This window comes from Serinicoccus sp. CNJ-927 (assembly GCF_001942435.1).
In the GTDB taxonomy this organism is placed as follows: domain Bacteria; phylum Actinomycetota; class Actinomycetes; order Actinomycetales; family Dermatophilaceae; genus Ornithinicoccus; species Ornithinicoccus marinus.
The window spans coordinates 1-223,802 of sequence record NZ_MKKF01000048.1 but is presented as its reverse complement, the minus strand read 5'-3'; the positions used below and the strand labels follow the sequence as shown (position 1 = coordinate 223,802).

Annotated in this window: 186 protein-coding genes and 11 pseudogenes; 111 read left to right on the top strand and 86 right to left on the bottom strand. The window is 72.3% G+C overall.

Annotated elements, in window-relative coordinates:
• The first annotated feature begins 190 nt into the window (after window positions 1-190).
• A complete protein-coding gene (locus BJF86_RS13230; protein ID WP_075819586.1) occupies window positions 191-637 on the top strand; it encodes a very short patch repair endonuclease in 447 nt (148 codons plus the stop codon).
• Between the two features lie 30 nt (window positions 638-667).
• Here the strand turns inward: BJF86_RS13230 and BJF86_RS13225 are convergent, their stop codons facing one another.
• On the bottom strand, window positions 668-1,825 hold the full coding sequence (locus tag BJF86_RS13225) for an ROK family transcriptional regulator (RefSeq protein ID WP_075819584.1): 1,158 nt from the start codon (window positions 1,823-1,825) through the stop codon (window positions 668-670).
• Window positions 1,826-1,920: 95 nt separating this feature from the next.
• Between BJF86_RS13225 and BJF86_RS13220 the strand changes: the two genes are divergently transcribed.
• Window positions 1,921-3,369, top strand: coding sequence for a sugar ABC transporter ATP-binding protein (locus tag BJF86_RS13220; protein WP_237768218.1), 1,449 nt, complete (start codon window positions 1,921-1,923; stop codon window positions 3,367-3,369).
• Window positions 3,370-3,485: 116 nt separating this feature from the next.
• Here the strand turns inward: BJF86_RS13220 and BJF86_RS13215 are convergent, their stop codons facing one another.
• Window positions 3,486-4,796 (bottom strand): ISL3 family transposase, encoded by a 1,311-nt coding sequence (locus BJF86_RS13215; RefSeq protein WP_075819582.1) that lies wholly within the window; start codon window positions 4,794-4,796, stop codon window positions 3,486-3,488.
• Between the two features lie 191 nt (window positions 4,797-4,987).
• Here BJF86_RS13215 and BJF86_RS13210 point away from each other — a divergent pair, with 191 nt between their 5' ends.
• Entirely contained in the window at window positions 4,988-5,482 is a 495-nt protein-coding gene (locus BJF86_RS13210; protein WP_075819580.1) for a hypothetical protein, read from the top strand.
• Window positions 5,483-6,234: 752 nt separating this feature from the next.
• On the opposite strand, the gene BJF86_RS13200 is transcribed toward BJF86_RS13210, so the two are convergent.
• Window positions 6,235-6,474 carry a type II toxin-antitoxin system Phd/YefM family antitoxin gene (locus tag BJF86_RS13200; protein WP_075819578.1) on the bottom strand — a complete coding sequence of 80 codons (240 nt, stop codon included), beginning with the start codon at window positions 6,472-6,474 and terminating at the stop codon, window positions 6,235-6,237.
• A 416-nt stretch (window positions 6,475-6,890) separates the two neighbouring features.
• On the opposite strand from BJF86_RS13200, the gene BJF86_RS17620 reads away from it, so the two are divergent.
• Both BJF86_RS17620 and BJF86_RS13190 read left to right on the top strand, forming a co-directional pair.
• The gene (locus tag BJF86_RS17620) at window positions 6,891-7,403 is read left to right on the top strand and encodes a hypothetical protein (protein ID WP_143553841.1); all 513 of its coding nucleotides are present in this window, start codon (window positions 6,891-6,893) and stop codon (window positions 7,401-7,403) included.
• A complete protein-coding gene (locus BJF86_RS13190; RefSeq protein WP_075819574.1) occupies window positions 7,400-7,933 on the top strand; it encodes a hypothetical protein in 534 nt (177 codons plus the stop codon). The genes BJF86_RS17620 and BJF86_RS13190 overlap by 4 nt, the downstream gene beginning before the upstream one ends.
• Window positions 7,934-7,963: 30 nt before the next feature.
• Here the strand turns inward: BJF86_RS13190 and BJF86_RS13185 are convergent, their stop codons facing one another.
• Window positions 7,964-8,224 carry a hypothetical protein gene (locus BJF86_RS13185; protein ID WP_075811337.1) on the bottom strand — a complete coding sequence of 87 codons (261 nt, stop codon included), beginning with the start codon at window positions 8,222-8,224 and terminating at the stop codon, window positions 7,964-7,966.
• 45 nt (window positions 8,225-8,269) lie between these two features.
• Here BJF86_RS13185 and BJF86_RS13180 point away from each other — a divergent pair, with 45 nt between their 5' ends.
• Window positions 8,270-9,046, top strand: a complete 777-nt coding sequence (locus BJF86_RS13180) for an alcohol dehydrogenase catalytic domain-containing protein (RefSeq protein WP_143553840.1) — start codon at window positions 8,270-8,272, stop codon at window positions 9,044-9,046.
• Window positions 9,047-9,192: 146 nt separating this feature from the next.
• On the opposite strand, the gene BJF86_RS13175 is transcribed toward BJF86_RS13180, so the two are convergent.
• Together BJF86_RS13175 and BJF86_RS18000 are read right to left on the bottom strand one after the other, a co-directional pair.
• Window positions 9,193-10,692, bottom strand: coding sequence for a DUF5129 domain-containing protein (locus tag BJF86_RS13175; RefSeq protein WP_075819568.1), 1,500 nt, complete (start codon window positions 10,690-10,692; stop codon window positions 9,193-9,195).
• Window positions 10,693-10,892: 200 nt separating this feature from the next.
• A complete protein-coding gene (locus BJF86_RS18000) occupies window positions 10,893-11,063 on the bottom strand; it encodes a hypothetical protein (RefSeq protein WP_158068419.1) in 171 nt (56 codons plus the stop codon).
• Window positions 11,064-11,328: 265 nt separating this feature from the next.
• Between BJF86_RS18000 and BJF86_RS17995 the strand changes: the two genes are divergently transcribed.
• The 3 genes from BJF86_RS17995 (at window position 11,329) to BJF86_RS13165 (ending at window position 12,999) form a co-directional block, all read left to right on the top strand.
• Window positions 11,329-11,478, top strand: a complete 150-nt coding sequence (locus tag BJF86_RS17995; protein WP_158068418.1) for a hypothetical protein — start codon at window positions 11,329-11,331, stop codon at window positions 11,476-11,478.
• 66 nt (window positions 11,479-11,544) lie between these two features.
• The gene (locus BJF86_RS13170) at window positions 11,545-12,018 is read left to right on the top strand and encodes a cupin domain-containing protein (RefSeq protein ID WP_075819566.1); all 474 of its coding nucleotides are present in this window, start codon (window positions 11,545-11,547) and stop codon (window positions 12,016-12,018) included.
• 78 nt (window positions 12,019-12,096) lie between these two features.
• Window positions 12,097-12,999 (top strand): SDR family oxidoreductase, encoded by a 903-nt coding sequence (locus BJF86_RS13165; protein ID WP_075811329.1) that lies wholly within the window; start codon window positions 12,097-12,099, stop codon window positions 12,997-12,999.
• Window positions 13,000-13,077: 78 nt separating this feature from the next.
• Here the strand turns inward: BJF86_RS13165 and BJF86_RS13160 are convergent, their stop codons facing one another.
• Window positions 13,078-13,869, bottom strand: a complete 792-nt coding sequence (locus tag BJF86_RS13160) for a hypothetical protein (protein WP_075819564.1) — start codon at window positions 13,867-13,869, stop codon at window positions 13,078-13,080.
• A 90-nt stretch (window positions 13,870-13,959) separates the two neighbouring features.
• Between BJF86_RS13160 and BJF86_RS13155 the strand changes: the two genes are divergently transcribed.
• Entirely contained in the window at window positions 13,960-14,967 is a 1,008-nt protein-coding gene (locus BJF86_RS13155; RefSeq protein WP_414819948.1) for a serine/threonine-protein kinase, read from the top strand.
• Window positions 14,968-15,027: 60 nt separating this feature from the next.
• Here the strand turns inward: BJF86_RS13155 and BJF86_RS13150 are convergent, their stop codons facing one another.
• The gene (locus tag BJF86_RS13150) at window positions 15,028-16,935 is read right to left on the bottom strand and encodes a vWA domain-containing protein (RefSeq protein WP_158068417.1); all 1,908 of its coding nucleotides are present in this window, start codon (window positions 16,933-16,935) and stop codon (window positions 15,028-15,030) included.
• A 177-nt stretch (window positions 16,936-17,112) separates the two neighbouring features.
• On the opposite strand from BJF86_RS13150, the gene BJF86_RS13145 reads away from it, so the two are divergent.
• Complete coding sequence (locus BJF86_RS13145; RefSeq protein WP_075819558.1) at window positions 17,113-17,655, top strand: helix-turn-helix domain-containing protein; 543 nt, start codon at window positions 17,113-17,115, stop codon at window positions 17,653-17,655.
• Here BJF86_RS13145 and BJF86_RS13140 read toward each other — a convergent pair.
• The 14 genes and pseudogenes from BJF86_RS13140 to BJF86_RS13080 form a co-directional block, all read right to left on the bottom strand.
• On the bottom strand, window positions 17,583-18,473 hold the full coding sequence (locus BJF86_RS13140; RefSeq protein WP_075819556.1) for a hypothetical protein: 891 nt from the start codon (window positions 18,471-18,473) through the stop codon (window positions 17,583-17,585). The genes BJF86_RS13145 and BJF86_RS13140 overlap by 73 nt on opposite strands.
• A gap of 61 nt (window positions 18,474-18,534) precedes the next feature.
• Complete coding sequence (locus BJF86_RS13135; RefSeq protein ID WP_083653082.1) at window positions 18,535-19,587, bottom strand: FHA domain-containing protein; 1,053 nt, start codon at window positions 19,585-19,587, stop codon at window positions 18,535-18,537.
• Complete coding sequence (locus BJF86_RS13130; RefSeq protein WP_028131256.1) at window positions 19,587-20,879, bottom strand: VWA domain-containing protein; 1,293 nt, start codon at window positions 20,877-20,879, stop codon at window positions 19,587-19,589. The genes BJF86_RS13135 and BJF86_RS13130 overlap by 1 nt, the downstream gene beginning before the upstream one ends.
• Window positions 20,872-22,146: a protein phosphatase 2C domain-containing protein gene (locus BJF86_RS13125; RefSeq protein WP_075819554.1), complete on the bottom strand. Its 1,275-nt coding sequence runs from the start codon at window positions 22,144-22,146 to the stop codon at window positions 20,872-20,874. The genes BJF86_RS13130 and BJF86_RS13125 overlap by 8 nt, the downstream gene beginning before the upstream one ends.
• Window positions 22,143-23,381: a tetratricopeptide repeat protein gene (locus BJF86_RS19045; RefSeq protein ID WP_237768217.1), complete on the bottom strand. Its 1,239-nt coding sequence runs from the start codon at window positions 23,379-23,381 to the stop codon at window positions 22,143-22,145. The genes BJF86_RS13125 and BJF86_RS19045 overlap by 4 nt, the downstream gene beginning before the upstream one ends.
• Window positions 23,382-23,440: 59 nt before the next feature.
• Window positions 23,441-24,220 (bottom strand): annotated as a pseudogene (locus BJF86_RS19040) (serine/threonine protein kinase); the annotation flags it as partial.
• A gap of 191 nt (window positions 24,221-24,411) precedes the next feature.
• Complete coding sequence (locus BJF86_RS13115) at window positions 24,412-25,233, bottom strand: hypothetical protein (RefSeq protein WP_237768216.1); 822 nt, start codon at window positions 25,231-25,233, stop codon at window positions 24,412-24,414.
• 304 nt (window positions 25,234-25,537) lie between these two features.
• Window positions 25,538-26,608: a hypothetical protein gene (locus BJF86_RS13110; RefSeq protein WP_075819552.1), complete on the bottom strand. Its 1,071-nt coding sequence runs from the start codon at window positions 26,606-26,608 to the stop codon at window positions 25,538-25,540.
• Complete coding sequence (locus tag BJF86_RS13105) at window positions 26,605-27,021, bottom strand: hypothetical protein (protein ID WP_075819550.1); 417 nt, start codon at window positions 27,019-27,021, stop codon at window positions 26,605-26,607. The genes BJF86_RS13110 and BJF86_RS13105 overlap by 4 nt, the downstream gene beginning before the upstream one ends.
• The gene (locus tag BJF86_RS13100; protein ID WP_075819548.1) at window positions 27,018-27,437 is read right to left on the bottom strand and encodes a hypothetical protein; all 420 of its coding nucleotides are present in this window, start codon (window positions 27,435-27,437) and stop codon (window positions 27,018-27,020) included. Before BJF86_RS13100 ends, BJF86_RS13105 begins: the two co-directional genes overlap by 4 nt.
• 1,200 nt (window positions 27,438-28,637) lie before the next feature.
• Window positions 28,638-30,335, bottom strand: a complete 1,698-nt coding sequence (locus BJF86_RS13095) for an AAA family ATPase (protein ID WP_075819618.1) — start codon at window positions 30,333-30,335, stop codon at window positions 28,638-28,640.
• 5 nt (window positions 30,336-30,340) lie between these two features.
• On the bottom strand, window positions 30,341-30,928 hold the full coding sequence (locus tag BJF86_RS13090) for a hypothetical protein (protein ID WP_143553839.1): 588 nt from the start codon (window positions 30,926-30,928) through the stop codon (window positions 30,341-30,343).
• Between the two features lies 1 nt (window position 30,929).
• Window positions 30,930-32,168 carry a toxic anion resistance protein gene (locus BJF86_RS13085; protein WP_075819547.1) on the bottom strand — a complete coding sequence of 413 codons (1,239 nt, stop codon included), beginning with the start codon at window positions 32,166-32,168 and terminating at the stop codon, window positions 30,930-30,932.
• Window positions 32,169-32,453: 285 nt separating this feature from the next.
• Window positions 32,454-33,083, bottom strand: a complete 630-nt coding sequence (locus BJF86_RS13080; protein WP_075819546.1) for a hypothetical protein — start codon at window positions 33,081-33,083, stop codon at window positions 32,454-32,456.
• Window positions 33,084-33,173: 90 nt separating this feature from the next.
• On the opposite strand from BJF86_RS13080, the gene BJF86_RS13075 reads away from it, so the two are divergent.
• The 5 genes from BJF86_RS13075 (at window position 33,174) to coaE (ending at window position 40,840) form a co-directional block, all read left to right on the top strand.
• Window positions 33,174-34,439, top strand: a complete 1,266-nt coding sequence (locus BJF86_RS13075; RefSeq protein ID WP_237767679.1) for a DUF445 domain-containing protein — start codon at window positions 33,174-33,176, stop codon at window positions 34,437-34,439.
• A 166-nt stretch (window positions 34,440-34,605) separates the two neighbouring features.
• Window positions 34,606-35,040, top strand: coding sequence for a hypothetical protein (locus BJF86_RS13070; RefSeq protein ID WP_143553838.1), 435 nt, complete (start codon window positions 34,606-34,608; stop codon window positions 35,038-35,040).
• A 74-nt stretch (window positions 35,041-35,114) separates the two neighbouring features.
• Window positions 35,115-39,251 carry an ATP-dependent RNA helicase HrpA gene (gene hrpA / locus BJF86_RS13065; protein ID WP_075819614.1) on the top strand — a complete coding sequence of 1,379 codons (4,137 nt, stop codon included), beginning with the start codon at window positions 35,115-35,117 and terminating at the stop codon, window positions 39,249-39,251.
• Between the two features lie 99 nt (window positions 39,252-39,350).
• Complete coding sequence (locus tag BJF86_RS13060; RefSeq protein WP_075819612.1) at window positions 39,351-40,025, top strand: VOC family protein; 675 nt, start codon at window positions 39,351-39,353, stop codon at window positions 40,023-40,025.
• On the top strand, window positions 40,022-40,840 hold the full coding sequence (gene coaE, locus BJF86_RS13055; RefSeq protein ID WP_083653080.1) for a dephospho-CoA kinase: 819 nt from the start codon (window positions 40,022-40,024) through the stop codon (window positions 40,838-40,840). The genes BJF86_RS13060 and coaE overlap by 4 nt, the downstream gene beginning before the upstream one ends.
• Window positions 40,841-40,858: 18 nt before the next feature.
• On the opposite strand, the gene BJF86_RS13050 is transcribed toward coaE, so the two are convergent.
• Window positions 40,859-43,039: a S9 family peptidase gene (locus BJF86_RS13050; RefSeq protein ID WP_075819540.1), complete on the bottom strand. Its 2,181-nt coding sequence runs from the start codon at window positions 43,037-43,039 to the stop codon at window positions 40,859-40,861.
• Between the two features lie 98 nt (window positions 43,040-43,137).
• On the opposite strand from BJF86_RS13050, the gene BJF86_RS13045 reads away from it, so the two are divergent.
• Window positions 43,138-44,109 (top strand): PAC2 family protein, encoded by a 972-nt coding sequence (locus BJF86_RS13045; RefSeq protein WP_075819539.1) that lies wholly within the window; start codon window positions 43,138-43,140, stop codon window positions 44,107-44,109.
• On the opposite strand, the gene BJF86_RS13040 is transcribed toward BJF86_RS13045, so the two are convergent.
• Entirely contained in the window at window positions 44,085-44,729 is a 645-nt protein-coding gene (locus BJF86_RS13040; protein WP_075819537.1) for a hypothetical protein, read from the bottom strand. The genes BJF86_RS13045 and BJF86_RS13040 overlap by 25 nt on opposite strands.
• A 71-nt stretch (window positions 44,730-44,800) precedes the next feature.
• On the opposite strand from BJF86_RS13040, the gene BJF86_RS13035 reads away from it, so the two are divergent.
• From BJF86_RS13035 to BJF86_RS13020, 4 genes and pseudogenes are all read left to right on the top strand, one after another.
• Window positions 44,801-45,520 carry an EcsC family protein gene (locus BJF86_RS13035; protein WP_083653078.1) on the top strand — a complete coding sequence of 240 codons (720 nt, stop codon included), beginning with the start codon at window positions 44,801-44,803 and terminating at the stop codon, window positions 45,518-45,520.
• A gap of 60 nt (window positions 45,521-45,580) precedes the next feature.
• Window positions 45,581-46,750, top strand: a pseudogene (locus BJF86_RS19860) (DUF4192 domain-containing protein); the annotation flags it as partial.
• A 170-nt stretch (window positions 46,751-46,920) separates the two neighbouring features.
• Entirely contained in the window at window positions 46,921-47,328 is a 408-nt protein-coding gene (locus BJF86_RS13025) for a universal stress protein (protein WP_022924849.1), read from the top strand.
• Window positions 47,329-47,538: 210 nt separating this feature from the next.
• Window positions 47,539-49,227: an RNA polymerase sigma factor gene (locus tag BJF86_RS13020; protein WP_075819534.1), complete on the top strand. Its 1,689-nt coding sequence runs from the start codon at window positions 47,539-47,541 to the stop codon at window positions 49,225-49,227.
• A gap of 51 nt (window positions 49,228-49,278) precedes the next feature.
• On the opposite strand, the gene zwf is transcribed toward BJF86_RS13020, so the two are convergent.
• The 4 genes from zwf to BJF86_RS13000 form a co-directional block, all read right to left on the bottom strand.
• Entirely contained in the window at window positions 49,279-50,715 is a 1,437-nt protein-coding gene (zwf, locus tag BJF86_RS13015) for a glucose-6-phosphate dehydrogenase (RefSeq protein ID WP_075819532.1), read from the bottom strand.
• Between the two features lie 63 nt (window positions 50,716-50,778).
• Window positions 50,779-53,103: a transglutaminaseTgpA domain-containing protein gene (locus BJF86_RS13010; RefSeq protein ID WP_075819531.1), complete on the bottom strand. Its 2,325-nt coding sequence runs from the start codon at window positions 53,101-53,103 to the stop codon at window positions 50,779-50,781.
• The gene (locus tag BJF86_RS13005; protein ID WP_075819528.1) at window positions 53,100-54,356 is read right to left on the bottom strand and encodes a DUF58 domain-containing protein; all 1,257 of its coding nucleotides are present in this window, start codon (window positions 54,354-54,356) and stop codon (window positions 53,100-53,102) included. Before BJF86_RS13005 ends, BJF86_RS13010 begins: the two co-directional genes overlap by 4 nt.
• 18 nt (window positions 54,357-54,374) lie before the next feature.
• The gene (locus BJF86_RS13000; protein WP_075815424.1) at window positions 54,375-55,352 is read right to left on the bottom strand and encodes an AAA family ATPase; all 978 of its coding nucleotides are present in this window, start codon (window positions 55,350-55,352) and stop codon (window positions 54,375-54,377) included.
• 370 nt (window positions 55,353-55,722) lie between these two features.
• Between BJF86_RS13000 and mraZ the strand changes: the two genes are divergently transcribed.
• From mraZ to BJF86_RS12900, 20 genes and pseudogenes are all read left to right on the top strand, one after another.
• A complete protein-coding gene (gene mraZ, locus BJF86_RS12995) occupies window positions 55,723-56,154 on the top strand; it encodes a division/cell wall cluster transcriptional repressor MraZ (RefSeq protein ID WP_028130992.1) in 432 nt (143 codons plus the stop codon).
• Window positions 56,155-56,334: 180 nt separating this feature from the next.
• Window positions 56,335-57,345: a 16S rRNA (cytosine(1402)-N(4))-methyltransferase RsmH gene (gene rsmH, locus BJF86_RS12990; protein ID WP_075819526.1), complete on the top strand. Its 1,011-nt coding sequence runs from the start codon at window positions 56,335-56,337 to the stop codon at window positions 57,343-57,345.
• Window positions 57,342-57,788 (top strand): hypothetical protein, encoded by a 447-nt coding sequence (locus BJF86_RS12985; RefSeq protein WP_075815428.1) that lies wholly within the window; start codon window positions 57,342-57,344, stop codon window positions 57,786-57,788. Before rsmH ends, BJF86_RS12985 begins: the two co-directional genes overlap by 4 nt.
• Before the next feature lie 15 nt (window positions 57,789-57,803).
• Entirely contained in the window at window positions 57,804-59,708 is a 1,905-nt protein-coding gene (locus tag BJF86_RS12980) for a peptidoglycan D,D-transpeptidase FtsI family protein (RefSeq protein WP_075819524.1), read from the top strand.
• Window positions 59,705-61,180 (top strand): UDP-N-acetylmuramoyl-tripeptide--D-alanyl-D-alanine ligase, encoded by a 1,476-nt coding sequence (locus BJF86_RS12975; protein ID WP_075815432.1) that lies wholly within the window; start codon window positions 59,705-59,707, stop codon window positions 61,178-61,180. The genes BJF86_RS12980 and BJF86_RS12975 overlap by 4 nt, the downstream gene beginning before the upstream one ends.
• Window positions 61,180-62,294: pseudogene (mraY, locus tag BJF86_RS12970) on the top strand (phospho-N-acetylmuramoyl-pentapeptide-transferase). The gene BJF86_RS12975 and the pseudogene mraY overlap by 1 nt, the downstream one beginning before the upstream one ends.
• The gene (gene murD, locus BJF86_RS12965) at window positions 62,291-63,853 is read left to right on the top strand and encodes a UDP-N-acetylmuramoyl-L-alanine--D-glutamate ligase (protein ID WP_075819522.1); all 1,563 of its coding nucleotides are present in this window, start codon (window positions 62,291-62,293) and stop codon (window positions 63,851-63,853) included. The pseudogene mraY and the gene murD overlap by 4 nt, the downstream one beginning before the upstream one ends.
• Window positions 63,850-65,187 carry a putative peptidoglycan glycosyltransferase FtsW gene (locus BJF86_RS12960; protein ID WP_075819520.1) on the top strand — a complete coding sequence of 446 codons (1,338 nt, stop codon included), beginning with the start codon at window positions 63,850-63,852 and terminating at the stop codon, window positions 65,185-65,187. Before murD ends, BJF86_RS12960 begins: the two co-directional genes overlap by 4 nt.
• Window positions 65,188-65,261: 74 nt before the next feature.
• Complete coding sequence (gene murG, locus BJF86_RS12955; RefSeq protein ID WP_075819518.1) at window positions 65,262-66,344, top strand: undecaprenyldiphospho-muramoylpentapeptide beta-N-acetylglucosaminyltransferase; 1,083 nt, start codon at window positions 65,262-65,264, stop codon at window positions 66,342-66,344.
• Window positions 66,341-67,828 carry a UDP-N-acetylmuramate--L-alanine ligase gene (gene murC, locus BJF86_RS12950; protein WP_075819516.1) on the top strand — a complete coding sequence of 496 codons (1,488 nt, stop codon included), beginning with the start codon at window positions 66,341-66,343 and terminating at the stop codon, window positions 67,826-67,828. The genes murG and murC overlap by 4 nt, the downstream gene beginning before the upstream one ends.
• Window positions 67,825-68,622 carry a cell division protein FtsQ/DivIB gene (locus BJF86_RS12945; RefSeq protein ID WP_237768213.1) on the top strand — a complete coding sequence of 266 codons (798 nt, stop codon included), beginning with the start codon at window positions 67,825-67,827 and terminating at the stop codon, window positions 68,620-68,622. Before murC ends, BJF86_RS12945 begins: the two co-directional genes overlap by 4 nt.
• Window positions 68,623-68,751: 129 nt before the next feature.
• Window positions 68,752-70,062 carry a cell division protein FtsZ gene (gene ftsZ / locus BJF86_RS12940; RefSeq protein WP_075819512.1) on the top strand — a complete coding sequence of 437 codons (1,311 nt, stop codon included), beginning with the start codon at window positions 68,752-68,754 and terminating at the stop codon, window positions 70,060-70,062.
• A 14-nt stretch (window positions 70,063-70,076) separates the two neighbouring features.
• Window positions 70,077-70,844, top strand: a complete 768-nt coding sequence (locus tag BJF86_RS12935; protein ID WP_075819510.1) for a polyphenol oxidase family protein — start codon at window positions 70,077-70,079, stop codon at window positions 70,842-70,844.
• A gap of 1 nt (window position 70,845) precedes the next feature.
• Window positions 70,846-71,586 (top strand): YggS family pyridoxal phosphate-dependent enzyme, encoded by a 741-nt coding sequence (locus BJF86_RS12930; RefSeq protein ID WP_075815448.1) that lies wholly within the window; start codon window positions 70,846-70,848, stop codon window positions 71,584-71,586.
• Window positions 71,587-71,646: 60 nt separating this feature from the next.
• On the top strand, window positions 71,647-72,165 hold the full coding sequence (locus BJF86_RS12925; protein ID WP_075819508.1) for a cell division protein SepF: 519 nt from the start codon (window positions 71,647-71,649) through the stop codon (window positions 72,163-72,165).
• A 74-nt stretch (window positions 72,166-72,239) separates the two neighbouring features.
• Window positions 72,240-72,524 (top strand): YggT family protein, encoded by a 285-nt coding sequence (locus BJF86_RS12920; RefSeq protein WP_022924827.1) that lies wholly within the window; start codon window positions 72,240-72,242, stop codon window positions 72,522-72,524.
• Window positions 72,525-72,696: 172 nt separating this feature from the next.
• Window positions 72,697-73,695, top strand: coding sequence for a DivIVA domain-containing protein (locus BJF86_RS12915; protein WP_075819506.1), 999 nt, complete (start codon window positions 72,697-72,699; stop codon window positions 73,693-73,695).
• Between the two features lie 173 nt (window positions 73,696-73,868).
• Entirely contained in the window at window positions 73,869-74,330 is a 462-nt protein-coding gene (locus BJF86_RS12910) for a TraR/DksA family transcriptional regulator (protein WP_075819504.1), read from the top strand.
• Between the two features lie 26 nt (window positions 74,331-74,356).
• A complete protein-coding gene (lspA, locus tag BJF86_RS12905) occupies window positions 74,357-74,881 on the top strand; it encodes a signal peptidase II (RefSeq protein WP_083653074.1) in 525 nt (174 codons plus the stop codon).
• The gene (locus BJF86_RS12900; RefSeq protein ID WP_075819500.1) at window positions 74,878-75,807 is read left to right on the top strand and encodes an RluA family pseudouridine synthase; all 930 of its coding nucleotides are present in this window, start codon (window positions 74,878-74,880) and stop codon (window positions 75,805-75,807) included. Before lspA ends, BJF86_RS12900 begins: the two co-directional genes overlap by 4 nt.
• 96 nt (window positions 75,808-75,903) lie before the next feature.
• Here BJF86_RS12900 and BJF86_RS12895 read toward each other — a convergent pair whose 3' ends face one another.
• On the bottom strand, window positions 75,904-78,939 hold the full coding sequence (locus tag BJF86_RS12895; protein WP_083653072.1) for a M14 family zinc carboxypeptidase: 3,036 nt from the start codon (window positions 78,937-78,939) through the stop codon (window positions 75,904-75,906).
• Window positions 78,940-79,241: 302 nt separating this feature from the next.
• Between BJF86_RS12895 and dnaE the strand changes: the two genes are divergently transcribed.
• The gene (gene dnaE / locus BJF86_RS12890; RefSeq protein WP_075819497.1) at window positions 79,242-82,823 is read left to right on the top strand and encodes a DNA polymerase III subunit alpha; all 3,582 of its coding nucleotides are present in this window, start codon (window positions 79,242-79,244) and stop codon (window positions 82,821-82,823) included.
• Here dnaE and BJF86_RS12885 read toward each other — a convergent pair.
• Window positions 82,820-85,066 carry a hypothetical protein gene (locus BJF86_RS12885; protein WP_075819495.1) on the bottom strand — a complete coding sequence of 749 codons (2,247 nt, stop codon included), beginning with the start codon at window positions 85,064-85,066 and terminating at the stop codon, window positions 82,820-82,822. The two genes, dnaE and BJF86_RS12885, sit on opposite strands and share 4 nt — an antisense overlap.
• Window positions 85,067-85,139: 73 nt before the next feature.
• Between BJF86_RS12885 and BJF86_RS12880 the strand changes: the two genes are divergently transcribed.
• From BJF86_RS12880 to BJF86_RS12860, 5 genes are all read left to right on the top strand, one after another.
• On the top strand, window positions 85,140-87,281 hold the full coding sequence (locus tag BJF86_RS12880) for a S9 family peptidase (protein WP_075819610.1): 2,142 nt from the start codon (window positions 85,140-85,142) through the stop codon (window positions 87,279-87,281).
• Window positions 87,282-87,551: 270 nt separating this feature from the next.
• Window positions 87,552-89,111 (top strand): aldehyde dehydrogenase family protein, encoded by a 1,560-nt coding sequence (locus BJF86_RS12875; RefSeq protein WP_075819494.1) that lies wholly within the window; start codon window positions 87,552-87,554, stop codon window positions 89,109-89,111.
• 123 nt (window positions 89,112-89,234) lie between these two features.
• Window positions 89,235-90,605, top strand: coding sequence for an aminotransferase class III-fold pyridoxal phosphate-dependent enzyme (locus tag BJF86_RS12870; RefSeq protein ID WP_083653066.1), 1,371 nt, complete (start codon window positions 89,235-89,237; stop codon window positions 90,603-90,605).
• Window positions 90,606-90,613: 8 nt separating this feature from the next.
• Window positions 90,614-91,948 (top strand): aspartate aminotransferase family protein, encoded by a 1,335-nt coding sequence (locus BJF86_RS12865; protein WP_075819492.1) that lies wholly within the window; start codon window positions 90,614-90,616, stop codon window positions 91,946-91,948.
• A gap of 10 nt (window positions 91,949-91,958) precedes the next feature.
• Window positions 91,959-92,366, top strand: coding sequence for an HIT family protein (locus BJF86_RS12860; RefSeq protein WP_075819490.1), 408 nt, complete (start codon window positions 91,959-91,961; stop codon window positions 92,364-92,366).
• 10 nt (window positions 92,367-92,376) lie between these two features.
• Here the strand turns inward: BJF86_RS12860 and BJF86_RS12855 are convergent, their stop codons facing one another.
• The gene (locus tag BJF86_RS12855) at window positions 92,377-93,096 is read right to left on the bottom strand and encodes a potassium channel family protein (RefSeq protein WP_075819489.1); all 720 of its coding nucleotides are present in this window, start codon (window positions 93,094-93,096) and stop codon (window positions 92,377-92,379) included.
• 120 nt (window positions 93,097-93,216) lie between these two features.
• Here BJF86_RS12855 and BJF86_RS12850 point away from each other — a divergent pair, with 120 nt between their 5' ends.
• Window positions 93,217-96,726, top strand: a complete 3,510-nt coding sequence (locus tag BJF86_RS12850) for a TM0106 family RecB-like putative nuclease (protein ID WP_075819487.1) — start codon at window positions 93,217-93,219, stop codon at window positions 96,724-96,726.
• Window positions 96,727-96,780: 54 nt separating this feature from the next.
• Entirely contained in the window at window positions 96,781-96,963 is a 183-nt protein-coding gene (locus BJF86_RS12845) for a hypothetical protein (protein ID WP_143553837.1), read from the top strand.
• An 848-nt stretch (window positions 96,964-97,811) separates the two neighbouring features.
• On the opposite strand, the gene BJF86_RS12835 is transcribed toward BJF86_RS12845, so the two are convergent.
• Window positions 97,812-99,440, bottom strand: a complete 1,629-nt coding sequence (locus tag BJF86_RS12835) for an ATP-binding cassette domain-containing protein (protein ID WP_414819947.1) — start codon at window positions 99,438-99,440, stop codon at window positions 97,812-97,814.
• Window positions 99,441-99,479: 39 nt separating this feature from the next.
• On the opposite strand from BJF86_RS12835, the gene BJF86_RS12830 reads away from it, so the two are divergent.
• Together BJF86_RS12830 and BJF86_RS17990 are read left to right on the top strand one after the other, a co-directional pair.
• Window positions 99,480-99,926 carry a low temperature requirement protein A gene (locus BJF86_RS12830; protein WP_075819481.1) on the top strand — a complete coding sequence of 149 codons (447 nt, stop codon included), beginning with the start codon at window positions 99,480-99,482 and terminating at the stop codon, window positions 99,924-99,926.
• On the top strand, window positions 99,911-100,048 hold the full coding sequence (locus BJF86_RS17990) for a hypothetical protein (protein WP_158068416.1): 138 nt from the start codon (window positions 99,911-99,913) through the stop codon (window positions 100,046-100,048). The genes BJF86_RS12830 and BJF86_RS17990 overlap by 16 nt, the downstream gene beginning before the upstream one ends.
• A gap of 52 nt (window positions 100,049-100,100) precedes the next feature.
• On the opposite strand, the gene BJF86_RS12825 is transcribed toward BJF86_RS17990, so the two are convergent.
• Window positions 100,101-100,361, bottom strand: a complete 261-nt coding sequence (locus BJF86_RS12825; RefSeq protein ID WP_075819479.1) for a PucR family transcriptional regulator — start codon at window positions 100,359-100,361, stop codon at window positions 100,101-100,103.
• A gap of 5 nt (window positions 100,362-100,366) precedes the next feature.
• On the opposite strand from BJF86_RS12825, the gene BJF86_RS12820 reads away from it, so the two are divergent.
• On the top strand, window positions 100,367-100,558 hold the full coding sequence (locus BJF86_RS12820; RefSeq protein WP_075819477.1) for a hypothetical protein: 192 nt from the start codon (window positions 100,367-100,369) through the stop codon (window positions 100,556-100,558).
• 169 nt (window positions 100,559-100,727) lie between these two features.
• Here the strand turns inward: BJF86_RS12820 and BJF86_RS12815 are convergent, their stop codons facing one another.
• From BJF86_RS12815 to BJF86_RS12805, 3 genes are all read right to left on the bottom strand, one after another.
• Entirely contained in the window at window positions 100,728-102,179 is a 1,452-nt protein-coding gene (locus BJF86_RS12815) for an aldehyde dehydrogenase family protein (protein WP_075819476.1), read from the bottom strand.
• 89 nt (window positions 102,180-102,268) lie between these two features.
• Window positions 102,269-103,138, bottom strand: a complete 870-nt coding sequence (locus BJF86_RS12810) for an alpha/beta fold hydrolase (protein WP_075819474.1) — start codon at window positions 103,136-103,138, stop codon at window positions 102,269-102,271.
• 15 nt (window positions 103,139-103,153) lie between these two features.
• Window positions 103,154-103,561 carry a hypothetical protein gene (locus BJF86_RS12805; RefSeq protein WP_075819472.1) on the bottom strand — a complete coding sequence of 136 codons (408 nt, stop codon included), beginning with the start codon at window positions 103,559-103,561 and terminating at the stop codon, window positions 103,154-103,156.
• Window positions 103,562-103,733: 172 nt separating this feature from the next.
• On the opposite strand from BJF86_RS12805, the gene BJF86_RS12800 reads away from it, so the two are divergent.
• On the top strand, window positions 103,734-104,693 hold the full coding sequence (locus BJF86_RS12800; protein ID WP_075819470.1) for a LysR family transcriptional regulator: 960 nt from the start codon (window positions 103,734-103,736) through the stop codon (window positions 104,691-104,693).
• 203 nt (window positions 104,694-104,896) lie between these two features.
• Here BJF86_RS12800 and BJF86_RS12795 read toward each other — a convergent pair.
• The 7 genes and pseudogenes from BJF86_RS12795 to lipB all read right to left on the bottom strand — a co-directional run.
• Window positions 104,897-105,910 (bottom strand): annotated as a pseudogene (locus BJF86_RS12795) (hypothetical protein); the annotation flags it as partial.
• A 95-nt stretch (window positions 105,911-106,005) separates the two neighbouring features.
• Window positions 106,006-107,430 (bottom strand): type I glutamate--ammonia ligase, encoded by a 1,425-nt coding sequence (glnA, locus tag BJF86_RS12790; protein WP_022924803.1) that lies wholly within the window; start codon window positions 107,428-107,430, stop codon window positions 106,006-106,008.
• A 376-nt stretch (window positions 107,431-107,806) separates the two neighbouring features.
• A complete protein-coding gene (locus tag BJF86_RS12785; protein ID WP_075819467.1) occupies window positions 107,807-108,589 on the bottom strand; it encodes a DUF4191 domain-containing protein in 783 nt (260 codons plus the stop codon).
• Window positions 108,590-108,594: 5 nt separating this feature from the next.
• Window positions 108,595-109,641, bottom strand: a complete 1,047-nt coding sequence (lipA, locus tag BJF86_RS12780) for a lipoyl synthase (RefSeq protein ID WP_075819465.1) — start codon at window positions 109,639-109,641, stop codon at window positions 108,595-108,597.
• Between the two features lie 117 nt (window positions 109,642-109,758).
• Window positions 109,759-110,742: an ABC transporter permease subunit gene (locus tag BJF86_RS12775; protein WP_075819464.1), complete on the bottom strand. Its 984-nt coding sequence runs from the start codon at window positions 110,740-110,742 to the stop codon at window positions 109,759-109,761.
• Window positions 110,742-111,773: an ABC transporter ATP-binding protein gene (locus tag BJF86_RS12770; RefSeq protein WP_075819462.1), complete on the bottom strand. Its 1,032-nt coding sequence runs from the start codon at window positions 111,771-111,773 to the stop codon at window positions 110,742-110,744. Before BJF86_RS12770 ends, BJF86_RS12775 begins: the two co-directional genes overlap by 1 nt.
• 159 nt (window positions 111,774-111,932) lie before the next feature.
• On the bottom strand, window positions 111,933-112,598 hold the full coding sequence (lipB, locus tag BJF86_RS12765) for a lipoyl(octanoyl) transferase LipB (protein ID WP_075819460.1): 666 nt from the start codon (window positions 112,596-112,598) through the stop codon (window positions 111,933-111,935).
• A gap of 86 nt (window positions 112,599-112,684) precedes the next feature.
• Between lipB and BJF86_RS12760 the strand changes: the two genes are divergently transcribed.
• On the top strand, window positions 112,685-114,343 hold the full coding sequence (locus BJF86_RS12760; protein ID WP_075819458.1) for a serine/threonine-protein kinase: 1,659 nt from the start codon (window positions 112,685-112,687) through the stop codon (window positions 114,341-114,343).
• A gap of 2 nt (window positions 114,344-114,345) precedes the next feature.
• Here the strand turns inward: BJF86_RS12760 and BJF86_RS12755 are convergent, their stop codons facing one another.
• Both BJF86_RS12755 and sucB read right to left on the bottom strand, forming a co-directional pair.
• Window positions 114,346-115,335, bottom strand: coding sequence for a TIGR01777 family oxidoreductase (locus tag BJF86_RS12755; RefSeq protein WP_075819456.1), 990 nt, complete (start codon window positions 115,333-115,335; stop codon window positions 114,346-114,348).
• Between the two features lie 10 nt (window positions 115,336-115,345).
• Window positions 115,346-117,346 (bottom strand): 2-oxoglutarate dehydrogenase, E2 component, dihydrolipoamide succinyltransferase, encoded by a 2,001-nt coding sequence (sucB, locus tag BJF86_RS12750; RefSeq protein WP_075819455.1) that lies wholly within the window; start codon window positions 117,344-117,346, stop codon window positions 115,346-115,348.
• Between the two features lie 190 nt (window positions 117,347-117,536).
• On the opposite strand from sucB, the gene BJF86_RS17985 reads away from it, so the two are divergent.
• On the top strand, window positions 117,537-117,713 hold the full coding sequence (locus BJF86_RS17985; protein ID WP_022924794.1) for a DUF5302 domain-containing protein: 177 nt from the start codon (window positions 117,537-117,539) through the stop codon (window positions 117,711-117,713).
• A gap of 72 nt (window positions 117,714-117,785) precedes the next feature.
• Here the strand turns inward: BJF86_RS17985 and BJF86_RS12745 are convergent, their stop codons facing one another.
• The gene (locus tag BJF86_RS12745) at window positions 117,786-119,312 is read right to left on the bottom strand and encodes a leucyl aminopeptidase (protein ID WP_075819453.1); all 1,527 of its coding nucleotides are present in this window, start codon (window positions 119,310-119,312) and stop codon (window positions 117,786-117,788) included.
• A 131-nt stretch (window positions 119,313-119,443) separates the two neighbouring features.
• Here BJF86_RS12745 and gcvT point away from each other — a divergent pair.
• Window positions 119,444-120,555 (top strand): annotated as a pseudogene (gcvT, locus tag BJF86_RS12740) (glycine cleavage system aminomethyltransferase GcvT).
• A gap of 104 nt (window positions 120,556-120,659) precedes the next feature.
• On the opposite strand, the gene BJF86_RS12735 reads toward gcvT, so the two are convergent.
• The 4 genes from BJF86_RS12735 to BJF86_RS12720 form a co-directional block, all read right to left on the bottom strand.
• Complete coding sequence (locus BJF86_RS12735; RefSeq protein WP_075819451.1) at window positions 120,660-121,370, bottom strand: HAD family hydrolase; 711 nt, start codon at window positions 121,368-121,370, stop codon at window positions 120,660-120,662.
• A 187-nt stretch (window positions 121,371-121,557) separates the two neighbouring features.
• The gene (locus BJF86_RS12730) at window positions 121,558-122,115 is read right to left on the bottom strand and encodes a bifunctional adenosylcobinamide kinase/adenosylcobinamide-phosphate guanylyltransferase (protein WP_075819449.1); all 558 of its coding nucleotides are present in this window, start codon (window positions 122,113-122,115) and stop codon (window positions 121,558-121,560) included.
• An 81-nt stretch (window positions 122,116-122,196) separates the two neighbouring features.
• Window positions 122,197-122,715 (bottom strand): DUF937 domain-containing protein, encoded by a 519-nt coding sequence (locus BJF86_RS12725; RefSeq protein WP_075819447.1) that lies wholly within the window; start codon window positions 122,713-122,715, stop codon window positions 122,197-122,199.
• Between the two features lie 66 nt (window positions 122,716-122,781).
• Entirely contained in the window at window positions 122,782-123,390 is a 609-nt protein-coding gene (locus BJF86_RS12720; RefSeq protein WP_075819445.1) for a DUF3043 domain-containing protein, read from the bottom strand.
• A 78-nt stretch (window positions 123,391-123,468) separates the two neighbouring features.
• On the opposite strand from BJF86_RS12720, the gene BJF86_RS12715 reads away from it, so the two are divergent.
• The 9 genes and pseudogenes from BJF86_RS12715 (at window position 123,469) to BJF86_RS12675 (ending at window position 132,567) form a co-directional block, all read left to right on the top strand.
• Window positions 123,469-124,860: a dipeptidase gene (locus BJF86_RS12715; protein ID WP_075819443.1), complete on the top strand. Its 1,392-nt coding sequence runs from the start codon at window positions 123,469-123,471 to the stop codon at window positions 124,858-124,860.
• On the top strand, window positions 124,850-125,824 hold the full coding sequence (locus BJF86_RS12710) for a glutathione S-transferase C-terminal domain-containing protein (RefSeq protein ID WP_143553834.1): 975 nt from the start codon (window positions 124,850-124,852) through the stop codon (window positions 125,822-125,824). The genes BJF86_RS12715 and BJF86_RS12710 overlap by 11 nt, the downstream gene beginning before the upstream one ends.
• A gap of 105 nt (window positions 125,825-125,929) precedes the next feature.
• Window positions 125,930-126,988 (top strand): tryptophan--tRNA ligase, encoded by a 1,059-nt coding sequence (gene trpS / locus BJF86_RS12705; RefSeq protein ID WP_075815502.1) that lies wholly within the window; start codon window positions 125,930-125,932, stop codon window positions 126,986-126,988.
• A gap of 14 nt (window positions 126,989-127,002) precedes the next feature.
• Window positions 127,003-128,109, top strand: a complete 1,107-nt coding sequence (locus BJF86_RS12700; RefSeq protein WP_083653062.1) for a glycerate kinase — start codon at window positions 127,003-127,005, stop codon at window positions 128,107-128,109.
• An 85-nt stretch (window positions 128,110-128,194) separates the two neighbouring features.
• A complete protein-coding gene (gene erpA, locus BJF86_RS12695; protein ID WP_022924783.1) occupies window positions 128,195-128,545 on the top strand; it encodes an iron-sulfur cluster insertion protein ErpA in 351 nt (116 codons plus the stop codon).
• A gap of 318 nt (window positions 128,546-128,863) precedes the next feature.
• Window positions 128,864-129,436: a leucyl/phenylalanyl-tRNA--protein transferase gene (gene aat, locus BJF86_RS12690; protein WP_075819441.1), complete on the top strand. Its 573-nt coding sequence runs from the start codon at window positions 128,864-128,866 to the stop codon at window positions 129,434-129,436.
• A 140-nt stretch (window positions 129,437-129,576) separates the two neighbouring features.
• Window positions 129,577-130,379 (top strand): annotated as a pseudogene (gene coxB / locus BJF86_RS12685) (cytochrome c oxidase subunit II).
• A complete protein-coding gene (gene ctaD, locus BJF86_RS12680) occupies window positions 130,379-132,166 on the top strand; it encodes a cytochrome c oxidase subunit I (protein WP_075819439.1) in 1,788 nt (595 codons plus the stop codon). Before coxB ends, ctaD begins: the two are co-directional and overlap by 1 nt.
• Window positions 132,166-132,567 carry a cytochrome c oxidase subunit 4 gene (locus BJF86_RS12675; RefSeq protein WP_075815506.1) on the top strand — a complete coding sequence of 134 codons (402 nt, stop codon included), beginning with the start codon at window positions 132,166-132,168 and terminating at the stop codon, window positions 132,565-132,567. Before ctaD ends, BJF86_RS12675 begins: the two co-directional genes overlap by 1 nt.
• Window positions 132,568-132,585: 18 nt before the next feature.
• Here the strand turns inward: BJF86_RS12675 and BJF86_RS12670 are convergent, their stop codons facing one another.
• The 3 genes from BJF86_RS12670 to BJF86_RS12660 are packed head-to-tail and all read right to left on the bottom strand — an operon-like array spanning window position 132,586 to window position 135,077.
• Window positions 132,586-133,557, bottom strand: coding sequence for a quinone oxidoreductase family protein (locus BJF86_RS12670; RefSeq protein WP_075815508.1), 972 nt, complete (start codon window positions 133,555-133,557; stop codon window positions 132,586-132,588).
• A 24-nt stretch (window positions 133,558-133,581) separates the two neighbouring features.
• A complete protein-coding gene (trpD, locus tag BJF86_RS12665) occupies window positions 133,582-134,664 on the bottom strand; it encodes an anthranilate phosphoribosyltransferase (protein ID WP_075815510.1) in 1,083 nt (360 codons plus the stop codon).
• The gene (locus tag BJF86_RS12660) at window positions 134,661-135,077 is read right to left on the bottom strand and encodes a response regulator transcription factor (RefSeq protein ID WP_075815512.1); all 417 of its coding nucleotides are present in this window, start codon (window positions 135,075-135,077) and stop codon (window positions 134,661-134,663) included. The genes trpD and BJF86_RS12660 overlap by 4 nt, the downstream gene beginning before the upstream one ends.
• Window positions 135,078-135,256: 179 nt before the next feature.
• Here BJF86_RS12660 and BJF86_RS12655 point away from each other — a divergent pair, with 179 nt between their 5' ends.
• The 6 genes and pseudogenes from BJF86_RS12655 (at window position 135,257) to BJF86_RS12630 (ending at window position 140,328) form a co-directional block, all read left to right on the top strand.
• Window positions 135,257-135,853, top strand: a complete 597-nt coding sequence (locus BJF86_RS12655; RefSeq protein ID WP_075815514.1) for a heme-copper oxidase subunit III — start codon at window positions 135,257-135,259, stop codon at window positions 135,851-135,853.
• A 53-nt stretch (window positions 135,854-135,906) separates the two neighbouring features.
• Entirely contained in the window at window positions 135,907-136,710 is an 804-nt protein-coding gene (locus BJF86_RS12650; protein WP_075815516.1) for a c-type cytochrome, read from the top strand.
• A gap of 3 nt (window positions 136,711-136,713) precedes the next feature.
• Complete coding sequence (locus BJF86_RS12645; RefSeq protein WP_022924773.1) at window positions 136,714-137,832, top strand: ubiquinol-cytochrome c reductase iron-sulfur subunit; 1,119 nt, start codon at window positions 136,714-136,716, stop codon at window positions 137,830-137,832.
• Window positions 137,829-139,634, top strand: a complete 1,806-nt coding sequence (locus tag BJF86_RS12640; RefSeq protein WP_075819437.1) for a cytochrome b — start codon at window positions 137,829-137,831, stop codon at window positions 139,632-139,634. Before BJF86_RS12645 ends, BJF86_RS12640 begins: the two co-directional genes overlap by 4 nt.
• Window positions 139,635-139,689: 55 nt before the next feature.
• A pseudogene (locus tag BJF86_RS12635) lies at window positions 139,690-140,024 on the top strand (metallopeptidase family protein).
• 22 nt (window positions 140,025-140,046) lie between these two features.
• Window positions 140,047-140,328: an Lrp/AsnC family transcriptional regulator gene (locus BJF86_RS12630; protein WP_022924770.1), complete on the top strand. Its 282-nt coding sequence runs from the start codon at window positions 140,047-140,049 to the stop codon at window positions 140,326-140,328.
• A 21-nt stretch (window positions 140,329-140,349) separates the two neighbouring features.
• Here the strand turns inward: BJF86_RS12630 and BJF86_RS12625 are convergent, their stop codons facing one another.
• Window positions 140,350-142,155: a DEDD exonuclease domain-containing protein gene (locus BJF86_RS12625; RefSeq protein WP_075819435.1), complete on the bottom strand. Its 1,806-nt coding sequence runs from the start codon at window positions 142,153-142,155 to the stop codon at window positions 140,350-140,352.
• Window positions 142,156-142,360: 205 nt separating this feature from the next.
• Here BJF86_RS12625 and BJF86_RS12620 point away from each other — a divergent pair, with 205 nt between their 5' ends.
• Window positions 142,361-142,639 (top strand): hypothetical protein, encoded by a 279-nt coding sequence (locus BJF86_RS12620; RefSeq protein WP_075815526.1) that lies wholly within the window; start codon window positions 142,361-142,363, stop codon window positions 142,637-142,639.
• Window positions 142,640-142,642: 3 nt separating this feature from the next.
• Here the strand turns inward: BJF86_RS12620 and BJF86_RS12615 are convergent, their stop codons facing one another.
• A complete protein-coding gene (locus BJF86_RS12615; RefSeq protein ID WP_075819431.1) occupies window positions 142,643-144,442 on the bottom strand; it encodes an AMP-dependent synthetase/ligase in 1,800 nt (599 codons plus the stop codon).
• A gap of 79 nt (window positions 144,443-144,521) precedes the next feature.
• On the opposite strand from BJF86_RS12615, the gene BJF86_RS12610 reads away from it, so the two are divergent.
• Genes BJF86_RS12610 through BJF86_RS12600 form a run of 3 tightly spaced genes read left to right on the top strand, consistent with a single transcriptional unit; the run spans window position 144,522 to window position 147,243 of the window.
• Window positions 144,522-145,478 (top strand): ROK family glucokinase, encoded by a 957-nt coding sequence (locus BJF86_RS12610; protein WP_075819429.1) that lies wholly within the window; start codon window positions 144,522-144,524, stop codon window positions 145,476-145,478.
• On the top strand, window positions 145,475-146,497 hold the full coding sequence (locus BJF86_RS12605; protein WP_075819427.1) for an ROK family protein: 1,023 nt from the start codon (window positions 145,475-145,477) through the stop codon (window positions 146,495-146,497). The genes BJF86_RS12610 and BJF86_RS12605 overlap by 4 nt, the downstream gene beginning before the upstream one ends.
• A gap of 59 nt (window positions 146,498-146,556) precedes the next feature.
• Window positions 146,557-147,243 carry an endonuclease/exonuclease/phosphatase family protein gene (locus tag BJF86_RS12600; RefSeq protein ID WP_075815532.1) on the top strand — a complete coding sequence of 229 codons (687 nt, stop codon included), beginning with the start codon at window positions 146,557-146,559 and terminating at the stop codon, window positions 147,241-147,243.
• Here the strand turns inward: BJF86_RS12600 and BJF86_RS12595 are convergent, their stop codons facing one another.
• Window positions 147,244-147,699 (bottom strand): hypothetical protein, encoded by a 456-nt coding sequence (locus BJF86_RS12595; protein WP_075819425.1) that lies wholly within the window; start codon window positions 147,697-147,699, stop codon window positions 147,244-147,246.
• A 115-nt stretch (window positions 147,700-147,814) separates the two neighbouring features.
• Between BJF86_RS12595 and BJF86_RS12590 the strand changes: the two genes are divergently transcribed.
• The 4 genes from BJF86_RS12590 to BJF86_RS12575 all read left to right on the top strand — a co-directional run bounded on the left by BJF86_RS12590 (window position 147,815) and on the right by BJF86_RS12575 (window position 151,795).
• Entirely contained in the window at window positions 147,815-148,708 is an 894-nt protein-coding gene (locus BJF86_RS12590; RefSeq protein ID WP_075819423.1) for a lysophospholipid acyltransferase family protein, read from the top strand.
• A 42-nt stretch (window positions 148,709-148,750) separates the two neighbouring features.
• Window positions 148,751-150,118, top strand: a complete 1,368-nt coding sequence (locus tag BJF86_RS12585) for a class II 3-deoxy-7-phosphoheptulonate synthase (protein WP_083653058.1) — start codon at window positions 148,751-148,753, stop codon at window positions 150,116-150,118.
• 1 nt (window position 150,119) lies between these two features.
• On the top strand, window positions 150,120-151,193 hold the full coding sequence (locus BJF86_RS12580; RefSeq protein WP_321166193.1) for a GntG family PLP-dependent aldolase: 1,074 nt from the start codon (window positions 150,120-150,122) through the stop codon (window positions 151,191-151,193).
• A gap of 95 nt (window positions 151,194-151,288) precedes the next feature.
• Window positions 151,289-151,795 carry a molybdopterin-dependent oxidoreductase gene (locus BJF86_RS12575; RefSeq protein WP_237740013.1) on the top strand — a complete coding sequence of 169 codons (507 nt, stop codon included), beginning with the start codon at window positions 151,289-151,291 and terminating at the stop codon, window positions 151,793-151,795.
• A 50-nt stretch (window positions 151,796-151,845) separates the two neighbouring features.
• Here the strand turns inward: BJF86_RS12575 and pknB are convergent, their stop codons facing one another.
• Entirely contained in the window at window positions 151,846-153,822 is a 1,977-nt protein-coding gene (gene pknB, locus BJF86_RS12570; RefSeq protein WP_075819421.1) for a Stk1 family PASTA domain-containing Ser/Thr kinase, read from the bottom strand.
• A 73-nt stretch (window positions 153,823-153,895) separates the two neighbouring features.
• Window positions 153,896-154,963 (bottom strand): LysM peptidoglycan-binding domain-containing protein, encoded by a 1,068-nt coding sequence (locus BJF86_RS12565; protein ID WP_075819419.1) that lies wholly within the window; start codon window positions 154,961-154,963, stop codon window positions 153,896-153,898.
• 159 nt (window positions 154,964-155,122) lie between these two features.
• Here BJF86_RS12565 and BJF86_RS12560 point away from each other — a divergent pair, with 159 nt between their 5' ends.
• The gene (locus BJF86_RS12560; RefSeq protein WP_237768212.1) at window positions 155,123-155,479 is read left to right on the top strand and encodes an Rv2175c family DNA-binding protein; all 357 of its coding nucleotides are present in this window, start codon (window positions 155,123-155,125) and stop codon (window positions 155,477-155,479) included.
• A 19-nt stretch (window positions 155,480-155,498) separates the two neighbouring features.
• Here BJF86_RS12560 and BJF86_RS19030 read toward each other — a convergent pair whose 3' ends face one another.
• Entirely contained in the window at window positions 155,499-155,768 is a 270-nt protein-coding gene (locus BJF86_RS19030; RefSeq protein ID WP_237768211.1) for a hypothetical protein, read from the bottom strand.
• Window positions 155,769-155,860: 92 nt separating this feature from the next.
• Window positions 155,861-156,478: pseudogene (locus BJF86_RS19025) on the bottom strand (polyprenyl synthetase family protein); the annotation flags it as partial.
• Between the two features lie 420 nt (window positions 156,479-156,898).
• Here BJF86_RS19025 and BJF86_RS12550 point away from each other — a divergent pair.
• The 9 genes from BJF86_RS12550 to BJF86_RS12510 all read left to right on the top strand — a co-directional run bounded on the left by BJF86_RS12550 (window position 156,899) and on the right by BJF86_RS12510 (window position 166,896).
• Window positions 156,899-157,276: a DUF6504 family protein gene (locus tag BJF86_RS12550; protein WP_075819415.1), complete on the top strand. Its 378-nt coding sequence runs from the start codon at window positions 156,899-156,901 to the stop codon at window positions 157,274-157,276.
• A 125-nt stretch (window positions 157,277-157,401) separates the two neighbouring features.
• Window positions 157,402-157,833 (top strand): SAV_6107 family HEPN domain-containing protein, encoded by a 432-nt coding sequence (locus tag BJF86_RS12545; RefSeq protein WP_075819413.1) that lies wholly within the window; start codon window positions 157,402-157,404, stop codon window positions 157,831-157,833.
• 5 nt (window positions 157,834-157,838) lie between these two features.
• Window positions 157,839-161,888 carry a DNA polymerase III subunit alpha gene (locus BJF86_RS12540; protein WP_075819601.1) on the top strand — a complete coding sequence of 1,350 codons (4,050 nt, stop codon included), beginning with the start codon at window positions 157,839-157,841 and terminating at the stop codon, window positions 161,886-161,888.
• A 14-nt stretch (window positions 161,889-161,902) separates the two neighbouring features.
• Window positions 161,903-163,048 (top strand): DNA polymerase IV, encoded by a 1,146-nt coding sequence (dinB, locus tag BJF86_RS12535; protein WP_075819599.1) that lies wholly within the window; start codon window positions 161,903-161,905, stop codon window positions 163,046-163,048.
• 277 nt (window positions 163,049-163,325) lie between these two features.
• Complete coding sequence (locus BJF86_RS18410) at window positions 163,326-163,787, top strand: DUF3040 domain-containing protein (RefSeq protein WP_022924750.1); 462 nt, start codon at window positions 163,326-163,328, stop codon at window positions 163,785-163,787.
• Complete coding sequence (gene sigK / locus BJF86_RS18405; RefSeq protein WP_143553832.1) at window positions 163,757-164,401, top strand: ECF RNA polymerase sigma factor SigK; 645 nt, start codon at window positions 163,757-163,759, stop codon at window positions 164,399-164,401. The genes BJF86_RS18410 and sigK overlap by 31 nt, the downstream gene beginning before the upstream one ends.
• A complete protein-coding gene (locus tag BJF86_RS12520) occupies window positions 164,398-165,186 on the top strand; it encodes an anti-sigma factor (RefSeq protein ID WP_075819411.1) in 789 nt (262 codons plus the stop codon). The genes sigK and BJF86_RS12520 overlap by 4 nt, the downstream gene beginning before the upstream one ends.
• 164 nt (window positions 165,187-165,350) lie before the next feature.
• Window positions 165,351-166,115 carry a CHRD domain-containing protein gene (locus tag BJF86_RS12515; RefSeq protein ID WP_022924747.1) on the top strand — a complete coding sequence of 255 codons (765 nt, stop codon included), beginning with the start codon at window positions 165,351-165,353 and terminating at the stop codon, window positions 166,113-166,115.
• A 1-nt stretch (window position 166,116) separates the two neighbouring features.
• Window positions 166,117-166,896: a class F sortase gene (locus BJF86_RS12510; RefSeq protein ID WP_075819409.1), complete on the top strand. Its 780-nt coding sequence runs from the start codon at window positions 166,117-166,119 to the stop codon at window positions 166,894-166,896.
• Between the two features lie 94 nt (window positions 166,897-166,990).
• Here the strand turns inward: BJF86_RS12510 and BJF86_RS12505 are convergent, their stop codons facing one another.
• A complete protein-coding gene (locus BJF86_RS12505) occupies window positions 166,991-167,479 on the bottom strand; it encodes a DUF456 domain-containing protein (protein WP_075815560.1) in 489 nt (162 codons plus the stop codon).
• 103 nt (window positions 167,480-167,582) lie between these two features.
• Entirely contained in the window at window positions 167,583-167,798 is a 216-nt protein-coding gene (locus BJF86_RS12500) for a hypothetical protein (protein WP_075815562.1), read from the bottom strand.
• A 185-nt stretch (window positions 167,799-167,983) separates the two neighbouring features.
• Between BJF86_RS12500 and BJF86_RS12495 the strand changes: the two genes are divergently transcribed.
• Window positions 167,984-170,095, top strand: a complete 2,112-nt coding sequence (locus BJF86_RS12495; protein WP_187344392.1) for a DNA gyrase/topoisomerase IV subunit B — start codon at window positions 167,984-167,986, stop codon at window positions 170,093-170,095.
• A gap of 592 nt (window positions 170,096-170,687) precedes the next feature.
• On the opposite strand, the gene BJF86_RS12490 is transcribed toward BJF86_RS12495, so the two are convergent.
• A complete protein-coding gene (locus BJF86_RS12490) occupies window positions 170,688-172,061 on the bottom strand; it encodes an AAA family ATPase (protein WP_075819407.1) in 1,374 nt (457 codons plus the stop codon).
• Window positions 172,062-172,285: 224 nt separating this feature from the next.
• Between BJF86_RS12490 and BJF86_RS12485 the strand changes: the two genes are divergently transcribed.
• Together BJF86_RS12485 and BJF86_RS12480 are read left to right on the top strand one after the other, a co-directional pair.
• Entirely contained in the window at window positions 172,286-174,340 is a 2,055-nt protein-coding gene (locus BJF86_RS12485) for a DEAD/DEAH box helicase (protein WP_237768210.1), read from the top strand.
• A gap of 24 nt (window positions 174,341-174,364) precedes the next feature.
• Window positions 174,365-175,924, top strand: a complete 1,560-nt coding sequence (locus BJF86_RS12480; RefSeq protein WP_075819405.1) for a phytoene desaturase family protein — start codon at window positions 174,365-174,367, stop codon at window positions 175,922-175,924.
• Between the two features lie 10 nt (window positions 175,925-175,934).
• Here the strand turns inward: BJF86_RS12480 and BJF86_RS12475 are convergent, their stop codons facing one another.
• From BJF86_RS12475 to BJF86_RS12465, 3 genes are read right to left on the bottom strand one after another with little or no spacing between them, the layout of a single operon-like run.
• Window positions 175,935-176,084 (bottom strand): methionine/alanine import family NSS transporter small subunit, encoded by a 150-nt coding sequence (locus BJF86_RS12475; RefSeq protein ID WP_075819403.1) that lies wholly within the window; start codon window positions 176,082-176,084, stop codon window positions 175,935-175,937.
• Window positions 176,081-177,628, bottom strand: a complete 1,548-nt coding sequence (locus tag BJF86_RS12470) for a sodium-dependent transporter (protein WP_075819401.1) — start codon at window positions 177,626-177,628, stop codon at window positions 176,081-176,083. Before BJF86_RS12470 ends, BJF86_RS12475 begins: the two co-directional genes overlap by 4 nt.
• Complete coding sequence (locus BJF86_RS12465; RefSeq protein ID WP_075819399.1) at window positions 177,625-178,101, bottom strand: type II 3-dehydroquinate dehydratase; 477 nt, start codon at window positions 178,099-178,101, stop codon at window positions 177,625-177,627. The genes BJF86_RS12470 and BJF86_RS12465 overlap by 4 nt, the downstream gene beginning before the upstream one ends.
• Here BJF86_RS12465 and BJF86_RS12460 point away from each other — a divergent pair.
• Both BJF86_RS12460 and BJF86_RS19600 read left to right on the top strand, forming a co-directional pair.
• Window positions 178,088-179,368, top strand: a pseudogene (locus tag BJF86_RS12460) (glycoside hydrolase family 1 protein); the annotation flags it as partial. The gene BJF86_RS12465 and the pseudogene BJF86_RS12460 sit on opposite strands and share 14 nt — an antisense overlap.
• The gene (locus BJF86_RS19600) at window positions 179,311-179,688 is read left to right on the top strand and encodes a family 1 glycosylhydrolase (protein ID WP_321166196.1); all 378 of its coding nucleotides are present in this window, start codon (window positions 179,311-179,313) and stop codon (window positions 179,686-179,688) included. The pseudogene BJF86_RS12460 and the gene BJF86_RS19600, both read left to right, overlap by 58 nt.
• Here BJF86_RS19600 and BJF86_RS12455 read toward each other — a convergent pair.
• The 7 genes from BJF86_RS12455 to BJF86_RS12430 all read right to left on the bottom strand — a co-directional run bounded on the left by BJF86_RS12455 (window position 179,685) and on the right by BJF86_RS12430 (window position 186,222).
• Complete coding sequence (locus BJF86_RS12455; RefSeq protein ID WP_075819397.1) at window positions 179,685-180,494, bottom strand: helical backbone metal receptor; 810 nt, start codon at window positions 180,492-180,494, stop codon at window positions 179,685-179,687. The two genes, BJF86_RS19600 and BJF86_RS12455, sit on opposite strands and share 4 nt — an antisense overlap.
• A complete protein-coding gene (locus BJF86_RS12450; RefSeq protein WP_237768209.1) occupies window positions 180,491-181,885 on the bottom strand; it encodes a UTP--glucose-1-phosphate uridylyltransferase in 1,395 nt (464 codons plus the stop codon). Before BJF86_RS12450 ends, BJF86_RS12455 begins: the two co-directional genes overlap by 4 nt.
• A 10-nt stretch (window positions 181,886-181,895) precedes the next feature.
• Window positions 181,896-182,780 carry a DUF1295 domain-containing protein gene (locus tag BJF86_RS12445; protein ID WP_083653052.1) on the bottom strand — a complete coding sequence of 295 codons (885 nt, stop codon included), beginning with the start codon at window positions 182,778-182,780 and terminating at the stop codon, window positions 181,896-181,898.
• A 95-nt stretch (window positions 182,781-182,875) separates the two neighbouring features.
• Window positions 182,876-183,814, bottom strand: a complete 939-nt coding sequence (locus tag BJF86_RS12440; protein ID WP_022924734.1) for a carbohydrate ABC transporter permease — start codon at window positions 183,812-183,814, stop codon at window positions 182,876-182,878.
• A complete protein-coding gene (locus BJF86_RS12435) occupies window positions 183,811-184,791 on the bottom strand; it encodes a carbohydrate ABC transporter permease (protein WP_066636584.1) in 981 nt (326 codons plus the stop codon). Before BJF86_RS12435 ends, BJF86_RS12440 begins: the two co-directional genes overlap by 4 nt.
• Window positions 184,792-184,879: 88 nt before the next feature.
• Window positions 184,880-185,197, bottom strand: a complete 318-nt coding sequence (locus BJF86_RS19595) for a hypothetical protein (RefSeq protein WP_321166190.1) — start codon at window positions 185,195-185,197, stop codon at window positions 184,880-184,882.
• Window positions 185,197-186,222 (bottom strand): ABC transporter substrate-binding protein, encoded by a 1,026-nt coding sequence (locus BJF86_RS12430; RefSeq protein ID WP_321166189.1) that lies wholly within the window; start codon window positions 186,220-186,222, stop codon window positions 185,197-185,199. Before BJF86_RS12430 ends, BJF86_RS19595 begins: the two co-directional genes overlap by 1 nt.
• A gap of 342 nt (window positions 186,223-186,564) precedes the next feature.
• On the opposite strand from BJF86_RS12430, the pseudogene icmF reads away from it, so the two are divergent.
• Window positions 186,565-189,782: pseudogene (gene icmF / locus BJF86_RS12425) on the top strand (fused isobutyryl-CoA mutase/GTPase IcmF).
• Window positions 189,783-189,800: 18 nt separating this feature from the next.
• Here icmF and BJF86_RS12420 read toward each other — a convergent pair.
• Window positions 189,801-190,031 carry a BCCT family transporter gene (locus BJF86_RS12420; RefSeq protein WP_075819393.1) on the bottom strand — a complete coding sequence of 77 codons (231 nt, stop codon included), beginning with the start codon at window positions 190,029-190,031 and terminating at the stop codon, window positions 189,801-189,803.
• Window positions 190,032-190,113: 82 nt separating this feature from the next.
• On the opposite strand from BJF86_RS12420, the gene BJF86_RS12415 reads away from it, so the two are divergent.
• From BJF86_RS12415 to betT, 3 genes are read left to right on the top strand one after another with little or no spacing between them, the layout of a single operon-like run.
• Window positions 190,114-191,652: an aldehyde dehydrogenase family protein gene (locus BJF86_RS12415; RefSeq protein WP_075819391.1), complete on the top strand. Its 1,539-nt coding sequence runs from the start codon at window positions 190,114-190,116 to the stop codon at window positions 191,650-191,652.
• Complete coding sequence (gene betA, locus BJF86_RS12410) at window positions 191,649-193,409, top strand: choline dehydrogenase (RefSeq protein ID WP_075819389.1); 1,761 nt, start codon at window positions 191,649-191,651, stop codon at window positions 193,407-193,409. The genes BJF86_RS12415 and betA overlap by 4 nt, the downstream gene beginning before the upstream one ends.
• Entirely contained in the window at window positions 193,406-195,442 is a 2,037-nt protein-coding gene (gene betT / locus BJF86_RS12405; RefSeq protein WP_075819387.1) for a choline BCCT transporter BetT, read from the top strand. The genes betA and betT overlap by 4 nt, the downstream gene beginning before the upstream one ends.
• A 59-nt stretch (window positions 195,443-195,501) precedes the next feature.
• Here betT and BJF86_RS12400 read toward each other — a convergent pair whose 3' ends face one another.
• Window positions 195,502-197,043, bottom strand: a complete 1,542-nt coding sequence (locus BJF86_RS12400; RefSeq protein WP_075819385.1) for a DEAD/DEAH box helicase — start codon at window positions 197,041-197,043, stop codon at window positions 195,502-195,504.
• A gap of 153 nt (window positions 197,044-197,196) precedes the next feature.
• Between BJF86_RS12400 and BJF86_RS12395 the strand changes: the two genes are divergently transcribed.
• From BJF86_RS12395 to BJF86_RS12380, 4 genes are all read left to right on the top strand, one after another.
• The gene (locus BJF86_RS12395; RefSeq protein WP_075819383.1) at window positions 197,197-198,042 is read left to right on the top strand and encodes an alpha/beta fold hydrolase; all 846 of its coding nucleotides are present in this window, start codon (window positions 197,197-197,199) and stop codon (window positions 198,040-198,042) included.
• Between the two features lie 92 nt (window positions 198,043-198,134).
• Window positions 198,135-201,521 carry a DEAD/DEAH box helicase gene (locus tag BJF86_RS12390; protein ID WP_075819381.1) on the top strand — a complete coding sequence of 1,129 codons (3,387 nt, stop codon included), beginning with the start codon at window positions 198,135-198,137 and terminating at the stop codon, window positions 201,519-201,521.
• A 12-nt stretch (window positions 201,522-201,533) separates the two neighbouring features.
• The gene (locus tag BJF86_RS12385; protein WP_075819379.1) at window positions 201,534-202,178 is read left to right on the top strand and encodes a maleylpyruvate isomerase family mycothiol-dependent enzyme; all 645 of its coding nucleotides are present in this window, start codon (window positions 201,534-201,536) and stop codon (window positions 202,176-202,178) included.
• The gene (locus tag BJF86_RS12380; RefSeq protein WP_237768207.1) at window positions 202,165-202,833 is read left to right on the top strand and encodes a VOC family protein; all 669 of its coding nucleotides are present in this window, start codon (window positions 202,165-202,167) and stop codon (window positions 202,831-202,833) included. The genes BJF86_RS12385 and BJF86_RS12380 overlap by 14 nt, the downstream gene beginning before the upstream one ends.
• Window positions 202,834-202,841: 8 nt before the next feature.
• Here BJF86_RS12380 and BJF86_RS12375 read toward each other — a convergent pair whose 3' ends face one another.
• The 4 genes from BJF86_RS12375 to BJF86_RS12365 form a co-directional block, all read right to left on the bottom strand.
• Window positions 202,842-203,675, bottom strand: a complete 834-nt coding sequence (locus tag BJF86_RS12375; RefSeq protein WP_075819377.1) for a carbohydrate ABC transporter permease — start codon at window positions 203,673-203,675, stop codon at window positions 202,842-202,844.
• A gap of 72 nt (window positions 203,676-203,747) precedes the next feature.
• Complete coding sequence (locus BJF86_RS12370) at window positions 203,748-204,440, bottom strand: carbohydrate ABC transporter permease (RefSeq protein WP_237768206.1); 693 nt, start codon at window positions 204,438-204,440, stop codon at window positions 203,748-203,750.
• A complete protein-coding gene (locus tag BJF86_RS19015; RefSeq protein ID WP_237768205.1) occupies window positions 204,437-204,583 on the bottom strand; it encodes a hypothetical protein in 147 nt (48 codons plus the stop codon). The genes BJF86_RS12370 and BJF86_RS19015 overlap by 4 nt, the downstream gene beginning before the upstream one ends.
• A complete protein-coding gene (locus BJF86_RS12365; RefSeq protein ID WP_083653050.1) occupies window positions 204,583-205,890 on the bottom strand; it encodes an ABC transporter substrate-binding protein in 1,308 nt (435 codons plus the stop codon). The genes BJF86_RS19015 and BJF86_RS12365 overlap by 1 nt, the downstream gene beginning before the upstream one ends.
• A 181-nt stretch (window positions 205,891-206,071) precedes the next feature.
• On the opposite strand from BJF86_RS12365, the gene BJF86_RS12360 reads away from it, so the two are divergent.
• From BJF86_RS12360 to BJF86_RS12350, 3 genes are read left to right on the top strand one after another with little or no spacing between them, the layout of a single operon-like run.
• Window positions 206,072-206,926, top strand: a complete 855-nt coding sequence (locus BJF86_RS12360) for a L,D-transpeptidase family protein (protein ID WP_237768204.1) — start codon at window positions 206,072-206,074, stop codon at window positions 206,924-206,926.
• Window positions 206,927-206,936: 10 nt separating this feature from the next.
• Window positions 206,937-207,650 carry a TIGR02206 family membrane protein gene (locus tag BJF86_RS12355; RefSeq protein WP_075819375.1) on the top strand — a complete coding sequence of 238 codons (714 nt, stop codon included), beginning with the start codon at window positions 206,937-206,939 and terminating at the stop codon, window positions 207,648-207,650.
• Window positions 207,647-209,926, top strand: coding sequence for an acyltransferase family protein (locus BJF86_RS12350; protein WP_083653048.1), 2,280 nt, complete (start codon window positions 207,647-207,649; stop codon window positions 209,924-209,926). The genes BJF86_RS12355 and BJF86_RS12350 overlap by 4 nt, the downstream gene beginning before the upstream one ends.
• On the opposite strand, the gene BJF86_RS12345 is transcribed toward BJF86_RS12350, so the two are convergent.
• Window positions 209,917-211,095 (bottom strand): acyl-CoA dehydrogenase family protein, encoded by a 1,179-nt coding sequence (locus BJF86_RS12345; RefSeq protein ID WP_075813635.1) that lies wholly within the window; start codon window positions 211,093-211,095, stop codon window positions 209,917-209,919. The two genes, BJF86_RS12350 and BJF86_RS12345, sit on opposite strands and share 10 nt — an antisense overlap.
• 51 nt (window positions 211,096-211,146) lie before the next feature.
• On the opposite strand from BJF86_RS12345, the gene BJF86_RS12340 reads away from it, so the two are divergent.
• The gene (locus tag BJF86_RS12340) at window positions 211,147-213,525 is read left to right on the top strand and encodes a xanthine dehydrogenase family protein molybdopterin-binding subunit (RefSeq protein WP_075819373.1); all 2,379 of its coding nucleotides are present in this window, start codon (window positions 211,147-211,149) and stop codon (window positions 213,523-213,525) included.
• Window positions 213,526-213,529: 4 nt separating this feature from the next.
• Here BJF86_RS12340 and BJF86_RS12335 read toward each other — a convergent pair whose 3' ends face one another.
• From BJF86_RS12335 to BJF86_RS12325, 3 genes are all read right to left on the bottom strand, one after another.
• Entirely contained in the window at window positions 213,530-214,249 is a 720-nt protein-coding gene (locus tag BJF86_RS12335) for a hypothetical protein (RefSeq protein ID WP_022924714.1), read from the bottom strand.
• The gene (locus BJF86_RS12330; RefSeq protein WP_237768203.1) at window positions 214,246-214,872 is read right to left on the bottom strand and encodes a hypothetical protein; all 627 of its coding nucleotides are present in this window, start codon (window positions 214,870-214,872) and stop codon (window positions 214,246-214,248) included. The genes BJF86_RS12335 and BJF86_RS12330 overlap by 4 nt, the downstream gene beginning before the upstream one ends.
• Window positions 214,873-215,044: 172 nt before the next feature.
• The gene (locus tag BJF86_RS12325; RefSeq protein WP_075819369.1) at window positions 215,045-215,989 is read right to left on the bottom strand and encodes an aldo/keto reductase; all 945 of its coding nucleotides are present in this window, start codon (window positions 215,987-215,989) and stop codon (window positions 215,045-215,047) included.
• A gap of 126 nt (window positions 215,990-216,115) precedes the next feature.
• On the opposite strand from BJF86_RS12325, the gene BJF86_RS12320 reads away from it, so the two are divergent.
• The 3 genes from BJF86_RS12320 to BJF86_RS12310 are packed head-to-tail and all read left to right on the top strand — an operon-like array spanning window position 216,116 to window position 219,032.
• The gene (locus BJF86_RS12320; protein ID WP_075819367.1) at window positions 216,116-216,991 is read left to right on the top strand and encodes an oxygenase MpaB family protein; all 876 of its coding nucleotides are present in this window, start codon (window positions 216,116-216,118) and stop codon (window positions 216,989-216,991) included.
• Window positions 216,988-217,548 (top strand): 2'-5' RNA ligase family protein, encoded by a 561-nt coding sequence (locus tag BJF86_RS12315; RefSeq protein ID WP_075819365.1) that lies wholly within the window; start codon window positions 216,988-216,990, stop codon window positions 217,546-217,548. The genes BJF86_RS12320 and BJF86_RS12315 overlap by 4 nt, the downstream gene beginning before the upstream one ends.
• Window positions 217,545-219,032 carry a cryptochrome/photolyase family protein gene (locus tag BJF86_RS12310; protein ID WP_075819363.1) on the top strand — a complete coding sequence of 496 codons (1,488 nt, stop codon included), beginning with the start codon at window positions 217,545-217,547 and terminating at the stop codon, window positions 219,030-219,032. The genes BJF86_RS12315 and BJF86_RS12310 overlap by 4 nt, the downstream gene beginning before the upstream one ends.
• A 70-nt stretch (window positions 219,033-219,102) precedes the next feature.
• On the opposite strand, the pseudogene BJF86_RS12305 reads toward BJF86_RS12310, so the two are convergent.
• Together BJF86_RS12305 and BJF86_RS12300 are read right to left on the bottom strand one after the other, a co-directional pair.
• A pseudogene (locus tag BJF86_RS12305) lies at window positions 219,103-219,306 on the bottom strand (PPOX class F420-dependent oxidoreductase); the annotation flags it as partial.
• A gap of 60 nt (window positions 219,307-219,366) precedes the next feature.
• The gene (locus BJF86_RS12300; protein ID WP_075819361.1) at window positions 219,367-220,311 is read right to left on the bottom strand and encodes an HNH endonuclease signature motif containing protein; all 945 of its coding nucleotides are present in this window, start codon (window positions 220,309-220,311) and stop codon (window positions 219,367-219,369) included.
• Between the two features lie 278 nt (window positions 220,312-220,589).
• Here BJF86_RS12300 and BJF86_RS12295 point away from each other — a divergent pair, with 278 nt between their 5' ends.
• Both BJF86_RS12295 and BJF86_RS17605 read left to right on the top strand, forming a co-directional pair.
• A complete protein-coding gene (locus BJF86_RS12295) occupies window positions 220,590-221,210 on the top strand; it encodes a hypothetical protein (protein ID WP_075819359.1) in 621 nt (206 codons plus the stop codon).
• 906 nt (window positions 221,211-222,116) lie between these two features.
• Complete coding sequence (locus BJF86_RS17605; RefSeq protein WP_143553829.1) at window positions 222,117-222,833, top strand: hypothetical protein; 717 nt, start codon at window positions 222,117-222,119, stop codon at window positions 222,831-222,833.
• A 632-nt stretch (window positions 222,834-223,465) separates the two neighbouring features.
• Here the strand turns inward: BJF86_RS17605 and BJF86_RS19395 are convergent.
• The gene (locus BJF86_RS19395; protein WP_075819357.1) at window positions 223,466-223,726 is read right to left on the bottom strand and encodes an integrase core domain-containing protein; all 261 of its coding nucleotides are present in this window, start codon (window positions 223,724-223,726) and stop codon (window positions 223,466-223,468) included.
• Between the last annotated feature and the right edge of the window lie 76 nt (window positions 223,727-223,802).

The following is a 223,802-nucleotide window of genomic DNA, read 5'->3' as shown; positions in this document are numbered from 1 at the left end:
CCGACACCGAACCCGAGATCGGAGCTGATCACCTACCCGCCCTCACCACCTGAACCCAAACGAGGGATCACAGCGCTACACCACTCCACTGGGCTTGACCCCCACGGGGTCAGGTCACTCTTGTTGGCCATTCGTCCAGCCTCGCACGTGCAGCGCTACTCGTCGCGCCGGCAGGCCGTAAGTTGGGTGCATGGGTCAATCGAAGCTGCCACGACATCCTGGTGCATCTTCGGCTGCAGTGTCGGCTCGCATGTCGGCAGCCCCGCGCCGAGACACGGCACCGGAGATCGCGCTACGGCGTGCACTGCACCGAGCTGGGCGTCGCTTTCGCGTCGTCTACCCGGTGCCGGGCAATCAGCGCCGGACTGTTGATATCGCCTTTACTCGTGCCCGCCTCGCAGTCTTTGTCGATGGATGCTTCTGGCATGGGTGTCCTGCGCACGGCACCAGCCCGAAGGCGAACACGGAATGGTGGAACGCGAAGCTCGCGACCAATGTGGCTCGAGACCGAGACACCGACCTGCTCCTCGAGCGGTCTGGATGGCGAGTCTTACGTTGCTGGGAGCATGTGCCCGTGGAGGAAGCGATTCGAGCCATTGAAGCGGCTCTGGCCGAACCTTCGGAGCGCCGAGGCTGAGCAGTTTCCGGTCCTAGAGTGGAAAGCAGCCTAAGCGACCGTCGCGCTGGCGGCCTCGATCGCCTCGGGGGAGAGCACGTGCTCAGCCGCCATCGTTGCGGCTCCGAGCACGCCCGCCTGGGCCCCAGCCTTGGACGCCACGATGCGCAGGTGCTCGGTGGCCAACGGCAGGGACCGCTGATAGACGACCTCCCGGATCCCCGCCATGAGGTGCTCGCCGGCGTCCGCCAGCCTCCCGCCGATCACCACGGCCGAGGGGTTCATGAGGTTGACGATCGTCGCGAGCACCTCGCCGATATCGCGGCCGGCCCGGCGCACCTCCTGCACCGCGGCAGCATTGCCGGCGCGCACCAGCTCGACCACACCCGCGGTCGAGTCGACGGCCACGCCACCGTCGGCCAGAGCAGCGGCGAGCGCCGGCCCCGCCGCGATGGCCTCGAGGCACCCCTCGTTGCCGCACCGGCACATCACGCCCTCGCCGCTGCTCACCCGCACGTGCCCCAGGTCGCCGGCCGTGCCCTGCGCCCCGCGCTGCAGCCGTGACCCCGAGATGATGCCGCCGCCGATGCCGGTGGCCACCTTGACGAAGATGAGGTCGTCCACGTCCGGCAGGTAGGCGCCGCGCTCGCCCAGCGCCATGATGTTGACGTCGTTGTCGACGAGGACTGGCACGGCATACGTCCGCTGCAGGTGGGCGGGCACGTCGTACCGGTCCCACCCCGGCATGATCGGCGGGTTGATCGGCCGCCCGGTCGAGTGCTCGACCGGCCCGGGCAGCCCGAGCCCGATCGCCGCCAGATCAGCGACAGGCCGCCGCGCCTCGGCCAGCAGCTCGCCGACCACGGCGGTCACCCACCCCAGCACCACCTCCGGCCCGTCGGCCACGTCCAGCTCCGCCCGGCGCTCGCCGAGCACCGTGCCGCCCAGGTCGGTCAGCGCCGCCACGGCGTGCGTCGCGCCCACGTCGACCCCCGCGACGACCCGCGCCGCAGGGTTGAGCGCGATGAGCGAGGGCGGCCGCCCGCCGGTCGAGCGCGCGCCCCCGACCGGCGCCACAAGCCCCATCCGCAGCAGCGTGTCGACGCGCGCCGCGACGGTCGACCGGGCCATCCCGGTCTCCTCCGCGAGCTGGGCCCGGGTCCGGGGCCGGCCGTCCCGCAAGAGCTCGAAGACGTCGCTGGTCCGCACGACTGGAAGTAGACCACGCCCCCTTCTGCATGAGCAAGAGACAACTTTTGCCGAACTCTCGACAAAAGCGTCCAAGTCGTGCCATAGTCGCTCCCGTGACGTCCAACGACGCCGTCGCACCGACGGACAGCACCCCGCCGCGCCAACCCGTGCTGCGCGCCAGCGGGCTCACCAAGCGCTTCTTCGGCAACGCCGTCCTCGAGGGTGTGACCCTCGAGCTGCACCCCGGCCAGGTCCACGGCCTCGTGGGGGAGAACGGCGCCGGCAAGTCCACCCTCATGAAGGTCCTCGCCGGCGTGCACCAGCCCGACGAGGGCACCGTCGAGATCGACGGCCAGGCCCAGCACCTCACCCACCCGGTCCAGGCGCAGCAGGCGGGCCTGTCCACCGTCTTCCAGGAGTTCAACCTCCTGCCCGACCGCACCGTGGCGGAGAACATCTACCTCGGGCGCGAGCCGCGCAGAGGCCCGTTGGTCGACACCGCGGCCATGACCCGGCATACCGCCGAGCTGCTCGACGGGCTCGGCGTCACCGGCCTCGACCCCGCCCGCACCGTCCGCTCCCTCTCGGTCGCCGAGCAGCAGATCGTCGAGATCGCCAAGGCGGTGAGCTACGACGCGCGCATCATCTCCATGGACGAGCCGACCGCCGCCCTCGCCGACCACGAGGTCGAGCTGCTCTACGCCATCATCCGCCGCCTCCTCGAGCGCGACGTCGCGATCCTCTACGTCTCGCACCGGCTCAAGGAGATCTTCGACCTCTGCGACACCATCACCGTGCTCAAGGACGGCCAGCAGGTCACCACCCAGCCGGCCGGCGAGCTCGACGAGTCCGCCCTGGTCCGCCTCATGGTCGGCCGCGAGATGTCCGGCTACTTCCCCGCGCGGTCGGAGGGCACCGAGGTCGGCGAGCCGGTGCTCACCCTCTCCGGCTCCGGCAACGGGTTTGTCGACGGCATCGACCTCGAGCTGCGTGCCGGGGAGATCGTCGGTCTGGCCGGGCTCCAGGTCTCGGGCCGCACCGAGCTCGTCGAGTCGATCTTCGGTGTCACTCCGCTCACCCGCGGCACGCTCCAGATCGAGGGTGCCAGCACCACCGTCACGAGACCGCGCCAGGCGATCCGCCGCGGCCTCGCGCTCATCACCGAGGACCGCAAGGCCAAGGGCCTCGCGCTCGGCCAGTCGATCCTCGACAACGCCCTCGGCGTCGTCCGCTCCGTCTTCCCCTCCCGCACCTCCCAGGCCCGCGCCGGTATGCCCGGCGTCTTCTCCTCGCTCGAGGTGTCCGCCCGCGCGATGGACCAGGAGGTGCAGTTCCTCTCCGGCGGCAACCGGCAGAAGGTCGTCCTCGGCTACGCCGTCCTGGACAGTTATGTGCCGGGCGAGCAGATCGTCCCGCGCAAGTTGACCCAACTGAACGATGTGGACCCGTCAACGACGCGGTCCTACATTCGCGAACTGGCACAGAAGTACCCCGAGGAGGCCATGATCCGGAACACACCCGGCAATGTGCTAGCGGCCAGGCGGGTCACCGCTACGTGGTGATCTTGTTCTCCAGGTGCCGCCACAGCGAGGAGGGAGCATCCCGGCGGACCTGATCGAGTATGCCAAGGTCCGAGAAATTCGGATAGTCGACATCAACGGCTTCGATTACAGGCTCTTCACAATGCAGGGTGTAGTTGGGGTCTGAATCCGCCGGTCTCGAGGAGAGCTCGGGCGATGTAGTGGGTGAGGTTGCGGAAGCCGAGGGCCAGGCCGCGTAGGTGCTCGAGTCGTCCGTTGACGGCTTCGGTGGGCCCGTTGCTGGTGCGGGGCCGGTCGAAGTAGGCCAGGACGTCGCAGACTCGGCGGGCCAGGGTGCGGCCGAGCCTGCGCAGCTCGACCAGGGGCCGGGGCACGCCCTCGGTGAGGGCGTCGATGACCGAGCTCATCTCGGTGCGGCCGCTGGCGCGGTCGGGGTGACGGTAGGCGGAGATCATCCGCTGGTAGATCCCCCAGGTGACCTCGACCTGCAGGTGCCGGTCGCCGGTGAAGAGCTTGTCGAGGCGGTCCTGCTGCTTCTCGGTGAGCAGGTCGGCGCCGGTGTGCAGGGTCCGCCGCGCGGCGTAGAGCGGGTCGCCCTTGCGGCCGCGGTGACCGTGCAGCTCCTGCTGGACCCGGCGGCGGCACCCGTCGAGCGCGTCGCCGGCCAACCGGATGACGTGAAACGGATCCATGACCGCGACAGCGTCGGGCAGCTCCTCGGTGGTGGCGGTCTTGAACCCGGCGAACCCATCCATGGCCACGACCTCGATCCCGTCGCGCCAGGCCTGATCCCGGTCGGCGAGCCAGTCCTTGAACGCCTTCTTGGAGCGGCCCTCGACCACGTCCAGCAGCCGGGACGGGCCGGTGCCCTCACGCACCGGGGTGAGGTCGATGATCACGGTGACGTACTTGTCACCCTTCATGGTGTGTCGCCACACGTGCTCATCCACACCGACGACGCGGACACCGTCCAGGCGCTGCGGGTCGTCGATGAGCAGCCGCTGTCCCTCGGCCAGGACGGCATCGTTCGCGGTGTTCCAGGACACCGCGAGCCCTTCGGCGACACGGGACATCGACAGGTGCTGGACCACGATCCCCACCAGGCCCCACCGCAGCCCGGCGCGTGAGATCTTCGCCCGCGGCACGGCCGCGGCGGTGGTGTCCTGGCGCCACACGTGCGAGCACTCTGCGCACCGGTAGCGGCGCACGGTAAGCAGCAGCGTGGTGGGCCGCCACCCCAACGGCTCGTGCGCCAGCTCCCTAGTCACGGTGTCCCGCGGCACTCCCTGGCACCCGCACCGCCGACACCAGTCGTCCGGTTCCACGACCCGACAGGCGAGCACCGCCCGGTCAGGTTCGAGCAGCTGGCCGGTGACCTCCAAGCCGAGGTCGTCCAGGCCGGTGAACGTGGTCAGGTCAAGGCGCGTGAAAGTAGTAGCGTCGGGCACGTCGAGGTCTTCCAGATGGGTGGCGTAGGAACCTCCATCATCGGAAGACCTCGACACTCACCCCGGCACCGACGCGCCAGCACCCACTACACCCTCATCTGTGAAGAGCCCGATTACACTGTTGAGTGCACCATGGTGGAGGGAATGGGTCGTTCATGTATTTTCGTTTTGGGCGTCGATGGAACGTTCGCATGATGCAGCCAGTTGAGGAGATCACTGAGCAGACAGCAAGGGAGCGGTTCGATCACGAGCACGTCTCCGTGACGCGTCTACAGGATGAGAGCAGCGTGCCCGACTATACCGTTGTTACGGCTCCCGCGGGAAGGCATGTTCGGGTCTACCTCTACAACGTTGATGGCTCGACGACAGAGCAGTTCGATTGGGCCGAAGTTGACGGTGAGACGCGACTTTTTCTCACGGGCTACGGGACCTGGATTTATCCAGAGGGTCGGGTTGGGCCCCAAGGATTTTCCGAAAGTGTGGGCAACAAAGGATGGGTTTTCCGGCAGGACGGTACTGCGGATTGCCGGGAAGCGATCAAGGGGCTGCCAGAGGTGAAAATCACGCGGTACAGCGATCTCGACATGTCGGGTCACTGGCGCGAGCGCCCGGTCTGGGGCGATTGGAACCGGTTCGGCAAGCACCCTGAGCCGGACATCCCGTCGGGACCGGCCGAGCCGGCCTGAAGTCGATCGACTCGTCTACCACGCCGAGATCATCAACCTCCGAGGCAACTTCTACCGGCTCAAGGCTCGAACCTCGGCTGAGTCCCACCGCCACCACCGAGGACTCACGACCATGACTAACCAAGCAGAGTCACATCTTTCGGCCGCCGTAGACAGCGACAGCGATCGCGTGAGGCAGGAGGCAGGGTGGCGCGTTTTCCGTGTCTGGAGCACGTCGGGTCGATGGAAACCGCGGATACCGTCGAGAAAGCGATGGAGCATCAGCGCGGGCGTGACGAGGATGAGGTCGTCCACGTCGGGCAGGTAGGCGCCCCGTCCACCGAGGGCCATGATGTCGACGCCGTTGTCGACGATGACGAGGTCCGGCTCATTGGTGAGCGTCGATCACCCAGGGCAGACCCAGTCCGAGGAGCGTGCCATCTGACGTGAGCAGGCTCAGCTGCTCCACGTGTGCCTGCGCCAGGAGCATCCGATCGAACGGGTCGTGGCGGGCCAGCTCGGCAAACTCGGTCAGGGCACCGGCATGCCGGGATGTCAGGGGATCTCGCTGAGACCGCTGGCGGTGAGTGCTGTCGGCAGATCACCGGGGAGCGAGAGCTTGCCGAGCATCGTCTTGATGATGATCTCGAGGACAGAGACCGCCGAGAACCTCACGACGCCTGCCCCGGTGATGCTCTTCCGTGCTTCCGGTCCCAGACGTGAGTCACCCGTCAGGGTCCAGAGCAACGCGTTGGTGTCGAGAAGGAGGCCGCTCACTCGTCCGCACCGGCGAACAGGGCGTTGATCTGCGGATCAGCCGCGTCCAGCGCATCAGTGTCGACGTCAGCGCCGGCCCAGCCTGGGACGCCGATGACGACCGGCGGAGAGGAGTGGACGACCAGGTCGACGACGGGCCGACCGGAGCGCGCGATGGTCACCTTTTCGCCGGCGAGCGTGGCCTCGATGAGGCGGGACAGCTGCGACTTCGCCTCATGCACGTTGACCTGGATCATGTAGTCAACGATATCTCCGCTTGGCTAAGTCTGGCTAGGTTGACGACGGTGTTCACGGTGCGCTCTGGTGACATGCCTCGCCAAGCCACCTACGCGCCCTCCGGCCAGAGCCCAGAGGACATCGTTTCTCGAAATCTGACGCAACCAAACGACATCGATCTCAGCACAGCGAAGAGCTACGGGCGGGAACTTGCGACAAAGTACCCTCCCAATGCAAGAATCTCGTGAACGCCACGTAACGTCGAGGAAGGTCTAGCTGGTCAGAGGTTGGACGGTCAGCTCGTACTCCAGGTACCGCCCCAGCGTGGCGGCGTGATACCAACCGAACTTGTGACCTACGCGAAGACTCGCGATATTCGCATTGTTGACATGAATGGGTTCGATTGCAAGACATAAGTTTGAGACATGGGAGAGGTATGACCTTCAGGTATGGAAGCAAGTGGAACAACCGGCTCCAGTGCCCCATCGACGAGATTGGCGAGGCCGCTGCTCGCGAGCGGGGCTTCGCGGGCTGGACATCTGTGACACGAATGTCCGACACGGGCAGGAACCCAAAATATACGATACTCGTTGGTCCCGATGCCAGCCATGTTCGGGTTCACCGCTACGACGCCGCTGGATCGGTCATCGAATCCTACGACTGGGGCGAGGTTCCAGGGCGACCAGAATTGTTTCTTGACAATCACAAGGTCTGGGTTTACGGAGACGATGTCTCGGAACCGCAGAGCTTCAAGGACTCGGTGGCGCACAAGGCCTGGGTTTTCTTTCAGGACGGCACAGCGAACTGCCGCGACACCATCAAGGGCATGCCCGAGGTGAAGATCACGCGGTATCGCGATCTGGATATGTCGGGCCGCTGGCGTGAGCGACCCGCATGGGGCGACTGGGACCGTTTCGGCGAACAGCCCAAGCCCGTGCTGACGACGTGAGCTACCGCTACGGCCGCGATTGGAACATACGGCTGCTGCAGCCCATCGCGGAGATTGATAAGCAGGAGGCAGAGCGTTGTTTCGAGACGTCGCCTCAGCTCTCCGTCAGCCGCCTTCGCGCTGACCGTGCGGTCCCGGACTACACGCTGGTCATGGGTGCTGGCGGTAACCATGTACGCGTCCGTGTCTACGACGACAACGGTTCTATCGTGGAGTCCTTCGACTGGGGCCAGGTCAGCGAGAGTGACAAGCTGTTCTTGATGAACTACAAGGTGTGGGTCTACGCGGAGGATTCCTCGGGGCCTCGGACCTTCTCCCAGAGTGCCGCCCACAAGGCATGGGTGTTCCGGCAGGACGGCACAGCGACTTGCCGCGAGACGATCAAAGGCATGCCGGAGGTGAAGATCACCCATTATCGCGACCTCGACACGTCGGGTCATTGGCGGGAGCGGCCCGTATGGGGGGACTGGGACCGCTTCGGCGAGCACCCTGAGCCTGACCCGCCGACAGGACTGCCGGGTCCGGGCTGAGGCCTGCCCACGCGGTCCCGCTGCGCGCGGTCACTCCTGGCTGACCACGCCCGTGAAGGCGCTCACCCATGGCCCGGTCCCGCCCGTCCACTCTCGCCGCGCGCGCTGCAGCAGGAGCATGGCCTCGTCCCACCCGATCAACGGTTTGATCAGGGTGTAGGCGCGCTCGGTCGTGACAGGGGAGCGGACCCAGCCCGGCGGCCACGGGTCGACCTCGATCTGCACCGGGCGGCGCCGACCGAGGAAACCGATTCGTGGCAGGTGCCTCACCCGCAGGTGGATCATCGTCACGCGGCCACGCTAGCGCCGCACCTCCAGTCGCCGGTCACGCAGGGAATGCCCTGGCCCGACGACGTGCGCATCGACATCCGCTGGGCCGGCATCTGCCACAGCGACATCTACATGAAGCGTGGCGAGTGGGGCGAGGCGCTCTACCCGTTGACCCCTTGCCACGAGATCCTCGGCACCGTCCTCGAGGTCGGCTCCAACGTGAGCGACCACCAGGTCGGCGATGTCGTCGGTGTCGGCTGCCTGGTCGACTCGTGCGGCGAGTGCGCCGCCTGCCAGGACGGCGAGGAGCAGTACTGCGCCAAGGGTGCCGTCCAGACCTCCGGTGCGGAGGACTACCACGGCGAGATCACCAAGGGTGGCTACAGCGGTGAGGTCGTCGTCCGTGACGACTTCGTCGTGAGGATCCCAGGGACGTATGCCGAGTCCGACCACGCGGGTGTGACGCCGCTGCTGTGCGCCGGCATCACGACATACCACCCGCTCAAGGAGGCCGGTGTCGGGCCGGGCATCGGCTCCGGCATCCCGCTCGATGACTACCTCGGGCTGCTCGACCGTGGCGGCGTGCTCGCCAACGTCGGTGCGCCCGAGGACTCCCTCCAGGTCAGCGCCTTCCCGCTCATCGGCAACCGGCGAGCCATCCGCGGCAGCATGATCGGCGGCCTGCCGCAGACCCAGGAGATGCTCGACTTCTGCGGCGAGCACGGCATCACCGCCACGGTCGAGGTCATCGACGCCGGTCAGGTCGACGACTACTACGACAAGGTCGTCGACGGCCAGGTGCGCTACCGCGCCGTCATCGACACCGAGACGCTCGCGGGCTGAGCCCGGCGGAGTCTGCCTGACCATCCCTGCCTGCCACGGACCGACGTCGGGGTAGCCAGACCTCCATCGGCGTACTTCCCGATGAGGCTTGTGCTGTCCCGACGTCGGTCCCGCGCAGGCGGCGAGGGATCGAGTGAGCAGCCGCCTCAGAAGCTCGAGGAGCTCCCGGCCCCGCTGAAGCTCCCGCCGGAGTAGCCGGAGGTGCCGCCGCCCCCGGAGCTCGCCGCGATCTGCTGCGTGCCCTCGGACACCCCGCTGCTCATCGCCGCGACCGGGAAGTAGGCCCACGCCGGGTAGGCGGTCCCGATGATCGATGGACTGGGGCGGGCCTCGTCGCGCTGCCGGGCCAGCGTGGTGCGCAGCGTCTCGCGCTGGGTCTCGTCCTTGCCCACCGCCTGCACCACGCTCTCGGAGAGCTCGTCGAGATGCTCGCTGAGTCCGTCGCGGGTGTCCCGCAGGGCGTCCAGCGCGTCGTCCGGCGACACCTCACCGCGCTCGAGACCGTGCTGGACCTCGTCCAACCGGGTCAGTGCAGCTGTCGCGAAACCCCTCAGCGTCTCTCCCTCGGGGAGGTCGCGCGCCTCCTCCGGCAGCTCCTCCTCCAGCAGCGGCGTGACCCGCTTCAGGTCTTCCCGGACGGGGTCGACCTGCCGCGCCCAGGCCTCTCGCCAGTCGGCGTCATGGGTGAGGAAGATCGCCGTGTCGGCGATGGCATCGTCGAGGTGGTCGAGCTCGACCGCCTTCTCCTGGTATGCCGTCAGCTCGGCCGCGACCGGCTTGCGGTTGAAGGTCGACGGCGCCAGCTGGGCGGCCCGTTGCTCCAACTCGGTCAGCTCGCGGACGCCACGCCGGTAGTCGTCGAAGCGACGCAGCACCTCGAAGCCGTATCGCGAGTCACCGGGGATCCTTTTGGCGTGACGCTCGGTGTCGGCGGCGTCGCGCTTGACGTCCGCGACGCGCCGGTCGGCGTCCTCCTTCATCCGTCGGCTCCCGGCGGATCGCGCGACGCCGACGCCGACCCAGGTCGCGCCGGCGATGAGGGCGACGACAGAGCCCAAGATGCCCAGGACCACGCCGCCGGCGCTGCGCATGAACGGCGCGTTGATCCGGTCCGCTCCCTCCTCCAGGCCGGCCACCGCGCCGTCGGTCCACCGCGCTGATCGGAAGTCGTCCTTCGTGGCCTCCTGGATGTCCAGCTGCTCCTCGTCGCCGATGGCGCGGTCGTCGCCGAAGTAGGTGCCCACCAAGCGGGCCTCGGGGTCGACCGCCAGCACGAACAGCCCGTCGGCCCAACGCTGCCCGTCCTCGCTCAGCCACTCCGGGCGGCTCTCGCGTGCGTGGTCGAGCACCGCGCGGTTGAGCGACTGGTCATCGGCGTCGCTGCCACCGCGATAGGTGAAGACGGCAAGCTCGGTGGGGTCGTGGAACTCCAGCTCCTCGACCGCCGCGTCCAGCCGGTCGACCTCCATGATCTGTGCCGTGTCGTCCACGGTCAGGCCGGTGGCTGCGTGGTCTGGTGCCTGGGCGAGGAACAGCCCCAGGCTGGTCCCGGCGACTGCGAGCACGCCGACCGTGGCCAGACCGGCCCGACCGGCGTTCGGCAACCCTCGGTGCCGGGCGGGCTCGGTGGGATGCGTGATCGTCATGGCCTCACTCTGCCTGGTGGGGCCGCACGGCACATCGGCCGCCCGGGGGAGATGACTCCGCCTCAGGGGCGATCTGCCCGGGGTGAGGCATCGATGTCGACAACCGACCACGGCATAGCAGGACCTGCATCGGCGAACTTCCCGATGAAGGTCCTGCTGTCCCGACGTTTGGTCTCCGGGAGGGGTCGAGGGGGAGGGGCTCAGCGGCCGGGGCGCCAGCCGAAGGCGAGCGCGAGGGGGATGCCGGTGGCGGCATAGAGCCAGTTGTCCAGCGCCAGTGCGAGGGCCACGCCGCAGGTGAGCCCGAGGACGAGCAGCTGCGAGCCGCGGGTGTCGGTAGAGGTGCTCGTGGTCGTCTTCGTGGTGTTCATGGCTCCACCCTGTGCGACCACGGCCGCGTCCGTCGTCGCACCGCGGGCTGAACCTGCGTCATACCCGGGGATGAGCTGCCTCTCGCGACGGCAGGCGGTGGACCGCGGGGTGTCCGACCTGCTCAGAACCGCGAGGAGCTGCCCGCGCCGCTGAAGCTGCCGCCACTGCTGCTGCTGTAGCCCGACGTGGACCCGCCGCCGGAGCCTGCTCGGCTCTGCTGGAGCGCGCTCGCGCCCGCGGTCAGGCCGCTGCGGGGGTGAGCCGGTGCCCGCCGAGCTCAGCCGCGCCGAGCTCGTGGTGGGGCATGCCCGGGGCGGGGCCCTGTCGGTCGTGCTCGTCGTCGACGTGGACGAGTTCGCGACCTGCCGCGCGAGCACGCTGCGCTACGAGGCGACCGCCACGCGGTCGGGGTGACCTGCGCGGTGTCGGTGGCGGGTCGTAGGTTGGTGACCGGCATACCCCCCGACGACAGGAACCCGCATGGTCACCGACAACGGCCCCCAGCCCAACGCCTTCGACATCGAGACCGAGACGCGCGCCAACGACACCTATCGCACGGTCGCCTGGACCGGGAAGTACCTCCAGGTCACCCTGATGTCGATCCCGCCGGGGGAGTCCATCGGGCTGGAGGCGCACCCGGAGACCGACCAGTTCCTGCGCCTCGACTCCGGTCAGGGACGCTGCGTCATGGGTCCCGCGGAGGACGACCTCAGCTTCACCCAGGACGTCAGCGACGGGTGGGCGATCCAGGTGCCCGCCGGCACCTGGCACGACGTCATCAACACCGGCGAGGAGCCGATGCGGCTCTACGCCGTGTATGCCCCGACCCACCACGCCCAGGGCATCGTCCAGGACACGGCCGAGCAGGCCGAGGCCGACGAGGACTCCGGGAAGGACTCCCCGCCGGAGTGGAGCGTGCAGCCGGGGGAGGGCGAGGACGACCTCAAGGGGTGAGCGAGGCCGGTCCGCGCCCGCGCGCCGGTCGTGCCGCCCCGTCGTGCGGACCGCCGGCCAGGGGGGCAGGATCTCCCTATGCCCAGCACCAGCGATCAGCTGACCTTCGACGACCCGACCACCCGTCATCCCCGGATCTCGCCGCCCGAGCAGGACCAGCCCATGCCTGGGCTGGACGCCGAGCTCGATCCGCCGGCTGACCGGGGCGAGACGTCCTACCGTGGCACCGGCAGGTTGACCGGCCGTCGTGCCCTCGTCACCGGTGGTGACTCCGGCATCGGCGGCGCCGTCGCCATCGCCTACGCCCGTGAGGGCGCCGATGTGGCGATCAACTACCTGCCGGACGAGCAGGAGGACGCCGACCGCATCCGCGAGCTCGTCGAGGCGGAGGGTCGGGTCTGCGAGCAGCTGCCCGGTGACGTCACCAACCGCGAGACGGCCGAGCGCATCGTCGACCAGGCCGCCGACAAGCTCGGTGGACTCGACGTGCTCGTCGTCAACGCGGGCAAGCAGGTCAGCACCCCGTCGATCGAGGAGATCAGCGACGAGCAGTTCGACCTCACGGTCAAGACCAACATCTACGCGATGTTCTGGATGTGTCGGGCGGCGGTGGGGCACCTGGGGCCGGGGTCGACGATCATCCTGTCCAGCTCGATCCAGGCCTACAGCCCCAGCGAGCACCTGCTCGACTACGCCATGACAAAGGGTGCGATGAACACCTTCGGCAAGGGCCTGGCCAAGCAGCTGGCGCCGAAGGGGGTCCGCGTCAACATCGTCGCTCCCGGCCCCATCTGGACGCCGCTGCAGGTAGTGCAGGGTCAGCCCAAGGACGCCATCCCGGAGTTCGGCCTGGGGCAACCTCTCGGCCGTGCCGGCCAGCCGGTCGAGCTCGCCCCCGCCTACGTCTTCCTGGCGTCACCCGAGAGCAGCTACGTGGTCGGCGAGACGCTCAACGTCAACGGCGGCGCCGACAGTCCGTGACACGCGGTGTGAGCCGGACGGGCCGCAGCTCCGCGATGGCGTCGCAGGATCGCGAGGACCGGCGGTGGTGACCGACGCTCAGTCGCGCCGGTAAGGGTCGCGCGCGTCGCCACCCTCGTCCGGTGCGGCGCCCGGGGCCGGGGGAGGCGGGGGAGCGCCCTGCCCCTGGGACTGCCCGTAGCCCTGAGACTGGCCGTAGCCCTGGGTGGGCGGCTGCCCCGCACCGCTGCCCGGCTGTTGGCCGTACCCCTGGTGCCCGTAGCCCTGTTGCGGGTAGGGCTGCTGCCCGGGGCCGTAGCCGTAGCCGCCCTGCGGGTTCTGCGCGGACCGCTTGTCCCGGCCGCGGCCGACGAGCCACAAGATGAGCCCGACGACAGTGAGCAGCAGCAGCGGGATGAGCGCCACCGCAGCCAGGGCGCCGAACGCGATGGCGACCAAGGTGCTGGCCGCGAGGTTCGGGGACAGGGCGGTCTGTCCGCCCTCGCAGGTGAAGGTGTGCTCACCGGTGCTGGTGGCCGTGTAGGTCCCCACGGTCGTCGCCTGCACCTGCGGCTCCTGCCCGGTGCTCAGGTCGTCGGCCGCCTGCAGCGTCTCCTCGCTGCCGTCCGGCAGGGTGACGGTGCACGCGACGTCACCACCGGTGCCCTCGCTGAAGACGTAGCGCAGGTCCCCCTCCTCCATGGACACCGTGGCCTGACCGCCCTCCATCGTGAGGTCGTCCTCCATGGAGCCGAAGGCGCGGACGCCGGCCACGGCTCCCCAGGCGACGATCGCGCCGGCGATGATCGACAGGACCAGGCCGATGATGAACATCCACTTGCCGGCTGTGGTCAGGCCGCTGTGCCGGGCGGGCGGGGTCGCATACGTCATGCCAGCACCATAGCGAGATCGGCCGCGCTGGGACTCTAGGCTGGTCGACGTGGGAGAGGTGCTCGGTGGTCGCTACGAGCTCGTCGACCCCTGGGCGAAGGGGGCGCGGGCGTCGTGTGGCGCGCCTGGGACCAGCGTGAGGAGCGCTACGTCGCGGCCAAGGTGCTCCGGCAGAGCGACGCCCCGACGCTGCTCCGGTTCGTCCGCGAGCAGGCGGTCCGGGTCGAGCACCCGCACGTCCTGACCCCGCTCGGCTGGGCCGGGGACGACGACCGCGTGCTCATCGCCATGCCGCTGGTCCGCGGCGGGTCGGTCGCCACCCTCGTGGGCGACCACGGCCCGCTCCCCACGGTCTGGGTCGCCACGCTGCTCGACCAGCTCCTGGACGCGCTCGCGCGGATCCACGGCGAGGGTCTGGTGCACCGCGACGTCAAGCCGGCCAACCTGCTCCTGGACGCGACCGGCTCGGGCCTCCCGCGGCTCCGGCTCGCCGACTTCGGCATCGTCACCGGTGTCGACGACCCCCGCCTCACCCACGTGCACCACGCGGTCGGGACGATCGGGTATGCCGCGCCCGAGACGTTGCGGGTCGGCTGGGACCCCGACCCCCGGGCCGATCTCTACGCCGCGGGTCTGAGCGCCGCGGAGATGCTGCTGGCGCAGCGGCCGGGCGCCGACGCGGCGGGCTCGCTCGCTGACCTGCTGGTGCGCCAGGGTGTCGACAGCGGCCTCGTCACGGTTGTGCTGGACCTCGCCGCGGCCGAGCCGGGGGAGCGGTATGCCGACGCCGCCGCCGCGCGGGAGGCGCTGCGCGCGACCGGCTTGGTCGCCTCGCCACAGACCTGGGACGCCGGTGAGGTCGAGGTCTTCGACCAGGTCCCCGAGCTGCCCGCCGGATGGGGCGCGGCCGGGCCGGAGGAGGGGCAGACCGGGCCGACCTCGCGTTCTGGACCTACGGATCTGGGGCCCGTTGCCCAGGAAGCGACGTCCAGTACAGAAGGTGGCGGCGCGGGGGCGGGCTCACGGCTCGGGATGGCGCTGCTCGGGCTCGGGCTGCTGCTGGTCCTGGCCGCGGGCCTGCTCGCGCTGCTGGGCTGAACCGGCGCCCCGGACCACACCGGCGGTGGGCCCGGGGCCCGGTGCCCTCCCTGGGCCGCGTCAGGTGCTGAAGCGCCGGCCGCGCACGAGCAGGTAGCCGCCCACGAGGGCCACCACCAGCCCGAGACCGGCCAGCACCCAGATGAGGGTCAGCAGCCTGGCGTCGCCATCCTCCGCCGGGGCCGCGGCGCTCGCGTCCTCGGTCGGATCGGCCTCGGCACTGCTCTCGTCGTCGCTCTGGTCGGTGCCCGCCTCCGACGAGGACCGTGCCTCCTGCGTGGCGGCCGCGGGCTGCTCCCCGGCCTCCAGGTAGGTGGGCTCACCGTCGACCTCGCCCAGGACCTCCGTGACCAGCGAGAAGGGCACCGGGACCGAGCTCTGGTCGTCGGAGACCAGGGACACCACGACGAAGTGCTCGCCGGCCCGGTCGGCGCCGTCGGCCGGGCTCGCGTTCTCCCGGTTGCGCCACTGGACGACGTAGGACGTCTCTGCGACCCGGCCGCCCTCTCGCGCCGAGAGGTTCGTCCGCCCGCTGAGGTCCGGCACGTCGGCGGTGTGGGCCACGGCGTCGCCCCGGTCCGGCCCCACGATGCCGACGTCGAGGACCTTGCCCGCGGTGCCGATGATCTGGGCCACCCCCTCCTCGGGCACCGGCACGTCGACGAGCGCTTGCAGGTGCTGGCCCCAGCCCACCGGCACCGCGAAGACCAGGACCTCCCCGGGGACGATGTCGGAGGTGTAGGTCGCGCCCGGCTCGAGAGTGGGGGGGTCGTTGAACGAGGTGCCCCCGACGACCGAGGCGGTGGGCTCGCCCGGCGCCAGGTCCTGCCACTCCGGCCGGGCGTCGGCGTCAGGGAGCGCTGCCGGGTCCTGGGGCGCGGGCTCCTCGTGGACGACGATCTCGATGGTCTGGCCGGCCAGCCGGGCGCCGGACTGCTGCTCCACTCGGAGCACCAGCTCGTCCACGTCGCCGCACTCGCGATAGCTGGCCGGCACCCCGTTGACGCTGCCGCTGCCGAAGGTGTCGCCGCTGCCCGCGGTCCAGACGGCGAAGGCAGAGAGGTCGCAGCTCCTCCCGTCCGGGGTCTCCAGGACCAGGTTGAGCGCCGACATGCCGGTGTCGTCATCGGGACGCAGCGTCCCGCTGACGTGCAGGGTGCTCTGCGAGAGGGTGCGGCGCACCCGGTAGCTCAGCGGCTCCTCCCCGACCTCGTCGACGTAGCGACCGACGTCCAGCACCGGGGCCTGCGCGGGATCGACCGTCCCGGTGACCGGCTCGCCGCTGAGCTGGAACGGGCGGAAGGCCCGGGTCGAGATGCGAGTGAGCGCCGTCGTCAGGGTGTCGGTGTCGTCGGCGTCGTAGTAGGTGCCGCCCGCGACGTCGGCGACGCACTCCAGCTGGTCCCTCGTCTCCTGGTCCACGCCCAGGCCCACGGTGTGCACGACGAGGTCGAAGCCGTCGGCGGTGAGCTCCTCGGCGACCTCGCACGGGTCGGGGTCGCACGTGGCGATTCCGTCCGAGACGAGCAGGATCGTCCGGTTGCCCTCCTCGCCGAGGTCGTCCGCGGCCTGCTGCAGCGCATACGCGATCGGGGTCTCGCCCAGGGGCTGGTATGCCTCCACGGCGTCGCGCATCGCGTCGGTGTTGCCGCTGCCGATGGGGACCACGAGCTCGCTGTCGGCGCACTTGTCCTCGCGCGGCTCGTCCAGCGGGACGCTGCCGCCGAAGAGTCGGACGCCGACCTGCTGGTCGGGGTTGAGCCCGTCGACGAGGGTGCCCACTGCGGCCTTGGCCGCGTCGATCTTGGGCTCGCCCTCGGCGTCCGGGTCCTCCATCGAGCCCGAGGAGTCCAGCAGCAGGAGCAGCTGGGCGTCGTTGGGGGAGTCGGTGGTCGACGCGGTGGCGACGCCGGGTGCGAGCAGCACCGCCGTCGCGGCGGCGGTCAGGCTGTGGCGGATCCTGGTCACGGTGGTCCCCTCGGAAGATGCGAACGTGTGCATTAGCGAAAGTAAACGTTCACAGTTGCAAAGTCAACCGGCACGCCGGCCACGGGCGCAGCGGCGCCGTCCCAGCCTAAGGTGGTCAGGCGCAGGGACCGGCACGAGGCCAGGGCCCAAGGTCACAGCGGCGGACAGGAGGACGAGGTGAGCGAGGTCGAGCGCACGGTGGCTGCTCAGGTGGAGCTCTACGGCGAGCCGCTCGCCGACGTCTTCGCGCGGCTGACGGGTGGGCTCGGTCTGTCGCAGGCTCAGCTGGCCCGGACGCTGGGGATGTCCGCCCCGATGCTCAGCCAGCTCGGGTCGGGCAAGCGGGCCAAGATCGGCAACCCTGCGGTGCAACGGCGGCTGGCCGAGGTGCTCGAGCTGCTCGAGGAGGTGCGCACGGGGGAGGTGCCGGCCGACGGCATACCGGAGCGGCTGGAGCAGGTGCGCGAGTCGACCGGCTCCTGGTCGACGACCATGACGACGGGCACGACGCGTCACGACCTATCCGGACCTGCGGACGACGCCGCGGTCCGTGCGGTGCTGCGCGCCGCGGCGACCCCCGAGGACCTCGAGGCCGCGGCGCACCTGCTCGACCGCGACCATCCGGCGCTGGCGGCGGTGCTGCGGACCTACGGCCTGGAGGACCCCGACTCGTCGGCCCCGCCGACAGCCCCCTCGTCGTCGTCGACGAGGACGAGCTGACCAGAGGCGACCAGCTCGGCGATCTCCTCCTCGGACAGCGCCGCGAACTCCTCGTCGGTGAGGTCGACGTAGTCCTCTCCGGGGGCACCGGCGTCGTCCATGACCTCCCCGCTCGGCACCGCTGCGTCGCCGTCGGCGGGCCGATCCTCGCCGGCCTCGTCCTCCCACCACTCGTCCGCGCCCTCCTCGGGCGGGGCGTCCTCGACGACCTCCTCGGCGCCGTCCTCGGGCGGACGGACCAGGAGCAGCAGCACCCCGCCGATGAGCAGCATCGAGAGCCCGACGAAGGTGCCCAGGCTGCCCAGCGCGAGGCCGCCCAGCCGCAGCAGCGCGCTGGCCGGGCTCACCTCGGGGGCCACGACGACACCGCGTCCCTCGCAGTCGATGAGGTGCTCGCCCGCCTGCTCGGCCCGGAAGTGGCCGACGACCTGGAAGCGCGCCAGCGCGGTGTCGATGCCGACCCGCGAGCCCTCCTCGGCGAGCGTGGTGAAGGGCAGCTCGCCGCCGGGCCCGGTGATGGTGCAGGTGATCTGCTCGACCGGGGTGGGCACGATCTCGCCGGGGGCGATGAGGCCACCGGTGACGTAGAGCGTGCGCTCGGTGCCCTCGACCAGCGAGACCGTCGCGGTGCCGTCGAGCAGCTCTGCGGAGTTGGACTGCAGATGGTCCAGCAGCGAGCGCGTGGCCCAGCCGCCGATCAGCGTGACGACCAGCGACACGACGGCCAGCAGCCCGCCGAAGCGGACCAGGTGACGACCGGAGCGGCGCAACCGTGCCCGGCTCGAGCGGGTCACCGGGGCGGCGTCGTCTGCGGGCATGGGTGAACTCTAGGCCGCGGGCCGGACCTGACGTGGGGTACGGCACGCCGTCACGGCCGGTTCATCCTGTCCCCTCCCGCTCGGACTCGGTCGCCTGGCGGAGCACGAGGCGGGTCCAGGCCCCGACGTAGATCCGGTCGTCGCGGTCGATCTCCACCCGCTGCCCGGGCGTCAGCGGCGTCGTCGGCAACGGCTCGCCGACCGTGCCGACGTAGGTCCCGTTGCTGCTGCCGAGGTCCTCGATCCACCACCGGCGCCCGTCGCTGGTCAGCTGGGCGTGCCGGCGGGAGACCGCGCTGTCGGCGCCGGCGTCGACCTCCGGCCGCGACCCGAGGCTGCCCGACGGCCGCCCGATGAGCACCACCGACCGCTGCACGGCGACCACGTCCGGGACACCCGCGCTCGGGCACGCCTCCGCGGTCTGCTGCACGGCATACCAGTCCGGGTCGACCCACACCTCGACCACCCACGTGTCGGCGAGGTCGCGCGAGGGTGGGGTATGCCGGGGGCGGGCGTGCGCGGCCACCTCGACGCTGACCTCGGGCTCCGGCTCGTGCTCGGGGTCCGGCGCGGCGCCGGCCACGTCGTCACCGGGCGTCGGCTCTGGTTGCTCGGGCTCGGGGTCCGGCTCGGCGTCGTCCTCGTCTTCACCGGGCGCCGGCTCTGGTTGCTCGGGCTCGTCGACCTCGTCCGCACCGGGCGTCGGCTCTGGTTGCTCGGGCGCCTCGTCCTCGTCCCGTGCACCGAGCGACGTCCCTGCCGCTTCAGCCTCGTCCGGAGCCTGCTCCTCCGGGGAGGGCTCCTCGCCCAACGGAGCGGCGCCGGTGGTGAAGTCGTAGCCGCAGGACTCGCAGAAGAGGGCGTCGGCGACGTTCAGGGCCCCGCAGTGCGGGCAGGTCTGGCTGGGCGCCGCCTCCGGCGGTCCCAGGTCGAGCGCCGAGCCGGGCTCACCGGGAGAGGCGGCCTCCGCCTCACCGGACCCCTCGGTCGCACCCGGCACGACCGGGCCCACGGCCGGCTGCGCCGCCCGCAGCGGCACCGCGCTGATCGGTGAGCCGCAGGTGTCGCAGTAGTCGGTGGCCTCGCTCTCGTGACCCTCGGGGCAGAGCACCATCAGCCGGGCCGCACCCGGGTGGTCTTGGTCGACGCGGTGTCCAGCTCCATCTCGTCGAGCCGGTCCACGTCGCGCCGCAGCCGCACCCGCCCGGTGGCGGCGTCGTCGATGTCGACCACCCGGGACAGCCGGGAGGTCGCGCCGTCGTCGCCGGTCGCCTGCGCGAGCTGGACCGCCCGGCCCAGTCGTGAGGTGGCGGTCACGTCGTCGCCCATCGCCTTGGCCCGCAGACCCTCCTGGATGGCCGAGGCCAGCTCGGTCTGCCCGGTGTAGTGCGCCACCTCGGGGCTGATCTGCGCGGTGAGGACGTCGTCGGCGGACCAGGCGGCCTTGACCAGTCCCTGGGTCTGCACCTCCTCGCCCACGACGAGCTGCACCCGCGAAGCCAGCTGCTCCTGTCCGATGCCCTTGGGAGCCAGCCGGACGGCGACGTGGTAGTCCCGTGTCTCGTCGCCCCAGGCGCCGGTGTCGTAGCCGCCGGTGAGCGGGTTCACCTCGACCCGTCGCCCGGAGAGGTCCTCCAGCGTGGGGCTGACCTGCTTGACGAAGAGCACCTCGGCGCCCTGCGGGGCCCAGACCCGCAGCTGGGCCTCGCTGACCCCCTTGCTCATCGACGTGCTCATGAGCGCGGCGAAGTCCTCGCTCAGCCCGTCCCAGGTCCGGATGAGGTCGACACCCCCCAGCAGTGCCTCGGCGATCCGTCGCACCTCGGCGACCTGCCACGCCGCGCCCAACCCGCGGCAGTCCGCCTGGAAGCGGCCACGCACCTGCTCCAGCGCCCAGGTGAGCTCCTGCGGGGTCTCGTGCTGGTTGGCGCCGTCGGTGAGCAGGATCGCGTGCCGCTTGGACAGCGAGGGCACCGTGCCGAAGAGCTGCCCGGCGGCGAGCAGCCACCGGCCCATCGCCGTCCCGCCGCCCGGCACCAGCCGCTGCAGCGAGCGCTTCGCCTCGAGCCGGGTCTGGGCCGACATGCGCGCCATCGCGGCGGTGTTGCCGGTCGGGTAGCACAGCGCGGCCTCGTGGTTGCCGGCCACGATGGCGAACCACACGCCGTCGACGATCTGGTCCAGGGCCGCCGACGCGGCATACGCGGCCGCCTGCACCCCCTGCACGTCCATCGACCCGGAGACGTCGACGATGATGACCTCGCCCGCCTCCCCGCCGGAGCCGCCCGTCGTCGTCGGCACCACCGCCCCCGCGTCGGTGCAGGTCACCGACACGATCGCGTGGACGTCGGTCCCGCCGTCGGGCAGGAACTCGTTCTGGTGCACGGTCGAGGAGAACTCAGCCATGTGCACCATCCTGCCTCGTGCCCGCGCAGCGGGCGAGGGCGACCGTGATGTTGTCGGCGCCACCCTGCTCGTTGGCCCACGCGACCAGCGCCTCGGCGAGCACCAGCGGCTCCGCCCCGGCCTCGCCGGCGCGGGAGCTCACCACCGCGGCGAGGTCGGCGGGCTCGGAGGCGTAGTTCCACAGACCGTCGCTGCACACCAGGACCCAGCCGGGGGAGCTCACGTCCTGCTCGGTCACCGCCGGCTCCACGTCCGGGGCGTCCGGGCCGAGCCACCGGGTGATGGTATGCCCGAGCGGGCCCGCCTCGGCCTCGGCGCGGCTGATGCCGGCCCGGATCTGCTCCTCGGCCATGGAGTCGTCGGTGCTCAGCCGGCGCGGCTCGCCCTCGTCCGGCAACCAGTAGGCCCGGCTGTCGCCGATCGAACCGACGGAGGCACGACCTCCCTCGATCACGGCCGCGACGTAGGTGCAGGACGGGGCGGTCGACTCCGTCGCGAACTGCGTGGCGACCTCCTCGACGGCGGCGGCCGCGGCGCGAGCCGCCTCGCCGTGCCGCTCGTGCGGGGTGGTCCCCCTGGTCAGCACCGCGAGGGCCGCCTCGGCAGCCGCCTCGCTCGCCTCGGCGGAGCGTGGCGCGCTCGACACGCCGTCGCAGACGACGAGCACCGCGCGGCCGGGGAGGGCGTCGTCGGCCCAGAGCGCCATCGCGTCCTCGTTGTCGCGGTGGCGTCGTCCCTTGTCGCAGACCGCGGCGACGGCGGCGGACGGGCTGGCGCTGGTGTGGTGCCGGGGGTCGGGGCGGCGCTCGCCGCACTGGGTGCACCACCCGTCCTCGTCGTAGGGGCTACCGCACGAGGCGCACGTCCCGTGATCCACCGTGGGGGTCGGCTCGGCCGCGCGCGCCGGGGCGAGGTCACCACCGAGCACGAGCATCGGCTCGGGGAGCGGGGGAGGCCCCTCGCTGAACGGCTCCGGCTCCTGCTCGGCCTCGTCCTCGGTGGGGGCGTCCGCCGGCTCGCGCTCCGGCTCACCCTCCCGCTCCTCGGTCGGGGCGTCCGCCCGGTCCAGCCCCGGGTCCGCCTCGCTCCGCCCGGCCCGCCCTGCGTCGGGGCGCTCCCCGTCGGCGTGCGCCGCACCACCGGTGCGCGCGCCCGGGGCCGGGATCGGAGCCGTCGGGTCGTCCGGCAAGGCGCCGGGGTCGGGCTCGCCTGGGGCGCGCTCGTCGTGCCCCGCGGAGTCCACCGGTTCGGGGGTCTGCTGCGTCATGTCCAGCTCCAGGGACGGACCGCGTTGGCACGGTCGATGAGCCCGGCCCGCTCCTGCGGGTCGGGGGTGTAGTCGGCGAGCACGCGGTACTCCTTCTCCAGCGCCCGCTGCAGGGCGTCGCGGGTCAGCGTGACCTCGCCGACCTGCCAGTCGGGCTTCGGGCCGTGCTGGGTGACCTGCTCCAGCGCCTGCTCGAAGAGCACGGCGTTGAACTGTGCCCGCTGCCGCGGGTCCAGCGTCAGCCGGCGCACCGAGTGCATCGACTCGCGCAGGTCCGCCAGGCTGCCGCGGCGCCGGAGCAGCTCGGCCCGCAGCCACCGGGCCCGCGGGTGGGCCCGGCTGCTCGCCGGGACCGAGTCCAGGGCGGTGATCGCCCCCTCCGCGTCGTCCCGCTGCAGCCGCACGCGGTGCAGCCCGAAGGCCGCCGGCGCGACGTATGCGGCGTCCGTGCGCCAGGCACGCAGGTAGTCCTGCTCGGCCGCCGAGCCGTAGCCGGCGAGCTCGGTGGCCAGCGCCAACGCCATACGGGGCGCGATCTCGCCGGGCAGGGCGTCGCGCACCGCGGCGAAGTGCCCGGCGGCCTCCTGGGCCCGGGCGGCGGTGACGGTCTCCTCGCCGTCGGCCTGCGACAGCGACCACAGGCCCCGGGTCCACGAGCCGCGCCAGTCCCACGGGTCCTCGTCCAGCAGCCCGCGGACGGCGTCGTCCACCCAGCGTTCCTGCCCCACCCGTATGCCCGCTCGCGCCCGCGCGAGGAAGACCTCGGCGCTCTCCTCGGGTGCCGACAACAGCGTCTCGTAGGTGGCGGCCGGGTCGTTGCCGGTGTGGCTGGCGATCCAGTCGAGCATGGGGTCCTGCTCGTCCCGCTTGAGCTCGGGCAGCTCCCACCACGACAGCGTCTCTCCGGTCGTGACCGGCGGCTCGAAGGCCGGGCTGTGCGACGACAGCGTGGCCGGGCGCTCGGGCCCGCTCGCGGCCACGACCTGCCGCAGCACCCCGACGAGCTGGCTGCGCAGCTCCTCCACGGAGGTGAAACGGTCGTTGGGGTCCGGGGCGCAGCAGCGGGCGACGATGCGGTAGAAGGCGTCGTGCTCGGTGAACGCCGGGACCCGGGACAGCGGCGGGAGGGTGTGCACGTAGTCGCTCTGATAGCCGCGGAACTCGAAGGTGAGCACGCACAGCGTGCGGCCGATCGTGTAGATGTCCGAGGCGACCGACGGCCCCACCTCGGCCACCTCGGGCGCTGGTAGCCCACGGTGCCGTAGATCGGTGACTCCAGGTCGTCCTGCCGACGCACCCCGCCGAGGTCGATGAGCTTGATGCCGTCGCGCTCGTGGATGAGGTTGTCGGGCTTGAAGTCGCAGTAGAGCAGGCCCAGGTCGTGCAGGTGTGTGAAGGCGGGCAGCACCTCGATGACGTAGGCGAGGGCCTGGTCGACCGGGAAGGGCGTGTAGCGGCCCGCCTCGCGCATCCGGTCCTGCAGCAGCTGCTTGAGGCTGCGCCCGCCGACGTGCTCCATCACCGTGTAGGCGTCGCCGTCGTGCTGGACGGTGTTGTAGATCTCGACGATCAGCGGGTGCTTGACCTGGGCCAGGAACTGCTGCTCGGCCACCGCGGCGTCGAGGGCGTCGTCGTCGCCGGTGTTGAGCAGTCCCTTGAGCACGACGAAGCGGTCCGAGACGTTCTTGTCGCGACCAAGGTAGATCCAGCCCATCCCGCCGTGGGCGAGCGCGCCGACGTTCTCGTACTGCCCCGCCACGAGCTCGCCCGGCTCCAGCTTAGGGGTGAAGGAGTAGGGCGCCCGGCACTGCGGGCAGAACCCCTGCTGGCGCCCCTCGCCCTCGCCCGCGGCGCGGCCCACGTCGGCGCCGCACGCGGGGCATACCCGCCGGTCCTCGGGCACCTGGGGGTCGGTCATGAGCTTCTCGACCGGGTCGCCCTCCGGCACGTCCGGGACGGTGGTCAGGCCCAGGCCGAGCCGCGAGCGGCGGCTGTCCGCCCCGGCGCGGCGGCGGCGCACCCGGGCCGCACGGACGGCCTGACGGCTCTGCCCGGGGGCGGGGGTCGCGACCATGTGGCCGGACGCCGCGGCGGGGTCGGCGCCCGAACCGGGTGCGCCGTCCGGCTCCGGGTCGGCGCTCGCGGGCACCGGACGGGCGGGGGTCGCCTCGATCGGGGCCTGCCGGGGCTCGGGGGAGCCGCAGACGTTGCACCACCCGTCCTCGTAGGACCCGGTGCACCCGGGCTCCCGGCACGGTGACCCGCTCACGGGCGCACCCCCATCGTCTTCGCGTAGCTCTCCTGCGCCTGCACCAGCGCCTCCAGTCGCGTCAGGTCGGTGGGTCGGTCCTCCAGCACGGCCGCCGTCTGGTCCGCGACGGTGCTCATGGCATCCTCCGAACCGGCCACCGCGAGCGCTGCGCGGACCCGGTGCGCCCGCTCGGTGAGGTCCTCGAGACGATCCAGCGCGGCGGCATACTCCGCGTGCGCCATGCTCAGCGCCCGCTCGACCCGCCCCAGTCGCTCCCGGTATGCGCTCAGCTCGGCGGGCTCGGTCGGCACGTCCCCCAGCGCGGTGACGTCGGGGACGCCCAGCCGGGGCGACGGCGTCACCGAGGCGACGGCGCGGTGCGCGAGCGAGCGCACCGCCTGCCCCCGCGCGGTGAGCTCGGCCACCTCGCGGGTCGCCTGGGCGTGGTCGGCCTTGGCGTGCGCCCGGGCCGAGGCGGCGACGATGAGGTCGCGCTCGATCGTCGCCGCGCGGGACTCCAGCGGGGCGAGGAGCCCACCGACGTCGGCCCCCCGGGCGGCGCGGTCGGTGACGTCGGTGAGGCGTCGGTCCAGCTCCGCGTGTGCGCTCGCGGCCGAGGAGCGCCGGGAACCGGGGATGAGGGCCACCTGGTCCGCGATCCGCTCGATCTGCTGACGCAGCGAGCGCAGCCGTCCGGCGAGGTCTGGGTCGGCGCCGTCCAGCCGCAGCCGGGAGCGCAGCGAGGAGGCGAGGGAGTCCGAGAGCCGGCAGCCTCCGGCAGGGACACGGCGAGGGACTGGGCGCCGCGCGTGCCGGGCTGCTCCAGCGAGCCCCACACCAGAGTGGTGATGCGGCGACGCTCCTGCTCACCGACCCGGCCGCTGTCCCAGGTGGCCAGGATGAGGGCGAGCCGGTCGGCGACCGCCTGCCACAGGGTCATCGACAGGGTCACGTCCGGGGTCAGGGCGGCACGCTCGCCCGGGTCGGTCACCTCGAGGGCGGCCTCGTCCAGCGCCGCGAGCTCGGTGCGACGGCGGTCCTTCCACCGCAGCATGGCGTCGAGGTAGGCGAGCAGCTCGGTGTCCGGGACGTCCGCCCCGAGCGACCCGGGCGCCACGGGGGCGTACGCGTGTCCGCCGGTCACCGGTCCTCGCCCTCCTGGCGTCGGCGCCAGGCCTCGATCCCGAGGCCGGCGAGGGGGAGCAGGATGACGAGGGCCAGCCCGGGCAACATGAGGCCGGGCGCCCATCCCTGCTCGGCGGTGTCGACGACGGACTGCCGCAGCGTCTCGACCTCGGCCTCGACGTCGACCGACGCCTCACCGGCGGCGTCGATGACGCCCAGCGCGGCGGAGCGCAGCTCTTCGGTGGTGCTGTCCTGCGCCAGGGCGTCGCCCAGCTCGGCCCGCGCCTGCGCCCACTCGTCGTGCGCCACCCCGAGCTCCTCCAGGCCGTAGGTCTGCTCCCAGAAGCCGTCGTCCCCTTGCTCGTACGGTTCGAGCGCACGCAGCCCCAGCATCACCTCGAGATCGCGCCGGACCTCGTCGCGCACGTCGTCGGCGCGGTCGACCGCCTCCTCGTGCGCCTCGGCACGGGCGGTCACGCCGTCGAAGAAGGGGTCCTGTGCCAGGGCCAGTCCGCTGGCGAGCAGGCCGGCGAGAGCGAATCCTGCGGCGAGGCGGGCGCCGGAGCGCCAGAGCACCACCGAGACGCCCAGGAGCACCAGCGCGCCACCCCACATGAGCGTCGTGGCCCAGGGCGAGCCGGGCGTGATGTGCTCGCGCGCGTCGTCCACCTCGGTGCTGGACACGGCATACCGGAAGGTGTTCCGTGTCTCCTCCCACGTGGTGGCGGCCCGCACCGGGGCGGTGTCCGTCGAGGACAGCGCGGCGTTGAGGGGCTCGAGGTCGTCGCGGTAGTAGGAGGGGACGTCGCCGCGGTCGAAGGCGATCCGGGCTAGGCCGGCGCTGCCGAGGTCACCGTCCGCGTCGGGTGCCGCCGGCTCCCCGGTGGCCTGCCGGACGATCTCGCTGTCGAGCGCGTCGGTGGCCTCGCGCAGGAGGGCACGACTCTCGTCCAGGCCCTCGAACGTGGCGACGTCCCGCTCGTCCGCCCGGGAGGCGGACAGGGCAGCACCCACGACCAGCGCGAGCATCGAGGCGACCAGCAGGGTGATGACCGTCCGCAGGTGGGGTATACGCCGACTGCTCACCTCACGGGCCCCGCGAGGAGACGGTTGGAGCTGCGTGTGGTCCTGGTGGTCGACACGCGGGGGACCCGGTCCTCCTGGCCCATCCGCGCCGCCTGCCGACGCAGCCGACGCTCGGTGCGGACCAGGCGGCGCTCGGCGTCGTCGATCTCGCGCTGGCGCCGGGCCAGCTCGCGCTCGACCTCCCGGCGCTGCGAGGCCAGGCGTTGCCGGGCGAGGTCCCGCTCCTGCTCCGCCTGCTCGGCGAGCTCGCGACGCTGCTGCTCCAGCGCGGCCTCCTGGGCGCGTAGCTCCTCGATCGTGGTGTCCTCGACGTCCGGCAGGTCCTCGCCGAGCACGAGCATCGGCCGGTCGGCCTCGCCAACCCCGTCCCGGCCCTCACGTCCGTCGCTGTCGTCCCGCGGTGTGCCGCTCATGAGTCCTTCCTCCGACCCGGCAGGGCGAAGGCGATCCCTGCGGGCGCCGCCGCTGCCAGACCGGTGGCCGCGACGGGTGCCGAGGCCCCTGTCGTGTTCTCGAGCGAGGCCAGCATACGGGCGCGCTGGTCGGCCACCCGTGCCGTCGCCTCGTCGAAGGTCGCCCGGCCCTCGTCCGCAGCCACCGCGACGTCCAGCCGCGCGACCCGGGCCTCGTCGGTGGTGCCGATGGCCTGCACGGTGTCCGGGTCGGGGTCCGGGCCGCTCACCAGGACCCCGAGGACGAGCAGGACGAGGCCGAGCGCCCAGCCCCACGCGCCGCCCGTCGAGCCACGGATCCCCGCGTGCTGGGACTGCTCCGCCAGGTCGAGCTCGCGCTGGACCGAGGAGCGCGCACCCCCGCGCGCAGCACTCACCGGTAGTCCTGCAGGCGTCGCGTGATCCCGGTCCACGCGAGGGCTGCGGCGACCACGCCGAGCAGGAGCGCTGCCCCGGCGGTGATGAGCGCCGGCGCACCGACCTGGGTGTCGACGGCCGCGAGCTGGTCGTCGAGCCGCTGCTCGAGAGTCGCGGCCAGTCCCTCGAAGTCCTCCTGGGAGGCCGAGATCGACGCGCCGTCGGCGTCCCCCTCGGCGATCTCCTCCCAGTCGGTGACCAGGTCGCTGCCCTCGTCCGCCGCCGCCAGAGCCTCCCCGGCGGCGGCCGCGGCACCCTGCCACGCGTCGCCGGCGCGACGGACTCGGCGAGCTGGGCGGCGCGAGCCTCGTGGACCGAGGCCAGCGCGGTGGCGGTGGTGGCCGGCGAGGCCAGCTGGGCCTCGTAGTCGACCGGCAGGCTCCCCGGGTTGACGGAGAGGTAGGTCAGTCCCGCGGTGATCGCGGTCGCCGCCAGCACCGGGACGTTGACGATCCGTCGGGTGCGCAGGGCCAGGACCACGAGCACACCGAGCAGCGCGAGGGTGGCGAGCGTGCCCAGGACGCCGGTCAGCTCCGAGCGGGGCCCGGAGAGCGCGTCCACCCGCTGGTCCGCGACCCGTTGCAGCGCCTGGCCCGCGTCGGCCGCTCCCTGCCGGGCCGTGCCGTAGCGGTCCTGGCCCTCGCCGGCGCTGTAGCCGACGGAGGTGCCGGCCCGCTCGGCCGCGACGAGGTAGGTGGCCCAGGCCTCGGGCGCGCCGCCGTCGTCACCGACGGTCCCGAGCTCGCGGCTGACCTCGGTGGTGATCCGCTCGAAGGCGGCGCGGCTCTCGTCGGTGTCGCCGTCCACGACACGCTGCGCGAGCGCCTGGTCCGCCTCGGCGACGAGCACCGAGGCCCGCTGCGTCGCCGTCCACTCCTGCGCCAGTGCGGTGGGGGTGGCCGCGACACCGTCGGTGGACAGGGTGCCCGAGGCGGCCACCCCGGTGAGGAGGGCCACCGCCGCCGCGACGCCGCGCAGGACGCGCAGCAACCGCGGGGTGGTGCTCGGTCGTGCGGCCGGCCGGGCGGTCCGCGTCGCCGAGGCCGGGGCTGCGCTCGGCGCCGTGCCCGGGGAGGTGGGGGTGGCCGTCGCGGCGGAGGACCCCGTGGCCTGCGACGGTGCGGCTGCCGAGGCCGAGGGGGTGGCCTGTCCCGGTGTGCTCACGGGCGCGGCTCCTCGGGCGCGTCACCCTCCACCGGCTCGTGCCCCACCCCGTCGCCGGGAACCCCGTCGGCCGCCGGGTCCTCCGGCGCCCCGACAGCACCGAGCGGCGCGTCCGGCGAGAGGTCGACCGCGTCACGGTCCTCGAAGTCCTCGCGCTGCAGGGTGCGCAACGCGGTGACGTCGACGTCGGTGATGTCCCGCAACCGCCAGGCGTGCCGGCCGATGGCCGCCTCGAGGAGGTTTCGGGCGAACCGGCCGTTGCCGAAGCTGGGCCCACGCGGTGTCGCCGCCAGGATCTCCGCGAAGCGCTCCACCGCCTCGGGGGACAGGTCGTAGTCCATCTGCCCGGCGAGCTGCTGCTGGATCGCGCCGAGCTCGTCGTCGGTGTAGTCCTCGAACTCGATGATGGTGCGGAACCGGCTCTCCAGGCCCGGGTTGGTGGCGATGAACTCCGCCATCGGGTCCGGGTAGCCGGCGACGATGACGACGAGGTCCTCCCGGTGGTCCTCCATCTCCTTGACCAGGGTGTCGATGGCCTCCTTGCCGTACTGGTCGCCACCCAGGCTGTAGGCCTCGTCGATGAAGATGACCCCGCCGTGAGCGCTGCCGACCACCTCGGCGGTCTTGGCGGCCGTCTGCCCCAGGTATCCCGCCACCAGCTCGCTGCGGTCCACCTCGACCAGCTGCCCCTTGCTCAGCAGACCCAGCGCGCGGTAGATCCCGCCGACGAGCCGGGCCACGGTCGTCTTGCCGGTGCCGGGGTTGCCGACGAAGACGAGGTGCCGGGTCAGGGTGGCCACCTTGAGGCCGGCCTCCTGCCGACGGGCGTCCATCTTGAGCACGGCGACCTGGCGGTGGATCTCGGCCTTGACCCGCTCGAGACCGATGAGCTCGTCCAGCTCGGCGAGGAGCTCCTCCACCGAGGGCTCCGGCTCGGGCTCCTCCTGCGGCTCCGCCGTCGCCGCCGGGTCCTCGGCGGTCGCGGCGACCTCGGGCGCCGGACCCGCGCCGGTGGTCTGGTCCGGTGCGGCCTGACCGGGACCCGTCCCGGCCGGCGCACCCGTCGGGTACCTCTCCGGCCCGGGCGGCTGTGTCGGTGCCGGCTGGTAGGTCTGGCTGCCTGCGGAGAGGGAGGTGAGCATGTCGCGGACCCGGGCCCCCTGCTCCTGCGCCCGGCGGAGCAGGTCGGCGGAGAGTGCGGACGCCTCGCTCGGGGCACCCGGCAGACCGGCGGGTGCCCCCGTGGACGGCGACGGACCGGCCTGCGGCGGGGTGAGCCCGGCGGTGGGGGAGCCCGGCCCGTGCGCGGGAGCCACCCCTGCGGCGGCCAGCTGCGCGCGGGCCACGGACGTCGCCTTGCCGACGCTGAGCTGCCCCGCGCCGGGCAGGGTGCAGGCAGCGGTCGCGACGTCGGCCAGCGCCTGGGCGTATCCCGACGCCCGGGGGCTGCTCTCGGCGACGAGCGTCGACAGCAGCGGGGTGGGGATCGAGGCATACCGGCGACCCTTGGGCACCGCGCCGAAGAAGTCGCTGGTGGGGCGGTCGAAGGCCCGGGCCCAGAGGGTGTGCGCCTCGCCCGGTCCGGGATGCTCCAGGACGGCGGCGGCGAGGTGCTGGCCCTCGACCCGCACCGCCTGCTCGTCCAGGCCGGCCTCGCGGCCCACCCGCGCGAGCAGGTCCACGGCGTCGCCCAGCCGGCTCACCGGTCCACCCCTTCCGGCGGCGACAGCGGCTCCCCGTCGGTCGGCGGCGCTGCTGGCACGGGCGCGTGGTCCGCCTCCTCGACGCGCAGCGACCCGCCGGCACCGGCGGACCCGAACTTCTCGGCGATGAACCGGCCCTGGGCGACGAGCTCGCGCGCGTCCTGGCGGTAGACCGCGTCGAAGACCTTGTCCATCGTCAGGCCCAGCAGGTCGAGCTGGTCCACGAGCACCATGAGTGAGGTCTTCGCGCCGTCGACCGGCCGGGTGTCGGCATACCGCCGGGGTAGCCGCTGGTAGGCCCCGACCGCCTCGGGCAGGTAGTCCGTCGCCGTCGCGATGACGGTGTAGCCGAGGTCGCTGCCGCTGAGCTTCTCCAGCCGCGGCACGGTGTCCCGCACCGTGTCGATGACCCTGCTGCCGCGGGCGACGACGACGGAGGGCAGCGCCGCGGAGGCGAGCAGCTCCTCGGTCGAGGCCAGTGCCTGCTCCACGTCCTGCGCCGTCGGCGGCGCGGGCAGGCTCATCCGGTCGTCGGCCGGGGCGGACCGGCCGAGCATCCGGTCCAGCAGGTCGGAGAACCCCACGTCAGCCCCGGCGCGAGGGGCCCGAACCCTCGATGTCCAGCTGGCCCGCCGCGAGGCGCACGTCGGTGCGCTTGGCGCGGTCGAGGTAGCTGCGCGACTTCTCGACCTCGCCCTCGAGCACCCCGATCGTCTGCGACATGCCGTCCAGGGCCTGGACCCGGAACTCGTCGATCGCGTCCATCGTGGCGTAGATGTTGGTGAAGGCGGCCTGCAGCTGGTCCAGCCCCAGCGTGGAGGACGCGGCCTGCTCCTGGATGGCGACGGAGTTGTCGCGCAGCAGCTCACTGGTGCTCTGGATCATCTGGGAGGTGGTCTGGTTGAGCGCGGTGATCTGGTCGAGCACGAGCTTCTGGTTGTTGAGCGCCTGCGCGACGAGCACAGCGGTCCGCAGCGCCGAGACCGTCGTGGTGGAGGCCCGGTCGACGCCCTTGATGAGCTCGATGTTGTTCTTCATGACGATGTCGATCGCGAGGTAGTTCTGGATCGACACGGCGAGCTGGGTGAGCAGGTCCTGGTGCTTCTGCCGGACGTAGAACAGGACGTCCTCGCGCAGCGCCTTGGCGCGCTCGGGGTCGCTGCTGTCCAGCTCGGCGATGGTCGCGGCGACCCTGGCGTCGAGCCGCTCGGCGATGTAGACGTACTGGTTCAGCCGTCCCATCGACTCCCACAGCTGCTGCTTCTCCATGTTGAGCGCGGCGTTGTCCTTGGCGAGCTCGTCCTGGCCGCTCTTGAGCGCGTGCAGGATGGCGTCCAGGTGCTTCTCCGCGGACTCGTACTTCTGGAAGTACTTCGTCAGCCGGTCCGAGAACGGCAGCCGCTCGAACCACTTCTTCACCCCGGTGGCCTGGGCCGGGTCGAGGTCCTCCACCGTGTGCCGCAGCTCGGTGAGGGTCTGCGCGACCTTGGACTCCCGGGACACCCCGCCGGACTGGATCGCGCGGACCGGTGACTTCAGCAACCGGTTGGAGGTCTCGGCCGCCGCCCGGATGTCGGCGTCGCCCATGGTGCGGACGTCAGCCGCGCGCTGGGCGAACTCGGGCGACTTCGTCTCGGTCCCGGTCAGTCCGGCGAGGTAGGTCTCGACCTTGGCGTCCAGGGCGGGCATCGCCTCGGGGTCGACCTGCGGCGCCATCTTCGGCGCGGCCGTCTGGGCGACGGGCTCGGTCGGGCCGGGCGCGGTCAGCACCAACGACTCACCCTCGGGCTCGGGCGCGGCGAGCGGCTGCGGCTGGTCGGTCATCGTCTCTCCTCGGGTGGCCGTGTCGTCGTGCTCCCGCCCCCCGTCAGGATGCGAGGCACACGCTGTGACGCGCCCATTGTGTCGTGCGTTCCACCTTGGCACACGGGGGATACCTCCCGGCGTGCCATCTGTCACCCACCGGGCGCCGCGAGTGGTTGCCCTGCACCCCATCGGCGAAGAGGTCGATTCCGAGACATCCCCGGTGCAGTCGCGCGCTCTCGGGACCGAGGGGGCGCGGCCCGACGCGTGGTCAAGGCGTCATCCACGCCGATGCTGGTGGGAGCCTCAGCGACCCTCGCCCGGCGGGCGGAAGGTGAGCCCCCGCACGCGCGGACGCTCCGTGCCGTGGGCAGGCGGAGTGACCTGACCACCGCTCCCGGTCGGGCCTCCGGCGGACGACGGCGCGCCGGTGCGGGCGCCGTCGCGTCGACCGATCACGAGGCCAGCCCCGACGAGCACGACCCCGACCGCCCCGCCGCCGCCGAACCAGCGGGCAGCCACGCGATGAGCGGCCGTCGGCTCGGCATACCCTGGGGTGAGCCGCAGGTCCGCGTCGTCGGGGGCGCAGTCCACCGTGGTGGAGGCCACCCACGCGGGGACGTCGTAGCGCGCGACCCGGCGCAGCTGCTCGTCGCCGGAGCCCAGGAGCGGGCCCGGACCGACCTCGCCCGAGAGGCCGCCGCCGGCGTCGTCCGTCACGGTGCAGGTCACGTCGGGAGCGGCGTCGGCGTCGTCGCCGACGACCTGCCAGACGATCAGCTCGGCGTCGGACGAACGGCCGACCGTCGTGCCGTCGGCCTCGACGGCGACCGCCGAGTCCAGCGCGCGAGACGGGCTCTGGGCCAGGGAGGCCGCGCCCAGCGAGACCGGCAGGCAGGTGGCAGCCGGCGCCGCCCCGAGCCGCACCCACCTCATCCGCTGACCATACTCGGACTAGGCTGGACCGCCCGGTCGGTCACGTCCGACCGCTCGTCGTCCGCACCGGCATACCTGCAGGAGGGACCCGTGGAAGGCACCGTCGACCAGCAGCGCGCCGTGATCCGACAGGACGACGCGTCGCGCCGTGCCGGGCTGCGGCAGATGCGCACCGTTGCGACCGGGTTGCTCGTGGTCATGGCGGTCATCTACGTGCTGACCCACGGGCGCGACGGGATCTGGGGATACGTCAACGCGGGTGCCGAGGCGGGGATGATCGGGGCGATCGCCGACTGGTTCGCCGTTGTCGCGCTCTTCCGGCACCCGCTCGGGCTGCCGATCCCGCACACCGCTCTGGTCCGTCGGCGCAAGGACGACCTCGGGGCGAGCCTCGAGCAGTTCGTCACCGACAACTTCCTCACCCCGCAGGTGCTGAGGGACAAGCTCCTCGACGCCCAGGTCGTGCACCGGGTCGGCGAGTGGCTGCGCGAGCCCGAGCACGTCGAGCGCGTGGTCTCCGAGGCGGCGCCCTTCCTGCGCCGTGCCGTCGAGCGCCTGGACGAGGACGAGATCCGCACCTTCGTCGACGACGTCGTCCTCCCGCGGGTGCGCGAGGAGCCGCTGTCCCCGGTCGCCGGTCACCTCCTGGAGCGTGTCGTCGAGGACGGCTCGCACCGCGGGCTCGTCGACCTCTTCGCCCGGGAGCTGCACGCCTGGCTCGCCCTGCACCAGGACCAGGTAGAGACGATCGTCCGCTCGCGCGCCCCCGCCTGGGCCCCGACCTGGGTCAACGACCAGGTGACCCGACGGGTCTACACCGAGGTGCTGCGCTGGGCCCGCGACGTCAAGGACGACCCGGAGCACACCGTGCGGCACGCCCTCGACGCCTACCTGGCCGAGCTGGGCCGCGACCTGCAGGAGGACGAGCGGACCCGCGAGCGCTTCGAGTCGCTCAAGGAGCGGGTCCTGGACCACCCGCAGGTGAGCGCGACGGGCGTCGCCCTCGGGGAGACGCTGCGCACCTCCGTCCTCGACGCCCTGGACGACCCGCAGGGGGCGCTGCGCACCCGGATGAGCACCGGGCTGGCGGCACTGGGTCGACAGCTCGTCGACGACGAGCGGCTGCAGGCGCGGCTGGACGCGTGGGTCGCCGACACCGTGGTGTCCCTGGTCCAGCGCTACGGGCCCGAGCTCACCTCGGTCATCTCAGGGACCATCGCGCGATGGGACGCTCGCGAGGCGTCGGACAAGATCGAACTGCACGTCGGTCGCGACCTGCAGTTCATCCGGCTCAACGGCACCGTCGTGGGCGCGCTGGTCGGACTGGTGATCCACGCGGTCTCCCAGCTGCTCTGAGGGGCACCACCGGGCATACCGCCCCTCCGGACCGACGTCGGCCTAGCAGGAGCTTCATCGGCACACATCCCGATGGAGGTCGTGCTACCCCGACGTCGGTCCCAGGTATGCCGGGGCTGTGGACAACTTCTGCGCGACGATCGCGCGCCGGGGCAGGCTGGCCGTCATGAGTTTCGAGAACCTTCCTGATGACTGGCCCGCCCGTCCGCTCGACGACCCGGTGCTGGCCGCCGATGTCGTGGACCTCGTCGTGAGCGACGCCGACCGCGCCGCCGGCGCGCTGGGCTTCCTCCTCTGCCGCCCCGGCGGCACGCTGGCCCAACCCGTCGTGGTGGGGGAGGTGGCGCAGGAGGACCCGACCCAGGTGGTGGCGCGGATGATCCCGGTCATCGCGGACCTGCCGGACACGCCCGGATTCGTCCTGGCGCTCGCCCGCCCGCGTGGCGGGGTCAGTGACGCCGATCGGGCCCTGCACCAGTACGCCCTCGATGCCTGCGAGGACGCCGGGCTGACCCTCTGGGGCACCTTCCTCGCCACCCACGCGGGAGTGACCCACCTGCCGGTCGCCTCCGGCCTGGTGCCCCGCAGCGGCGCGGCCTGAGCCGCAGAGCCGCCGCCGGACCGGGACGCCGCCGCTCGGAAACCCGGTGGTGCCGCCTCGTTAGAGTGGAGGGCGTGCCCGAGCCCGACCGACGTGACCCCGACGCGGGCAGCGGTCGGCAGCAGGGGAGCCGAGGCCGCGCCGGCTCCGGGCGTCGTAGCCGGCGCCGGCCTCGCGGCACAGGGTCACCGACACGCTCGGGCCCTGGGTCGGACCGTCGCTCACGCGGAGCCTCGCGGGAGCAGGCCGCCGCGGCCACCGCCGCACGACGGAAGGCCCAGCCCGCCCGCGGATCATTGCACTACCCGCCCGAGCTGCCCGTCTCCGAGCGGCGCCAGGACCTGCTGCAGACGGTCGCCGAGCACCAGGTGGTGATCGTCGCGGGGGAGACCGGGTCGGGCAAGACCACCCAGCTGCCGAAGATCTGCCTGGAGCTGGGGCGCGGGGTCGAGGGCATGATCGGCCACACCCAGCCGCGCCGGATCGCGGCGCGGTCGGTGGCCGAGCGGGTCAGCGAGGAGCTCGGCGCCGAGCTCGGCACCGTCGTGGGATACCAGGTGCGCTTCACCGACGTCTCCCGCGCGGACACCCTGGTCAAGGTCATGACCGACGGGATCCTGCTCTCGGAGCTCCAGCGCGACCGCGACCTGCGCCGCTACGACACGCTCATCATCGACGAGGCGCACGAGCGCAGCCTCAACATCGACTTCATCCTCGGCTACCTGCGCCGGCTGCTCCCGCGACGACCCGACCTCAAGGTGATCATCACCTCGGCCACCATCGACGTCGAGCGCTTCGCGGAGTTCTTCGCCGACGAGCAGGGGCGGCCGGCACCGGTCATCGAGGTCTCCGGCCGCACCTACCCGGTCGAGGTCCGCTACCGGCCGCTCACCCGTGAGGAGCCGCCGCGGGGCCGTGGGGCCGACGCCGAGCCCCGGCAGGTCGAGATCGACCAGGTCACCGGGGTGGTCGAGGCGGTCGAGGAGCTGTGGACCGAGGACACCGGGCGCGACGGCGCGGGCGAGGACGTGCTCGTCTTCTGCTCCGGCGAGCGGGAGATCCGGGACGTCTGCGACGCGCTCGCCGGGCTCGACCTGCCCGACACCGAGGTGCTGCCGCTCTACGGCCGGCTGTCCGCCGCCGAGCAGCACCGCGTCTTCGCCCGGCATACCGGCCGACGCATCGTCGTCTCCACCAACGTCGCCGAGACCTCGCTCACCGTCCCCGGCATCCGGTATGTCGTGGACACCGGCACCGCGCGGATCAGCCGCTACAGCCAGCGGCTCAAGGTGCAGCGGCTGCCGATCGAGCCGATCAGCCAGGCCTCGGCCAACCAGCGGGCCGGGCGCTGCGGGCGCCTCGCCGACGGCATCGCGATCCGGCTCTACAGCGAGGAGGACTTCGCGAGCCGGCCCGAGTTCACCGACCCCGAGATCCTGCGGACCAACCTGGCCAGCGTCATCCTGCAGATGACCAACCTGGGCCTGGGCGAGATCGAGAAGTTCGGCTTCCTCGAGCCGCCGGACCCGCGGCAGGTCGCCGACGGAGTCCGGCTGCTCACCGAGCTGCAGGCCATCGACCCCAAGGCACCCGCGCACCTGCCGCGCCAGCGCCTCACCCCCTACGGCCGGGCCATCGTCGGCCTGCCGGTCGACCCCCGGCTCGCGCGGATGCTCCTCGAGGCCGAGCGGCAGGGGGCTCTCACGGAGGTGCTCGTCGTCGTCGCGGCGCTGTCCATGCAGGACGTGCGCGAGCGACCCTCGGACCGGCAGCAGCAGGCGGACCAGGCGCACGCCCGCTTCCGCCGCGCGGGCGGTGCGCAGGGCCCGCCGAACCCTCGACAGCCGGCATCGAAGGACACGACCGCCAAGGACGCCAAGGACGTCGTCGACAGCGACTTCCTCGTCGTCCTCAACCTCTGGCGCTACCTCCAGCGGCAGCAGAAGCAGCTGTCCGGCAGCGCCTTCCGGCGGATGTGCAAGGCCGAGTTCCTGCACTACCTGCGGGTGCGGGAGTGGCAGGACCTGCACACCCAGCTGAAGCGGGCCGTCAAGCAGCTGGGGATGGAGCTCAACCAGCACCCGGCCACCAGCGACCAGGTGCACTCCTCGCTGCTCACCGGGCTGCTGTCCAACGTGGGGATGTGGGAACGCGAGGCACGGGCATACCTCGGCGCCCGCAACGCCCGCTTCGTCATCCAGCCCGGCTCCGTCCTCCATCGGAGGAACCCCGAGTGGGTGATGAGCGCCGAGCTCGTCGAGACGACGCGGCTGTGGGCGCGGACCAACGCGGTCATCGACCCGGCCGAGGTGGAGCGAGCCGCCGCGCACCTGGTCAAGCGGTCTTACAGCGAGCCCCGCTGGTCGCGCTCGGCCGGGTCGGCGGTCGCGGACGAGCGGGTGACGCTCTACGGCATACCCCTCATCGCGGGGCGTGCCGTGCCGATGGGGCGGATCGACCCGGAGACCGCGCGCGACCTCTTCATCCGGCAGGGGCTGGTCGAGGAGGACTGGGAGACGCGGCACGACTTCTTCCACGCCAACCGGCGGCTGGTGCGCGAGCTGGGCCAGCTCGAGGAGCGGGCGCGGCGCCGCGACATCCTCGTCGACGACGAGACGCTCGTCGAGTTCTACTCCGCCCGGATCCCGGAGCAGGTGGTGTCCGGCGCGCACTTCGACACCTGGTGGAAGACGGCACGCCGCGAGGACCCGCAGCTGCTGACCTTCACCGAGGACCTCCTCGTGGGCGACGCCGGCGACCGCGTGAGCGGACTGAGCGTCGACTTCCCCACCGAGCGGACCCAGGGCGAGCTGACCTTCGGGCTGACCTACCAGTTCGAGCCGGGCGCGGACGCCGACGGGGTCACCGCGCACCTGCCCGTCGAGGTGCTCAACCAGGTGCAGGACGAGGGTTTCGACTGGCTTGTGCCAGGGATGCACGAGGAGCTGGTGACGGCGCTGGTGAAGGCGCTGCCCAAGGACGTGCGCCGCAACTTCGTGCCGGCGCCGGACCACGCGCGCGCCGCGCTCCGGGGTATGCGCGAGGCCGGCGTGGTCGGGCAGGTCCCGGTCCGGGAGGCGCTGGCGGCCGAGCTCACCGGCCGCGGCCTGGTGCGGGTGGACCCCGCGGACATGCCGTGGGAGAGGGTGCCGGACCACCTGCGGATGACCTTCCGGGTCGAGCGCGCGGTGCGGCCGGGCGGGGGCAAGGGTCGGGGCCGGCGGCGCGGACGGGCCGAGGTGCTCGGCGAGGGCAAGGACCTCGCGGCCCTGCAGGAGCAGCTGGCGCCCGCGGTGCGCAGCTCGATGGCTGCCGCGGCCTCGGGCGTGGAGCGCACCGGCCTGACGGTCTGGCCCGCCGACCTCGACCCGTTGCCCGAGACCTTCACCCGGCAGGTGGGGCCGCGCGAGGTGCAGGGCTACCCGGCGCTCGTCGACACCGGCGACGCGGTGGACGTGCGCGTGCTCGCGACGCGCTCGGAGGCGGACCGGGAGACCCGGCGCGGGGTGCGGCGGTTGCTGCTGCTGGGCACGACACCGCCGTGGAAGCGGCTGCTGGCGTTGCTCTCCAACAGCCAGAAGCTCTCGCTCGGCCACAACCCGCACGGCTCGGTGCCCGCCCTGCTCGAGGACGCGCTCGCCGCGGCGGTCGACTCGGTCGTGGCCGAGCAGCCGGGGGCCACGGTGCGCACGCCCGCGCAGTTCGAGGCGGCGCTGGCCGGGGTGCGGCAGCAGAGCGTGCCGCGGGTGCTGGAGATCGTGGAGTCGCTCGTCCCGATCCTCGACACGGCGCGCGAGGTCTCGCTGCGGCTGCAGCGCCTGGACGCCCCAGCCGCGGCGGACCTCGCCACCGACCTGCGGCGACAGCTCGACGCACTCGTGCGGCCCGGCTTCGTGACCGACGTCGGGTATGCCCGGCTGCCGCGGATGGTGGTGTGGCTGCGGGCGATGGCCGAGCGGCTCGACAAGGGGGTGCAGGACCTGCCCCGGGACCGGCAGCGGATGGAGGACGTCGGAGTCGTCGAGTCCGAGCTCGCGTCCTTCCTCGATGCCTTGCCCCCGCACCGTCGGGAGGACCCCGACGTCCGCGAGGTGGTGTGGTCACTGCAGGAGCTGCGGGTCTCGCTCTTCGCCCAGCGCCTCGGCACGCCCGCCCCGGTCTCGCCGAAGCGGATCTACGCTGCGATGGATCGCGCCGAGGCCGCCGGCTAGGGCCGCTGGTACTCGCTGACCCAGATCCACGAGGACCTCGTACCGTCCGGTCGGTCGACGCGGACCGTGCGGCCGGTCGGGATCTGGCAGAGTCGCGGTATGTCCTCCGAGACGCTGACCGACCACGCGCTGTCCACCGACCCCGAGCTCGCCGACTGGCGGGTGCTGCTCGGGAGGCTGCAGACCCGCTTCGCCTCGCCGGACTTCTCGACCGGGGCCCGGCTGGTGTCGCGGATCGCCGAGCTCGCCGACGAGCTGGACCACCATCCCGACGTCGACCTGCGCTACCCGCACGTCACCGTCTCCACGGTCAGCCACGACGTCGGTGCGCTCACCACGCGCGACCGGGCGCTCGCCGTCGCGATCACCGCCGCCGCCGCCGAGCTCGGGCTGGACGCCACGCCGCAGGAGGTCGCGGCGCTGGAGATCGCGCTCGACGTCACCGACGCCCCGTCGGTCGAGCCGTTCTGGGCGGCCGTGCTCGGGTACGCCGAGGCCGGCGAGCACCAGCTCGAGGACCCGGCGGGGCGGCTGGCCCCGATGTGGTTCCAGCAGATGGACGACGGCCGGACCCAGCGGGGCCGCTTCCACCTCGACATCACCGTCCCGCACGACCTCGCGCAGGAGCGGGTCGCTGCGGCGCTCGCCGCCGGCGGCACCCTGGTCACCGACGAGTTCGCCCCGTCGTGGTGGGTCCTCGCCGACGCCGAGGGCAACGAGGCCTGCGTCTGCACCTGGCAGGGGCGCGAGGGCAGCGGCGAGACCTCGTCATGACTTTGCGCGTCGGGCTCTCCGGCGGCATCGGGTCGGGCAAGTCGACGGTCTCGGCCCTGCTCGCGGACCTCGGCGCGGTGGTGGTCGACGCGGACGCCGTGGCGCGCCAGGTCGTCGAGCCGGGTATGCCCGCCCTCGCGCAGATCTCCGAGCGGTTCGGGCCGGAGGTGCTGGCACCCGACGGGTCGCTCGACCGGCCCGCGCTGGGCCGGGTCGTCTTCGGCGACGAGCAGGCCCGGCGTGACCTGGAGGCCATCACCCACCCGCAGATCCGGCGCCGCTCCGCCGAGCTCATGGCCGCGGCACCGGACGACGCGGTCGTCGTCCACGACATCCCGCTGCTGGTCGAGCTGGGGATGGCCGCCGACTACGCGCTCACGGTGATCGTCGACGTGCCCGAGGGCGAGCGGGTGCGACGACTGGTGCAGGACCGCGGCATGGACGAGCAGGCGGCCGGCGACCGGGTGCGGGCCCAGGCCGACGACGCCGCCCGCGCCGCGGCCGCCGACGTGCTGCTCGACAACACGGGCACCAGGGACGACCTGCGACGACGAGTCACCGAGCTCTGGCACGAGCGGCTGCTGCCCTTCGAGGCGTCGCTGCGCTCGCGGACCCCTCCCGAGGGCGCCCGCGAGCCCGCCCCCGGCAGCCCGGAGCACGAGCGGCTCGCGGCGCGGGCCCGCAGCGGCACCGACCCGGACGCGCTGCGGCGCCGGGGGATCGTGCCCGCCCCGGACGGCAGCGGGTCGCTCATCTGGTGCTGCCCGCCGGCGCCGCTGCTCTGGTCGCCCGGCGTCACCGCCGCCGAGGGGTAGCCGGCCCGGCCGGCCCGGTCAGGACGCGCCGGGGGAGCCGTCCTCGCGCGAGCCGTCCTTCGTCGGCGGGGTCAGGCCGAGGTGCTCCGCCGCGGGGGGCCGCTCCTCGCCGAGGACGTGCTCGGCGAGGAAGGCGCTGACGGTGGCATACCAGACGGTGGCGTGCTGGGGCTTGAGGATCCAGTGGTTCTCCTGCGGGAAGAAGAGGAACCGGTGCGGGGTCGTGCCGTCCTCCGCCTGCGGCAGCCCGGAGCGCGAGAGCAACTCGTACCACAGCCGCAGGCCCTCACCGATCGGCACGCGGTAGTCCTTGTCCCCGTGGATGACCAGCATCGGGGTGACGATGTCCCCGACGAAGCGGTGCGGGCTGTTGGCCTGCGCCATCTCCGAGGTCATCTCCCGCTGCCAGTAGAACGCGGCGTCTGTCGTCGGCCCGAAGCCGTCCAGGGCCCAGAGCGAGGCGTGCGTGACGACCGCCCGGAATCGGTCGGTGTGCCCGGCGATCCAGTTGGCCATGTAGCCGCCGAAGGAGCCGCCCATCGCCGCGGTCCGGTCGGCGTCGAGGTCGTCTCGTGCCAGGGCCGCGTCGGTGATCGCCATGAGGTCGGTGTAGGGCGCCTGGCCCCACGCGCCCCACCCGCGCTGCACGAAGTCCTGCCCGTAGCCGGTCGAGAGCGCCGGGTCGGGCAGCAGCACGGCATACCCCTGCGCGGTCATCAACCACGGGTTCCACCGCCAGGTCCAGGCGTTCCACGACCCGAGCGGACCGCCGTGCACCCACAGCAGCAGCGGGTGTCCGACGTCCGACGCCGGCTCACCCTCCGGGAGAGCCAGCCAGGCGCGGACCCGGCTGCCGTCCTCCGCGGTGGTCTCGACCTCCTCCAGCCGGCCCGGGAGCGTCGGTCGCTCGGCCGGCCCGGGGAGGCGGGTGACCTCGCCGGTGGCCAGGTCGAGGCGGGCGAGCTCGGGTGGGAAGAGGTAGGACGAACGCACGCCGTAGGCGGTGGCGCCGTCGGGGGAGAGCACCAGCTCGCTCCACGCGGCGTCGTCCTGGGTGAGCTGGGTGACCTCGGCGGTGGCGACGTCGATCCGGAAGACCGGCCGCCGACCCTCGCTGTCGGCGAGCGCGATCACCGAGGCGCCGTCCGGGGTCCACGCGACCGGCTGCGCCCAGCGGTCCCAGTCGTGGGCCAACGGCGTGGTCTCGCCGGTCGTGGTGTCCATGAGGTGCAGCCGGGGGCGCGGTGCGCTCGTCGGCGAGGTGATCTCGCTGATGACGACGACGGCGCTGGCGCCGTCCGGGCTCACCGGTCCCGCGTGCGCGTCGTGGCCCGGCGTGTCGACGAGGGTGCGCGTCCGGCCGCTGTCAAGGTCCACCCGCACGACACCCTCGCGCAGGTCCGCCCGTCCCTGGGTCACGGTGAGCCCGACGAGCGCGAAGCTCCCGTCCGGCGCGACGACGGGGCTGGGCTCGTGCAGGGGTGTCGGCAGGTCGCCGGTGAGCAGGCGCAGGTGCACCTCGCGGGCTCGGTCGACGGTTCCGGGAAGGTCGGCGGGTGCCTCGTGGTCCGTGTCCTCCGGGACCGCCTCGACACCCGCTGCGGGACCGTCGTCCAGGGCGAAGACCTGCGGCCGCGCCGGGCCGAGGTCGTGGTCCCAGTAGCGGATCGGGTAGGACGTGTGCAGGATCGCGTCGACCTCGGCCTTGCGGCGGCTCGCGGACAGCTGTGCGTGCTCCCCCTCCGTGGACGCCCCCGGCAGCAGCCCCGCGACGACGAGGACGCGATCGGCGTCCCGGGCGGTCGCCACCGCGTCGACGCCGCCGGGGCGGCTCAGCACGACCCGCGCCTCCCCGCCGCGGCGCGGGATGGTCCACAGCGCCGCGCCGGCAGCGGAGCTCTCGGCGGCGTCGTCCTGCTGGCCGTCCGGGTCCGGGCGGGCGGAGGTGAAGTAGAGGTCGCCGTCGGCGGCGAAGGCCCCGCCGCTCTCGCCCTTGGCGCTGCGCGTGATGCGGTATGCCGCTCGCTCGCCCGTCGGGTCGACCTCCCACAGCGCCGAGACGTAGCCGGTCCCGGCGCCGTTGAGGGTCGCCACAGAGGTGACCAGGCGGGTGCCGTCGGGGCTCAGCGCGAGGCCGGAGACACGGGGGAGGGCGACGTAGTGGGACAGGTCGTGGAAGGGCGTCCGGGGGGAGGGCATACCTCGTTCCTATCATCGGCGCCCGCACGTCTCGCGCGGACATGGAATCCTGGGTGCCGGACCGACGTTGTGCTGGGCAGACCCCGAGAGGAGACACCGTGACGACGCACTCGCCGCTGTTCCGGCTGGAGGCTGACGCCGCCCGCCAGCCGCAGCCCGCCCCGCTGCTGCTGGTCTCGCTGGACGGCTTCCTCGACGCCGGCCAGGTGCGCTCGACCCTGGCCGAGCACCTGCTGGACACCCTCGAGCACGAGGTCGTCGCGACCTTCGACGTCGACGAGATGGTCGACTACCGGTCGCGGCGCCCGTTGATGACCTTCGACTCCGACCACTACACCGACTACGACGACCCCTCGCTCATCCTCTACCGGATGGTGGATGCCGCGGGCGAGCCGTTCCTGCTCCTGCACGGGGTGGAGCCGGACTACCGGTGGGAGGGCTTCGTCGAGGCGGTGCGCCAGCTCGGGATGGCCTTCGGGGTGCGACGGATGGTCAGCGCCCACGGCATCCCGATGGCGGTGCCGCACACGCGGCCGGTCGGCACCACCCGCTTCGCCAGCGACAACTCGGTGCTCGGGGACTACACCCCCATCTTCGGACAGGTCCGCATCCCCTCCAGCGCGGACTCGCTGCTGCACCTGCGGCTGGCCGAGTCCGGCCTGCTCACCATGGGGGTCGCGGTCCACGTGCCGCACTACCTCGCCGAGACGCAGTTCGGCGACGCCGTCGTCGCGGCGGCGGACACCCTCATGGACCTCACCGGTCTGGTGCTGCCCACCAAGGAGCTCGTGGCCATGGCCGGGCTGACCCGGGGCCGCATCGAGGAGGAGCTGGCCAGCAACGACGAGGCGCGCGAGGTCGTCGAGGGGCTGGAGCAGCGCTACGACCACTTCATCGAGGGCCAGCGGCGCAAGAGCCTGCTCGCGGCCGAGGTGGCCAACCTGCCCAGCGCCGACGAGATCGGTGCCCAGCTCGAGGCCTTCCTGCGCGACCCGGAGGCCGCCGACGAGACGGACGAGTCCGACGACGACGCCCCGCCCGCGGATCAGGGCGGCGGCGGCAGGTCGTAGCGAGGCCCCGTGGGCCCGCCCTGCGGTGGGCCGGACGGCGGCGGTCCGTAGGGATCCCGCGGCGGCGGAGCGGTGCGCGGGTCCAGGGTGTATGCCCCAGGGTCCCGGCCCTTCTCCGGCTCGCTCCGGCGCCGGGCGAGCACCGCCAGCGCGGCGCAGGCCAGACCCAGCGGCAGCAGGAGGAGGCCGAGGGTGAGCCCGGTGCCCCCGCGCAGGCCCGTCGGGGCGGTGGCCGGCCCGAACGGTCCGGCGTAGACGGTGTCCTCGGTGTCGCAGACGAGCGGCAGGTCGCCGGTCGGATGGCCGGCCGGGGTGCGCGCGACCTCGTGGAACTGCTCGCCCCCCACCTGGATGGTGAAGTCCTCCGCCGGCCGCTCCAGGGTCTCGGCGTCCAAGGTGCAGACCGTGCCGGCCCGCGTGCCGGCGCTGCGCGACCAGACGGACAGGCCGTCCGCACCCACGCTGACCCGGTCCCCGGCGACCACCCCCACCATGTCCGCGCTCGCGCGGTCGCGCGAGCCGAGGACCCCCAGCACGAGCAGGACCAGGCCCGCCACGGTGAGCAGCGCCGCCAGCGGCCAGAGGACCCGCGCCCCCGGCGGCCGCTGCGGAGACGTCATACCGCGCAACCTAACGCACCCCGTGTCAGGATGAGGCGCAGACAGGCCCCCCAGACGTGAGGAGACATGACGTGGCTCGACGTGAGTCCGAGGTCGCGACCGACAACCCCGAGGCGCCCGAGGACGGGCCGCTCGACAACCTGGCCAACGCCTTCGTCGGCAAGCTGCTCGACTTCGGCGTGGACGGGGTGGGGCCGCTGCAGTCCTCCAGCCAGGTGCTGGTCAAGGCGCGCCGGGAGAAGGGCCAGGACGACGAGAAGGTCGTGGACGAGATCGTCTCCGACCACATCAAGAAGGCCGCCGTCGGCGGTTTCGTGACCGGCGTCGGCGGCATCTTCACGATGCCGGTGGCGATCCCGGTCAACGTGCTGGAGTTCTACACCCTCGCGACCCGGATGGTGGCGGCCATCGCCGAGCACCGCGGCTACGACGTGAAGAGCAAGGAGGCGCGCGCCGCCGTGCTCCTCTCGCTCGTCGGCGCGGACGCGGACGACCTCATGCGCAAGGCGGGCATCTCGACGGCCGCCGGCCTCACCGGGTCCGGGCGGCTCGCGACGCTGGCGATGTCGAGGCTGCCCAAGGCCGCGTCCATGATGGTCAACAAGGCGGTCGGCTTCCGGCTGCTCACCACCGTCGGCGGCAAGGCCCTGGGGCGGCTCATCCGCTTCGTCCCGGTCGCGGGCGGCGTCATCGGGGCCGGTCTCGACGGCTACCTCATGAAGCGGATCGCCGACCATGCGCGCGCGGAGTTCGCGCCGCGGCCGGAGGTGGCGGGCGAGCAGCCGGGCTGAGTTATCCACAGATCGCGAGCGGGCCCGCCACGGCGGGCCCGCTCGCGGCACGCTGGGGGTATGACGACACACGAGCCCGGGGGGCGCTCGCGTCGGCACGACGCTGCCGCTGACCACGACGCCCACGACCACGACGACGCCCAGGACCACGACGCCCACGACGACGACGGCGCCCCTGACCAGCGCGGCCGCCGCGACCACGACGAGGACGATCACCCGTCGCGAGCCACGACGACCTCGGCCCGGCTGCGCGGCGCCGAGCAGCTGATCGCCGTCCTGCCGCAGCTCATCGGCTACCAGATCGACCACAGCGTGGTCGTGGTGGCGGTCCGTCTCGGCGGACCGCACGGCCGGTCCGTGGGGCAGATGATCTTCACCGGTCGGCTGGACCTCCCGCCGCTCGAGGCGATGAGCGACCACCTCGACAGCATCCGGACGGCGCTGCTGCAGGCGGACGACGGGTCACCGGGGCCGGTCCTGCTCACCGTCGTGGGCTACGACCTCCCGGAGCGGGAGCCGGGCCACGTCGACGAGGAGCACGTGCTCGCCCTGGAGGCCGCGGCCGATCGCCTGGCAGACACCACCGGTGCTCACGTGCACGACCTGCTGCTGGTGCGTGATGAGGGGCGGGAGACCTATGGCGTCCGGCGCGACGGCGAGCACGTGCCGCCGCCGGAGCGAGGCTGGAGACCGACCCCGCCGACCGCGGACGTTCCGGTCGCCGCCGATCTCGTGCTGCAGGGCCGCGTCGCCCTGCCCAGCCGGGCGGCCCTCGCCGAGCTGGTGCGTCGCCGGGACGAGCCGGCGGCGCGGGCCACCGCCCTGGCCCTCGGGATCCTCGACCTCGACCCGACCCGACACGACCCCGGCGCGATGCTGCGGGCGCTGACGGCCTGGCTGACCGACGGTGTCCCGCCGACGGCGGGCCAGCGCGCCGGCATCGCCTGGACGCTCGCCGACCGGGAGGCGCGCGACGCCGTCCTGGCCCGCTGGCTGCCCGAGCTCGGCTGGGACGACGGCCTCGGGCAGGACGGCGCGAGAGACCTGTGCGCGGGGCTGGCCGCCTTCCCCGGCGAGGGATGGCGGGAGCCGGTCGGGCGGCTGCTGGCCCTGGCGGGGGAGGTGCCGCACCCCTTCGACAGCGCGGTCCTGACGATGGTGGCGATGGTCTCCTGGGTGCGCGGCGACGGCACCCTCGCCAACGAGGCCGTCGACACCGCGCTCGAGCGGGACCCCCGGTATACCCTCGCCCGGCTCCTGCGCCGGATGCTGGAGGCCGGCCTGCGGCCACCGCGCGGGGCGGGCGCGGGGCTCGTCCGGACCGACGCTCGGGAGGCCGACCGGCCGCGTGAGGTTGTAGCCTCTCGGCGAAGGCAGTCACCGTCAGGAGGTCCACGTCCATGTCGATCATCGTTGGCTACATCCCCACGCGCGAGGGCCGCGCGGCCCTGGTCGCGGCGCGCACCGAGGCGCTGCTGCGCAAGGTCAAGCTCGTCGTGGTCAACTCCCACCGCGGCGGCAGGGACTTCGACGCGGGGGAGGCGCGGCGGTTCGAGGAGGAGCTGGAGTCCGTGGCCAGCGACCTGGACGGCGCGGGGATCGAGCACGAGGTCCGGGCGCTCGCGCGGGGCAACGAGCCGGCCGAGGACCTCATCGAGGTGGCCGCGGAGTCGGACGCCGACCTCATCGTCATCGGGCTGCGTCGCCGGACCCCGATCGGCAAGCTCATCCTCGGCTCCAACGCCCAGCGGATCCTGCTGGAGGCGCAGTGCCCGGTCCTGGCGGTCAAGGCCGGCGAAGGCGACTGAGGCGCGTCCTGGCCGCGGCCTGCACCGCCGGTCACCCCGTCGGCAGGGCTGCTGCGGGCGGCGGGAATGTGTCATCGCCCCGCAGGGTTTTATAATGGTGTGAGTCGCGTGCCGCACCCGGCACCGCTCACCACTTCCTGTTCCGCGTCGGGGCGCCCTGCTGCCCCGGCTGCGGCATACCTGCGTCGTCAGAAAGAGTTGGTTCAGCCCGTGACAGCCAGGACGTCCCGCACCAGCACCCCTGAGCTCCCGCCCGCCTTCGAGCACGAGGCCCTGCGTGCCCTGCTGGCCTCCGGGACCGAGCAGGGCTACGTCGAGGCCGACCAGATCAAGACCGCCCTGGAGGCGGCGGAGGTCACCGCTGCCGCGACCCAGAAGAAGGTGCTGCGCGTCTTCAGCGACCAGGCGATCGAGGTGCGCGCGGCCGAGCCGGCCCCGGCGCGGCGGCGCAGCTCCACGACGAAGAAGAAGGCGGCTGCCACCAAGGGGACGTCCACGGGCTCCGGGACGATGAAGAAGACGTCGGCCGCCGCGCAGGGCTCGACCTCGACGAAGGCCGCGACCCCGTCGAAGAAGGCCGCGGCGTCGACGACGTCCAGCACGAGCAAGAGCACCACCAGCAAGAGCGCGTCCTCGGGCGCGAGCGCCGCGAAGAAGAGCACGCCGGCGTCGACGAAGAGCTCGGGCAGCACCCGGGCCGCGGCCAAGACTGCGTCGAAGACCCAGGAGGGCTCCGCGTCCGCGACCCCGACCAAGACCGGCGGCACCGGGCGGCGGAAGAAGAAGGACGTCGTCGAGGAGATCGTCGGGACCGACGCCACCGACCCGGCCGAGGTCGAGGACGCCGAGGACGCCGACGACGCGGCCGAGACCGAGACCCCCGAGGCGGCGAAGACCAAGACGCCGGCCACGAAGGGCGACGAGGACAGCTTCACCCTGTCCACGGCCGACGACGACGACGCCCCGGCCCAGCAGGTCGTGACGGCCGGCGCGACCGCGGACCCGGTCAAGGACTACCTCAAGCAGATCGGCAAGGTCGCCCTCCTCAACGCCGAGCAGGAGGTCGAGCTCGCCAAGCGGATCGAGGCCGGCCTGTTCGCCGAGGAGAAGCTCAACTCGGGCGAGAAGGTCGAGGCCAAGCTCAAGCGTGAGCTGTGGTGGATCTCCAACGACGGCAAGAACGCCAAGAACCACCTGCTCGAGGCCAACCTGCGGCTGGTCGTCTCGCTGGCGAAGCGGTATACCGGCCGCGGCATGCTCTTCCTGGACCTCATCCAGGAGGGCAACCTCGGCCTCATCCGCGCGGTCGAGAAGTTCGACTACACCAAGGGCTACAAGTTCTCCACCTACGCCACGTGGTGGATCCGGCAGGCCATCACCCGAGCCATGGCCGACCAGGCCCGCACCATCCGCATCCCGGTGCACATGGTCGAGGTCATCAACAAGCTGGCTCGCGTGCAGCGGCAGATGCTGCAGGACCTCGGGCGCGAGCCCACCCCGGAGGAGCTCGCCGCCGAGCTGGACATGACCCCGGAGAAGGTCGTCGAGGTCCAGAAGTACGGCCGCGAGCCCATCTCGCTGCACACCCCGCTGGGCGAGGACGGCGACAGCGAGTTCGGCGACCTCATCGAGGACTCCGAGGCCGTGGTGCCGGCGGACGCGGTGTCGTTCACGCTCCTGCAGGAGCAGCTGCACTCGGTGCTCGACACCCTGTCCGAGCGCGAGGCCGGTGTGGTCTCGATGCGCTTCGGTCTCTCCGACGGCCAGCCCAAGACGCTGGACGAGATCGGCAAGGTCTACGGCGTCACCCGCGAGCGGATCCGGCAGATCGAGTCCAAGACGATGTCCAAGCTGCGGCACCCGTCGCGCTCGCAGGTCCTGCGCGACTACCTGGACTGAGCCGACCGGGACCGACCGCGTGTCCCGGACGGACGGTCGGTCCGGTCGGGGTCAGCCCTTGTTGCCCGTCTCCCGCCACTGCCGCTCGAAGGGCAGCCGCCAGGTGAACGGCGTGATGAGTTGGTGGATCTGGTTCGGTCCCCAGGAGCCCTGCTGGTAGGGCCGCACCACCGGCGGGTTGTCGAGCAGCGGCTGCGAGATCTCCCACAGGCGCTCGATGCCGGACGCGGTGACGAAAAGCGTGCGGTCGCCGCGGGCGGCGTCGTAGATGAGCCGCTCGTAGGCCTCCAGCACCGATCCGGCCCAGTCGGTGTCCTGCATCGAGAACTGCATCGACAGCTTGTCCAGCTTCATCCCCGGACCGGGCCGCTTGCCGTAGAAGCTCAGCGACATCCGGGCGCGGTCGGCCAGGTCGAAGGTCAGGTGGTCCGGCCCGTGGTCGCCCACCCCCGACCCTGGCGGGAACATCGACTGCGGCGGCTCCCGGAAGGCGATCGAGATGATGCGGGCGCCCTCGGCCAGCTGCTTGCCGGTCCGCAGGTAGAACGGCACCCCCGCCCACCGCCAGTTGTCCACGAAGCACTTCAAGGCGACGAAGGTCTCGGTCTGGCTGTCCTCGGCGACCCCCTTCTCGTCGCGGTAGCCGACGTACTGCCCGCGCACCACGTCGGTGGGCTCCAGCGGCAGCATGGACCGGAAGACCTTGTTCTTCTCCCGGCTGATGGCGGCCGGCTCCAGCGACGTGGGCGGCTCCATCGCGGTGAAGGCGAGGATCTGGAACAGGTGGGTCACCACCATGTCGCGGTATGCCCCGGTCTGCTCGTAGAAGTCGCCCCGTTGCGACAGGCCCAGGGTCTCGGGCACGTCGATCTGGATGTGGTCGATGTGGTTGCGGTGCCAGATCGGCTCGAAGAGACCGTTGGCGAAGCGGAAGGCCAGGATGTTCTGAGCCGGCTCCTTGCCGAGGAAGTGGTCGATCCGGAAGATCTGCTCCTCGTCGAAGACCTGGTGCAGCCGGCCGTTCAGCTCGACCGCCGAGGCATGGTCGGTGCCGAACGGCTTCTCCATGACGATCCGGCTGCGCTCGACCAGACCCGCCTCGCCGATGGTGCCCACCGCCTCCAGGGCCGCCCTGGGTGGCACCGACAGGTAGTGAAGGCGCAGCAGCTCGTCCCCGCCGAGCTCCTCCTCGGAGCGGTCGACCGCCTCCCGCAGCGCCTGCGGACCGCCGGAGCCGGGCACGTAGTCGAGGCGCTGGGCGAAGTCGCGCAGCGCCGCCTCGTCGCTGTCCCGGACGCTGAACTCCCGGACCGCCCCCGTCGCCACGTCACGGAACTCGTCGACCGACATCTCGTCCAGCGAGGTGCCGACGACGCGCAGGTCGTCGACCAGCCCGGAGAGGAAGAGGTGCAGCAGCCCGGGGATGAGCTTGCGGCGCGCCAGGTCACCGGTCGCGCCGAAGAGGATCACGGTCAGCGGTGCGGTCATGGCCCCACTCTGTCCTGCCCGCACCCACGAGCGCCACCCGAGGAGGGTCCGGTGCTCCCGCCGTCAGCGACGCAGCAGCCGACGCACGCCTTCGCGCAGCCCCTCGACACCGCTGCCCGGCGCCAGGGCGGCACCGGCCCGCTGGTTCCACGCCGAGGTGTGCCGGACCCCGTCGACCACGGTCCGGACCTCCTCGCCCATCCGCTCGGCCTCGTCGTCGGTCACGAGGTCCGGCGCGGCATACCGGGTGCGCTCCAGCGTCGCCGTGGCGCGGCCGAGCGCCTGCTGGCCGTCCTCCTCCATCGCCGTGCCCCGCAGGTAGTGGCGGCGCAGCTCGCGCGGGCTCCGACCGGGAGGAGGGTCCACCCCCAGGTCGGTGAGGGAGCGGGTCAGCAGCTGCCACTGTCCCTCGACCCGTTCGGCCGGCGTGCTCGCGGCCCGCAGCGCAGCCTCCCGGTGTCGGCGTCCGGCGAGAGGCAGCACCAGCAGGAGCAGGCCCAGGCCGACCAGGGCCACCACCGCGCGCAGCACGGTGGGCAGCAGGTCGCCGAGCCGGTCCAGGACGGTCGGGTCGGCGGGCGCCGGCGCGGCGGTCGGCTCGGGGGTCGGCGTGATCTCCTGCGGCACGGTGGCGGTGCTCGGCGCCGTGTCGGGCTCGTCGGTGGAGCGCGCGTAGGCGGGCGGGGTGCCCGCTCGTATGCCGGGCGTGGGCTCGAACCGGGTCCACCCGAGACCCTCGATCCACAGCTCGGGCCAGGTGTGCGCGTCGGAGGCGATGACCTGCCGGGTGCCGTCGTCCTGCGTGGTCCCGGGCAGGAAGCCCACGGCCATCCGGGCCGGGATGCCCTCGTAGCGGGCCATCATGACCATCGCGCTCGCGAACTGGACGCAGTAGCCCTGCCGGGTCTCCAGGAAGGCGCCGATGGGGTCGTCGGCGCCGACCTCGGCAGCCGCTGCGAGCTCCAGGGAGTACTCGTAGTCGCCGTCGGTGCGCAGGTGGTTCTGGATCAGCACCCCCGCCCGCAGGGCGTTGTCCTCCTCGCCCACGACCTCGTCCGCGAGGGCGCCGACCGCCTCGGCGGAGTCCTCGTCCAGGTCGAGCAGGTCGCCGTCGAACTGCTCCGGGTCCGCGGGGGTCTCACCGACCCCCTGCGGCAGCTCGCCGCCGGACTCCAGGCTGAGGTAGGTCGCGTCGTAGCGGCCCACCCGACCCTGCACGACGACGGTGCTGTCCCGGGGGTCGTAGCGGTAGGCGCCGCCCTGCAGCTCCAGCGAGGCCAACGGACTCGGCGCCGCGAGGTGCGGGGGCTCCAGCTCGTTGGCGAGCACGCTGAACTCGGACTCGGTCAGGGGGACGCCGTCGCCGAGCCCCGGCGGGGCCGGCAGTGGTGCGCCCTGCGGCAGCAGGCCGGAGCTCAGCCGCTCCGGCGCGACCCAGCGGCCGTCCTCGAATCGCTCGGTGGCCGTGACCCGCAGTGGCTGGACGGAGACGGCGTTGGTGCGGTAGGTCACGACCGGGGCGCGGGACTGGTTGCGCAGGTCCTGCGCCGGGTCCATGGTCTCGGTGAAGGACACCTCACCGGTGTCGCCGTCGGCGTCGCGGGCGTCGGGGTTGCGGGCCAGCCCGTCGCCGAAGAAGGTGGGCGGCAGGTGCGGCAGGAAGGCGGCGCCGAGCACCGCAGCCACCAGGGTCAGCGCACCCACGACCTGCGCGAGGCCGCGGTAGGTGCGGGGGCCGGCGGCGACGTCGTCGCCGCCGCGTGACTCCCGGCGGTTCGCCGTGGGCCAGGCCAGGGTGAGGCGCTGCCCCTGCTGGGCGAGCATGAGCAGCCACATCACGAGGACGGCGGCGAAGTACCACGGCTCCATCGCCTGCCCGGTGTTGGAGACCGACACCAGGAAACCCGCCACCAGCGGTATGCCCGCGCTCGCCGGCGCCCGCCCCGTCACCCCCATCGAGTCCACCGAGACCGCGGTCAGGGTGAGCACCGCCACGACGAGGAAGGCGACGCCCTGCGTCGTCGGCGCGGGCGCGGCATACGTCTGCAGGACGGCACCGGCCTGCTGCAGCAACGTGGCGACCCGGTCCAGCGTGGCTCCCGTCGGGACGACCCCGCGCCACAGCGTGTCCCGCAGGTACAGCACCACCAGGCCGGCCAGCCCGAGCAGGAGCTGCCCCAGGGCCACCACGGTCGGCGGTGCGTCGAGGGTGCGCAGGACCGCGCCGGTGAGGGCCACCAGGACCACCATCGCGACCGCGGGCACCACCCACGTCTCCTCGCGCAACAGGGCGGTGAGCGGCCACGCGACCGCCAGCGTGGCGAGGGCCGCGACGAAGCCCTCGGCCCACAGGCCGCGCTCCCACCACGCCCGGTCGTCGAGCCTCATGCCGACCTGCCCAGGGCAGCCTGGCGCAGCGAGACCCACGCCTGCGCGAGCTCGGTATGGGACCCGACCGTCACGGTGCGCCACCCGGCGTCCGCCAGCACGCCGGTCGGTCTGTCGGTGGCGCTCGAGCCGCCCTGATCCGCCCCGAACCGGGCGGGGTCGAGCACGAAGGCGAGGGCGCGTGAGCCCGGCTGCCGGACGGAGGCCAACGAGCGGAGTGCGGCATCGTCGTGGGCGACGACCGCCGCGATCAGGAGCACCCCGCCGGAGGTGAAGGAGGAGGCGGCGGCCGTGACGCGGTCGAGCCGGGCGTCCTCCTCGGGCTGCACCCGGGCGAGGGTGTCCATGAGCGGGCCGAGCTCGACCTGGTGCTCGGCGCTCCCGTCGCGCAGGGTCTCGTCGGCGAGCAGGTGCACGACGAAGCCGTCGGCGACCAGGTGCCGGGCGACCGAGGCGATCGCGCTGACCGCCCACTCGTAGGAGGCGCGCATCCCGGTCCCGGGATGCGCGTCGGCCCGGGAGTCCAGGAGCAGCACGGCCCGGCGTCGGGCGGGACGGTCCTCCTGACGGACCATGAGCTCGCCACGGTGTGCCGTCGCCGGCCAGTGCACCCGGCGCAGCTCGTCCCCGTCGCGGTAGGAGCGGATGCTGACGTCGTCCTCCCCCTGCAGCGCGATCATCTGCGGCATCTCACCCTCGCTGCCGCGCGAGCTGCCCCGGAGCCGGTCGTCACCGAGGGACACCACGCGGGGGAGCACCAGCAGCTCGGTGCGTGAGGACAGGTGCAGGGTGCGGAAGGTCAGGCCGAAGGGGTCGCGCTGCCGCAGCACGATGGGCCCGAGCGCATACGCGCCGCGATGCCGGGACCGGACGGTGTAGCGCAGCCGCCGCTCCTCCCCGGTGCTCATCCGGGGCAGGATGTAGCGCGGCCGGTCGCCGAGCTGGTAGTCGAGGTGCTCCTCGGCGAGGTAGACCGCGGAACGGGCACCGACGTTGCGGAACCGGACCTCGACCTTGCCGCGCTCCTCGGGCGTCAGCCGCTGGGGGGTGACCTCGCGGGACACCGTGAGCCGCGGGGGACGTCGCGGCATGAGCAGCAGCACGAGGACGGGCAGCAGCAGCAGCGCCAGCCCGACCCGGGTGACGTCCTCGTAGCCCAGGAAGGTCCCGGCCACGACGAGGAGCACCCCGAGCACGGCGAAGACCTTGCCGCGCGCGGTGAGCAGCCCCCACGGGGAGCCGGACGTCGTCATGCCCCTGGCACCTCTCGGTCAGCGTCCGGACGGCACGGCCGTGCGCTCGACCAGGTCGCGCACGATGTCCTCCGTGCCGCGATGGGCCAGCGACGCCTCACCCGTGGGCAGGACGCGGTGGGCGAGGACGGGGACGGCGACGGTCTGGACGTCCTCGGGCAGCACGTGGTCGCGCCCGGCCAGGGCGGCGTGCGCCCGCGCGGCCCGCAGCAGCTGCAGCCCGGCGCGCGGGGAGGCCCCCAGCCGCAGCAGCCGGTGCGCGCGGGAGGCAGCCATGAGCTCGACGACGTACTGCCGCAGCGCGGCGGAGATGTGCAGACCCCGGATGTTCTCGATCTGCTGCTGCACGTCGGCCGCCGTCGTCACGGCGCTCAGCCCCTCCAGCGGGCTCACGGCACCGTGCGTCTCGAGCATCGCCATCTCCGAGGCGGCGGCGGGGTAGCCCATGGAGATCCGGGCCATGAAGCGGTCCCGCTGGGCCTCGGGCAGCGGGTAGGTGCCTTCCATCTCGATGGGGTTCTGCGTGGCCATGACGAGGAAGGGGCGGGGCAGGGCGTAGGTCTGCCCGTCCACGGTGACCTGCCGCTCCTCCATCGACTCCAGCAGCGCCGACTGCGTCTTCGGCGACGCCCGGTTGATCTCGTCCCCGACGACGACGTTGGCGAAGATCGCGCCGCGGCGGAACTCGAAGGCACGCGTGTCCTGGTTGAACACGCTGACCCCGGTGATGTCGCTCGGCAGCAGGTCCGGGGTGAACTGCACCCTGCTCACCCGGCAGTCGATGGCCCGGGCGAGCGCCTTGGCCAGCATCGTCTTGCCGACCCCGGGCACGTCCTCGACCAGCAGGTGCCCCTCGGCCAGCAGCACGGTCACCGCGGTGGAGACCGCCTCGTCCTTGCCCTCGATCACGGTGGCGACAGCGCGGTGCACGGAGCCGGCGACGGCCTTCACGGCGTCCAGGTCGACGGTGTCGGGCGCGGGAGAGATCGCAGACATGACCCGATCCTGCCAAACTCCCGCCGCGCAGGCCGCACGGCAGGCCTCCGGGCCGCCCGCGGACCCTGGTCCTCCACATCGCCCCACCCCGGGCCGGGAGAGCCGCCTGCTGCGGCCCGCAGGACGCGTCGCCAGCGTGTGACCTGCGGCGATGCGGAGGGTGGCCGTCAGGACCTGCGATCGCGGTGGCGCCGCGCCGCCTCGGAGCGAGATCTCCCTCCACCTCGCACCACCCCCTCTGACCTGTGTCGATGGCTCGGGACCTGGCATACTCACGCCCGAACGCTCGCCAGAGTGGGGGAAAGTGGAGTAGAGTGGCGCGCACTGGGAGTCGTCCGCACCGGATCGCGTGAAAGGGGTGGTGCACGTGCTGTTCCTCGGCACCTACACGCCCCGCCTCGACGACAAGGGCCGGATGATCCTCCCCGCCAAGTTCCGCGAGCGGCTGGCCGGCGGGGTCGTCATCACCCGTGGCCAGGAGCGCTGCCTCTACGTCTTCACCCAGGCCGACTTCGACGGCCTCGTCGAGCAGTGGCAGAGCAGCCCGACCTCCTCGAAGACGGTCCGGGACTACCAGCGCTTCTTCCTCTCCGGCGCCTCGGACGAGATCCCGGACAAGCAGGGCCGGGTCACCGTGCCCGCACTGCTGCGCACGTATGCCGGCATCACCGGCGACTGCACGGTGATCGGCGCCGGCAACCGGCTGGAGATCTGGGACACCCAGGCGTGGGAGTCCTACACCGACGCGCACGAGCAGTCCTTCGCCGACCTCTCCGAGGAGGTGGTCCCTGGGCTCATGTGAGCGCCGGCCCACCCGGGCCCCGGCCTCCCCCCGTCCGCACACGCCGTGCCCCCGACTCCTCTTCCCCGGAGCCGGGACGCACCTCGGCAGCCGACCCGACTTCCCCCGGGCCGGACGCCGGTGGACGGTGGGGGACCAGGATCCGGGTGGCGGGCGCCCGCCGACCAGGGACCACGAGACATGGCCGCCGCCGCGCAGCGCCCCACCCAGGACCGGCACACCCCGGTGATGCTGGGCCGGTGCGTCGAGCTGCTGGCCCCCGCGCTGCAGCGCCCGGGCTCGGTCTACGTGGACGGGACGCTGGGGATGGGTGGCCACACGGAGGCCGTCCTGCGCGCGTGCCCGGACGCGAGCGCCGTGGGCATCGACCGCGACCCGCAGGCCCTGGCCCTGGCGACCGAGCGCCTCGCCCCCTTCGGTGAGCGCTTCCGCCCGGTGCACGCGGTGAGCGACGACCTCCCGCAGGTGCTCGCCGAGCTCGACCTGGTGGGGGCCGACGCGGTCCTCTTCGACCTCGGGGTCTCCTCGCTGCAGCTGGACGAGCTGGACCGGGGCTTCGCCTACCGCGCGGACAGCCCGCTCGACATGCGGATGGACCAGAGCACCGGACGCACTGCCGCCGACGTGCTCAACGACACGGAGGTGCGCGAGCTGGAGCGCATCCTGCGCGACTACGGCGAGGAGCGCTTCGCCCGCCCGATCGCCCGCGCCATCGTGCGCCGCCGGGAGAGCGAGCCGTTCACGACCTCGGCACCGCTGGTCGAGCTGCTGCACGACGTCGTCCCGGCGGCCTCGCAGCGCAGCGGCGGGCATCCCGCCAAACGCACCTTCCAGGCGCTGCGGATCGAGGTCAACGCCGAGCTGTCCACGTGGCGGGACGGCCTGGCCGCCGCCCTGCGCGCGCTGCGGGTGGGTGGCCGCATCGCCGTCCTGTCCTACCACTCGCTGGAGGACCGCATCACCAAGCGTGGGCTGGCCGACGGCGCGAGCAGCTCGGCCCCGCCGGAGCTGCCGGTCGAGCTGCCCGAGCACCGGCCCTGGCTGCGCCTGCTCACGCGAGGTGCCGAGCAGGCCGGTCCTGCCGAGCGCGAGACCAACCCGCGCTCCGCCTCGGTCCGGCTCCGGGCCGCCGAGCGCACCCGGACCACCCCCGACCAACCGCACCTGCCCACCCGTGAGGAGCACCGATGAGCCAGATGACCATCTCCGCCCGGCTCGGCCGCACCGCCGCCCTGGGGGCGCGGGGCCGTGCCCGCGCCGTCGACGCCGCCCCGACCTCGGCCAACCACGGCTTCCGGCTGCTGTGCGCCCTGCTCGTGGCGCTCACCTTCACCGCGGTGCTGCTGCTCAACACGGTCCGGGCCGAGGGGTCCTACGTCCTGAGCACCCTCGAGGTGGAGGCCACCGCCCTGCACGACGAGAAGGTCACGCTCGCCGACGAGCTCGCCGGCAAGGAGTCCTCGGAGCACCTCGCCCGGGCCGCCACCAAGCTCAAGATGGTGCCGTCCACGTCCACGGCGACGCTGCGGCTGTCCGACGGTTCCCTCACCGGCGTGGCGTCCAAGGTGGACGGCTCGCGCACGCTTACCGTTGATCTGCCCTCGACGGGCACGGCACCGGCGAAGGACGACTGACAAGGGGTAGGCACCGTGGCAGCACCACGCAACGGTCGTCGACGGACGACTCCCCGCGCGGTCGCGGCCGGCGTCGCCCACCCGGCCCGGCGCGCCCGCGCGCTCATGCTGGGCGTGCTCATCGTCCTCAGCCTCTTCGCCGCCCAGCTGGTGCGGCTGCAAGGTCTCGACGCCGCGAGCGTCTCCGCGGCGGCCCTGGGGGAGCGGCTGCAGAGCCGGGCCATCCCGGCGGCGCGCGGCAGCATCACCGACGTGGACGGCGAGGACCTCGCGGTCAGCGTGGAGCGGCGGCGCATCGTCGCCGACCCCACCCTGGTGGAGGACTACGAACGCACCGAGAAGGGCCCGGACGGCAGCACCGAGGTGGTCGGCGAGGGGTATGCCGCGGCCGCCGAGGTGGTCGCCGACATCACCGGGGTCGACGAGGCCGACGTGCTGCGCCGGCTGACCGAGCCGCTGGGGGAGCAGTACGCCATCCTCGTCCCGGACGCCTCGCCCCAGCAGTGGCAGGAGATCAAGGCCGCGGGGATCCGCGGGGTCTCCTCCGAGGAGTTCATGCGCCGGGAGTACCCCCTGGGGGAGTCCACCGCGCCGCTGCTCGGCTGGGTCGGGTCCGGCGACATGCCCGCCGGTGGCCTGGAGCTGGTCAACGACGAGGCGCTGACGGGTGAGCCCGGCGAGGCCCTCTACGAGGTCGGCCGGGACGGTGAGATGATCAGCACCGGCGTCTACGAGGAGGACCCGGCCGAGCCCGGCCAGGACCTGCGGCTCACCCTCGACGGCGACCTGCAGTGGCGCGCCTACGACGCGGTGCGCACCCGGGTGAAGGAGGCCGGGGCGATCTCGGGCTACGCCGCGGTGATGGACATCGAGACCGGCGAGCTGCGCGCGCTCACCAGCTATCCCAGCTTCGACCCCTCGGACAGCACGCAGGACGCCGACGAGATGCGCAACGCGGCGATCGAGGACGTCTACGAGCCGGGGTCCACGTCCAAGCTCATCACCGCCGCGGCGGCCCTGGAGGAGGGCATCGTCGACGTGGAGACCCCGATCGAGGTCCCGGTCACGATGAGCCGGGCCGGGACCCGCTTCAAGGACGCGGAGCCGCACCCCGTGGAGTACCTCACCTTCGGCGGCGTGTTGGCCAAGTCCTCCAACATGGGCACGATCCTCTACGGCGAGAAGCTCTCCGACCAGCAGCTCTACGACTGGATGCGCCGCTTCGGCATCGGCGACCCCAGCGGCCTGGGCCTGCCCGGGGAGTCGCCAGGGATCGTCCCCGAGCCCTCGACCTGGAGCGCGACGACCCGCTACACCTTCATGTTCGGCCAGGGCCTGTCCGGCACCATGCTGCAGCAGCTCGGCGTCTTCCAGGCGGTCGCCAACGACGGGGTCATGGTGCCCCCGAGCATCGTGGCCGGCACGGTGGACGAGGAGGGGCGCTACACCGAGGACGAGCAGCAGGAGGGCCGCCGCGTCGTCTCCGCGGAGACCGCCCAGACCCTCACCGACATCATGCAGTCGGTGCCCTCCACCGAGGGCACCGCACCGCTCGCCGCGGTCCCCGGCTACCACGTCGCGGGCAAGACCAGCACGGCGAGCCGGGTGGACCCGGAGACCGGGCGCTACTCCGGCGGGGTGACCTCCTCCTTCATGGGCTTCGCCCCCGCCGACGACCCGAAGTACGCCGTCGCCGTGGTCATCCAGGGCCCCACCCGGATCAGCGAGTTCGGCGGCGTCATCGCCGGGCCGGTCTTCGCCGACCTCATGCGCTACACGCTGCAGCAGGAGGGCATCGCGCCCGCCACCACACCGCCGACGCAGATCGACATCGAGTTCGACCCCGACGAGAAGGTGGGGGACGGCTCGGGTGACACACTGGGGGACATCGCCATCAAGGACGAAAGGACCGATGGGTGATCCCCCTGACCCTCGGTGAGGTCGCCCGCGTGACCGGTGGTCAGGTCCACCCGGGCTCTCCCGGGACCGAGGACCTGCGCGTCACCGGACCGGTCGTCACCGACTCCCGCGAGGCTGGCCCCGGAGCCCTCTACGTCGCGCGCCGCGGCGAGGTCGCGGACGGGCACGACTTCGTCGACGCCGCCGCCCGGCGGGGCGCGCTCGCCGCCCTCACCAACCGCGTCGTCGAGGGCCTCCCCTGCGTGGTGGTGCCGGAGGATCCCGACCGGCTCTCCGCCCGCCCGGACCGGCCGCCCTACGACGCCGTCACCCGCGCCTTCGCGGCGCTGGGACGCGAGGTGGTCGACCGGTGCGCCGCCGCGGGCGGGCTGCGGGTCGTCGGCATCACCGGCTCCTCGGGCAAGACCTCGACCAAGGACCTCCTGGCGCAGGTGCTGCCGGCGCTGGGCCCCACGCTGGCCCCCGAGGCGTCCTACAACTCCGAGGTCGGCGTGCCGCTGACGGTCTGCCGGCTCACCGAGGACACGGCCTACCTCGTCGCCGAGATGGGCGCCTCCGGCGCCGGTCACATCGCCCACCTCACCGCGATCGCGCCCCCGCAGGTCGCCGTCGTGCTCAACGTGGGGTCCGCCCACCTCGGGGAGTTCGGCTCCCGGGCGGCCATCATGGAGGCCAAGTCCGAGCTGGTGCAGGGGCTGGTGCCGGACGGGCTCGCGGTCCTCAACGGCGACGACGAGGCGATGGTCGAGACGATGGGGGGTCGGGCCCGCGACGTCGGTGCCCGGGTCGTGCTCGTCGGGCTCGGGGAGCGGGCCGACCTGCGCGCGACCGAGGTCGTCACCGACGAGCGGGGCCGGGCCACCTTCACGCTCACCGCCCCGGGGCTCGGTGCCCCCGAGCCGGGGCTCCGCGTGGCGCTGCAGCTCGTGGGGGTCCACCACGTCGGCAACGCGCTCGCCGTCGCCGCGGTCGCCCACGAGTGGGGTATGCCGTGGGAGCAGATCGCCGCCTCGCTGGCGGCCGCGACGCCCCGGTCGCGCTGGCGGATGGAGGTCACCGAGCGCGAGGACGGCGTGACCGTCGTCAACGACGCCTACAACGCCAACCCCGAGTCCATGCGTGCGGCGCTGCAGAGCCTGGCCGCGATGCGCCGGGCGGAGGGCCGGACGCTGGCCGTGGTCGGGGGGATGCTCGAGCTGGGCGCCGACAGCGACGCCGAGCACGCCGGTGTCGGCGCCCTCGCCGCCCGGCTGGGCGTCGACCACCTCCTGACGGTGGGCGAGGTGGCGCTGCCGGCCGCGACGGCATACCAGCAGGGTGGTGGTGCCCGGGCGAGCTCGGTCGCCGACCGTCACGAGGCGCGCGCCCTGCTGGAGGAGGAGCTGCGGGCCGGCGACGTCGTGCTGCTCAAGAGCAGCCGGGACTCCGGGTTGCGGGTGCTGGGGGACGAGCTGGCGGGCGTGACCGACTGATGGTCAACGTCCTGCTCGCGGGTGCCGTGGCGATGATCTGCGCGCTCTTCGGCACCCCGCTGTTCATCCGCTTCCTCGTGCGCCGGGGCTACGGCCAGTTCATCCGCGACGACGGCCCGACCTCGCACCACACCAAGCGGGGCACGCCCACGATGGGCGGCGCGGTCATCATCGTGGCCACGGTCGTCGGCTACCTGCTCTCGCACCTGCTGCTCATCCTGCTCGACGTCACCGGGATCCTCGAGGTCACGCACTCCCGCTTCAGCCTCAGCGCGATCCTCGTGCTCTTCCTCATCACCGGCCTGGGGTTCATCGGCTTCCTCGACGACTACACCAAGATCTCCAAGCAGCGCAGCCTCGGCCTCACCTCGGTCGAGAAGCTCACCGGGCAGACGGTCGTCGCGATCGTCTTCGCGCTGGCCGCGCTGCTGCTGCGGGGTAACAGCACCCGCTCCCCGGCCTCGACCGCGATCTCCTTCGTCCGCGACACCTCCTTCGACCTCGCCTTCGCCGGCCCGGTCCTCGGGGTCATCCTCTTCATCGCCTGGGCCAACGTGCTCATCGCGGGGGCATCCAACGGCGTCAACCTCACCGACGGGCTCGACGGGCTGGCCACGGGGGCCTCGATCATGGTCTTCGCCGCCTACTCCGTCATCGGCATCTGGCAGTACAACCAGAACTGCCAGCTCGCGCCCGGGCCCAACTGCTACGCGTCCGCGATGCGCTCGACCTCGCGGTCGTGGCCTGCTCGGTGGCGGGCGCCTGCTTCGGCTTCCTGTGGTGGAACGCCTCACCGGCCAAGATCTTCATGGGTGACACCGGCTCGCTGGCCCTCGGCGGCGGCCTGGCCGGGCTGGCGATCACCACCCGCACCGAGCTGCTGCTCGCCGTGCTCGGCGGGCTCTTCGTCATGATCACCCTCTCGGTCATCATCCAGGTCGCGAGCTTCAAGCTGACCCGCAAACGGGTCTTCCGTATGGCGCCGCTGCAGCACCACTTCGAGCTGCTGGGCTGGGCCGAGGTGACGATCGTCATCCGGTTCTGGCTCATCGCCGGGATCTGCGTCGCCGTCGGGCTCGGGCTGTTCTACGGCGAGTGGGTGGCCAACCTGTGAGCGCCTCCCTCGACGACCTCACCCACCGGGACGCCGACTGGGCCGGGCTGCGGGTCCTCGTGACCGGGCTCGGAGTCACCGGCTTCGCGGCCGCCGACGCGCTGCTCCAGCACGGGGCGACCGTCACCGTCGTCGACGCCGGCAGCAGCAGCGAGCAGCAGGAGACCCAGGCCGGGATCCTCGGGATCCTCGGCGCCGACGTGCGGCGCGGGCCGGAGCACACTGTCGCGTGGCCGTCCGCCCCGGGGGAGGGGGGTGGCACGGGCGAGGGAGGTCCGGGCAGCGAGCCGCTGGACGTCGACGTCGTCGTGACCTCACCCGGCTGGCGTCCGGATCACCCGGTGCTCGCCGCGGCCGCGACCCGCGGCATACCGGTCTGGAGCGAGATCGAGCTCGCCTGGCGGCTGCGCCCGCGGGTCGGCGCCGCCCCCTGGCTCGTCGTCACCGGCACCAACGGCAAGACCTCGACGGTGCGGCTGCTCACCGAGATGCTCCAGGCGGCCGGGCTGCGGGCCATCGCCACGGGCAACGTCGGCACCCCGGTGCTGGACGCGGTGCAGCACCCGGACCCCTACGACGTCGTGACCGTGGAGCTGTCCAGCTTCCAGCTGCACTTCACCCACAGCATGAGCCCGCTGGCCTCCTGCGTGCTCAACCTCGCGCCGGACCACGTCGACTGGCACGGGTCGATGGAGGCGTATGCCGCGGCCAAGGCCCGCATCTACGAGCGCACCCAGGTCGCCTGCGTCTACAACGTCCAGGACCCACGCACCGAGGCGATGGTCGAGGGGGCCGAGGTGATCGAGGGCTGCCGGGCCATCGGCTTCACCCTCGGCACGCCGGGGCTGTCGATGCTCGGTCTGGTCGATGACGTCCTCGCCGACCGTGCCTTCGTCGAGGAGCGGGCGACCTCGGCCGCCGAGCTGGGCACGCTGGCCGACCTGTCCCGGGCCTCCGGTGGAGACGGCAGCGCCGCACCCCCTCCGCACCTGGTGGCCAACGCCCTGGCGGCGGCGGCCCTGGCCCGCGCCGCGGGCATCACGCCCGCCGCGGTGCGAGAGGGCATGCGACGGTTCCGCTCGGAGGCGCACCGCACCACCATCGTCGCCGAGCGGGACGGGCTGACGTGGGTGGACGACTCCAAAGCCACCAACCCGCACGCCGCGCACGCGGCGCTGCTGGCCTACCCGCACCTCGTCTGGGTGGCCGGCGGCCAGCTCAAGGGCGCCGAGGTCGACGAGCTGGTCCAGGAGGTCGCGCCGCGGCTCCGGGGCGTGGTCCTGCTCGGCGCCGACCGCGAGCAGATCGCGCAGGCCCTGCGACGACACGCACCGGATGTCCCGGTCCACGACGCGGGCGTCACCGACCATGGGGACATGGCTGCGCTGGACCGGTTGATGGACGATGTCGTGGCGCGGTGCGCCGCGCTCGCCCGCCCGGGCGACGTGGTCCTGCTCTCGCCCGCCGCCGCCTCGCTGGACATGTTCCCCAGCTACGGCAGCCGCGGCGACGTCTTCGCCGCCGCCGTGCACCGCGCGCTCGGGGAGGCCACCCCGTGACCACGATCCTGGACCGGCGAGCGCCGGCCCGGTCGACCGGCACCGCGGGGAGCACGACCGGCTGGAGCGTGCAGTCGGTCGGGGAGTGGTTGCGCTCCCCGGTGGCCCCCTACTACCTCGCGCTGGTCTCGGCCTCGGTGCTCACCGGGCTCGGGCTGGTCATGGTGCTGTCCGCCTCGAGCGTCGGGTCCTACCGCGACAACGGCAGCTCCTACACCGTCTTCCTCGACCAGCTCCTCTTCGGTGCCGTGGGCATCGCCCTCGCGGTGGTCGGTTCGCGGCTGCCGGTCTCGCTCTGGAAGCGGCTGGCGTGGCCTGGGATCTTCCTGGCGCTGGCCCTGCAGGTGGCCGTCTTCACCCCCCTCGGCATCGAGTTCCAGGGCAACCGCAACTCACTGTCGGTCGCCGGCTTCTCGCTGCAGCCCGCGGAGTTCGGCAAGGTCGCGCTCATCGTCTTCGGGGCGGTGGTGCTGGCGGCCAAGCGTCGGGTCATCCACAAACCGGTCCACGCGGCCGTGCCGCTCATCTTCCCCTTCGGCCTGCTCCTGCTGGGCCTGGTCCTGCAGGGTCGCGACCTCGGCACCGGGCTGATCCTGCTGGCGATCATGGCCGGGCTGCTGTGGGCGGCGGGGCTGCCCGCCCGCTGGTTCGTCGGGCTGGGCACCGTCGGCGGGATCGGCGTGGCCGTCCTCGCCGCCGGCAGCGCCAACCGGATGCAGCGCATCGAGGCGTGGATCGGCGGCATCTGCGACAACCCGCAGGTCGAGGGGTGTTTCCAGAAGGTCCACGCCGAGTATGCGCTCGCCGACGGTGGTTGGTGGGGGCTCGGGCTGGGGGAGTCCCGGGAGAAGTGGGGGCTGCTGCCCGAGCCGCACAACGACTTCATCCTCGCGATCATCGGCGAGGAGCTCGGCCTGCCGGGCAGCCTGGCGGTGCTGGGGCTCTTCGCCGTGCTGGCCTACTCCTGCTTCCGGGTGGTCACCCAGGCCGAGGACGGCTTCACCCGGCTGGCTGCCGGCGGCCTGCTCGTGTGGTTCATGGGTCAGGCGGTGCTCAACATCGGGTCGGTGATCGGGATGCTGCCCATCATCGGCGTGCCGCTGCCGCTGGTCTCCAGCGGCGGGTCGTCCCTCATCGCCGCTCTCATCGGTGTCGGCCTGCTCCTTGCGCTCGCCCGGTCGCTGCCGGGCGCCGACGCGGCGCTGCGCGGGCGCACGGGGACGCTGCGGCGCACCCTGGCCGCCGTCCCGGGCCGGGCGGCGCCAGGCGCCGGCGGCCGGCGGCGGACGTCGCGGCCGACCCGGGGCCGCCGGTCACCGGGCGGACGGCGGTGACCGGCCGACCGGAGGGCGCCGCACCTGGGCCCGGAAGAAGCCACGGAGGACAGCACGGTGACCGGCTCGGTGTCGTGCTCGCCGGGGGTGGGTCGGCAGGCCACGTCAACCCGCTGCTCGCCACCGCTGACGCGCTGCGGCGCCGGGTCCCGGACAGCGAGCTGCTCGTGCTGGGCACCGCCGAGGGGCTGGAGGCCCGGCTCGTCCCCGAGCGCGGCTACCCGCTCATCGTCGTGCCCAAGGTGCCCTTCCCCCGTCGCCCCGACGCGACGGTCGCGCGCTTCCCGGGCGCGCTGCGCCGGGCGGTCACCGCCGCTCGGGACGCCATGCGATCGGTGGAGGCGCAGGTCGTCGTCGGCTTCGGCGGCTACGTCGCCACCCCGGCCTACCTCGCCGCGCGGCGCGCCGGCATACCCATCGTCATCCACGAGCAGAACGCCCGTCCCGGGTTGGCCAACCGCCTGGGCGCGCGCTTCACCCCGCACGTCGCCACGACCTTCGACCTGACCCGGCTCCCGCACGCCACACCGGTGGGCCTGCCGCTGCGCGAGGAGATCCGCACGCTGGACCGCGCCGCCTCCCGGGCGGAGGGGCTCGCCGAGTTCGGGCTCGAGGACCGGCGTCCCACCCTGCTCGTCTTCGGCGGGTCGCTCGGGGCGCAGCGCCTCAACGGTGCCTTCGCGACCGCCGGTGCCGACCTGCTCGCCGCGGGCGTCCAGGTGCTTCACCTCACCGGGGCGGGCAAGGACGTCGACGTGCCCGCCCCCGACGACCGCACGGGTGCCCGCTACGTCGCCCGGCCCTACACCGACCGGATGGACCTCGCGTATGCCGTCGCCGACCTCGCGGTCGGACGCTCCGGTGCCGGGACGGTCTGCGAGCTGGCCGCGGTCGGTCTGCCCGCGGTCTACGTGCCGCTGCCGATCGGCAACGGGGAGCAGCGGCTCAACGCCCGCGGCGTCGTCGAGGCCGGCGGCGGTCTGCTGACCGAGGACGCCGCCGTCACCCCGACATGGGTGCGCGACGTCGTGCTGCCGCTCGTCCAGGACGGGGAGCGGGTGGCGCGGATGGCGGCCGCCGCGGCCGAGCACGGCGATCGTGACGCGGCCGACCGGCTGGTCGACATGGTCCTGCGCGCGGCGGGACACCCGGCATGAGCGCCCCCCGGTTCGACTTCACCGTCCCGGTGCCGCCGGTGGACGAGCTCGGCCCCGTGCACTTCGTCGCGGCGGGCGGATCCGGGGTGTCCGGGGTGGCCCGGATGTTCCTCGACCACGGGGTCCCGGTGTCCGGGTCGGACCAGCAGGACAGCGCCACGCTGCGCGCCCTGGAGCAGGCCGGTGCCCGGGTCCACGTCGGGCACGACGCCGCCCACCTCGGCGGCGCCAGCACCGTCGTGGTCTCCGGGGCGGTCCGGGAGGACAACCCCGAGCTGGCGGCCGCCCGCGCGGCCGGGCTGCGGGTGCTGCACCGGTCCCAGGGCATCGCCGCGCTGCTGCACGGGCGTCCGGCGGTCGCGGTCGCGGGGGCCAACGGCAAGACCACGACGAGCGCCATGACGGTGGCAGCGCTGCAGGCCGCCGGGGCGGAGCCCGGGTATGTCATCGGCGCGCCGCTGGCCAGCAGCGGCGTCAGCGCAGCGCTCGGTGGCCCCCGGGCCCCGCTCGTCGTGGAGGCGGACGAGAGCGACGGCAGCTTCCTCACCTACCGGCCCCAGGTCGCGGTGGTCACCAACGTCCAGCCCGACCACCTCGACTTCTACGGCGACGCCGCCGCGGTGGAGGCGGCCTACCGCGACTTCGTGGCGACCCTCCCCGACGACGGGCTGCTCATCACCTCGCTCGACGACCCCGGCGCCGCCCGGCTGTCGCGCGACGCGCGCGAGGCAGGCACCCGCGTCCTCACCTGGGGGGCGGGCGGCGCGGACGTGCAGGTGGACGAGGTGAGCACCCACGGGACGACCTCGACCGGTCGCCTCACCTTCCGCTCCGGCGTCGGCGCGGTCGAGCCGGGGGCCACCGTGCGGCTGCGGCTGCCGGTGCCCGGTGAGCACAGCGTGCACAACGCCACCGCGGCGCTGCTCGTCGCGATCGCCGGCTTCGGCCTCGCGCTCGAGCCCGCGGTCGCCGGGCTGGAGAGCTTCGCCGGGGCGCACCGTCGCTTCGAGCGGCTGGGCGCCCACGGCGACGTCGAGGTCGTCGACGACTACGCGCACAACGCGCCCAAGGTCGGCGCCGTGGTGCGCGCCGGTCGCAGCGCGGCGGGGGAGCGTCGCCTCGTCGTGGCCTTCCAGCCGCACCTGTTCTCCCGCACCCGCGACTTCGTCGACGGCTTCGTGGCGGGCCTCGCCGGCGCCGACGTCGTGCTGCTGCTCCCGGTCTACCCCGCCCGGGAGCGCCAGGCGGACTTCCCCGGTGTCGGCTCCGAGCTGCTGCGGCAGGGACTGCTCGCGCTCGGACCCGGCGCCCCGCGGGTGGAGACCGTCGGTTCTGTCGACACCGCGGCGGCCGCGCTCGCCGCCTTGCTCGCCGACGGGCGGGAGACGCTGGTCGTCACGGTGGGGGCGGGTGACGTGACTCGGGTGGGACGTCAGCTGCTGGACCTGCTGGGCGACGGCTCGGGACAAGAGGCCCGGACGTGAGGGTGGGACTGCCGTGGCGCGGGCGTCGGGGGCAGGGCTCGGCGCGCGGTCGTCGCCCCGCCCGTCCGCCGCGGATCGGGAGGCGGGCCCTGCTCGTCTGGAGCGCCGTCGTGCTCGCCGCGGCCGCCGCCATGGTCTTCCTCTTCTATTTCTCCGCCGCCTTCGTCGTCAAGGACCTGCAGGCCACAGGTGCCCGTGAGGAGGTGGCGGCGAGCGCCCTCGAACATGCCCAGATCCCGCAAGGCCGCCCCCTGGCGCGGGTGTCGGAGGGCCGGGTGAGCGAGCGGGTGCTGGAGGACCCGCGGGTCGAGTCGGTCGAGGTGGAGCGTGACTGGCCGTCCTCGGTGACGCTGGTGGTCACCGAGCGGGACCCGGCGGTCGCGCTCCGCGGGGGCGGGTCGACGTGGCTCGCCGACGACACCGGGGTGGTCTACGAGCAGGTGGACGACCCCAGCAACAAGCTGCCGCTGATCAGGCTGCGCTCGGACCCGACCGAGCTGGACGCCGCGACGGTGACCGGTCTGGCCGAGCTGTGGCGGCTGCGGCCGGACCCCGACACGCTGGAGGGTGATCTCGGTGCCCCCGCGGTGGGGCGGGACGGCTCGGTCGAGATGGACCTGGGGCAGGTCACCCTGCTGTGGGGCGAGCCGACCGACAACGAGACGAAGTGGAGCGTCGTCACCGCGCTGCTGCGGCAGGAGACCATCGATCCGCAGGGGGCGCTGGCGATGACGATCGACGTGCGGATCCCCGGCACGCCGGTGGTGTCCGGATTGCCCGAGGCCACGGGCTGAGCCCACCCTCGACCTTCGACCTGAGGTCGAGGTTCAGTCTCGCGCTGGCTGGTGGTGAGCGCGCGTATGCTCGCGCACACGCACCGCATCCATGCACCGCACCCCGCACCCGCACCCGAAAGGTCCATCGTGTCCGCAGCGCAGAACTACCTGGCCGTCATCAAGGTCGTCGGCATCGGCGGGGGTGGCGTCAACGCCATCAACCGCATGATCGAGGTCGGCCTCAAGGGTGTCGAGTTCATCGCCATCAACACCGACGCGCAGGCCCTGCTCATGAGTGATGCCGACGTCAAGCTCGACGTCGGGCGCGAGCTGACCCGCGGCCTGGGGGCCGGCGCGGACCCCGAGGTGGGTCGTCGGGCGGCGGAGGACCACACCGAGGAGATCGAGGAGGCGCTGCGCGGTGCCGACATGGTCTTCGTCACCGCCGGCGAGGGCGGCGGGACCGGCACCGGCGGTGCGCCGGTCGTGGCCAAGATCGCGAAGACGCTGGGGGCGCTGACCATCGGTGTGGTCACCCGTCCGTTCACCTTCGAGGGCCGCCGGCGAGCCAACCAGGCCGAGTCCGGGATCGCCACGCTGCGCGACGAGGTGGACACCCTCATCGTCATCCCCAACGACCGGCTGCTGTCGATCTCCGACCGGACCGTGTCGATGCTCGACGCCTTCCGTAGCGCGGACCAGGTGCTGCTCTCCGGTGTGCAGGGCATCACCGACCTCATCACCACCCCGGGCCTGATCAACCTCGACTTCGCCGACGTCAAGTCGGTGATGCAGGGTGCGGGGTCGGCGCTCATGGGCATCGGCTCGGCACGCGGGGAGGACCGGGCCGTGCAGGCGGCCGAGCTGGCGATCTCCTCGCCGCTGCTGGAGGCCAGCATCGAGGGCGCGCACGGCGTGCTGCTCTCGGTGCAGGGCGGCTCGGACCTCGGGCTCTTCGAGATCAACGAGGCGGCCCGCCTGGTGCAGGAGGCCGCCCACCCCGAGGCCAACATCATCTTCGGTGCGGTCATCGACGACTCCCTCGGCGACGAGGTGCGCGTCACCGTCATCGCGGCCGGCTTCGATGGCGGCGTGCCGCCGGGCCGGGGCGAGGGCAACGACCGGGCACTGGGCCAGGTGCAGGCCGGGGGAGCGGGCCGGCAGCAGGGCGGCGGCCAGCCGCAGCAGCGTCCGGGCGCCTCCCAGCAGCAGCCGCAGCAGCGCCCCGGCTCCGAGGGTCAGCAGGCTCCCGCTCAGGCGCCGCAGCAGCAGCGTCCCGCGCAGCCGGCGGAGTTCCCGCAGGGCGAGCGTCGCGACGCCGACGCCCAGCCGCAGGCAGAGCGGCAGCAGGCTCCGGCCCAGGACGGTGGGCAGCAGCAGCGGCCGGTCCAGCAGCCGCCCCGGCAGGTGACCTTCGAGGACTCCGACGACCTGGACGTGCCCGACTTCCTCAAGTGAGGCGGTAGTTCCTCGTGTTCACCTGGCGCGAGCGGCTGGAGCCCACCGGCGACGGCTACGGCGTGGAGTGGGCCGTGACCGACCGGCACGGCGGCTCCAGCGTCGACCCCTACGCCTCGTTCAACCTCGGCGCGCACGTGGGCGACCGGGAGGACGCCGTCAGCACCAACCGGCACCGGCTCGCCCACGAGCTCGGGCTGCGGGTCGCCGATCTGCGGCTCATGGATCAGCAGCACGGGTGCGCCGTCGCCCTGACGCCGTCGACGTCGGGCGCCGACGGACCTGCCGTGCCGGCCGTCGACGCGCTGGTGACCGGCAGCAGCGACGAGGCGCTGGTGGTCCTCGTCGCCGACTGCGTCCCGCTGCTGCTGGTGGACCGCGCCGAAGGGCTCGCCGCTGTCGTGCACGCCGGGCGCCCCGGGCTGCTCGCGGGGGTCGTCCCGGCGGCACTGGACGCCCTGCGCGACCTCGGGGCTCGTCGGCTGGATGCTGTCGTGGGGCCCTCGGTCTGCCCCCGCTGCTACGAGGTGCCGGCCGCACTGCGGGACGAGGCGGCAGCACTGACACCGACCGCCGCCAGTGTCTCGGTGAGCGGCACCCCCGCCATCGACGTCGCCGCCGGTGTGGTGCAGCAGCTCGCCGACAGCGATCTCGACGTCCGCCTGCGCTGGCTGGCCGGGTGCACCCGCGAGCGCGACGACCTCTACTCCTACCGCCGCGACGGCAGGACCGGCCGGTTCGCCGGCGTCGTCCGGCTCCTCGCCCCGGAGCAGGTGGCCTGACGTGACTGCGACGCGGGAGCAGGAGCTGAGCGGGCGGCTGGCCGAGGTCCGGCACCGCATCGAGGCGGCGTGCGCGGTGAGCGGGCGCCGGCCCGAGGACCTGACGCTGGTGGCGGTGACGAAGTTCTTCCCCGCCGCTGACGTCGAGCTGCTCGCTGGCATGGGGGTCACCGACGTCGGCGAGAGCCGGGACCAGGAGGCCGGGGACAAGATCGGCGCCCTGCCGTCGGACGTGCGCTCGAGGATCCGGGTCCACTTCGTCGGCCAGCTCCAGACCAACAAGGCGAAGCGGGTCGCGCGGTATACCGACGTCGTCCAGTCCGTCGACCGGGCGCGCCTGGTGCGAGCGCTCGCCGCCGGCCGCGCCGCAGCGGTCGAGGACGAGGTCGTGTCGGGCCCGCTCGAGGTGCTGCTGCAGGTCGACCTGGGGGAGGGGGAGCAGGCCGGGCGTGGTGGCGCCGCCCCGGCCGAGCTCGGTCAGCTCGCCGAGGCCGTCGCCGGGTGCGAGCAGCTGCGGCTGCGCGGCGTGATGGCGATCGCGCCCCTCGACCTCGACGACGACGGCGTCCGCCGGGCCTTCGACCGGCTCCACGGGCTGGGGGAGCAGCTGCGGCACACCCACCCGGACGCGACCTGGGTCTCGGCGGGCATGAGTGGCGACCTCGAGGCGGCCGTGGCAGCCGGTGCGACACACCTGCGTGTCGGGAGCGCAATCCTCGGTTCGCGCCCCGCGCAGCGGTAGCGTCGTTCTCGACCGATCCACCACGGGACGCACCCGTCACGCACCTAGGAGCTCGCACACATGGCCGGGGCACTGCGCAAGACCATGGAGTACCTCGGACTCGCCGAGTCCGACGAGCGCTTCGACGACTACGACACCTACGAGCAGGAGTCGCCGGAGCAGCGCGGCAGCGGGGCGACCGTGCGCCAGCTGCGTGACGGCGACACCGCTGAGTCCCACGGTGAGGCGACGGTGGCCACGCTGCCCTCGCGCACCCCCGTCTCCCAGGTCGTCCGCGAGCCGGAGGTCGGCGAGTTGAACCGCATCACCACGATCCACCCCCGCACCTACAACGAGGCCAAGACGATCGGCGAGGCCTTCCGCGGTGGCGTCCCGGTCATCATGAACCTCTCCGACATGGACGACGCCGACGCCAAGCGCCTGGTCGACTTCGCCGCGGGCCTGGCCTTCGGGCTGCACGGGTCGATCGAGCGGGTGACGAGCAAGGTCTTCCTGCTCAGCCCGTCCTTCGTCGAGGTCGACGGGGGCAGCCAGCCCGAGCAGGTCCGCGGGGCGCAGGGCCCGTTCAACCAGAGCTGAGCCGCGCCGAGGTGGGGCCCCGTCACGCGCCCGCCTCACCGGCTCCTCCCAGCGTCCTCGCGTAGGCTGGGCACATGGTCGGCCAGATCCTCGCGCTCCTGCTCAATCTTTACTTCTTCGTCCTCATCGCGCGGCTGGTCTTCGACTGGGTCCAGGTCTTCGCCCGTGACTGGCGGCCGAAGGGACCGGTCCTGGTCCTGGCCAACGGCGTCTACTCCCTCACCGACCCGCCGCTGCGTGCGCTGCGCCGGGTGATTCCCCCGCTGCGCATCGGTCAGGTCGCCCTGGACCTCGGCTTCCTCGTGCTCATCATCGCCGTCGGCATCGGTCGCAGCCTGGCGCTGTCGCTGCCCTTCTGAGGGTGTCTTCGGTCCCCTCGGCCGCCTCGCTGCGCTGCCCGCCGCGGACCTGACCGGCTTTTCTCGGTGCGTTAGAGTGCTCGCTGGACAACGTGCATACCAGCACGTCACCGCCCGACCCGGCACGTGAGCCCGGGGTGGGCGCTCGCTCCCTGCACACGTGAGGTGAAACATGGCGCTGTCCCCCGAGGACGTCATCAAGAAGAGCTTCAGCGCGACGCACCTGCGTCGCGGCTACGACGAGACCCAGGTCGACGACTTCCTCGACGAGGTCGTCATCGAGCTGCGCCGGCTCGTCACCGAGAACGACGGCCTGCGGACCGACCTGGAGGACTGCCGCGCCGGCGGTGGCTCGATGCGCTCCGTGGAGAGCCGACCCGAGGGCGAGGCGGAGCAGGACGCGGGGGCACCGGAGGGAACCGACGCCGTCGCGGCCGACGCGGACGTGGAGTCGCTGCGTCGTCAGCTCGAGGAGTGCCGGCAGGCCCGGGCGGCCGCCGAGGAGAGCCTCGCGGCGGCGCAGGAGCAGGTGGCGAGCGCCGAGCGCGAGCGCGACGAGTTGCGCGCCTCGCGGGACAGGGACATGGACACGGTGGCGGCTGTGCAGGACGGCGGCTCCGGTGAGCAGAGGACCGGCGACGGGGAGGACCCGAGCTCGATCATCTCCCTGGCCCAGCGCCTGCACGACCAGCACGTCGCCGAGGGCGAGAGCGCAAAGACCCGCCTCATCGAGGAGGGCGACGGCTACAAGGCCAGCGCGCTCGCCGAGGCCGACGAGCGCAAGGCCGAGCTGGAGCGCACCGGTCAGGAGACCCACGACCGGCTGGTCCGCGAGGGGCAGACCCAGCACGACGAGCTCGTCCGCACCGGTCAGGAGACGCACGACCGGCTCGTCGGCGAGGGGCAGAGCCAGCACGACGAGCTGGTGCGCACCGGTCAGGAGACCCACGACCGGCTCGTCGGCGAGGGCGAGACCAGCCGCGACCAGATGGTCAGCGAGGCCGAGGGCAAGCGGGCCAGCGTGCTCGAGGACCTGCACGGCCAGGAGACCGCGCTCGCCTCCACGATCAGCAACCTGCAGACGCAGGAGAGTGACCTCCGCCAGCGGCTGCGGACCTTCCTCACCGACCAGATAGAGCGGGTGGACGCCACCGGGCCCACCTCCTCCTGAGCACGACCCCGAGAACTCTCCGCAGCGCCCCGGCCGACATCCTCGCCGGGGCGCTGCGGCATACCCGGGGGAGGGGGGTGTCGCCCTGCGTTGTCAACGTCTGGGCGCTGATCTATTCTGCCGCCACCATCGCTCGTCCCCAGGACGGGCCAGCTGCGAACGAAGGGCGAGGCGTGGCCACGACCGCGAAGAAGGGGGGCTCCGGGACCGCGACGCGCCCGGGGCGGGGCAAGGGTGAGCACCGCGCCCTGAGCGTGCGCGAGGGCGAGAGCCCGTGGAGCGCCGCCGAGGTGGCGGAGCTGCGCGAGGAGCTGGAGGGCGAGATCGACCGGTTGCGCGGCGAGGTCCAGGAGGCCGAGCAGGACCTCTTCGAGCGCGGGCGCGCCTACGGCGACGGGGCGGGCGACGACCAGGCCGACGCCGGGTCGGCCACCTGGGAGCGGGAGCACGAGCTCTCGGTCACCAACAACGCGCGCGACCTGATCGACCAGAACACGCACGCGCTGGACCGTATCGAGGACGGCAGCTACGGCGACTGCGAGTCGTGCGGGACGCCCATCGGCAAGATGCGGCTGCAGGCCTTCCCGCGTGCGACGCTATGCATGTCATGCAAGCAGAAGCAGGAACGCCGCTAGCCTCCCGTCCACCCCGACGACCCCACGTGGTGCTGCTCGTCGCGCTGCTGTGGGCCGGTCTGGACCAGGCGACCAAGGCGTGGGCCGAGGCGGGTCTGACGCGGGGGGAGTCGGTGCCGCTCGTCGGCGAGCTGCTCCAGCTGCACCTCACCTACAACTCCGGCGCAGCCTTCTCGCTGGGCACGAGCTGGACCGGGGTCGTGACCACCATCGCCACCCTGGTGTCGGTCGGCATCGTCGTCCAGGCCTTCCGGACCCGCAGCCTGGGCTGGGCGCTCACGCTCGGGCTCCTGCTCGGTGGCGCCGTCGGCAACCTCATCGACCGCTACTTCCGCCCGCCCTCGGTCGGGCTGGGCCACGTGGTCGACTTCCTGGCGCTGCCCAACTTCCCGGTCTTCAACGTCGCGGACATGGGGGTCACCACCGCGGCGTGCCTCATCGTGCTGCTCTCGCTGCGCGGCTTCCACCCGGACGGGACCCGCGAGGGCGAGAGTACGAGGACCGCCGCCGACGCCGACCCGGAACAGCGCCAGGACGAGGGTGCCCGGTGAGCGACTCCCGCGTCTTCACCGTCCCCGACGGGCTCGAAGGGGAGCGCGTCGACGTCGCGCTGCCCCGGCTGCTGGGGCTGTCCCGCTCCAAGGCGGCCACCCTCGCCGCCGACGGCATGGTCCAGGTCGACGGCCGCGTGGTCGGCAAGTCCGAGCGACTGACCGCCGGCGCCTTCCTCGAGGTGGAGCTGCCCCCGGCCGGGCCGCCGCCTGGCCTGGAGGTCGTGGCCGAGCCGGTCGAGGGCATGCGGATCGTGCACGACGACACCGACATCGTCGTCGTCGACAAGCCCGCCTTCGTCGCCGCCCATCCCAGCGTGGGCTGGACCGGCCCGACGGTGGTCGGTGGCCTCGCCGCGGCGGGTTACCGGATCTCCACCTCCGGCGCACCGGAGCGGCAGGGCATCGTGCAGCGCCTGGACGTGGGCACGAGCGGCCTCATGGTCGTGGCCAAGTCCGAACGGGCCTACACCGTGCTCAAGCAGGCCTTCCGCGACCGGGTGGTCGACAAGACCTACCACGCGCTGGTGCAGGGGCTGCCCGACCCGCACGAGGGGACGATCGACGCCCCCATCGGGCGGCACCCCGGCCACGACTACCGCTTCGCGGTGATGACGAGCGGCCGGCACAGCATCACCCACTACGAGCTGCTCGAGGCGCACCGGCGGGCGAGCCTGCTGCAGATCCACCTGGAGACCGGACGCACGCACCAGATCCGGGTGCACTTCTCCGCGCTGCGCCACCCCTGCTGCGGCGACCTCACCTACGGCGCCGACCCCACGCTGGCGCGCGACCTCGGGCTGGAGCGGCAGTGGCTGCACGCGGTGAAGCTCGGCTTCCTGCACCCGGGCAGCGGGGAGCAGGTCGAGTTCGAGTCGCCCTACCCCGAGGACCTGGAGGGAGCGCTGGACGTCGTCCGAGGTTGAGGTCGACGGCCCGCACGGCGCAGGCACAGCGCAGGCACGGCGCAGGGCCGGGGAGGAACTCCCCGGCCCTGCACGTGTCTCTCCGTCGGACGACGGTCAGCGGCCCCCGAGGATGCTCTCGAGCGTCTCGACGACCGTGGCGGAGAGGGCGCCGTCGCCACCGAGCACGTAGGCGTGCTCGGTCTCCTCGTTGCCCACGAGCCAGGTCGTGGTCGCTTCGGGCAGCGCGTCCGTCTCGCTGAGCAGGATCAGCTGACCCAGGGTGCCGCCCGGCAGGGCGTCCACCATGTTGGCCTGGATGCCGGAGGCGATGGACACCGAGCTGCTGTCCATCCCCTCGGCGACGAAGTGGTCGGCGACCGCGACGGCGGTCTCCCACCGGCCGGAGCCGGAGACCCGCAGCGGGTCGGGCAGCTCGTCGAGGACCTCCTCGTTGACCGCCCCGTCCCCACCGACGACCAGCGAGGAGTCGTAGTCCTCGAGGGCGCCCGCGGTGACGCCGGGCACGCCGTCCTGCCGGACCAGCAGCACCGGGGTGCCGGTGGCGGCAGCCGGGCCGGACACCGCGAGGGCGTCGACCAGGTTGTCCTGGCGGCCCGAGGCCACGATGACCTCGTCGGTGTCGGCGCCCAGCTGCTCGGCGACCGCGACGGCGGTGCCGTACCGGTCCGTACCTGAGACCCGCTCGACCTCGATGTCCATGGCCTCGACCGCCTCGACGACCTCCTCGCCGACGGCACCGTCACCGCCGATGACGACGACCTCGGTGACACCGCGGTCGGTGAGGTCCTGCGCCGTGGCGACGGAGAGCCCGTCGGTGTCGGTCAGCAGGACCGGAGCCTCGAGAGCGGCCCCGAGCGGTGCAGCGACCAGGCCGTCGACCATGCTGGCGTCCGGGCCGCCGACCAGCACCGCGGTGGTGCTGTCCGGGTAGGACTCCTGCCCGATGGCCACCGCCGTCTCGTAGCGGGTCTCGCCCGAGAGCCGGGTGAGGTCCTCCCTGTCCTCGCGTGCGTCGTCTGCGGCGATACGGACGAGCTCGACCAGCCCGGCTGCATACTCCTGCGACTCGGGGTGAGCCTCCTCGAACGGTGGCTGGAAGCCGACGCCCTCCCAGCGCTCCAGCTCCGGGTTCCACAGGTCGTTGCCGACCTCGAAGTTGTAGGCCACGATGTCGTGCTCGTAGTACATGTGGTCGGCAGAGTTGCCGCCGGCGCTGTACAGGACGTCGATGACCGGGCCGGTGTTGGCCGGCCAGGTCACGGTGCCACGGTGCTGGCTGATCGCCTCGATGATCCGCTGGGAGGCGTCGAAGAACTCCTGCAGGTCCTCCGCCGGGGGGAACGGCAACGGCTCGCGGCCGGGCACCTTGTAGGCGCCCGGGCTCCACATGAAGTAGCCGCCGTAGCTGTGCACGTTCATCGAGTGGGTGATGTTCTCGTAGTTCTCCCCGATCCAGGCGGTGTTCAGCGTCTCGGGCTCGGACAGCTCCTCGGGGCCTGCGTAGGTGCCCGAGAGGCAGTTCAGCGAGCCGCCGACATACCCGTCGTGGACGGAGCCGACCGTGAAGTTGCGGTTGAGGTCGACACCCCACTGGTCCTGACGCCGCGGGTCGCGGGCGGCACCCTCGCAGTGGTTGCTGAGGTTCTTGCGCTGGAAGTTGTAGTCGTAGAAGGAGTAGTTCGCCCCGTCCGGGTTGACCACGGGCACCAGGAAGATCTCCACCTCCTCGAGCAGCTCGGCCGTCTCCTCGTCGGTGGCGGCATTAGCCAGCATCCGCTCGGCGAATTCCATCGTCGCCAGCGGGGTGACCCACTCGCGGGCGTGCTCCTGGCTGTAGGCCAGGACGCCCGGGCGAGACCCGTCGCGGTGCTCACCGATGCGCATCATCCGCATCGTCCGGCCCTCGGGGTTCAGGTGCGAGGCGTCCAGCCCGTCGTCCAAGGTGACGGACTCCACGACGGTCATCGTCGCCGCGCCGTCGGTCACCGCGTTGGCGCGGAAGGTCTCCTCGAACGTCTCGTTGATGTATGCGGCCACCTCGTCGACGGTGCTGGTGACCGCGCCCTCGGCGTCGGTGGCCAGGGAGAGGGTCAGCGTGCCGTCCTCGTAGACGCCGGTGAGCTCCTGGCTGGGCTCACCCGGGTCGGCGACGACGACCTCGGTGCCGTTCATCCCGTCGGTGCCGTAGGCGACCGACTCCACGGCCAGCGCGGCGGTGGCGGGGTCGCCGACCAACGCCATGGCCGGGCGGCGGTAGCCGAGCGACTCGTTCGGCAGCTCGACGACGTCGACCAGGTCCGGATACTGCGCAACGAGCCGATCGATGCGCTCGTCGATCTCGCTCGGCGTCATGTACTGGTCGATGAAGTCCTGCTGATAGCCCTCGGGCAGCTCCGGCACCTCGGCGCCGGGCCAGGGGGCGGGCTCGGCGGTCGCGGTGCCGCCCTCCGACGAGGTGACCGTCAGGCTGACCGGGGCCGACGGCAGCGGCTCCGGTTGGTGGTAGTGGAACATGTACTGGCCGGCGTCGACGTACCGGAACAGCTGGAAGGTGCCGCTCTCACCGTCCTCGGTCTCCCACTCGACCTCGATCTGCACGTCCGGGTTGTCGGTGGCGGAGGTCGACACCTGCACCTGCAGGAACGTCTGGCCCCCGGACTCCCACCAGTAGGCGTGGTCGACGACCAGGACGTCCGCGAGCATGCGGCCCTCGTCGGTCGCCTGCATCGTCATCCCCTCCTGGTGCCGGCGCTCGGCCTGCGCCCGGCTGGCCTCGAAGTTCGCGGTGCCCTCCTTCTCGCGCTGGATCACCTGGAGGAGGGTGGCGCCCTCTGCCTGCAGCGCGGTCAGCTCTGCGCCGGTGAGGACGACGTCGGCCAGCACCCGCTCGCCGCGGACGTCGGGAGCGGAGGCGGGCACGCCGGCGAGGTCAGCACCGTCAGCGACGAGCTGCTCGAGCATCTGACGGTTCGGCAGCTGGAGACGGACCAGCGCCGTCTCCTCCGCCGCCAGCTCAGCGTCGACGGAGGCGGTGGGCGGGTCGGCGTCACCGGGCGCCGCGGCGGCCGTGACGGAGCCGGCGAGCACCAGTGCTGCTGACAAGGTGGTGGCGAGGGTTCTACGCGACATTGCGCTCCTTGGGGGATGGCCGCCCGAAGGAAAATCATATGAAACCAGGAATGTGCCGGGCGGAACTTTCATCCTGATCCGAGGCAACCCCCGGGTCAAGAATTCTTGGGCAAAGATGAGGTAAATGTTCCCGAGCCACGGGTCCGTGGTGCCCTCGCGAGTGCCGCGCTCCGGCCTGCGAACGGTGGTGGTGGGGTCGTGGTGGCGGCATGACGGTCTCCGTCGCAGGTCAACGAGGTGCCCTCCGCGCAGGGTGACGGGCGCTCCATACCTGTCGGTCCGGGGCTCTAGGATCATCTGCGATGTCCTCCCCAGCCAGCCCCGCGCAGAACTTCGTCCACCTGCACAACCACACCGAGTACTCCATGCTCGACGGTGCGGCGCGCATCACGGACATGTTCGACAAGGCCGCCGAGCTCGGGATGCCGGCCGTCGCGACGACCGATCACGGCTTCATCTTCGGCGCCTACGAGTTCTGGAAGACCGCGCAGAGGTACGACGTCAAGCCGATCATCGGGCTCGAGGCCTACGTCACGCCCGGCACGCACCGCACCGACAAGACCCGGGTGAAGTACGGCGACGGGGGACGCGACGACGTCTCCGGCGGCGGGGCATACACCCACATGACGCTGCTGGCGCGCAACAACAACGGCATGCACAACCTCTTCCGGATGGCCTCGCTGGCCTCGATGGAGGGCTACTACTTCAAGCCGCGGATGGACCGCGAGCTGCTGGAGACCTACGGTCAGGGGCTGATCGCGACCACCGGCTGCCCGTCGGGGGAGATCCAGACCCGGCTGCGGCTGGGCCAGTGGGACCAGGCGGTCCAGTACGCCTCGGACATGAAGGACATCTTCGGGGCGGACAACTACTTCCTCGAGCTGATGGACCACGGCATCCAGATCGAGCGGGTGGTGCGCCAGGACCTGCTGCGGCTGGCCAAGGAGCTGTCGTTGCCGCTGCTGGCGACCAACGACCTGCACTACACCCACCAGGAGGACGCCAAGGCGCACTCGGCGCTGCTGTGCGTGCAGTCGGGGTCGACGATGCAGGACCCCAACCGGTTCCAGTTCAACGGCGACGGCTACTACCTCAAGACGGCCGCCGAGATGCGCGAGGTATGGCGCGAGCTGCCCGAGGCCTGCGACAACACGCTGCTGGTCGCCGACCGGTGCGACATCTCCTTCACCGAGGGCGAGGGGCGTTACATGCCGCGCTTCCCGGTGCCCGAGGGCGAGGACGAGACCAGCTGGTTCATCAAGGAGGTCGAGACCGGGCTGCAGCGCCGCTTCCCCGAGGGCGTTCCCGACTACGCGCGGAAGCAGGCGGAGTACGAGTCCGAGGTCATCATCGGCAAGGGCTACCCGGGCTACTTCCTCGTCGTCGCGGACTTCATCAACTGGGCCAAGACGAACGGCATCAAGGTGGGCCCGGGGCGTGGCTCGGGGGCAGGGTCCATGTGCGCCTACGCCATGGGCATCACCGACCTCGACCCCATCCCGCACGGCCTGATCTTCGAGCGCTTCCTCAACCCCGAGCGCAAGTCCATGCCCGACTTCGACGTCGACTTCGACGACCGGCGCCGCTCCGAGGTCATCCGCTACGTCACCGAGAAGTACGGCGACGAGCGGGTGGCGATGATCGTCACCTACGGCACGATCAAGGCCAAGCAGGCGCTCAAGGACTCCTCCCGGGTGATGGGCTACCCCTTCGCCATGGGGGAGAGGCTCACCAAGGCGATGCCGCCGACCGTCATGGGCAAGGACATCTCGCTGGCCGGGATCCAGGACCCGCAGGACAAGAGGTATGCCGAGGCGGGCGAGTTCCGCGAGCTGCTCGCCGAGGACGACCACGCCGCCGAGGTCTTCGACACGGCGACCGGGCTGGAGGGGCTGAAGCGCCAGTGGGGCGTGCACGCCGCCGGCGTCATCATGTCCAGCGAGCCGCTGATTGACGTCATCCCGATCATGCGCCGCGACCAGGACGGCCAGATCATCACCCAGTTCGACTACCCGACGTGCGAGTCGCTCGGGCTGGTCAAGATGGACTTCCTCGGGCTGCGCAACCTCACGGTCCTGGACGACGCGATCCACAACATCAAGGACAACCGCGGCCAGGACATCGACCTGGACGCGCTGTCCAAGGACATGAGCGACCGCAGTACCTACGACCTGCTCGGCCGCGGCGACACCCTCGGTGTCTTCCAGCTCGACGGCAACGGCATGCGCCAGCTGCTGCGGCTCATGCAGCCGGACAACTTCGAGGACATCTCCGCGGCGCTCGCGCTCTACCGTCCCGGCCCGATGGGCGTCAACGCCCACACCAACTTCGCGCTGCGCAAGAACGGCAAGCAGGAGATCACCCCGCTCGACCCCGAGCTCAAGGGCAAGCTGCAGCCGGAGATGGAGGCCGCCCTCGAGCCGATCCTCGGCACGACGTACGGCCTCTGCATCTACCAGGAACAAGTCATGGAGATTGCGCAGAAGCTCGCGGGCTACACGCTGGGCAACGCCGACCTCCTGCGGCGCGCGATGGGCAAGAAGAAGAAGGAGGTGCTCGACGCCGAGTACATCCCGTTCTCGGACGGGATGAAGGCCAACGGCTACAACGAGGCCTCGGTGGCGGCGCTCTGGGGCGTCCTCGTGCCGTTCTCCGACTACGCCTTCAACAAGGCGCACACCGCGGCCTACGGCGTCATCTCCTACTGGACCGGCTACCTCAAGGCCAACTACCCGGCGGAATACATGGCGGCGCTGCTCACCAGCGTCGGCGATGACAAGGACAAGACGGCGCTCTACCTCGCCGAGTGCCGCCGGCTGAACATCCCGGTGCTGCCGCCCGACGTCAACGAGTCGATCGGCACCTTCGCGGCCGTCGGCGACGACATCCGCTTCGGGCTGCAGGCGATCCGCAACGTCGGCGCCAACGTCGTCCAGGCGATCGTCGACACCCGTGAGGAGAAGGGCGCCTTCACCTCCTTCGAGGACTTCCTGCGCAAGTGCCCGGCCGTCGTGTGCAACAAGCGCACCATCGAGTCGCTGTGCAAGGCCGGCGCCTTCGACAGCCTCGGGCACAGCCGCCAGGGTCTGGTCACCGTGCACGAGCGGTATGTCGAGGCGCTCGCGGACGAGAAGAAGCAGGAGGCGATCGGCCAGGACAGCCTCTTCTCCGGCCTCTCCTTCGGCGACGACGACGGCGCGGACGCGGCCGTCCAGATCGTCACGCTCCCGCCGATCCCGGGGATCGAGTGGGACAAGACCGCGCGGCTGGCCTTCGAGCGGGAGATGCTCGGGCTCTACGTCTCCGACCACCCGCTCAACGGCATCGAGCACATCCTGTCCCAGCACGCGAGCGCCTCGATCCTGCAGCTCGTCGGGGAGGACGGGGCCAAGGACGGCGACTTCGTCACTGTCGCGGGCCTGATCACCAACCTGCAGTTGAAGCGGACCAAGAACGGCGACCCGTATGCCCGCGCCTCGGTCGAGGACATGGCCGGCTCGCTCGACGTCGTCTTCTGGCCCAAGACCTACATGACGATCTCCACGATGCTCGCCGAGGACACCGTCGTCGTGGTCAAGGGCCGGCTGAAGAAGGACGACGCCACCGAGCTCATGGCCAACGAGATGACCCTGCCGGACATCAAGGCCGGACCGCGTGGGCCGGTCGTGCTCAACCTGCCGCTGACCCGCGTGACCGATGGACTGGCCCACAAGCTCAAGACGGTTCTCGCCGACCACCCCGGCGCCACCGACGTCCACGTCAAGCTGAACCAGCCGGGGCGGACCGTGCTGCTCAAGCTGGACGAGAGCCTGCGGGTCACCGCGACCCCGGAGCTCTTCGGCGAGCTCAAGGCACTGCTCGGCCCCGCCAGCGTCGGCAACTAGGCCGGCAGGTCGGGCTCGGGCACGACCAGCCAGGGCGAGGTTGCGCGCAGGACGATCTCCGGACGGTCCAGGCATCGCGCCGCCAGCAGCGCGCGGTGCCGGCCCGAAGCGGCCGGCGCCCCGAACGCCGCGCTCACCTCCTCGGTCGTGGCCTCGGCGACCTCGTCGGTACCGCGCACCAGGGTGAAGGTGTGCTCCAGCCGCCAGCCCGCCCGCTCCGCACCGACCCGCCGGGCAAGGAGCTCGCCGTCGACCAGCTCGAGGTGGCAGTAGACGCCCGGCTCGGTGCGGGGGTCGACCTCGAAGGTCTCGAGACCCGCGGACGGGGCGTTGACGGCATACCCCCGCAGGTCCCGGACCGACCCCGGCGGTCCGGTGCGCACCGGCGCGACCTCGACCCGCTCCCGCCTGCGCCACGGCAGGCCCCCGCCGTGGCGCACCCGCACCTCCAGGCTCGCGGGCGGGTCGGCGACCGGCTCGTCGACCGCCCGCAGGATCGACGCGAGCCGCACCACCGTCGTGGCCGGGGTGATCGCCGATCGGCTCACGAGGTCGGCGAGCGGGCCGATCACGTCGGCCGGTGCGTCCTGCGGAGCCAGGTCGTGCAGCCGCCACAGGTCGGCCACGGCGCGGGTCTGCGCCGCGGTGCGGATGTCGAAGCGCAGCGGACCGCTCGTCCAGCCGCGACGGAAGTGGTTGTGGTCCTCGGCCTCGAAGTAGCTAGGGACCCGGTCGCGGCCGAAGGGTCCTCGCGGCGCGCGGGGGAGCGGCGCGGGGGCGCCGCCGCGCCGCTGCCACACGTGCTCGGGCCAGGTGCCGGAGGCGAGCCGGTGCCGGTTGAGGTCGGGCCGCAGCCGCTCGACGACGTCGAAGGCGGCCAGCCCCAGGTCCCGCTCGGCGAAGGGCAGCAGGTGCGCCGCGCGGAGGAACTCCGGCGTCGCGAGCGGGTGCAGGGCCAGGCTGCGCCGGTGCGTGGAGTGCAGCACGTGGCCGAAGTGGGCGCGGTTGCGGTGCAGCCGGTAGTGCGCGTCCACCTGCTGCCCGATCGGCGCGTCCGGGACCAGCGCGAAGGCCTCCGCCACCGCCTCCTGACCCGCCGCACGGATCGGGTCCGGCAGCGGGACACCGCCGTGGACCACGAGGCCATGCAGCCGGCGTAGGTCCGGCTCCAGGCTGGCGACGCTCTGCCCCATCGCGGCGAAGGGCTCGCCGGTGCGGATGGTCCGGTATGCCGTCCGCATGAGCTCCCCTGCCCCGCCCCGGACCGCGACGTAGGGGACCGTCGGCCAGCGCAGCTGCCGCTCCGCCGAGGCGGCCCACTGGCTCCCGGCGTAGAAGCTCTGGTGGTGGTCGATGCTCTCGGCGAAGGACAGCATCCGGTCCTCGTAGTCGGGCTCGACGTACCACGGCCGACCTGCCGCCTGCCGCAGCTCGTCCGAGACGACCAGGTCGCGCCACAGCCCCTGGCGCCCCGCGGCGTCGGCCCACCGGCTGGGGTCGGCGGCCACGAAGCTGCTGCGGGAGAGCACCCCCGCGTGGTCCATGAGGGCGAGCACGACCCGGCTGTCCTTGCCGCCGGAGGCGAAGACCCGCACGTCCGGCACGGCGTCCGCGACCTGGGCCAGCAGCGCGGCGGAGCGGGCGATCCCGGCGTCGAGCAGCTCGTCGTAGGACCGGCCCTGCGGGTCGGTGCTCATCGCCCGGGGCACCGTGCCGACCCCGCGCTCGCTCATCACCAGCAGCTCGTCCGGACGCAGGCAGCGGACCCCCTCGACGAGGGTGCGGCGGGACCACTGGTTGCGCAGCAGGACGTGGTTGGAGGCGAGCGTGGTGAGCGCGACCGGCCAGTCCACCGCGAGCCGGTGCCCGTCGGCGCGCAGCCGGTCGACGACGGCGTCCAGGGTGGTCCCGAGGTAGACGTCCTGACCCTGCTCGCCGGGGCGCACCGCCCAGAAGAGGTGCCCGAAGCCGTGGTAGTCGCTCATCGCGACCCACGTCCGCCCGACGTCGTCGCTGAGCAGGCCGACCCACTCGCCGGTGCTGTCCAGCAGCTCCGCCAGCGGGTATGCCCGTGGCACGGCCCCGTAGACCTCCTGCACCGCTCCCGGCCCCAGCATCAGTCCCTCGGCCTCGCGCAGCCGGATCTGGGCATACCGGGACGGGCGCAGCAACGCCGAGGAGCCCCGGCCCGCCCCCCGCACCACCCAGCAGGCCCGGCGGTGACGGACGGGGCGCTCGATCATGGTCCGCCCAACCTAGCCGGTCGGCGCCGCACCTGGCGCGACCCGGGACCCGCGGAGGGTTAGCGTGGGGCGGGTGACCGATCAGCCCGCCCCGCCCCGAGCCGCCCGCGTCGACGTCGTCCGCTCCCACCACGGCGAGGACGTCACGGACCCCTACGAGTGGCTCCGCGACAAGACCGACCCCGAGGTCGTCGCGCACCTCGAGGCGGAGAACGCCTACACCGAGGCACGCACGAGCCACCTGGACGGCCTGCGCGAGCGTATCTTCACCGAGATCAAGGACCGGGTCCAGCAGACCGACCTCTCGGTCCCGGTGCGCCACCGCGACTGGTGGTACTACAGCCGCACGATCGAGGGGGAGCAGTACGCCGTGCACGGCCGGGTCGCGGTGGGCGAGTCCCCGGAGCGGCCCGAGCTGGACCCCGGCGCCGCACCGGAAGGGGAGCAGGTGCTGCTCGACGGCAACGCCGAGGCGCAGGGGGAGGAGTTCTTCAGCCTGGGGGCCTTCGACGTCACCCCGCACGGGGAGCGGCTGGCCTACGCCGTCGACACGACCGGTGACGAGCGCTTCGACCTGCGGGTCAAGGACCTCGAGACCGGAGAGGTGGTCGACGACGCCGTGACCGGGATCGGCTACGGCACGGCGTGGAGCGTCGACGGCGAGCACCTGTTCTACACCCGCGTCGACGACGCCTGGCGCCCCTTCCAGGTCTGGCGGCACCAGGTCGGCACGCCGGCGCAGGACGACGTGCTCGTGCACCAGGAGGACGACGAGCGGTTCTGGATGGGCGTCGGCACCTCACGTGACGACCGGCACGTCCTCATCTGGCTCGGCAGCAAGAACACCTCGGAGGTGCGGCTCGTGGACGCCGAGGACCCCACCGGGGCGGTCCGGGTGGTGGCTGCCCGCGAGGAGGGCGTGGAGTACGACGTCGAGCCGGCCGGTGACCGGCTGTGGATCGTGCACAACCGTGACCACCGGGACTTCGCGCTGGCCGTGGCGCCGGCGGGCAGCACCTCGGCGGACGACTGGTCCACGGTCCTGCCCGGCGAGGACGGCGTCCGGCTCGCGGGGGTGGAGGCCTTCGCCGGTCACCTCGTGCTCTCGCTGCGCCGCGACGGCCTCACCCAGCTGCAGGTCCTGCCGCTGTCCTGCGAGGGTCGCCCGGTGGGGGAGGGCTACCAGGTGCCGGTCGACGAGGCGGTCTACACCATCGAGTCGGGCAGCAACCCGACCTACGACACCGACACCCTGCAGGTCCTCGTCGAGTCGATGGTGACCCCGCGCAGCGTCTACGACCTCGACCTCGGCAGCGGGACGCTCACGCTCGTCAAGCGTCAGCCGGTGCTCGGCGGCTACGACCCGCAGGACTACCAGCAGCTGCGGCTCTGGGCCACGGCGCAGGACGGCACGCGGGTGCCGATCTCGCTCGTCGCCCGGGCGGACCTGTCGCCCGACGGCACGCACCCGGGGCTGCTCTACGGCTACGGCTCCTACGAGATCTCGGTCGACCCGCACTTCTCCGTCTCCCGGCTGTCCTACCTCGACCGCGGGGTGGTGTATGCCGTCGCCCACGTCCGCGGGGGCGGCGAGCTGGGCCGGGGGTGGTACGAGGACGGGCGCATGGAGCGCAAGACCAACACCTTCACCGACTTCGTGGCCTGCGCGGAGCACCTCGTGGCGACCGGCTGGGTCGCGCCGGACCGGCTGGCCGCCGAGGGGCGCTCCGCCGGAGGACTGCTCATGGGGGCGGTCCTCAACCTGGCGCCCGAGCGGTTCCGGGTGGTGCACGCCGGGGTGGCCTTCGTGGACGCCCTCACCACGATCCTCGACCCCTCGTTGCCGCTCACGGTCAGCGAGTGGGAGGAGTGGGGCAACCCGGTCGAGTCGGCGCAGATCTACGCGCTCATGCGGTCCTACACGCCCTACGAGAACATCCGTCCTGTCGACTACCCGGCGATCCTGGCGACGACCGGGCTCAACGACACCCGGGTCTACTACGTCGAGCCGGCCAAGTGGGTGGCCCGGCTGCGGGAGACGGTGACGAGCGACCCGCAGGACCGGCCGATACTGCTCAAGACCGAGATGGTCGCCGGTCACGGCGGCAAGACGGGCCGTTACGACGCGTGGCGGGAGACCGCCTTCGAGATCGCCTTCGTGCTGGACCAGCTCGACGCCACCCAGGTCGACGCGACCCCGGACCAGCGTCCGTGAGCCGAGGTCAGGCGCTGAGCTCGCACGCAGGTGCCTCCTCGAGGTCGGCTACCGCCGCCTCGTAGGGCTCCATCGTGTCCGGGGCGGCGTCCACCATGCCCAGCCACATCTCCTGGGCCACGCCTACCCGAGCAGCAGACCCGCTGCGATCCAGCAGCGTGCATACAGGAGGATTTCCGGTGTTGGCGAGATTCTTCCGTCAATCGTCCTGAGGATCTGGCAGTATGGCGGATGAACTTGACGATCCGCGAGATGTGAGGAGACGACGCCGTGTCCGAGCCCTACAAGGTGACCTACGCCACCCTGACTGCCGACAACGAGGACCTGCACACCGCCTACGAGGCCGGGGTGGGGGTCGCGAAGAGCTGGCTGGGCGCCGACATCTCGGCGCCCGGCGACCCCGCCCCCGGCGACCCGGTCGAGGTGTTCAGCCCGGCCGACCCCTCCGTCCTCGTGGCCCGGGTGCGCGCCGCCTCCCCGGGCGCGGTCGACGCGGCCGTCGAGGCCGCCCGCGCCGCCGGCCGGGACTGGGCAGCGACGCCCTGGCAGGAGCGGCTGCCGGTGCTGCGCGACGTCGCGGACCTCATCAGCGAGCGGGCCAACGAGCTCGCGGCCCTCATGACCATCGAGGTCGGCAAGAACCGGCTCGAGGCCCTGGGCGACGTCGAGGAGGCCGCGGTCTTCTTCCGCTACTACTGCGAGCAGGTGGAGAAGAACGGCGGATTCGAGGCCGCCATGGAGCAGCTCTCGGACACCGAGACCACCCGCTCGGTGCTACGCCCGCACGGGGTCTGGGGCGTGATCAGCCCGTTCAACTTCCCCATGGCGCTCGCCGCCGGACCGGCCGCCGCCGCCCTGGTGGCGGGCAACTCGGTCGTGCTCAAGCCCTCGGTCCAGGGCACCCACGTCGCGTGGAAGCTCTACGAGACGATGCTCGAGGCCGGCCTGCCCGAGGGACTCATGCAGATCCTGCCCGGCGGCGACGACGTCGGGAAGGCGGTCGTCGCCCACCCCGGCATCGACGGCCTGACCTTCACCGGGTCCTACGCGGGAGGCCGGGCGGTCATGGACGCCTTCCGCGGCGACTACCCGCGCCCGGTCATCACCGAGATGGGCGGCAAGAACCCGACCATCGTCACCGCGTCGGCCGACCTCGACGCGGCGGCCAAGGGGATCACCCGGTCCATCGCCGGGGCCTCGGGCCAGAAGTGCTCTGCCTGCTCCCGGGTGTATGTCGACGCCTCGGTCCACGACGAGCTGGTCCAGACCCTGGGCAAGGCGGTGAGCGAGGTCGTCGTCGGGGACCCGCTGGAGCGAGCGACGTTCTGCGGCCCGGTCATCGACGCCGAGGCGGTCGAGCGATTCCGCGCCGCGGTGGAGCACGCCCGCGAGGCCGGAGGCACGGTCGTCGCCGGGGGCGAGGTGCTGCAGGGGGCCGAGGGCCACCCGGGCTACTTCGTCCAGCCCACCCTCATCTCCGGCCTCCCGGCCGACGACGAGCTCTTCAGCACCGAGCTCTTCGTGCCGCTGGCGGTCGTCGCCCCGGTCGACTCCCTGGACGAGGCGCTGGAGCGGGCCAACGACACGGTCTTCGGGCTCACCGCCGGCCTCTTCGCCGGCGAGCAGGACGAGATCGACCGCTTCCTCGCCCAGATCGAGGCCGGCGTCGTCTACGTCAACCGGCCGGCCGGCGCCACCACAGGCGCCTGGCCGGGAGTGCAGCCGTTCGGAGGCTGGAAGGGTTCGGGCAGCTCGGGCAAGGCCGGTGGCGGCCTGCACTACGTCCAGCTCTTCATGCGCGAGCAGTCGCAGACGATCGTCAGCGGCTGACGCGCCCGAGCACTCCCGACCGGACACCCCTTCCGTCCACACCCCGACCACACCCCTCCCGACCGGACACCCCTTCCGTCCGGGCGGGAGGGGGCATACCAGAACCTTCGTCAAGGAGACCCGATGACCGACACCGCCCTGGCGCCGAGCGAGCCCACCACCGACTGGGCCGACCCCACCCGTCCCGTCCCCGATCTGCGCACCGAGCTGCCGGGGCCGCGCACCCGCGAGATCGTCGCGGGCGACCAGGCCGTGACCAGCCCCTCGCTCCCGCGCGCCTACCCCTTCGCCCCGCACCGCGGGCGCGGCTGCCGGATCGAGGACGTCGACGGCAACCTCTTCCTCGACTTCAATGCGGGCATCGCGGTGAACTCGACCGGGCACGCCCACCCGGAGGTGGTCCGCGCCGTCCAGGACCAGGCCGCCGACCTGCTGCACTACTCGGCCAGCGACTTCTTCCTGCCCGTCTACTCGCAGATGTGCACCGCCCTCGCGCGCACCGCTCCCATGAGCGAGCCGGTCCGGGTCTTCCTGACCAACTCCGGCGCGGAGGCGGTCGAGGGCGCCCTCAAGCTGGCCCGCTACGCCACGAAGCGGCCCTACGTCGTCAGCTTCTACGGCGCCTTCCACGGCCGCACCATGGGCGCGGTCTCGCTCACCAGCTCCAAGCCGAAGTACCACCAGGGGTTCGGGCCGCTGCTGCCCGGCGTGATCCACGTCCCGTACGCCGACCCCGCCAAGGTCGCCGCCGGGCAGGACGAGCAGGACACCGCGACCTTCGAGGCGCTGGAGACGATCTTCCGCCACGACGTGGCCCCGAGCGAGGTCGCCGCGATCTTCGTCGAGCCGATCCAGGGCGAGGGCGGCTACATCGTGCCCGGTGAGGGCTGGATGCGGCGGTTGCGCGAGCTGTGCGACGAGCACGGCATCCTGCTGATCGCCGACGAGGTCCAGTGCGGGATGGGCCGGACCGGCACGATGTGGGCGATCGAGCAGACGGGCGTGGAGCCGGACATGCTGCTGTCCGCCAAGGGCATCGCCTCCGGTCTCCCGCTCGGCGCCTTCATCGCCCGCGCCTCGCTCATGGAGAGCTGGGGTGTCGGCACCCACGGGTCGACCTACGGCGGCAGCCCGGTGCCGTGCGCCGCCGGGCTGGCGACGCTTCGGGTCATCGAGTCCGAGAGTCTCCTGGGCCACGCGCGCGAGGTCGGCGACCAGCTCCTGACCGGGTTGCGCGAGATCCAGGCGCAGCACCCGGGCGCCGTCGTCGACGTGCGCGGCGTGGGGCTGATGATCGGCGTCGAGTTCGCCGACGGAGCCCTGTCGGGCGCGGTCCAGCAGGCGGCCTTCGAGCGGGGGCTGCTCGTCCTCGAGGCGGGCGAGAGCGTCGTGCGGATGTCGCCCCCGCTCGTGGTCACGCCGGAGGAGGCGCGGATCGGGCTGCGGATCTTCGGCGAGGCGGTCGCGACCGCCGTCGCCGACCGACAGGGCTGAGCCCCGTCGTGGCCTCGGCGCACGTCTTCTCCCGCGGTGGCGCCGAGCGGGTCCGCGTCGACCACGGCCGCGGTGCCGAGCTGGTCGACGTCGAGGGCCGGCGCTACCTCGACGCCGCGGGCGGCGCCGTCGTCGTGGGCATCGGTCACGGCGTCACCGAGGTGGTCGAGGCGGCCGCCGCCCAGGCCTCCCGGGTCGCCTACGTCCACGGCTCGGCCTTCTCCAGCGAGGTCCTGGAGGAGTATGCCGACGCCCTGGGCCCGCTGCTCCCGCTCGAGGACCCCCGCATCTATCCGGTCTCGGGAGGCAGCGAGGCGGTGGAGTCCGCGCTGAAGATGGCGCGGGCCTACCACCTCGCGCGGGGCGAGGACCGGGACGTCGTCATCGGACGGCACGGCTCCTACCACGGCAACACCCGCGGGGCACTCAGCGTCTCGGGGCGGCAGGGGCTGCGGCAGCCCTACCTGCCCTGGTTGACCGGGGTCGCGCACACCAGCACTCCCTACGAGTACCGCTGCCCCTTCCCCGAGGCCCATCCCGACGGCTGCGCGCGGCGGCACGCCGAGGCGCTGGAGGCGGAGATCCAGGGGCTCGGGCCGGCGCGCGTGGCCGCCTTCGTCGCCGAGCCGATCTCCGGGGCCGGGCTCGGCGCCTGCGTGCCGCCGGACGACTACTGGCCGGCGATCGCCGAGGTGTGCGCGCGCCACGGCGTCCTCGTCGTCGCCGACGAGGTGATGACCGGTTTCGGTCGCACCGGCGCCTGGTTCGGCGGCGACCACTTCGGGTTGCGCCCGGACCTGCTCGTCGCGGGCAAGGGCACCGCCTCCGGCTACTGGCCCCTGGGCCTGGCGGTCGCCAGCGGTGCGGTGCACGACACGTTGCGCGAGGGCGGCTTCGTCCACGGCTTCACCTACTCCCACCACGTCGTCGGCGCCGCCACCGGGCTGGCGGTGCTGCGGGTCCTGCAGCGTGAGGGCCTGGTCGAGGCCTCCGCCCGGCAGGGGGAGCGGCTGCACGCGGCGCTGCGCCGGGAGCTCGCCGACGTGCGCGTGGTCGGGGACGTGCGGGGCCGCGGCCTGCTGCAGGCGGTGGAGCTGGTCGCCGACCCGGCGACCCGGGAGCCCTTCGAGCGCAGCGAGCGCGTCACCGAACGTGTGCTGGAGGCCTGCCGAGAGCAGGGGGTGCTCGTCTACCCGGGCACCGGCTGTGCCGACGGACGGCGTGGTGACCTGCTGCTGCTCGGCCCGCCGCTGGTGGTCACCGACGACGAGGTGGACCGGATCGCCGCCGGGGTGGCGCAGGGCCTACGTGACGTGCTCGGCGATGTCGGTGCCGGCGGCTAGCGTTCGGTCCATGTCCTGCCTGTTCTGCCGCATCGTCGCCGGTGAGGAGCCCGCGCACGTGGTCCTGGACCGTGAGCACGTGGTGGGTTTCCTCGACGTCCGTCCGGTCTTCAAGGGCCACGTGCTCCTCGTCCCGCGCGAGCACGTCGACACCCTGACCGAGCTGCCGGACGCCCTGGTCGAGCCGTTCTTCGCCACGGTGCGCGAGGTCGCCGCGGTCGTGCGTGACGAGCTCGGGGCGCAGGGCACCTTCGTCGCGATGAACAACACCGTCAGTCAGTCGGTGCCGCACCTGCACGCGCACGTGGTGCCGCGGACGAAGGGGGATGGTCTCCGGGGCTTCTTCTGGCCTCGGGTGAGGTATGCCGACGGTGAGGCCGCGCGGTATGCCGAGGAGCTGCGGGCGGCTCTGAGCTGAGGCGGCGCGGTCAGCGTCCCTCCTCCCCGCGCAGGGCCAGGACCTCGGCCCGCAGCTCGCGCACCTGCTCGGTGAGCGCCGTGACGTCGGCGGCGGTGGCCGGCTGCCTGGCCGGGTCGGGCTCGGCGATCCGCTCGATCAACCAGGAGGCCAGGCTGGCGGTGACGATGCCGAGCAGGGCGATGCCGCAGAGCATGAGCCCGACGGCGAAGAGCCGACCCTCGACCGTGACCGGCGAGTAGTCGCCGTAGCCGACGGTCGTCACCGTGACGAAGGACCACCACAGGGCGTCCTGCCAGGTCTCGATGCTGGCCCCCGGCTCGCCGCGCTCGACGTTGAGGACGGCGAGGGAGGAGATGGTGACGACGAGGATCGTCGCGACACCGACATACATCGCGACGTGGCCCCGCAGCTTCTCCCCGGCCACCTGGTGCACGAAGGACAGCGCGGCGACGAGACGCAGCGGGCGCAGGGCGGGGAGTGCGACGGCCGCGAGGTCGATCGGGTGCCTGCGGACGAACTCCCACTTCTTCGGTGCCACGACGAGGCGGTAGACGTAGTCCACCAGGAAGATCACCCAGACGACGTCCTGGACCGCCATGAGGGTGCCTCGCAGCCCCGTCGGCAGGCCGGGGTCGACGATCGGCACCGCGAAGGCGACCAGGAAGATGAGGGCGGCGATCATGAGGGGGATCTGGGTGCGGGACTCCCAGCGCTCCAGGCGGTTCATGCGGCCATGATCCCAGGGGCGTGGAGCGTGGCCGGGGCGCCGCCTCCTGCGCCCGGCCCGCGGCCGCGGCAGGCCCGACCCGGCCGCGGGTCCGTCGGTGCCATCGGGGAGGGTAGGGCCATGTTCGCGCTCGACGGTCATCGGCTGGTGTGGAGCCCGTCCGACCTCGGGGCAGCGCTGGACTGCGAGTTCTCCTTCCTCCGCGGTCTCGACGCGCTGCTCGGGTGGGCCGAGCCGCCCGCCACCGCACCCGATCCCATGGGGGAACACCTGGCCGCGCTCGGGCAGCGGCACGAGGACGACCTGCTCGCGGCCTACCGGGAGCAGGGCGAGGTGCTCGAGCTGGCGCGACCGCCATGGCCCCCGACGCTCGCCGGGCTGCGGGAGTCGGCACAGGCCACCGCCCGGGCGCTGCAGGGCCCGGCCCGGACGCTGTCCCAGGCCTGCGTCTTCGACGGGGAGATGCTCGGCTTCGCCGACGTCGTCGAGCGGGCCGAGGACGGCTGGCGGGTGTGCGACGCCAAGCTGGCCCGCTCGGCATCGGCCCGGGCGCTGGTCCAGCTGGGTGCCTACGCCGAGCAGCTGCGCGGGCTGGGTGTGCCGACCTCGGCCACGGTCAGCCTGCTGCTGGGTTCGGGGGAGCGGCTCGACGTCGCGACCGCCGACGTCGCCGGGGTCTTCCGGGAGGTGCGCGCCCGCTTCCGCCGCCTGGTGCGCGGGCACGTCGCCGCGGGCGAACCCACGAGCTGGGAGCAGGGGAAGTATGCCGCGTGCGGGCGCTGCGAGGAGTGCCGGCGGGCGGTCGAGGAGCACCAGGACCTCCTCCTCGTCGCCGGGGTGCACGGCGTGCAGCGGGAGCAGCTGCGCGCCACCGGGCTGCGCACCGTCGCCGACCTCGCCCGGGCGACCGAGCGGCCGCCGGACATGCCTGCGGAGACCTTCGAGCGGCTGCGGGCCCAGGCGGCGCTGCAGGCGGGCACCCCACCCGGGGAGGCGGCATACGCCCTGCTCGAGACGGCCGCGACGACCCTGGCCCTGCTGCCGGCACCCAGCGAGGGCGACCTCTTCTTCGACTTCGAGGGCGACCCGCACCACCACGAGGGGGACCGCTCCCGGACCGGGCTGCAGTACCTCTGGGGGACGACCGAAACGGCAGGCACCTACACGGCGGTGTGGGCGCACTCCTTCGCCGAGGAGCGTGCGGCCTTCGTGGCGTTCGTGGACGACCTGGGTGCACGCCGTCTCCGGTGGCCGGACCTGCACGTCTACCACTACGCGCCGTACGAGACGTCCGCGCTCAAGGCGATGGCCATGCGCTACCAGGTGCGTGAGGAGGAGCTCGACGTCCTGCTGCGCGCGGAGGTCTTCGTCGACCTGTATGCCGTCGTCCGCGGCTCGGTGATGACCTCGGCGCCGTCCTACAGCATCAAGGCGCTGGAGCCGCTCTACATGGGTGCCGAGCTGCGGTCCGAGGACGGCGTGGTCAGCGGCGACGCGTCCATCCTGGCCTACCACGAGTTCCGGCTCTGGGCGCACGAGGACCCGGAGCGGGCCATGGAGCGGCTGCACGCGCTCGCCGACTACAACGCCTACGACTGCCGGTCGACCCTGGGGCTGCGCGACTGGCTGCTGGAGCGGGCGCAGGAGGCCGGTGTCCGTCACCTCGTCGTGCCGCGCGCCCTCGACGACGAGCCCCGGGAGGCGGCGCAGGAGCAGGACGCCCTCATGGCGGCGCTGACCGCGCGCTCCGGGCCCGACACCCGGTCGCGCCGCTCCACGGCCGAGCAGGCCTACGCCATGCTGGCCACGGCGCTCGGCTACCACGCCCGGGAGGCCAAGCAGTTCTGGTGGGGGCACTACGACCGGTTGGGTCATCCGTTGGGGTCGTGGGCCCGTTCCCGCGACGTCTTCGCGGTCGAGTCCGCCGAGGTGGTGGCGGACTGGGAGCACCCGGGAGGCCGGGCCCGCTCGCTGCAGCGCACCGTCCGGCTGACCGGCGATTGGGGCCGGGGCAGCACGGTCCGTGACCGGGGTCAGCTGGTCTACCCCACGCCCGCACCGACCGGGTCCCGCGGCCCGGAGGGTGCGCCGTTCGCCGCGGCTGATCCGTCTGCGGTCGCGCCCGACCCGCACGACGCGCGTGTGCTGGTCGTGTCCGAGCGGCGCAAGGAGGCCGAGACGTTCGCCGACCTGCCGGTGGCGCTGGTGCCCGCGGCACCACCGGACGCGAGGCAGCTCGCCGAGGCCATCGCCCGGGTGGCGCAGGAGTCGGCACGAGCGTCCGACCTCCCGGCCGCACCAGCCCTCGATCTGCTGGCCCGTCGGCCGCCGCGGCTGCTCGGGCGGGAGGCGCTGCCGCACTCGGGTGACGTGGTCGAGGACGTCGTGTCGGCGCTGCTCGCGCTGGACCGCAGCTACCTCGCCATCCAGGGTCCGCCCGGCACCGGCAAGACCTACACCGGCTCGCTGGTGATCCGACGGCTCGTCGAGGAGCACGGCTGGCGGGTCGGGGTCGTGGCGCAGTCGCACGCGGTGGTGGAGAACGTCCTCGGCGGCGTCGTGGACGCCGGCCTGGACCCCGAGCTGGTCGGCAAGTCGAAGAACGAGACGCCCGACCGTCCCTGGGTCGACGTGACGGACAACGTCGGTGGCCGGGCGGCCTTCCTGGAGGACCACCGCGGGACCGGGTGCGTGCTCGGCGGGACGGCCTGGACGTTCTCCCACCCCGACCTGGTCCAGCCGGGTGGGCTGGACCTGCTCGTAATGGACGAGGCCGGGCAGTTCGCCCTCGCGCCGACCATCGCGGTGGGCGCTGCGGCAGCCCGTCTGCTGCTGCTCGGCGACCCGCAGCAGCTGCCGCAGGTCAGCCAGGGCACGCACGCGGAGCCGGTCAACGAGTCGGCGCTGGGATGGCTGATGCACGGCGAGCCCACGCTGGACCCGGCGCACGGGTACTTCCTCGAGCAGACCTACCGCATGCACCCGGCGGTCACCGCGACCGTGTCGGAGCTGGCGTATGCCGGTCAGCTCGGGTCGGCGGCGCCGGCCGCTGCCCGGTCGCTCGACGGGGTCGAGCCCGGGCTGGAGGTCGTGCGGGTGGCTCACGCAGGCAACCGCACCGAGTCGCCGGAGGAGGCCGCCGAGGTCGTCCGCCAGGTGCGGGCCTACCTCGGCGCGACCTGGGAGGACCCGGCAGACCCCGCCACGCCCCGGCCGCTCGGTCCCGCTGACGTGCTGGTCGTGGCGCCCTACAACGCCCAGGTGGTGCTCATCCGCGGCGCGCTCGAGGAGGCCGGGCTCGACGGGGTACGGGTCGGCACGGTCGACAGGTTCCAGGGCCAGGAGGCGGTGGTCGCGATCCTGTCCATGACCGCGTCCTCGGCGGCCGACGTGCCGCGCGGAATGGGCTTCCTCCTCAGCCGCAACCGGCTCAACGTGGCGATCTCCCGCGCGCGGTGGAGGGCGGTGCTCATCCGCTCCGAGGCTCTCACCGCCCACCTGCCCTCGAGCGCCGACGCGCTGCTGCAGCTCGGTGCCTTCGTCGCCCTGTGCGACGCCGGTGCCTCGCGCGCTGACGGCGTCGGACCAGGAGCCACGATGGTCGCCTGCGCCTCGTGGAGGGCGATATGACAGACCCGAGGGCGCTGGTGAAGGCGGTCGGGGGCACGCGTCGGCGTGGTCGACATGGCCCGTCCCACGGGGAACGCGGTCTGGGCCTCGCCGCTCGCCCAGGCCGCGTGCTGGCTCGGCGGCGCCGACATCGACGCCCACCCGTGGACCGTCGTCGAGCCCGACGTGAGTGGCACGAGGTCCTGGAGCCGCTGGGGCGGGCACGTCCGGGTCTGCGTCGGGACCTGGGGTGGGTGAGGGGCGACGCCGTCGACCGAGCAGGGATCGACGCTGGCCGGGTGGCTGGCCGGGGCCGGCGGTGCGCCGTGTGGTGCCGGGTTGGCGCCTCTCGGCGTCCTGCCGGCGGCTGCCTGTGTGCTCGCCGTGGCGTCGATGTGCGGTCGCGCCGCTGCGACGACGTTGCCTTGCGTGAACTACGTGCCCGTTGTCGCTCCGTTCCCCGGCGGTCGCGTCGTCTGGACCGGTCTTGCGACACGCAGCACGCTCGGCGCGAACTCGAGGTCGGGTTACGCCAACTGAGGTTCGCTGATCGGGCGGCGTCCCCGGGGCAGGGGAGTCCGCGCGGGGCCTTCCCGGTTGCGGGCGCCGCTCCCCGGTGTCAATCTTCCCGTGTCCATCACCCACCTACGTGAATCCTCGTTCCCTGAGGTGGGAGAACCAACCTGGCAGCCCTCGTGGCCTGGGAGCCCAGACAGCTCAATCGGATGACGTGAGGCCCCGGATGTTCGCACCGGGCGGTTGCCTTGCAGTCCGCTCACGCAACCACCTAGTGGTGCCAGCAGCCATGCCCCGCGACTTGGGCGTCTGGTGCACGGGGACCACGATCAGTGAAGCCTCACCCTCCAGGGACCACTTGATGGCGTGATAGACCGCTGACAGCGATTCGGTGCTGTCCACGGCGACCAGCCCGGGCGCCACACGCCGAGCCTCGTGCCACGGCCCCTCCAGGTCAGGCAGGTCCTCCGAGGTCCACGCGAGATACACAGTCATGCCTTCATCTTTCATGACATGTACGGATTCTTCTTGGCGTGATGTCTCCGCGCCCGCGCGGCAGCCTGACGGCACACCGGCCGCCCGCACCCAGCTCATGTCCGCTCGAGCCGCCGCGAGAGGTAGGGCGCGGTCGCGCTGCCCTCGGCCCTCGCGATGTCGGCCGGCGTGCCGGTCGCGACAACCCGACCGCCGGCATCTCCTCCGCCCGGACCGAGATCGATGACCCAGTCCGCGGTGGCGATCGCGTCGAGGTCGTGCTCGACGAGGACCACCGTGTTGCCGGCGTCGACGAGCCGGTGCAGCTGGCGCAGCAGCAGGGCGATGTCTGCGGGGTGGAGTCCGGAGGTCGGCTCGTCGAGCAGGTAGAGGGCATGGCCGCGGTGAGCGCGCTGGAGCTCGGTGGCGAGCTTGATGCGCTGTGCCTCCCCGCCGCTGAGCTCGGTCGCCGGCTGTCCAAGTCGCAGGTAGCCCAGACCCACCTCGCGAAGCGTCTGGAGGCTGCGTGCGGCAGCCGGTACGTCGGCCAGGAACGTGGCGGCGTCGTCGACGGACAGGTCGAGGACCTCCGCGATGCTCTTGCCGCGGTAGGTGATCTGGAGCGTCTCGGGGTTGTAGCGATCGCCGTGGCACGTCGGGCAGGGAGCGTAGGTGCCAGGCAGAAACAGTAGCTCGACGGAGACGAATCCCTCACCCTGACAGGTTTCGCAGCGGCCCCCGGCGACGTTGAAGGAGAAGCGGCCGGCGCCGTAGCCGCGGGCCCGGGCCGCGTCCGTGGCGGCGTACAACTTCCGCACGGCATCGAACATCCCTGTGTACGTCGCGAGGTTGGACCGCGGCGTCCGGCCGATAGGGCGCTGATCGACCAATACCAGTCGGTCGAACGACTCACGAGCAGTCGGGTCCTCGGCCAGGACCTGGGTGACCAGGGTCGACTTGCCGGACCCGGACACCCCCGTGACGGCGGTCAGCACGCACAGCGGGATATCGACAGACAGGTCGCGCAGGTTGTGGCGATGTACGCCGATCAGTGGCAGCCAGCCCTGTGGGGCCCGCGCATCGTGCACGAGCCGCTCAGCGCGACCGAACAGGTAGGCGCTGGTGACCGACTCAGTCACGTCCTCCAGGCCCGCGACAGGGCCGCTGTGAAGCACTCGACCTCCGACCTCGCCCGCACCCGGGCCGATATCGACGACCCAATCTGCTCGTCGTACGACGTCGAGGTCGTGCTCCACGACGAATAGTGTGTTGCCGGACGCCTTGAGGCGGTCCAGGACATCCAGCAGCGGCTCCGCGTCGGCCGGGTGCAGGCCGGCGAAGGGCTCGTCCAGGACGTAGACGACTCCGAACAGACCCGAACGCAGCTGGGTGGCGATCCGCAGGCGCTGCGCCTCTCCGGGCGACAGCGTCGTCGAGCTCCGTCCCAGGCTGAGATAACTCAGGCCCAGATCGAGGAGCACCTCGACGCGCGCGACCAGGTCAGTGCAGATCCGCGCCGCGACCTCGTCGGCATCCCCGGGCCGCTCAGCGACCGGACGCAGCAGAGCCACCAGCGCGGTGAAGGGCAGGTCGTTGACCTCGGCGATCGAACGCCCGAGAAAGGTCACCGCGAGGGCCTCGGGCCGTAGTCCACTGCCCTGGCAATCCGGGCAGGGCGCTTCCTCCACGAACCGCATGGCCCGCTCGCGCATCCGCTCGCTGGTGGAGTCGGCCAGCACGTGCATGACGTGGCTGCGCGCGCTCCAGAACTTCCCGTAGTAGCCGTGGTCGACGCGACCTGGTTCCGGCTCGATGAGCACCGAGGGCTGCTCGTCGGTGAACAGCAGCCAGTCGCGGTCCCGCTCCCGAGTGTTGTGACGGCCGTCCTCCTCGCCGTGCTGATCGCGGCCGGTCTGTGGTGGTCCTACTTCGGTTATCTGCGCGGCGGTGCCGAACGACGGCTGCGCGGCACCACTGATCGGGAGCGGTCAAGGCTCGCGCGCGACTCCTACAGCTACCTGCATCTGCCGCTCGTGGCCGGGGTGGTGTTCTTCGCTCTCGGGGTGCACGAAGCAGTCGCGGCACCGGTGGAGCCACTCCCCTTGTTGCCGGCCGTCGCCCTGGCCGGTGGCGTCGCGATGTTCTACGTCGCGACGTCGCCTACCCATGGCGCGACCACCACCAGCTCGCCACCGGTCGCCTGGTGGCCGCAGTGGTGGCTGCTTCGCTGATCCCGGTCGCGGTGGTGGCGCCTGCTTTGGCGGCGCTCGCCGGGCTAACCCTCGTCTGCGTGCTGCACACCAGCTGGGAACTCTGGCACCACCCGGCGATCGGCCCGGTCGACGACTCCTGATCGTCCAGTGCCATCGCCGCGCAGACTCTCGCAACTACGGCTTGGGACTACCTCACCGGACGGCGTTTCGCAGGGGCTCGCCGACGGAGGCACGGCCCAGTCGCCGCGCGCGTGTCGCCAGGTGCAGGTTGAGTTGTGCCTCGACGTCGTTGAGGTCGTGGCCCGAGATCTCGGTGATGCGGCTGATTCGGTAGCGCAGTGTGCTGCGGTGGATGGTGAGCGTCGTTGACGTGTCGGCGTACTTGCCCCCGTGGTCAAGGTAGGCCACTAGCGTGGGGACGAGCTCGGTGCCGTGGCGACGGTCGCAGCTCACGGCCGATGATTGGCGTGGATATTGCTGATCTCGAGCGGGCGGAGGTCGAACTGGCCTCGCTCCTTCGACAGTGTGAGGCCGTGGTCCGCGGCAGCAAGCTCTCGCCCTCGCGACAAACGCCCATGTTCAACCGAATCGCCGCTCTTCAGACCGCTCTCGAACTGGTCGCCGAGGCGAAGTCGCGCCGTGCAGCGTGAAGGATCGGCGCTCGCTGCCGGGAGGCGGCATTCAGTGGGGTGTCGACGTGACGGGACCGTGCTTGCCGTTGACATGGGCGGGATGGGCTCGCGGAGCGACCCGGTGCCGGATCGGCTTGCGGGACAGGCTCCAGGGGTTGGGGATGTCTAGACGCGCGTCGCTGTAGGCCTATAGGGCCGCGCCTGTGAAGACGAGGCTACGGTCATAGGTGAGGTCGTCCATGGCGAAGCGGACGCCCTCTCGGCCGATGCCTGAACCCTTGGTTCCGCCGTAGGGCATCTGGTCAGCGCGGTAGCTGGGAACGTCGCCGATGATGATGCCGCCGACGTCGAGGTCGCGGTGGGCTTTGAAGGCGGTGGTGATGTCGTGGGTGAAGACACCGACCTGGAGTCCGAAGTCGGAGTCGTTGACGGCGGCGAATGCAGCCTCGGTGCCGTCGACCTCGCGCATGGAGACCACCGGGGCAAAGACCTCGTCGCGGTTGACGCGGGCGTCCAGCGGGGCGTCGGCGATCAGGGTGGGTGGCAGGCGGGCGCCGTCCCGCCTGCCGCCGACGAGGACGCGCGCACCAGCCTCGACGGCCTCGGCCACCCAGGACTCTGCCCGCGCCGCGGCGCGGGTGTTGATCATCGGGCCGAGTGTCGTGCCCTCGTGGTCGGGGTCCCCGAGGACCTGGTTGCCGACCTCGTGGGTGAGGAGGTCGAGCAGACGTGGGTAGATGCTGGTGTCGGCGATGACGCGCTGAACCGAGATGCACGATTGGCCAGCCTGTCCCATGCCGAACGCGGCGATGCGGGTGGCGGCCTGCTGGAGGTCGGCGTCGCTGTTCCAGTCCGCGCAGACGACGGCGGAGGCGTTCCCGCCGAGCTCAAGCGTGACGTGCTTGCGGGGCACGGAGTCGCGGATGTGCCAGCCGACCGGGCCCGAGCCGGTAAACGAGACGACTGGCAGTCGCGGGTCGGCCACGAGCGCGTCCATGCGGTCGTTGGGGACGGTGAGGACCGACCAAGACCCGTCCGGCAGGTCGGTCTCGGCGAGCAGGTCGCCGAGGAAGAGGGCCGACAGCGGGGTTGCGGGTGCGGGCTTGAGGACGATCGGCGCCCCGACGGCGAGGGCTGGTGCCACCTTGTGGGCGACGAGGTTGAGGGGGAAGTTGAACGGGGTGATGCCCAGGACGGGGCCGCGCGAGACGCGGCGGTTGAGGGCGATGCGGCCCTCGCCGGCGGTGTCGGTGTCGAGCCGTTGCAGCTCTCCGGACCACCTGCGTGCCTCCTCCGATGCCAGGCGGAATGTCGCCGCGGCGCGGTCGACTTCGATCCGCGACCAGCGGATGGGTTTGCCGCCTTCGGCCATGATGAGTCGTGCCAACTCCTCCCGGCTTTGGGTCAGTCGGCGCGAGACGTGGTCGAGCGCGTCGGCTCGGCGGTGGGCTGGGAGCGAAGCGAGTTCGCGTCCGACGTCGTGGGCGGTCTGGACGGCTTCCTCGACGTGGGAAGGGTCCGCCACCGCGACCTCGGCGACTGGGTCACCACCGTCGGGTGGGGTGATCGGGGTGGTGTGCTCGCCGGTGACCTGGTGGCCGGCTACCCAGATGGGCACGGGCTGCGTGGGTGGCTTCATCGTCGTTGCCTCTCATGGGTCGGCGGGGGTGTCGGCGCGCCGGTGGGGTGGGACGGCTGCTCGCCGTCCCACCCCACCGGAAGGCTGCGTCAGCTGGTGACGATGGCCTTCTTCTTCTGCAGGTCCTCGAGGGCCTGGATGAGGTAGGTGCGGAACACCGGGTGGTTCTCGCTCATCGGGAAGTGCCCGATCTCGGGCATGTTGATGAAAGAGCCGTTGGTGATGGCGTTGGCGGTGCGCTCGCTGTCCTCGGGGGTGGTGAGGTAGTCGTACTCGCCAGTCATCATGATGACCGGGCACTGCTCGCCGTCGATGTCGCCGAGCTTGCCGCGCAGGTCGTGGTCGACTGAGTAGAAGTGCAGGTCGCCCTTGAAGGACTCCGAGCCCTGGGAGTAGTAAAACCAGGTCTTCCACCGGTCGCCCTCGGGCGACTGCGGTGCCATCAGGTCCCAGGTGCCGCTGGCGCACACCTGGGCGGCGTTCGCGTGCGGGTGCTGCCACCAGTCGAGGTAGAAGCCCGGCGAGTAGTCGGCTCCTTCGACGGACAGGACGCCGGCGAATCGGTCCGGCCTGCGCAGTGCGAGCTGCAGGGCGATGTTGCCGCCGAAGGAGGAGCCCATGAAGATCGGGTCCTCGAGCTCGAGGGCGTCGCACAGCGCGATGATGAAGTTCGCGAAGTGGTCGGCGGAGAGCTGGTACTCCTCCTTCCACCATTCGGTGTTCTCGGGCGGGTCGGACTTGCCGTGGCGGGGCAGGTCGTAGGCGATGACGCGGTAGTTCGCAGTGATCTCCTCGTCCTCGAGCAGGCCGCGCCACTGGTGGTTGTGACAGCCGGCGGTGTGCTGGCAGACCAGCGGCTGGCCGGTGCCGTTCTCGAGGTAGAAGACCTTGTACTCCAGGCCGTCGACGTCGATAGTCACGTAGTGGCCGGTGACAGGTGAGATCTTGGGGTTGCTCATGGGTGTGTTCCTTTCTCAGACGGGGGAGCCGACGACGCGCAGGAGCTCGACCTGGCGGGTGATGCAGCGCAGGTTCTGCATGAGCACGAGGATGTCGCCCTCGAGCTTCATGTCGCGCTGGAAGCTGGCGGCCCAGATGCCGTGGAACATCGGTGCCGGCACCGGCTGTCCGAACTCGCGCCAGGTGTCGGCGCTGGCGCGGATGGCGAACTGGTAGGCCACGTCCAAGGGCCCGGGGTTCGCAGTCACGTGGGTCACCCGGCCGGACTCGACTTGGATCACGTAGGTGCGGTCCGTGGCGTCCAGGAGGTAGGAGCAGGTGAAATACTTGCCGTGGGCCTGGATCTCGGTGTCGTTGTTGCTGGCTTCGGCGAACGCCTCGGCCCAGGCTTCGGCCGTCGGTGCGCTGGTCTGCGCGCTCATGAGCGGTTCCTTTCTGAGGGACCAAAGGGTGTGGCTGCCGATCCCGGACTGGGGTCGGCAGCGCCTTTCCCATGAGACCGCCGTCACGTCGCCGGGGTCCAATACCGCCTCCTCATCGATCGATAAGCGACATCTATTGGTGCTGGCGGTCCCCCGTGGCTAGGGTCCAGACATGTCCGAGGTGCCGGAGCTACGCGTGCTGCGGTACTTCGTCGCGGTCGCCGAGGAGCTGCACTTCGGTCGCGCGGCGGTCCGTCTGCATATCTCGCAGCCGGCTCTGAGCGTGCAGATCCGCAAGCTCGAGCACTCGCTCGGGGCCAAGCCGTTCGACCGGACCAGCCGACACGTCGAACTCACCGAGGTGGGCACGGTTTTGCTTGAGGAGGCCCACAAGCTCCTGGTTGGGGCCGACCGGCTCGTCGACGCCACGCGTGGCGCATTGCGGGGCGTTCGGGGCACGCTCGTGGTCGGCTTCCAGGGTAACGCGGCCGCCGAGCTCACCCCCCAGATCCTCAAGGCCTTCCAGACCCGGTACCCGCGTGTCCAGGTCGAGATGCGGTCGCACGACTTCGCCGACCCCTACGTCGGCCTGGCGAACGGCAGCGTCGATATCGCCTTCGTCCGCCCGCCGCTGCTGATGCAGGACTGGCTGAGCATCGAGACCCTCTTCGTCGAACCGCGGGTGCTGGTGACCTCCAGCAGCTCGCCGCTAGCAGCCAGGGACCAGGTGTCGGTCGAGGAGGTGCTCGACGAGGCCTTCGTTGCCCGAAAAGCGCCGGAGTACTGGCGCGACTTCTGGCTCGCCACGTCCAGCCGTGATGGCAGCGCCCCGGTGCTCGGAGCCGAGGTCGGCGGCGTCGAGGAGTGCTTCGAGGCCATTCTCTCCGGCCGCGGAATCGCCTTCAGTCAGGCATCGACCCAGCGTTACTACGACCGCCCCGGCCTGGCGTTCATCCCGGTCACCGGGCTCCCCCACTCCCCGCTCGCCATCGCTTGGCGCAACGACCTCGGCGCTCAAACAGTCAGCGACTTCGTCGAGACAGCCAGGATGCTCGCCGCACTCGAACTCGTCCCGCTTGCCGCGACGCCGCAACCCCCCGCCGTCGAAGCCCCCCTTGCCGCGACGTACTAAGAGCCATCCCGTTTCTGCGCGACCGGACCACCAACCCATTGCGGGACACATTCAGTTCGGGAGCCGCGCTAACCACTCGTCGTTCCGCACGACCCGTCCGGACGTCGTCACCGGGACTGGACCCTTCGCCGGAGGACTTCCGCGCTCAGGCGAGTTGGTTCGTCGAAACTCCTCACCTGCCGCGTTCATCCGGCCCGTGGCACAGCTGTACTGCCGAGTTGATCGGACTCTTGCCGGTAGACCACCCGAGTCTCGGCGTTCGCCAACAACGACGAGGCGAGGGCCCGCATGGCCGGACCTTGGTCGCCGACGTTGTCGAGGTCGGAGAGCTTGTGGAAGATCAGCATGTTCGCGATCCCGTAGTGTCGCGCCAGTCGCCAGTGCGCGTCCATGCGCCGCAGTAGCGCCGGATGGGACATCAGCCGCCAAGCCTCGTCGTACACGACCCACCGTTGACCGCCGTCGGGGTCGGCGAGCGCGACGTCGATGGCCGTGTGCTCGAGCGGCGTGAGCCGGCGGTCGAGGACCGTCTCGGCCAGGGCGCCGAGGAGGTCGCGGCGGCGGGAGGTGACCTGCGCTGCCCACTGGATGTCATCGAGCCCGGCAGGTCGGTGTCCCTCGTCGAGTGGGTTGAGTCGGGTCGGCATCCCGTGCCCGAGCGCGATGGCTCTGCCGCCCACTGCTTCGGCGACGGCGGTGTGTTCGCCCTTGGGGTCGCCAGGAACGTAGACACGGCGGCCGAAGGGGATCGAGCGGGTATAGAGACTCTTCGCCAAAGCCGACTTGCCGGCCCGGACGATCCCCGCGAGCACGAGGTTGGGAGCGGTGATCAGTCCGCGTGCGTAGAGCACCCACGGGTGGTAGACGAAGGAGCTGCCGGAGTAGAGGTCCTGCCCGACGAACACTCCGTCACTGCCGAGTCCGCCCTCAGCGAGGAACGGGTACGCGCCGGCCAACGTGGCGGACGTGTCCTGGTGAGGAGGCAACCGAAGCCGGCCGGGCGTACGCAGGGCAGCAGCACCAGTCTGGCCAGCCTTCGGTAACACGACGGTCGCGCGGCGCTCGGCCGCCAGTTCGTCGGACTTCGCCTTCTACAGCGGTCGAGGCGAGCCGCGGTCCGCAGCGAGCCGGGACTTCGCTGCGGCCTTGCGTGCGCCATACCTCCTAGGTGCGGCACGGACCGCGCCATGCGGTCTGCCTCTGGGGCCGCAGAACAACGAAACGGCCCCTGACCCTGGAAGACGCCGAAAGACGTTTTCCCAGGTCAGGGGCCGTTCTCGACCACTGCTGACAGGGGGTGAAAACCCTCGAATCAGATGTCGAAGTAGAGCTCGAACTCGTGCGGGTGCGGACGCAGGCGCATCGGCGTGATCTCGTTGGCCCGCTTGTAGTCGACCCAGGCGCCGAGCAGGTCCTCGGTGAAGACCTCGCCCTCGGTGAGGAAGGCGTGGTCGTCCTCGAGCGCGTCGAGCACCTCCGGCAGCGACGTCGGCAGCTGCGCGATGTCGGCCAGGTCCTCCGGCGGCAGCTCGTAGAGGTCCTTGTCGACCGGCTCCGGCGGCTCGATGCGGTTCTTGATCCCGTCCAGGCCGGCCATCAGCTGGGCGGAGAAGGCCAGGTAGGGGTTCGCCGACGGGTCCGGCACGCGGTACTCCACGCGCTTGGCCTTGGCCGAGGACCCGGTGATCGGGATGCGGACGCAGGCCGAACGGTTCCGGGCCGAGTAGACCAGGTTGATCGGCGCCTCGAAGCCGGGCACCAGGCGGTGGTAGGAGTTCAGCGACGGGTTGGTGAAGGCCAGCAGTGCCGGGCCGTGCTGCAGCAGACCACCGATGTACCACCGGGCGATGTCGGACAGGCCGCCGTAGCCGTTCTCGTCGTAGAACAGCGGCTCGCCGTCCTTCCACAGGCTCTGGTGGGTGTGCATCCCCGAGCCGTTGTCACCGAAGAGCGGCTTGGGCATGAAGGTCGCGGTCTTGCCGGCGGCCCAGGCGCTGTTCTTGATGACGTACTTGAACTTCATCATGTCGTCGCCGGAGTGGAGCAGGGTGTTGAACTTGTAGTTGATCTCCTGCTGCCCGGCAGTGCCGACCTCGTGGTGCGCGCGCTCGACGTCGAGCCCCACGGTCGCCAGGTCCAGCACCATCCGGTCGCGGATGTCGGCGAAGTGGTCCACCGGCGGCACCGGGAAGTAGCCCCCCTTGAAGCGGGGCTTGTAACCGCGGTTGCCGCCGTCCTCCGAGCGACCGGTGTTCCACGCCGCCTCGATCGAGTCGATGTGGTAGTAACCTCCGCTCGGCCCGGTCGCGAAGCGCACGTCGTCGAAGACGTAGAACTCCGCCTCGGCGCCGAAGAAGGCGGTGTCCGCGATGCCGGTCGAGGCCAGGTGCTCCTCCGCCTTGCGCGCGATCTGCCGCGGGTCGCGCTCGTAGGGCTCGTCGGTGAACGGGTCGACGATCGAGAAGTTCATGATGAGCGTCTTCTCGGCGCGGAACGGGTCCACGTATGCCGTCTGCGGGTCCGGGATGAGCTTCATGTCCGACTCGTGGATCGACTTGAAGCCGCGGATCGAGGACCCGTCGAACATCTGGCCGGTGTCGAACGCGTCCTGGTCGAAGCTCCCCGCCGGGACGTTGAAGTGCTGCATCACACCGGGCAGGTCGCAGAACCTGACGTCGATGAACTTGACGTCCTCGTCCTTGATGTAGGCGAGCACCTCATCGGCATTGCTGAACATTCCAGTTCCTCCTGTCGCGGACCAGGCGATGGCTCGGGGTTCGGGTCCGGTAGGAACAACCTACGTGCAGGCGGTTTCCGCGGGGTCACTCGGGTGTTACGCCCGTGTTACACCCCGGTATGCCTGTGCCTGCGCTCGTGCGTCAGCGCCCGTTCCTTTTTGGCCGCTTCCTGCTCGCGCCCGGCCGGTGGGACCGTGCGCTCGTGCGTCAGCGCCCGTTCCTTTCTGGCCGCTTCCTGCTCGCGCCCGGTGCGGGCGGCACGACGTGCCGGTGGGACCGTGCGCTCGTGCGTCAGCGCCCGCTCCCTTCTGGCCGCTTCCTGCTCGCGCCCGGTGCGGGCGGCACTACGTGCCGGTGGGACCGTGCGCTCGTGCGTCAGCGCCCGCGAAGCGCGCGGCGGCTCGCACGCGGCGGCCGCGTCGGGTCCATGCCCGCCGGGATCGCCGGCTTGTTGCGGTTGCCCAGCGCCTTCATGCGCTGCTGCACGACGAGCGCCTCGTCGTTGGTGAGCGCCTTGTCGAAGCGCTTGATGGTCTTGACCACCGAGCGCAGCGGGGTCTGCCCCTCGCCGTTGCCCACCGTGATGGTGTGCACTGGCACCTCGCCCCCGACCACCCGGGCCACCTTGCGCTCCTCGGCCTTGACCAGCCGCTGCGCGGAGCCCCGCGGCCCCTCGGAGATGAGGACGACGCCGGGGCGGCCGACCGCGCGGAAGACCATCGCCGCGTTGTTGAGGTCGCGCATACCGCGCACCTGGCCGCCCGCCTCGGCGGCCACCGGCTCCTGGTCGTAGTACCACCCGCGGCGCAGCTGCTGCAGCACCGCCGCGGACGCGCCGGGCTGACCCTCGATCTGGGTGAAGGCGGCGCGCTCAGCGCGACGGCCGAGGATGACGACAGCCGCGAGCAGCGCCAGCGGCACACCGATGATCATGAGGTAGACCACCTGGTCGAGCCACAGCCCGACGAGCAGGGCCACGACGAGCACCGCGAGCGCGGCGAGCACCATCCACCACACGGCCGACGGGTCGGCTTTGCGGGTCATCGAGAAGACCTGGCGCACCTGCGCGATGCGACCGGGCTTGTTCGGGTCCTTCGGCTTGCGGTTGCGGCCGAAGCGGCGCTTCTTCGGCTCGGGCTCGGTGGTGGCGCTCGACATGGGGATCAGGATACGCGGGCGGTGGCCAGCTTCTGCTCCGCCGCGACGACGAGCGAGGCCGCCTCCTGCCGGGCCGGGACGTCGGCCTCGGCCTGCTGCCGCAGGTGCGACAGGTGCTCGGGCACCTCCCTGCCCCAGCGGCGCATGGCCTGCGCGTAGAGCTTGCCGGCGCGGTAGGAGCTGCGCACCAGCGGCCCGGCCATGACGCCTTTGAAGCCGATCTCCTCGGCGCGCTCGGACCAGTGCACGAACTCCTGCGGCTTGACCCAGCGGTCGATGGGGTGGTGCAGCTTGGAGGGGCGGAGATACTGCGTGATCGTGAGGATGTCGCAGCCCGCGTCGTGCAGGTCCTGCATCGCCTGGTCGATCTCCTCCTCGGTCTCGCCCATGCCGAGGATGAGGTTGGACTTGGTCACCAGCTCGTTGTCGCGCGCCATCGACAACACCCGCAGCGACTTGTCGTAGGTGAAGGCCGGGCGGATCTTCCTAAAGATGCGCGGGACCGTCTCCAGGTTGTGCGCGAAGACCTCCGGCCGGGCGTCGAAGACCTGCTGCACCAGCTCGGGCACGGCACCGAAGTCCGGGGGGAGGATCTCCACGCCGGTGGTCGGGTTGAGCTCGTGCACCTTCCGGATGACCTCGGCATACAACCAGGCCGCGCCGTCCTTCTGGTCGTCCCGGGCGACGCCGGTGATGGTGGCGTAGCGCAGCTCCATCGTCCGGATCGACTCGGCGACCTTGCGCGGCTCGTCCAGGTCGAGCGGCAGCGGGCGGCCGGTCGAGATGTCGCAGAAGTCGCACCGCCGAGTGCAGATGTCGCCCCCGATGAGGAAGGTGGCCTCGCGGTCCTCCCAGCACTCGAAGATGTTGGGACAGCCCGCCTCCTGGCAGACCGTGTGCAGCCCACCCTTCTTCACCATGGAGTGCAGCTCCTGGTACTCCGGCCCCATCTTGGCGGTGGTGCGGATCCACTCCGGCTTGCGCTCGATCGGGGTCTCCGCGTTGCGCGCCTCCACGCGCAGCAGGCGACGGCCCTCCGGTGCGACGGTCACAGGTGCTCCCTCGTTGTCGATGCGTGTGGCCTGGTCTCGGTCCAACGCTGCACCACTCCAGGGTATGCCCGGTCCCACCCGTCGCGGACGCCGCCCCGGGGAGGCCGGTTCAGGTCGTCAGTCGATGTCGGAGCGCAGGAAGCGCAGCAGACCCAGCCCCAGGACGACCACGAGGACGACCGAGAGGGTGAGGACGCCCTGCCCCAGGCTGAGCTGCTGCGTCACCTCGCGGCATCCCTCGACCTCCCGGCAGTTGGTGTAGGTGATCCACTCGACCCCGTCGCGCACGACCGCCTCGACGTTGCGCCCGACGGAGAAGCGGCTGATGCCGGGCAGCAGGCTGCTCAGCAACCCCTCGACCACCATGAGGTAGCCCACCAGGAGCCCGATGACCAGGGCGCTGTGCCGCAGGACGAAGGCGGCGGCCGCGCCGAGGGCCCCGGCTGCGAGGCCGAGCCCCAGGATGCGCACCGACATCCAGAACGAGGGCAGGATGCCGTCGGCCAGGATGCTCGGGTCGTTGCCGGTGAGGCGGTAGACCGCCGGGACGCCCAGGACCAGTGCGACCAGGCAGACCGCGACGACCGGCACCGACAGCAGGGCACCGGCGAGGACCTTGGCGCCGAAGACCGGGGCCCGGCGGGGGACGAAGGTGAGGAAGGACCCCATGGTGCCGTGACCGAACTCGGCGGCCACGCCGGTCGACCCGACGGCCAGAGCGAGCAGCAGCAGCGGGTAGACGGCGACGGCGAGCAGCTCGGTGTACTGCTCCCCGACGGGCGGGAGCTCGCCGTACCACTGCTCCGCCGAAGGCGCCTCCATCTGGTCGCAGCCCCAGTCCACGCTCGCGTCCCCGGCGGCACGACGCTCGTCCTCCTGCCCCTGCAGGCACTCCTGCAGGTATTGCTCACCGTTCTCCTCCCAGTCCGCGATGGCCTGCTCCAGCGCCACGTCGGCGCCCGCCCGGGCCTGCGCGATCTGCCGCGCCTGGCCGTGCACGCCGATGAGGGCGATCACGGAGATGATCACCGCGGCCAGGACCGCCAGCGCGGGGATACGACGCCACAGCAGGCGCCGCACCTCGACGACGGTGAGCCGCATCACGCCGCTCCTCCCCGCTCGTCCATGGTGCTGGCGAGCGCATCGTCCCCGGTCAGCTCGAGGAAGATCTGCTCCAACCCGCGACGGCTCGGCACGAGCCGCTCGACCCACAGCCCCTGGCCGGCCAGCAGCCGGGTGATCTCGGCCGGCTGGGCGCCGGTGACGGTGAGCAGACCGGACTCCTGCGAGCCGTCGGCCCGGGCCAGCGCCTCGGCGGCGTCCTCGCCTTGCGGGAGCGCCCGCCAGTCCACGGTGAAGCCGGCGTCACGCAGGAGGCGGGCGGCGGCGCCGGGGTGGCTCACCCCGACCTCGACACTCTCCCCGCCCCCGCCGATCAGTCCGGCCACCGAGCCCTGCGCCAGCACCCGGCCACGCCCGATGATGGTGACCGTGTCGGCGATCTGCTCGACCTCGGACAGGATGTGGCTGCTCACGAGCACGGTGCGGCCCTCGTCGGCGAGGCGGCGCATGGTCCGGCGGATCTCGTGGATGCCCGCCGGGTCCAGCCCGTTGGTGGGCTCGTCGAAGATGAGCAGGTCCGGCGACTTGAGCAGGGTGGCCGCGATGGCCAGCCGCTGCTTCATGCCCAGCGAGTAGGATGTGAAGGTGTCGCGCCCTCGGGAGCCCAGCCCGACCTCCTCGAGGACCTCACCGACCCGGCTCTGCGGGGTGCCGATGGCCTGGGCGAGCAGCGCCAGGTTGCGCGCCCCGGTGAACGTGGGGAAGAACTTCGGCGACTCGACGATGGCCCCCACCCGGTCCACCACCTGTGGCAGCTGCCGCGGCACCGGTGTGTCGAAGATCTGCACGTCGCCGCGGTCGGGCCGCACCAGCCCCAGCAGCATCCGGATGGTCGTGGTCTTGCCCGAGCCGTTCGGCCCGAGGAAGCCGTGCACCCCGCCCGCGGGCACGTCCATGTCCAGCCCGTGCACCGCCACCCGGCGTCCCCGCACGGTCCGGTAGGTCTTGCGCAGCCCACGGGTGGTCACCGCGGGGCCCTCGTCGGTGAGGGCGACGTGCGGCACGCTCAACGGCTGTCCTCCTGGCGTCGGTGGGCAGCCTCACGGCCGAACCCCTGCAGGCTCAGTCAACCCTGCTTGTGTCCGGAGGGAGGCGTGTGTTGCAGCGTGTCCGGAATCCCGTCCGGATCACGGGTATGCGGTCGTGGCGAGAGTACGCCGGGGCCGTGGTCAGCGGGTCGGCACGGTCGGCTGCCCCGGGGTCACGGGGTCGAGCACGCGGGCGATGTGGTCCTCGACCAGCGGCAGCACCTCGGCGACGGGGACGTGACGACCGAGCTCCGCGGTCAACGAGGTCACCCCGGCGTCGGCGATCCCGCAGGGGATGATGGCGTCGGCCCAGCCCAGGTCGCAGTCGCAGTTGAGCGCGAAGCCGTGCATGGTGACGTCCTGGCTGACCCGGATCCCGATGGCGCCGATCTTGCGCTCCGGGCGCGTGCCGTCGGCCGGGAGCCAGACCCCTGACCTCCCCTCGACCCGGGTGGTCTCGACGCCCAGCTCACGGCATACCCCGATCATCACGTCCTCCAGCCGGCGCACGTGCGCGACCACGTCGACGGGGGAGGGGAGCCGCACGATCGGGTAGCCCACGAGCTGCCCCGGGCCGTGCCAGGTGATCTTGCCCCCGCGGTCGACGTCGACGACCGGCGTGCCGTCGAGCGGCCGCTCATGGGCCTCGGTGCGTTTCCCGGCGGTGTAGACCGCCGCGTGCTCCAGCAGGAGCACGGTGTCCGGGAGGCTGCCCGCGACGACCTCGGCGTGCACCTCGCGTTGGTGCTCCCACGCCTGCTCGTAGTCCACGAGGTCGGGGGCCAGACCGAGGTGCTCGACGCGCATAGGCCCACTGTAGTCCGTGCGCGTCCGCAGCCTGGGGCTGTGGACAACTCCTGCGGCGCTCGCGCCGCTCACGGCAGGCTGGGCTCATGAACCTGCCGACCGTCCCCGGATACGACGTGCTCGGCCGGCTCGGTCGAGGGGCGAGTGCCGAGGTGTGGCGGGGCCGTCGGCGCGCGGACGGTCTGCCGGTCGCGCTCAAGTTGGTGCGCCCGAAGGGTGGGGCGGCCGACGTGCCAGCCGTGCTCGCCGAGGCGGGCCTCATGGCGGGGCTGCGGCACGAGCACGTCCTGCGGCTCTACGACGTGCTGCCGCTCGGGTCCCCGGAGGACCCCACCGTGGCCCTGGTCACCCAGCTCGCGGCCGGGGGCTCGCTGGCCCAGGTCTTGCAGAGCCGGAGGCTGCTGTCGCCGGGGGAGCTGGTGACCGTCCTGCACCCGGTCTCCTCGGCGCTGGCCGAGCTGCACCGGCTCGGCGTCGTGCACGGTGACGTGTCGCCGGGCAACGTGGTCTTCCGCAGCGACGGTATGCCCCTGCTCGGCGACCTCGGCACTGCCCGTGTGACCGGGGAGGACGGCCTGCGCGGCTGGGGGACCCGCGGGCCCGACGGCATGGTGGCGCCCGAGGTCGTCGAGGGTTTCGCTGCAACCTCTGAGTCCGACGTCTACCAGGTGGGTGCGCTGGCCTGGCTCGCGCTGGTCGGCGACGTGCCCGGCCCGGGTTTCGACCGTCCGCCGCTGGCCGAGGTCGCGCCACTGCTGGCCCCTGACCTGGTGGACCTGGTGCGGCGGTGCATGGCTCCGCAGCCGGAGGACCGTCCCGGGGCCGAGGAGCTGCCGGCGCTGCTGCTCGCGGTGGCCGACCCGGAGCCGGTGGAGGTGGCGCCGGACGTGGACGCCGCCGTCGGGGTCACCGAGCGGCTGCGGCAGGTGGCGCTGACCGACGCCGCGCAGGCGCAGCCGCCGCGGGGCGGGAGGTGGAGGAGACTCATGGGACGGGGCGTCGGGCGGCCCCGGCCCGGGCCCGCGCGGGTGCCGGACCCGACATCGCCCAGGGTGGCGGCGTCGCGCCGTCGTGGGGCGCACCGGGAGAGCGGCGCCCCCGCCGGTGCGCGGCGGCGCCGCCCGGGCCTCGTCCTCGCTGCTGTCCTGGTGCTGCTGGTGGGGGTGCTGGGCGTCGTGGTCGTCCTCCGCCCGACGGCGTCGGTGTCGCACGGGGATGGGCCCCCGTCCGTCGGTCCTGCTGCGGCGGACGTGCCGGCGGTCACTGCCCCGGCCCCGCCGGTGCGGGCCGTGCCACCCGCGGGAGGGAAACCCGCCACGGCCACCCCGTCGGCGGGACCGGACCGACGGGACGGGATCTGGGACGAGGCCCGGGCCTCGGAGGTCGTCCAGGGGCTCCTCGACGGGCGTGCCGCAGCGTGGGAGGAGGTCGACCCCGGACGGCTCGAGGAGGTCGTCGCCCCGGGCTCCCCGGCGGCGAGGGCAGAACTCTCCCAGTTGTCCGAGGCCGACCGGGCCGGAGTGTCGTATCCGCAGGTCGACTTCACCGTCTCCCGGGCCCGCACCGCATCGGTCCAGGACGGGCGCGTGGAGGTCGACCTCACGGTCCGCCGTGCCCAGCTGACGGTGCGGCGCGACGGGGAGGTCGTGCACACCGCCGGTGCGCGGGAGGACGAGGTCCGGGTCGTGCTGAGCCGCCACGGGGGACGCTGGCTGCTGCAGGAGTGGGGGCCGCCGGCGCGCTGAGGTCAGGCGGCCTGGTCCTGCTGCACCACCCAGGCTGCTGCGGCCTGGAGATCGGCGTGGTCGAAGGTGAAGCCCGCTCCGGTCAGCACCTCGGGCAGGGCCCGGGTGGAGGAGAGGATCTCCGAGGACATCTCGCCCAGGACGATCCGCAGCGCGAATCCCGGCGCGGGCACGACGGCCGGACGGTGCAGCTCGGCGGCCAGCGCCCGGGTGACCTGGAGCTGGGTCGCCGGGGCGGGCCCGACGAGGTTGACCGGGCCGGTGATCTCCGGGTGGTCGAGCAGGAAGAGCAGCTCCCGCACGTGGTCGTGCAGGGTGATCCACGGCCACCAGGCGTCGCCGCCGGCGAGCGGCCCACCGAGACCGAGGCGCACGAGCGGGAGCAACCGCCCCAGCGCGCCGCCGCCGGGCGCCAGGACGATGCCGGTCCGGACGTGGGCCACCGGCACCCCGGCCTGCTCGGCGGGCCCGGTGGCACCCTCCCAGTCCTGGCAGAGCTGCGACAGGAAGCCCTCACCAGGTCCGCTGGACTCGGTGAGCACCTCCTCGCCGCGGTCCCCGTAGTAGCCCACGGCCGAGCCGGACACGAGCCGGGGCGCGCCCGAGGCGCCGCCCTCACGATCCGCGAGCGCGGCGAGCGCGTCGGCGATCGTGCTGGTGCCGTCCAGCCGCGAGGAGACCAGCACCTTCTTGCGCTCGTCCGTCCACCGCTTGTCCCCGATGCCGGCACCCGCCAGGTGCACGACCCCGTGCACCCCGGCGAGCACGCCGGGGTCGAGCGCCGCCCCGGGGTCGAGCGCCGCCCCGGGGTCCCAGGTCTGCTCCCGGACGCCTGAGGGCAGCTGCTCGGCAGGGCGCGCGTCACGGCGCACGAGGTGCACGACCTCGTCGCCGCGCTCGCGCACCGCCTCGCTGAGCGCCGACCCGATGAGCCCGCTGGCTCCGGTGATCGCGACGACGCGCGTGCTGCTGGATGCGGGCTGATCGGTCATCGCCGGCTCCTCAGACCTCGAACTTGCCGTCCTCCAGGCGCTCCTTCATCGTCACCAGGAAGCGCGCGGCGTCCGCGCCGTCCACGACCCGGTGGTCGTAGCTCATCGCGAGGTAGACCATGTCGCGGATCGCGATCGTCTCCATGCCGTCCTCGTCGACGATGACCACCGGACGCTTGACCACCGCGCCGGTGCCGAGGATGCCGACGTTGGGCTGGTTGATGATCGGGGTGTCGAAGAGCGCGCCGCGCGACCCGGTGTTGGTCAGGGTGAAGGTGCCGCCGGACAGCTCGTCCGGCGTGACCTTGTTGTCGCGGGTGCGCTCGGCCAGGTCGGCGATCTTGCGTGCCAGGCCCGCGATGTTGAGGTCACCGGCGTCCTTGATGACCGGCACGAGCAGGCCGCGCGGGGTGTCGACCGCGACGCCGAGGTGCTCCGCCGCGTGGTAGACGATGGAGTCGCCCTCGACGCTGGCGTTGACGATCGGGTGCTCCTTGAGCGCCTCGATGGCGGCCATCGCGAAGAACGGCATGAACGAGAGCTTGGTGCCCTCCCGCTTGAGGAACTCGTCCTTGGCGCGCTTGCGCAGCCGGGAGATCTTCGTGACGTCGACCTCGATGACCGTGGTCAGCTGGGCGCTCGTCTGCAGCGACTCCACCATGCGGGCCGCGATGACCTTGCGCAGGCGCGACATCTTCTCGGTCGTGCCCCGCTTGGCCTCGCTCTCCGGGCTCGGGGACCCGCCCCCGGACGGGGCGGAGGTCTCCGGCGTGGCGGCCTTCTCCTCCTGTGCCGCCGGTGCCTCGGCAGGCTGCTCCTTCTTGGCCTGGGCGGCGTCGAGCACGTCCTGCTTGCGGATGCGGCCTCCTACACCGGTTCCGGTGAGCGAGCCCAGGTCGACGTCGTGCTGGGCGGCGAGCTTGCGCACCAGCGGCGTGACGTAGGCACTGACGTCCTGGCCCTGCGGCGTCGAGGCCGTGGACTGCTGACGCTGCTCCACGTCCCGGGTGCCGTCGCCGTCGGCGTCCTTGTGCGAGGTGGAACCGGCCTCGGTGGAGGTGGTGCCGACACCGACCGCCTCACCGCTGTCGTCGGCCTGGGAGGACGAGGTCGAGCCCGAGGCCTCGGAGGCCTCCTGCGCGGCCTGCTCCTGCTTGTCCTGCTCCTCGGCGAGGTCGCCGTCGGAGGAGTCGGAGTCGTCGGACGACGCGTCCCCGGAGGTCTCCTGCCGGGGCTGCTCGTCGTCCGCGGCCTGCTCCTGCTCGTCGGCGGAGGAGCTCGCCTGCTCGTCCGAGCCGCTGTCCGAGCCGCCCGAGGACTCGCCACCGATGACGGCGAGCTCGCCGCCGACCTCCACGGTCTCGTCCTCCCCGGCGAGGATCGAGGTCAGGACGCCCGCGACGGGGGAGGGGATCTCGGTGTCGACCTTGTCGGTGGAGACCTCCAGCAGCGGCTCGTCGACCTCGACGGAGTCGCCCTCGGACTTGAGCCAGCGGGTGACGGTGCCCTCGGTCACCGACTCGCCCAGCGCCGGCATGGTCACGGTCTCGCCCTCCGAGCCACCGCCGCCCCCGGAGGAGCCATCTGAGTCCCCGGACCCGGTGTCCTCGCTGCTCTTCTCCTTCGAGTCGCTCGCGTCCTGGCTCTCACCGGAGTCCCCGGACTCCTGCTCCTGCTCGTCGGACTTATCAGCGTCGCCGGAGTCCTCCTGCTGGGAGTCCTCCTCGTCGGCCTGCGCGTCCGAGCCGCCGGAGTCGCTGCTGTCGCCCCCGTCGCCGTCCCCGACGACGCACAGGTCGGCGCCGACCTCGACGGTCTCGTCCTCCTCGGCGAGGATCTCCTGCAGCGTGCCCGCGACGGGCGAGGGGATCTCGGTGTCGACCTTATCGGTGGAGACCTCGAGCAGCGGCTCGTCGACCTCGACGGAGTCGCCGACGCTCTTGAGCCAGCGGGTCACGGTCCCCTCGGTGACGGACTCACCGAGGGCGGGCATCGATACACGTTCCGACATGTCTGTTGACTCTCTCCTCGTCCGGTGTCTGCAGTCTACGGGTGATGCTGCCGTTGGGTCAGGCGTGGTGCCACCCAGGACGGCCGGTCCGTGGACCATCCTGCCACCTGCCCGGAATTCGGTGGCGGACGCTCCGATCGGCGTGCCAGGGTGGGCGCGTCATGTCCGGCGAGAGTGAGGAGGTGGCCCGATGAGCGACGATCCGGTCACGGACGACGTCAAGGCCAAGTTCCGCGAGGCACTGGCCAAGAAGCAGGCCCATGGCGGGACGGATGTCTCGGACCACTCCGAGCACGGCAAGGTCGCGCAGGAGCGCGACGCCAAGACCTCGGGTGCCCAGCAGATGTTCCGCCGCAAGAGCGGCTGACGTCGCCCGGCAGACGGACGCGAGGGGCACCACCCGCGACGGGTGGTGCCCCTCGTGCGTGCTGCGGCCCGGTCAGCCGGCGTAGGACCGGGCGAGTGCCACCAGCGAGCGGACCCCGGCACCGGTGGCGCCCTTGGGGTAGTAGCCCCAGGCCGACTTCTCGTTGAACGCGGGACCGGCGATGTCGAGGTGCGCCCAGGGGATCTGGGTGGCGTCCTCGCCCTCGACCGCGCCTCGGGTGCCGACGAACTCCTGGAGGAAGGTCGCGGCGACCATGGCCCCGGCGGAGCGCTCCCCGGTGTGCTTCAGGTCCGCCACCGGGGTGTCGAGGGTGGGACGGATCTCCTCCGGCATCGGCAGCGCCCAGGCGGTGTCCCCGGCCTCGGTGCCCATCCGCACGATCGAGTCGCGCAGCTCGTCGTCGTTGCCCATGACCCCGATGGTCCGCTCGCCCAGCGCGACGATGCAGGCACCGGTCAGCGTGGCCACGTCGACGATGGCGTCCGGCTGCTGCTCGGTGGCCAGCGCCAGGCCGTCGGCCATGACCAGGCGCCCCTCGGCGTCGGTGTTGATGATCTCGACCGTGCGTCCGCCGCGCATCGTCACGACGTCGCCCGGGCGCTGGGCCAGGTCGCCGGTCATGTTCTCCGCCAGGCAGAGGTATGCCGTCACCTGGACCGGGAGGCCCAGCTCGGCCACGGCGAGGGTGGCGGCGGCGCACGCCGCGGCGCCGCCCATGTCCATCTTCATCGTCACCATCGAGGCGCCCGGCTTGAGGCACAGGCCGCCGGAGTCGAAGGTGATGCCCTTGCCCACGAGGGCCAGGTGCCGGGTGGCTCCCTCGGGGGTGTAGCGCAGGGTCACCAGGCGCGGACCGCGCGCCGAGCCCTGGCCCACCCCGATGATGCCGCCGCAGCCCTCCGCGGCGAGCCGCTCCGGGTCCCACACCTCGACCTCCACGCCGGCGGCCTGCGCCCGCTCCACGACGTCCGCGGCGAAGGTCTCGGGGTAGAGCAGGTTCGGCGGGGTGTTGACCAGGTCACGGGCGTAGGACACGGCAGCGACGACCGCCGACACCTCGGCCTGCGCGGTCGTGGCGTCCTCGCCGTCCAGGCCTCGCACGAGGACCGAGCCCAGCGGGTCCTTGGTCGATCCGGCCTTGCCCGCGCCGTGCTGCTCGACGTAGCTGTAGGCCCCCAGCGCGGCGCCCTCGGCGACCGCGACGGCCTGGTCGCGGTCCTGCTGCCCCAGGGCAAAGAGGGCCGAGCCGCGAGACGCGAGGGACCGTGCGGCGACGCCGGCGGCCCGCTTGAGCTGCTCGGTCCGCGGCGCGGGGCCGCTCCCGCCCACCCCGACGACCAGGATCAGCCCCGCTGCGACGTCGTCGACCCCGGCCAGCCGGGTGAGCTCGTCGGTCGTGCCCTCCGCGCCCAGCGTCGACAGGGCCGCGGAGAGCGCCTGCGCCGTGCTCTCGTCCAGCCCGTGCCCCTCGAGCAGGGCGAGCGCACCGTCGCGCTTGGTGGCCCCCAGGACGAGGGCGTCGACCTCGGCGGTGGCGAGGTCGACGGTCGTGAAGCTCACGGGCAGGCGGTCGCTCATGGATGTCGTCCTTGTCTGACGCGGTCACGAGGCCTCTCCCGTCCCGCATCGCTCGCTCGGTGACCCCGACGGTCAGGTCGGGCTGTCGACTCCGAGACTAGGGCACCGCACCACCCACTAGGGTGAGCCCCATGAGCGACTCCACGACGACGACGTCCCCGCTGCACGACCGGCACCTCGCGCTCGGGGCCAAGATGGCCGACTTCGGCGGCTGGTCCATGCCGATCGAGTACCCCGGCGGGGGCGTCGTCGCCGAGCACACCGCCGTCCGGGAGCGGGTGGGCCTCTTCGACGTCTCCCACCTCGGCAACGCCTGGTCAAGGGGCCGGGCGCCAAGGACTTCCTCAACCGCTGCCTGACCAACGACCTGGACCGCATCGAGCCCGGCAAGGCGCAGTACACGATGTGCTGCTCCTCCGACGGGGGCGTCGTCGACGACATGATCGCCTACCTGCGCTCCGAGGACGAGGTCTTCCTCATCCCCAACGCCGCCAACACCGCCCGGGTGGTCGAGCTGCTCCAGGAGGCGGAGCAGCGCCCCGAGGACGTGAGCGTGGAGAACCAGCACCACGACTACGCCATCCTCGCGCTTCAGGGACCGCGCGTCGACGAGGTCATGGACGAGCTCGGGCTGCCGACCGGCCACGACTACATGAGCTTCGTGGAGGCGCAGTGGCAGGGCGTGCCAGTCACCGTGTGCCGCACCGGCTACACCGGGGAGCGCGGCTACGAGCTGGTCTGCGCCAGCGCCGACGCGCCCGCGCTCTGGGACGCCCTCACCGCCGCGATGGAGCCGCTGGGCGGCCTGCCCTGCGGGCTGGGCGCGCGCGACACGCTGCGCACCGAGATGGGGTATGCCCTGCACGGCCACGAGCTCTCCGACCAGATCACCCCGGTCATGGGCCGCACCGGCTGGGCCGTCGGGTGGGGCAAGAAGGCCTTCTGGGGCCGGGAGGTCCTCACCGCGCAGCGGGAGGCCAAGGAGTGCCGGCTGGGAGGCGGGCTGGTCGTCACCGGCCGGGGCATCCCGCGAGCCGGGTGCCGGGTGCTCGACTCCTCCGGTCAGGAGGTGGGCGAGGTGACCTCCGGCACCTTCAGCCCGACCCGCAAGCAGGGCATCGCGCTCGCGCTCCTGGACCGGGGCACCGAGCAGGGCACCGAGCTCGTCGTCGAGGTCCGCGGTCGGGAGGTCCCGGTGGAGGTCAGCAAGCCGCCCTTCGTCGAGGGTGGCGCCGCGGGCTGAGTTCTCACCGCCCGGTGCTGGCACCGACCACCGGTTGCCTCATGGCCCTGGGGCCGGCGTGCCAGCTCGTTGTCGACGGTGGTGGCGTCGTCCGCAACCCCAGATCAGTGCGGCAACGGCTCCTGCGGGTCGTCCGAGCCCAGCGGTGGCTCGGCCCGACACAGCTCGCCCCAGTCGGCAGTGATCAGGTCCCGGGGGCCATCGACGATCAGGACGGCCCCGGCGTCTCGCAACTCCTGCACCCCGAAGCCACCGGAGCGCACCACGACGCAGGGCGCACCCATCCGTGCTGCGGAGGCCACGTCATACGGTGTGTCACCGACGAGGACAGCGCGCTCACCTCCTGCCCGTCGCAGGGCGACCCCGAGGATGTCCGGCGCCGGCTTGGACTGTTCGGCGTCCTCAGCGGTGGTGACGGTGCTGAGCACCCCCTCGGGCAGGTCCAGCAGCTCGATGATGTGATCGGTGAACCGCTTCTTGCCCGAAGAAGCCAGGGCCACCCTCAGCCCGCGCTCGTGCAGCGACAGCACCAGCTCACTGGCCCCCTCCAGCAGCACGACCTCGCCGAGGATGCGGGAGTACTCCTGTTCCCAGGCGTTCCGCAGGTCGTCACCGATACGGGCTTCCACCTCGTCATCGGTCACCACAGCGACCAGCTTGTCCCCACCCATGCCGATCGCTCGGTGCGCCCGCCAGAGCGCAGGGGTGAGGCCGAAGCGGGCGAACGCCCGGGCCCAGGCCAGGGCGTGGTGGTAGGTGGAGTCGGCCAGGGTGCCGTCGACATCCAGCAGCACGGTGTCGCGTGTCGAAGTCATGCGTCCTGCCCCGGTGTGGTCGTCATGGGCGCGACACTATCTGTCGGACGATCCTCGGCAGGCGTCGGAGGACGCGTGATGACCAGGGCGAGCGAGCGCAGTGACGCGCAGCCGTCGACCCTGGAGCACGAGCTGGAGCCTCAGGTGCGGTCGTTGGTGGCTGCTGGAGAGCCGGTGCGGCTTCGCCTCAGCCGGCCGGGACCGGCCGCGCGCCCGACAGGTCGAGCACCCGGCCGGCGGTGACGACGTGCACCTGGGCGCAGGCCGCCGACAGGCGGGTGTTCGCGACCCCGAGCAGCTCGGCCAGAAGCAGCGTGTCCCGGTCGTCCGGCGCGGTCGGCGCAGCGGGCTCGTTGCTCACCAGCACCACGTCGAAGGGCACGGCGCGCAGGGCGACCGCAGCCTCCTCCAGCATGGGGTCGATGTGCCGGGCGGCGGCACGAGGGTCGGCCCACAGGCCCTCGGCCTCGACGACCGACCAGAGCCAATCAGGGACGCTGCTCAGCAGGACCGGCCGCCGGGAGGCGAGCAGGGCCATGGCCAGGCTGGTCACCGGCACCTCGGTCCAGCCCTCCGGCCGCTCGCCGGGCACCTGGCCCAGCCGCTCACGGAAGTCGGCGATCCCGGCGGGGACCGGCGGGTTGGCAGTGACCAGGCAGGTCACCGCGTCGTGACCGCGCAGGAGGGAGGTGGCATGGCGGGCGACGCCGCTACCGTCGCTGCCGAGGACCAGGGTGGACGTCATCGTGGCCGGCGCTCCTCGGGCTCGGGGCTGGGGAACTGTCGCCGGTCAGCATACAAAGCGTCGCGACGGGTGCCCGCGCCCTCAGCGGCGACCCAGGATGCCGCCCGGCACGTCGCCGAGGATGCCGCCGGAGGACCCCGTGGAGCCGGTGCCGGTCGCGCTGCCCAGGGCGGAGCCGAGGACGTCCTGCAGCACGGAGGTCAGGTCGGTGGACCGCTGCTCCGTCGGGTCCTCGGTGGTGGCGCGTCCCTGCCCGAGCGGGCCGTCCGGCTGCCCGGGCGCCGACTGCCCCGGGGTCGCCGTGGATCCGCCGGTGACCTGCTTGGCCAGCCAGGAGACCACGATGGGCGCCAGGATCGGGAGCAGCTTGCGGACGAGGGACGCGGTCTGCGACCCCGACATCCCCCCGAGCCGGTTGACGACGTCGTCGGTGGTGCCGCCGAAGACGTGAACGACGATCTTCTCCCCGTCCTGCACGTCGATCTGGTCCAGCGCTGCCCCGTCGGCGAGGCCGCTCTGGTGCTGACCGAGGGCCGACAGCAACGACCGGGCGCCGTCTGTTCGCTCGCCGGAGCCGGTGCGGGTCCGACCCCAGGGCACCGGTGGCCGGTCCGCCCTGGTGAAGCACGGAAGCCACGGCGCCACGGTGCGTCCCAGGTGCGCGGGTCAGCGCCGGCGCAGCTCCTCGCCACGTGCCACGGCGGGGCGCGGGATCCGGCTGCGGCGCATCTGGAAGGCCCGGAGCACGACATACCACGCCGAGCCACGGCCCGGCTCCTGCCCGAAGGTCGCGGTGAAGCGCTTCTTGGTGCGGCGCCACAGCAGCCACACGTCGATGACGCCGCCCAGCATGAGGGTGTAGGCCACGAGGAAGGTGCCGCCGCGGGCCCACTCGAAGGGCAGCAGCGAGACCGCCAGCACGAGGATCATCGCGGGCAGCAGGATCTCGCCGACGTTCCACCGCACGTCCACGGCGTCGCGCAGGAAGCGGCGCTCGGGTCCCTTGTCCCGGGCGGGGAGGTACTTCTCCTCACCGCTGAGCATGGCCTCGCGCATCCGGGCCCGCTCGGTGCGGACCTTCGCCTTCTGCTCGGCGCTCATGGCCTTCTTGTCCACCACCAGCGGCCGGCGGTTGGCGCGCTCGGCGTCCCGACGCTTCGGGGTGGGCCGGCCCTTGCCCGCGGGGCGCGCGGGGTCGACCGTCTCCTCGGCCTGCGCCTGCTGCGCCGCCTCGAGGTTGGTCTCGGTCAGCTCGCTCGACCTCTTCCCGAACATCACCCCCCGAGTGTAGGTGAGCCCGAGGGGTGCTGCTGCGGGCCCGCGGCGCCAGGACACGCGGATAGCCTGGGGTTCATGGAGCACCTCGCCGCCGACGCCGACGCCGACCGCACCGCCGACCTCACCGCCCGGGTCCAGGACCTCATGCCCGGGGTGCGCTCGGACCTCGAGGCCCTGACCCGCATACCGTCGGTGTCCCTGGACTCCTTCGACCAGCGGCACGTGGACGACAGCGCCCAGGCCACCGCGGACCTGCTCCGTGCCGAGGGCCTGGTCGTCCGGATCGTGCGCGAGGGCGGACGGCCGGCGGTCATCGGGCACCGTGACGGCCCGCCCGGGTCGCCCACGGTCCTGCTCTACGCCCACCACGACGTCCAGCCGCCGGGGGCGGACGCCGACTGGGACACCCCGGTCTTCGAGCCGACCCAGGTGGGCGAGCGCCTGTATGCCCGTGGCGTCGCGGACGACAAGGCGGGCATCATGGCGCACGTCGCGGCGCTGCGCGCCCACGGCGGTCGGCCGCCGGTGGGGGTGACGGTCTTCGTCGAGGGTGAGGAGGAGGTGGGCTCGGACTCGCTGCCGACGATCCTGCAGCAGCACGGCGAGTCGCTGCGGTGCGACGCCATCGTGCTCGCCGACTCGCACAACTGGAAGATCGGGGTCCCCGCCCTGACGACCACGCTGCGGGGGATGGTCCGCGTCGTCGTGGAGGTGCGGGCGCTGGAGCACGGGCTGCACAGCGGCCTCTACGGCGGCGTCGTGCCCGACGGGCTGACCGCGCTCTGCCGCCTGCTCGCGACGCTGCACGACGAGGCGGGCGACGTGGCCGTCCCCGGTCTGCGCACCTCCGAGGCGGCCGACCTCGACTTCACCGAGGAGGACCTGCGCGCGGACGCCGGGCTGCCCGAGGGCGTCCGGCCGATCGGCACCGGCTCGCTGCTCTCCCGGATGTGGACCCGGCCCTCCCTCACCGTGATCGGGATCGACGCCCCCTCGGTGGACACCGCGGCCAACCTGCTCACCCCGGTCGGCCGGGCCAAGCTGTCCATGCGGCTGCACCCGGAGGAGGACCCGGCGACCGCCGCCGAGGCCCTGCGGACCCACCTGCTGGAGCACGCGCCCTGGGGCTGCCGGGTCGACGTCGAGGTCGTCGACGACGGGGCCGGCTTCGCCGCGGACGCGCGCGGACCGGTCTACGACGTGGCGCGGTCGGCCTTCCGGGACGCCTGGGACGGGGTGGACGCGGTCGACATCGGCGTCGGCGGGTCGATCCCGTTCGTCGCGGCCTTCGCCGAGCGCTTCCCGGACGCGGCGATCCTCGTCACCGGGGTGGAGGACCCGGACACCCGGGCGCACGCCGCCAACGAGAGCCTGCACCTCGGTGAGTTCGAGCGGGTCTGCGTGGCCGAGGCGCTCCTGCTGGAACGTCTGGCCGCGACGGGGCATGATGGGGACCATGATGAGTGACGGTTCAACTAACGGCGGCGCCGAGTCCGGTGGCGGCAGCTACGTCAACCCGGACGGTGGGTTCGAGCGCAAGACCCGCTACATCCCGGACCGGATCACCCGGGACGGGCGCGACGGCTTCCCGGTGGAGCCGGGACGCTACCGGCTGATCACCTCGCGGGCCTGCCCCTGGGCGCACCGGATGATCCTCACCAGGCACCTGCTGGGGCTGCAGGACGTGATCGGTATGGGCGTGGCCGGCCCGGTGCACGACGCCGACTCCTGGACCTTCGACCTGGACCCGGGCGGGGTGGACCCGGTCCTGGGCATACCTCGGCTGAAGGACGCCTACGACGCGCGGCCCGAGGGCTACCCGGAGTCCGGCATCACCGTCCCGGCCTTCGTCGACACGACCTCGGGCAGGGTCGTGACCAACGACTTCCACCAGATGGTCAAGGACCTCGTCACCGAGTGGGGCGACCACCACCGGCCGGGCGCCCCCGACCTGTGGCCCGAGCACCTGCGGGACCAGATCGAGGAGGTCTCCGACCTCGTCTACACCGACGTCAACAACGGCGTCTACCAGTGTGGTTTCGCCGGCAGCCAGGAGGCCTACGAGGAGGCATACCAGCGGCTCTTCTCCCGCCTCGACTGGCTCTCGGACCGGCTGGAGCACCAGCGCTACCTCGTGGGTGACCAGCTCACCCTGGCCGACGTCCGGCTCTGGCCGACGCTCGTGCGCTTCGACGCGGCGTACCACGGCCACTTCAAGTGCAACCGGCACAAGCTCACCGAGATGCCGGTGCTGTGGGCCTACGCCCGCGACCTGTGGCAGACGTGGGACTTCGGCGCCACGACCGACTTCGAGCAGGTCAAGGCGCACTACTACGCCACGCACCGCGACATCAACCCCACCGGGGTCGTGCCGCTGGGCCCGGACACCAGCGGGTGGACCACGCCGCACGGTCGCGAGGAGCTCGGCTGAACCACCCCGCTACGATCGGCGCTCGTGACTGATCAGACCCAGCAGCCCGACGACCCCTCAGGCAGCACGGGCGCCGACCTCGCCGACTCGACCTCCGACGCCTCGCTGCAGCGCAGCGTCGTGCGCTCCGCGCAGATCGCCGAGGACCTCGACGTCCACCCCGGCCGCTACCGGATGCTCACCGGTGACCGTCCGACCGGGCACCTGCACCTAGGGCACTACTTCGGCAGCCTGCGCAACCGGGTGGCGCTGCAGGACAAGGGCGTCGACACCTGGGTCCTCATCGCCGACTACCAGGTCATCACCGACCGCGACACCGTCGACTCGATCCAGGAGCGGGTCTACTCGCTGCTCACCGACTACCTCTCGGTGGGCATCGACCCGGCCCGCACGACGATCTTCGCGCACTCCCAGGTGCCGGCGCTGAACCAGCTCATGCTGCCCTTCCTGTCGCTGGTCACCGATGCCGAGCTGCGACGCAATCCCACGGTCAAGGCGGAGCAGGAGGCCACTGGCGGTCGGCCGATGACCGGGCTCATGCTGACCTACCCGGTCCACCAGGCCGCCGACATCCTCTTCTGCAAGGCCAACGTCGTCCCGGTCGGCAAGGACCAGCTGCCGCACCTGGAGCAGACCCGGGTCGTGGCGCGCCGCTTCGACGAGCGCTACGGCCGGGCGGGCGACGGCAGCGCGCCGGTCTTCCCTGCACCGGACGCACTGCTCTCGGAGGTGCCGAACCTGCTCGGCACCGACGGGCAGAAGATGAGCAAGTCGCGCGGCAACGTCATCGAGCTGCGGATGAGCGCCGACGAGACGGCCCGGGCGATCAAGAAGGCGGTCACCGACGCCGACCGTCGCATCACCTACGACCCCGACGGTCGCCCCGAGGTCTCCACCCTGCTGCTGCTGGCCTCGCTCACCACGGGCCGCGACCCGCGTGCGGTGGCCGAGGAGATCGGCGACGGCGGTTCGGGGACGCTCAAGAAGCTCGTGACCGAGGCGGTCAACGAGCACCTCGCGCCGGTCCGCGCCCGTCGCGCGGAGCTGGAGGCAGACCCGGCCGAGCTGCGGCGCGTCCTCGCGCGGGGCAACGCGCACGCCGACGAGGTCGCCGAGGCGACCCTCGCCGAGGTGCGCGAGGCCATGCACATGGTCTACGCCTGACGTCCCCCGCCGGTATGCCCGCACCTCGCGTCCTCGTCGTCGCCGACCGGTCCGCCGGCCGGCTGGCCCCGGGCGACGCCGAGCAGGTCGCCCAGGGGTGGGCCCGGTCGGCCCCGCACGCCGACGTCGAGGCGCACGCCTCGCACGACGGCGGCGCCGGCTTCGCCACGCTCGTCGCCGAGCGGTCCGCGGCGCTCGGCCTTGCCGTCACCAGCCACCCCGTGCTCGTCGCCGACCCCACCGGCGCCGAGGTGCCCGCGGACATCGCCGTGGTCGAGCGTCCGGACGGGGCGACGGCATACCTCGACACCGCGCAGGTGGCCGGGCGCCACCTGGTCGCCGCTGACGACCTGGCCGACCCGGCCGGGCTGGGCAGCGAGGGTCTCGGGGCGCTCCTGACCTGCGCGCGCGACCTCGGGGTGTCGCGGGTCGTCGTCGGTGTCGGAGACCTGGCCTGCCACGACGGCGGCGCCGGGCTGCTGCGCCGGCTCGGCGCGGGGCAGCGGCTCGAGGACCTCCCTGCGCTGCGCGACACCTGGTCGCGGACCCGGCTGGTGCTCGCCACGACGACGGAGGCCTCGCTCCTGGGCTTCCACGGCGCCAGCGCCTCCCTCGGGGAGCACGGGGTGCGCCCGGAGGTGACGCAGCAGCTGGAGACCGAGCTCGGCGGGCTGAGCGACCGGGTCAACGCGGTGCTCCCGCCGCAGCGCGACCTGCTCACCGGGCTGCCGCGCCGACCCGAGCGGGCCGCCGGGGCAGGGGCCGGTGGGGGCGTGGGCTACGCGCTGCAGCTGCTCGGCGCGCGGACCGACACCGGGGCCCGGCTGCTCCTGGACGAGCTGGACGTGCGCGACCGCCTCGCTGGTGCGCTGGTCGTGCTCGTCACCGACGCCTACGACTACACGACGGTCCACGACGGCGTGGTCGCCGACACCGCACGGGCGGCGCTCGAGGTCGCCGCCCCGACGGTCGTCCTGGCGCGGGAGGTCTCCGTCGGGCGCCGTGAGGGGATGTCGCTGGGGGTCAGCGGCTCCTACGCCCCGCGCGGCGACGAGGGCGCAGATCTCGCGGCGCTCGCGACGCGGGTCGCCCGCACCTGGACCCCGCCCGCCCGGGCGTGACGTACGCTGGTCGGGACGGGAACAGGACCGGCCACCACCGGCGTTCCCCCTGCACCACTTCCCCTCACGAGAGGACCCGCGGCCCATGACCGACACCCAGACCACGCAGACGCACGGCGTCACCCTGACCGACCTCGCCGCCGGCAAGGTCAAGAGCCTGCTGGAGCAGGAGGGCCGCGACGACCTGCGGCTACGCATCGGCGTCCAGCCGGGTGGCTGCTCGGGCCTGATCTACCAGCTGTACTTCGACGAGCGCACCCTTGACGGCGACCTCGTCGCCGCGTTCGACGGGGTCGAGGTCGTGGTGGACCGGATGAGCGCCCCCTACCTCGACGGCGCGTCCATCGACTTCGCCGACACCATCGAGAAGCAGGGCTTCACGATCGACAACCCCAACGCGGGCAGCTCCTGCGCGTGCGGGGACAGCTTCAGCTGAGCCCGAGAAACGCGAGCGTAGCGAGCCTGTTTCTCGGAACATAAAGAGTGGGCGAGCGAAGCGAGCACCGCGCAGTTGCCATCGCGGCGGGCGCGACGGCGCCGCCGCAGTTGCCGACGGCGCCGCCGCGGGCGACGGCGCGGACGCCGCGGTCGCCGTAGGCGGTGACGCCGGAGGCGCGAGCGGACCGGTGGAGCCCGAGCCGACCGTCTGGGACCTCTCGACGGCGGGGGCGGTGCCGGGTGAAGACCTCGTCGCATCGGTGCCGACCTCGAGCCGGGGACCATCCTCGCCGCCTACCGGGCCGGGGTCTTCCCGATGGGGCTGGGGGAGGGGGGCGCCGACCCGGTCGGGTGGTGGTCGCCGGACCCGCGCGGGGTGCTGCTCCCCGGCGACCTCCACCTCAGCCGCTCCGCCCGGCGCTCCCGCCGGTCCTGGGCCGTGACCGTCGACCAGGCCTTCGAGGACGTCGTCGCCGGCTGTGCGGACCCCTCGAGGGACGGGGGCTGGATCACCGGACAGATCGCGCGGGCCTACGGCCGGCTGCACGACCTCGGGTGGGCCCACTCCGTCGAGGTGTGGGACGAGGCACGGCTCGTGGGCGGGGTCTACGGGCTGGCGATCGGGCGGCTGTTCGCGGGGGAGTCGATGTTCCACCGGGCGCCCGACGCCTCCAAGGCAGCGCTGGCCGGCCTGGTCGACGTGCTCGCCGAGGACGGTGAGCCCTGGGTGCTGGACACGCAGTGGCAGACGCCGCACCTGGCTTCCCTGGGGGTCGTCACCGTCCACCGACCCGACTACCTCCGCCTCGTGCGGGAGGCCTCAGCCCGGGAGTTGCCGCGGCGGTGGCGCGGCACACCCCCCTGCGGCGAGGACGGCAGGCAGGCGTGAGGGTAGAGTGGGGTCTGTGATGCTCGACGGTCCCAGCAGCAAGAGGTGGCTCAGTGCGACGGCGTGAGGACGGGGGCGGGAGCGCCCGATCCCGGACCCGCAGGCTCGGCCTCGCGCTCGCCGTCACGACGGCGGCGCTGATGCTGTCCGGGTGCGGCGAGGCGGTGACCCGGGGTTACCTGCCCGAGCCCGCCACCGAGGTCGGTGCCGACGTGGTCGGGTTCTGGAACGCCACATGGATCGCGGCCCTGGCGGTGGGTGTCCTGGTGTGGCTGCTCATCCTGTGGGCGGTCTTCGCCTACCGCCGCCGTTCCGAGGACGAGGTCCCGGTGCAGTTCCGCTATCACGTCCCGTTCGAGATCCTCTACACCGTCGTGCCGATCCTCATGGTCGCGACGATGTTCGGGCAGACCGTCACCCTCCAGAACGCCATGCTCGACACCGAGCCCGAGCCCGACGTGGTCGTCAACGTGGTCGGCAAGAAGTGGAGCTGGGATTTCAACTACGTCGAGGAGCAGGTGTTCGTCACCGGCCAGCAGGCGCGCGAGATCAGCGAGGGCGAGGAGGGCGTGCCGGACACCCTGCCGACCCTCGTGCTCCCGGTCGACAGCCGGGTCGAGTTCGTGCTCACCTCGCGCGACGTCATCCACTCCTTCTGGGTGGTCAACTTCCTCCAGAAGATGGACATGGTCCCCGGCCGGTCAACATCTTCCAGGTGACCACCACCGAGGAGGGCACCTTCGCCGGCAAGTGCGCCGAGCTGTGCGGCGCCTACCACTCGGAGATGCTGTTCCAGGTCGAGGTCGTGTCACAGGAGGACTACGACGCCTTCATCGCCGACCTGGAGGAGTCCGGCAACACCGGTCAGCTCGGCCCTGACCTCGACATGTACGAGCTGCAGCAGGACCAGCAGGGCAAGCTGCCCGAGGGAGTGGAGAACTAATGGCCATCACGACCGAGCGGCCAGGGACCGCCGCCACTGCTGCCACCGCCGCGAAGCCGCCGGTCGCCGAGCGCAGTTCCTTCGTCCGCAACGCCGTCCGGGTCCTCACGACCACCGACCACAAGGTCATCGGCAACCTCTACTTCGTCGCGACCATGGTGTGGTTCATCCTTGGCGGGCTCATGGCCCTGGTCATCCGCGCCGAGCTCTTCGTCCCCGGGCTGCAGGTCGTGGACAACCCCGAGATCTACAACCAGATGTTCACCATGCACGGCACGGTGATGCTGCTGATGTTCGCCACCCCACTGTTCGCGGGCTTCGCCAACGCGCTGGTGCCGCTGCAGATCGGCTCCCCGGACGTAGCCTTCCCGCGACTCAACATGCTGGCCTTCTGGATGTTCCTCTTCGGCAGCCTCATCGCCGTCGGGGGGTTCCTCACCCCCAGCGGTGCGGCGAGCTTCGGCTGGTTCGCCTACCAGCCGCTGGCCGGGCCCACGCACAGCCCGGGCCTGGGGGGCGATCTGTGGGTCGTGGGCCTGGCGGTCAGCGGCTTCGCCACGATCTTCGGCGCCGTCAACTTCATCACGACGATCGTCTGCATGCGGGCACCCGGCATGACGATGTTCCGGGTGCCGTTCTTCACCTGGACGGTTCTGGTGACCTCGATCCTGGTGCTCGTGGTCTTCCCCGTGCTCGCCGCCGCCCTCTTCGGGATGGCGGCGGACCGCATCTTCGGGTGGCACATCTACGATCCCGAGCACGGGGGCGCCCTGCTCTGGCAGCACTTGTTCTGGTTCTTCGGCCACCCCGAGGTCTACATCATCGCGCTGCCGTTCTTCGGGATCATCTCCGAGGTCATCCCGGTCTTCTCCCGCAAGCCGCTGTTCGGTTACAAGACGCTCGTGATGGCCACCATGGCGATCGCCGCACTGTCGGTCTCGGTGTGGGCTCACCACATGTATGCGACCGGCGCGGTCCTGCTGGAGTTCTTCGCCATCATGACGATGCTCATCGCCGTCCCGACCGGGGTGAAGTTCTTCAACTGGATCGGCACCATGTGGCGTGGCTCCATCAAGCTGGACACCCCCATGCTGTGGGCGGTCGGCTTCCTCGTGACCTTCCTCTTCGGTGGCCTGACCGGCGTCATCCTCGCGAGCCCGGCGCTGGACTTCGCCGTCACGGACACCTACTTCGTCGTGGCCCACTTCCACTACGTCGTCTTCGGCACCGTCGTCTTCGCGATGTTCGCCGGCTACTACTTCTGGTGGCCCAAGCTGACCGGGCACATGCTCGACGAGCGGCTGGGCAAGATCCACTTCTGGATGCTCTTCCTCGGCTTCCACGGCACCTTCCTCATCCAGCACTTGCTGGGTGTCAAGGTCATGCCCCGCCGGTATGCCGACTACCTCCCCGAGGACGGCATCACCTGGATGAACCAGCTGTCGACGATCTCCTCCTTCCTCCTCGCCGCCTCGATGCTCCCCTTCTTCTACGCGGTGTGGAAGAGCTTCAAGACCCCCAAGGTCACGAGCGACGACCCGTGGGGCTGGGGCATGTCGCTGGAGTGGGCCACCTCGTGCCCGCCGCCCCGCCACAACTTCGACTCGCTGCCGCGGATCCGCTCCGAGCGTGCCGCCTTCGACCTGCACCACCCTCAGATCGGGACGCTGGAGTCGCCGGAGCCCGACAAGGGCGTCGCCGAGAAGCTCCTCGGCGGACCGGACACCGACCCCGACGGGCAGGTCGGCACCGACTCCGGCGGCTACACCGGGAAGGAACAGCACTGATGCGCGCCGAGGTCAAGATCTTCGCCTATCTGGTGCCCTTCTTCGCACTGGCGACGGCGCTGTACGCCTACTTCACCGACCCCAAGGAATGGGTCGGCATCATCGGCCTGCTGCTGACGACCTTGTTCTCCGCCTTCATCGCGTTCTACCTCTGGGTGACCGGCCGCAAGACCGACCTGCGCCCAGAGGACGACCTCGAGGGCGAGATCGGGGACCTGTCCGGCGACTACGGCCACTTCGCCCCCTACTCCTGGTGGCCGCTGTGGCTGGCCCTGTCGGTCTCGGCGCTGGCGCTCGGCCTGGCGGTCGGCTGGTGGCTGCTCATCTGTGCGGTGCCGTTCCTGCTCATCTCGATCCTCGGGTGGACGTTCGAGTTCTTCCGCGGCGAGAAGGCGATCTGACCGGCGGCCGGACGCCGCTCAGGGCACGAGGATGAGCTTGCCGGTCGTGCCGCCGCCCTCCAGGTCCTCGTGCGCGCGACGGGCGTCTGCCAACGGGTAGCGGCCCGAGACCCGCACGTCCAGCTCGCCGTTGGCGATGAGGTGCAGGATGTCGTCGGCGCGAGCGGTGAGCTCGGCGCGGTCGGCGACGTAGTGCGCGAGGGTGGGGCGGGTCAAGAAGAGCGACCCCTTCTGGTTGAGCACCTGCGGGTCGATCGGGGGGACCGGACCGCTGGCTGCGCCGAAGAGCACCATCATGCCGCGCGGCCGGAGCAGCTCCAGCCCGGTCTCGAAGGTGTCCTGGCCCACGCCGTCGTAGACGACGTGGACGCCGTCGTCCCCGGTCACCCGGCGCACCGCGTCCAGCAGGTCGGTCTCGCGGTAGAGGATCACCTCGTCCGCCCCGGCCTGCGTGGCCAGCTCGGCCTTGTCCGGTGAGCCGACCGTGCCGATCACGCGCACGCCCGCACGGTGCAGGAGCTGGGTCAGGAGGAGCCCCACCCCGCCGGCGGCAGCCGTGACCAGCGCGGTATGCCCGGGACCGGCGGGGAAGGTCGTCCGGGCGAGGTAGTGGGCGGTCAGGCCCTGCAGCATCACGGCCGCGGCGGTCTCCAGCTCCACCTCGACGGGGACGACTACCAACCGGTCGGCGTCGACCACCGTCTGCTCGGTGTAGCCGGTGCCGGGCGCCATCGCCCAGGCGACGCGGTCGCCGACGGACAGCCCCGAGGTGCCCGGGCCCAAGGAGCGGACCGTGCCGGCCCCTTCGCTCCCGAGGACGAAGGGCGTCGGGAGCGGGTAGGCGCCGGAGCGCTGGTAGGTGTCGATGAAGTTGACGCCCGCCGCGGCGACGTCCACCAGCGCCTGGCCCGGTCCGGGCTCGGGGGTGGGGCGGTCCACCAGGGTCAGGGCCTGCGGCCCACCGGTCTCCTCGACGACGATCGCGCGCATGGGCCTGACGCTACCGGAGCCGGGTCAGCGCGTCGCGCGCACCCAGCGCTCCACGACCCGGGCCGCGCCGCCGTCGTCCAGGGCAGCGATCGCGCGGCTCATGCCGTCGACCACTGCGGACCGCAGCTCCGCCTCGGAGGCGGGGTGGGTGCCGGCCTCACCAGCGGCGACCAGGGCCAGGGCGGTGCCGGCGTTGAGCAGGACCGCGTCGCGCACCGGGCCCTGCTCCCCGTCGAAGAGCCGTCGGGCCACCTCCGCGTTATGCGCGGCGTCGCCGCCGCGCAGGGCCTCCAGCGGGTGCGCCGCGAGCCCGAGCTCCCGGGGGTCGAGCGACCAGCGCCGGACCGATCCGTCGTCGCCGGCCCACCAGAGGGTGCTCGTCGTGGCGCTGGTGATCTCGTCCAGCCCGTCGTCGCCGCGGAAGACGACCGCGCGGGTGCCCCGTCCGGCGAAGACCTCGGCCATGAGCGGGGCCATGCGCGGGTCCGCGCAGCCGACCGCGGCATAGCGTGGCTGGGCCGGGTTCGTCAGCGGGCCGAGGAAGTTGAAGGCGGTGCCGATGCCCAGCTCGCGCCGGACGGCGCCGGCATACCGCATCGCCGGATGGAAGGTGAGGGCGAAGCAGAAGGTGATGCCGGCCTCCGCGACGACGTCGCGCACCTGGTCGGGGGTGAGGTCCAGGTCGATCCCGAGCGCCTCGAGCATGTCCGCGGAGCCGGACCGGCTGGAGGCGGCCCGGTTGCCGTGCTTGACCACGGTCGCCCCGGCGGCCGCCATGACGACGGCGGACATCGTCGAGATGTTGACCGTCATCGCGCGGTCGCCACCGGTCCCGACGATGTCGACGGTGGGGCCGGGGACCTCGAAGCGGTGGGCGTGCCGCAGCATCATGGCCGCCAGTCCGGACATCTCCTGCGCGGTCTCACCCTTGGCGCGCAGGGCGGTGAGGAAGCCCCCGAGCTGGGCGTCGGTGGCAGACCCGGACATCACCTGGTCCATGGCCCAGGCCGCCACGTCGGCGGACAGGTCCTGCCCTTGGGTGAGCGCGGTGAGGACGTCTGGCCAGCTCGGGTGCGCCGCGCCGTCCGCCCCGGCGCCGGAGGTCACCGGCGGGCCAGGTCGGCGATCGCCGCGGTCAGCCGGGCCTCGTCGAGCGGTCGCGACAGCACGGCGTCCGCCTGCGACCACGTGGCCAGCCAGCCGTCGCCCGGCCGTCCGGTGAGCACCAGGACGGGCGGGCAGTCGAAGAGCTCGTTCTTGAGCTGGCGGCACACGCCCATCCCGCCGTAGGGCTGCGACTCGCCGTCGAGCACCAGCAGGTCGTAGTCCCCGGTCTGCGCCTCCAGGAGAGTGACCTCGGGCGTGGCGCACTCCATCCACCGCTCCACGACCACGTCGTCCGCGGGCCGCTCGCCCACGGCGACGCGGACCGCGTCGCGCACGCTGCGGTCGTTGCTGTAGAGCAGGATCGAGACCGAGGTGGTGCCCGTGGGGGTGGCGGGGACGGCAGGAGAACTCATGCGGCCGATCCTACCGAGGCCCGCGGGCCGGAGAAAGACTGCCCGACGGGCGGCGGGGTGGTCGCGCGACGGCGCCCGAAGTCGCCTACCATGGGTGTGTGGCGACAACTCCTGCGGCAACCCTGAGCGATGTTGACCGGTTCCATGCGACGGCGCATGGACCGGCCACCCGGCCCAACATGGTCGCGGTCGGCACCATGGTGTGGCTGGGCAGCGAGATCATGTTCTTCGCCGGCCTGTTCGCGATGTACTTCACCATCCGCTCGGTCTCGCCCGACCTGTGGGCCGAGCGCACCGAGTACCTCGACGTGACCTTCGCCTCGATCAACACCATGATCCTGGTGATCTCTTCGGTCTGGTGCCAGTTCGGCGTCTGGAAGGCCGAGCGCGGCATCCCCCACCGCACCGGCAGCATCTTCAAGCTCGGCAACCCGCTGGGGGACACCGGCTGGGGCATGCGCGAGTGGTACGTCCTCACCTACCTCTTCGGCGCCACCTTCATCGCGGGCCAGGTCTGGGAGTACGCCACGCTCACCAGCGAGGGGCTCACCCCGACCGCCGACCCCTACGGCTCGGTCTTCTTCATCACCACCGGCTTCCACGGCCTGCACGTCACCGGCGGTCTCCTCGCCTTCTTGCTCATCATCGGGCGCAGCTTCACCGCCAAGCGCTACACCCACGCCCAGGCCACCGGCGCCGTCGTGACCTCCTACTACTGGCACTTCGTCGACGTCGTCTGGATCGCCCTGTTCGCCGTTATCTACATCGTGCGGTGAGCGGTATGCCTGACCGCCCCCATCCTGCCCCCTCACCCCGGAAGGACCGCCGCGTGAGATCTCTCGCCGCCCGCCGCCGCAGCCCACTGGCGCTGCTGGTGCTCATCGTCCTGGCGCTGTCCTTCACCGGCACGGCCTACGCGGCGATGCAGGCGAACGTCCCGCCCGGCACGTCCTCCGAGGAGGCCACCGAGGAGCAGCTGGAGGAGGGGCGCCAGCTCTTCCTCGCCAACTGCGCCTCCTGCCACGGTGCCAACGCCCAGGGCAACGGCGAGGCCGGCCCGTCGCTGCACGGCGTGGGTGCGGCCTCCGTCGACTTCCAGGTCGCGACCGGACGCATGCCGCTCCCGGCCCCGGGCGTGCAGGCCGAGCGCAACATCTCCCAGGTGCAGTTCAGCGACGAGGAGATCACCGCGCTCGCGGTCTACATCGACTCCCTCGCCCCCGGTCCGGACGTGCCCGAGGAGCAGTGGCTCGACGCCTCCGAGGGTGACCCCTCCAACGGCGGCGCGGTCTACCGCACCAACTGCGCCATGTGCCACAACTCCTCCGGGACCGGTGGCGCGCTGACCCGCGGCAAGTACGCCCCCACCCTCATGGGCGTGGACGAGCAGCACATCTACGAGGCGATGGTCACCGGCCCGCAGTCGATGCCCGTCTTCAACGACCAGAACATCACCCCCGAGGAGAAGCGCGACGTCATCGCCTTCCTCAAGAGCGTCGAGGAGGGCGCCAACGACCAGGGCGGGCACACGCTCGGCAGCCTCGGCCCGGCCGGCGACGCGCTCTTCGCGTGGACGATCGGCATCCTGGCCTTCATCGGCGCCGCCGTGTGGCTCGGACGAAAGGCGGCCTGACCAGTGACCGACTCGACGAACTCCCAGCACGGCCGGCCCGAGGGCAGCACCGCCCCGGCCACCCGCGAGCAGGCCGGCGCCCCGGCGCTGACCGACCGCTTCGAGAACCCCGGGCTGCCGCCGCACGTGCCGCGGCGTGCCGACGAGGACCCGCGCGCCGCGAAGCGCGCGGAGATCCAGGTCGTCGGGCTGTTCACGATCTCCGCGCTCGCCTCGATCGCCTTCGTGGTCGCCTACTACGCGATCGACCCCGAGCTCAAGGGCTACCTGCTCGGCATCGGTGAGGTCAACCTCTTCCACGTCGCCCTCGGCGTCACCATGGGACTGTCCCTGCTGTGCATCGGCCTGGGGGCCATCCACTGGGCCAAGACACTCATGCCGGACCAGGAGGTCGTCGAGGAGCGTCACCCGCAGTCCTCCGACGAGGACGACCGGCTGGCGGTGGGGCGGCAGCTCTCGCACGGCTGGCGCAGCTCGCAGCTCAACCGCCGCGCAGCGATCCTCGGCTCGGCCGGTGGTGCGCTCGGGCTCTTCGCGCTCCCGCTGGTCCTGCCGGTCGCCGCAGGGCTGGGGCCACGTCCCCGGGACGAGCTCTACACCACCCACTGGGACGAGGGCACCCGGCTGATGATCGACCCCTCGGGGGCGGCCATCCGGGCGGCGGACGTCACCCAGGGCTCGGTCTTCCACGTCATGCCGGAGGGCTGGGTCGGTCACGAGGCGATCGAGGAGCACGGTGCCGAGGAGGCGATGATCTCCAAGGCCAAGGACCAGGTCATCCTGGTCCGGCTCGACCCCTCGACGATCAAGAGTCAGAAGCAGCGCGAGTGGGGCTACGAGGGCATCGTCGCCTACTCCAAGGTCTGCACCCACGTGGGCTGCCCCGTCGCGCTCTACGAGCAGCAGACCCACCACCTGCTCTGCCCCTGCCACCAGTCGACCTTCGACATGACCGACGACTGCAAGGTGATCTTCGGCCCGGCCAAGCGCGCGCTGCCGCAGCTGCCGATCACCGTGGACGGGGAGGGCTACATCGTGGCCGCGGGCACGTTCCGCGAGCCGGTCGGACCGAGCTTCTGGGAACGCGAGCGTCCCGGGCTGTTGGGAGTTGACGAGTCATGACGACGCACGTGCCACAGGGAGCAGCCGGCCTGCGCTCCGACGAGACCCGGACGGAGCGGCCGTTCGACCAGACCGACCAGGCCAGCCAGGACGCGAAGTTCCCCGGCGCCCTGGTCTGGGCCGACGAACGTGTCGGCGCGGCGAAGGGCCTTCGCTTCGCGCTCAAGAAGGTCTTCCCGGACCACTGGAGCTTCCTGCTGGGCGAGATCGCGATGTACTCCATGATCATCGCGCTGGTCACCGGGACCTTCCTCACCCTGTGGTTCGTCCCGAGCATGGGCCACGTCACCTACGACGGCGCCTACGTCCCGCTCAAGGGTGTCGGCATGTCCGAGGCGTATGCCTCGACCCTCGACATCAGCTTCGAGGTGAAGGGCGGTCTGCTCATCCGGCAGCTGCACCACTGGTCGGCGCTGTTCTTCATCGTCGGGATCGCGCTGCACGCGGCCCGGGTCTTCTTCACCGGCGCCTTCCGCAAGCCGCGGGAGATCAACTGGCTCATCGGCGTGGTCCTGTCGCTGCTGGCCATCATCGAGGGCTTTGCCGGCTACTCCCTCCCCGACGACCTGCTCTCGGGCACCGGCATCCGGGCCATGAACGGCTTCATGATGTCGGCCCCGGTCATCGGCACCTGGCTGACCTTCTTCGTCTTCGGCGGAGAGTTCCCGGGCGAGTCGATCATCCCGCGCCTCTACATCGCGCACGTGCTGCTGCTGCCGGCCATCATCGTCGGCCTCTTCGTCGCGCACCTGGCCCTGGTCGTCATCCACAAGCACACGCAGTACCCCGGCCCCGGCCGCACCAACGACAACGTGGTGGGCTTCCCCATCATGCCGGTCTACGCGGCCAAGGCGGGCGGCTTCTTCTTCGTCGTCTTCGGCATCACCGCGCTCGTGTCGGCCCTGGTGCAGATCAACGGCGTGTGGGTCTACGGGCCCTACGACCCGACCCAGGTGACCGCGGGCAGCCAGCCCGACTTCTACATGTGGTTCTCCGACGGCGCGCTGCGGCTGCTCCCGGGCTGGCTGGAGTTCACGCTCTTCGGCACCGTCTGGAGCTTCAACATCTTCCTCGGGTCGTTGGTCCTGCTGCCCCTGGTGTGGGTCGTGCTCGCCGTCTACCCCTTCCTCGAGGCGTGGGTCACCGGCGACAAGCGCGAGCACCACATCCTGCAGCGGCCGCGCAACGCCCCGACCCGCACCGCCATCGGGGCCGCGGCCATCTCGATGTACCTCGTGCTGGCGCTGGCGTGCGTCAACGACATCCTGGCCATCAAGCTCGGGCTGTCGATCAACGACCTCACGATCCTGTTCCGGACGATGTTCTTCGTGCTCCCGGTGCTGGTCTTCGTCGTCGTCAAGCGGTTGTGCCTGTCGCTGCAGCGCCACGACCGCGAGCGGGTGCTGCACGGCAACGAGACCGGGCGCATCGTCCGCACCCCCGAGGGCCGCTTCTTCGAGGCGCACGAGCCGCTGGACGAGTACGAGCGCTGGGCCCTCGTGGACTACGACACCCCGACCCCCCTGGGGCTCACCCAGGGCCCGGAGGTGGACGAGCGTGGCGTGGCCCGCCGCCGCAGCCCGTTGGCCGGGGCCCGCGACGCGCTGTCGTCCTTCTTCTACAAGGACACCGTCTCGGCGGTCACGCCGGCCGAGCTGGCCGCGGCGCACCACCACGGCGAGCACGACGCGCTGGAGGAGTCCGCCACGCCGCAGCTGGGTGTGCCGGTCAACGACAGCGTCGGCGACGACGACTTCACCGACGCGCACGGCTCGGCCGTGCACACGCCCCGCCATCACTGAGGTTCCGCCCGACGGTCAGCGCCCCGCCCCCGAGCCGGAGGACGGGGCGCTGACCATGTCGGCGCAGGAGTTCGAGGAGGCGGTCGGTGACTCGCTCGACCTCGTGCCGGTCGCCCTCATGAACCGGCTCGACAACGTCGTCTTCCTCGTCGAGGACGAGCCCCCGCCGGAGGACCCCGACCTGCTCGGTGTCTACGACGGCATACCCCTGACCGAGCGAGACCACGGGGTGCAGCTGCCGGACCGGATCGTCATCTACCGCGGGCCGCTGCTGCGGATGTGCGAGGACCGGGAGGACCTGCTCGACGAGATCGCGGTGACGGTCGTGCACGAGATCGCCCACCACTTCGGGATCGACGCGCCCGGCTGCACGACCTCGGGTGGGGCTGAGACGGGACGCTAGAGTGGTGGCGTGATTTCCGCCATCGTCGTCATCAGGGCCGAGGTCGGCCGCATCCCCGAGGTCGCCCAGGAGATCGCCGAGATCGAGGGCATCCGGGAGGTCTACTCGGTCACCGGTGACGTCGACCTCATCGCCATCGCCCGGGTGAACCGGCACGAGGACTTCGCCGACGTCATCGCCGACCGCCTCAACAAGGTGCAGGGTGTCCTGGAGACGACGACGCACATCTCCTTCCGCACCTACTCCTCCTCCGACCTCGAGGCCGGCTTCTCCCTCGGCCTCGACCACTGACCTGACGCGCCCCGACGCGGCTCAGGCCGGCAACGTGCCGGTGGGCCGGTCCAGGGGCCGCATCCCGGTCTGGGCGACGCGGCCGTCTGCGGGATCGTGCTCGGACCAGGTGCCGGCCTGCGGCTCCAGCTGCGCCCTGCTGGCCCCGGCGCCCCCGACCGGGCAGGTCCACTCCCCGTCGAGGTCGACCAGGCGGACCCCCGGCGACTCCAGCCAGCGCAGCACGAGCTCGGTCTCCTCCGGCAGGACCGCCGGGTGGGCCCGGCCGTCCCGGTGGCCGGCGTCCTCGAGCACGACCTCCGCCGTCTCCCGCAACGCCGCGACGTAGGGCATCGGGTCGGCACCGCGGGGGCTGACGCACGCGCCGGCCAGCCGACCGTGGCGCACGCACACGAGCTCCCACCCGCCGTCCTCGCCGGGGCGGGCCGCGATGAGCTGCGGGGCGGCGGTGAGCGGCCGGAGCCGCTGGCTGCGCGCGGTCGCGCGGACCAGCGCCATCATGCGGTCGCGCAGCGTGCGCGCCTCCTCGAAGCGTTCCTGGGACGCCAGATCCTCCAGCCGCCGGCGCAGCGCGTCCACCGTGTGGCTCGTGCTGCCGGTGAGCGCCTGCCCCGCCCGCCGCGTGACCTCGGCGTAGTCCTCACGGGTCTGGGCACCGACGCACGGGCCGCCGCACCGCCCGATCTCGAGCAGCACGCACGCCGCGTCCCCCGGGCTCCGCGCCGAGAGCCGACGGGTGCACTGACGCAGCGGGACCACCTCGTGCAGAGCCGTGATCGCCGCCTCGGCACCGCGCCGGGAGCCGAACGGCCCGGCATACTGCGCGCCGTCGCGGTCGGTGACCGATCGCACGACGGACAGGCGGGGGAAGGCCTCGTCGGTCAGGCGGACCCAGACCGCCTTCTCCGGGCGCCGTGAACGGCGGTTGTAGCGCGGCCGGTGCTCGGCGATCAGCCGCAGCTCGCGCACCGAGGCCTCCAGGGCGGTGGCGCAGACGATGGGGGTGAGCGACTCGGCCAGACCCACCATCTCCGACATCCGCCGCCGCGTCTCTGAGGCGGTGAAGTAGGTCAGCGTGCGACGGCGCAGGTCGGTGGCGGTGCCGACGTAGAGCGGGGTGCCGGAGGCGTCGCGGAAGACGTAGACCCCGGGGGCCGACGGCATCGCCTCGGCGAGGAACCGCTTGCGCCGCTGCGCCGTGCTGACCCGGGAGCTGTAGGACTGCAGCTCCTCCAGCGTGTGCACCCCGAGGTTGCCGACCCGCTCGACGAGGCCGTGCAGGACGTCCACGGTCGCGCGGGCGTCGTGCAGCGCCCGGTGGTCGGGGGTGGTGGTCGCCCCGAAGAGCCGCGCCAGGCTCCCGAGCTTGTGGTTGGGTGCCTCGTCCTTGTGCACCAGCTGCCGCGCCAGCCGCACGGTGTCCAGCACGGGGAACCCGGGCCACGGATGACCGGTCTCCTGCGCCGCGGCCTTGAGGAAGGAGACGTCGAAGCCGGCGTTGTGCGCCACGAGCACGCTGCCGCGGGCGAACTCCAGGAACTGCGGGAGCACGGTCGCGATCCGTGGCGCCTCGATCACCATCGCGTTGGTGATGCCGGTCAGGACGGTGATGAAGGCCGGGATCGGGGTCGCCGGTCGGACCAGGGTCTGGAACTCGGCGAGCACCTCGCCCCCGCGCACCTTGACCGCGCCCACCTCGGTGATCTGGGACCCGGAGGGCGAGCCGCCGGTGGTCTCCAGGTCGACCACCACGAAGGTGACGTCGGACAGCGCGGTGCCCAGGTCCTCGAAGGTCTCCTGGGTGAACCCGGGGTGCACCATCTGCATGCCCCCGACGCTAGGTGCCGCCACCGACAGACCGGGGCAGGCGGCTCGGCAGGGCGGCAGACCCACCGGTCGGCCCGAGGGGCGGGAGGGGTATGTCGGTGGCCGCCCCTAGCGTCGTCGGCGAAGGAGGTGGACCGATGAACCCGACCACACCACCCCACCCGGAGGCGCGTCCACGGCGCTCATCGACTGCGAGACCTGCCCGGTGCGCGGGCGTCACTGCGGTGACTGCTTCGTGCCGGTCCTGGGGCGGATCTGGCTGCAGACCCCCGAGGTCGTGCCCGAGCAGGCACCTGCGCCGCGTCGGTCGTCGCCGCCCTCGCCCGACGTCTCTCCCGGGACGGAGGTGTGGGAGGGCCGTGCCGGTCTCGACAGCGACGAGCTGGCTGCGGTCGGTGCCTTCGTGCGTGCCGGCCTGGTGACGCCGCAGGAGGCGGACGCCGCGCGGGCGGTCGTGGACCGGCCCCGTCGTGCCACCGGGTGAGTCTCAGCGCCGGGAGTAGATCGCCTCGATCTGCTCCGCGAGCGCCTCGGCCACCCGGGCGCGCCGCACCTTCAGCGAGGGCGTGAGCAGGCCGGAGGCGATCGTCAGGTCCTCGGGCAGCACGGTGAAGGCGCGGATCGACTCGGCACGGCTCACGGTGGCGTTGGCCGCGTCGACCGCCTGCTGGATCTCCTCCTGCACGCGGGGGTGAGCAGCCACCTGCGCGGCGTCCAGCCCGGCGAGCCCGTGGGTGTCCAGCCACTCGGGCAGCACCTGCTCGTCCAGGGTGACCAGCGCCGCGACGAACGGTCGGCCCTCGCCGACGACGACGCACTGGGAGACCAGCGGCGCAGCCCGCACCCGGTCCTCCAGCGGGCCGGGGGAGACGTTCTTGCCGCCGGCGGTGACGATGAGGTCCTTGAGCCGCCCGGTGATGCGCAGGAAGCCGTCCTCGTCGAGCTCGCCGAGGTCGCCGGTCCGCAGCCACCCGTCCTCCAGGGCGACCCGCGTCGCCTCGGCGTCCCCGCGGTAGCCGCGGAAGACTCCGACCCCGCGCACCAGGATCTCGCCGGTGTCGTCGACCCGGACCGCGGTGCCGGGCACCGGCCGCCCGACCGTGCCGATGCGGATCATGTCCGGCGTGTTGACCGTGGCCGGAGCTGTGGTCTCGGTCAGCCCGTAGCCCTCGAGCACGACCAGGCCCATCCCGCGGTAGAAGTGCCCGAGACGCTCCCCGAGCGCCGCCCCGCCGGAGATGGCGTAGCGCACCTCACCGCCGAGCGCGGCGCGCAGCCGCCGCAGCACGAGACGGTCCGCGAGCGCGTGCCGCGCCCGCAGCGTCACCCCGACCGTGCCGGAGTCCAGGCCGCGGCTGTAGGCCTCGGCGACCCCGGCCGCCCACCGGAAGAGCCGCAGCCGGGCCGCACCGCCGCGGGCGGCGCTCTGCTCGGCGGAGGTGTGGATCTTCTCGAAGACGCGCGGGACGGACAGCAGGAAGGTCGGGCGGAAGCCCGCGAGGTCGTCGAGCACGGTGCTCGGGTCCGGCGTGTGCCCCATCCGGACCCCGGAGTGCAGGCAGACCACCTGGATGAAGCGGGCGAAGACGTGCGCCAGGGGGAGGAAGATCAGGTTGGCCGCACCGGGTGCGTCGACGATCTCGGCCAGCCGTTCGGTGGCGTTCTCGACCAGCGACATGAGGTTGTCGTGCGTGATCTCGCAGCCCTTGGCGCGCCCCGTGGTGCCCGAGGTGTAGATGATCGTGGCCAGGTCGCCACGGTCCAGGGCCGTGCGCCGCTGCTCCAGGGCCTCGTCGGCGACCTCCGCACCGGCCGCGGCGAGCTCCGCCAACGACCCGGTCTCGATCTGCCAGACGTCCCGGAGCCCGTCGAGGCCGTCGCGGGCGTGGGAGACCGTCGCCATCATGGCGGCGTCCTCGACGACGACGGCCACCGCGCCGGAATCCTGGCAGATCCAGCGCACCTGCTCGGTAGAGCTGGTCTCGTAGATCGGGACCGGCACGGCGCCGACCGTCCACAGCGCCAGGTCCGTCAGGGTCCACTCCAGCCGGGTGCGGCTCATCAGCCCGACACGATCACCGACGTCGATGCCGGCGGCCACGAAACCCTTGGCGAGCGCGTCCACCCGCCGCTGCAGCTCGCTCGCGGTGAGGTCCTGCCAGGCGCCGTCGTGCCGTACCGAGACCATCACCCGGTCCGGCTGGGTGTGGGCCCAGCGCCGCGGGTAGTCGGCGACGGTGCCCGGTCGGGCGTCGGGGACGAGTGAGGGCACGGTCACCTCGGGCACGCGGGTCTCCAGTTCGGGCGTGGGCAGGTCGTGGCGCAATCAGCCTGGTCACCCTACCCGTGCCCGCTAGGGTGACCGGGTGAGCATCTGCGTGGGCGTGGACATCGGTGGGACCAAGATCGCGGCCAGCGCGGTGGCCGAGGGAGCGATCCTGGAGCAGGCGCTGCGGGAGACCCCGGCCCAGGCGCCCGACGACATCGTCGCGGCCGTCGGTGACGTGGTCCGAGAGCTGCAGGAGCGGCTGGGGGCCGACGCCCCGGTGGAGGCGGTGGGCGTGGCCTGCGCCGGGTTCATCGACCGCGGCGGCGACGTCGTGGTCTTCGCCCCCAACCTCGCCTGGCGCGACGAGCCGCTCCGCTCCCGCCTCGAGGAGGCGACCGGCCTCCCGGTGGTGCTCGAGAACGACGCCAACGCGGCCGCCTGGGGCGAGTTCCGTTTCGGGGCGGCCCGCGACGTCGAGGAGATGGTGCTCATCACCCTCGGCACCGGGGTCGGTGGCGGCATCGTCGTCGACGGCGAGCTGGTGCGCGGCAGCCACGGGATGGGGGCCGAGGTCGGGCACATGCGGATGGTCCCCGACGGGCACCGCTGCGGCTGCGGCAACAAGGGGTGCTGGGAGGTGTATGCCTCCGGCAGCGCCCTGGTGCGCGAGGCCCGCAAGCTGGTGGCCGGGGGCAGCCCGCACGCCGGCGCCCTCGCCGACGCCTGCGCGGGTGACCCCCAGGCCATCAACGGCGTCATGGTCACCACCGTGGCGCAACAGGGTGACCCCGCGGCCCGGGAGCTGCTCGAGGACGTCGGACGATGGGCCGGCGAGGGGCTGGCCAGCCTCGCCGCGATCCTGGACCCCGGGCTCCTGGTCATCGGCGGTGGCGTCTCCGCCGCTGGCGACCTCGTGCTGACCCCGGCCCGGGCGGCCTTCGCCCGCAACCTCACCGGGCGGGGACACCGCGACGTCACCCCCGTGGTGCTCGCCGAGCTCGGCAACGACGCCGGAATGATCGGCGCCGCGGACCTGGCCTCGCGACGCGTGTGAGCGAGCCCTCCGGCAGCGACCACCCGGCCCTGGCGGTCGGGATCGACGTCGGTGGGACCCTCATCAAGGGCGGGCTGGTCGACGACGACGGTGCTCTCCTCGACGTGCGGGTGCGGTCCACACCGGGACGGTCCGCACCTGCCGCCGAGGTCGAGGACGTCATCACCGCTCTGGTCGGCGACCTGATCGGGCTCGCGGCGGCGCGTCGCCGGGACGTGGCGGCGGTCGGGGTCGGCGCCGCAGGCTTCGTGGACGCCCGGCGCGGGACGGTCGTCTTCGCACCGCACCTGTCCTGGCGGGACGAGCCGCTGCAGGAGCGCCTCGGGCGGCGGCTCGACCGGCCGGTGCTGGTCGACAACGACGCCCACGCCGCGGCCTGGGCCGAGCACCGGTTCGGGGCGGGCCGGGGCGAGAGCCACCTCGTCATGCTCACCCTCGGCACCGGCATCGGTGGTGCGATCCTCACCGACGGCCGGCTGCAGCGGGGCAGGCACGGCCTGGCCGGCGAGTTCGGGCACCAGCAGCTCGTCCCGGACGGGCGTCGCTGCGAGTGCGGCAACCGGGGCTGCTGGGAGCAGTACGCCTCGGCCGGCGTGCTGGCCCGGACCGCGCGCGAGATCGTCCAGGCCGGTGGCGAGCACGCGACCGCGCTGGCCCGGGCCTGCGGGGGCGACCCCGGGCTGCTGCGTGGCGAGCACGTGACGCAGGCGGCGCAGGAGGGCGACCCGGCGGCGCGGGAGATCCTCGCCGACGTCGGCCGGTGGCTCGGGACCGGTCTGGCCGGGGTGGTCGCGGCCCTCGATCCGGGGACCGTCGTGATCGGGGGCGGGGCCGGGCTCGCCGGCGAGCTGCTGCTCGGCCCGGCCAGAGAGAGCCTGGCCCGCCGTCTGGTGGGCCGCGGGCACCGCCCGCTGCCGGGGGTGGTGGCCGCCTCGCTGGGCGCCTCGGCGGGGCTGGTCGGCGCTGCGGACCTCGCCCGCGCCGAGGTCTCCCGCCGCGGCGGCGACGGTCGCGGGTGAGGCGGCGCCCGGCATACCCGCATCGCGGACCGGCGCGAGGCCTGGGGGAGGATGGACCCATGACCTCGCTGCGCGTCGCCTCCTACAACATCCGAGGACTCAAGGACGACGCCGCGGCCGCCGCGCAGGTGGTCCGCGCCCTGGCCCCGGACGTGCTCCTGCTGCAGGAGGTCCCGCGGTACCCGGCGTCGGAGTACGCCATCAGCGCCTTCGCCCGCTCCTGCGACCTCCTGTGGTCGGGGCGGACGAGGCTGGTGAGCGGCACCGGCCTCATGACCGCGCTCCGGGTGACCGCCGAGGACTCGCAGGACCGCCGACTCGCCGTCGGGCTGCGGGAGAACCCGCGCAGCTACACCGTCACCCGGGTACGGCTACCCGACGGTCCCCGAGCCAGCGTGGTCTCGATCCACCTCTCGCTGCGACCCGACCAGCGCGCGCAGCACGCACGCACGGTGCTGACCGAGCTGGCGGCCGACCCGCGCTTTCCCGACGACGAGCCGCTGGTCGTGGGGGGCGATCTCAACGAGGAGCGCGACGGGGCCGCGTGGGGAGCCATCGGCGAGGCGCTGGTCGAGGTGTCCGCGGACCGACCGACCTTCCCCGCCCACCAGCCGCACCGTCTCATCGACGCGATCTTCGCCCGCGGCCACGCGTCCGCGACCCCCGGGGACCCGGCGCTGCTCGACGGGATGCCCGTCACGAGGGCGAGCGACCACCTGCCGGTCTGGGTCGACCTCGAGCTCTGATCAGACCCGGGCCCCGTCGTCCCCGTCGAAGGGGTGCCGGCGTCGGGGCTGACGCAGGACGAGGAGCACGAAGCCCGCGACGGCGAGCAGCATGCCGAGCGCGGCGAACCACCGGTCCAGCAGCGGCACGATCGCCGAGAAGACCACGAGCAACGGACCGACGACCAGACCGACCACGATGCCCCAGAAGTGGAGATCGCCAGCGGGCAGCGGCGGCGGCGGGGGAGGGACGAAGTGGTCCTCCTCCTCCGGCGGCTCGTAGGAGCGGTGGTCGGTCGCCATCCCCTCCGGTGTCCGGGTCCCGTGGTGGGAGGCCGGTGGCTCGGCGGGCCACGGCGGGTTCACCGTATGCCCCTGCGCCCCGGCACCGTCCTCGCGCAGCCCGGCGACGATGTCCCGGAACGCCCGGTCGACGTCGGGGTCGCCGGGGCCGTTCTCGGGGCTGGACGAGGTCACCCCGTCAGTCTCGCACGGCCCTGTGGCGCCAGCATGGTCGATCCGGGTGGTCGGGGGTAGAGTCGGCGCGCACCCCAGCCCGACCCACGGCGACGACGCCACCAGGAGGACCACGTTGATCTACTGGATCCTCAAGCACTTCGTCGTCGGGCCGCCGATCAGGGTGATCTTCCGTCCCTGGATCGAGGGTCGCCAGCACGTCCCGGAGCAGGGCGCGGCCATCCTGGCCAGCAACCACCTGTCCTTCTCCGACTCGATCTTCCTCCCGCTCATGGTCCACCGGCGCATCACCTTCCCCGCCAAGATGGAGTACTTCACCGGCACCGGGGTCAAGGGGTGGCTGACCAAGCTGTTCTTCACGTCCACCGGGCAGATCCCCATCGACCGCTCCGGCGGGTCGGCGTCCATGGCCGCCCTCGAGCAGGGCCTCGAGGTGCTGCGGCGCGGCGAGCTCTTCGGCATCTACCCCGAGGGCACCCGCAGCCCGGACGGCAAGCTCTACCGCGGCAAGACCGGGATGGCGCGGATGGCGCTGGAGGCCGACGTGCCGATCATCCCCTGCGCCATGATCGACACCGACAAGGCGCAGCCCACGGGGCAGCGCATCCCCAACGTCGTGCAGGTCGGGGTGCGCATCGGCCGGCCCATGCACTTCCCGGAGCACGCCGGCCGCAGCGAGGACCACGCCGTCCTGCGGCAGATCACCGACGAGGTGATGGCCGAGCTGCAGCGGCTCTCCGGCCAGGAGTACGTCGACGAGTACGCCGCCACCGTCAAGGAGCGGCTGACCGCGCGCGCCCGCGCCGGGGTCGAGCAGGCCCGGGTCGGCATCGAGCACGCCGCGGAGCGGGCCCGCGAGGGACTGGAGCACGCGGGGGAGCGCGCCAAGGAAGGCCTGGGGCAGGCCAAGGACGACCTCGCCGACGCCACCGGACGGGCCCGGGAGAACCTCGCCGAGCGGCGGGCACGCCGGCATACCGACTCCGAGCTGGCGCCGCCGCAGGACTGACGCCGCGTCAGACGACCCCAAGCCGTCTCCTACGATGGTGCGGTGAGCATCGACCTCAGCGGACTGGCCACCTCGGGCGGCCATGACATCGACTGGCCCGACCTGCCGGCCCGGCAGCAGCCGACCTGGGACGACACGGCGGCCCTGGCCCAGACCCTGTCGGTGCTCTCCACCTATCCGCCGCTCGTCTTCGCCGGTGAGTGCGACCAGCTGCGCCAGCGGATGGCTGCGGTCGCGGCCGGGGACGCCTTCACGCTCCAGGGCGGCGACTGCGCCGAGACGCTCGCGGACGTCACCGGTCCCAACATCCGGGACCGGATCAAGACGATCCTGCAGATGGCGGTGGTGCTCACCTACGGCGCCGGGCTGCCGATCGTCAAGGTCGGGCGGATGGCGGGCCAGTTCGCCAAGCCGCGCAGCGCCGACACCGAGACCCGCGACGGCGTCACCCTGCCCGCCTACCGCGGCGACATGGTCAACGGCTTCGAGTTCACCCCGGAGGCCCGCCGACCCGACCCCGAGCGGCTGCTGCGCTGCTACCACGCGAGCTCGGCCACCTTGAACCTCGTGCGCGGCTTCACCAGCGGCGGCTTCGCCGACCTGCGCAGCGTGCACGCCTGGAACAAGGGCTTCCTGACCGGGCCCGCGCAGGCGCGCTACGAGCAGATGGCGGGGCACATCGACCGGGCGGTGCGCTTCCTGGAGGCCTCGGGGGTCGCCGACGCCGAGGAGATGCGGCGCGTCGAGTTCTACTCCGCGCACGAGGCGCTGGTGCTGGACTACGAGCGCCCCATGGTCCGGCGCGACCACCGCACCGGGCTGCTCTACGACACCTCCAGCCACCTGGTCTGGGTGGGGGAGCGGACCCGCGACCTGGACGGCGCGCACATCGACTTCGTCTCCCGGATCCAGAACCCCGTCGCGGTGAAGCTCGGCCCGACCGCCGACCGGGAGACCGTCCTCGCACTCATGGACCGGATCGACCCCGACCGCACCCCGGGACGGCTCACCTTCATCACCCGGATGGGTGCCGGGCAGATCCGGGACGTCCTGCCCTCCCTGCTCGGCTCGCTCGGCGAGGACGCGCGCCGGGTCGCGTGGGTGTGCGACCCCATGCACGGCAACACCTTCACCTCGCCCAGCGGCTTCAAGACCCGCCGCTTCGAGGACGTCGTGGACGAGGTGCGCGGCTTCTTCGAGGCGCACGCGGAGGCCGGGACGCACCCCGGCGGCATCCACGTGGAGCTGACCGGCAACGACGTCACCGAGTGCGTCGGCGGCACCACCCCGGTCGACCTGGACGACCTGGGCCTGCGCTACGAGACGCTGTGCGACCCGCGGCTCAACCACCAGCAGAGCCTGGAGCTGGCCTTCGTCGTGGCCGAGATGCTGGAGCGGGGCGGGCGCTGAGGTGGGCGACCGACAGGGGATGGTCGCCGACCTGCGCTCGGACACCCTGACCCGTCCGACGCCCGGCATGCGGGCCGCCATGCTCGAGGCCGAGGTGGGCGACGACGTCTACGGCGAGGACCCCACCGTCGCCGAGCTCGAGGAGCAGGTCGCGCGGCTGCTCGGCCACGAGGCCGCGCTGTTCATGCCCACCGGCTCCATGGCCAACCAGGTCGGGCTGCGGCTGCACGCGGGACCGGGGCAGGAGGTCATCAGCGACCACCTCGCGCACGTGCTGCGCGCCGAGCTGGGCGCGGCGGCGGCATACTCCGGCATCACGACGCGCAGCTGGGTGGCCGAGCGTGGGCGCCTGGACGTCGAGACGGCACTGCGCGTGATGGTGCCCGACGGCGGCGCCTACCAGGTCAGCACGGCCTGCGTCGTGGTCGAGAACACCCACAACTTCGGGGGCGGCACGGTCCAGCCGCTGCCCGAGCTGCAGCGGCTGCGGCAGCGGACGCAGGAGGCCGGGGTCGGCGTCCACCTGGACGGCGCCCGGCTGTGGAACGCGCACGTCGCCACCGGGGTGGCGCTCGCCGACTACGGCGCCTGCGCCGACACCGTCTCGGTCTGCCTCTCCAAGGGTCTCGGTGCCCCGGTCGGGTCGGTGCTGGCCGCCTCGGCGGAGCAGATCGGGCAGGCCCGGATCCTGCGCAAGCGGATGGGCGGCGGGATGCGCCAGGTCGGGATGCTCGCCGCCGCCGGACGGTATGCCCTCGAGCACCAGCTGGACCGCCTCGCCGAGGACCACCGGCGCGCGGCCGAGGTCGCCGCCGCAGTCGGTGAGCAGCTTCCCGAGGTGGTCGACCCCGCTACGGTGGAGACCAACATCCTCGTGCTCGACGTCGGCGCGGCCGGCTGGTCGGCCGCCGACTTCATGACGCGGGTCGGCGACCGCGGGGTGCACGGCTACCCGACCGACGCCCGGCACGCCCGCTTCGTGTGGCACCTCGACGTCGACGACGCCATGACCGGGCATACCGCCGACGTCCTGGTCGCGGTGCTCGGGGAGCGGCGGACCGGCGCGGGGTCGTGACGACGCCGGTGGGTCGGTCCGGTCGTGACCCGGGCCGCGGGCTGCCGCCCGGACAGCGCGCGACCCGGACGTGGCGCGCGTCCCACTACGGTCGGGTGCCGACCCTCGAGGCCGAGGGCTGGACGCTGCGCGTGGGTGGTGAGACGCTGGACGGCGGGGTGCGGGTGCTGACCTGGGAGGACCTGGCGGACCTGCCCGACGTCGAGGTCGAGGCCGACCTGCACTGCGTGGACCGGCACAGCGTGACCGGGCTGCGGTGGGGCGGCGTCCGGATGCGCGACGTCCTGGCCCTGGCCCCGCCGGCACCAGGGTCGGAGCACGTGCTCCTGGCCGCGGTGCGCGGCTACGCCGCCGCGGTGCACCTGGAGGAGCTGCGCCACCCCGACGCGCTGCTGGCGCACAGCGTCGACGGCGAGCCGCTCAGCCCGGAGCACGGGTGGCCGGCCCGGGTCGTGCTGCCGCACCTCTACGGCTTCAAGGGACCCAAGTGGGTGGTCGAGGCGACCTACCACCGTGAGCCGCAGCAGGGATGGTGGGAGTCGCACGGCTACCACCCGCGTGGCCGGGTGGCCCGGGAGGAACGCTTCGCGCACCAGGACTGAACGGGGGCTGGGATGTGGCTGACGACCCCGGGCGGCGCCGACCGAGCGGACTACACCACGACGAGCACGATCTCGGTGCCGGTCGGCACCTCCTCGCCGGGCTCGACCGACTGCTCCCGGACGGTGCCGAAGAACCCTCCGCGCACGTCCTCCCGTCGCACGACCAGGCCGAGCTCGGCGAGCTCCTCCTCGGCGGTGGAGAACTGACGCCCGACGACCTGCGGGACGGTGACCAGCTCGGGCCCCTGGGAGAGGGTGATCGTCACCGTGCTCCCGCGCTCCACCTGCCCGGCCGAGGGTGACTGGCTGACCACGGATCCCTCCGGGACCTCGTCGTCGAAGGCCTGCTCCGGTGACACGGTCACGCTGAGGCCCGCCTCGCGCAGGGCGGACACCGCCTCCTCCTCGGTCCGGCCGGTCACCTCGGGCACCTCGACCGGCGCCGGACCGTCGCTGATCACCACGTCCACGGCAGCACCGGGGGGCAGGGGGTCGCCGGCCGCGGGCGAGGTGCGCAGGACCCGACCCTCCGGCTCGGACTCGTGGTGCTCCCGGCTCTGCTCGCCGAGCTCGAGGTTCGCGGCGAGCAGCGCCTCCGTGGCGGACTCCAGGGTGAGGCCGGCCAGCGGTGGCACGTCGTAGCGCTCCGGGCCCTGCGAGACCACGAGCGGCACGTCCGTGCCGTGCCGCACCTGGGTGCCGGGCTCCTGCTCGGCGGAGATCACCGTCCCGGACGGCACGTCCTCGGAGTAGGCGTAGCTGATGACCGGGTCCAGCTGCTCGGCGTCGAGCAGCGAGCGTGCCTCGTCCTCCGGGAGGTCGACCACCTGCGGCATGGCCGAGTGGACGCCGGGGCCCTCCAGCAGCCACCAGGCGGCATACCCGCCGCCGCCGAGGAGCAGCACGAACAGCAGCGCCAGGACGACCCCGCCCCGACGCCGGGGTCGCGCGCGCTGCTCGCCCGGCGTCCTGGCATCCGCCCGCCTCGGCGTCGGCGTGCGGTTGCCGGTCGTGCGGGCGTAGTGCCCCTCGCCCCGGGCGGCGGCCAACGGCAGCTTCGTGGTCGAGCCGGCGCCACCACCGACCGCCTGGGTCAGGTCCCCGGCGCCCGACCCGGCGCCCGACCCGGCGGCCGGTGCCTGCGGCGCTGCGGGGACCCGGTCCAGCTCGGTGTCGGAGAGCTCGCGGATGACGGCCCGCAGCTGCACCAGGAGCGCCGACGCGTCCTGGGGGCGGTCCGCCGGGTCGGTGGCGGCGACCCGCAGGATCAGCTCCTCCACCGGCTCGGGCAGGCCGGGCACGACGTCGCCGGCCCGCGGCACCGCGCCGTGCACGTGCTCATAGGCCACCCGCAGCGGATCGCCGCCGGGGAAGGCCTTGCGCCCGGTGACCAGCTCGAAGAGCAGCAGGCCGACGGCATACACGTCGGCCCGGGCGTCGACGGCCCCGTGCTCCACCTGCTCCGGCGCGAGATAGGCGGCGGTGCCCCACAGCATCTCGGTGGTCGCCCGCTGGCCGGCCGCCGAGACCGCCCGGGCGAGACCGAAGTCCGCGACCTTGACCCCGCTCTCGCGGCCACCGGCCAGCAGGACGTTCTCGGGCTTGATGTCGCGGTGGACGAGCCCGTGCCGGTGGGCCTCCGCCAGCGCCTCGGCCACCGGGAGCAGGAGCGCCATGGCCCGTCGCGTCGACAGCGGTGCGTGGTCGCTGACGACGTCGCGCAGCGTCGGCCCCTCGACGAGCTCCATGGCGAGGAAGACGAGGTCCCCGTCCTCACCCTGGTCGTAGACCCCGACCACGTGCGGGTGGGAGAGCCGGGCGGCGGCGCGTGCCTCGGCGACGAAGCGCCGGACGAAGGAGTCGTCATCGGCCAGGTCCGGGCGCATCACCTTGAGCGCCACCGGCCGGTCCAGCCGCAGGTCCCGGGCCCGGTAGACCGTCGCCATCCCCCCGCGGGCGAGCTCGGCCTCCACCTGGTAACGACCGTCGATGACGCGGTCGTGGAGGGTGGGGGTCGGGGCACTCACGTGCCGAGTCTACGGAGCGGGGCGGCCGGACCGTGGGACGTGACCGGCCCGGGTATGCCGCCCTCGGGGGCGCTCAGAGGGTCGTCTGGAAGTACGTGATGTTGCGGACGTACTGCCGGGTGTCGGCGAACAGACCGTGCTGGCGCACGCTCGCCAGGCCCTGGTAGTAGCCGCCGATCGCCTCGTCGGTGGTGTCGGCGGACCGCAGGAGGGTGCGCATGATGACGACACCGGCGGTCACGTTGTCCTCCGGGTCGAGCAGGTTGAGCTCGCGCCCCACCAGGCCGGAGGCCCACTGCCCGGAGCTGGGGATCACCTGCATCGCACCGATCGCGTTGGCCGGCGAGACGGCCCGGTGGTTCCAGCCCGACTCCTGGTAGGACAGGGCCAGCATGAGGGTCGGGTCGACCCCGTGGCGCTCGCTCGTCCGCACGATGAGCTCGCGCACGGCCGCGCGGCTCGGGACCTCCGTCCCCGCCAGGTAGTCGCGGTTGGCGGCGGCCGACCGGGCGATCCCGTCGCCGTAGCGGTAGTGCAGGAAGGTGTCCGGCACCGCCTCGCCGGCGCGGTGGTCACCGATGGTCGTCTCGTCGTAGGGCCGGTCGAGGGGCTCGGGGCGGCTGCGGTCCGCCTCCGCTGCCGCGCCGCCCAGCCTGAGCTCCTGACCGGGGTAGATGAGGCGGGTGTCCTGCAGGTCGTTGGCGCGGGCGATGTCGGCCACGCTCACCCCGTGCCGGGCGGCGATGTCGGTGAGGGTGTCACCGCCGCGGACCGTGACCGTGCCGCCCGAGGAGGCGCCGCCAGAGGAGGCGCTGCCGCCCTTCTCGCTCCCGGACGAGGGTGCCGGGGCCGACGCGGCGGGTGCGACGTCGGTGTCTCCGCCGACCGGTATGCGCAGCCGGGCGCCGGGCATGATCCAGCGGCCGCCGTCGGGCAGGGAGTTGGCACGGACGAGCGCGCGCGGGCTCACGTCGTAGCGGGCCGCGATGTCGTAGACCGTGTCGCCTGCAGTCACGGTATGGGTGGTCTCCCGCGTCGCCGGGAGGACGGCGAGGGGAGCGGTGGCGTGCACGCCGGTGGGCGCGACGTAGGCGTGGGTGGGCAGGTCTCCGGGCGGCAGTGCGGCGAAGAGAGGGCTCACGTCGTGCTCCTCCGAGAGTGGCGGGTGAGGGGGCAGGGACTGCTGTGGCCGTCGTGGTCGACGGGGACATCGTGACCAGTGGGGCACAAGGGACAGTACCCGGCCGCTGCCGATCACGCCACTGTCCCAGCGTGTCGCTGCATATGGTTGACTGTCCCTGTGCTAAGTGACACCGATGTAGTTCCAGAGTGGCTCGCCGTCCCGGACGTGATGGAGCGCACCGGCGCGACGCTGCAGGCGGTGCGGCGGTGGCTGCAGGAGCGGGACGTGGTGGGGGTGCGTCGCGGCCCGGACCGGGTGGTGATGATGCCCGCCACCTTCTTCGTCGACGACGGTCCGCTGCCGACGTTGCGCGGCACCATCACGGTGCTCGGCGACGGCGGGCACAGCGACGAGGAGATCGTCGCCTGGCTCCACGCCCCGGACGACACGCTGCCGGGCGGCAGCGCGATCGCCTCCCTGCACGCCGGGGCGAAGACCGAGGTGCGACGCCGCGCCCAGGAGGAGGCCTTCTAGGTCCGTCGGGGAGAGCCGGTCAGACGGCGCGGTCGGTGCACACGCCGACGAGGTCGCGCAGCGCCTGCGTGCCCTCGTCGGTGAGGCCGGGGGTCTGGTCGAGGGCCTGCAGCGCCCGGTCGGCGCCGTCGCTGATGAGCTCCTCGGTGCGCTGCAGGGCGGTGGACCGGACGAGCACCTCGCGCAGGGACTGCACCGCTTCTTCGTCGAGGTCCGGGTCGCCGAGGGAAGCCTCGACCAGGGCGACCCCGTCGGGATCGGCGTGGGCGAGGGCATACGCGACGAGCACGGTGTGCTTGCCCTCGCGCAGGTCGTCGCCGGCGGCTTGCCGGTCTGCCCGGGGTCGCCGAAGACGCCGAGGACGTCGTCGCGGAGCTGGAAGGCCTCGCCGAGCGCAGCGCCGTAGCGGGCCAGGCCCGCGCGGGTCGCCGGGGAGGCGCCGGCGGCGTCCGCGCCGATGAGAAGGGGCTGCTCGACGGAGTAGCGGGCGCTCTTGTGCCGGATGACGGTGCGGCACCGCTCCAGCCGTGCGGCGAGATCGAGGTCGCGCCACCCGCGTGCCCCCTCGAGGATGTCGAGGAACTGGCCGCCCATGAGCTGGGTGCGCATCCGGTCGAACTCGGGCCGGGCGCGCTGCAGGGCGGCGGCCGGCAGCCCGCTCGTCGCGAAGGCCTCGTCGGTCCAGTTGAGACAGAGGTCGCCGGCCAGGATCGCCGCCGCGTGACCGAAGCGCTGCGCGTCCCCGGACCACTCCTGCTGCTGGTGCCACGTGCCGAAGGTGCGGTGCGCCGCGGGCCGGCCACGGCGCAGGTCGCTGTTGTCCATGACGTCGTCGTGCAGGAGCGCTGCCGCCTGGAAGATCTCCATCGCGCTGGCGGCGCGGACCACCCCGGGGCCGTCCGGCTGCCCCAGGGCGCGCCATCCCCAGTAGAGGAACGCCGCCCGGAGCCGTTTCCCGCCGGAGAGGAGGTCGGCGACGGCGTCCACCAGGGGGGTCATCGGGGGGCCGAGCCCGGCGAGCACCTCGCGCTGCCGCACGAGGTGCTCGTCCAGGGCCTGCTGCACGCGGGGGCGGAGGTCCACGCCGTCCAGGACGTGCATCGCGAGTCCTCCTGTGCCTGACCGGGTGGCCGATGGGTGGGCCGGGAGGGCGGTAGGCCCGGCGGGTCGCCCTGCCCCCGAGCCTAGCCGCTGCGCCGGGCGGTCCGGGTCGCCCCCTCCTGCGACCCGGACCTGCCGACGGATCCATGGTGCTGCGGGTGCCCGGGTGGGCGCAGAAGTTGTCCACAAGCGCCACGGGGAGGGGTTGAGTCTGTCGGGGGCGAGTCGTACATTTGTCTCCATGGATCGAACACAAGTTCGATCCGTGGGTCGTCCCGTGACCGATCGGTCGCCCCGTCGTCCGCGAGGAGGAGCAGCATGAGCAGGAGCTATCAGGAGCTGGTCGAGGTGAGGACCGGCGCCGCGGGCGAGCACGGGGTCCGGCTGGAGGGGGCCGTGGCGCCGGACCCCGACGGCGGGTGCCCGCAGGTCCCCACCGTCTTCCTCTGGCGGGGACGGGTGCACCTCGTGCGCGCGGTGCTGAGCCGATGGACCCAGCGGGTGCCGTGGTGGCGTGGCGAGGACGGGCGGGAGGACGCCCGGGCCTCGGCGGACCCGGCGGGTGGGAGCACCGGCGCGACAGAGCTGGAGCGGGTGGTCTGGCGGGTGGAGGCCGGTGCCGGGAAGGCGTCCGGGACGGGGGTCTACGACCTGGTGCAGGGCGGCCGGTGGTGGCTGGAACGGGTCGCCGACTGACGAGGCCGGCCGGAGCCAGGAGCGCGCGACGAGGGCACGAGCACGACGAAGCACGAACGACGCAGCCAGACGACGAAGCCAGACGACGAAGCCAGACGACGAAGGACGACGGAGAGGACGACGAGATGACGGTCATCGAGACGGGGGTCACGGCCGGGGCCGTGCTGGACCTGCTGGAGCGCTCGCGGGGGGTGCTCCTGGAGGCGTGCCACAGCGGCACCGCCGCCGAGCGCTACACCTGTGCCCACCTGGCCGCGCTGCGGGCCGGGGCGGCGTTGCTGGCCGCCCGCACGACACCGGTGCCGCGCAGCCGCCCGCGCAGCGTCTGGGAGGTGCTGCCCTCGGTCGCGCCGGAGCTGACCGAGTGGGCCGCGTTCTTCGCCGCGTCCGGTCGGCGACGGGTCGCCCTGGAGCGTGGTGCCGGCAGCGTCACCGCCCGGGACGCCGACGACCTGGTCCGGGCGGGGGAGCGCTTCCTGGAGCTGGTGCGGGCCTCGCTGCACCTGCCGTGCGAGGCGCCGGTGCATGCCGAGCTGGCCCCGCTGGGTCACGGGTGAGCCCGGTGGCCGGAGCCGGTGACGACTTCGTCCATCTCCACGTCTCCTCCAGCGCCTCGATGCGCTACGGCGCGTCCCACCCGGCCGAGCTGGTGGCCCGGGCCGCCGAGCTGGGGCAGTCGGCGTTGGCGCTGACCGACCGTGACGGCCTCTACGGCGCGGTGCGCTTCGTCCGGGCCTGCGGCGAGGCCGGGATCGCGCCGGTGCTGGGGGTGGACCTCGCCCTGGCGGGTTCGCCGCCCGGGCCGGGAGGACAGACCCGCCCCCCCGGCGTCGACCGCAGCCCGTTCGTCACCGGGCTCCGGGAGCAGGAGCAGCAGGACCTTCGGCGGGTGGCTCCCGGCCGCGGCTGGGGCGAGGGACCGGATGCCCGGCCGGAGCGCCGGGGCCCCCGCAGCCCGGTCAAGGGCGGGACGCTGGTCGACGACCAGCAACCGAGGGTCGTGCTCCTCGCACGCGGCCAGCGCGGTGGCGCCGAGGCAGGGGCGGGGTGGGCCAGGCTGTGCCGTCTGGTCACCCAGACGCACCTGTCGGGCGAACGCTCCGTGCCCCGGGTCACGCCCGAGCTGATCGCCCGGGCGGTGACCGCCACGGCCGGGGTGGCCCCCGTCGTGCTGCTGCTCGGCCCGGACTCCGACGTGGGCAGGGCGCTGCTGGCGCGCCGCCGGGACCTGGCCAGGCAGCTGCTCACGGGGTGGGCCCGGCTGCTCCCGCCGGGGGCGGTGCGGGTCGAGGTGGTCTGCCACGGCGGTCCCGACGGCACGCCGGGCAGCCTGGCGCACGCCACGGCCACCTGGGCGCTGGCCCGTGAGGCGGGCATTCCCGCGGTGCTCACGGCCGCGGTGCGGCACGCCCGTCCCGACCAGGCCAGGGTGGTGGACGTGCTCGACGCCGCCCGGCGGCGGGTGGCGCTCGACGAGCGCCATCTGGACCGGGTCAGCAGCGCCGGTCACCTGGCGACGACCGCCGCCATGCACGGGCTGGCCCGCCAGCTCGAGCACGCCGCCGGGCCGGGGGCCCGCGCCGAGGAGCTGCTGCGGGAGACGCTGGAACTGGCCGCGGCCTGCCACCAGGACGCCCGGTCCGACCTCGGCATCGGAGCGGTCCATCTGCCCGAGCCCGAGGTGCTGGGGGTGCAGGGCGTCGGGCAGGCCCACCAGGTCCTCACCGAGCGCTGCACGCAGGCCGTCACCACGCGATATCCCGGTGCGGGGGCCTCGTCCCGGCGCAGGATCCACGAGCGGCTCGAGGACGAGCTGGGTGTCATCGCCGGCCTGGGCTACCCGACCTACTTCCTCACGGTCGCCCAGGTGTGCGACCTGATCCGGGACAACGGCGTGCGGGTGGCCGCCCGCGGGTCGGGGGCCGGGAGCCTGGTCACCTACCTGCTGGGCGTCAGCGGTGTCGACCCGCTGGAGCACGGCCTGCTCATGGAGCGTTTCTGCTCGCCGCTGCGCGCCCAGCTGCCGGACATCGACATCGACGTCGAGTCCGCCCGCCGCACCGAGCTCTACGAACGCATCCTGGAACGCTTCGGCTCCGAGCGGGTGACCTGCGTGTCGATGACCGAGACCTACCGGGTGCGGCACGCCGTGCGGGACGTCGCCGCCACGCTGGGGATGCCGCCGGGCGAGATCGACGTCATCGCCAAGGCCTTCCCGCACATCCGCGCCCGGGACGCGCGCTCAGCGGTCCGGGACCTGCCCGAGCTGCGCCGTCAGGGGCTGGACGCCCCCCGGATGCAGCTGCTCATGGAGCTGGTGGAGTCGCTGGACGGTCTGCCCCGACACCTCGCGATGCACCCGTGCGGTGTGGTCCTGTCCGACACCGGGCTGCTCGACCGGACCCCGGTCGAGTCCAGCTGGCTGGGTTTCCCGATGAGCCAGTTCGACAAGGACGACGTCGAGGAGCTCGGCCTGCTCAAGCTCGACGTGCTGGGCATCCGGATGCAGTCGGCGATGACGCACGCCCTGGACGAGGTCGCGCGGGTCGACGGCGTGCAGATCGACCTGGACGACCGGACCCAGGTGCCGCTCGACGACCCGGACACCTTCGCCCTGATCCAGTCCACCCGGACCCTCGGCTGCTTCCAGATCGAGTCGCCCGGGCAGCGGGAGCTGGTCGGCAAGTTCGCCCCGGAGACCTTCGCCGACATCATCATCGACATCTCGCTCTTCCGTCCCGGGCCGGTGAAGTCCGACATGATCCGACCCTTCCTGCACGCGCGGCAGGGGTGGGGCGAGCCGGAGTACCTCCACCCCAGCCTGGTGCCCTGCCTGGAGGAGACGTGCGGGGTGGTGGTCTTCCACGAGCAGGTGCTGCAGATCGTCGCCCGGACCACCGGGGTGTCCCTGGCCCAGGCCGACGAGGTGCGCCGGGCCATGGGCAGCCCGGCGGGGCAGGACGAGGTGGAGGTGTGGTGGCGCGCGGCGGCCGCGGCACGGGGCTACCGCCCGGGGGAGGTGGACCGGATCTGGGAGGTGCTGGCGGCCTTCGCCTCCTTCGGCTTCTGCAAGGCCCACGCGGCGGCCTTCGCGCTCCCGACCTACCAGTCGGCCTGGCTCAAGACGCACCACACGGCGGCCTTCCTCGCCGGCGTCCTCACGCACGACCCGGGGATGTATCCCAAGCGCCTCATCCTGGACGAGGCCAGGACGATGGGGGTCCACGTGCTCGGGCTCGACGTCAACGCCTCGGGCGCGGCCTACCAGGTCGAACGCGTGGACCCCTCCGGCTCGGGCGAGGACGACCCGCCCGACCAGGAGGCGGGTGGCCGGGGCGGCTTCGGTCCTCTCGACGCCACCGTGCGGCCGGCCACGGCGCAGGGCACGCTGCGGCGGGCGCCCGACCGGGTCGACGCGACGATGCGGCTGATCGAGCGCCGGGCGGGTGGCTACGGCATCCGGCTGTCCCTGTCCGACGTCAAGGGGATCAGCGAGGACGAGGTCTCGCGGATCGTCGCCGGCCAGCCCTACGACTCCCTGGCCGACCTGTGGCACCGGGCCCGCCCCAGCCGCCCGACGGCAGAGCGGCTGGTGCTCGCCGGGGGGTTCGACGAGCTGCACCGGGTCGGACGGCGTGCCCCTCGCCCCGCACGTCCCGGTGCCCGGGCGGGGACGGCGACCGGGCGGGTGGGTCTCACCCGGCGCGACCTGATGCTGCACGTGCGTGACCTGGAGCGCTGGTCCCGCCACGCCGTCAGCGGTCGCGGCCGCGCCGGTGCTGCGCGGCACCGCCCGGCTCCCGCCCTCGGCGCCGGGGAGGTGGCGGCGCGGGCGGAGGGCCAGGCGGTCGGGCGCCGGTCCTGGCACCAGACCTCCGCCTCCGCGACCACGCAGCTGACGCTGCAGCTCGGCGACGACCCCGCACCGCTCGTCGGCAGCGGCCTGCCGGAGATGAGCGGGTCCGAGCAGCTGCGGGCCGAGCTGGAGGTGCTCGGCATGGACGTCAGCCAGCACGTGGTGGCCGGCTTCGGTCCGATGCTGGCCGACCTCGGGGTGACCCGGTCCCGGGACCTGCTCTCCTACCGTGGCGGTGCCGAGGTGCTCGTGGCCGGTGCCAAGGTGGCGACCCAGACCCCGCCGGTGCGATCCGGGAGGCGGGTGGTCTTCCTCACCGTGGACGACGGCAGCGGACCGGCGGACGCCACCTTCTTCGAGGACGTCCAGGGTCCCTACGCCGCGACCGTGTTCCACTCCTGGCTGCTCATGGTGCGTGGTGTGGTGCGCCGCACCGGTCCGCGCGGGGTGTCGATCAGGGCGACCGCGGCCTGGGAGCTGGGGGAGGTCGCCCAGGCCTGGGAGTTCGGTGGTCGCACCGCGGCGCTCGAGGTGATGGAGCAGGCCGAGCGCACCGCCCGGCTCCTGGCGCAGGAGGCGGAGGACGCCTCGCGGCGGGCCTCGGAGAAGGCCGGTGCCCCGGCGGGCCGCCGGGTGCTGCTGCACGCCTCCGGCTTCGCCCAGTCGCCGTATGCCGACGTCGCGCCCGCGGGCGAGGCGACCCGGCAGCCGGGCACCAAGCTGTGGCACTCCAGCCCGGGGAGCCCGGGGTGGTGAGTCGCGGGTGGGTGATGCACGTCGACATGGACGCCTTCTACGCCGCGGTCTCGCTGCTGGAGAGGCCGGACCTGCGCGGCCTGCCGGTGGTGGTCGGTGGAGGCTGGCGCAGCGTGGTGCTCGCGGCGACCTACGAGGCCCGGGCCTACGGCGTGCGGTCCGGCATCCCCATGGCCACCGCACGCCGGCTGTGCCCGCCGCTGGTCGTGGTCCGGCCCGACCCGGACAGCTATGCCCGGGTCTCCGAGGCGGTGATGGCGATCTTCGCCGAGGTCACCCCCCAGGTCGAGCCGGTCTCGATGGAGGAGGCCTTCCTCGACCTCTCCGCGACCGGACGACGCTGGGGAGGTCCGGAGCGGATCGGCGGCTGGATCCGCGACACCGTGGCCGACGAGCAGGGGATCACCTGCTCGGTCGGCGCCGCCCCCTCCAAGGCCGTCGCCAAGATGGCCTCCCGGGCCGCCAAGCCGGACGGCATGCGGGTGGTCGCCCGCGAGGAGGTCGTCCCCTTCCTGCACCCGATGCCGGTGGGTGCGCTGTGGGGGGTGGGAGAGTCCACCGAGGCCGAGCTGCACCGGCTGGGCCTGCACACGGTGGCCCAGCTGGCCCACGTGCCCGTGACGACGCTGCGCCGCGCCTTCGGCGAGCAGTCCGGCGCGCGGCTGCACACCCTGGCCTGGGGGATCGACGAGGACCCGGTCGTGCCGCAGCGCCGGGAGCGCAGCGTGGGGTCCTCGGAGACCTTCAGCCACGACGTGGACGACCCGGACCTCGTCCGCCGGCAGCTGCTGCACCTCGCCGAGCGGACGGCCAGCCGCATGCGCCATGCCGGGGTGCTGGGCCGCACCGTGGTGCTCACGGTGCGCTTCTCCGACTTCACCACCATCACCCGGTCCCGCACCGTCGCCGTCCCCACCGACGTCACCCGTGAGGTGCACGGCACCGCCTGCGCGCTGTATGCCGCGATGGGGCTGCAGCGTGCCCGGATCCGCATGCTCGGGGTGCGGGTCGAGGGCATCACGGAAGCCGGGCAGACGCCGGTCCAGGGCAGGCTCGACGAACCGGAGCGGGGCTGGCGCGAGGCCGAGCGCGCCGCCGACCGGGCGGTTGCCCGGTTCGGGCAGCAGGCGGTGCGCCCGGCCAGCCTGCTGTGCCGGTGAGCGGCCGCCCGGGCCGGCGCCGGACGGGCGACGCGGACCGTGCACCAGACCAGCCTGCTGCGCTGCCGGAGGACCACGCGGAGCGTGCGTCGGACCAGCCTGCTCCGCTGCCGGACGGCCACGCATACCCTCTGCCAGGAGGACCTCCGGCCCCGCCGACCCGGTCCGGGGAACTCCGGGTAGTGCTCGACTCGTTCACGTCTTATCCTGGAGATCAGGACCATGGCGTCGGTCTCCGTGTCACCGACCGAACGACCGATGACTCGCACCACCGGAGGTGAACGTGCCGCTCTCAGACCACGAGCAGCGTGTGCTCGAACAGATGGAGCAGGCCCTTTATGCCGAGGACCCCCGCCTCGCGAGCCAGCTCAAGCGCCCCGCGTCCGGCGGAGCAGCTGGCGGGCTGGACCGGCGGCGGCTCGTCCTGGGAGTCATCGGCGCTCTCGCCGGGCTGGCCCTGGTGGTCATCGGCGTGATGTCCTCCATGATCTGGGTCGGCGCCCTGGGCTTCCTCGCGATGGTGCTGGGTGGTGCCTGGGCCGCCTCCCCGGCCCGCACCGGCTCCACCAAGGGTGCGGGGTCAGGCCGGCTGGGCGTCGTCGGCAAGGACGGGACGGTCCGCAAGCCCGGCACCACGGGTCCCGCCTCCGGATCCGGCCGGAAGAAGAACCCCCGGTCCGGCTCCTTCATGGAGCGGATGGAGCAGCAGTGGGACCGGCGACGGGAGCAGGGTCTCTGACCTCCGGCACCTCAGACCACGACCCGGGCCCTGCCCGGGTCGTCGACGTTTCCGGGGGCGAGCGCCCGGACCTGGCCCTCCTGGTGGGTCGGGTCGCCGACGGTGACCAGACCGCACTGGCGCAGGTCTACGACCTCATCGCGCCGCGCGTGTTCGGTCTGGCCCTGCGCGTCCTGCGCGACCGGAACCTGGCCGAGGAGGTCGTCCAGGACGTCTTCCTGCAGCTCTGGCGCCAGGCGGGCGAGGTCGACCCGGCCCGTGGCTCGCCCCTGGGGTGGATCCTGACGCTGACCCACCGTCGGGCGGTGGACCGGGTGCGTTCGGAGCAGGCGCAATCCGATCGGCTGGACCACTACGAATCCCAGCAGACGACACCGCCCTACGACGCGACCGCCGAGGAGGCGGTCGAGCGGATGGAGGCGACCAGGGTGCGCACGGCACTGGACCGGATCGGTGAGCCGCACCGGACCACCGTGGCCCTGGCCTACTTCTCCGGACTCACGCACCGCGAGGTGGCTGAGCGCATGGACATCCCCCTGGGGACGGCCAAGACGCGGATCCGGGACGGGTTGAGGAAGGTGCGCAGGGAGCTGGACGGAGGTGAGCAGGGATGACCGAGGGTGAGATGCACGACCTGGCCGCGGCCTACGCCGTCGACGCCGTCGACCCCCAGGAGCGAGCCGCGTTCGAGGCCCATCTGGAGGGGTGCGAGCAGTGCCGTCGTGAGGTCCAGGACCTCCGGGAGGCGACGGTCCTGCTGACCGAGGACCTCGAGGTGGAGCCGCCCTCACAGCTGCGTGCGAGCGTGCTCGACATGGTCGCCGCGGAGGCGCAGGGCCGGCCGCAGGACAGCACCCAGCCCGGGACGCAGGGAGATCCTGTCAAGGGCGGCACGGGGCAGGATGCCGGTGCCGAGGTCACGTCGCTGGCCGGCCGTCGTGAGGCCGCCCGGGAGCGTCGCGGCCCCAGACCGGGTCGATGGCTGGCGGCTGCTGCCGCCGCGGTGGTGCTGGCGGGCGGTGTCTGGGGTCTGACGCAGGCGCTGGACCGGGATCCGGCGACGCAGGTCCTGCAGGCGCAGGACGCTGCCGAGCGCACCGCCGACACCGCCGACGGTCCGGTGGCCGTCGTCGTGTCCGCCGCCGAGGGTCAGGCCGTGGTGCGCTTACCGAGCGGGTTCGCCGCGCCCCAGGCGGGCAGCGTCTACCAGGCCTGGTTCGTGGGCGCCGACGGCACGGCACGTTCCGCGGGGGTGCTCGAGCCCGAGATGCTCGAGGAGGGCCAGGCCCTGCTCGAGGGGTCCCCCGACGGCGCCGTGGCGGTCGGGCTCACCGTCGAGCCCGAGGGCGGTTCGGCGCAGCCCACGACCGATCCCTTCGTCGTCGTCCCGCTCACCTGAGCCGAGCGACGCCGCAGTGCCAATGTCGACCAGGGCGGCGTCGCGGGCTCTGATGTGATGTGCCTCACATCGGCAATCCGGCTGTCGAGGTGCTCCGAATCCTCTGCGTACCCCTCGTCGCGGCACACGGTCGCGGCGGTACGCGATAGAAGGAGTGACCCTCGATGAAGAAGATCACCACAGCCATGGCCGCCCTGGCCGCCCCCGCCCTCGTCGCGATGAGCGCCGCTCCCGCCCTGGCGGACCACGAGAACCAGACGGTCGAGCTCATGACCACGCTGGGTGAGCTCAACGACTCCGGCGCCTCGGGCGAGGCCTGGGCCAAGGTGACCGGCAACGAGGTGTGGATCAAGGTCGAGGCCCAGGGTCTGCTGGACGGGTCCCCGCACGCCCAGCACATCCACATCGGCGGGGCGGGCGAGTGCCCGGACCCGAACATGGAGGGCAGCGGCTACGAGGGTGCGATCCGCACCACGGACGCCATCGACAGCTACGGCGCCGTCCGGGTATCGCTGACCGGGAACGACGCCGACACCTCCGAGGCCGCCGCGCTGGACGTGGCCAACTTCCCGGCGGAGGGCAGCTACACCTACGAGCGGACCTTCGAGGTGCCCAACGAGGTCGGCCAGGCGCTGCACCGTGGTGAGGGCGTCGTCGTGATCCACGGCGTCGACCACAACGGCTCCGGCGAGTACGACGGGGAGCAGATGTCCGACCTGGACGACAGCCTTCCCTCGGAGGCCACCGACCCGGCCGCCTGCGGCGCCTTCGAGATGGGCCAGATGAGCGCCCCCGGTGGCGGCGTGGAGACCGGTGGTGGCAGCACGACCGGGATGGAGAACGCCGGCATGATCGCGGGCGGCGCGCTGCTCGCCGCGGCCGGTGCGGGTGCCTTCGCGCTCAACCAGCGCCGCCGGACCGACAGCTGACATGTCGCCCGAGCGCACCGACCAGGGCCGTGGGGGCCTCGCCCTCGCGGCCCTGGCCGTGCTCGCTGTCATCGTCGGCGTGATCGTCGTCGGCGTCGGGTTCGGCACGCAGCGGCCCGACCCGCCCTCGCCCACGCCGGCCACCGCGCAGCAGACCGCTCCGGAGCAGGACGGCGCCGCGGCCACGCAGGACCCCGACAGCGACGCCGCGCCGACCACGGCGGAGCCTGAGGCCTCGGACGAGGCCGCGGGTGCGGTGCCGGGTCCCGAGGAGTCGGACGAGCAGGACGGGTCCGACGCCGAGCGGACCGTCGAGGGCCTGGAGCCCTCGGAGCCGGTGGAGGTGCGCATACCCTCCATCTCGGTCACCAGCCCGTTGCACGCCCTCGGTCTCGCCGACGACGGCACCCTGGAGGTGCCCAGTGGCGATCGCTACCACGAGGCCGCGTGGTACGACGGGTCACCCACGCCCGGAGAGGTCGGGCCGACCGTCATCGAGGGGCACGTGACCGGTGCCGGAGGCATCGAGTCGATCTTCTTCGAGCTCGGCGCCCTGGAGCCCGGCGACACCGCCGAGGTGGACCGCGAGGACGGCCGGACGGTGACCTACGAGGTCTACCGCGTCGACCAGTTCCCCAAGGACGAGTTCCCGACGGTCGACGTCTACGGGCCGACGGACGAGCCGGAGCTGCGGCTCATCACCTGTGGCGGTGAGTTCGACGAGTCCACGGGACACCACGAGGACAACACCGTCGCGTATGCCCGGATGGTCGAGGGCTGACCGGTCGCAACGACCCGATCACAGGCAGGACCCACGAACCACGTCCTCCGGTGCCGTCCGCAGGGAGACAGGCACCGGAGGGCGTCTCTCGTGCTCACGAGGGGGTGAGCACCAACGCGCTCACGACGAACATCGCGATCAGCGCGAAGGCGGTCGCCAGCTCGATGAGGATGTTGAGGCCGACCGCCCGCAGCGCCAGCCGGGTGTGGCGCAGCGCCTCACGGCGGTCCTTCGTCCGGACCAGGGAGACGAGGAAGATCCCGAGCGGGAAGCCCAGGAAGAGGCCCACGACCGGGATGACGAACCCCAGGACGAGGGCGCAGAGCACGCCGATGACGAGAGTCGAGGTGCGGACCCCGGCGCGGCGCATGTGCTGACCGGGGACGGCCCACTGCAGCGCGACGCCGAGCGCGTAGACCAGCGCTGAGAGCGCGAAGACCACCCACCCCAGCGTGCTCTGCTGCGTCAGGGCCCACATGAGGGACCCCACGAGCACGACGAGCAGCCCGGGCAGGATCGGGATGACGACGCCGACGACACCGATCGCCATCAGCACCAGGATGAGGATCTCGGCGGGCTCCATGGCGCCGATTCTGCCCGACGCAGCACGACGCCCGCCCGGCAGTGCCGGGCGGGCGTCCGTGGTGGGTGGCGGGAGCCGTCGAGTCGTCGACGGAGCGGGGGACTCAGACCGCGGGAGTCTCCTCCTGCTCCAGCCGGTGCGTCTCGTCCAGGATGTGGACGTCGTCCACCGCGCGCAGCTTGTCGAGGTGCTCACGCCCGTGGTGGGCGCAGAAGTGCAGCTCCAGGCCGTCCCCGAGGCGGGCCCGGACGTAGGCCTGCGCCCCGCAGCGGTCGCAGCGGTCGGCGGCGGTCAGTTCAGGGGTCAGAGTGGCGTTCACGGCGGTCTCCTCTCCAAAAGGCCAACCAACGGTTGGTCGTCACAGTCAAACATGCCAACGTCGTCCGGCCCCGTCTTTGTGCCCTGGTCGGCGCGGGTTTCGCTCTGCGCGTAAGCCGGTCCTGACCAGCAGCAGCGCGCCGCGCCTCCCGGGGCCTGTCGGCGCCCCGCGCTAGCCTGCCGGTCGTGACCACTCAGGACTACTCCGCCCGCCACCTGCAGGTCCTCGAAGGCCTGGAGGCGGTGCGCAAGCGCCCGGGGATGTATGTCGGGTCGACCGACGCCCGGGGGCTGATGCACTGCCTGTGGGAGATCATCGACAACGCGGTCGACGAGGCGCTGGGCGGGCACGGCGACCGGATCGAGGTGCTCCTGCACCGCGACGGATCGGTCGAGGTCCGGGACCGGGCGCGGGGCATACCGGTCGACATCGAGCCCCGCACCGGGCTCTCGGGGGTCGAGGTGGTCTTCACCAAGCTGCACGCGGGCGGCAAGTTCGGCGGCGGCTCCTACGCCGCCTCTGGAGGGCTGCACGGCGTGGGGGCCTCGGTGGTCAACGCGCTGTCCGCCCGGCTGGACGTCGAGGTGGACCGCGCAGGCAAGACCTACGGCATGAGCTTCCGGCGCGGCGAGCCCGGGACCTTCGACGACGCCGGGGGCAGCCCGGACCCGAACGCCGCGTTCACACCGTTCGAGCGCAGCAGCGACCTCGCCGTCGTGGGCAAGGCCAGACGCGGGGTCACCGGCACCCGGGTGCGCTACTGGGCCGACCCGCAGATCTTCCTGGCCCAGGCGCAGTTCGCCTACGACGAGCTCGTCGCCCGGGCCCGCCAGACCGCCTTCCTCGTCCCCGGGCTCACCATGGTCATCCGCGACGAGCGCCGCCTCGCGGGGACGCCGGGCGCGGACGGGCCCGCGGAGGAGACGTTCGCCTACTCCGGCGGCATCGCGGAGTATGCCGAGTACCTCGCGGCCGACGCCGCGGTCACCGACGTCTGGCGGCTGCAGGGGTCGGGCAGCTTCACCGAGACCGTGCCGATGCTCGACGAGCTGGGCCACATGGTCTCGCGGGAGATCGAGCGCGAGTGCGAGGTGGACGTCGCGCTGCGCTGGGGGACCGGCTACGACACCACGGTGCGCAGCTTCGTCAACATCATCACCACGCCCAAGGGCGGCACCCACCTGGCCGGCTTCGAGCAGGCGCTGATGAAGGTCTTCCGCAAACAGCTCGAGACCAACGCCCGCAAGCTCAAGGTCGGCAACGACAAGGTGGAGAAGGACGACATCCTCGCCGGCCTGACCGCCGTCGTGACGGTCCGTCTCCCCGAGCCGCAGTTCGAGGGGCAGACCAAGGAGGTGCTGGGCACCAGCGCGGTGCGCACGATCGTGTCCCGCACCGTGGAGAAGGCCCTGACCGAGCGGCTCACGAGCACCCACCGCGGCGACAAGGCCCAGGCCTCGCTGCTGCTGGAGAAGGTCGTCGCCGAGATGAAGTCGCGCATCTCGGCGCGGCTGCACAAGGAGACGCAGCGCCGCAAGAACGCCTTGGAGTCCAGCTCGCTGCCCGCCAAGCTGGCGGACTGCCGCAGCAACGACACCGAGCGCTCCGAGCTCTTCCTCGTCGAGGGGGACAGCGCCCTGGGCACCGCCAAGCTCGCCAGGAGCAGCGACCACCAGGCGTTGCTGCCGCTGCGCGGCAAGATCCTCAACGTGCAGAAGGCCTCGGTCCAGGACATGCTGTCCAACGCCGAGTGCGCGGCGATCATCCAGGTCATCGGGGCCGGCTCGGGACGGTCCTTCGACCTCGACCTGGTGCGCTACGGCAAGGTCATCATCATGACCGACGCGGACGTCGACGGCGCCCACATCCGGACGCTCCTGCTCACCCTGTTCTTCCGCTACATGAGACCGCTGGTCGAGGCGGGGCGGGTGTATGCCGCGATGCCGCCGCTGCACCGGATCGAGGTCGCCGGTGGCCGGGGGAAGGGCCGGGAGCGGGAGTTCGTCTACACCTACACCGAGGCGGAGATGCGCCGCACGGTCGCGGGGCTGGAGAAGAAGGGCCGCACGGTCAAGCAGCCCATGCAGCGATACAAGGGCCTGGGGGAGATGGACGCCGACCAGCTGGCCGAGACCACCATGGACCCGAGGCACCGGACGCTGCGGCGGATCACGCTGGCCGACGCCGCACGGGCGGACGAGGTCTTCGACCTGCTCATGGGGTCCTCGGTCGCGCCCCGCAAGGACTTCATCGTCGACTCGGCCCACGACCTGGACCGTGAACGGATCGACGCCTAACGGTGCCCCACGTATGGGTGTGCCCGCTCAAGCTCGTGATAGAAATACGCGAATGAAGGTAGGGTGAGGAGCGGCTCGAAGTTCTCGATGCGCTCGGCCACTGACACACGGCGCTCAACTAGTCTTTGACGGAAGACTTTCTGTCTGCGTCCAGTCGCACCGTGTGCCTCGAGTAGCAGATTTTCGAGCACCAACTTCGGATCTGCAAGATTCTCCAACTGCGATAGTTTAGGAACGGTTGGAGTAGCTGATGGGTCACCCGCCGCCAGTGCTATTGCTGCAGGCTCCACCAGTAACCAAGCCTCGCTCATGCGGACAGGAATGCACCTTGCAATACCTGTCAAGTCAATACCGTCAAACTCGCTGGCGCGAGACTCGAGTGTGGAGGACTCCGCATCCCGGTGCAGTATGAGCAACTGTGACCCATCCGTGCGCGAGGCAACGAAATCAGCGATTGAACCTTTCCGCTTCAGGAACGTCGGCTCAACAATGTCCGTATCTGGTGAAATACGATGTAGTGCCCAGAGAGCTATCGGGACTAGCGCTCGGTCTGTCCCGCCGTCGCACGCAATTGACAACGTGAGCTGCTTGGTCATTGGGCTGTCCCAAAATGCATTTCCATCTGCTGAAATTCAGCGCGTAAAGGAGATCCGCCGATAAAGTCAGCAACACTATGCGGATCCTTCGCCAACAGGACTTCATCAGGATCTGCGTTCGCCCTCCAGGTGCCTCGTAGAGGCCGGAATATACTTTGTGTATCGCCCCCGGGGCCTCTAAGGTGTTCGGCAAAAAGCAGATCGTTAGGAGAGATCTGCCGTGCAACCTCGGGGGAATGAGAGTTGAGAATTACTTGTCGCAGTGGATTGTCGTCCGCGACCGCCTCCTCAAGGTCGACTGCATAGTCCTGTAGCAGGGCAACGAGATTGGGAATTCGAGAAGGATGTATCCCATTCTCAGGCTCCTCCAGGCATAATGCGCCGCGTTCGCTCGCGTCCGCCAGCATGAGAGCTAGGGCAATGTATCGCAGCGTTCCATCCGAGAGAGACCTGCCAAACATCCAGTTCTCGAATCCCGGCACGCGCGCGCGAAGCACAAGTTGATCCCTGGCGGCGTCTTGAAATACTTCTAGTTGTCGGACGTGGGAATTCAATTCGTTGAGTCTGTTCACGATCTCAAGCGCGACATTACTGTCTTTTCCTACCAGTGCATTTAGTGTCGCCGCCAGACGTCCGCCCGAGGCGCTTACGTGCGGCTCAGCTCCACGACTGTCCGGGCTGCGCATGGCACTGGGCTCCAAATGCAAGAGCCGCCAGGAAGCCATTTCTCTTTTTGCAGCAAGCACGGTCGGATAGTCGACAGTGTTAGTGCCGCCAACCACTGTCAATGGAGAGGTGCCAGCCGGGGCGGGCCGCCCTCTGCTCCCGCCGTCTCCGTGTAAAACTATGGCGCCACGAGCATCGTCAGTGGAGATCAGTGGCCCACCTCGACGAGATCCAATAGCAACTGAATTCTTGAATGCCGTTGAGCATGGGAACTCGGTGAATGACCGGAAATCTCCAAGTTTGGCATGCGTGAGTGATTCACGTGATACTAGGAGACGATCGGACATAGAATCGTATCGCAGCGCCACGGTATAGGTCAAGAGAGTAGTGCTTGGTTTTGATTCCTGTCCGAAGTCGTCAACAACGTCCGGCGAGGCAATCATGTCGGCGGAGAGTTGAATTATTTTTTCTGGGTCTCGCCCATGAACTAAATCGAGCGCGGCGTATGATCCGTCCCCTGTCCGCCGCACTTCGATAGTTGCGGCGTACACGTCCTTCTCCGCTAGCAAGCTAAGGAAGTGGATGGCGTCGAAGAGATTGCTTTTGCCGACACCATTGTGCCCGACCACACATGTAAGTTCGCCAAAGCGGACCTTGGCCCGGCGGATACTCTTAAAGTTCTCTACCCTTAGTGCAACTAGCACTGCTGTCCCTCCGAATTCGGACGTCCTGCGTTCGGGCACCGCGGATACGGGTTGGCGGCGTGGGGTCCGGTTGCGTCCTGTAGAGTCTACTGGCTGCCCTAAGCAGCCTCCACAAGGCCGTCTAGCCTTGCGAAGCGATCACGGGCGCCCAGCGAGCGCCTGGAGGTAGGTCCGGTCACGCCAGAGGCGTCGACGCGAGAACCCACCTCGACCCACTCGAAGAGGTGAGCCTCACCATGGCCAAATCAGCACGCGCCGGTGCGTCCGGGAAGAAGAAGCCCCGCCACAGCGCCGCCCAGAAGAAGGCAGCCCGCCAGGCGCGGGAGAAGCAGGCCCGCGCCCAGCTCAAGGGCGGCCGCGGCGACCGGCGCGGCTCGAGCCGGGGCGCCCAGGACGAGCGTCCGGTCGGCAAGCAGCGCTGGCGCGACCGCGACGAGCGGGACCCGCGCCGGCAGGGCGAGCGGGCGCAGCGTCGCCGCGACGACCGCGGTGACCGGGGCGGCTACCGCCGAGACGACCGGGGAGACCGCGGTGGCTACCGCCGAGACGACCGGGGTGGCTCGCGCGAGGGTCAAGGACGGCAGCAGGGCTCGGGCTACCAGGAGCGGACCTGGCGCTCGCACCGCGAGGAGCGCGAGGGTCGCCCGGGCCGCGGGCGGCACGAGGGACGCAGCTGGGAGGAGGGACGCCGGCGCGAGGACCGTGGACCGCGCGGCGACCGCTGGGAGGACCGGCGCGACAACCGTGGGAGGCCGTCCCGTTCGTGGGAGCGTGGCAGCGCCGACGACTCGTTCGCCGAGGCCGAGGACGAGCGCGACGCGGCGGACGCGGCCTACCAGGAGCGGGTGTCCGCGGCACGCAGCGAGGACGCCTCGGCCGCGGTGGAGGCCGACAACGGCTTCGTCCCGCTCGGGCTCCGCGAGGTGCTGGTGACGACCCTGGCGCGTATCGGCATCACGACCCCCTTCCCGATCCAGGCGGCGACCATCCCCGACGCGATGGCGGGGCGCGACCTGCTGGGCCGTGGCCAGACCGGCTCGGGCAAGACCATGGCCTTCGGGCTGCCGCTGCTGGACCGGCTCGCCGCCCGGCCGCGTGCCGTGCCGCACCGTCCGCGCGCGGTCATCCTCACGCCGACCCGCGAGCTGGCCATGCAGATCGTCGACGCGCTGGCGCCGCTGATGCGCGCGGTCGACCGCCGTTTCGTGCTCGTGGCCGGGGGGATGTCCTACACCCCGCAGCTGCGCGCGCTGGAGAAGGGCGTGGACGTCCTCGTCGCCACCCCGGGTCGTCTCATCGACCTCGTCGACCGGAGCGCCGCGGACCTCTCCGAGGTCGAGGTGACCGTCCTCGACGAGGCCGACCACATGGCCGAGATGGGATTCGTGGAGGCGATCCGCCAGGTCCTCGACCTCACCCCCTCCGACGGCCAGCGGCTGCTCTTCTCCGCCACGCTGGACCACGGGGTCGACCAGGTCGCGAAGACCTACCTCAAGGACCCGGTCACCCACTCCACCGACGACGCACGCGCCAGTGTCACGACGATGGCGCACCACGTCTTCCTCGTGCACCCGCACCACAAGAAGCCGATCACGGCGGCCATTGCCAACCGCCCGGGCCGCACGGTGGTCTTCTGCCGCACCAAGCTCGGCGCGGACAGGGTGGCGCTCCAGCTGCGCGAGTCCGGTGTCTTCGCCGCCGCCCTGCACGGCGGTCTCAACCAGGCCCAGCGGACCCGCGTCCTGGACGCCTTCAAGTCCGGCACCTTGCCCGTGCTCGTCGCGACCGACGTGGCCGCGCGCGGCATCCACGTCGACGACGTCTCGCTGGTGCTCCAGGTGGACCCCCCGGCCGACCACAAGGACTACCTGCACCGCTCCGGACGCACCGCGCGGGCCGGGGAGGACGGCGTCGTCGTGACCCTGGCCCTGCCGCACCAGAAGCGGCAGGTGGCCCGGATGCTGGACGCCGCGGGGGTCGAGACCGAGCCCCGGCCGGTCGCCCCCGAGGACCACGCCGTGATCGAGACGGCGGGCGGGTCGGTGCCAGAGGGTGAGCCGGTGCCGCAGAGCCGGCTGGACGACGTCATGCGCCCCAAGCGCGGTCCGGGCCGCGGATCGCGGGCACCGCGCGGTCCTCGCGGCCAGCGCCAGGGAGACCGGGGGCAGGACCGGCGCCAGCAGGACCGGGGTCGCGACCGTCGGGGCCGGGGCGGCCAGGGCGGCTCCCGCGGCCAGCGCCAGGGAGACCGGCGGCAGGACCGGCGCCCCCGCGACTGACCTGCAGCGCCTACCATCGGCCCCATGACTTCGAGCCACGACGTCGTGGTGGTCGGCGGCGGGCACAACGGGCTGGCCGCCGCGGCCTACCTCGCCCGCGCCGGTCGCTCGGTCCTGCTGCTGGAGCGGTCGCCGGAGCTGGGAGGTGCGACCGTGTCGGCGGAGGCCTTCCCCGGCACCGGTGCCCGGCTGTCGCGCTACTCCTACCTCGTCAGCCTGCTGCCGCGCCGGGTCGTCGACGACCTGGGTCTCTCGCTGCACCTGCGCCGACGCCGCTACTCCTCCTACACCCCGGTGCCCGGCGGCGACACCGGCCTGCTCATCGACCACGGCGACCCGCCGGCCACGGCCGCCTCCTTCGCCGCCGTCGGTGCCGGCGCCGACGCCGCCCGCTGGGACCGCTTCTACGAGCGGGTGGGCGAGCTCGCCCGGGCGGTGTGGCCGACGATGACCGAGCCCCTGCTGCGGCGGCGCGAGATGGCGCACCGCGTCGGGGACCCAGGACTGGTGCGCGACCTGCTGGAGCGTCCCCTCGGAGAGGTGATCGAGTCCACGGTCGCCGACGACCTGGTGCGGGGGGTCATCCTCACCGACGGCCTCATCAGCACCTTCGCCGACGCGCACGCCGCACACCTGCGGCACAACATCTGCTTCCTCTACCACGTCGTCGGCGGCGGCACCGGGGACTGGGACGTGCCGATCGGGGGCATGGGCCAGGTCTCGGGCGAGCTGGAGCGCGCCGCCCGCGACGCCGGCGCGGAGCTGGTCACGCGGGCCACGGTGACCGCGGTCGAGGAGGGCGCCGTCACCTGGCAGGACGCGGAGGGTATGCCGCAGCGCGCCACCGCGGGCCGGATCCTGTGGGCGGCAGCCCCGGCGGTGCTCGACGAGGTCGCGGGAGGCCCGCCGGGGGAGCGGGTGGAGGGAGCCCAGGTGAAGGTGAACCTGCTGCTCTCCCGGCTGCCCCGGCTGCGGGAGACCGGGGTCGCCCCAGAGGCGGCCTTCGGCGGGACGTTCCACATCAACGAGACCTACACCCAGCTGCAGCAGGCCGCGGCCGACGCCGGGCGGGGGCAGGTGCCGAGCCCGATGCCGGCCGAGATCTACTGCCACTCGCTCACCGATCCGACCATCCTGAGCCCGCGGCTGCGCGAGCGGCACCCCGAGGCCCAGACGATGACCGTCTTCACGCTGCAGACACCCGACCGCCTCCTCGACGGGCGCGGCGAGGAGGCCCGGGACGAGCTGCAGCGCGCGGTGCTCGACTCGATGTCCTCGGTGCTGGCCGAGCCGATCGACGACGTCGTGCTCACCGATGGCGACGGTCTCCCGTGCGTCGAGACGCGCACCACGCGGGACCTGCAGGCGAGCCTGGCCATGCCGGGCGGCAACATCTTCCACGCCCCGCTGGAGTGGCCGTTCGTGGAGGACGACGCCCCGCTCGACACGCCGGCGCAGCGATGGGGCGTGGCCACGGCCTACCCCGGGGTGCTGCTCGCGGGGGCCGGGTCCCGGCGCGGCGGGGGCGTCAGCGCCCTCGGCGGCTACCACGCCGCCCGGGCGCTGCTCGAGACCGAGGGCTGACCCCCGGGGCTCAGCGCTGCTCGGCGGGGGGAGCGTCCGGGTCGGGCAGCTCGGCGTCGTCCACCTCGGGTCGGGCGCGCAGGAAGAGCACGCTGGCGACCAGCCCGCCCCACACGACGAGCATCGCCACGATCATCATGAGCACGGCCGACGTGGTCATCGCTGCTCCTCCTCGAGCTCGGGCCAGGCGCGGAAGCCGGCGTCGTCACGGCCCCGCCAGGGGATGAGGGTCAGCACGAGCGCACCCACCGCGACCAGGCCGATGGTGCCCCAGCCGAAGACGAGGAGGTACCACGCCGGGTAGCCCTCGTACCCCTCGGTGACCAGCGTGCGGACCCGCTGGACGAGCATGGTGGTGAGCACCACCGGCGCCAGGCCGCCGACGAGGACGAACCAGACACGCCCCACGCGGAAGGTCGAGACGCGGTTGAGGTGGGCCCGCAGGACCGGGGCCGTCCGGAAGACCCAGACGATGAGGACGGTCATGACGATGGCGGAGACGACGATGCCGACGTTGTTGGCCCACTGGTCGACGGTGTCCAGCGCGATGAGGCCGGAGGTGGTGGAGAACAGCCCGATCGAGATGACCGAGCACACCACGCACACCGTGACGGCGGCCGTGCGGTGGGTCAGCCCGAACTTCTCCTGGACCGAGGCGGCCACGCCGAGCAGGATGGAGATGATCGAGGTGAACCCGGCCAGGACGAGCGCCCCGAAGAAGACGGCGCCGAAGACGGCGCCGCCCGGCATCTCGCTGATGACCGCGGGGAAGGTGACGAAGGACAGGATGGGCCCGGACAGCCCCTCCAGCTGGTCGATGGTCGTGGCCTGCTGGTGGGCCAGGAAGCCCAGGGTCGCGAAGACGCCGATGCCGGCCAGAATCTCGAAGCTGGAGTTGGCGAAGGCGACGACGAGGCCCGAGCTCGTCATGTTGGCCCGGCGCCGCTGGTAGGACGCGTAGGTGACCATGATGCCGAAGGCGATCGAGAGGCTGAAGAAGATCTGGCTGTAGGCGGCGATCCACACGGCCGGGTCGGCCAGCGCCGCCCAGTCGGGGGTGAAGAGGGCGTTGAGACCGTCGGCGGCGCCCGGGAGGGTGAGCGCCCGCACGACGAGTCCCCCGAAGGCGAGGACGAGCAGCGGGATGAAGATGATGTTGACCCGCTGCACCCCCTTGGTGACCCCGAGGGCGATGATGACCAGGACCGCGGCCCAGACGAGCACGAGCGGGAGCGCCACCCCGGAGACCAGCGTCGTCGAGATACCCGGCTCTCCGACCTGGAGGTACTCGCCGACGAAGAAGGCGGCCGTGTCCTCCCCCCAGCGCAGGTCGAAGGCGAAGACGAAGTAGCTGAGCGACCACGCGATGACCGCGGCGTAGTAGACCGCGATGACGAAGCTCAGCACGATCTGGAACCACCCGAGCGCCTCGGCCGGCCGGGCCATGCGCCGGTAGGCCAGGGGTGCGGCGCCGCGGTAGCGGTGCCCGATGGCGTAGTCGAGGAAAAGGATCGGGATACCGGCGGTGAGCAGGGCCACGAGGTAAGGCACGAGGAAGGCGCCGCCGCCGCTCTCGTAGGCCACCCCCGGGAAGCGCCAGATGTTGCCCAGTCCGACCGCGGACCCGACGGCCGCCAGGATGAAGCCGGTCGAGCTCGACCACGTCTCGCGGCGTGCCTGCCTCGCCGGTGCCGCCCCGCTCATGCCCGGGTGCCCCGCGCGTCCGAGGACCGGGGGTCGGGCGCGGTGGCCAGGTGGTCGACGGCCCAGCCGTAGCCCGGCACCCCCGCACCGGCCACGACCATCTCGGCGACGGGGGAGAGGTAGGAGGTGTGCCGGAACGGCTCGCGCGCGTGCGGGTTGGACACGTGCACCTCCACGACGCGCACCGCGGTGCCCTTGATCGCGTCGTGCAGCGCCACGGAGGTATGCGTGCAGGCACCGGCGTTGAGCACGACGCCGACGCAGTCAGGGTCGCGACCCGCCTCCTGCAGCGCGTCGACCAGCTCACCCTCGTGGTTGCTCTGCCGGCACCTCACCTCCAGGCCGTGCTCGGCCCCGCGGTCGGCGCAGAGCCGCTCGACGTCGGCGAGGGTGGCCGTGCCGTAGATCTCCGGCTCGCGGGTGCCGAGCAGGTTGAGGTTCGGCCCGTTGAGGACCACGATGTGCCGCGCCATGGGGTTACGCTCTCACATGTCGGCGCCGAGTCGGGCCCTCGCGCCGGGGCGTCGCCCGGAGCCCGGCTCGCGTCGTCGCAGCGGTGCTGTTGACGGCGCGGCCCAGGGGTGCGCAGAGTGGGTGAGTTCTGACCTGCACGGCAACAGCCGGTCCGCCCGAAGGAGTCTGTCCGCCATGACCGCCCCTCTCGCCTTTCCCGACGGTTTCCTCCTCGGGGCCGCCACCGCGGCCTACCAGATCGAAGGGGCGGTCCACGAGGACGGCCGGGCCGACTGCATCTGGGAACCCTTCTCCGCGACCCCGGGCAAGGTGGTGGAGGGGCATACCGGGGCGGTGGCCTGCGACCACTACCACCGGATGCCGCAGGACGTGTCGCTCATGCGTGCGCTCGGTCTCGGGGCCTACCGGTTCTCGGTGTCCTGGGCGCGGGTCTGCCCGGACGGGCGCACGGTCAACCCCCGAGGACTGGACTTCTACTCCCGGTTGGTCGACGAGCTGCTGGGCGCCGACATCCTGCCCTGGGTGACGCTCTACCACTGGGACATGCCGCAGGCGCTGGAGGAGGAGGGCGGCTGGGCCGACCGCGGGGTGGTCGACCGGTTCGTCGACTACGCACTGGCGGTCCACGACCGGATCGGGGACAGGGTGCGGCAGCTCACGACGCTCAACGAACCGTGGTGCTCGGCCTTCCTCGGGTATGCCGCCGGCGTGCACGCCCCCGGGCGCACCGACCCGCAGGACGGGTTGCGGGCCGCCCACAATCTCCTGCTCTCCCACGGCCGCGCCGTGAGTGCACTGCGCGAGCGGGACCCCGGGCTGGAGCTGGGCCTGACCCTCAACTTCACCGAGATGCAGCCGCAGGATCCCGCGTCGGCGGCCGACCAGGACGCGGCCCGACGGCTCGACGGACTGGCGAACCGCTTCTTCATCGAGCCGATCACGCGGGGTGCCTACCCGCCGGACGTCCTGGACGACCTGGGCGAGCTGTGGCCGCGCGACCTGGTGCAGGCGGGCGACCTGGAGACGATCTCGACGCCGATCGACGTGCTCGGGGTCAACTTCTACGCCAGCAGCATGGTCACCGGCCCCGCCCCGGAGGCCGCCCGAGAGGCCGCCCGCCAGGCCCGCGCTCACGACGGCCCCTCACCCAACGTCGGGTCCGAGCACGTGGTGACGGTCCGCCGTGGCATACCCGTCAGCGACATGGGCTGGGAGATCCGGCCCCCGGCGCTGCACGAGCTCCTGGTGCGGCTGCAGCGGGACTACACCGGCCCCGCCGGCACCCGCCTCTACGTGACCGAGAACGGCGCGGCCATGCCGGACGTCCCCGACGAGGAGGCTTCGTCGACGACCAGGACCGGATCGCCTACCTGGAGGGCCATCTGCGGGCGGTCCACGGCGCGATCACGGAGGGCGCCGACGTCCGCGGCTACTTCGTGTGGTCGCTGCTGGACAACTACGAGTGGGCCTTCGGCTACACCAAGCGCTTCGGCATCGTCCGGGTCGACTACGACACGCAGCGCCGCATCCCCAAGGCGAGCGCCCACTGGTATGCAGACGTCGCTCGCTCGGGCTCGATCGGCTAGCGCGGGCTGGGCGGATCGTCTCGTGGCGCTCCGTGGGTCCCCGTCGCGGGCACCGAGGTGAGCAGGTCGGCGGCCTCCAGCATGGCGGGGCCGTACCACGTGAGCACCCTGCCGCTGACGAGCCGCGTCGGGGTGCGGGAGAAGGCCTCCGGCCCGTCCAGCGCGGTGAAGACGTAGGGCTCGTCCGGGAGCAGCACGACGTCGGCACCGGCGCGGTCGAGGTCGTCCACCTCGACCCTCGGGTAGCGGTCCTCGTCGCCGGCGTAGACGTTGGCCAGCCCCGCGCGGTCGAGCAGGTCGGTGGTGTAGGTCCGGGCACCGACGACCATCCACGGGTCGCGCCAGATCGGCACGGCGACGCGCGCCCGGGGCGGGGTGCCCGGCCCGGGGGCCCAGCGACGCTCCACCTCGGTCAGCCACGCCGGCTCGCCCCACCCCAGGACGTCGACGAGCAGCGTGCGCAGCACGCGCAGCGCGTCGTCGACCGACTCCACCACCCCGACCCAGACCGGTATGCCCGCGTCCCGCAGCCGTCGCACGTCCAGCTCGCGGTTCTCCTCCTGGACGCAGACGACCAGCTCGGGAGCGAGCGCCGCCACCGCGGCCCGGTCCGGGTTCTTGGTGCCCCGGACCCGCGGGACGTCGAGGTCGGCGGGGTGGGTGCACCAGTCCGTGGCGCCCACGAGGGCCTCGCGCCGGGTCGCCGCCAGCGCCTCGGTGAGCGAGGGCACGAGGGACACCACCCTGGTCACCGCGCCCTGGGGCAGCGGCACCGTCGCACCGAGGTCGTCCTGGACCGTCCTCACGACGCGCCCAGCGTGGTCCCGTCCTCGACGGTGCCGCCCTCCGGTCCGAGCACGGCCCCCCCGACGACGCGGACGTCGCGGCCGAAGCGCCAGTCGCCCTGCACCTCGAGCCGCTCGGCCTCGACCAGCGAGGGCACCCCGGCGGGGAAGCGCTCGTCGAAGTCGCCGATCATCCCGTAGTGCTCCTTGCTCAGGTCGACCACCGGCGCCGGGTCCACGGTCCTGCGCAACCGGTAGGAGGTGTCGTCGACGGCATACACGTCCGAGCGCAGCAGCGCCAGCTCGTTGGTGGTCTTGACCGGCACGAAGCGGTCCCGGGTCACCGCCACCGACGCGGCGTCGTCGAAGAGCTCGACGGCGCTGCCCATCGCCGACTCGATCTGGACGACCGGGGTCGAAGCCTTGTCCTTGGGGTCGACCGTCTTGGCGTTGCGGATGAGCGGGAGCTCCATGACCCCGTCCCGCTCGGCCAACATCGCGCGCAGCCGCTCCAGGTCGAACCACAGGTTGTTGGTGTTGACGTAGGGGTGCTTCTCGCCGTCCATGAAGTGGACCATCTCCTCCTCCGCCGTCTGCGCGGTGTCGCGCAGCACCAGCCGGCCGTCCGCGCGCCGGCGGACGAGGTGGCCGCCCTTCTTGTCCATCTCGGTGCGGCGGCAGACCTCGGCGGCGAAACCGGCGCCGCTGGCCGCGAACCACGCCGCCACCCGCCCGTCGGGGACGGCGCCGAGGTTGTCGACGTTGGAGACGAAGGCATACCGGAAACCACCCTCGAGCAGCCGGTCGAGGAGCCCGCTCGCCAGCAGCGAGGGGTAGAGGTCGCCGTGGCCGGGCGGGCACCACTCCAGCCCGGGGTCGGCCTCCCAGGTGACGGGGGTGAGGTCGTCGGCGCGCAGCTTGGGCTCCTGGCTCTGCAGGAAGTCCAGCGGTAGGCCCGCCACCTCCAGGTCGGGGTAGCGCGCCAGCACCTCCAGCGTGGCCTCCCGGGTGGAGAAGCTGTCCATGAAGGTCAGCGGCAGCCGCACGCCGTAGCGTTCCCGCAGCGCGAGCACCTGGCGCACGGTGATGTCGAGGAAGGTGAGGTCGCTCCGGACCGGGAGCAGCGACTTCGGGCCGGCCAGCCCCATCGAGGTGCCGAGCCCGCCGTTGAGGGTGATGACGGCGGTCGCGCCGAGCGCCTCGGCGGCCTCCTCCTCGGTGACCTGCACCTGGTCGAGATGGGCGGCGGGCAGGGCCGGCTCCACGTCGGCCTCCGCGATGAGCCCCGTCGCCCCGGCCGCGAGGTTCTCGTAGTGGCGGGCGAAGGTGTCCCGCGCCGGCCGGCTGACGCCGGCCTGCTCCATGCGGTCCAGGGCCTGGGCGAGTCCGGGTGTGCTCGTGCTCGTGCTCATGGGCACCAACCTACTGAACGGGGCGCGAGCGGCGTCGGCGCGACCCGAGGGGGAAGAGCACGGGGGTGCGCGCCGTGTAGGCCTCGTAGTCGGACCGGCCGCCCCATCGCTCGTCGGCCCGGCGCTCCAGCACCGGGACCCCGCTGCCGAAGCGCAGCAGCAGGTAGATGAGCCCCGGGGAGACCAGGGTGACGTGCTGCCAGCCGGAGAGCGCCGGGAGCGCCACCAGGGCGACGCCGGTCCAGAGCAGGATCTCGCCGACGTAGTTGGGGTGCCGGGAGATCGACCACAGACCGGACCGGATGAAGTCACCCTCGTTCGCCGGGTCGGCCCTGAAGGCCGACTTCTGCGCGTCGGCGACCGCCTCGACCCCGAAGCCGAGGAGCCAGACCGCGATGCCGGCATACCCGAGGACGCCCAGCGGCTCCCGGGTGCCGGAGGTGATCGCGGCCAGCGCCGCGCCGGCGGCGAAGGTGACCCACAGGCCCTGCACCGTCCACACGAGCAGGAATCTCCGCCAGTCCTGCTTGAGCTCGTCGAAGCGGCCGTCCTTGCCCGCCTTCGTGACCCGCCGGAAGAGGAAGACCCCGAGCCGCAGCGCCCAGAGGAGCACCATCATCGCGAGGACCCAGGTGCGGGCGTCGCGGTCCTCGACGAGGACCAGGGCCAGGATCGCCAGGAGCTGGAAGGTGAGGGACCCGGTGAGGTCGAAGAAGCGCTCGGTCTGCGCCAGGAACGAGGGGACGTAGACCACCCAGTTGAGGACGAAGGCGAGGGCGACCAGCAGCAGCATGAGCGGCAGGCCGTCGGCGACACGGTGCCCCCCGTCCGAGGCGGCGAGCGCGAGGAGCAGCCCGCCGAGGGTGGCAGCGCCAGCGAGGACGAGGCTCGTCACGCAGGTCAGCCTACGGTCGTGGGGGCCTCCCCTGCCCGGCAGTAAGCACATCGACCCCGGGAGGATTCCCCGGGGTCGATGTGCGTGATGGCCGCTCAGCCCTTCACACCGCCGGCCAGCAGACCGCGGACGAAGTAGCGCTGCAGCAACAGGAAGACGGTCACCGGGACGACCATGGCGACGAAGGCGCCGGCCGACAGCAGGTGCCAGGCGGTCCCGCGCGTCCCGGTCAGGTCCGCCAGGCGGACCGTCAGCGGCGCCACCTCCTGCGCCGAGCCGAAGACCAGTCCGACGAGCAGGTCGTTCCAGACCCAGAGGAACTGGAAGATCCCGAAGGCCGCGATCGCCGGCACGAGCAGGGGCAGCAGCACTTGGAAGAAGATCTTCACGTGGCCCGCCCCGTCGACGCGTGCCGCCTCCACGAGGGACCGGGGGATGTCCATCATGAAGTTGTGCAGGAGGAAGATCGCCAGCGGCAGCGCGAAGATGGTGTGTGAGAGCCAGATCGGCCAGAACGACCCGACGATGCCCCAGTTGTTGTACTGCGTCAGGAGCGGGATCATCGTGATCTGGATCGGGACGATCTGCAGCGCGAAGACCGCGACGAACAAGATGTTGCGGCCCCGGAACTCCAGCCACGCGAAGGCGTAGGCCGCCAGCAGTGCCAGCGTGATGGGGATGATGACGGCGGGCAACGTGATGACGATGGTGTTGATGAAGACATCGATGAAGTTCGTCGAGCCTCCGTAGAGCACCGCGTCGTAGTTGGCCCAGGTCACCTGCGGGTCGCTGAAGAAGGTCCACCATCCCGAGGTGCGGATGTCGATCTCCGGGCGGAAGGAGGTGACGAACAGCCCGAGCGTCGGGATGCTCCACAGGATGGCGATGACGATCGCGATCACGCTGGCCCACGGCGAGGACAGCTTGGTCTTCGCGTCGACCGCCCGCTGCTCGGCCTTGGTGAGCTTGCGCGGCGGGGTGCTCTTGGCCGGGGTGGTGCCGGCCGTGTCGGCGGTGTCGGTGCTGGTGCTCATCGCTGCTCCTCCGCCAGCTTCATCTGGCGCACGTTGTAGACCACGACCGGGACGACCATGACGAAGAGCAGCACCGCGAGGCTGGCACCGATGCCACCCTCACCGCGCACGAAGCTCCGGGTGTAGAACTCGTTGGCCACGATCGAGGTGTCGAAGTTGCCGCCGGTCATCGTGAAGACGATGTCGAAGACCTTGAGGGTCGCCATCGCGATCGTGGTGATGACGACGACGACGGCGGGACGGATGGACGGGACGGTCACCGAGCGGAACATCTGCCAGTTGCTGACGCCGTCGAGCTTGGCGGCCTCGATGATGTCGTCCGGGATCGCCTTGATCGAGGCCGACAGGATCGTCATCGCGAAGCCGGACTGGATCCAGATCATCACGGCGATCAGGAAGAAGGTGTTCCAGGGCCAGGTGAGCAGGAACTGCTGGCTGTCGAAGCCGAGCCAGACCAGCAGCTGGTTGGCCAGGCCCGTCTGGGGCCGGTCGGTGGGCTTGAAGTCGTAGACGAACTTCCAGATGATGCTCGCCCCGACCATTGAGATCGCCATCGGGAGGAAGACCAGGGTCTTGGCGAGCTTCTCGAAGCGGGTCCGGTCCACGAGCACGGCATACACCAGCCCGATCGCCGCCGACAGCAGTGGCACCAAGATCACCCACAGGAAGGTGTTGAGCAGCACGATCCGCAGCGCCGAGTTGCCGAAGACGTCGGCGTAGTTCTGCACACCGACCCAGTCCTGGCCGTTGTCGCTGCGGAACGAGTTCATGATCGTCACGATGGCGGGGTAGACCAGCCCGAAGACGACCAGCAGGGCTGCCGGGCCCAAGAACGCCAGCACCGTGATCCACAGGGGCATCCGAGGGCGGTCGGCGAGGAAGAGCACGAGTGCCATCACTGCCACGAACAGCAGGATCGCGATCCCCATGACGAGGAACTTCTCCACCGGTGTCCCGGTGTTGAGCAAAAACTCCATGGATGAGTCCTTTCCGGCGGGCTGCGGCGCCACGGACGGCGGGGGGGCGGGCGATGAGACACCGCGCCCGCCCCGCGCCGTCAGCGGGTCAGTCCCAGCTGTTCTCGATGGAGTCGAGCACCGACTGGGTGTCCTCGCCGGTGATCCAGTTGGTCATGCCGGTCCAGAAGGACCCGGTGCCGACCGCGGCCGGCATGAGGTCGGAACCGTCGAACCGGAACTCCGTCGCCTCGTCGGTCAGCAGCTCGAAGGCCAGCTGGTCGATGGGGGACTTCAGGTTGGCCGGGTCGAGGCCGGAGTTGGCCGAGACCCATCCGGGGGAGGAGACCTTCGCCTTGGCGTTGGACCACTCGGGGCTCGCGAGGTAGGCCTGCAGGGCCTGGACCTCAGGACGGTCGGCGAACATCAGCGTGAACTCGCCACCACCCAGCAGCGGCTGCTCGTCGGGGTCGTTGCCCGGCAGGTAGAACGCGAAGACGTCGCCGTCTTCGGCGACGTTGGTACCCTCCGGCCAGTTGGCTGGTAGAAGGACGCCTGCCGGTGCAGGAAGCACGACCCGTCGAGAATGGGCAGCCCGGCCTCGCCGAAGGGCACGGTGGCGATCGACTCCACGCCACCGAGGCCTCCGTTGACCATCTGCTCGTCCTTGAGCACCTGGCCGGCCTGGTCCAGCGCCTCGACGACCTGGTCGTCGTTGAAGGGGATCTCGTGCTCGACCCACTGGTCGTAGGCCTCCGGCCCGGCGGTCCGCAGCATCATGTCTTCCAACCAGTCTGTGGCCGGCCAGCCGGTGGCGTTGCCGGACTCGATGCCAGCGCACCAGGGCTTGGCGTCCGGGTGGTCCGAGGCGATCTGCTCAGAGAGCGCCATGAGGTCGTCCCAGGTCTCGGGGATCTGGTAGCCGTTCTCCTCGAAGGCTCCCGGGGAGTACCACACGAAGGACTTGGCGTTGGCGCCGAGCGGAGCGGCGTAGTACGTGCCGTCGACCGTGCCGTAGCCCTTCCAGGACTCGTTGTAGTACTCGTCGACGTTGGCCTCGGCCTGCTCGCCGACCGGGAAGACCGAGTCCGGGAAGTCGGTGACGAGGCGCTGGACGAGACCGGGCTGGGGGATGTAGGCCATGTCGGGGGCGTTGCCGGACTCGAGCCGCACGGGGAGCTGAGTCTCGAACTGGCGGGAGCCCTCGTACTCCACCGTCACGCCGGTGCAGTCCTCGAAGGGGATGAAGGCGTCGATGTGGGACTGGTCCTCGGGGGAGACGATCGAGGTGTAGACGCTCACGCTCGTCCCCTCGAGGTCGCCGTACTCCTGGTACGGCTCGCAGGCGACGTCGACCGACGACAGGGCCTCGTCGACGTTGTCGCTGCCGGCCCCCTCGCCGCCGCCGCAGGCGGCCAACGTGACTCCCGCCAGGCCGAGGGTCGCTGTCATCGCCAGCCGGCGAGTAGTGCTTCTGCGCATCGTCGCGCGTCCTTTCTGAAGAACTTCCCCGCATCCCGGATCGTGGGGACGTGGGCACGGGGACCTATCGCAGCACCCCGACCTGTCGGGCATCAAGCATTCGCGGTTACGTAACGGTAACGATCTCTTCCGGCTCCGGGGAGAGGCGTGCGACCAGCGGACCGGAGGCGCCCGGTTGACGAGCACGTCAAGGAGGCCGCGCCGGTCCACTACCATCGAGGGGTCAGCCAGCACTCGAGGAGGAGAGCACCGGTGAAGAACGACCAGAGCGCGACCGCGTCGGGATCGCAGGCCGCCGGCGGCAGGCCCGCCCTGCGCACCCCGGAGCACCCGGTCCGGATCGTCACGGCCGCGAGCCTCTTCGACGGGCACGACGCGTCGATCAACATCATGCGGCGCATCATGCAGAGCCAGGGCGCCGAGGTGATCCACCTGGGGCACAACCGCTCGGTGGCCGAGGTCGTCGAGGCGGTGCTCGACGAGGACGCCAACGCCGTCGCGGTGTCCTCCTACCAGGGCGGTCACGTGGAGTACTTCGAGTACCTCGTGGACCAGCTCCGCGAGGCGGGGGCGGGGCACGTCACCGTCGTCGGCGGGGGTGGCGGCGTCATCGTCGCCGAGGAGATCGAGCGGCTGCGCGAGGCCGGCGTCACCATCTTCTCCCCGGAGGACGGGCAGCGCCTGGGTCTGCCGGGGATGATCAACCAGGTCATCACCGAGGCCGACACGGACCTCTGGGAGGTCGGCGCCGCCGACGTCGAGGCCGTGCTGGCGGGGGAGCGGACCGCGGTCGCCCGGGCGATCACCGGCGCCGAGCTCGGCTCGCTGCCGTCCGCCGACCGGGAGCGGTATGCCGCGGCGGCGAAGGAGAGCAGCACCCCCGTGCTCGGGATCACCGGCACCGGCGGGTCCGGCAAGAGCTCGCTCACCGACGAGCTGGTCCGGCGCTTCCGCATCGACCAGGGCGACCGGCTCCGGATCGGGGTGCTCGCCATCGACCCGACCCGGCGCAAGGGAGGCGGCGCGCTGCTCGGCGACCGGATCCGGATGGGTGCCCTCGGCGGGGACCAGGCGATGTTCCGGTCCATGGCCACCCGCGGCGAGTCGGAGGTGCCCGAGGCGCTGCCGGTCGCCATCGACGTCCTCAAGGCCGCCGGCTTCGACCTCGTCGTCGTCGAGACGCCCGGGATCGGGCAGGGCGATGCGGGCATCGTGCCCTACGTCGACACCTCGCTCTACGTCATGACCCCGGAGTTCGGGGCGGCCAGCCAGCTGGAGAAGATCGACATGCTCGACTTCGCCGACGTCGTCGCGATCAACAAGTTCGAGCGGCGCGGCGCCATGGACGCACTGCGGGACGTCGGCCGTCAGCTCGTGCGCAACCGGGAGGCCTTCGGCAAGAAGCCCGAGGACATGCCGGTCTTCGGCACCTCCGCCGCGACCTTCAACGACGATGGGGTCACCGCCCTCTACCAGGCGCTGCGCGACCTTCTCGGCGACCAGGGTCTGGACGTCACCGAGGGCGTGCTGCCCCGCGTCGAGGTGCAGCACTCCTCGATGATCCGGCAGGTCGTGCCGCCCAAGCGGGTGCGCTACCTCGCCGAGATCGCCGACACCGTCCGCGGCTACCACGACGACACCGAGCGGTATGCCCTCGCCGCCCGTCGCGTCGAGCGCCTCGCCGCGGTCGACGACGAGCTGGCAGCCGCCGGGAGGACCGACCACGGCGTCGACGACCTCCTCGCCGAGGCGCGGCGGAAGCTCCCGACCGAGGTCGAGGAGATGATCGAGGGCTGGCCCGCGCGCGTGGAGGCATACTCCGGGGACGAGCAGGTGGTGAAGGTCCGCGACCGCGAGATCCGGACCCGGCTGACCAAGGAGTCGCTCTCCGGCAACCGCATACCCCGGGTCGCGCTGCCGACCTACGACGAGGCCGGCGCGCTGGTGCGCTTCTGGCGCCGGGAGAACCTCCCGGGCTTCTTCCCCTACACGGCAGGCGTCTTCGCCTTCAAGCGGGACAACGAGGACCCGGCGCGGATGTTCGCGGGCGAGGGCGACCCGTTCCGCACCAACCGGCGCTTCAAGCTGCTCTCCGAGGGGCAGCCGGCGACCCGGCTGTCCACCGCCTTCGACTCGGTCACCCTCTACGGCCACGACCCGGCGCAGCGCCCGGACATCTACGGCAAGGTCGGCACCTCCGGGGTCTCCATCGCGACGCTGGATGACATGAAGGCGCTCTACGACGGCTTCGACCTCGTCGACCCGACCACCTCGGTGTCGATGACGATCAACGGCCCGGCGCCGACCGTGCTCGCCTTCTTCCTCAACACCGCGATCGACCAGCAGGTCGAGGCCTTCCGGGAGCGGGAGGGCCGCGAGCCTCCGGGGCCGAGGCGCAGAAGCTGCGCGAGTATGCCCTGCAGCACGTCCGCGGCACGGTCCAGGCGGACATCCTCAAGGAGGACCAGGGGCAGAACACCTGCCTGTTCACCACCGAGTTCTCGCTGCGGATGATGGGCGACGTCCAGGAGTGGTTCATCGAGCAGGGGGTGCGCAACTTCTACTCGGTGTCCATCTCGGGTTACCACATCGCCGAGGCCGGAGCGAACCCCATCAGCCAGCTCGCCTTCACCCTCGCCAACGGCTTCACCTACGTCGAGTCCTACCTCGCCCGCGGGATGGACATCAACGCCTTCGCGCCCAACCTGTCGTTCTTCTTCTCCAACGGGATGGACGTGGAGTACTCCGTCATCGGGCGGGTGGCGCGGCGCATCTGGGCGGTCGCGATGCGCGAGCGCTACGGCGCCAACGAGCGCAGCCAGAAGCTGAAGTACCACGTCCAGACGTCGGGGCGCTCGCTGCACGCGCAGGAGATGGACTTCAACGACATCCGCACGACGCTGCAGGCGCTCATCGCGATCTACGACAACGCCAGCTCGCTGCACACCAACGCCTACGACGAGGCGGTGACCACCCCCAGCGGGGAGTCGGTGCGGCGCGCGCTGGCGATCCAGCTCATCATCAACAAGGAGTGGGGCCTGGCGATGAACGAGAACCCCAACCAGGGGTCGTTCATCATCGAGCAGCTCACCGACCTCGTCGAGGAGGCGGTGCTCGCGGAGTTCGACCGGATCAGCGAGCGCGGCGGCGTCCTCGGCGCCATGGAGACCGGCTACCAGCGCGGCAAGATCCAGGACGAGTCGCTGCTCTACGAGCACCGCAAGCACGACGGCACGCTGCCGATCATCGGGGTCAACACCTTCCGGCGGCCCGAGTCCGAGCGGGAGGAGGTCGAGGTCGAGCTGGCCCGGGCCACCGAGGCGGAGAAGCAGTCGCAGCTGGACCGGGTCCAGGCATACCAGGAGGAGCACCGCGAGGAGGCGCAGGAGGCCCTGGCCCGGCTCAAGGAGGCCGCGATGGCCGGCGACAACGTCTTCGCCGTGCTCATGGACGCCGCCCGGGTGTGCACCCTGGGCCAGATCACCGAGGCCTTCTTCGAGGTCGGTGGGCAGTACCGCCGCAACGTCTGAGGCGCGGGGTGGGGCGGCTCAGCGCTCGCCCGGGCTCCAGGCGCCCTCCTGCCGCTGACCGGCGCGGTCGCGGCGGGTGTCGACCGCGGGGCTGACGCACAGCGCCACGAGGATGAGGGTGAAGGGCACCGCAGCGATGACCGCGGCGTCGCGCAGGCTCTCCGCACCGCCGGTGAGGAGCAGCGAGGCCCAGAAGACCGCACCCAGCCGTGGGGTGCCCGTGGTGTCCTGCGCCGTCGCCCGGCTCATGCGCGAACACCCTAGCGACCCCCGCCACGCAGCCGGTCCCGCTCGCTAAGGTGGGCCGACGGTCCCCGACGAAGGAGAGGCGATGCCCACGCTCTACATCGAGGGACGGTGGCGGTCCTCCGCCTCGGGCCGGACCCGCGAGATCACCTGCCCGGCCGACCGACAGGTGGTCGCCACGGTCGACGAGGCAGACGCCACCGACGCCGAGGCGGCGGTCGCGGCTGCCCGGACCGCCTTCGACCGCGGTGGCTGGCCGCAGACCCCGACGCCGGAGCGGGCCGCCGTGGTGCGCCGGGTCGCCGACCTGCTGGAGGCCGAGCTGGAGGACGTGGCCCGGCTGGAGTCGCTCGACACCGGCAAGCGGATGGCTGAGTCGCGCATCGACATGCAGGACATCATCGGGGTCTTCCGGCACTTCGCCGATCTCGCGCAGTCCGAGGCGGGCCGGGTCGTGGACACGGGTATGCCGGGGGTCTCCTCCCGGGTCGTGCACGAGCCGGTGGGCGTCTGCTCGCTCATCACCCCGTGGAACTTCCCGCTGCTGCAGACCTCGTGGAAGGTCGCCCCGGCCCTCGCGGCGGGCAACACCTTCGTCCTCAAGCCGAGCGAGCTGACCCCGCAGACGGCGATCTGGCTCCTGGGGGCCCTGGAGCGGGCCGGCCTACCCGCCGGGGTCGGCAACCTGGTCACCGGGGCCGGCGCCGACGTCGGCCCGACGCTGACCTCGCACCCCGACGTCGACCTCGTCTCCTTCACCGGCGGCGTGGTCACGGGGCGGACCATCATGGCGGCCGCCGCGCCCACCGTGAAGCGGGTGGCGCTGGAGCTCGGCGGCAAGAACCCCAACGTCGTCTTCGCCGACGCCGACCTCGAGGCGGCGGTCGACAACGCGCTGACCGCGATCTTCCTGGACTCGGGTCAGGTCTGCTCCGCCGGTGCGCGACTGATCGTCGAGGAGAGTGTGCACGACGAGGTCGTCGACGAGCTCGTCCGGCGTGCCGGTCGCATCCGGATGGGTGGGCCCTTCGACGAGCGCGCCGAGACCGGGCCGCTCATCAGCGACGCCCACCGGGACAAGGTCGCCGCCTACGTCGACGCGGCCCGTGCCGAGGGGGCGGTCGTGCGCTGCGGCGGCGAGATCCCCGGAGGTGAGCTCGAGGGGGGCTGCTACTACCCGCCGACGATCCTCGACGGGTGCCGCACCCAGATGGCCTGCGTGCAGGAGGAGTCCTTCGGCCCGGTGCTCACGGTCGAGACCTTCTCCGGGGCCGACCGGGACGGCGCCGAGGACGCCGCGGTGGCGCTGGCCAACGACACGATCTACGGCCTGGCCGGCGCGGTCTGGACCCAGGACGCGGGCCGCGCCGAGCGGGTCGCCGGCCGGCTGCGGCACGGCACCATCTGGATCAACGATTACCACCCCTACGTCCCGCAGGCCGAGTGGGGCGGGATGAAGCAGTCCGGCATCGGGCGCGAGCTCGGCGTGGTGGGGCTGCACGAATACCTCGAGACCAAGCACATCTGGCACAACACCCGGCCCGCCGTGGCCGACTGGTTCGACCGCGGCGCGCCGCAGGACGCGGCGCCCGCCGCCCACGACACCCCGGAGGAGCAGGTATGAGGACGCGTTACGACTACGTCATCGTCGGCGGGGGCTCGGCCGGGTCGGCCCTGGCCAACCGGCTGTCGGCCGACGCGTCCTCCACGGTGCTCGTGCTGGAGGCGGGACGCGCGGACTTCCTGCTCGACCCGCTCATCCACATGCCCGCCGCGCTGATGTTCCCCTCCGGCAACCCGCTCTACGACTGGGCCTACGAGACCGACCCGGAGCCGCACATGGGCGGGCGCCGGGTGCCGCACGCCCGCGGCAAGGTGCTCGGCGGGTCCTCCTCGATCAACGGCATGATCTTCCAGCGCGGCAACGCCGGCGACTACGACACGTGGGCCACCTTCCCCGGGATGGCGGACTGGGACTACGCCCACTGCCTGCCCTACTTCAAGCGGATGGAGACCTGCCTGGCCGGGGCGGACGCCTGGCGCGGCGGCGCCGGACCGCTGAAGATGGAGCGGGGGCCGGCCTCCAGCCCGCTCTTCCAGGCCTTCTTCGAGGCGACCGGGCAGGCGGGCTACTCCCGCACCGACGACGTCAACGGTTACCGCCAGGAGGGCTTCGCGCCCTTCGACCGCAACGTCTACCGGGGCAGCCGGCTTTCGGCCTCCCGGGCCTACCTGCGTCCGGTCCGCGACCGTGCCAACCTCGACGTCGCCACCCTCGCCATGGCGACCGGGCTGCGCTGGTCCGGGACCCGCGTCACCGGGGTGGACTTCGTCCGCCCGGGCCGTCGCCACGGGTCGGTGGAGGCCGGCGAGGTCATCCTGTGCGGGGGCGCCTTCAACTCCCCGCAGCTGCTCCAGCTCTCCGGCGTGGGCGAGCCCGAGGTGCTGCGCGCCGCGGGCGTCGAGCCGCGCGTCGACCTGCCCGGGGTGGGGGAGAACCTGCAGGACCACCTCGAGGTCTACCTCCAGCACACCAGCCTGCAGCCGGTGTCCATCGCGCCGTGGCTCAAGAAGTGGAAGGCGCCGTGGATCGGGGCGCAGTGGCTCTTCCTCGACAGCGGGGTCGGGGCCAGCAACCACTTCGAGGGCGGTGGCTTCATCCGCACCAACGACGAGGTGGCCTACCCCAACCTCATGTTCCACTTCCTGCCGATCGCGGTGCGCTACGACGGCACCGCGCCGGAGGGCAAGCACGGCTACCAGGTACACATCGGGCCGATGAACTCCGACGTCCGGGGCCGGGTGCGGATCACCGACGCCGACCCGACGCACCACCCCTCCATCCTGTTCAACTACCTCTCCACCGAGCGCGACCGGCGGGAGTGGGTCGAGGTCATCCGGGCGGCCCGGCACATCCTGTCCCAGCCGGCCTTCGCCCCTTTCGACGGCGGCGAGATCTCGCCCGGCCCGACGGTCGAGACCGACCAGGAGATCATCGACTGGGTCGCGCAGGACGCGGAGACGGCGCTGCACCCGTCGTGCTCGGCGAGGATGGGCAGCTCGGACGACGAGATGGCGGTCGTGGACCCCGGGTCGATGCGGGTGCACGGCACCGAGGGGCTGCGCGTCGTGGACGCCTCGGTCTTCCCGACGATCACCAACGGCAACATCTACGCGCCGGTGATGATGGTGGCCGAGAAGGCCGCCGACCTCATCGCCGGCAACACCCCGCTGGCGCCGGAGCACCCGCCGGTCTTCCGCGCCGGACAGGGTATGCCGCTCTACCCGCCGGGCGATCCCCGCAACGAGGCGTGGGACACCCGCGAGGAGGTGCCGAGCGCGCTGCGCGCGATGGCCACCGACAAGGAGGACGACCGATGAGCACGGAGCCCGACACCGCCCCCGAGGAGCTCGACCCGCCCACGGCACCGCGGACGAAGTGGACCGTGCTCGCGGTGGCCGGCGCGATCACCGTCGCCGTCGCGCTGTGGGCGCTCGTCGCGCCGACCCAGTCCTCGGAGGTGCTGGGCGTCGTCGTCGGCTGGACCTCGGAGTGGTTCGGCTGGTTCTACATCGCGCTGGCAACCGTCATCCTCGTCTTCGTCCTCTACCTCGGGGTGCGCCACTCCCGCGTCCGGCTGGGCCAGGACGACGACCGCCCGGAGTTCTCCACCTTCGCCTGGGCCTCGATGCTCTTCGCCGCCGGCATCGGCACCGACGTCATGTTCTACGCCGTGGCCGAGCCGGCCTCGCAGTACCTCTACCCGCCGCAGGGGGAGGGCGGGACGCTGGAGGCCGCCCGCGAGTCCACGGTCTGGACGCTGTTCCACTACGGCATCACCGGGTGGGGGATGTATGCCCTCATGGGCATCGCGCTCGGCTACTTCGCCCACCGGGTCGGGCTGCCGCTCGCCGTCCGGTCCACGCTCTACCCGCTCATCGGGCGGCGGGTGAAGGGCCCCATCGGTGACGCGGTCGACATCGCCACCGTCATCGGCACCATCTTCGGCGTCGCGACCTCGCTGGGGATCGGCGTCGTCATGCTCAACGTCGGCCTCGACGTGCTCTTCGGGGTGCCCCAGGGCATACCCGCGCAGATCGGGCTGGTCGTCCTGGCCATCGTCGTCGCCACCATCTCCGCGACCACCGGGGTGGACCGCGGCATCCGCATCCTCAGCCAGCTCAACGTGCTGCTCGCCATCGCCCTCGCCGGCTGGGTGCTCATCACCGGCGAGACCGCCTTCCTGCTGCGCGGCATGATGATGAACGTCGGCGACTTCGTCTCGATGTTCCCCGGGATGACCCTGGACACGATGGCCTTCGACTACCCGGCCGAGTGGATGGGCTTCTGGACCCTCTTCTTCTGGGCCTGGTGGATCGCCTGGGCCTCCTTCGTCGGGATGTTCCTGGCCCGCATCTCCAAGGGACGGACCATCGGCCAGTTCGTCCTCGGCACGATGACCATCCCGTTCAGCTACATCGTCATGTGGGTCACGATCTTCGGCAACAGCGCGGTCCGGCAGATCCGGGAGGGTGACGCGGAGTTCGGCGAGGCCGCCGTGAACACCCCCGAGCTGGGCTTCTTCACCCTGCTCCAGCAGTATCCGTTGGCGCTCGTGGTCGTCGCGCTCGCGACCTTCGTCGGGCTGCTGTTCTACGTCACCTCCGCCGACTCCGGTGCCCTGGTGATGGCGAACCTCTCCTCCGAGCTGCCGCACGGCGACGACGACGCCCGGGCGTGGCTGCGGATCCTGTGGTCGGTCGCCACCGGCGTGCTGACGATCGCCATGCTGCTCGTCGGGGGCATACCGGCGCTGCAGAGCGCCACCATCATCATGGGGCTGCCCTTCGCCTTCGTCATCATCGCGGTGATGGTCGGGCTGCACCGGGCGCTGGAGACGGAGAAGACCCGCGAGGGGGCGTTGCAGAGCTCGCTGACCTCCTCGCTCGTCGGGCGCGAGGCGTCCGCGGTGCCGTGGCGGCTGCGGCTCGCCCGGACCTTCGGGACGGTCTCGGTGCCGCAGGCGCAGGAGCGGATGTCTGGTGTCGTGGTGCCCGCGCTGGAGTCGGTGCGCGACGCCCTGCTCGAGCAGGGGGTGCAGGCCGAGGTGCTCGTCACCGAGGTCGACCCCGGCGCGCGGGTGGTGCAGACCGCGACGTTGCAGGTGTCCGGGGAGAGCGAAGCCTCCGGGTTCAGCTACCCGGTGCAGATCCGGCGCACCCCGGCCCCCACCTTCGGCACGCGCTCGCTGGACGCGCGGGACCGCACCACCCGGCTGCAGGTGGCGCACCCCATCGCCGGGGGCTACGACCTCATGGGCTACGACGCTGAGGACGTCTGCCACGACGTGCTCGACCAGTACGAGCGCTGGGCGGTCAGCTCGGCGATGGTCGCCGAGGGCCGCGAGCACTAGCCCACCGGCGTCCCGGTGGCGACGTCGGCGGCGGCAGCGCCTCCGCCGACGGCTGCGGGTCAGCGGCGGCGACCACTCCCGCTGGAGGTGGAGAAGGCGACGATCGAGCCGCCCGAGGTCTGCTGCCGGCCCTGCCGGCGGCGGGTCTGGCCCTGCCCCTGACCGGTGCGACCGGATCCCTGGCCGCCGCGGCCCGACCCCTGGTCCTGGCCGCCGCGCCGGGGGCCGCCCTGGGTGCGGTCGCCGCGACCTGTGCCCGGACCGCCACGCCGGGACGACCCGTCCTGGGTTCGGCGTGACCCGCGCCCCTGCTGGCTACCGCCCTGGCCGGTGCGTCGGGAACCCTGACCCTTCGGGCCGCCCGCGCGTCCGGAGCCCTGGCGGCCGCCGCCCTGGGCGGGCGCCTGGATCGTGAGACCACCCGGGACCAGCGTGCGCTCACCCGGGGCCAGCTCGGCGAGGATGGGGTGCCCCGCGTCGGCGCGGGTCGTCGTGGGCTTGATGCCCGCCGCCCGGGTCAGCGAGCGGACGTCGCGCACCTGCTCGTCGGTCATCAGGGTCACGACGGTGCCACCGGCACCGGCGCGCGCGGTGCGACCCGAGCGGTGCAGGTAGGCCTTGTGCTCCACCGGCGGGTCGGCGTGCACCACGAGCGAGACGTCGTCGACGTGGATGCCGCGGGCGGCGATGTCGGTCGCGACGAGCGTGGAGGCCTGGCCGGAGTGGAAGGCGTCGAGGTTGCGGGTCCGGGCGTTCTGCGCCAGGTTGCCGTGCAGCTCGACCGTCGGCACGCCCGCGCCGTTGAGCTGCTTGGCCAGCTTCTTGGCGCCGTGCTTGGTCCGGGTGAAGACGACCGTGCGGCCCGGGGCCGAGCCGAGGTCGGTGAGCACGGCGAGCCGCTGCCCGGCGTCGATGTGCAGCACGTGGTGGTCCATCGCCGCCACGGGCGACTGCGCCGAGTCGGCGTGGTGGGTCACCGGGTCGTGCAGGTAGCGCCGGGCGATGACGTCGACCCCCGAATCGAGGGTCGCGGAGAAGAGCATCTTCTGGCCTCGTCGTGGGGTGCGGTCCAGCAGCCGCTTGACGACCGGCAGGAAGCCGAGGTCGGCCATGTGGTCGGCCTCGTCGAGGACGGTCACCTCGATGCCGGACAGGTCGGCGTGGCCCTGGCCGAGGAGGTCCTCGAGGCGGCCCGGGCAGGCGACGACGACGTCCACCCCGGCCTGCAGCGCGCGGACCTGCGGGTTTTGGCCGACCCCGCCGAAGATCGTCACGTGCGCGAGCCCCGCCTGCGCGGCGAGCGGCTCCAGCGAGGAGGCGATCTGTCCGGCCAGCTCACGGGTGGGCGCCAGGATCAGCGCGCGCGGCAGGCGCCCGCGACGGCGGCTGGCGGAGGGATCGGCCAGCAGCCGGGCCACGACCGGCAGCAGGAAGGCGAAGGTCTTGCCCGACCCGGTGCGGCCGCGGCCGAGGACGTCGCGGCCGGCCAGCGAGTCCGGCAGCGTGGCGGCCTGGATGGGGGTCGGGACGGTGATGCCGCGGGCGGCGAGCACGTCGGTGAGGGAGGAGGGCACGCCGAGGTCGGCGAAGGAAGAGGTCACGGGGATCTTTCGGGACGGATGCGGTGTCCCACCCGGCGCGTCGCGCGTCCGTGGCGGCCGGTGGCCGCGAGATCGGGCACCCCGAGGTGAGACGGTGCGGGATGCGACACCAGTCTATCGCAACGCGGGGCTTCCACCGGCCATGATGGGGTCGTGGACAGCGACGGTGACCGGGTCGAGGAGCTCAGCCACGCCGGGCTGCGGCACGAGGCGCTCGTCGGCGGCCCCTCCGGTGGCGAGCCGGTGGTGCTGCTGCACGGCTTCCCCCAGGACGCGACCGCCTGGCGGGCGCTCGCGCCGCTGCTGCACGATGCCGGGCTGCGGACCCTCGCCCCGCACCAGCGTGGCTACGGGCCCGGGTCGGCGCCGACCTCCGTCTCCGCCTACCGGCTGGACTCCCTCGTCGGGGACGTCCTGGCCTGGCTGGACGCGCAGGGCTGGGCCCGCGCCCACGTCGTCGGCCACGACTGGGGTGGCGCGGTGGCCTGGGCCCTGGGGGCGTGGCACCCCGGGCGGGTGATCACGCTCACCGTGCTCTCCACGCCGCACCCGGCCGCGCTGCGCTGGGCGGTGCGGCACGGCGACCAGGCCCGGCGCAGCTGGTACGTCGCGGGCTTCCAGGTCCCTCGCGTGCCCGAGCTCGTCATGGCCCGGGCGCTGCGTCGGGGGGAGCTGCGGCGCACCGGGCTGCCCGCGGACGACGCCGTCCGGTATGCCGCGCGCCTGGGCTCCGCCGCACGCCTGCGCGGACCGGTCAACTGGTACCGCGCCGCGGCCCGCGGCGGGTCCCGGTCCGTCGGCACCGTCGCCGTGCCGACGGCATACCTCTGGGGCGCCCGCGACCCCTTCCTCGGACGCGCGGCGGCGGAGCGCACGGCGCACCACGTGGTCGGCGACTACCGGTTCACCGAGCTGGGTGCCGGGCACTGGCTGCCGGAGACCCGGGCGCGGGAGGTGGCCGCCACGATCCTCGGGCGGGTGGGTACGCCAGGGCACTGACCGCGCCGAGGGTCGGGCTCGGCGCACGGTCGGTGCCGCCGCCTGTGGACGATCCGCCCGGTCTGTCACCCCCGAGCCCTAGGCTCGGTGCCATGTCCACGGATCTCGCCGCCGCCGACTGGGTGCTGCGGGTCCAGGACCATGAACTGCGCTCCGAGGTCGGCGAGCTGACCTTCGCCCGGGCGCAGGGGTATGCCGACTCCGGTCAGGTCCGCACCCTGGTCACGGGGCCGGACGGCGCCGCCCTGGTCGGCACGGTGACCGGCGGTCGCGGACACGTCTACCAGACGGTGGTCCGGATCCACGACCGCGAGGTGCTGGTCTGGAGCGGCCAGTGCAGCTGCCCGGTCGGTCAGGACTGCAAGCACGCCGTCGCCGTTCTCCTGACGGCGCGGGCCCGGCTGCGCGCCCGCAGCTCGACCCGGTCCGGCTGGGAGGCCGCGCTGGCGCCGCTGCTGCAGGGTGGGGCCGCCAGGGGCGGCACCGCGGCAGGGCACCGGCTGGGGCTGCAGGTCTCGCTCACCCAGGGCCCCGGGGGTCGGGACGAGCGCACCCGGGTCGGGCTGCAGCCCGTGCGGCCGGGCCGGAGCAAGCCGTGGGTCGGGCAGGGCGTCGGCTGGGACGAGCTGACCAACCGCTGGTCGCGGGTGGAGGTGGACCCGCGGCACCGCGCCCTGCTGGCCCAGCTCGCGGCGCTGGGCAAGAGCTCGGGCTTCGGCTACTTCTACTCCTCGGCCAAGGAGCTGCCGCTCGGGGAGATCGGTGCCGTGGCCTGGCCGGTGCTGCGCCAGGTGGTCGAGGCCGGGGTCCCCCTGGTGGGTGGTCGCGGGGTGGCCGACGTGGTGCTGGGGGCCGGCACGGCACGGGCCGGGCTGGACGTCACGCGACGCGAGGACGGTGGCCTGCTCGTCCGCGCCCGTGTCGAGGACCTCGACGGACCCGGGGACGCCGACACCGGTCCTGACGTCCACGCCGGCCCCCACGCCGACAACGACCAGGAACCCCAGGCCGACCGCGACCCTGACTCCGACGTCAGCCCCGGGCACGAGGTCTTCTTCGTCGGCAGGCCGGCCCACGGACTGGGTCGGCTCGACGCGTCCGGGAGGCTCACCCTGCTGCCGCTGACCGAGCCGGTGCCCGACGTCGTCGTCGCGCTGCTCGAGTCCGGCCGCACGATGGAGGTCCCGGCCGACGACGTCCCCCGCTTCCTCACGACCTACTACCCGGCCCTGGCCCGTCAGGTGCGCCTCACCTCGAGCGACGGCAGCGTCGTGACCCCGACCGACCGCCCGCCACGCCTCCGGCTCGAGATCACGCCGGAGGCCGGGCACGTGCTGCACCTGCGGTGGACCTTCGCCTACGCCGTGCCCGCCGTGACCGGGAGCCAGGAGGTGGCCGTCGTCGGCCTGGGGCCGGGGCAGGACGATCCGGTGCGCGACGACCGCGCCGAGGAGCAGGCCCTCGCCGCGGTCCTGCCGTTGCTCGAGGACACCCCGGGCCTGGTGGACCACGGGCGGGCGGGTGCGCACCCCCTGCGTCCCCGCGCGCTGCTCACCGGCATCGGCACGGCCCGCTTCGCGACCGAGGTTCTGCCCAGGCTCGAGGAGTCCGACCAGCTCGACGTCCTGGTGCACGGCGACCTCGCGACCTACGAGGAGGCCGACGAGGCCCCGGTCGTGCACCTGCGGACCACCGAGGCGGAGGAGGGCGACTGGTTCGACCTGCGCGTGCAGGTCCTGGTGGGGGAGACCGAGATCCCCTTCGACCAGCTCTTCGCGGCGCTCTCCCTCGGCCAGGACGAGCTGCTCCTGGAGTCCGGGCTCTGGCTGCGTCTGGACCAGCCCGAGCTGCGCGACCTGCGCCGGCTCATCGAGGAGGCCCGCGAGCTCGCCGACGACGACGGCGAGGAGGACCCTGCGCGGGTGCGGCTCTCGCCCTACCAGGCGGGGCTCTGGGAGGAGCTGGTCGAGCTCGGGGTGGTGCACGACCAGGAGGGACGCTGGCGCGAGCGGGTGGACTCGTTGCTGGCGCTGGGCGACGGGGACCGTGGCCTGGTGCAGGCCCCGGCCGCGCTGGAGGCGACCCTACGGCCCTACCAGCTGGCGGGATACCGCTGGCTGGCCGGCCTCTGGGACGCCGGCCTGGGCGGCATCCTCGCCGACGACATGGGGTTGGGCAAGACGCTGCAGGCGCTCGCGACGGTGGTCCGGGCCGAGGATCGCGGTGACCTCGCCGGCGGCCCGGTCCTCGTCGTGGCCCCGACCAGCGTCGTCGGCGCCTGGGCCGAGCAGGCGGCGCGCTTCGCCCCGCACCTGCGCACGACGACGATCACCGCGACCCGGCGGCGCCGAGGAGCCGACCTGGCGTCCGCCGTCGGGGGCGCCGACCTCGTCATCACCTCCTACACCCTGCTGCGGCTAGAGGCGGAGGCCTACCGCGCGCTGCCGTGGAGCGCGGCGATCCTGGACGAGGCGCAGGTGGTGAAGAACCGCAGGTCGGCCACCTACCAGGCGGTCCGTCGGCTGGGTGCCGACCGGACCGTCGCGATGACGGGCACCCCGATGGAGAACACCCTCATGGACCTGTGGTCCATGACCTCGCTCGCCTCGCCCGGCCTGTTCTCGCGGCCCGAGACGTTCACCGAGCGATACCGCAAGCCCATCGAGTCCGGCGAGGCGCCGCTCGCGCTGGACCGGCTGCGGCAGCGGATCCGACCGTTCATGCTGCGGCGGACCAAGGCGGAGGTCGCCGCCGACCTGCCGGACAAGATCGAGCAGACGCTGGGCATCGAGCTGCACCCGGCGCACCGCCGGGTCTACGACCAGCACCTCCAGCGGGAGCGGCAACGGGTGCTCGGACTGCTCGCGGACCTCGACAAGAACCGCATCGCGATCTTCCGCTCGCTGACCCTGCTGCGCCAGCTCGCCCTCGACCCGGCGCTGGTGGACGAGGAGCACGCCGGGCTCGCGCGCTCGGCCAAGATCACCGCCCTGCTGGAGCAGCTCACCGAGGTCGCTGCGGAAGGTCACCGGGCGCTGGTCTTCTCCAGCTTCACCGGCTACCTCTCACGGGTGCGGATCGCCCTGGAGGAGGCCGGGATCGGGTATGCCTACCTCGACGGCCGGACCCGTGACCGGGCAGCCCGGATCGCGGCCTTCCGCGAGGGCGACGTGCCGGTCTTCCTCATCAGCCTCAAGGCCGGCGGCGTGGGGCTCACCCTGACCGAGGCCGACTACGTCTACGTCCTCGACCCCTGGTGGAACCCGGCCGCCGAGGCCCAGGCCGTGGACCGCACCCACCGGATCGGTCAGCACCGCACCGTCCACGTCTACCGGATGGTGTCCAGCGGCACCATCGAGGAGAAGGTCGTGGCCCTGCAGGAGCGCAAGCGCCGGCTCTTCAGCACCGTGGTCGACTCCGGCGAGTTCGCCGCCGGCACGGTGACCGCGGCGGACATCCGGGGGCTCGTCGAGGGGTGAGAGGCTGAGCGCATGACTGTCACCGGGGGCACCGCGACCTGGGATCTCGTGCACGCCGAGCGACGTGCCCTGGTCGAGGACCTCGCCACGCTCGAGGAGCCGCGGTGGGAGCACGCGTCCCTGTGCCCGGGGTGGACGGTCCACGACGTGGCGGCGCACCTGGTCGACAACGCTCGCACCACGACCCCACGCCTGCTGCTGGCGATGGCGCGCGCCCGCTTCGACTTCGACGCCCAGAACGCCGCCGGCGTGACCCGGGAGCGTGGTGCCACCCCGCAGGAGACCCTCGCCCGGCTCCGGGCCGTCGTCACCCGGACCTCCGGGCCGCCCGCCCCCCGGGCCAGCAGGCTGGTCGAGGAGGTGGTCCACGGCGAGGACATCCGGAGACCGCTGGGCCTCGAGCACGGCTACGCCCAGCAGGCGGTCGAGCGTGCCCTGACCTACCAGCTCGCCACCGCCGTGGGCCTCGGTGGGGCGCGGGAGCGGGTGGCGGGGCTCACGGTGCGCGCCACGGATGCCGGGATCGCCTCGGGCTCGGGACCAGTGGTGGAGGGGCCTGCCCTGGATCTGCTCCTCGTCGCCTCCGGCCGCGTCGTCTCCGGCGCGCTCCGCGGACCGGGCCTTGCCGAGCTGGAGGAGCGCTGTGCGCTGGGCTGAGCGGGCGCAGGAGGCGCCCCTGGACCACCTGGTGCTCGCCGTGCCGGACCTGGACCAGGCGGTCGAGGAGTTGCGCGAGCAGACCGGGGTGAGCGCAGCGGCCGGCGGGTCCCACCCCGGGATGGGCACCCGCAACGCCCTGGTCGCGCTGCGCGGCACGGGCGGGCCCGCCTACCTCGAGCTGCTCGCCCCCGACCCCGCCCAGGAGCCGGTGGCCCCGGAGGCCACGATGCTCGGCCTGGGACACCTGGTGGAGGACGGGACCTTCTCGCCCCGCCTGCACGCCTGGGCGGTCCGCCCCGGCGACCTCGACCGGACCCTTGCCCTGGCCCGGGACGCCGGGCTGGAGGTCGGCACGGCGACCCCCGCCTCGCGCCGGACACGGGGTGGGACCGAGCTGTCCTGGCGGCTGGCGGTCCCGCACCCGCTCGGCCTGGGCGGGGTGCAGCCCTTCCTCATCGACTGGGGCAGCAGCCACCCGACGGACGACGACCTGCCCGAGCTCGACCTCGTCGAGCTCACGCTCGGCCACCCGGACCCCGACCGAGCCCAGCAGGTGCTGGACGTCCTCGGGGCAGGAGGTGCGGTCGTGGGCGCCCCGCGGCCCACGCTCGGAGCCGTGGTGGCCGGGCCGGGCGGCCAGACCGTGCTGTGAGACGCGCCTCAGTCGCTGATGCCGGTCCGCTCGACACCCTGGACGATCCACCGCTGAAGCAGCAGGAACATCAGCAGCAGCGGCAGGATCGCGACGAGCGCGGCCATGAAGAGCGTGCTGATCTGCGAGGTCTGGGCGGTGAGGTAGGTCGACAGCGCGATCTGCACGGTCCACGAGTCGGGGGTGCGGCCGATGACCAGGGGCCAGAGGAAGGCGTTCCAGCTGCCGATGAAGGTGATGGTGCCGATCGCGGCGGCGAAGCCGCCGGAGTTGGGCACGACGACCCGCCAGAAGGTGCCCCACCAGGACAACCCGTCCAGCGCGGCGGCCTCCTCGATCTCCTTCGGGAAGGAGAGGAAGAACTGTCGGAAGAGGAAGGTCGCCAGCGCCTGGAAGAGCCCGGGGATGATGAGGCCGCGCAACGTCGAGATCCAGCCCAGGGAGGAGACGAGCACGAAGCTGGGGACGAAGGTGACGGCCGCCGGGATGAGCAGCGTCACGGTGATGAGCCAGAAGACGACCCCGGACCAGCGGTAGGGGATCCGGGCCAGGCCGTAGCCCGCCATCCCGGAGAGCACGAGGACGCCCACCGTCTGGCTCACGGCGATGACCGTGCTGTTGAGCAGCGCCCTCCCCATGGGCACCGTGCGGTTGTCGAAGACCGCGGCCAGGTTGCCCCACTCCCAGGTCGGCGGCAGCCAGTGCCACTGCGCGGAGGCCAGGTCGGCCTCGGTGCTGAAGGCGCCGCGCAGCAGGAGATAGAAGGGCAGCAGGAACAGCGCTGTCCCCAGGAGCAGCAGCACCCAGCGCAGGAGGGCATACCGGCGTCGTTCGTGCAGCACGTCAGTCCCTCCCGCCGAGCCGGAGCAGCCTGGTCTGCAGCAGCGCCACCACCGCGATCATGAGGGTGAGGATCACCGCACCGGCGCTGCCGTCGCCGAAGTTCTGGCCCGACCCGAGCGCGGTGTAGTAGAGGTAGACCAGCGGCGGCCGGGCGTAGGGCGGGTAGCTGCCGAAGCTGGACAGGATGTTGTAGAACTCGTCGAAGGCTGGAAGGCGTTGATGAGCAGCAGGAGCAGGACCGCGGTGGACGCGGGGAGCAGCTGCGGCCAGGTGATGTGCCGGAAGACCTGCCAGCCCTCGGCGCCGTCGATGGCCGCCGCCTCGTAGAGCACCGTCGGGATCCGCTGCAGCGCCGCGAGGAACAGGATCATGTAGAAGCCGACCTGCAGCCAGAGCCGGGCGGAGACGATGACCAGCCAGTACCACGGCGGGTCGGTGAGCGAGAGCCACGGGACAGGGTCCACGCCGATCAGCCCGAGTGCCGCGTTGGCGACGCCCGAGCGCATCCCGGAGAAGATCGACATCTTCCAGATCAGCGCCGCGACGACGTAGGAGCAGGCCACCGGGAGGAAGAAGACCGAGCGGAAGAAGGCCTGCATGACGCGGGTGCGGGCAACCAGGACAGCGGTGAGCAGGGACAGCGCGAAGGTCGTCGGGACGATGAAGGCGGCGAAGACGACGAAGGTCAGCAGCGAGTCCCGGAACGCCCTGTCGCCGAGCATGTCGCGGTAGTTGGCCAGCCCGACGAACTCGGTCGGCGTCACCGTGTTGTAGGCCTCGAAGAAGGAGAGGTAGACGCTCCACCGATCGGGACGTAGATGAACAGCACCAGCCCCGCGAAGAACGGGCCGACGAAGACCCAGAACCACAGGTTGACGTCTTGGCGACCGCGAAGCCGCGCGAGCATCAGGCGGTGACCCGCTCCAGCTCGTCCTCCACGATCGGGACCAGCGCGTCCAGCTCCTCCTGCGGGTCCGCGCCGTCCCGGACGATGCGGCTCATCATGTCGCTCCAGGCGGTCGCGCTGCGCGGGGTCCACAGCAGCGGGGTCTGGGCGTGGCCGTACTCGGTGACGTAGCCGGCGGCGTCGGCCGCCGGACCGGACGCGAGCACGTCGGCCTCCGGGATCAGGCTGGTGCGCGAGGGCACGTGGAAGCCGTAGGCGGTGGCGAAGTCGAGCTGCTTGTCGGTCTGGTCGATCCACAGCCAGCGGACGAAGGCCCGGGCCGCCTCGACGTCGGTGGCCCGGGTGGACACGCAGGAGCCGTAGGCCCCCACCGGGACCGACGGTGAGCCGCCCTCCAGTGCCGGCCAGGGGATGGCCCCGAAGTCGTCGCCCAGCGCCTCGCTGATGGCGGGGAAGGTCCACAGCCCGGTCCACTGCATCGCGGCGCGCCCGGAGGTGAAGGCCCCGGCGTCGAACCAGTCCTGGGCCTCGCCCAACAGCAGCGACTCGTCGGTCCACAGCGTGCGGAGCACCGACAGCGCCTCGGCGGCCCCCGCGTCCTGGAAGCCCACCTCCTCGCCGTCGAGGTAGTCCAGCCCGGCGGCCCAGAGCATGGGGCCGCCGAGCAGGCCGGCGCCACCGTCGTTGCCGAGGAAGAGTCCCTTGACGTCGCCGCGGCTGAGCTCGCGGGCCGCGGCCACGAGGTCGGGGATCTGCTGCGGTGGCTCGATCCCGGCCTCCTCCAGCAGGCTGCGGCGGTAGACGAGGACCTGCATGTCGAGGACCTGGGGGACCGCCCAGATCTTCCCGTCGTAAGTCATCCGCTCGATGAGCGAGGGGGTGAAGTCGTCCAGGGTGTCGCCGAAGAGGTCGGTGAGGTCGGCCACCTGCTCGCCCTTGATCATGTCGATCGTCGGTCCGTTGCCGTACTCGAAGACGTCCGGACCGGCGTCGGTGAGGAGCGAGGCCGCGGTCGACTGGTCGTAGTCGCCCGGCTTCCAGGAGACGGTGACGTCGGCGTCCGGGTAGTCCGCGGCATACCGCTCCACCGCCTCCTGGGTGCCGGCCTCGCCGTACTGGTGGTACCACTGCGCGATCGTGGGGCGGCCGCCCCCGCCGCTGGACGGGGCGGCATCCTCGCCGCTGCCGGTGCCGCGCCCGGTGTTGTCGCCGCAGGCGGCGAGAGAGGCGCCCAGCGCCCCGGCCCCGGTGAGGGCCAGCATCCGGCGGCGGGACAGGCTCGGGGTCGAGCGTGCGGAACGGGCCATCGTGGTCCTCCTGGGGCGGCGTGTCCGGGGCGGCGTAGACGAGCAGCATATTCTGCCCGTCGCCGGTGTGACAGCAGTGGCGCGTGAGGTCACGATTGCGCAACGGCCGGTGTGTGCTGGCAACGTGGGGGGCGGGCCATCACGTCTACTGGGCGACGGACGACGACGAAGGGGATCTGGTATGCGGACGCGACGACTCGTGCTGCGCCCTCTGCGGCAGCGCCTGCTCACCGAGCCGCTCCCGCGGCGCGCGCTGGTCAAGGGCGGCGCCGGCCTCATGGCGGGGGCCGTGGTGGGGGGGCTGCAGGACGACGGGGGCATCTTCGCGCTGCCGCAGCCCGAACCAGAACCCGAGCCCGAATCGGAGCCGGTCGAGCCCGAGCCCGAGCAGGCGGAACCGGAGCCCGAGCCCGAGCCGGAGCCGGTGGAGCCCGAGCCTCCGGCCGTGCTGGCGCGCGGCAGCGGCGGCGAGGCCGTCTGGGCGCTGCAGGAGCAGCTCAACGCCACGGGGTACTGGTGCGGCGCGCCCGACGGCGGCTTCGGCCACCTGACCCAGCAGGCGGTGTGGGCCGCCCAGAAGGCGCACGGCCTGGTCCGGGACGCCGTGGTGGGACCCGGCACCCGTGCCGCCCTGGAGACCGGCTACCGACCGGCGCCGGCCTACGGCGGCGACCACGTCGAGGTGCACCTGGCCAGCCAGCTGCTGCTCGTGGTCCGCGGCGGCGCGACCACCATGACCCTCAACACCTCCACCGGCAACGGCGAGCCCTATGAGTTCGAGGACGGCACCTACGACGCCCACACGCCACCGGGCGACTTCGCCGTCTGGCTGACGCACAGCAACGGTTGGCGGGACGGCGAGCTGGGCGAGATGTACCGGCCGATGTTCTACTCCGGCAACTACGCCGTCCACGGGTCGGAGTCGATCCCGCCCTACCCCGCCTCGCACGGCTGCGCGCGGGTCTCGGTCGCCGCCATGGAGATGATCTGGGCCCAGGGCCTCATGAGCATGGGCAGCCGGGTCGTCGTGGTCTGACCCCGCCCACGTGGAGGACTTCCTCGATCCGCACCCGCCGTGGATCGCCATCGGCGGTGCCGAGCACCTGCTCTACGTCCTCGGGCTGGTCGTCGTGGCGGGCACGCTGCTCCTGGCCCGGCACCAGGTGCGCGAGCACGAGGCCGCGGTGCGCGCCGTCCTGGCCGTCGTGGTGGTGGTCCAGCAGGTCACGCTCTACGGCTTCTACCTGGTGACCGGCTGGGACCCGGCCGAGACGCTCCCGCTGCACATCTCGCGGGTGTCCGCGCTGCTGGGGCTGGCCTACCTGGTCACCGGCAGCCGGCGGGTGATGGACGTGCTCTTCTTCTTCGGGCTGTGGGCCTGGGCCAGCTTCGCCTATCCGCAGAACATCCAGCCCCCGACCAACATCCTCGGCTGGAGCTTCTTCGTCAACCACGTCGTGACGCTGCTCCTGCCGGTCCTCGCGTGGGTCACCACCGACTGGCGTCCGAGCCTGCGCGGGATGCGCCTGGCCCTCGGCTGGTTCGCCGTGTACCTCGTCGTGGCGGTCGCGGCCAACGCCGCCTTCGACGGCAACTACTTCTACCAGCGGGAGCGCCCGCTGCTGCCGTGGCTGGGGCAGCCGTGGTACCTCCTCGCCTCGGTCGCCGCGACGGTCGCGCTGTTCTCGCTGGGGTATGCCGTGAGCCGCCTCGTCGCCCACCGTATCGACCGCCCGGCGCGCGTAGAATCGGTCCAATGAGCAGTCCGGGGGGTCGTCATCTGCCCTCCCGACACCGACCCGACATCGAGGGGATGCGGGCGATCGCCGTCCTGCTCGTGCTGCTCTACCACGCGGGCGTGCCCTGGCTGCCCGGCGGCTACACCGGGGTGGACGTCTTCTTCGTCGTCTCCGGCTACGTCATCACCGGTCTGCTCCTGCGCGAGGCGACAGGGACCGGTCGCGTGGACCTGTCGCGGTTCTGGGCCCGCCGAGCGCGCCGGTTGCTGCCGGCCTCGATGCTCGTGCTGCTCACCACGGCCGCGCTGACGCTGCTCTGGGTGCCGCAGGTGCGCTGGCGCGAGATCGGCTGGGACGTCGTGACCTCCGGCCTCTACGTCGTCAACTGGCGGATGGCCGAGCGATCGGTCGACTACCTGGCCGAGGACTCGGTCGCCTCGCCGGTCCAGCACTACTGGTCGCTGGCGGTCGAGGAGCAGTTCTACGTCCTCTGGCCGCTGCTGGTGGCGCTGGCCCTCTGGCTCGCCCGCCGCCGCGGGCTCCCGGTGGTGCCCACGGTGGCGGCGCTCCTGGCGGTGCTCGTCGTGCTGCCCTCCTTCGCCTGGGCGGTGCACCTGAGCTCGGCCAGCCCGCCGGAGGCCTACTTCGTCACGACCACGCGGCTGTGGCAGCTGGGGCTGGGGGCGCTGGTGGCGCTCGGCGCGTCCTGGTGGCGGCGCGTCCCGGTCCCGGTGGCCACGGCGCTGGCCTGGCTGGGACCGCTCGCCGTCCTCGCCGGAGGCCTCCTGCTCGACGCCGGCTCCGCCTGGCCTGGCTGGCCGGCGCTCGTGCCGACCCTGGGGGCCGCGGCGATGCTCGTCGGGGGCGTGCGTGCGTCCGTGACCTGTGGCCCGGCCCGGGTCTACGGCTGGTCGGGGTTGCAGTGGACGGGGGCGCTGTCCTACTCGCTCTACCTCTGGCACTGGCCGCTGCTGGTGCTGGCGCAGGCCCGGTTCGGTCCGCTGGACGTCTGGGCCGGGCTGGGGGTGGTCGTGCTCAGCGTCGTGCCCGCCCTGCTCGGTCACCTGTTCCTCGAGCAGCCGATCCGGTATGCCCGTGGCGCCCTGGCGGGTCCTCGCGGGGGCCTCGTCGTGGGACTCGCCTGCACCCTGCTCGCGGTCGGAGCCGGGGGCTACCTGGTCCGCGAGGTCGACCGTCAGGTGCGCGCCAACGAGGTCGCGGGCGCGTCGGCGCAGGGGGCGGGGGTGCTGCGGGAGCCCGGGACGCTGGCCCCCCGACGACCCCGCGCCGCGGGTGCCGCCGGGGGCAGCGAGGCCGGGGTGCGGATCGGCTCGAGCGGCGACGACAGCAGCGACGACGGCGGTGACCCCGCCACGTCGACCTCCGGCGCACCGGAGGCCTCGCCACGGCATACCGTCCCTGCCGGCACCGAGGGTGCCCCGTCACCGTCGCTGGACGACCTGGACCTGGGGGCGCAGGACGGGTCGATCACCCCGGACCCGCTGGAGGCGACGCGGGACGTGCCCGCGCTCTACGCCGACGAGTGCGACAGCACCGGCGACGAGGTGGTGCGCTGCACCTACGGCGAGCCCGACGGTGCGCTGCGCGTCGCCGTCGTCGGCGACTCCAAGATCGCCCAGTGGGTGGGCGCTCTCGCCGCGGCGGGCCGCGAGCAGGACTGGCGGGTCGACGTCTACTACCGCTCGGCCTGCCCCTGGAGCGCGACCCTCGTGCAGTTCGACGAGGAAGGTAGGGCCCGGGCCTGCCGTGACTGGGGCGACGAGGTCATGCAGGAGCTGCTGGCCCAGCCGCCGGACGTCGTGCTCACCTCCTCGGTGAAGTCGCAGGGCCTCGGTCCGGACGGCGAACTGTCCGGTGAGGCGCTCGCCGACGGCATGACACAGCGGTGGAGCCGGCTCGGCGACGAGGGCGTGCCGGTGGTCGCGCTCGCCGACACCCCCCAGCCGGGTGGTTCCCAGGTCTACGCGTGCGTCGCGGAGCACCGGGAGGACCTCGGGCGGTGCCGGATCGACTACAACCGCGGCAGCGGCACCGGGCCGCTGCTGCGCGCCGTCGCCGAGGTCCCCACCTCCACCTTCGTCACGATGAACGACTGGGTCTGCCCCGGCCAGGACCGGTGCCCGCCCGTCGTCGGCGGGGTGCTGATCTACCGCCAGGGCAGCCACATCACCGACACGTATGCCCGGTCCCTCGCGCCGGTCCTGCAGGACCGGCTGCTCGTGGCCTTCGACCGGGTCGGTGTCGGCCGGTCGCGCGAGGTCGACCCTCAGCGGTAGGCCTGCTGCCCGGTGAGCGCCTGCCCGACGACCAGGGTGTGCATCTCCTCCGTGCCCTCGTAGGTGAGCACCGACTCCAGGTTGTTGGCGTGCCGCATGACCGGGTAGTCGCCGGAGATGCCGTTGGCGCCGAGGACCGTGCGGGCGGTGCGGCAGATCTCGAGGGCTGCCGTCACGTTGTTGAGCTTGCCGACGCTGACCTGCTCGGGCCGGAGGCCGACCGCGTCCTTGCGGCGGCCCAGGTGCAGCGCGAGCAGGGTGCCGGTGGCCCAGGACTGGTGCATCCGGGCGAGTTTGGCCTGGGTGAGCTGGAAGGCGCTGATCGGCCGCCCGAACTGCTCCCGCTCGCCGGCATATGTCAGCGCGGTCTCCAGCGCCGTCCGCGCGGCGCCCATGGCGCCCCAGACGATGCCGTAGCGCGCCTCGGAGAGGCAGGCCAGCGGCCCCTTGAGGCCGCGGACGCCGGGCAGCAGCGCGCTGCCCGGGAGACGGACGTCCTCCAGGACGACCTGCCCGGTCACCGAGGCCCGCAGCGACATCTTGTGGCCGATCGTCGGGGTGCTCACCCCGGGGGTGTCGGTGGGCACCACGAAGCCCCGGACCCCCTCGTCCTCGGTCCGCGCCCAGACCACGGCGACGTCGGCGAGGGGGGCGTTGGTGATCCACGACTTCGTGCCGTGGAGCACCCAGTCGTCGCCCTCGCGGGTCGCCCGGGTGGTCATCGACCCCGGGTCCGAGCCGTGGTCGGGCTCGGTGAGGCCGAAGCAGCCGATCGTCTCCCCCCCGGCCATGGACGGCAGCCAGGACTGCTTCTGCTCCTCGCTGCCGAAGGAGTGGATCGCCTCCATGGCCAGCGAGCCCTGCACCGACACCAGCGACCGGACGCCGGAGTCGGCCGCCTCCAGCTCGGTGCAGGCCAGGCCGTAGTCGACCGCGCTCATGCCGGCGCAGCCGTAGCCCTCGAGGTGCATGCCCAGCAGGCCGAGCCGGCCGAACTCCCGCGCCAGCCCGCGCACCTGGTCGTGCGCCAGGTCGCCGTGCTCGTACCACCCCGCGACGTGCGGGAGCACGTGCTCCGCGCAGGCCCGGCGGACGGAGTCGCGGACGGCGCGCTCGTCGTCGGTGAGCAGCGCGTCCAGGTCGAGCAGGTCGAGGGTGGCGGGAGGCATACCCTCATCATGCCGGTCGCCGACCCCTGGCCGTCGAGGCAGGATGGGCCCATGACGACACCCACGCGCGGGACCTCCATCCTCGGCACCGAGGTGCGCCGGGTCGAGGACCCCGAGCTGCTGCGCGGGCGAGGAACCTTCGTCGGCGACACCGACCTCGACGACCCCGAGGTGCTGCACGCGGTCTTCGTGCGCAGCCCGGTGGCGCACGCGCTGGTCCGCGGCGTCGACACCGCGGCCGCGGCGCAGGCACCGGGTGTGGTCGGGGTGTTCACCGCGGCCGAGCTCGGCGAGGAGCCGGTGCCGCCCTTCGCCCAGATCCACGACCGGGTGCCGCGCACCGCCCTGGCGACCGACCGGGTGCGCTTCGTCGGCGACCCGGTCGCGCTGGTCGTCGCGACCGGGCGCGCTGCCGCGGTCGACGCCGGCGACCTCGTCGACGTGGACTACGAGGACCTGTCCGTGGTGGTCGACATGGAGGCCGCGCTGGAGCCGGACGCACCCACGCAGTTCCCCGAGATGGGGAGCAATGTCGTCCTCGCGGTCAAGGACCCCGAGGGTGAGCCGGACGTGCTCGCGGGCGCGCACCGGGTCGCGCGGCTGCGCCTGGAGAACAACCGCATGGCGACCAGCCCGATCGAGGGGCACGGCATCCTCGCGCGCCCGACCCTGAGCGACGGTGAGGTCACCGGACTCGACGTCACCCTCGCCACCCAGCACCCGCACCTCGCGAAGAAGCTCCTGGTCCGCTGGACCGGGCTGCCCGCCGACGCGGTGCGAGTGCGGGCCCCGCACGTGGGCGGTGCCTTCGGCGGCAAGGCCGGGATCGCGCCGGAGCACGCGGCCGTGGTGCGGGCGGCGTGCCTGCTCGGCCGCCCGGTCCGGTGGGTGGAGACCCGCAGCGAGACGATGCTGTCGATGACGAGCCGGGGGCAGGTGCAGTACGTCGAGGTCGGGCTCGACGAGGAGGGTCGCATCACCGGGATGCGGGCGCGGCTGGTGGGTGACTGTGGGGCGTACGCCGGTTTCGGCGGGTCCTTCGCCAGCGGCTCGACCCGGACGATGTCCGAGGGCTCCTACCGGATCCCGCGGCTGCGCTACGACGCGCTGTCGGTCATGACCAACACCGCACCCACCGGCGCCTTCCGTGGGGCGGGCCGACCCGAGGCGGCGGCGATGCTGGAGCGGGCGATGGACCACGCGGCCCGGACGGTCGGCCTGCCTCCCGAGGAGTTCCGGCGCCGCAACGTCCTCGCCCCGGAGGACTTCCCGCACCGGACGAAGTTCGGCGCGCACTACGACACCGGCGACTACGCCACGACGCTGCAGGCGGCGCTGGACGCGGCCGGGGTGGACGAGCTGCGCGCCGAGCAGGAGCGGCGGCGGGAGCGGGGCGACGCGTGGCAGCTCGGCATCGGCATCGCGAGCTATGTCGAGATCACCGGCTTCGGCGGCTCGGACTATGCCGGGATCCGGGTCGGTGCGGACGGCTCGGTCGTCGTCATGGCCGGGACGTCGGCCCACGGGCAGGGGCACGCGACCGCCTTCTCGATGCTCGTCGCCGACGCCCTCGACCTCCCACTGGAGCGGGTGTCCTACGTGCAGTCCGACACCGCGCAGGTCCGCAGCGGTGGCGGCACCGGCGGGGCGCGGTCGGTGCAGCTCGGCGGCAGCGCGGTGCTGGAGGCCGCGCAGGAGCTGCGCGAGCAGGCGATCGCCACGGCGGCCGACCTGCTGGAGACGGCGGCGGCGGACGTCGAGCTGGTGGACGGCCGGTTCGCGGTCCGGGGCGTCCCCGGTGCGGGAGTGACTTGGGAGGAGGTCGCCCGCCGGGCGCACGAGGAGGGGGACGGGCTGCAGGTGGATCACGACTTCTCGCAGGACGGGTCGACCTTCCCGTTCGGCACCCACGTGAGCGTGGTCGAGGTCGATGTCGAGACGGGGGCGGTGCGGCTGCTCCGGCACGTGGCCGTCGACGACTGCGGGACAGTGGTCAACCCGCTGCTCGTGCGCGGGCAGCAGCACGGCGGGTGCGTGCAGGGCATCTCGCAGGCGCTCTGGGAGGAGTTCCGCTACGACGAGCACGGCAACCCGGTGACCGCCACCTTCGCCGACTACACGCTGCCCACCGCGGGCGACCTGGTCCAGCTGGAGACCAGCCTCACGACGACCCCGACGGACCGGAACCCGTTGGGCGCGAAGGGGATCGGGGAGGCGGCGACGGTCGGCTCGACACCGGCGGTGCAGAACGCCGTCGTCGACGCCGTCGCGCACCTCGGGGTGCGGCACGTCGACCTACCCTGCACGCCGGAACGGGTGCTGGGGGCCGTCCGCGAGGCGGGGCGGGGCGAGCACGACCCGTGGCGCGAGCCGCCGGCGATCTTCGAGGACCTGCCCGACCTGGAGTCCGTGGACGACGTCGAAGTGTGAGGGTTCAGACCCCGCTGGGGTCGTGCGTCCGGCCACCGTCCGCGCCCTCGACCGGCGGCTGCTCGAACCCGCGGGTGGGCGGTTCCGGCGAGACCACCGGTGGCTCGACGGGGCCGACCGAGGGCGGGTCCTCCGGGATGACGCCCACGCGCGGGTCCAGAGCGCCGGTGAGCGGGGTGTCCCACAGCGGTGCGCCGTCGGCCGGACCGGCCCAGGCGGCGGCGAGGGAGTCGGCGTCCGCCGCGGTGACCTCCAGGGCGCGGCTGCGCTCGGCGATCTCGAGCCGTGCCTGCTCGACGATCTCCTGGGCGCGTCCGTGCTCCCGCTCGATCTGCTCCACGTCGTCCTCGTCGAGCACCTCGAGCTCCACCTGCCCGTCGAGCCGGCGCACCGAGGCGGCCACCGTGCTCACCCGGGAGAAGGACGCGTCGAGGTCGCGCTGGGTCGAGGCCGTGAGGTCGTGCAGGGCGTGCAGCTGCGTCAGGACGGCCTGCGCCATGCCCTGCACGAGCTCCAGGCCCTGGGTGACCCGCGGCGCGTAGGCGAGGTAGGAGTCGGCACGGTTGCCCTCCCAGGCGGACGCCACGCGGGTGGTGACGTCGGAGCTGTCGGCCCCGGCGTTGCCCCCGGCGTCCCGCATCGCGGCCCACGCGTCGATGGCCTCCTGCAGGCAGGACACCTGGGCCCGCAGGTGCCAGACGTCGGCCTTGGTGAGCGTGATCATGCGGAGGCTCCGGGGCTGTCGACGTCCAGGCTGGGGCCCCGCTGGTGCGGTTCGGCCTGCGGCAGGTCGGGGCTGTCGGTGTCGAGCGCCGGTCCGCGCTCGTGCGGTGCCGCCTGTGGCAGCTTGCCCCGGTCGACGTCCAGGGCCGGGCCGTGCTCGTGCGGAGCGGCCTGGGGCAGCTCGCCCCGGTCGACGTCCAGGGCCGGGCCCTGCTGGTGCGGTTCGGCCTGCGGCAGGTCGGGGCTGTCGGTGTCGAGCGCCGGTCCGCGCTCGTGCGGTGCTGCCTGTGGCAGCTCGCCCCGGTCGACGTCCAGCCGTTGTCCCGGACCGTGCGGCTCGGCGCGACCCAGCACGGGCCGGCCGTCCTCGCCCACCCCACGCGGGGGGAGCCCACGCGGCGACGGCGAGGTCTCCAGGTCGGTCGCCGCCTGCTCCAGGTGGCCACCGTCGTGCATCACGGTGCGCTGCAGGTGACCGGCTGCGGCGTCGACCGCCCGTATCACGCGGTCGTAGGCAGCGGCGACCTGGGTGTCCTGCGACGGGAGGCCGAGCCCGGAGGTCGGCAGCCCGCCCTCGCGGACCAGGGAGCTGCGTCCCGCCTGCAGCGTCTGCGAGATGGTCACGAGGTCGCGCCCGCACCGCCTCAGCTCGGCTGGCTCTCCGCCGACCATCCTGATCTCCCCTTCGCCGTGTCCCGCCCCGGTCCCCGCCAGCATAACGACCAGCGACAGCGGGGGCCAGGATCCCCGGCACGCCGCGACGACGAGGCAGCGGCGTCCCGCGCCGGCACCCCGGTCAGAAGCTCGACGAGGCCTCGTCGAGCTCGCGCACGTCCGCCTCGGTCAGCTGGAGCGAGGTCGCTGCCAGCAGCGGCTCCAGCTGCTCGGGGCGGGAGGCGGAGGCGATCGGGGCGGTGACGCCCTTCGCCAGCACCCACCCGAGGGCGACGGTCGCGGGCTGCACGTCGTGCCGCTGCGCCACCTCGACGAGCACGTCCACCACCGCCAGGCCGCCGGCGTCGGCATACCGCCGCGCGGCGCCGCCACGGGCGTTGCCGGCGAAGTCCTCCTCGGTGCGGTACTTCCCGGTGAGGAAGCCCGAGGCGAGCGCGGGGTAGCTGAAGACGGCCAGCCCGAACTCCGCGACCAGCGGGGCGAGGTCGCGCTCGTAGTCGGCGCGGGAGACCAGGCTGTAGCGCGGCTGGATCGCGGTCGGGACGCTCGCCCCCTGCTCGGCGGCGGTCTCGAGGAAGGCGCGCAGCCGGTCGGGGGCGTAGTTGGACAGGCCGATCGTGCGGGCCCGGCCGCTGCGCACCACCTCGTCGAAGGTGGCGACCTGGTCGGCGATGTCGACCGAGTCGTCGTCGGTGTGCGCGTAGTAGAGGTCCACGTGGTCGGTCTCCAGCCGGTCCAACGACTCGTCCAGGGCGGTCATCACGGTGTCGCGGGCCAGTCCCTGGCGGCCGGGCTTCTTGCCCACCTTGGTCGCGACGAGCACCTCGTCGCGGTTGCCGCGCTCGGCCATCCAGCGGCCGATGATGCGCTCGGACTCGCCTCCCTCGTGGCCCTCGGCCCACGCGGAGTACATGTCGGCGGTGTCGACGAAGGACCCGCCTGCCGCGAGGAAGGCGTCGAGCACGGCGAAGCTGGCCTCGGCGTCGGCGGTCCAGCCGAACGGGTTGCCCCCCAGGTTGACGGGGAGGAACGTGCGGTCGGTGCCGGGAAAGGTGGGGTGAGACATGCGCCGACCGTACCTGCCGCTCCCGGTCGCCGCCGGTCTGGCGTGGCGGCACCGGTCCCCGCGTGGGACAGTAGGGACTGTCGACGCTTTGTCCAGCGTCTGTCCCAGGCATACACGAGGAGCACGATGACTCTCGCTCGGCTGCAGACTGCGCTCGGGAGCGCGTTGCGCGCCCGGGTCGCCGGGGACGACGCGAGCGAGCGCGCCGCGCGCATCTGGGACACGCCGGGGGAGCGCTGGTTCACCGAGCAAGACCCGGTCTGGCGGGTGCACGCGGACGCCGCGATGTTTCCCGGCGGCGTGGCGGCCCTGCTCCTGCAGATGCTCCACCCCATGGCCATGGCGGGGGTCGCGGGCCACTCCGGCTACAAGGGTGACCCCTGGGGAAGGCTGCAGCGGACGAGTACCTATCTCGCGGCCACCACCTTCGGCACCGTCGAGCACGCGATGGACACGATCGGTCACGTCCGCGCGATCCACGAGCGGGTGCGGGGCAAGGACGCCTTCGGGCGTCCCTACCGCGCCTCGGACCCGCACCTGCTGCGGTGGGTGCACGTCGCGGAGGCATGGTCCTTCCTGCACGCCTACCAGGCCTTTGCGCGCACCCCGCTCAGCACGTCCGAGGCGGACACCTACGTCGCGCAGGCCGGGGTCTCCGCCGGGCACCTCGGCGTGGTCGACCCGCCGCGGACGGTGCGGGCGCTGGAGGGTGAGCTGACGGCATACCGCGCCGAGCTCGAGGCCACCGAGCAGGCCCGGGAGGCGGCCCGCTTCCTGCTCGTGGAGCCGCCGCTGCCGCTGGCGTCGAGGCCCGGCTACTGGGCGATCGCCGCCGGGGGAGTCGCGTTGCTGCCGAGGTATGCGCGGGCCGAACTCGGGCTGCCCGCGTCGCCGACGCTCTCGCGCGGGGTGCTGCGGCCGCTCGGTCGGGCCAGCACCTCGACGGTGCGGTGGGCGATGGCCGGGGTGGGCCGCGACCGGGCGCAGGAACGGGCTGCGTGAGCCGGCAGCACGCCCTGGAGCTGGTGCTCTCACCGGAGGACGACGCGCGGGTCCGCGGACGCTGGCAGGCCCTCGAGGAGGGCGGGATCGCGTCGCTCGCGCGGCACCAAGGACGCACCCACCGCCCGCACCTCACCGTCGCCACGTCGCAGGTCGCGCCGGACGCGGACGTGCTGCGCGTCGCGCAGGACCTCTGGGCGCCGCTGCTGCCGCTGCCGTTGCGGGTCGACGGCCTCGTCCTGCTCGGCGGACGACGGGTGAGCGTCGCCGACCTCGTGGCCGCCCCGCTCGAGGCCCGCGTCGCCCAGGCCCGGGTGACCCACGCGTGGTCGGGTGCGGACGAGCGGCCGTGGATCCCGCACGTCACCCTGGCCACCCGGTTGAGCCTGGCCCGGGCGGGCGAGGCGCTGGAGCTGCTCGCGACGGCGGCCGGCCCGGAATCCCGGACCGAGACGCACGACGGCGCCGTCGCGCGCACGACGCTCACGGTGCAGGGCCTGCGCTGGTGGGACCCGGACCACGAGGTGGTCGCGCCGGTGGCGGGGGTCGCGGCGTGAGCGGCTCGACGCAGGTCCGGCTCGTCTACCCCCACCAGCTGCACGCGGAGCAGCTGCGGGTGCCGGAGGGGACGGTGCTCGTGGTGGTGGAGGACGACCTGCTCTACCGGCAGTACCCCTTCCATGCGCACAAGCTCGTGCTGCACCGCGCGGCCACCCGCCGTTTCGTCGACCGTGCCCGGGAGCAGGGGCTGGATGTCGAGGTCGTGGAGTCCTCCCCGGACCGGACCGGCGGCGAGGCCCTGGTGGAGCTCGTCGAACGGCTCTCGCCCGGGAGGGTGAGCGTGCTGGACGTCGCCGACGACTGGCTCGGGCGGCACTGCCGGGACCAGCTGCGCGAGGGTGGCTACGAGCTGCGCGCCGAGGACGTGCTCGACACCCCCGCCTTCCTCACCACCCGCGAGCAGATCCGTGAGCACTTCTCCACCGGCGGCGCGCGGATGCAGCACTTCTACGCCTGGCAGCGACGCCGGCTGGACGTGCTCATGGACGGTGACCAGCCGGTCGGGGGCCGGTGGTCCTACGACACCGAGAACCGCAAGAAGCTGCCCGCCGGACACCCCGTCCCGGACCCCGCGCTCGGGCCGGCGCGACGGCATACCCGCGTCACCGAGGCGATCGACTGGGTGAGCGAGCACTTCCCGGACGCCCCCGGGGACCCGGGGACCTTCTCCTGGGCGACGTCACCGGGCGAGGCGGACGCGGCGCTGCGCCGGTTCCTCGACGAGCGGTTCATGCAGTTCGGGCCCTACGAGGACGCGATCAGCGCCGAGCACCCGGTGATCTTCCACGCCGCGCTCACGCCAGCGCTGAACTGCGGGCTCATCGACCCCGACCAGGTGCTGGAGCGGGCGCTGGCCGCGGCGGACGAGCACGACGTGGAGCTGCCCAGCCTCGAGGGCTTCGTGCGTCAGATCATCGGCTGGCGGGAGTACATGCGGGCCACGTACCGGCTCTGGGGCCGCCGGATGCGCACGAGCAACGTCCTCGAGCACGGGCGGTCGTTGGACGAGTCGTGGTGGACCGGTGAGACGGGTCTCGAGCCGGTCGACCTCGTCATCCGACGAGTGCTGGAGCGGGGGTATGCCCACCACATCGAGCGGCTCATGGTGCTCGGCAACGCGCTGTGTCTGCTCAGGGTGCACCCGGACGAGGTCTACCGGTGGTTCATGGCGCTCTTCGTCGACGCCTACGACTGGGTCATGGTCCCGAACGTGTATGCGATGAGCCAGTTCGCCGCCGGTGACGCCATCACCACCAAGCCCTACGTCTCGGGCAGCAACTACCTGCGGAAGATGTCGGACCTGCCGGCGGGGGACTGGCGGGAGACGTGGGACGGGCTCTACTGGACGTTCGTCGAGGACCACCGCGAGGTCTTCGAGGCCAACAGCCGGGCGAACTTCGCGGTGCGCACCTGGGAGGGCATGGCCGAGGACAAGCAGCAGTCGCACCGCGACGCGGCGGCACCCTGGCTGGGTCGGTAGCTGGAGCCACCCGCACTTTTTGTCGGGCCAGCCGTGCGGCACGGAGGGGACTCGGCGGCGACCGCTCGACTCAGCTGTCGTCGTCGGCCAGGTGCGGTGGGAAGCCACCGGTCGCGATCGGTGACCACCGGGTGGGGGTGACCCGTAGCAGGGACTTGCCCTGGTCGCGCCTCGCCTGGCGGTACTCCTCCCAGCCGGTGTGCTCGCCGGAGATGCTGCGGAAGTAGTCGACCAGCGGCTCGAGGGCCTCCTCGCCGTCCAGCACCTCGCAGGTCGACGCCGGTCGTGGTGGCGATGGTGCGAGGCATGGTCACCACGGTGGCTCCGGGCGGGCTCAGAAGGGTGGTGGGGCGTCGGGCTGCCCATCCCAGGGCTGCCGCGGTCCCTTCTCATCGGTCTCGGTCGCGTGTTCGGGGGTTGGGCTGAAGCCGAGGAGGGTGGGGAGGGTGTCGAGGTCCTCGGGTGGTCCGCCGCGTCGTTGTCCGTCCTGGCCGCGGTGGGTGAGGGTGATCCAGCCGGTGAGCCGGGGGTCGTGGTCGGTGGCGCCGTCGGCGTCGTCGGTGTCGGCGAGCAGGGCGGCGGTGCCGCGGTGGGCCAGGGCGGTGTAGAGCGCGCGGCAGGCCAGGTCGAGGTCGTCCTCGAACGTGGGGATCGAGCCGCCGGTTCGGGTCGGGGCGCCGGTTCGGGTCGGGGTGCGGTTGTCGTCGGGCGGGGGTGACGGGGTGCCGGTTCGTGTCTGGTCGCGGGCTTCGTCGGTGTTGGTGTGGTCGTGGCTGTCGTCGGTCCGGCGGTGGGATTCGTCGGCCGGGGTGCGGTGGGTGGGGAGGTATTGGCGGTAGTCGTGGCCGCGGGTGCGTTCGACCTGGCCCAGGAGTGTCTGCCAGGTGAGGTCTCGTCGGGGGGTCAGGGTGTTGGTCCACCACTGGTCGGTCTTGAACTGGTGGCTGCGGACGTCCTTCAGGGTCAGGTTGGTCTCGCTGGTCGCTCCGCCGGTGCCCCAGGGGGTCTCGTGGTCGAGCTCGCATGACGTTGCGGGGGTGCGGCTTCCCGGTGCCCGGGAGTAGACGTCGGCGGCGATCACCTGGCGGCGCATCGCCGCATCCGGGCGGTAGGAGCTGATGCTGCGCTCGATCAGTCGCCCGTCGGCCGGGTCGACCAGCAACCTCGACAGGGTCGTGCCCGGGGCGAGAGCGAGCTCGCGGGCGTGCCCGGGGGTGATGAAGGCAGGGTGGCGCCCCAGGGCCTCACCGACAGCATCACCGGAACGCTGATGCACCATGGCCCTGGCCCGGTCTGAGGCCGGCCGGATCGTCATCACCGGGTGGACCGTGCCCGCGGGCGGTAGCGGTATCGGGCACGGCTGGCCGGCAGGTGGAGCAGGCGGGCCGACCGGTCAGGGTGTCCCAAGGGATGACGACCTGCAGGCAGATGTCGGGTTGGGCGGTGATGATCTGCGCGATGGCCTCGAGGCCCCCAGGAGTGATGAGGGGATCATGTGCCTCGTCGTGCCGCAGGAGTGCGTCCGGCGCCCCACTCCCGAGGGCGGACCGGGCCCAGATGATGCGGGAGGGCTTCGCGGACCGGTTCGGGATCCAGGACCCGGACCAGCTGACGGTGCGTGACCTGATCCAGACGGCAGAGTCCAGCGCCGAGGCCCAGGCACGGGCGGCCTCACCGCTGGCTCAGGCGGAGTGGGAGGTCGCCCAGTTCGGTTCCTACGCCGACGAGCTCGGCCGGGAGGCCGAGCGTCTCCAGGGGGTCGTCGAGGACGCTGCCGTCCCTGGCCCTGACGGTGAGCCGAAGAGCGCGCCGGATCACGAGTGGGCCACGTCCCGGCTCGCGGCGGTGCAGGACCTGCAGGGCCGGGCCGTCGACGAGCGGGACGGCGCGAACGACCGGGCCGAGCGGTTGCGCGCCACCGGCGCGAACAGTGCCGACCGCGGCCGGGAGTCCACGTGGGCCAAGCAGTGGGATACCCCCGAACGGCGCGACGCGCTGCGGTCCCGGCTCCAGAACACGAACAGCCTGCCGCCTGACGCCGTGGACGCCCGCCTGCTCACCGACCGCGCCCAGGGGGTGCCCCCGGACGCGGCGACCTGGCACCGCGGCTCTCGCGGCCACCAGGGCGCCCCCGCGCGAGCCAGGCAGGCCCAGCGGCAACCCCAGCGTCGCCGCTAGGAACGTCTCTCTACGGGTTACCGATGAGGGACCGGCAAGGTGGGTTCGAAAGACGCGCGTCCAGCCAATCCGCCATGAGACAACTTCGCTAGTCGTGTTCGTTCTACTAGTAACGGCAATACCCAACGGCTCCCTCACCTACACGCTGACCGCATCCCCACGCCAATGGCCTGGCCCTGCTCATCCTTCGCCGCATAGTCCTCACGATCCAACGGTTGACGGGCCTCGAAACCGGGAGTAACTTCAGCACTGATGGTGGGATCAAGGGTGACAAAGCGAGTATCGATAACCACTCGTACGACTGCTGTCTGTCTGTTGGTGCTCGGAGCTGCAGTGCCGGCTCACGCTCATCACGGGGTCGACAACGCTTATCAGAATCCGGGACTAGACGACTGTAGGCAAGGAAGCCCTCGTCAGGATGTCTGCCGAGCGGACAATGCGACTCACACATGGTTTCTTACCCAATGGGTATAGTTCAAGTTTTCTGAACGCGGCTGTCTCGTCAATGAACGACTGGGGTACAACAGACCTCAATACGGCTAGGGACACTTCACTTTCCTACTTGGAGACTGACGTTCATTTCTGGCCGGATAATACGCTAACGGATACAAATACACTGGCTAATACTGATTGCCTGACGGCGGTGAATTGGCTTAGGTGTGGGGCGTACCAAGTCAGAGTAAGACCAGACGTTTATCAAGGCGGTTATAACTTAGCGAAGGCGGTGGTATGTCATGAGACAGGGCATACTATCGGTCTTCTGCATGGGAATCAGTCAAACCCTCAGGTAGCCAACCAAAACCTCGATCTGGGTTGCATGCGAACGCAGCCACTCGATGGCCAGATGCGTTTCATTGGTGAACACAACCTGTGGGAAGCGGATCGGATGTACTAGACCACAAGGAGATGAGCCAAGTGGAGAGAATGCTGACCCAGGCCAAAACTGGCGCACTTGCCGTGGCCCTATTCGCCTTGGCGGCTTGTGGAGGTGCGTCGGTTTCAGAAACTGGAGGTGAGGATAGTTCTGACGCTCCAGCGGCTGTCAGTTCAGGTGAGAACGCAGCTGAAACGACAGCGGTCCGGGAAGCCGGAACACCGATTGTGCCGGCGGCGTCGCTGGGGGACATAGCCCGCTGGGGGTCTTCCGTCTTGGCGGTTTCCGTGGTCGGAGAAGAGGCGCGCAACACGAGTTCAGCGGGTCCTGGTGAGGTGGAGCTCGGTCGTGACCTTACCGTGCGCGTCGAGCAGGTTGTCTGGCAGCACCCGCAGGCCGTCACACGGGTATCCGCTGGTGACCAGCTGTCTATCTACACTTTTCCTGGGTTCGTTGAGGTTGACGGCCAGAGATCACCGGCAGCGCCAGAGGGTGCGATTCGCATGAACGTCGGTGAGGAGTACGTGGTCGCCATGGCCGACGACGTCACGGACGGTGCGCAAGTCCTCATCCTTCTCAACACTTTCAGTTGGGAGTCGGGCTCGATGAAATTTCCGAACTCCGCGCCTGTTCCTGAAGAGCAGGTGGCTGCTGATCTTGAGCGCCTGTCGACCGAAGAGGCAGGCAGCGGTCCCAGGGTTGGGGAGTCGCTGATCCAGCGTGTAGAACGTGTGGGACAGCGGGAGTAAGCCTTCTTCGGGTGATGCTGATACGTCCGCAAGACGCGGGCGCTTATGCGCCATGTTGTAGGCGTCGATGAATGTCCTGGCGCCCTGGCCGCGCCACTCTTGCTAAAAACATCGTGAGAATGCTGGACTAGGTGGAATTGGAACTAGTGTTAAATACACGGATCCAGCACTGGCGTGTCTTTACCGTCGAGAAGGACTGGCCAGGTTCAGGGGTCCTGCCTCCGAATCTCGCCCCGGATCTGGCACTCGCCCCGGGCCCGGGTGTGGTCCTGGGTCTGGCTCTGGTCGTGGTGGGGGAGGGTGAGGGTGCCGTGCAGCAGAGGGTCTGGGCGACGTCGGAGCGTAGCTGGGCCAGGGTGCGTTCGTCGCCGGCCTTGCGCAGGCTCTTGGCGCAGGAGTCCAGGCGTTGGGATATCGCGCACAGGCTGGTCAGTGGGCCGGTGACCGCGAGCGTGGCGGTGGAGTCGTCGTCGACCCGCAGCCAGACCGCCGCTCGGCCCGGGCCCGGGTGCGGCGTTCGCGCTCGGCCTGCACATCCTGGCCCTCGACGCGGACGGCTTCCCGCTCCAGCGCGGCCCGGAACTGCGCCGCGTGCCAGGGCCGCTCCAACAGCTCCCTGAACCGCCCCGGGTTCAGTGGAGAGTCGTGTGTGCTTCGGCGGCGGTTGCCGGCGAAGGGTTGTGGGCAGCGTAGTGGTCGTGTTCGTACGCTGCGGGTGCGAGGTAGTCGCACCATGAGTGCGGGCGGGTCGTGTTGTACCAGTCGACCCACCGCAGGGTCTCGAGCTCGACGTGTTCGAGGGTCTTCCAGGGGCCGCGGCGGCGGATGAGCTCGGTCTTGAAGACGCGGTTGAGCGCCTCCGCGGCCGCATTGATGCTCCTATAGATCGTCAAGTCGATCAGGCGACCATCTCGAGTTCCTCGTCTCGGGGGTGGGCGGTGGTATCGGGTGCTGGGAGGAGGCGGAAGA

Bases quoted from the DNA above. Each gene is read 5' to 3' on its own strand.
- BJF86_RS12465 (WP_075819399.1), bottom strand. From the start codon at position 178,101: ATGGCGCGGCACATCGTGGTCCTCAACGGGCCGAACCTCAACCTGCTC.
- BJF86_RS12675 (WP_075815506.1), top strand. From the start codon at position 132,166: ATGCGCGCCGAGGTCAAGATCTTCGCCTATCTGGTGCCCTTCTTCGCA.
- BJF86_RS12845 (WP_143553837.1), top strand. From the start codon at position 96,781: ATGGCCCGTCCCACGGGGAACGCGGTCTGGGCCTCGCCGCTCGCCCAG.
- BJF86_RS12915 (WP_075819506.1), top strand. From the start codon at position 72,697: ATGGCGCTGTCCCCCGAGGACGTCATCAAGAAGAGCTTCAGCGCGACG.
- BJF86_RS13105 (WP_075819550.1), bottom strand. From the start codon at position 27,021: ATGAGCGGCACACCGCGGGACGACAGCGACGGACGTGAGGGCCGGGAC.
- BJF86_RS12670 (WP_075815508.1), bottom strand. From the start codon at position 133,557: ATGCGCGCGATCGTCGTCGAGGAGACCGGTGGGCCGCAGGCCCTGACC.
- BJF86_RS19015 (WP_237768205.1), bottom strand. From the start codon at position 204,583: ATGCTCGCGCGGCTTCGCGGTCGCCAAGACGTCAACCTGTGGTTCTGG.
- BJF86_RS12365 (WP_083653050.1), bottom strand. From the start codon at position 205,890: ATGGCCCGTTCCGCACGCTCGACCCCGAGCCTGTCCCGCCGCCGGATG.
- BJF86_RS12655 (WP_075815514.1), top strand. From the start codon at position 135,257: ATGGTCGCGGTCGGCACCATGGTGTGGCTGGGCAGCGAGATCATGTTC.
- BJF86_RS13175 (WP_075819568.1), bottom strand. From the start codon at position 10,692: ATGACGATCACGCATCCCACCGAGCCCGCCCGGCACCGAGGGTTGCCG.
- BJF86_RS12300 (WP_075819361.1), bottom strand. From the start codon at position 220,311: ATGGTGCATCAGCGTTCCGGTGATGCTGTCGGTGAGGCCCTGGGGCGC.
- lipB (WP_075819460.1), bottom strand. From the start codon at position 112,598: ATGCGCGTCGAGCACCTCGGTCTGGCCCCCGACCTCGTGGACTACGAG.
- BJF86_RS12720 (WP_075819445.1), bottom strand. From the start codon at position 123,390: ATGTTCGGGAAGAGGTCGAGCGAGCTGACCGAGACCAACCTCGAGGCG.
- BJF86_RS12450 (WP_237768209.1), bottom strand. From the start codon at position 181,885: ATGAGCACGAGCACGAGCACACCCGGACTCGCCCAGGCCCTGGACCGC.
- BJF86_RS13160 (WP_075819564.1), bottom strand. From the start codon at position 13,869: ATGACGTATGCGACCCCGCCCGCCCGGCACAGCGGCCTGACCACAGCC.
- BJF86_RS18000 (WP_158068419.1), bottom strand. From the start codon at position 11,063: ATGAACACCACGAAGACGACCACGAGCACCTCTACCGACACCCGCGGC.
- BJF86_RS13040 (WP_075819537.1), bottom strand. From the start codon at position 44,729: ATGACGTCTCCGCAGCGGCCGCCGGGGGCGCGGGTCCTCTGGCCGCTG.
- BJF86_RS12335 (WP_022924714.1), bottom strand. From the start codon at position 214,249: ATGATCACGCTCACCAAGGCCGACGTCTGGCACCTGCGGGCCCAGGTG.
- BJF86_RS12730 (WP_075819449.1), bottom strand. From the start codon at position 122,115: ATGACGTCCACCCTGGTCCTCGGCAGCGACGGTAGCGGCGTCGCCCGC.
- BJF86_RS12660 (WP_075815512.1), bottom strand. From the start codon at position 135,077: ATGAGTTCTCCTGCCGTCCCCGCCACCCCCACGGGCACCACCTCGGTC.
- BJF86_RS12710 (WP_143553834.1), top strand. From the start codon at position 124,850: ATGATGAGTGACGGTTCAACTAACGGCGGCGCCGAGTCCGGTGGCGGC.
- BJF86_RS12855 (WP_075819489.1), bottom strand. From the start codon at position 93,096: ATGAACCGCCTGGAGCGCTGGGAGTCCCGCACCCAGATCCCCCTCATG.
- BJF86_RS12700 (WP_083653062.1), top strand. From the start codon at position 127,003: ATGCCCGCACCTCGCGTCCTCGTCGTCGCCGACCGGTCCGCCGGCCGG.
- BJF86_RS12755 (WP_075819456.1), bottom strand. From the start codon at position 115,335: ATGACCGATCAGCCCGCATCCAGCAGCACGCGCGTCGTCGCGATCACC.
- betA (WP_075819389.1), top strand. From the start codon at position 191,649: ATGAGGACGCGTTACGACTACGTCATCGTCGGCGGGGGCTCGGCCGGG.
- BJF86_RS17605 (WP_143553829.1), top strand. From the start codon at position 222,117: ATGAGCCAAGTGGAGAGAATGCTGACCCAGGCCAAAACTGGCGCACTT.
- BJF86_RS12920 (WP_022924827.1), top strand. From the start codon at position 72,240: ATGGTCGGCCAGATCCTCGCGCTCCTGCTCAATCTTTACTTCTTCGTC.
- BJF86_RS12545 (WP_075819413.1), top strand. From the start codon at position 157,402: ATGACGGTCATCGAGACGGGGGTCACGGCCGGGGCCGTGCTGGACCTG.
- BJF86_RS19595 (WP_321166190.1), bottom strand. From the start codon at position 185,197: ATGTTCGCCGACCGTCCTGAGGTCCAGGCCCTGCAGGCCTACCTCGCG.
- BJF86_RS12815 (WP_075819476.1), bottom strand. From the start codon at position 102,179: ATGAAGCCACCCACGCAGCCCGTGCCCATCTGGGTAGCCGGCCACCAG.
- BJF86_RS13130 (WP_028131256.1), bottom strand. From the start codon at position 20,879: ATGGCTGAGTTCTCCTCGACCGTGCACCAGAACGAGTTCCTGCCCGAC.
- BJF86_RS12360 (WP_237768204.1), top strand. From the start codon at position 206,072: ATGCGGACGCGACGACTCGTGCTGCGCCCTCTGCGGCAGCGCCTGCTC.
- BJF86_RS12895 (WP_083653072.1), bottom strand. From the start codon at position 78,939: ATGTCGCGTAGAACCCTCGCCACCACCTTGTCAGCAGCACTGGTGCTC.
- BJF86_RS12435 (WP_066636584.1), bottom strand. From the start codon at position 184,791: ATGGAGTTTTTGCTCAACACCGGGACACCGGTGGAGAAGTTCCTCGTC.
- BJF86_RS12470 (WP_075819401.1), bottom strand. From the start codon at position 177,628: ATGAGCGGGGCGGCACCGGCGAGGCAGGCACGCCGCGAGACGTGGTCG.
- ctaD (WP_075819439.1), top strand. From the start codon at position 130,379: ATGGCCATCACGACCGAGCGGCCAGGGACCGCCGCCACTGCTGCCACC.
- BJF86_RS13140 (WP_075819556.1), bottom strand. From the start codon at position 18,473: ATGCCCGCAGACGACGCCGCCCCGGTGACCCGCTCGAGCCGGGCACGG.
- BJF86_RS12440 (WP_022924734.1), bottom strand. From the start codon at position 183,814: ATGAGCACCAGCACCGACACCGCCGACACGGCCGGCACCACCCCGGCC.
- BJF86_RS12715 (WP_075819443.1), top strand. From the start codon at position 123,469: ATGGAGCACCTCGCCGCCGACGCCGACGCCGACCGCACCGCCGACCTC.
- BJF86_RS12390 (WP_075819381.1), top strand. From the start codon at position 198,135: ATGTCCACGGATCTCGCCGCCGCCGACTGGGTGCTGCGGGTCCAGGAC.
- BJF86_RS12785 (WP_075819467.1), bottom strand. From the start codon at position 108,589: ATGTCGAGCGCCACCACCGAGCCCGAGCCGAAGAAGCGCCGCTTCGGC.
- BJF86_RS12505 (WP_075815560.1), bottom strand. From the start codon at position 167,479: ATGGAGCCCGCCGAGATCCTCATCCTGGTGCTGATGGCGATCGGTGTC.
- BJF86_RS12835 (WP_414819947.1), bottom strand. From the start codon at position 99,440: ATGCACGTGCTGGCCGACTCCACCAGCGAGCGGATGCGCGAGCGGGCC.
- BJF86_RS12810 (WP_075819474.1), bottom strand. From the start codon at position 103,138: ATGAGCAACCCCAAGATCTCACCTGTCACCGGCCACTACGTGACTATC.
- BJF86_RS12515 (WP_022924747.1), top strand. From the start codon at position 165,351: ATGAAGAAGATCACCACAGCCATGGCCGCCCTGGCCGCCCCCGCCCTC.
- BJF86_RS13080 (WP_075819546.1), bottom strand. From the start codon at position 33,083: ATGAGGTGGGTGCGGCTCGGGGCGGCGCCGGCTGCCACCTGCCTGCCG.
- BJF86_RS12325 (WP_075819369.1), bottom strand. From the start codon at position 215,989: ATGTCTCACCCCACCTTTCCCGGCACCGACCGCACGTTCCTCCCCGTC.
- betT (WP_075819387.1), top strand. From the start codon at position 193,406: ATGAGCACGGAGCCCGACACCGCCCCCGAGGAGCTCGACCCGCCCACG.
- BJF86_RS13200 (WP_075819578.1), bottom strand. From the start codon at position 6,474: ATGATCCAGGTCAACGTGCATGAGGCGAAGTCGCAGCTGTCCCGCCTC.
- BJF86_RS12345 (WP_075813635.1), bottom strand. From the start codon at position 211,095: ATGCCTCCCGCCACCCTCGACCTGCTCGACCTGGACGCGCTGCTCACC.
- BJF86_RS12475 (WP_075819403.1), bottom strand. From the start codon at position 176,084: ATGACCACGTCGGCCGTGCTCATGATGATCGTGGCGATGCTCGTCGTG.
- BJF86_RS13165 (WP_075811329.1), top strand. From the start codon at position 12,097: ATGCCCAGCACCAGCGATCAGCTGACCTTCGACGACCCGACCACCCGT.
- BJF86_RS13170 (WP_075819566.1), top strand. From the start codon at position 11,545: ATGGTCACCGACAACGGCCCCCAGCCCAACGCCTTCGACATCGAGACC.
- BJF86_RS13060 (WP_075819612.1), top strand. From the start codon at position 39,351: ATGTCCTCCGAGACGCTGACCGACCACGCGCTGTCCACCGACCCCGAG.
- BJF86_RS12415 (WP_075819391.1), top strand. From the start codon at position 190,114: ATGCCCACGCTCTACATCGAGGGACGGTGGCGGTCCTCCGCCTCGGGC.
- BJF86_RS13125 (WP_075819554.1), bottom strand. From the start codon at position 22,146: ATGACGCAGCAGACCCCCGAACCGGTGGACTCCGCGGGGCACGACGAG.
- BJF86_RS17620 (WP_143553841.1), top strand. From the start codon at position 6,891: ATGACCTTCAGGTATGGAAGCAAGTGGAACAACCGGCTCCAGTGCCCC.
- dinB (WP_075819599.1), top strand. From the start codon at position 161,903: ATGCACGTCGACATGGACGCCTTCTACGCCGCGGTCTCGCTGCTGGAG.
- BJF86_RS12745 (WP_075819453.1), bottom strand. From the start codon at position 119,312: ATGAGCGACCGCCTGCCCGTGAGCTTCACGACCGTCGACCTCGCCACC.
- dnaE (WP_075819497.1), top strand. From the start codon at position 79,242: ATGTCCTCCCCAGCCAGCCCCGCGCAGAACTTCGTCCACCTGCACAAC.
- BJF86_RS12885 (WP_075819495.1), bottom strand. From the start codon at position 85,066: ATGATCGAGCGCCCCGTCCGTCACCGCCGGGCCTGCTGGGTGGTGCGG.
- BJF86_RS12870 (WP_083653066.1), top strand. From the start codon at position 89,235: ATGACCGACACCGCCCTGGCGCCGAGCGAGCCCACCACCGACTGGGCC.
- murC (WP_075819516.1), top strand. From the start codon at position 66,341: ATGAGCGCCCCCCGGTTCGACTTCACCGTCCCGGTGCCGCCGGTGGAC.
- BJF86_RS12420 (WP_075819393.1), bottom strand. From the start codon at position 190,031: ATGAGCCGGGCGACGGCGCAGGACACCACGGGCACCCCACGGCTGGGT.
- BJF86_RS12625 (WP_075819435.1), bottom strand. From the start codon at position 142,155: ATGCAGATGGTGCACCCCGGGTTCACCCAGGAGACCTTCGAGGACCTG.
- BJF86_RS13005 (WP_075819528.1), bottom strand. From the start codon at position 54,356: ATGACGACGTCCGGCTCCCCGTGGGGGCTGCTCACCGCGCGCGGCAAG.
- BJF86_RS12295 (WP_075819359.1), top strand. From the start codon at position 220,590: ATGATGCGGGAGGGCTTCGCGGACCGGTTCGGGATCCAGGACCCGGAC.
- BJF86_RS12385 (WP_075819379.1), top strand. From the start codon at position 201,534: ATGACTGTCACCGGGGGCACCGCGACCTGGGATCTCGTGCACGCCGAG.
- BJF86_RS12805 (WP_075819472.1), bottom strand. From the start codon at position 103,561: ATGAGCGCGCAGACCAGCGCACCGACGGCCGAAGCCTGGGCCGAGGCG.
- rsmH (WP_075819526.1), top strand. From the start codon at position 56,335: ATGGCCGCCGCCGCGCAGCGCCCCACCCAGGACCGGCACACCCCGGTG.
- BJF86_RS13210 (WP_075819580.1), top strand. From the start codon at position 4,988: ATGATGCAGCCAGTTGAGGAGATCACTGAGCAGACAGCAAGGGAGCGG.
- BJF86_RS12350 (WP_083653048.1), top strand. From the start codon at position 207,647: ATGAGCAGTCCGGGGGGTCGTCATCTGCCCTCCCGACACCGACCCGAC.
- BJF86_RS12600 (WP_075815532.1), top strand. From the start codon at position 146,557: ATGACCTCGCTGCGCGTCGCCTCCTACAACATCCGAGGACTCAAGGAC.
- BJF86_RS12775 (WP_075819464.1), bottom strand. From the start codon at position 110,742: ATGCGGCTCACCGTCGTCGAGGTGCGGCGCCTGCTGTGGCGTCGTATC.
- BJF86_RS13230 (WP_075819586.1), top strand. From the start codon at position 191: ATGGGTCAATCGAAGCTGCCACGACATCCTGGTGCATCTTCGGCTGCA.
- BJF86_RS12430 (WP_321166189.1), bottom strand. From the start codon at position 186,222: ATGACAGCGACCCTCGGCCTGGCGGGAGTCACGTTGGCCGCCTGCGGC.
- aat (WP_075819441.1), top strand. From the start codon at position 128,864: ATGGGGCTGGGGGAGGGGGGCGCCGACCCGGTCGGGTGGTGGTCGCCG.
- BJF86_RS12850 (WP_075819487.1), top strand. From the start codon at position 93,217: ATGTTCGCGCTCGACGGTCATCGGCTGGTGTGGAGCCCGTCCGACCTC.
- BJF86_RS12860 (WP_075819490.1), top strand. From the start codon at position 91,959: ATGTCCTGCCTGTTCTGCCGCATCGTCGCCGGTGAGGAGCCCGCGCAC.
- glnA (WP_022924803.1), bottom strand. From the start codon at position 107,430: ATGTTCAGCAATGCCGATGAGGTGCTCGCCTACATCAAGGACGAGGAC.
- BJF86_RS12340 (WP_075819373.1), top strand. From the start codon at position 211,147: ATGACGACACCCACGCGCGGGACCTCCATCCTCGGCACCGAGGTGCGC.
- BJF86_RS12640 (WP_075819437.1), top strand. From the start codon at position 137,829: ATGACGACGCACGTGCCACAGGGAGCAGCCGGCCTGCGCTCCGACGAG.
- BJF86_RS13000 (WP_075815424.1), bottom strand. From the start codon at position 55,352: ATGTCTGCGATCTCTCCCGCGCCCGACACCGTCGACCTGGACGCCGTG.
- BJF86_RS12510 (WP_075819409.1), top strand. From the start codon at position 166,117: ATGTCGCCCGAGCGCACCGACCAGGGCCGTGGGGGCCTCGCCCTCGCG.
- BJF86_RS12550 (WP_075819415.1), top strand. From the start codon at position 156,899: ATGAGCAGGAGCTATCAGGAGCTGGTCGAGGTGAGGACCGGCGCCGCG.
- coaE (WP_083653080.1), top strand. From the start codon at position 40,022: ATGACTTTGCGCGTCGGGCTCTCCGGCGGCATCGGGTCGGGCAAGTCG.
- BJF86_RS12925 (WP_075819508.1), top strand. From the start codon at position 71,647: ATGGCCGGGGCACTGCGCAAGACCATGGAGTACCTCGGACTCGCCGAG.
- BJF86_RS13050 (WP_075819540.1), bottom strand. From the start codon at position 43,039: ATGCCCTCCCCCCGGACGCCCTTCCACGACCTGTCCCACTACGTCGCC.
- BJF86_RS12735 (WP_075819451.1), bottom strand. From the start codon at position 121,370: ATGACTTCGACACGCGACACCGTGCTGCTGGATGTCGACGGCACCCTG.
- sucB (WP_075819455.1), bottom strand. From the start codon at position 117,346: ATGTCGGAACGTGTATCGATGCCCGCCCTCGGTGAGTCCGTCACCGAG.
- BJF86_RS13025 (WP_022924849.1), top strand. From the start codon at position 46,921: ATGTCGATCATCGTTGGCTACATCCCCACGCGCGAGGGCCGCGCGGCC.
- BJF86_RS12760 (WP_075819458.1), top strand. From the start codon at position 112,685: ATGAACCTGCCGACCGTCCCCGGATACGACGTGCTCGGCCGGCTCGGT.
- BJF86_RS13085 (WP_075819547.1), bottom strand. From the start codon at position 32,168: ATGACCGACCAGCCGCAGCCGCTCGCCGCGCCCGAGCCCGAGGGTGAG.
- BJF86_RS12820 (WP_075819477.1), top strand. From the start codon at position 100,367: ATGATTGGCGTGGATATTGCTGATCTCGAGCGGGCGGAGGTCGAACTG.
- BJF86_RS12520 (WP_075819411.1), top strand. From the start codon at position 164,398: ATGACCGAGGGTGAGATGCACGACCTGGCCGCGGCCTACGCCGTCGAC.
- erpA (WP_022924783.1), top strand. From the start codon at position 128,195: ATGACCGACACCCAGACCACGCAGACGCACGGCGTCACCCTGACCGAC.
- BJF86_RS12480 (WP_075819405.1), top strand. From the start codon at position 174,365: ATGACTTCGAGCCACGACGTCGTGGTGGTCGGCGGCGGGCACAACGGG.
- BJF86_RS13070 (WP_143553838.1), top strand. From the start codon at position 34,606: ATGAGTTTCGAGAACCTTCCTGATGACTGGCCCGCCCGTCCGCTCGAC.
- BJF86_RS17985 (WP_022924794.1), top strand. From the start codon at position 117,537: ATGAGCGACGATCCGGTCACGGACGACGTCAAGGCCAAGTTCCGCGAG.
- BJF86_RS12985 (WP_075815428.1), top strand. From the start codon at position 57,342: ATGAGCCAGATGACCATCTCCGCCCGGCTCGGCCGCACCGCCGCCCTG.
- BJF86_RS12800 (WP_075819470.1), top strand. From the start codon at position 103,734: ATGTCCGAGGTGCCGGAGCTACGCGTGCTGCGGTACTTCGTCGCGGTC.
- BJF86_RS13180 (WP_143553840.1), top strand. From the start codon at position 8,270: ATGCCCTGGCCCGACGACGTGCGCATCGACATCCGCTGGGCCGGCATC.
- BJF86_RS13010 (WP_075819531.1), bottom strand. From the start codon at position 53,103: ATGAGGCTCGACGACCGGGCGTGGTGGGAGCGCGGCCTGTGGGCCGAG.
- BJF86_RS12320 (WP_075819367.1), top strand. From the start codon at position 216,116: ATGACTCTCGCTCGGCTGCAGACTGCGCTCGGGAGCGCGTTGCGCGCC.
- zwf (WP_075819532.1), bottom strand. From the start codon at position 50,715: ATGACCGCACCGCTGACCGTGATCCTCTTCGGCGCGACCGGTGACCTG.
- BJF86_RS13135 (WP_083653082.1), bottom strand. From the start codon at position 19,587: ATGGTGCTCTGCCCCGAGGGTCACGAGAGCGAGGCCACCGACTACTGC.